Origin of the sequence: Bacteroides sp. AM16-24, assembly GCF_003471885.1 — a bacterium.
Lineage (GTDB): Bacteria > Bacteroidota > Bacteroidia > Bacteroidales > Bacteroidaceae > Bacteroides.
Genome location: NZ_QRKI01000008.1, coordinates 1 through 230,686 on the forward strand (window position 1 = coordinate 1; position 230,686 = coordinate 230,686).

General features: G+C 43.2%; 143 protein-coding genes, 1 tRNA gene, 2 pseudogenes and 1 riboswitch (1 of these 147 cut by a window edge). Of the genes and pseudogenes, 90 read left to right on the forward strand and 56 right to left on the reverse strand.

The window, feature by feature from the left end:
- Positions 1-495: 495 nt before the first annotated feature.
- From DW182_RS10925 to DW182_RS10975, 11 genes are all read left to right on the forward strand, one after another.
- The gene (locus DW182_RS10925) at positions 496-945 is read left to right on the forward strand and encodes a hypothetical protein (RefSeq protein ID WP_118295537.1); all 450 of its coding nucleotides are present in this window, start codon (positions 496-498) and stop codon (positions 943-945) included.
- 202 nt (positions 946-1,147) lie between these two features.
- The gene (locus DW182_RS10930) at positions 1,148-1,960 is read left to right on the forward strand and encodes a MotA/TolQ/ExbB proton channel family protein (RefSeq protein WP_118295538.1); all 813 of its coding nucleotides are present in this window, start codon (positions 1,148-1,150) and stop codon (positions 1,958-1,960) included.
- A 33-nt stretch (positions 1,961-1,993) separates the two neighbouring features.
- The gene (locus tag DW182_RS10935; RefSeq protein ID WP_118295539.1) at positions 1,994-2,599 is read left to right on the forward strand and encodes a biopolymer transporter ExbD; all 606 of its coding nucleotides are present in this window, start codon (positions 1,994-1,996) and stop codon (positions 2,597-2,599) included.
- 15 nt (positions 2,600-2,614) lie between these two features.
- Positions 2,615-3,268 carry a biopolymer transporter ExbD gene (locus tag DW182_RS10940; protein WP_199678578.1) on the forward strand — a complete coding sequence of 218 codons (654 nt, stop codon included), beginning with the start codon at positions 2,615-2,617 and terminating at the stop codon, positions 3,266-3,268.
- A 26-nt stretch (positions 3,269-3,294) separates the two neighbouring features.
- Complete coding sequence (locus DW182_RS10945) at positions 3,295-4,110, forward strand: energy transducer TonB (RefSeq protein ID WP_118295541.1); 816 nt, start codon at positions 3,295-3,297, stop codon at positions 4,108-4,110.
- A gap of 13 nt (positions 4,111-4,123) precedes the next feature.
- Positions 4,124-5,074 (forward strand): PstS family phosphate ABC transporter substrate-binding protein, encoded by a 951-nt coding sequence (locus DW182_RS10950; RefSeq protein WP_118295542.1) that lies wholly within the window; start codon positions 4,124-4,126, stop codon positions 5,072-5,074.
- A gap of 5 nt (positions 5,075-5,079) precedes the next feature.
- Positions 5,080-6,525, forward strand: coding sequence for a tetratricopeptide repeat protein (locus DW182_RS10955; protein ID WP_118295543.1), 1,446 nt, complete (start codon positions 5,080-5,082; stop codon positions 6,523-6,525).
- Between the two features lie 229 nt (positions 6,526-6,754).
- Positions 6,755-7,609, forward strand: coding sequence for an ATP-binding cassette domain-containing protein (locus tag DW182_RS10960; protein WP_007667660.1), 855 nt, complete (start codon positions 6,755-6,757; stop codon positions 7,607-7,609).
- Positions 7,606-8,445 (forward strand): hypothetical protein, encoded by an 840-nt coding sequence (locus DW182_RS10965; RefSeq protein ID WP_044532960.1) that lies wholly within the window; start codon positions 7,606-7,608, stop codon positions 8,443-8,445. The genes DW182_RS10960 and DW182_RS10965 overlap by 4 nt, the downstream gene beginning before the upstream one ends.
- Positions 8,446-8,447: 2 nt before the next feature.
- Positions 8,448-8,816, forward strand: a complete 369-nt coding sequence (locus DW182_RS10970; protein ID WP_007209418.1) for a GntR family transcriptional regulator — start codon at positions 8,448-8,450, stop codon at positions 8,814-8,816.
- An 11-nt stretch (positions 8,817-8,827) separates the two neighbouring features.
- A complete protein-coding gene (locus DW182_RS10975; RefSeq protein WP_118295544.1) occupies positions 8,828-9,652 on the forward strand; it encodes a hypothetical protein in 825 nt (274 codons plus the stop codon).
- A 61-nt stretch (positions 9,653-9,713) separates the two neighbouring features.
- Here the strand turns inward: DW182_RS10975 and DW182_RS10980 are convergent.
- A tRNA-Met gene (locus tag DW182_RS10980) sits at positions 9,714-9,786 on the reverse strand.
- A gap of 235 nt (positions 9,787-10,021) precedes the next feature.
- Here DW182_RS10980 and DW182_RS10985 point away from each other — a divergent pair.
- The 15 genes from DW182_RS10985 (at position 10,022) to DW182_RS11055 (ending at position 40,166) form a co-directional block, all read left to right on the forward strand.
- Positions 10,022-10,609: a TetR/AcrR family transcriptional regulator gene (locus DW182_RS10985; RefSeq protein ID WP_115502060.1), complete on the forward strand. Its 588-nt coding sequence runs from the start codon at positions 10,022-10,024 to the stop codon at positions 10,607-10,609.
- 23 nt (positions 10,610-10,632) lie between these two features.
- A complete protein-coding gene (fabG, locus tag DW182_RS10990; RefSeq protein ID WP_021967648.1) occupies positions 10,633-11,379 on the forward strand; it encodes a 3-oxoacyl-[acyl-carrier-protein] reductase in 747 nt (248 codons plus the stop codon).
- 8 nt (positions 11,380-11,387) lie between these two features.
- The gene (locus DW182_RS10995) at positions 11,388-12,059 is read left to right on the forward strand and encodes an RluA family pseudouridine synthase (RefSeq protein ID WP_118295545.1); all 672 of its coding nucleotides are present in this window, start codon (positions 11,388-11,390) and stop codon (positions 12,057-12,059) included.
- A gap of 433 nt (positions 12,060-12,492) precedes the next feature.
- Positions 12,493-14,550 (forward strand): beta-L-arabinofuranosidase domain-containing protein, encoded by a 2,058-nt coding sequence (locus DW182_RS11000; protein ID WP_118295643.1) that lies wholly within the window; start codon positions 12,493-12,495, stop codon positions 14,548-14,550.
- A gap of 243 nt (positions 14,551-14,793) precedes the next feature.
- On the forward strand, positions 14,794-16,704 hold the full coding sequence (locus DW182_RS11005; RefSeq protein WP_118295546.1) for an FISUMP domain-containing protein: 1,911 nt from the start codon (positions 14,794-14,796) through the stop codon (positions 16,702-16,704).
- Between the two features lie 42 nt (positions 16,705-16,746).
- On the forward strand, positions 16,747-19,860 hold the full coding sequence (locus DW182_RS11010) for a SusC/RagA family TonB-linked outer membrane protein (protein WP_118295547.1): 3,114 nt from the start codon (positions 16,747-16,749) through the stop codon (positions 19,858-19,860).
- 28 nt (positions 19,861-19,888) lie between these two features.
- Complete coding sequence (locus tag DW182_RS11015) at positions 19,889-21,388, forward strand: SusD/RagB family nutrient-binding outer membrane lipoprotein (protein WP_118295548.1); 1,500 nt, start codon at positions 19,889-19,891, stop codon at positions 21,386-21,388.
- A 77-nt stretch (positions 21,389-21,465) separates the two neighbouring features.
- Positions 21,466-24,189 carry a glycosyl hydrolase gene (locus DW182_RS11020; RefSeq protein ID WP_118295644.1) on the forward strand — a complete coding sequence of 908 codons (2,724 nt, stop codon included), beginning with the start codon at positions 21,466-21,468 and terminating at the stop codon, positions 24,187-24,189.
- 22 nt (positions 24,190-24,211) lie between these two features.
- Positions 24,212-26,941, forward strand: a complete 2,730-nt coding sequence (locus DW182_RS11025) for a glycosyl hydrolase (protein WP_118295549.1) — start codon at positions 24,212-24,214, stop codon at positions 26,939-26,941.
- 20 nt (positions 26,942-26,961) lie between these two features.
- Complete coding sequence (locus DW182_RS11030; protein ID WP_233564130.1) at positions 26,962-28,455, forward strand: glycoside hydrolase family 28 protein; 1,494 nt, start codon at positions 26,962-26,964, stop codon at positions 28,453-28,455.
- A gap of 11 nt (positions 28,456-28,466) precedes the next feature.
- Positions 28,467-30,008 (forward strand): glycoside hydrolase family 28 protein, encoded by a 1,542-nt coding sequence (locus DW182_RS11035; RefSeq protein ID WP_118295550.1) that lies wholly within the window; start codon positions 28,467-28,469, stop codon positions 30,006-30,008.
- A 72-nt stretch (positions 30,009-30,080) separates the two neighbouring features.
- On the forward strand, positions 30,081-32,672 hold the full coding sequence (locus DW182_RS11040) for a glycoside hydrolase family 3 C-terminal domain-containing protein (protein ID WP_199678579.1): 2,592 nt from the start codon (positions 30,081-30,083) through the stop codon (positions 32,670-32,672).
- A 12-nt stretch (positions 32,673-32,684) separates the two neighbouring features.
- Positions 32,685-34,514, forward strand: coding sequence for a glycoside hydrolase family 127 protein (locus DW182_RS11045; protein WP_118295552.1), 1,830 nt, complete (start codon positions 32,685-32,687; stop codon positions 34,512-34,514).
- Positions 34,515-34,550: 36 nt separating this feature from the next.
- Positions 34,551-38,525, forward strand: coding sequence for a two-component regulator propeller domain-containing protein (locus tag DW182_RS11050; protein ID WP_118295553.1), 3,975 nt, complete (start codon positions 34,551-34,553; stop codon positions 38,523-38,525).
- Positions 38,526-38,537: 12 nt separating this feature from the next.
- Entirely contained in the window at positions 38,538-40,166 is a 1,629-nt protein-coding gene (locus tag DW182_RS11055) for a glycoside hydrolase family 43 protein (RefSeq protein ID WP_199678580.1), read from the forward strand.
- Positions 40,167-40,267: 101 nt separating this feature from the next.
- On the opposite strand, the gene DW182_RS11060 is transcribed toward DW182_RS11055, so the two are convergent.
- The 10 genes from DW182_RS11060 to DW182_RS11105 form a co-directional block, all read right to left on the reverse strand.
- Positions 40,268-41,299 carry a DUF4857 domain-containing protein gene (locus DW182_RS11060; protein ID WP_118295554.1) on the reverse strand — a complete coding sequence of 344 codons (1,032 nt, stop codon included), beginning with the start codon at positions 41,297-41,299 and terminating at the stop codon, positions 40,268-40,270.
- A gap of 36 nt (positions 41,300-41,335) precedes the next feature.
- Positions 41,336-42,004 (reverse strand): hypothetical protein, encoded by a 669-nt coding sequence (locus DW182_RS11065; RefSeq protein WP_118295555.1) that lies wholly within the window; start codon positions 42,002-42,004, stop codon positions 41,336-41,338.
- A gap of 15 nt (positions 42,005-42,019) precedes the next feature.
- Entirely contained in the window at positions 42,020-42,907 is an 888-nt protein-coding gene (locus tag DW182_RS11070) for an ABC transporter ATP-binding protein (RefSeq protein WP_118295556.1), read from the reverse strand.
- Between the two features lie 294 nt (positions 42,908-43,201).
- Positions 43,202-43,774, reverse strand: coding sequence for a PepSY-associated TM helix domain-containing protein (locus tag DW182_RS11075; protein ID WP_118295557.1), 573 nt, complete (start codon positions 43,772-43,774; stop codon positions 43,202-43,204).
- A complete protein-coding gene (locus DW182_RS11080; RefSeq protein WP_118295558.1) occupies positions 43,761-44,345 on the reverse strand; it encodes a hypothetical protein in 585 nt (194 codons plus the stop codon). The genes DW182_RS11075 and DW182_RS11080 overlap by 14 nt, the downstream gene beginning before the upstream one ends.
- A gap of 36 nt (positions 44,346-44,381) precedes the next feature.
- Positions 44,382-45,923 carry a DUF6850 family outer membrane beta-barrel protein gene (locus DW182_RS11085; protein ID WP_147400123.1) on the reverse strand — a complete coding sequence of 514 codons (1,542 nt, stop codon included), beginning with the start codon at positions 45,921-45,923 and terminating at the stop codon, positions 44,382-44,384.
- Between the two features lie 14 nt (positions 45,924-45,937).
- Positions 45,938-47,251, reverse strand: a complete 1,314-nt coding sequence (locus tag DW182_RS11090; RefSeq protein ID WP_118295560.1) for a DUF4876 domain-containing protein — start codon at positions 47,249-47,251, stop codon at positions 45,938-45,940.
- Between the two features lie 21 nt (positions 47,252-47,272).
- The gene (locus DW182_RS11095; RefSeq protein WP_118295561.1) at positions 47,273-50,005 is read right to left on the reverse strand and encodes a TonB-dependent receptor; all 2,733 of its coding nucleotides are present in this window, start codon (positions 50,003-50,005) and stop codon (positions 47,273-47,275) included.
- A 181-nt stretch (positions 50,006-50,186) separates the two neighbouring features.
- Positions 50,187-50,450: a hypothetical protein gene (locus DW182_RS11100; RefSeq protein WP_021967645.1), complete on the reverse strand. Its 264-nt coding sequence runs from the start codon at positions 50,448-50,450 to the stop codon at positions 50,187-50,189.
- A gap of 370 nt (positions 50,451-50,820) precedes the next feature.
- The gene (locus DW182_RS11105; RefSeq protein WP_118295562.1) at positions 50,821-52,179 is read right to left on the reverse strand and encodes a sigma-54 dependent transcriptional regulator; all 1,359 of its coding nucleotides are present in this window, start codon (positions 52,177-52,179) and stop codon (positions 50,821-50,823) included.
- A 91-nt stretch (positions 52,180-52,270) separates the two neighbouring features.
- Between DW182_RS11105 and DW182_RS11110 the strand changes: the two genes are divergently transcribed.
- From DW182_RS11110 to DW182_RS11145, 8 genes are all read left to right on the forward strand, one after another.
- Positions 52,271-53,110, forward strand: a complete 840-nt coding sequence (locus DW182_RS11110) for a peptidylprolyl isomerase (RefSeq protein WP_115502050.1) — start codon at positions 52,271-52,273, stop codon at positions 53,108-53,110.
- 31 nt (positions 53,111-53,141) lie between these two features.
- A complete protein-coding gene (locus tag DW182_RS11115) occupies positions 53,142-53,504 on the forward strand; it encodes a four helix bundle protein (RefSeq protein ID WP_118295563.1) in 363 nt (120 codons plus the stop codon).
- A 46-nt stretch (positions 53,505-53,550) separates the two neighbouring features.
- Positions 53,551-54,786 carry a pitrilysin family protein gene (locus DW182_RS11120; RefSeq protein WP_115502048.1) on the forward strand — a complete coding sequence of 412 codons (1,236 nt, stop codon included), beginning with the start codon at positions 53,551-53,553 and terminating at the stop codon, positions 54,784-54,786.
- Positions 54,783-56,117: an MATE family efflux transporter gene (locus DW182_RS11125; RefSeq protein ID WP_118295564.1), complete on the forward strand. Its 1,335-nt coding sequence runs from the start codon at positions 54,783-54,785 to the stop codon at positions 56,115-56,117. Before DW182_RS11120 ends, DW182_RS11125 begins: the two co-directional genes overlap by 4 nt.
- 43 nt (positions 56,118-56,160) lie before the next feature.
- A complete protein-coding gene (locus tag DW182_RS11130) occupies positions 56,161-58,500 on the forward strand; it encodes a hybrid sensor histidine kinase/response regulator (RefSeq protein WP_118295565.1) in 2,340 nt (779 codons plus the stop codon).
- 90 nt (positions 58,501-58,590) lie between these two features.
- The gene (locus DW182_RS11135; protein WP_118295566.1) at positions 58,591-63,225 is read left to right on the forward strand and encodes a translocation/assembly module TamB domain-containing protein; all 4,635 of its coding nucleotides are present in this window, start codon (positions 58,591-58,593) and stop codon (positions 63,223-63,225) included.
- Between the two features lie 30 nt (positions 63,226-63,255).
- On the forward strand, positions 63,256-65,604 hold the full coding sequence (locus DW182_RS11140; protein ID WP_118295567.1) for a BamA/TamA family outer membrane protein: 2,349 nt from the start codon (positions 63,256-63,258) through the stop codon (positions 65,602-65,604).
- A gap of 126 nt (positions 65,605-65,730) precedes the next feature.
- The gene (locus DW182_RS11145) at positions 65,731-66,642 is read left to right on the forward strand and encodes a nucleotidyltransferase (RefSeq protein WP_118295568.1); all 912 of its coding nucleotides are present in this window, start codon (positions 65,731-65,733) and stop codon (positions 66,640-66,642) included.
- 242 nt (positions 66,643-66,884) lie between these two features.
- Here DW182_RS11145 and DW182_RS11150 read toward each other — a convergent pair whose 3' ends face one another.
- Complete coding sequence (locus DW182_RS11150; protein WP_118295569.1) at positions 66,885-67,358, reverse strand: S24/S26 family peptidase; 474 nt, start codon at positions 67,356-67,358, stop codon at positions 66,885-66,887.
- Positions 67,359-67,805: 447 nt separating this feature from the next.
- Here DW182_RS11150 and DW182_RS11160 point away from each other — a divergent pair, with 447 nt between their 5' ends.
- Entirely contained in the window at positions 67,806-70,163 is a 2,358-nt protein-coding gene (locus DW182_RS11160; RefSeq protein ID WP_199678581.1) for a family 43 glycosylhydrolase, read from the forward strand.
- Between the two features lie 163 nt (positions 70,164-70,326).
- Here DW182_RS11160 and DW182_RS11165 read toward each other — a convergent pair whose 3' ends face one another.
- Entirely contained in the window at positions 70,327-71,172 is an 846-nt protein-coding gene (locus DW182_RS11165) for an AraC family transcriptional regulator (RefSeq protein WP_118295570.1), read from the reverse strand.
- A 222-nt stretch (positions 71,173-71,394) separates the two neighbouring features.
- Here DW182_RS11165 and DW182_RS11170 point away from each other — a divergent pair, with 222 nt between their 5' ends.
- The 9 genes from DW182_RS11170 to rodA all read left to right on the forward strand — a co-directional run bounded on the left by DW182_RS11170 (position 71,395) and on the right by rodA (position 84,714).
- The gene (locus DW182_RS11170; protein WP_118295571.1) at positions 71,395-72,894 is read left to right on the forward strand and encodes an ATP-binding protein; all 1,500 of its coding nucleotides are present in this window, start codon (positions 71,395-71,397) and stop codon (positions 72,892-72,894) included.
- 105 nt (positions 72,895-72,999) lie between these two features.
- Complete coding sequence (locus DW182_RS11175; RefSeq protein WP_118295572.1) at positions 73,000-74,961, forward strand: ABC-F family ATP-binding cassette domain-containing protein; 1,962 nt, start codon at positions 73,000-73,002, stop codon at positions 74,959-74,961.
- A gap of 70 nt (positions 74,962-75,031) precedes the next feature.
- Positions 75,032-77,068 carry a M13 family metallopeptidase gene (locus DW182_RS11180; protein WP_118295647.1) on the forward strand — a complete coding sequence of 679 codons (2,037 nt, stop codon included), beginning with the start codon at positions 75,032-75,034 and terminating at the stop codon, positions 77,066-77,068.
- A gap of 264 nt (positions 77,069-77,332) precedes the next feature.
- The gene (gene purH / locus DW182_RS11185) at positions 77,333-78,856 is read left to right on the forward strand and encodes a bifunctional phosphoribosylaminoimidazolecarboxamide formyltransferase/IMP cyclohydrolase (protein ID WP_117707949.1); all 1,524 of its coding nucleotides are present in this window, start codon (positions 77,333-77,335) and stop codon (positions 78,854-78,856) included.
- A 92-nt stretch (positions 78,857-78,948) separates the two neighbouring features.
- Positions 78,949-79,971 (forward strand): rod shape-determining protein, encoded by a 1,023-nt coding sequence (locus DW182_RS11190; RefSeq protein WP_007667579.1) that lies wholly within the window; start codon positions 78,949-78,951, stop codon positions 79,969-79,971.
- Positions 79,972-79,980: 9 nt separating this feature from the next.
- A complete protein-coding gene (mreC, locus tag DW182_RS11195) occupies positions 79,981-80,823 on the forward strand; it encodes a rod shape-determining protein MreC (RefSeq protein WP_007667578.1) in 843 nt (280 codons plus the stop codon).
- A gap of 76 nt (positions 80,824-80,899) precedes the next feature.
- Positions 80,900-81,400 (forward strand): rod shape-determining protein MreD, encoded by a 501-nt coding sequence (gene mreD, locus DW182_RS11200; RefSeq protein ID WP_007667576.1) that lies wholly within the window; start codon positions 80,900-80,902, stop codon positions 81,398-81,400.
- A gap of 1 nt (position 81,401) precedes the next feature.
- Positions 81,402-83,267 (forward strand): penicillin-binding protein 2, encoded by a 1,866-nt coding sequence (gene mrdA / locus DW182_RS11205; protein ID WP_007667574.1) that lies wholly within the window; start codon positions 81,402-81,404, stop codon positions 83,265-83,267.
- Positions 83,248-84,714 (forward strand): rod shape-determining protein RodA, encoded by a 1,467-nt coding sequence (gene rodA, locus DW182_RS11210; protein ID WP_117707946.1) that lies wholly within the window; start codon positions 83,248-83,250, stop codon positions 84,712-84,714. Before mrdA ends, rodA begins: the two co-directional genes overlap by 20 nt.
- On the opposite strand, the gene DW182_RS11215 is transcribed toward rodA, so the two are convergent.
- The 5 genes from DW182_RS11215 to DW182_RS11235 form a co-directional block, all read right to left on the reverse strand.
- A complete protein-coding gene (locus DW182_RS11215) occupies positions 84,703-85,188 on the reverse strand; it encodes a gliding motility lipoprotein GldH (RefSeq protein WP_115502037.1) in 486 nt (161 codons plus the stop codon). The genes rodA and DW182_RS11215 overlap by 12 nt on opposite strands.
- The gene (locus DW182_RS11220) at positions 85,166-86,503 is read right to left on the reverse strand and encodes a regulatory iron-sulfur-containing complex subunit RicT (RefSeq protein WP_115502036.1); all 1,338 of its coding nucleotides are present in this window, start codon (positions 86,501-86,503) and stop codon (positions 85,166-85,168) included. Before DW182_RS11220 ends, DW182_RS11215 begins: the two co-directional genes overlap by 23 nt.
- Before the next feature lie 41 nt (positions 86,504-86,544).
- Positions 86,545-87,663 carry a DNA polymerase III subunit delta' gene (locus DW182_RS11225; protein WP_117707944.1) on the reverse strand — a complete coding sequence of 373 codons (1,119 nt, stop codon included), beginning with the start codon at positions 87,661-87,663 and terminating at the stop codon, positions 86,545-86,547.
- A 51-nt stretch (positions 87,664-87,714) separates the two neighbouring features.
- A complete protein-coding gene (metF, locus tag DW182_RS11230) occupies positions 87,715-88,668 on the reverse strand; it encodes a methylenetetrahydrofolate reductase [NAD(P)H] (RefSeq protein WP_118295573.1) in 954 nt (317 codons plus the stop codon).
- 95 nt (positions 88,669-88,763) lie between these two features.
- The gene (locus DW182_RS11235; RefSeq protein ID WP_118295574.1) at positions 88,764-90,668 is read right to left on the reverse strand and encodes a fimbrillin family protein; all 1,905 of its coding nucleotides are present in this window, start codon (positions 90,666-90,668) and stop codon (positions 88,764-88,766) included.
- A 388-nt stretch (positions 90,669-91,056) separates the two neighbouring features.
- On the opposite strand from DW182_RS11235, the gene metA reads away from it, so the two are divergent.
- The 3 genes from metA to DW182_RS11250 all read left to right on the forward strand — a co-directional run bounded on the left by metA (position 91,057) and on the right by DW182_RS11250 (position 95,009).
- Positions 91,057-91,974 (forward strand): homoserine O-succinyltransferase, encoded by a 918-nt coding sequence (gene metA, locus DW182_RS11240; protein ID WP_118295575.1) that lies wholly within the window; start codon positions 91,057-91,059, stop codon positions 91,972-91,974.
- Positions 91,975-92,068: 94 nt separating this feature from the next.
- Entirely contained in the window at positions 92,069-93,973 is a 1,905-nt protein-coding gene (locus tag DW182_RS11245; protein WP_118295576.1) for a U32 family peptidase, read from the forward strand.
- On the forward strand, positions 93,963-95,009 hold the full coding sequence (locus DW182_RS11250; RefSeq protein WP_118295577.1) for a hypothetical protein: 1,047 nt from the start codon (positions 93,963-93,965) through the stop codon (positions 95,007-95,009). Before DW182_RS11245 ends, DW182_RS11250 begins: the two co-directional genes overlap by 11 nt.
- Here the strand turns inward: DW182_RS11250 and DW182_RS11255 are convergent.
- On the reverse strand, positions 94,999-96,771 hold the full coding sequence (locus DW182_RS11255) for an AAA family ATPase (protein WP_118295578.1): 1,773 nt from the start codon (positions 96,769-96,771) through the stop codon (positions 94,999-95,001). The genes DW182_RS11250 and DW182_RS11255 overlap by 11 nt on opposite strands.
- A gap of 790 nt (positions 96,772-97,561) precedes the next feature.
- On the opposite strand from DW182_RS11255, the gene DW182_RS22145 reads away from it, so the two are divergent.
- Together DW182_RS22145 and DW182_RS11260 are read left to right on the forward strand one after the other, a co-directional pair.
- Positions 97,562-97,702, forward strand: a complete 141-nt coding sequence (locus tag DW182_RS22145; RefSeq protein WP_158580800.1) for a hypothetical protein — start codon at positions 97,562-97,564, stop codon at positions 97,700-97,702.
- Between the two features lie 69 nt (positions 97,703-97,771).
- A complete protein-coding gene (locus tag DW182_RS11260; RefSeq protein WP_118295579.1) occupies positions 97,772-99,943 on the forward strand; it encodes a fimbrillin family protein in 2,172 nt (723 codons plus the stop codon).
- A 282-nt stretch (positions 99,944-100,225) separates the two neighbouring features.
- Here DW182_RS11260 and DW182_RS11265 read toward each other — a convergent pair whose 3' ends face one another.
- Positions 100,226-102,610 carry a TonB-dependent receptor gene (locus DW182_RS11265; protein WP_118295580.1) on the reverse strand — a complete coding sequence of 795 codons (2,385 nt, stop codon included), beginning with the start codon at positions 102,608-102,610 and terminating at the stop codon, positions 100,226-100,228.
- Positions 102,611-103,007: 397 nt separating this feature from the next.
- The gene (locus tag DW182_RS11275) at positions 103,008-103,619 is read right to left on the reverse strand and encodes a response regulator transcription factor (RefSeq protein WP_118295582.1); all 612 of its coding nucleotides are present in this window, start codon (positions 103,617-103,619) and stop codon (positions 103,008-103,010) included.
- Positions 103,620-103,770: 151 nt separating this feature from the next.
- On the opposite strand from DW182_RS11275, the gene lpdA reads away from it, so the two are divergent.
- From lpdA to DW182_RS11300, 5 genes are all read left to right on the forward strand, one after another.
- Positions 103,771-105,120, forward strand: a complete 1,350-nt coding sequence (gene lpdA, locus DW182_RS11280; protein WP_118295583.1) for a dihydrolipoyl dehydrogenase — start codon at positions 103,771-103,773, stop codon at positions 105,118-105,120.
- On the forward strand, positions 105,120-105,869 hold the full coding sequence (locus DW182_RS11285; protein WP_118295584.1) for a lipoate--protein ligase family protein: 750 nt from the start codon (positions 105,120-105,122) through the stop codon (positions 105,867-105,869). The genes lpdA and DW182_RS11285 overlap by 1 nt, the downstream gene beginning before the upstream one ends.
- 62 nt (positions 105,870-105,931) lie before the next feature.
- On the forward strand, positions 105,932-107,182 hold the full coding sequence (locus DW182_RS11290; RefSeq protein WP_118295585.1) for a dihydrolipoamide acetyltransferase family protein: 1,251 nt from the start codon (positions 105,932-105,934) through the stop codon (positions 107,180-107,182).
- Positions 107,183-107,200: 18 nt separating this feature from the next.
- The gene (locus DW182_RS11295; protein WP_118295586.1) at positions 107,201-109,237 is read left to right on the forward strand and encodes a thiamine pyrophosphate-dependent enzyme; all 2,037 of its coding nucleotides are present in this window, start codon (positions 107,201-107,203) and stop codon (positions 109,235-109,237) included.
- A gap of 17 nt (positions 109,238-109,254) precedes the next feature.
- Positions 109,255-109,758 (forward strand): flavodoxin, encoded by a 504-nt coding sequence (locus tag DW182_RS11300; RefSeq protein WP_007667533.1) that lies wholly within the window; start codon positions 109,255-109,257, stop codon positions 109,756-109,758.
- A gap of 35 nt (positions 109,759-109,793) precedes the next feature.
- Here DW182_RS11300 and DW182_RS11305 read toward each other — a convergent pair whose 3' ends face one another.
- From DW182_RS11305 to DW182_RS11380, 17 genes and pseudogenes are all read right to left on the reverse strand, one after another.
- The gene (locus DW182_RS11305) at positions 109,794-111,557 is read right to left on the reverse strand and encodes a family 78 glycoside hydrolase catalytic domain (protein ID WP_118295587.1); all 1,764 of its coding nucleotides are present in this window, start codon (positions 111,555-111,557) and stop codon (positions 109,794-109,796) included.
- 12 nt (positions 111,558-111,569) lie between these two features.
- Positions 111,570-113,183 carry an alpha-galactosidase gene (locus tag DW182_RS11310; protein ID WP_118295588.1) on the reverse strand — a complete coding sequence of 538 codons (1,614 nt, stop codon included), beginning with the start codon at positions 113,181-113,183 and terminating at the stop codon, positions 111,570-111,572.
- Between the two features lie 27 nt (positions 113,184-113,210).
- On the reverse strand, positions 113,211-113,630 hold the full coding sequence (locus DW182_RS22480; protein WP_233564131.1) for a cupredoxin domain-containing protein: 420 nt from the start codon (positions 113,628-113,630) through the stop codon (positions 113,211-113,213).
- A 6-nt stretch (positions 113,631-113,636) separates the two neighbouring features.
- Positions 113,637-115,430: a glycoside hydrolase gene (locus tag DW182_RS11315; RefSeq protein ID WP_233564132.1), complete on the reverse strand. Its 1,794-nt coding sequence runs from the start codon at positions 115,428-115,430 to the stop codon at positions 113,637-113,639.
- Between the two features lie 55 nt (positions 115,431-115,485).
- On the reverse strand, positions 115,486-117,966 hold the full coding sequence (locus DW182_RS11320) for a sugar-binding domain-containing protein (protein ID WP_118295648.1): 2,481 nt from the start codon (positions 117,964-117,966) through the stop codon (positions 115,486-115,488).
- Between the two features lie 328 nt (positions 117,967-118,294).
- Positions 118,295-119,948: pseudogene (locus tag DW182_RS11325) on the reverse strand (IS1182 family transposase).
- 182 nt (positions 119,949-120,130) lie between these two features.
- A complete protein-coding gene (locus DW182_RS11330) occupies positions 120,131-122,077 on the reverse strand; it encodes a family 43 glycosylhydrolase (RefSeq protein ID WP_233564133.1) in 1,947 nt (648 codons plus the stop codon).
- A 111-nt stretch (positions 122,078-122,188) separates the two neighbouring features.
- Positions 122,189-125,089 (reverse strand): glycosyl hydrolase 115 family protein, encoded by a 2,901-nt coding sequence (locus tag DW182_RS11335; RefSeq protein ID WP_118295589.1) that lies wholly within the window; start codon positions 125,087-125,089, stop codon positions 122,189-122,191.
- A gap of 61 nt (positions 125,090-125,150) precedes the next feature.
- Positions 125,151-126,917: a RagB/SusD family nutrient uptake outer membrane protein gene (locus tag DW182_RS11340; protein WP_118295650.1), complete on the reverse strand. Its 1,767-nt coding sequence runs from the start codon at positions 126,915-126,917 to the stop codon at positions 125,151-125,153.
- 16 nt (positions 126,918-126,933) lie between these two features.
- The gene (locus tag DW182_RS11345) at positions 126,934-130,239 is read right to left on the reverse strand and encodes a TonB-dependent receptor (protein ID WP_118295590.1); all 3,306 of its coding nucleotides are present in this window, start codon (positions 130,237-130,239) and stop codon (positions 126,934-126,936) included.
- A gap of 151 nt (positions 130,240-130,390) precedes the next feature.
- The gene (locus DW182_RS11350) at positions 130,391-131,335 is read right to left on the reverse strand and encodes a FecR family protein (RefSeq protein ID WP_118295591.1); all 945 of its coding nucleotides are present in this window, start codon (positions 131,333-131,335) and stop codon (positions 130,391-130,393) included.
- Between the two features lie 114 nt (positions 131,336-131,449).
- Positions 131,450-132,031: an RNA polymerase sigma-70 factor gene (locus DW182_RS11355; protein WP_118295592.1), complete on the reverse strand. Its 582-nt coding sequence runs from the start codon at positions 132,029-132,031 to the stop codon at positions 131,450-131,452.
- A gap of 47 nt (positions 132,032-132,078) precedes the next feature.
- The gene (locus DW182_RS11360) at positions 132,079-133,683 is read right to left on the reverse strand and encodes an FAD-dependent protein (RefSeq protein ID WP_118295593.1); all 1,605 of its coding nucleotides are present in this window, start codon (positions 133,681-133,683) and stop codon (positions 132,079-132,081) included.
- Between the two features lie 3 nt (positions 133,684-133,686).
- Positions 133,687-135,528, reverse strand: a complete 1,842-nt coding sequence (locus DW182_RS11365) for a hypothetical protein (RefSeq protein ID WP_118295594.1) — start codon at positions 135,526-135,528, stop codon at positions 133,687-133,689.
- Positions 135,529-135,530: 2 nt separating this feature from the next.
- Positions 135,531-136,214: a hypothetical protein gene (locus tag DW182_RS11370; RefSeq protein ID WP_147400124.1), complete on the reverse strand. Its 684-nt coding sequence runs from the start codon at positions 136,212-136,214 to the stop codon at positions 135,531-135,533.
- A 34-nt stretch (positions 136,215-136,248) separates the two neighbouring features.
- The gene (radA, locus tag DW182_RS11375) at positions 136,249-137,616 is read right to left on the reverse strand and encodes a DNA repair protein RadA (RefSeq protein WP_118295596.1); all 1,368 of its coding nucleotides are present in this window, start codon (positions 137,614-137,616) and stop codon (positions 136,249-136,251) included.
- 292 nt (positions 137,617-137,908) lie between these two features.
- Positions 137,909-138,949, reverse strand: coding sequence for an asparaginase (locus tag DW182_RS11380; protein WP_044155428.1), 1,041 nt, complete (start codon positions 138,947-138,949; stop codon positions 137,909-137,911).
- 450 nt (positions 138,950-139,399) lie between these two features.
- Here DW182_RS11380 and thrA point away from each other — a divergent pair, with 450 nt between their 5' ends.
- Genes thrA through thrC form a run of 3 tightly spaced genes read left to right on the forward strand, consistent with a single transcriptional unit; the run spans position 139,400 to position 144,487 of the window.
- Positions 139,400-141,832, forward strand: a complete 2,433-nt coding sequence (gene thrA, locus DW182_RS11390) for a bifunctional aspartate kinase/homoserine dehydrogenase I (protein ID WP_118295597.1) — start codon at positions 139,400-139,402, stop codon at positions 141,830-141,832.
- A gap of 4 nt (positions 141,833-141,836) precedes the next feature.
- The gene (locus DW182_RS11395; RefSeq protein ID WP_118295651.1) at positions 141,837-143,111 is read left to right on the forward strand and encodes a cofactor-independent phosphoglycerate mutase; all 1,275 of its coding nucleotides are present in this window, start codon (positions 141,837-141,839) and stop codon (positions 143,109-143,111) included.
- Between the two features lie 2 nt (positions 143,112-143,113).
- Complete coding sequence (thrC, locus tag DW182_RS11400; RefSeq protein ID WP_118295598.1) at positions 143,114-144,487, forward strand: threonine synthase; 1,374 nt, start codon at positions 143,114-143,116, stop codon at positions 144,485-144,487.
- A gap of 53 nt (positions 144,488-144,540) precedes the next feature.
- On the opposite strand, the gene DW182_RS11405 is transcribed toward thrC, so the two are convergent.
- Positions 144,541-144,855, reverse strand: coding sequence for a type II toxin-antitoxin system RelE/ParE family toxin (locus tag DW182_RS11405; protein ID WP_118295599.1), 315 nt, complete (start codon positions 144,853-144,855; stop codon positions 144,541-144,543).
- Positions 144,840-145,025, reverse strand: coding sequence for a hypothetical protein (locus tag DW182_RS11410; RefSeq protein WP_118295600.1), 186 nt, complete (start codon positions 145,023-145,025; stop codon positions 144,840-144,842). The genes DW182_RS11405 and DW182_RS11410 overlap by 16 nt, the downstream gene beginning before the upstream one ends.
- 127 nt (positions 145,026-145,152) lie before the next feature.
- On the opposite strand from DW182_RS11410, the gene DW182_RS11415 reads away from it, so the two are divergent.
- Positions 145,153-146,067: a DMT family transporter gene (locus tag DW182_RS11415; protein WP_117707897.1), complete on the forward strand. Its 915-nt coding sequence runs from the start codon at positions 145,153-145,155 to the stop codon at positions 146,065-146,067.
- Here DW182_RS11415 and DW182_RS11420 read toward each other — a convergent pair.
- The 3 genes from DW182_RS11420 to DW182_RS11430 are packed head-to-tail and all read right to left on the reverse strand — an operon-like array spanning position 146,057 to position 149,644.
- Positions 146,057-146,713 carry a thiamine diphosphokinase gene (locus DW182_RS11420; protein WP_117707926.1) on the reverse strand — a complete coding sequence of 219 codons (657 nt, stop codon included), beginning with the start codon at positions 146,711-146,713 and terminating at the stop codon, positions 146,057-146,059. The genes DW182_RS11415 and DW182_RS11420 overlap by 11 nt on opposite strands.
- 30 nt (positions 146,714-146,743) lie before the next feature.
- The gene (pnuC, locus tag DW182_RS11425; RefSeq protein WP_117707898.1) at positions 146,744-147,346 is read right to left on the reverse strand and encodes a nicotinamide riboside transporter PnuC; all 603 of its coding nucleotides are present in this window, start codon (positions 147,344-147,346) and stop codon (positions 146,744-146,746) included.
- A 3-nt stretch (positions 147,347-147,349) separates the two neighbouring features.
- On the reverse strand, positions 147,350-149,644 hold the full coding sequence (locus DW182_RS11430; protein WP_117707927.1) for a TonB-dependent receptor: 2,295 nt from the start codon (positions 149,642-149,644) through the stop codon (positions 147,350-147,352).
- A gap of 34 nt (positions 149,645-149,678) precedes the next feature.
- Positions 149,679-149,775, reverse strand: a riboswitch (TPP riboswitch).
- A 133-nt stretch (positions 149,776-149,908) separates the two neighbouring features.
- Here DW182_RS11430 and DW182_RS11435 point away from each other — a divergent pair.
- Positions 149,909-150,781, forward strand: a complete 873-nt coding sequence (locus DW182_RS11435) for a mechanosensitive ion channel family protein (protein ID WP_117707899.1) — start codon at positions 149,909-149,911, stop codon at positions 150,779-150,781.
- A gap of 104 nt (positions 150,782-150,885) precedes the next feature.
- Here the strand turns inward: DW182_RS11435 and DW182_RS11440 are convergent, their stop codons facing one another.
- Entirely contained in the window at positions 150,886-151,134 is a 249-nt protein-coding gene (locus DW182_RS11440; protein WP_044533396.1) for a hypothetical protein, read from the reverse strand.
- A gap of 171 nt (positions 151,135-151,305) precedes the next feature.
- Here DW182_RS11440 and DW182_RS11445 point away from each other — a divergent pair, with 171 nt between their 5' ends.
- Positions 151,306-152,958, forward strand: a complete 1,653-nt coding sequence (locus DW182_RS11445; RefSeq protein WP_118295601.1) for a DUF5597 domain-containing protein — start codon at positions 151,306-151,308, stop codon at positions 152,956-152,958.
- A gap of 676 nt (positions 152,959-153,634) precedes the next feature.
- Here DW182_RS11445 and DW182_RS11450 read toward each other — a convergent pair.
- Both DW182_RS11450 and DW182_RS11455 read right to left on the reverse strand, forming a co-directional pair.
- Positions 153,635-155,476 carry an LruC domain-containing protein gene (locus DW182_RS11450; protein WP_233564134.1) on the reverse strand — a complete coding sequence of 614 codons (1,842 nt, stop codon included), beginning with the start codon at positions 155,474-155,476 and terminating at the stop codon, positions 153,635-153,637.
- Between the two features lie 235 nt (positions 155,477-155,711).
- Entirely contained in the window at positions 155,712-157,349 is a 1,638-nt protein-coding gene (locus DW182_RS11455; RefSeq protein ID WP_370449803.1) for a rhamnogalacturonan acetylesterase, read from the reverse strand.
- Between the two features lie 375 nt (positions 157,350-157,724).
- Between DW182_RS11455 and DW182_RS11465 the strand changes: the two genes are divergently transcribed.
- Positions 157,725-158,075 (forward strand): DUF1622 domain-containing protein, encoded by a 351-nt coding sequence (locus tag DW182_RS11465; RefSeq protein WP_007667463.1) that lies wholly within the window; start codon positions 157,725-157,727, stop codon positions 158,073-158,075.
- 222 nt (positions 158,076-158,297) lie between these two features.
- On the opposite strand, the gene DW182_RS11470 is transcribed toward DW182_RS11465, so the two are convergent.
- The gene (locus DW182_RS11470) at positions 158,298-159,146 is read right to left on the reverse strand and encodes a hypothetical protein (RefSeq protein WP_118295604.1); all 849 of its coding nucleotides are present in this window, start codon (positions 159,144-159,146) and stop codon (positions 158,298-158,300) included.
- Between the two features lie 66 nt (positions 159,147-159,212).
- On the reverse strand, positions 159,213-159,791 hold the full coding sequence (locus tag DW182_RS11475) for a Crp/Fnr family transcriptional regulator (protein WP_007667461.1): 579 nt from the start codon (positions 159,789-159,791) through the stop codon (positions 159,213-159,215).
- Positions 159,792-160,556: 765 nt separating this feature from the next.
- On the opposite strand from DW182_RS11475, the gene DW182_RS11480 reads away from it, so the two are divergent.
- Positions 160,557-163,784 (forward strand): glycoside hydrolase family 2 protein, encoded by a 3,228-nt coding sequence (locus DW182_RS11480; RefSeq protein ID WP_118295605.1) that lies wholly within the window; start codon positions 160,557-160,559, stop codon positions 163,782-163,784.
- Between the two features lie 121 nt (positions 163,785-163,905).
- Here DW182_RS11480 and DW182_RS11485 read toward each other — a convergent pair whose 3' ends face one another.
- Genes DW182_RS11485 through DW182_RS11495 form a run of 3 tightly spaced genes read right to left on the reverse strand, consistent with a single transcriptional unit; the run spans position 163,906 to position 168,764 of the window.
- Positions 163,906-165,969: an alginate lyase family protein gene (locus DW182_RS11485; protein ID WP_118295606.1), complete on the reverse strand. Its 2,064-nt coding sequence runs from the start codon at positions 165,967-165,969 to the stop codon at positions 163,906-163,908.
- Between the two features lies 1 nt (position 165,970).
- Entirely contained in the window at positions 165,971-167,266 is a 1,296-nt protein-coding gene (locus DW182_RS11490; RefSeq protein WP_118295607.1) for a BNR repeat-containing protein, read from the reverse strand.
- 22 nt (positions 167,267-167,288) lie between these two features.
- Positions 167,289-168,764, reverse strand: coding sequence for a sialate O-acetylesterase (locus tag DW182_RS11495; RefSeq protein ID WP_118295608.1), 1,476 nt, complete (start codon positions 168,762-168,764; stop codon positions 167,289-167,291).
- 416 nt (positions 168,765-169,180) lie between these two features.
- Here DW182_RS11495 and DW182_RS11500 point away from each other — a divergent pair, with 416 nt between their 5' ends.
- From DW182_RS11500 to DW182_RS11590, 21 genes are all read left to right on the forward strand, one after another.
- Positions 169,181-171,700: a hypothetical protein gene (locus DW182_RS11500; protein WP_118295609.1), complete on the forward strand. Its 2,520-nt coding sequence runs from the start codon at positions 169,181-169,183 to the stop codon at positions 171,698-171,700.
- Between the two features lie 177 nt (positions 171,701-171,877).
- Positions 171,878-173,788, forward strand: a complete 1,911-nt coding sequence (locus DW182_RS11505; protein WP_118295610.1) for a trehalase family glycosidase — start codon at positions 171,878-171,880, stop codon at positions 173,786-173,788.
- 12 nt (positions 173,789-173,800) lie between these two features.
- A complete protein-coding gene (locus tag DW182_RS11510; RefSeq protein WP_118295611.1) occupies positions 173,801-176,608 on the forward strand; it encodes a glycoside hydrolase family 31 protein in 2,808 nt (935 codons plus the stop codon).
- 101 nt (positions 176,609-176,709) lie between these two features.
- Positions 176,710-180,654: a hypothetical protein gene (locus DW182_RS22300; protein ID WP_199678582.1), complete on the forward strand. Its 3,945-nt coding sequence runs from the start codon at positions 176,710-176,712 to the stop codon at positions 180,652-180,654.
- 384 nt (positions 180,655-181,038) lie between these two features.
- Positions 181,039-184,209 carry a TonB-dependent receptor gene (locus tag DW182_RS11520; protein WP_233564135.1) on the forward strand — a complete coding sequence of 1,057 codons (3,171 nt, stop codon included), beginning with the start codon at positions 181,039-181,041 and terminating at the stop codon, positions 184,207-184,209.
- Positions 184,210-184,227: 18 nt separating this feature from the next.
- A complete protein-coding gene (locus DW182_RS11525; RefSeq protein ID WP_118295613.1) occupies positions 184,228-186,273 on the forward strand; it encodes a RagB/SusD family nutrient uptake outer membrane protein in 2,046 nt (681 codons plus the stop codon).
- A gap of 19 nt (positions 186,274-186,292) precedes the next feature.
- A complete protein-coding gene (locus tag DW182_RS11530) occupies positions 186,293-187,030 on the forward strand; it encodes a DUF3823 domain-containing protein (protein ID WP_115502007.1) in 738 nt (245 codons plus the stop codon).
- Positions 187,031-187,451: 421 nt separating this feature from the next.
- Positions 187,452-191,141 (forward strand): glycoside hydrolase family 2 protein, encoded by a 3,690-nt coding sequence (locus tag DW182_RS11535; RefSeq protein WP_117707910.1) that lies wholly within the window; start codon positions 187,452-187,454, stop codon positions 191,139-191,141.
- 54 nt (positions 191,142-191,195) lie between these two features.
- Entirely contained in the window at positions 191,196-193,793 is a 2,598-nt protein-coding gene (gene xyl3A / locus DW182_RS11540; protein WP_118295614.1) for a xylan 1,4-beta-xylosidase, read from the forward strand.
- 185 nt (positions 193,794-193,978) lie between these two features.
- Complete coding sequence (locus tag DW182_RS11545; protein ID WP_115502004.1) at positions 193,979-197,383, forward strand: PA14 domain-containing protein; 3,405 nt, start codon at positions 193,979-193,981, stop codon at positions 197,381-197,383.
- Positions 197,367-199,430 (forward strand): glycoside hydrolase family 55 protein, encoded by a 2,064-nt coding sequence (locus tag DW182_RS11550; RefSeq protein WP_233564136.1) that lies wholly within the window; start codon positions 197,367-197,369, stop codon positions 199,428-199,430. The genes DW182_RS11545 and DW182_RS11550 overlap by 17 nt, the downstream gene beginning before the upstream one ends.
- Positions 199,421-200,191: a hypothetical protein gene (locus tag DW182_RS22485; protein WP_233564137.1), complete on the forward strand. Its 771-nt coding sequence runs from the start codon at positions 199,421-199,423 to the stop codon at positions 200,189-200,191. The genes DW182_RS11550 and DW182_RS22485 overlap by 10 nt, the downstream gene beginning before the upstream one ends.
- Before the next feature lie 359 nt (positions 200,192-200,550).
- Positions 200,551-201,423, forward strand: coding sequence for a sugar-binding domain-containing protein (locus tag DW182_RS22490; RefSeq protein WP_233564138.1), 873 nt, complete (start codon positions 200,551-200,553; stop codon positions 201,421-201,423).
- 100 nt (positions 201,424-201,523) lie between these two features.
- Positions 201,524-202,339: a hypothetical protein gene (locus DW182_RS22495; RefSeq protein WP_233564139.1), complete on the forward strand. Its 816-nt coding sequence runs from the start codon at positions 201,524-201,526 to the stop codon at positions 202,337-202,339.
- Positions 202,340-202,495: 156 nt separating this feature from the next.
- Positions 202,496-203,788, forward strand: coding sequence for a glycoside hydrolase family 71/99-like protein (locus tag DW182_RS11560; protein ID WP_118295615.1), 1,293 nt, complete (start codon positions 202,496-202,498; stop codon positions 203,786-203,788).
- Between the two features lie 3 nt (positions 203,789-203,791).
- On the forward strand, positions 203,792-205,189 hold the full coding sequence (locus DW182_RS11565) for a sialate O-acetylesterase (RefSeq protein WP_118295616.1): 1,398 nt from the start codon (positions 203,792-203,794) through the stop codon (positions 205,187-205,189).
- Positions 205,190-205,201: 12 nt separating this feature from the next.
- Positions 205,202-208,858, forward strand: coding sequence for a heparinase II/III family protein (locus DW182_RS11570; RefSeq protein WP_118295617.1), 3,657 nt, complete (start codon positions 205,202-205,204; stop codon positions 208,856-208,858).
- Positions 208,859-208,890: 32 nt separating this feature from the next.
- Positions 208,891-211,152 (forward strand): GH92 family glycosyl hydrolase, encoded by a 2,262-nt coding sequence (locus DW182_RS11575; RefSeq protein ID WP_118295618.1) that lies wholly within the window; start codon positions 208,891-208,893, stop codon positions 211,150-211,152.
- A gap of 9 nt (positions 211,153-211,161) precedes the next feature.
- Positions 211,162-213,522: a glycoside hydrolase family 3 N-terminal domain-containing protein gene (locus tag DW182_RS11580; RefSeq protein WP_118295619.1), complete on the forward strand. Its 2,361-nt coding sequence runs from the start codon at positions 211,162-211,164 to the stop codon at positions 213,520-213,522.
- A 21-nt stretch (positions 213,523-213,543) separates the two neighbouring features.
- Positions 213,544-214,614, forward strand: a complete 1,071-nt coding sequence (locus DW182_RS11585) for an acyltransferase (RefSeq protein WP_117707920.1) — start codon at positions 213,544-213,546, stop codon at positions 214,612-214,614.
- A gap of 239 nt (positions 214,615-214,853) precedes the next feature.
- Positions 214,854-215,474, forward strand: coding sequence for a CatB-related O-acetyltransferase (locus DW182_RS11590; RefSeq protein ID WP_118295620.1), 621 nt, complete (start codon positions 214,854-214,856; stop codon positions 215,472-215,474).
- Here the strand turns inward: DW182_RS11590 and DW182_RS11595 are convergent.
- Both DW182_RS11595 and DW182_RS11600 read right to left on the reverse strand, forming a co-directional pair.
- Positions 215,433-216,056 (reverse strand): DUF1062 domain-containing protein, encoded by a 624-nt coding sequence (locus tag DW182_RS11595; protein WP_007667422.1) that lies wholly within the window; start codon positions 216,054-216,056, stop codon positions 215,433-215,435. The two genes, DW182_RS11590 and DW182_RS11595, sit on opposite strands and share 42 nt — an antisense overlap.
- 110 nt (positions 216,057-216,166) lie before the next feature.
- Positions 216,167-217,006 carry an RteC domain-containing protein gene (locus DW182_RS11600; protein ID WP_118295621.1) on the reverse strand — a complete coding sequence of 280 codons (840 nt, stop codon included), beginning with the start codon at positions 217,004-217,006 and terminating at the stop codon, positions 216,167-216,169.
- A gap of 412 nt (positions 217,007-217,418) precedes the next feature.
- On the opposite strand from DW182_RS11600, the gene DW182_RS11605 reads away from it, so the two are divergent.
- Both DW182_RS11605 and DW182_RS11610 read left to right on the forward strand, forming a co-directional pair.
- Positions 217,419-218,258 (forward strand): helix-turn-helix domain-containing protein, encoded by an 840-nt coding sequence (locus DW182_RS11605; protein ID WP_118295622.1) that lies wholly within the window; start codon positions 217,419-217,421, stop codon positions 218,256-218,258.
- 16 nt (positions 218,259-218,274) lie between these two features.
- Positions 218,275-220,998 (forward strand): response regulator, encoded by a 2,724-nt coding sequence (locus tag DW182_RS11610; protein ID WP_118295623.1) that lies wholly within the window; start codon positions 218,275-218,277, stop codon positions 220,996-220,998.
- 40 nt (positions 220,999-221,038) lie between these two features.
- On the opposite strand, the gene DW182_RS11615 is transcribed toward DW182_RS11610, so the two are convergent.
- Positions 221,039-221,974, reverse strand: coding sequence for a DMT family transporter (locus tag DW182_RS11615; protein ID WP_118295624.1), 936 nt, complete (start codon positions 221,972-221,974; stop codon positions 221,039-221,041).
- Between the two features lie 1,142 nt (positions 221,975-223,116).
- Between DW182_RS11615 and DW182_RS11630 the strand changes: the two genes are divergently transcribed.
- From DW182_RS11630 to rsgA, 3 genes and pseudogenes are all read left to right on the forward strand, one after another.
- Positions 223,117-223,743: an HU family DNA-binding protein gene (locus DW182_RS11630; RefSeq protein WP_007667409.1), complete on the forward strand. Its 627-nt coding sequence runs from the start codon at positions 223,117-223,119 to the stop codon at positions 223,741-223,743.
- Positions 223,744-223,949: 206 nt separating this feature from the next.
- Positions 223,950-224,762, forward strand: a complete 813-nt coding sequence (locus DW182_RS11635; protein WP_118216777.1) for a class I SAM-dependent methyltransferase — start codon at positions 223,950-223,952, stop codon at positions 224,760-224,762.
- A 1-nt stretch (position 224,763) separates the two neighbouring features.
- Positions 224,764-225,729, forward strand: a pseudogene (gene rsgA, locus DW182_RS11640) (ribosome small subunit-dependent GTPase A); the annotation flags it as partial.
- An 86-nt stretch (positions 225,730-225,815) separates the two neighbouring features.
- On the opposite strand, the gene DW182_RS11645 reads toward rsgA, so the two are convergent.
- Complete coding sequence (locus tag DW182_RS11645) at positions 225,816-226,592, reverse strand: glucose 1-dehydrogenase (protein WP_118295626.1); 777 nt, start codon at positions 226,590-226,592, stop codon at positions 225,816-225,818.
- 186 nt (positions 226,593-226,778) lie between these two features.
- On the opposite strand from DW182_RS11645, the gene DW182_RS11650 reads away from it, so the two are divergent.
- Both DW182_RS11650 and DW182_RS11660 read left to right on the forward strand, forming a co-directional pair.
- Complete coding sequence (locus DW182_RS11650) at positions 226,779-228,131, forward strand: MATE family efflux transporter (protein WP_118295627.1); 1,353 nt, start codon at positions 226,779-226,781, stop codon at positions 228,129-228,131.
- 350 nt (positions 228,132-228,481) lie between these two features.
- Complete coding sequence (locus DW182_RS11660; protein WP_233564140.1) at positions 228,482-229,825, forward strand: hypothetical protein; 1,344 nt, start codon at positions 228,482-228,484, stop codon at positions 229,823-229,825.
- 847 nt (positions 229,826-230,672) lie between these two features.
- Here the strand turns inward: DW182_RS11660 and DW182_RS11665 are convergent.
- Positions 230,673-230,686 carry the final stretch of a nucleoid-associated protein gene (locus DW182_RS11665; protein ID WP_118295629.1) on the reverse strand. 1,027 nt of this gene lie beyond the right edge of the window, so only the last 14 of its 1,041 coding nucleotides appear in the window; its start codon lies beyond the right edge, outside the window; its stop codon occupies positions 230,673-230,675.

A 230,686-nucleotide genomic window follows, 5' to 3' on the forward strand; every position in this document is an offset into this window, starting at 1 on the left:
GAAAGCCTCCATATCGAGTGATATGGGGGCTTTTTGTATTTATACCCCCTGTCTATCTATCCAATTCTCCTTCTCTTGGGGCAAGAGTACCTGCAGGGGGGAGGTGGTAGGTAAACACATGATACCTATTAATAATAAGAATAAAGAACTTTTTTCTCACTTACTCCCCTGGCTTTTATTCACTGATAGAAAAAATATTTAAATGCTGTTTCTGCATTTAAATTGTATACTTATAATAGAATATGCATTGTTGTATTACCTATGTAATACCACCGGATTATAGTTCGGAATCAATGATTAAAACTACTTAAAATCAAGAAATTATATCTTATCTTCGCTTTCGTATTTGGTGTTTTATTTGTACCTTTACTTCGTATTAAAAGGTACTATAAATCCTTTATTTACTGAACATTATTTTTTTTATTAAAAGAAAATCCGATTTTAGTAAAACAAAAAACAGCCATTCGCTGTTGTTACTATAGAATTGAAAGCGACATGAGAACAACTGTAAAGACATTTTTGGTATTTGTGCTACTTATGGTGACTTATAGTCTCAGTAGCAGAGCCGTCGACTTTACGGGGATGGTTGAGAAAGCTGCATCTACTTGTGAGGTGAGTGCTTCTTCATCATCATTAAAGAATGCTTCTTCGGATAATGTCGCTAATAATACAAGAAGCAACCTGTTTACAAATTCTAAGTTTATGTGGACTACGGATGCAGAACTTGGAAACAAACCTATCTCTGAAAGATATTCTTTTAATCCCTATCGTTTTCGTAGAGCTGTTGAAACAGCATCTTTTATGAAGGGGATTCTGCTAATTTCATCTCACCACAATTTGCTGGTACACGATCAGTCTAAATTATACTATTCAGATAAAGATCCGCATTACACTTCTTTTAGTAGTGAATACTACATCTATACTTTGCGGCGGATTGTGATTTAAACTTCCTTTTATTAGTTTTTCCCTTTTTCCCTTTACTCCTTTCCCTAAATATGGCTGAAAGTAGGTGACCTTTTACAACCCTATGCTTGGGGTAGGTTATACGGGCGTTAGCGGCATGTTCATGCTGTGAAGGGGAGGATTATATCCATACGTCTAATTTTAAAAAATCAATTTTAATACAAACCCATTTAAATTTTTCATCATGGAAACTATTCAAAAGAAATCTGCCTCTTTTAAAGGCATCAAGTCCGCCGGTTGGGTAATCGTAATTTGCTTTATCGTTGCCGTACTTATTTTTCACTTTGTGTTGGGAAATCCCTCTAACTTTATGAACAATGACCCGAACAACCATCCGCTGCCAGGGAACTTCCTCGGTACTATCTATAAAGGTGGATTTATTGTTCCTGTTATTCAGACTCTCTTGCTGACTGTTATTGCACTGAGTATTGAACGTTACATTGCAATTGGTGCTGCTTTCGGTAAAGGTTCATTGGCTAAATTCGTTGCTAACATTAAAGCTGCTCTGGCCGCCGGTGATATGAAGAAGGCTCAGGAACTTTGTGACAGTCAACGTGGCTCTGTAGCTAATGTGGTAAATGCTACTCTGAAGAAGTATGCTGAAATGGAGAATGATACGACTCTTGCAAAAGACCAGAAGTTGCTTGCCATTCAGAAAGAGTTGGAAGAAGCTACCGCGTTGGAACTGCCGATGATGGAACAGAACCTGCCTATTATCGGTACTATCACTACTCTGGGTACATTGATGGGATTGCTCGGTACAGTTATCGGTATGATCCGTTCGTTTGCCGCTCTGGCTGCCGGAGGTTCTGCTGACTCTATGGCATTGTCACAAGGTATTTCCGAGGCTTTGATTAATACTGCTTTCGGTATCTTGACTGGTGCATTGGCCGTTATCTCCTATAACTATTATACCAATAAGATTGATAAGTTAACTTACAGCCTTGACGAGGTTGGTTTCTCTATCGTGCAGACATTTGCAGCTACGCATAAATAAATCGGTCGAACCCTTTTAAAAAATACTATAATTATGGGTAGAGCGAAAATAAAAAAGAAAAGTACGTTCATCGACATGACGGCGATGAGTGACGTGACTGTATTGCTGCTGACATTCTTCATGCTGACGTCTACGTTCGTGAAGAAAGAGCCGGTACAAGTTACCACTCCGGCCTCCGTATCCGAGATTAAGATCCCGGAAACGAATATCTTGCAGATATTGGTCGATCCGGACGGAAAAGTGTTTATGAGTCTGGACAAACAGTCTGACTTGCGCGAGGTGCTGGAAGCAATGGGGCAAGAATATGGGGTGACTTTCACTCCGGAGGAAACTAAGAAATTCTCATTGGCATCTACTTTCGGAGTGCCGATGAAGAGTATGAAGAAGTACCTCGATTTGCCGCAGGATCAGCAAGACGCTGTGTTAAAGAATGAGGGGATACCTACTGACAGTATCGATAATCAGTTCAAAGCCTGGGTGCGCAATGCCCGTGCAGCGAACAAAGATTTACGTATCGCCATTAAGGCGGATGCCAATACTCCTTATTCCGTGATCAAGAATGTGATGAACTCACTTCAGGACCTCAGAGAGAACAGATATAATCTGATCACTTCTCTGAAGACTACTTCTGAAGACTAACAGAAAGGAAATATTATGGCTGAAATACAAGAAAGCGGCAATAAGAAAAAAGGCGGAAAAAATAAGCAAAAGAAAATGACCGTCAGGGTGGACTTTACACCGATGGTGGACATGAATATGTTGCTGATTACCTTCTTTATGCTTTGTACTTCACTGAGTAAGCCTCAGACAATGGAGATAAGCATGCCGAGCAATGATAAGAACGTCACAGAAGAACAGCAGTCGAAAGTGAAGGCTTCACAAGCTATCACATTACTGTTGGGAGGTGACAATAAATTGTATTATTACGATGGAGAGCCCAACTATAAGGATTACAGTTCGCTGAAGGGAACAACCTACCAAGCGGACGGTCTGAGAGCAATGCTTTTGCAACGTAATAGAGCTGCTGTAAATGAAGTGAATGAACTGAAACAGCAGAAACTGGATCTTAAGATATCAGAGGAAGAATTTACGAAGAAACTGGGTGAAATTAAGAGCGGAAAGGATACCCCGACTGTAATTATCAAAGCCACTGATGATGCTTCGTACATGAATCTGATTGATGCACTCGATGAAATGCAGATATGTAATATAGGTAAGTATGTGATTACGGATATCGCCGAAGCCGATGAGTTCCTGATAAAGAACTATGATAGCAAGGGAGAATTGTCGCAGAACATTGCCGAATAATGTGTAACACCTAAAAAAGTAAGAATATGGCTAAAGTAGATTTAAGTTCTTCGGAATGGTGTGACCTGATATTCAGTGGCAAGAATAAGGCTTACGGTGCTTATCAGTTAAGAGAGAAATCTCCGAAGCGTCATAATATTGCTGTGATACTGGTGATTGTCATCGCATTGATAGGGTTCAGTATCCCTACCTTGATCAAGATGGCTACACCGAAACAGAAAGAAGTGATGACCGAGGTGACTACCTTATCTCAATTGGAAGAACCGGAAATTAAGCAGGAAGAAATGAAAAGAGTGGAGCCGGTTGCTCCCCCGCCTCCTGCACTGAAGAGTTCTATCAAATTCACGGCTCCCGTCATCAAGAAAGACGAGGAAGTGAGAGATGAGGATGAAATAAAGAGCCAGCATGAATTGGCGGAAACGAAGGTGACTATTTCTATCGCTGACGTGAAAGGTAATGACGAAGAGCATGGTAAGGATATTGCCGACCTGAAACAAGTGGTTACCCAGGCTGAACCGGAACCTGAAAAAGTTTTCGATATGGTAGAGCAAATGCCTCAGTTCCCCGGTGGTCAGACAGAGATGATGCAGTTCATCAGCAAGAACATGAAGTATCCGACTATCGCTCAGGAAAACGGAACACAAGGCCGTGTAACTTGTCAGTTTGTGGTGGGTGCCGACGGACGTGTACGTGATGTGAATGTACTGAGAGGTGTAGATCCTTACCTGGACAAAGAAGCTGTCCGTGTGATCATGTCTATGCCTAGGTGGATTCCCGGTAAGCAAAATGGTAAAGCAGTGTCGGTGAAGTATACGATACCAGTTGTGTTTAAGTTGCAATAATAATGTGTGTGTCATGAAAACGGTGAAACGACTTCAACTTTTAGGTTTGGCGGTGATACTGGTTTTGGTGTCTGCCTGCCAAAGTAAGCCTAAGGACGGACTGACGGATACGTACACTTCTGGCGTGATAGCGATTGCTGCGGACGAAAGTTTCCAGCCTATAGTGCAGGAAGAGGTGGACGTATTTGAAGGTATATTTCCTTTGGCGGGAATTGTGCCCCGTTATGTGACGGAAGTAGAAGCCGTCAATCTATTGCTCAAGGACAGTCTACGGTTGGCAATCACCAGCCGCAGACTAACACCGGAGGAGATGAACTCTTTCAACAGCCGGAAGTTCTTCCCGCAGGAGATAAAGATTGCTACGGATGGGTTAGCGTTGATTACCAATAAAGATAATCCTGATACGCTAATTACCGTGAATGATATTCGCGATATCCTGACGGGAAAGACTACACAATGGAGAGAAATTTATCCGGCATCTCAGCTGAAAGATATTCGTCTGGTATTTGATAACAAGAATTCCAGTACCGTTCGTTTTGCTGTAGATTCTATTTGTAAGGGTGCTCCACTGTCAGACCAGATAAAGGCGTTGAAGACCAATAGAGAGGTCATTGACTTTGTGTCAAAGACTCCTGATGCTATCGGTATTATCGGCGTGAATTGGCTGAGCGACCGCAATGACAGTACTGGACTCTCCTTCAGCAAAGAAGTACGGGTGATGTCCGTCAGCGCTGCCGACAAGGCAACGCCGGAAAACAGTTTCAAACCCTATCAGGCATATTTGTTTTACGGTGATTATCCGTTGACACGCAGCATCTATGTCCTGTTGAACGATCCGCGGAGCGCTCTTCCGTGGGGATTTGCCTCTTTCCTCTCTTCCGACCGGGGACAGCGGATTATTTTAAAGTCGGGATTAGTGCCTGCTACCCAACCGGTGCGGGTGGTGAATATAAAAGATAAATAACTAAAATGAATGCTATTATGAAAACGATGTTAGTTCTTAGTATGGGAGCGTTGCTGTTGGCCGGCACACTTTCCGCGCAAACGCCTATACCTGAATGGCAGGCTGGGGTAGATAAAATGAAAAGCCTGATTCAGACAAATCCTGCACAAGCTTCTGAAGAAGTAGGGGGATTGCTGAAAGGGAAAAACAAAAAGAATGTGGATCTTGTAACTTCTGTAGCCCATGTTTATCTGGATGCCGGAAAGCTTACCGAAGCTCAGGAGTACCTGGCAATGGCAAAGAAAGCCGATAATAAAGATCCCAAGGTATCTGTGTTGGAGGGTGATATTGCTCTTGCACAAAAAGATATAGGGCAAGCTTGCCAGCTTTATGAGCAAGCCATCTATTTTGATCCGAATTGTAAGGAGGCTTATCTGAAGTATGCACAGGCTTATAAGTCTGCCAGTCCTGCACTAGCCATTGAGAAGTTGGAACAACTCAAAGCTGTGGATCCGAATTGCCTGGAAGCCGATAGGGAACTGGCCGAGGTATACTATTCCAGCAATCGTTTCGGCAAGGCTGCTGAAATGTATGCTAAGTTCATCGATACGCCTCTTGCTACGGAAGATGATATGCTAAAATATGCTTTTGCACTGTTCCTGAACCATGATTTTGAGAAGTCATTGCAGGTTGCTCAGAAAGGCCTGCAGAAGAATGCCCGTCACGCTGCTTTCAACCGCCTTGTCATGTATAACAATACGGACCTGAAACGCTATGAAGATGCCGAGAAGGCTGCTGATGCTTTCTTTAATGCTTCGGACCATGCAGACTATTCTTATTTGGATTACCGTTATTATGGCGCTTTACTAAGTGCATTGAAGAAATATGATGAAGCTATTATAGAATATGGAAAAGCATTAGAGAAAGATGATACGCAAGTAGATTTGTGGCGTGAAATCTCCGATGCCCATGAAATGAATAATAATTATGCAGAGGCTATTGCTGCGTACCGTAAATATTACGATGCATTAGCCAAAGACAAGAAGACTCCTGAAACATTATTCCAGTTAGGACGTCTTTATTACGGACAGGGCACGTCTTCGGACTCGCTCGCCGTGCAGCCTGCCGACCGTAAACTGGCATTGCAGTCTGCTGACTCTGTGTTCGCACTTGTTTCCGAACAAGCTCCTGACAGTTATCTGGGAGAAATGTGGCGTGCCCGGACCAATTCTGCCATGGACCCCGAAACTACTGACGGGTTGGCGAAACCTTATTATGAAAAGGTGATGGACATGCTGCTGAGTAAAAATGAACCGAAGTATAACTCTGCGTTGATAGAGTGCTACAGTTATCTGGGCTACTACTATCTGTTAAAGAGCGACTATCCTACTTCGAAAGAGTTCTGGAATAAAATTCTGGCTATAGACCCCGCCAATGCTACTGCCAAAAAGGCGTTGGAAGGCATCAAATAGCAACAATTTTAGTTGTTTGTCGTGTCGGGAGGAGTGGAGAGTGATTCTTAGCTCCTCCTTTTTTTATGTTTTTTTCTGTAAACGCTTGGATTATTAAAAAAAACACCTACCTTTGCGGTGTACTAATAAACTAATACACTAATATTGGAATTAACAAGGTGTCAGATACCAGTTGACAAGGCCTTCTTCTTGTATCTTATTTCCTTGCCACCTATAAAAACATATAAGTATGCTACAGGTAGAAAACATTTCGTTCAGTTATCGTCGGGGGAAAAAAGAAGTCCTGCACGATTTTTCGCTCTCATTAGAGAGAGGTAGGGTATACGGGTTACTGGGAAAGAACGGTGCCGGCAAATCTACACTGCTTTATTTGATGAGCGGTTTGCTTACTCCTAAGAGTGGGAAAATAATGTACCATGATACCGATGTACGTCGTCGGTTGCCTATCACACTACAGGATATGTTCCTGGTTCCCGAAGAATTTGAATTACCTCCTATATCTTTAGTTAGCTACGTGGAGCTGAATAGTCAGTTCTATCCCCGTTTCAGTAAGGAGGATATGGTGAAATATTTGCATTACTTTGAAATGGAGCAGGATATTGATCTGGGAGCCTTGTCTATGGGGCAGAAGAAGAAAGTCTTTATGAGCTTTGCATTGGCTACCCACACCTCACTGTTGATTATGGATGAACCGACCAATGGTCTTGATATTCCGGGTAAGAGCCAGTTCCGTAAGTTTATTGCTTCGGGCATGTCGGACGATAGAACTATTATTATCTCTACCCATCAGGTGCGGGATATTGATAAGATACTGGATCATGTGGTGATCATGGATAATAGTCATGTGTTGCTTGACGCATCCACTGCCAACATCTGTAGTAAGTTTCTTTTCGTTGAAAGTGATGACCGCGAATTGACAGAAGCAGCAATTTACACGCTTCCTTCCATACAGGGTAATTTCCTGATGTTGCCGAATACGGATGATGAAGAGTCGGAGATCAATCTTGAATTGTTGTTCGGTGCTGCGCTTACGGACCCTGAGAAAATAAAAGGAATGTTTCACCCTAAACAGAATGAACAATGATACGCGATACCTTTTTTAGTGCACCCCGCTTTGTGAACTTATGTCGCAAAGAAATGGTGGAGAGTTGGAAGGCAAATTTGCTCCGCTTCGTAATGATGTATGGCATAATGGCGATTGCTTTCGTATGGAACGGATATTTTCGATATAAATATCCTCAGGGAATGATTAACGGAGGGGTGGAGCAAGACCCTATCTGGTACTTTGAATTGACTATCTTTCTTTGGGCTATAGTTATTATGGGTTTGCTGAGTGCTTCGTTTGTCATGGAACGAATGAAGACTAAAACAAACCGGATAGCAGTGCTGATGACGCCTGCAACGATGTTTGAGAAGTTTCTCTCTCGCTGGTTGGTATTTACTTTCGGTTTTCTCATAGTCTTTCTGATTGCTTTTAAATTGGCTGACTGGACACGTGTGATAATCTACATGGTGAGTTATCCGGAATTGAAAGGGATTATTGCTTCTGCTCCGCTTTCCTATTTAGGGAGTTCCGGATATTATTGGACAGGTCTCCAAACTTGGGATGGTCTTCTGATGGCATTAAGCGGATACTTTTTTGCTCAGTCTATATTTATATTGGGTAGTAGCATCTGGCCAAGAAACTCGTTTGTTAAGACATTCTCAGCTGTCATTGTTATCATCATAGTTTATGTAGCAATAGGATCGGTATTGGCGAAAATCTTGTTTGAAGGACGTGGTGGGCATGGAGTACATCAAACAATGTCGGATGAAGCTATGATGCATCTGTCAACGGTTGTCTTTTTCGTAATGGCTATCTTCAACTGGGTAGTTGCTTATTTCCGTTTCAAAGAGTCTGAAATCATTAACCGCTGGTAAGTATGAATTTTAAAGAAAGTAAAGCCATCTATCTTCAAATAGCAGATCGCATTTGTGACGAGGTACTTCTCGGGCAATATCGGGAAGAGGAACGCATACCATCCGTCAGAGAATATGCAGCTGTGGTAGAGGTGAACGCCAATACGGTGATGCGTTCATACGATTATCTGCAATCGCAGGAAGTTATCTATAACAAACGTGGTATCGGTTATTTTGTCGCTTCCGGTGCTCGCGCGTTAATCCTTTCATTGCGTAAAGAGTATTTTCTCAAAGAAGAAGTAGATTATTTCTTCAAGCAGATGTATACCCTCGGTATTTCGGCAGAAGACATGTCTGCTATGTACAGGGAATTTAGTAAGAAACAAAAATAAAGAAGAAGATTATGAAACGAACAACTTATATAATATTTGGAATGTTGCTTGCCGGATTGGTTGTGGTGTGCGCTGGCATATTCTACGCCTCTATGCAAGTTACAGGTTGGGATAATATTTTCCTGGATATTAAAGGAGAAAAGAAGACGGTTCAACTGCCGGAGTGCAAGGTTATACAGATGGTGGCGATTAGAAATATCATCACTACGAGTGAGGGTGAAGAAAAGGGAATAAGAATGCCGGCATTTGGAGATCTCCCTTTGAAAATTACTCCTGCCGAAGTTGGACAGGGAACTTTCACTTATGCTTCCGATATGGATGAATTCATGACGATGAATTCAGTAGGAGATACATTACGTATCGTATTTGATTTTCCTAATGATAAGCTTGAAAAGGAATATCAGGACCTATATTGGCTTAATTTGCGCTCTGCGGAGATGAATATAGCTTTGCCAGATCATGTTCAGTGCTTGCAGACCAGTCTTGCAGACCAAAAAATGACTGTTGAAGGGTTAACCCGCGATTCATTGTCTTTGATGGTGCAAGATTATGCTACCATAAACGATTGCAATTTTAGAGCTTTAACAGTCCGGAATGGTGCTTGGTTGTTTAATACTGGCAAAGCGGATAATTTGTATCTTCATCTGAACGGGATACGGAGTTGGAATGTGAATGCAAGTTCTTTTCATGTTGATACGGAATATCTATATGCTCATGGTAATCAAAAATGTACTTTGGAGAAAGGCGAATGTCGGCAGGTAGTTTGGATGCCTCAATCGGAAGGCGCTTCATTGGATATAAAGTTGAAAGAAGCAGCGACAGTAGTTGTGAACTAACAATAGGTATTACCAGAATACAAATAAAAAAGACCGTTTTTCAACGGTCTTTTTTATTTAGTTGCGGAGATCCGACTCGAACGAATGACCTTTGGGTTATGAGCCCAACGAGCTACCAACTGCTCCACTCCGCGATGTTTAACGGGTGCAAAGGTACGGCTTTTTGTGGAATAAACAAATAAAATCCATCTTATTTTTCCTAAAAAGTGTAACATATAGCCTAACATGTTGATAAGTAGCTTTATAGTAAATATGCTTTTTTATCCTCTTCCTGTGACCGAATGTTAATAAAATCTGCGTTTTCTTGTGTGGTATACAGAAATGTTTTACTTTTGCTCAAATTATTAAGCAATGTGCAATTATTAATATATGGCCGTATCGAAGACAAAAGCTAAATTAGTGGATGTAGCCCGTCAGCTATTTGCAAAGATGGGTGTTGAGAATACCACGATGAACGATATCGCCCTTGCTTCTAAGAAAGGTAGAAGAACGCTCTATACCTATTTTAAAAGTAAGGAAGAGATCTATATGGCTGTTGTCGAATCGGAGCTGGACATCCTTTCGGATATAATGAAGAGGGTAGTAGAGAAAGACATCTCTCCCGATCAGAAGATAATTGAAATGATTTATACCCGCCTGGATGCCGTGAAAGAGGTGGTGTACCGGAATGGAACACTCCGTGCTACCTTTTTCCGTGATATATGGAGGGTAGAGAAGGTGCGAAAACGTTTTGATGCCAAAGAAATACAGCTTTTCAAGGATGTTCTCCGTGAGGGCGTGGAGAAAGGGGTGTTTCAGGTTGACGATATCGACATGACTGCCGAATTGGTGCATTACAGTGTGAAAGGTATTGAAGTGCCTTACATACGTGGGCATATAGGTGCTAAACTGACCGATGAAACACGTGGACAATACGTTGAGAACATCGTGTTCGGGGCACTGCGTAGAAAAGAATAACTTTAATCAATAATTTAAAAAGTATGGGATTATTAGAAGGAAAAACAGCCATTGTAACCGGTGCTGCACGCGGTATCGGTAAGGCTATCGCATTAAAGTTCGCTTCTGAAGGAGCAAATATCGCATTCACTGACCTGGTGATTGATGAAAATGCAGAGAATACGGCAAAAGAAATTGAAGCAATGGGCGTGAAAGCTAAAGGTTATGCTTCAAATGCTGCCAATTTTGAAGATACTGCCAAGGTGGTAGAAGCTATTCATGCAGACTTTGGGCGCATCGATATTTTGGTAAACAATGCAGGTATCACCCGTGACGGTCTGATGATGCGTATGAGCGAGCAACAATGGGATATGGTTATCAACGTTAACTTGAAATCCGCTTTCAACTTCATTCATGCTTGTACTCCGATTATGATGCGCCAGAAAGCTGGTAGCATTATCAATATGGCTTCTGTAGTAGGGGTTCACGGTAATGCCGGACAAGCCAACTATGCAGCTTCTAAAGCAGGTATGATTGCTTTGGCTAAATCTATCGCACAGGAATTAGGTTCTCGCGGTATCCGTGCCAACGCTATCGCTCCGGGCTTCATCCTGACCGATATGACTGCTGCGCTGTCTGACGAAGTAAGGGCTGAATGGGCAAAGAAAATTCCTTTGCGTCGTGGCGGTACTCCCGAAGACGTGGCAAACATTGCTACCTTCCTGGCTTCTGATATGTCTTCTTATGTATCAGGACAGGTGATTCAGGTAGATGGTGGTATGAATATGTAAGAAAGAGTATGACTGTCGTATACGAGGACAATCATATTATTATAGTCAACAAGACCGCTTCCGAGATCGTTCAGGGAGACAAAACGGGAGATACGCCGCTTTCGGAAATCGTAAAGCAGTATCTGAAGGAGAAATACCAGAAACCCGGAAATGTCTTCATCGGTGTTACCCACCGGCTGGACCGCCCCGTGAGCGGTCTTGTTGTGTTTGCCAAAACCAGCAAGGCGTTGTCCCGCCTCAATGAAATGTTCAAGAACAGTGAGGTGAAGAAGACTTACTGGGCTATAGTGAAGGATGCTCCGAAGGAACCGGAAGGGGAATTGGTGAACTATCTGGTGCGCAATGAGAAGCAGAATAAGAGTTATGCTTATGATAAGGAGGTGCCGAAAAGTAAAAAAGCCATCCTGAATTATCGCATGATAGGTAAGTCAGAGAATTATTTCCTGCTGGAAGTAGATTTGAAAACCGGACGGCACCATCAGATACGTTGTCAGTTGGCAAAGATGGGGTGTCCTATCAAGGGGGACTTGAAATATGGTTCCGCGCGCTCCAATCCGGATGGAAGTATCTGCCTGCATGCACGGTCTATCAGTTTCGTGCATCCGGTGTCAAAAGAGACAATAAAGGTGGAAGCACCTGTGCCGGAGACGAATCTCTGGCAAGGATTCCGGATGATATAGGTAAAACGTGCGTCACACTATATCCTTTTATCTTTTCTCATCTACATCTGCTTATTGAGATGCCCATGTGGTTATAATCCATATGGGCATCTTTATTTATTAATATGCTGATAATTAAAGTGCTGCGTTTACCGACGATTTACCACATGATGTAAAAGCATTTACCGCCGTATGTAACGACCTTTACCCCTTATTGTAACGCTCTTTACCTCGGTATGTAACGGCCTTTACCTCGGCGTGTAAATGGAGTTACTATTTGGGGTAAAAAGCATTCCCCCGTAGGGTAACGGAAGTTATACTGCAAGGTGACTCATGCTTAAGTACGGATGAAATTGTAGTATCTTGCCAAAAAATGGTAGGTTTCTGTAATTCTTTGGCTCGTCTGAAAACATTCAATAGTTTCGCTGGCAGAAACAAGAATATTGAATGTACTATGAACCGAAACAGAATTTTGCTACTCTTGCTATTTGTATTGGCACTTTTTTCCAATACGAAGCAAATAGTTGCTCAGACAGCTATAGCAATGAACTATCGTAACAATTTGTATCCATTGCAACGTAAGCCCTATGTCGAATTGCCTATTGGCAGTATTAAACCTTCCGGTTGGCTGAAGGAAATGCTTATCCGGCAGCGTAACGGCATGTCTTCTTCATTAGATATACTCTATCCGAAAGTGATGGGTGAACGTAATGGTTGGCTTGGAGGAGATGGGGACCAGTGGGAACGTGGTCCGTATTGGATTGATGGTCTGTTGCCATTAGCTTATATTCTGGATGATGATTCGTTGAAACAAAAGGTTCAACCTTGGATTGAATGGGCGCTTGCCAGTCAGCGTGAAGACGGATTTTTCGGACCTTCCCGTAATTATGAACCGGAAGAGGGATTGCAGCGTAATAATTCTGAGGATTGGTGGCCCCGGATGGTGGTGTTGAAGATTATGAAACAGTATTATTCTGCCACCCAAGATGGAAGAGTACTTACGTTTCTTTCCAATTATTTCCGTTATCAGCTCCATACCTTGCCTCATACCCCTTTAGGCAACTGGACTTTCTGGGCTGAATATCGTGCATGCGACAATCTGCAAGTGGTATATTGGCTTTATAATATTACCGGCGAATCTTTTTTGCTTGATCTTGGCAAGCTGTTACATCAGCAAAGCTATAATTATGTAGATATGTTTTGGCATCGCGACGACTTGACTCGCATTAATACCATTCACGGCGTGAATTTAGCACAAGGCATTAAGGAACCGGTAATTTACTATCAACAAGATCCTGATTCACTTTATATTTGCGCAGTAAAGAAGGCTTTTGCTGATATTCGCAAGTATCACGGGCAACCGCAGGGTATGTATGGTGCCGATGAGGCGCTTCATGGAAACAAACCCACTCAAGGAGCTGAGCTATGTTCTATTGTGGAGTTAATGTACTCTCTTGAAAGCATGCTTGAGATAACTGGAGATATCCAGTTTGCTGATCATTTAGAAAAGTTGGCGTTTAATGCTCTTCCCACCCAAATATCTGATGATTTTATGACTCGCCAATATTTCCAACAGCCCAATCAGGTTATGCTGACCCGGCACATGCATAATTTTGATATCAACCATGGTGAAACGGATATTGTTTTCGGATTTCTTTCCGGTTATCCGTGTTGTACTTCCAACCTTCACCAGGGCTGGCCCAAGTTTACGCAAAACTTGTGGTATGCTACTGCTGATAATGGACTGGCGGCATTGGTTTATGCTCCTTCCGAAGCTACAGTGAGTGTAGCCGACGGTATTCCTGTGAAAGTAACGGAAAGAACTCACTACCCTATGAACCATACAGTTTCTTTTGATTTGGAGTTTCCGGATGTACAAGTACAATCGGCTTCTTTTCCTTTTCATCTTCGCATACCTTCCTGGTGCACACAAGCTGAAATCAGAATAAATGGTGTGCTTTATAGAAAAGTGGCTGGAAATACTATTGAAATCATAAAACGGGAATGGAAGGATGGAGATTCTTTGGAGTTGACTCTGCCTATGCGGGTGCAAACTTCCGAATGGTATGAAAATTCAGTTGCCATAGAAAGGGGACCTCTTGTATATGCACTGAAAATTGGAGAGAAATGGGTGAAGAAAACAGTAAAAGATAATCCGGCTAAATACGGTGATTGTTATTATGAAGTATTGCCAACCACCCAATGGAATTATGGGCTTGTAGATTTTACCGGAAAACCAATGGAGGAAGTCTTTACCGTAATTGAACATACTGATAAGATGGAAACCGACTTCCCTTGGAGTCAGGAGAATGCTCCAGTTGAGATAAAGGTAAAAGCTAAGAGAATTCCATCTTGGCAGTTGTATAATGAAATGGCAGGCCCCCAACCCTATAGCCGTATGATTTATGGAATGGATAACGACGGATTGCCGGAAGAAGATATAACATTGATTCCTTACGGATGTACCACTCTGCGTATTACGGAGTTCCCGGTACTTTGCAGAATGCAATAGGCTGAAAACAGAATATTACTATCTTGCCAATTGATGGTAATATTCTGTCGGAATCATTTCAGTCCTGAAATAAGTGTCTATATTTGCTTTTGCCTAAATGGGCAGTTATATGGCATTTGCTAATAGAATCCAAGAAAATAATATCGATATAGTTTAATTGGGATTACAATCAGTTTAACTTTAAATTTAGTGAGTAATGAATGAAAAGCATTTGATTAACAACCTATTAATTATTATCTAAACATGAAAAAGCATCAATTAACTTTCTTAATAGGCTTTTGCCTCCTGCTCTTTGCATCGTGTCGCAAAGATGAGCTATTGCCTGACTTTATTTATGAAATGACGGTTTCTAAGGAGACATTGAACGTGATTCCCGAAGGTGCGGATGAAGAGATTGAAGTGCAATCCAACTATGATTGGACTGCAAAAAGTAATGCTGACTGGTGTAAACTATCAGTTCAAAGCGGTTCTGAAGGAAAGTCTTCTTTCGTGATTAAAGTGGAGAAAAACGAAAGAATAGAAGAGCGTGTGGCAGAGGTTACCGTTACGGCAGGTTCTGTGGTACGTACAATTAAAGTGGTTCAGCTCAATCCGGATGGCTTCGAGATTATAGATTTGCCGGATGCTGTAACTGTGGACGGACTTGAGAGTGTGCTGGAGCTTCAAGTGAAGACAAACTTGCAGTTGGAGGCAATCTCTCCCGATGGCTGGGCAATTTTGCTGAATAATAATATTGTTTCAGGAAATCCTCCTAAGGTTACTGTTATCCGTATTATGCTTAAAGATAATACGACCGGTGTTCCTCGCTCTACAATCGTAAAAATAAATGGTAAGGATTTGCCGGACAGCTATGCCAAAACTTTTGAGGTAACACAGAATGTAGCTCCGGAAGCAAATAAGAACGATCAACGGGTAGTTGGCACTTGGCTTGTAACCAAAGCGATGAACGGAGCGGCAAGTGAACTCTCTCTGCTTGGTACTACTATGAAATTTGAGGCCGAAGGCATTTATTCCGAAGCTTTGGCTTCCGGGCAGAAAAATACTGGTACATGGGAAGTGAGAGGAGAGCGTTTAGCTATTTATTATCCTGAAGGCAGGCGCTATATCTATCTGGAAGATACTTCTGATGGCCTTAGCGGCACAATGACTACTACCGATATTCATTCGGAGATACTCTATCAAACTCATTTATCAGCGTATAGTGGGGACGGCTTTGGCGTTAGTATAGTTGATCTGACGAATACTAAGTTGACTTATATGATGGTTATCAATGGCGATCTGAGTAACATCACCGAATCGGGGTTATGTCTCAGTCAAAACGAAAATCCCACTGTGGCAGATAAAAAGTATGTATCTAAGGGGGGAGCCGTTAGTGTAGGCGAGATTTCCAGATTACTTTCGGGAAATGTTTACCATATCCGTGGATATCGTGTGGAAGGTTCTCAAACAATTTACACTTCGGACATGCGGATTGAAATGCCGGTAGAGGATATTGATGGGAATAGCTACAGAATAGTAAAGATTGGCCAGCAATATTGGTTGGCGGAGAATCTGAAAGTTACCAGATACAATGATGGTACTCCGGTGCTGTATTGTGATAAAGACCATGCCGATGACTGGGTAGCAGCAGGAGACTCTAAGCAAGGAGCGTATAGCTGGATTTTTGGTGAGGCGCCGGATTGGGTTTGGAGTGAGGATAACTTCAATAACGGAGTCACAGACCGGCAGGCTAAAGCCTATGGAGCTATTTATAATTGGCATGCGGTGGTTGACAAACGCAAATTGGCGCCTGAAGGTTGGCATATACCTTCAAAAGATGAGTTCATCACTTTGTTAGGTTCAATAGGAGCCAGTACGGAAGATTTCCCCAGTGGGGATATGAATTATATGAATGGTTTGCTGGCTCATGACCATTATCAGAACATAACCGGTTGGACAGGTTGGGCTGTTTCCGGTCGTGCTACGGATGGCAGCTGGAAATCTTGGAACTCACTCTCGGCACGTGAAACAACTTGGTGGTCGTCCGACATATCAGAAGGCGGATATCCTTGGTTGATTTACCATCGCAGAGGAGATTCCGGTGATAGCGGAATATCGTGGACTTACCAGGGTGAGGGCTGGACAGTACGTTGTGTTCGTGATGCAGCGGAGTGACAGGTTGAATTTTCATAGAAATATAAATAAAGAAGAAAAGATATGACTAAGACTGTTAGTTTATTCAGTATATTTTTTGTTGTGCTCATGGTGTGTGCAACAACATTGTTCGGGCAGTCCGGCAATGAAGTCACCGTAACGGGAAAAGTGATAGACGATAAGGGAGAAACGATAATAGGTGCAACCATTCTTGTCAAAGGAACTACGACGGGAGTAATTACGGATATAGATGGGAATTATTCTATAAAAGTTCCGGGAGCAAGTAGTGTACTGTTATTTTCCTATGTGGGGCTTACTCCTGTAACGGAAGTGGTTGGTGATCGGAGAGTGATAAACGTGAAGATGTCTTCTGCCTCCGAAGTGCTGGAAGAAATAGTGGTGACTGCATTAGGTATTAAGAAGGAGAAGAAGAAATTAGGTTATGCCGTACAGGATTTGGTAGCACCGGGGCTGACTAAAATGCCGGCGGCTAACACAGCTTCTAATCTGACGGGTAAAATTGCAGGATTGAAAGTTTCTAATTCGCCTAATCTTTTTGATACTCCTGCTTTGTTGCTGCGCGGTGTTGCTCCGGTAGTTGTAATTGATGGTGTGCCCGTAGAGAGTGCCACCTTCTGGGAAGTTGCCCCTGAGGATATCGAAAGTATGTCTGTACTGAAGGGGCCTGCTGCTGCCGTACTCTATGGCCAGATGGGGCAAAACGGTGTCATTCAGATTACTACCAAGAAAGCGAAAGAAGGTGTTCGGATTTCTGTAAACTCTTCTACCGGATTTGATACCGGTATGATTGCCAATCCTTCTTATCAGAAGAAGTATGGTACAGGTTATAAAGGTCAATACCGTGTAGGCAATTCTACCGACGAATTTTGGGGAGCCTGGGGACCCGAACTGGATGGGCGATTATTGGCTCAGTGGAATAGCCCGTATGATGAAAATGGAAAACGAATAGCTATTCCATGGATACCACGTGGTAAAGATAACTTGGATAATATGTTGCGTACAGGAGTTGTAACCAACAATAATGTGAGCGTAGAGACTAAATCGCAGAAAGGGGATTTCCGTATTTCTTTGAGTCAGATGCACCAGAAAGGAGTATTTGAGAATACCAGTCTGGATAGTTATACTGTAAATATGAGTGGTGGTATACAGTTCTCGGATAAGCTGCGTTTTGATGCGAACATCAATTACAATAAAATGGATTCTCCGAATTTTCCTTCTGTGGGTTATGGCCGTAATAGCCCTATTTATTCTATGATTCTTTGGGCAGGTGCCAATGTCGATGTCAGGGACTTGAAAGATTATTGGGCACCCGGACTTGAGGGATTACAGCAACGTAACTTCGATGTTGCAGATGGCTATGAAAATGGTTCGTATGACTATAATAATCCTTATTTTATTCTTTATGAGAATTTACATGGTTATCACAAAAACACCTCTTATGGCAGTGCTTCTTTAAAGTATGATGTGACTAAAGAACTGAACATAACTTTGCGTACCGGAGTCAATATGAATGAACTTATGGAAGATTACAGGACAGCACAGTCGACGGCTTATGCAAGAAACGGTAATTATTCTCAAACCTATTATACTGATTTTCAAATATTGACTGACTTGATGGCAAAATATGACAAGAAAATAGGAGCATTCGATATAGGTGCTATGTTAGGTTTTAATGCTCGTCAATACAACGACCGTGGTCATAAAGCAGCTACGGATGGACTGGCAGTTCCAGGTATTTACACTCTTGAAAATACATTGAAACCGACAAAACCAAGCAGTTATAAGCGTGAATTGGCGGAATATGCTGTATATGGTTATCTTGATTTAGGTTGGAAGAACTATATTCTTTTAAACTTGACGGCGCGTAATCAGTGGTCGTCAACTATTCCCACCTTTGGTAAGAACAGTTATCTGTATCCTTCTGCACAGTTGTCGACTATTGTGTCCGAATATGTGAAGTTGCCTGAATTTATCAGCTATCTGAAGTTAAGAGGCTCTTATGCACGGGTAGGCAGTGCTTTCTCTCCTTACTATTTCGCTTCGGTCTATACACAGACGCAATCCTGGAATAATAATATCGGATTGACTTCTCCGTCAAGTCTTTATTCAAAAGATATTAAACCGTCATACAGCACTGGATATGAAGTTGGTGGTGAACTTCGTCTGTTCAATAATCGTCTGGCGTTCGATGCCACGTATTTCTATTTTATCGATGGACCGCAAACTTACTCCCAACCTATTTCGGAGGCTTCCGGATGGAAATCTTATATATTGAATGGCTTGAAGACTCTGCGTAAGGGATGGGAGCTTTCGATAACGGCTTCACCCTTTAAAAATCCGAAAGGGTTTAGTTGGGATGCCATCCTGAACTTGTCTTCTTACCGGCAGTATTTGAAGGAACTTCCTGAAGGCCAAACAAAATTTGGTGAGCTGAAAGTAGGTGATCGTATGGATGCCATCTATGGTACAGCCATGATGTATGCTCCGGAAGGTAATGAATATGCCGGACAAGTGATTATTGGTGCGAACGGACAAATTCAGAAAGATGACATCAAACAAAAGTTAGGTTATTCGAATAATGATCTGATGGTTGGTTTTACGAATACTATGTCTTATGATAAGCTTACATTGAATTTCTCTTTTGATGCTTGTATTGGTGGTAAAATCTTGAGCCAATATAACAGATATATGTGGGCTGGAGGTCGCTCTTTGGATATTGATGATCAGGCTCGTAAAGACTGGTATGCAGGTAAAGACTACCAAGCTCAAGGTGTCAATGTAATTTCCGGAACATTGGAACGTGATGGAGATGGAAACATAATCAGTGATACCCGTCAGTTTGCTCCGAATACAAAGACTACCAATTATTTTGACTATATACAAAATTCTAAGGGATATTATGGTATTGATGAATGTGTGCTTGTTGACCGCTCATTCTTGAAGTTCCGCGAAGTCTCGCTGACCTATGATCTCAGTTCGCTTCTGAGAAATACTTTTATAAAGGGAGCCAACGTGTCTTTGGTAGCGAAGAACCTCTTTCTGATTACCAAGTCCGGTTTGGTTGACCCCGATCAATATAATGAAGGCACTACGTGGGATAACTTGCAAACTCCTTCATTCCGCAATGTCGGATTTAATGTGAACCTAACATTCTAAAAGTTGAATTTAAGTAAAGTGAGATATTATGAAAATAGTAAATAATAGATTAACGGCACTGGTGGCAGGTATCTTTCTGTTTTCCGCTTGCCAGTCTTTATCAGAATATGAAATGAATCCGAATTCACCGTCCGAAGGGCAAGTACCTCCGACACTGATTCTGACGAGTGTGATATCCAATACGCTGGGATCATACCGACCGATGGTAGGAACCTACAATGGATGGGCTCAATACATTGCTTCAATATCTTCCCAGCAAGGAGACATCGCATTCCAGGGATATTTGGGAGGCGAAGCGGGATTTGATTGGTACTCAGTATTACGTGATGTACTTGCTATGGAGTTTGAAGGAGACCGGATTAATGCACCTGCCTATAGGGGGATAGCCAATTTCTTTAAAGCATATTGCTTGATGGATATGACTATGCAAATGGGCGACATACCAATGAGTGATGCGCTGAAAGGTAAATCAGAAAATAATTTTACTCCTAAGTATGATGCGCAAAAAGATGTTTTCATGAACTGTCTGTCTCTTTTGGATGAAGCAAATACGATTTTGGGAGATGCGGTCATCAGGAAAGTGTCTGTTGGAAATGGCGATCTTATTTATGGGGGCAATGTAGCCGGATGGCAAAAAGCTGTTAATGCATTGCGGATTCGTATACTGATTAATCTTAGTAAGAAGATGGATGATGCGGATTTGAGAATAAAGGAGCAGTTTACCGAGATACTCGATAATCCTACGAAGTATCCGTTGTTCGCATCAAATGATGATAATATGACATTCAAATGGTATGACATTGAGGGGAATCGTTACTTGTTGTTCTATCAGTTGGCTAATTCTGATTATTATCGGATAGGTAATACATATTATAATTTGATTAAGAAATATAATGATCCGCGCATTACTGTCATTGCCGAACGTACAAAAGCAGCGGTAGCGGCCAATCCTGATAATACAGATTTTGATGTTACGGAATATGGAGGCGTAGATTGTAATGATAGTTATGAGAATATTTATGCCAGCAGGGATGAGGCTTCTATTTATAGTAGGGAGCGTTATTGTACTCCTACCGGTGAGCCGATGATTTTGTTGGGGTATCCGGAGCTTTGCTTTAACATTGCAGAAGCCATTAATCGGGGGTGGATACAAGGAAATGCAGAAGATTATTATGAGAAAGGCATTCGTGCTTCTATGCAGTTTTACGACATCAGTGAGTCTGTGATTTCAGAATATCTTAATAGCTCGGTTGTTGCTTATGGAGGACAGTTGGAACAGATTCTCAATCAGAAGTATATTGCGTTCTTCAATAATTCCGGTTGGGAAGCATTTTATAATATCCGTCGCACAGGAATTCCGGCGTTGAACATTGGTGATAATATGAATAATCCGAGTGGAAAGATTCCTGTTAGATGGAGATATCCGCAGGCCGAGTACCAGACGAATGAAGCGAATGTTCAAGAAGCCATTAAAAGGCAGTTTAATGGAACGGACGGGGTAGATGACTTGATGTGGATTCTTAAGTAAGGATGGATAGTATATCTTCCTCTCCTTGTCTTGACAGGGGGAGGAGGATATTTTAATAATGATTAATGATGCATGTAATGAGAAAGTGTATTCTGAGTTTGCTTTTGCTCTTTTCTTTTGGCTTGATGCTGGAAGCTCAACAGGTAGTTTCCAGAAATGACGCCCGGAAATATACGGCAGAAGAGCGACCGTGGATTTGGTGGTTCTGGTTGGGAAATGTCGTGTCGGAAGATTTGATAGACCAACACTTGGCTACTTATTCGAAAGCCGGATATGGAGGGGTAGTTATCATTTCTACTTATGGAGTGAAGGGATATGAGGATAAGCAGATAACTTATCGTAGTCCGGAATGGTACAAAATGATCCGTCATACTCTGAAAAAAGCCTCGCAATTAAATCTGAAAGTAGATATGGCTTTGTCGTCAGCATGGCCTTTCGGAGGAGCACAGGTCATGAAAACAGATGGAGCCAAGTTTTTGAAAAGAGTAGATAGTTTTGAGGCGACTGGTAGTATAAACAGGAAATTGATAGAAGATACAGCCAACGAATACACTGTTTCTGTGTCAGCATTCTCTGATAAGGGAGCTTATCTTGATTTAACTTCCAGTGTAGATGCCGGTGGAAATCTTGGTGCTTTGTTGCCCGAAGGAAAGTGGCGGGTTGAAGCTGTGATAGGAGGTTTTACCAACCAGATGGTGAAACGTTCCTCACCCGGTGGTGAAGGGCTTGTCATTGACAATTTCGACAAACAGGCTTTACTGAACTATCTCAAGGATTTTGAAAAGGATTTGGAAAGCATGAAGGGAGTTCGTGCATTATTCAATGATTCGTATGAAGTATATGGTGCTGATTATACATCAACTTTCATAACGGAATTTGAGAAGAGACGTGGTTATTCGCCCAAACCTTACTTCTCGCTTTTGCTGAAGAATGAAAAAAGTGAACTTGCAGAAAGGTTCCTTTGTGATTATCGTGCCACAATAGCCGACCTGATATTGGACAACTTTGTGAAAAATTGGACTGATTGGAGTAATAGCCATTCTTTTAAAACGATGGAACAAGCTCATGGTAGCCCTTCTAATCTATTGGATATGTATGCAGCGGTAGATATTCCCCAATGCGAATCTTTCGGACCCAGTTGTTTTGACATAGACAAAGTACGTGTTGATGAAGCTACGCGCAGAGAACCGTATAAGCGTCCTGACGTCCTACACATGAAGTTTGCCTCTTCTGCCGGTAACCTGATGGGACGCCCTTTGGTATCAAGTGAAACGGCTACCTGGCTGACCAATCATTTTCGTACGGCACTATCGCAAGTGAAACCTGAAGTAGATAAGCTGTTCCTTGCCGGTATCAATCATATCCATCTGATAAGTGCCACGAATACTCCTCTCAACTCTGTTTATCCGGGTTGGGTCTTTTATCCGGCACCTGATTTCGGACCACGTTCGTCACTGATGGATTATATGCCCGATTTTAGTCTGTATATTTCCAGGGTACAGAATGTTTTGCAGCATTCCAAACCAGACAATGATGTGTTACTTTATTATCCGGTCTTTGACTATTTCAGTGAGATTAAAAAAGATCTTGGAGTACTTGCCATGATGGACCATATTCCTACTAAATGGGGAAGCGACTGGCCGTTTGCTGTCACGGCCCGTCAATTAAAGGCTTCCGGTTATCAATTCGATTATGTGTCTGATAAGTTATTGCAGAAGATGACCGTTCAGGATGGAAAAGCTAAAAGTGCGGGAGGCAGTCTTTATAAAGCGATTGTTATACCTGCATGTAAAAGGATGCCTATAGAAACCATGCGGAAACTTATGGAATTGGCTAAAAGTGGTGTTCCAGTGATTTTTGATAAAGAGATGCCGGGAGATGTTCCCGGACTCAACGAGGTGAGCCAGCGTTTGCAAACCTTGTTAGTGCAACGGGAAGCGATGACAACAATGCCTCAAGTATCGGTGGTGAACAATGTAGATTCTGTATTGCAAATCTTGTCTGTCCCCAAAACTGTTCTTCCTGCATGTGGTTTGGAGTATATTCGTAAAGAACTGGATGGAGGAAAGGTTTTTTTCATAGCTAATCAGAAGAGTGATTTCCAGCAAGGTGAAATTATATTGGATCGATTCTATCGCAATATAACAGCTTATAATCCTATATCCGGGCATTTTTCATCTTTGGCTTTGGCTGAACGAGAAGGTAAAAGTCTGGTAACTCTTCAATTGCAACCTGGACAATCTGTCATTCTGTTTGCTGATTGTGGTAGGAAGAGTCGTGTTCCCTATGATTATTTTAAGGGAACCGCCATTCCTTTACAAGCTCACTGGACAATTGATTTTGAAAAAGGCCTGGATAGTCCGGCAAGCGTTTCAACTTCTGAATTGATTAGTTGGACTGAGTTGGGAGATAGTACCCATTGCTATTATAGTGGCGTGGGAATTTATAGAACGGCTTTTGATCTTCCGGCCGGACTGGAAAAGGCCACCCGGATACGTCTAAAGTTCACGGATGTACGTGATATGGCAGAGGTGTTTGTTAATGGAAGATCCGTTGGAAAGACTTGGTCAGTCCCTTATCAAGTAGATTTTGGTGCGAACCTACTCGGAAAAACGGGAAATAAATTAGAGATCAGGGTTCAGAACATTGCAACCAATCGCCTCATTGGGATGGATAGATATCAGGTGCAATGGCAAGAATGTTATGTCGCTGATCCGAAACGCCGTTCATTTAATACAGCCGATTGGGAATTGGCACCTTCCGGATTGATTGGAACAATCGTTTTAATAGGTAATAGATAAAAATACTAACACGTGGCAATTCATGAAAAGCAAAGATTTGAAGAAACTGATACTGAAATGCGTATTGTCGGTTATGATGCTGAATTCTGTGCCCGGCTGGGCTCAGCAGCAGAAACTTTCTGATTATAGTGCAACGGAGCGCCCCTGGTTGTGGTGGTACTGGTTGGGAAGTGCAGTCGATAAAGAGGGGATAGACTGGCATTTGCAACAGTTTAAGGAATTGGGATATGGTGGAGCAAGCATTGCCGCTACCTATGGAGTAGAAGGATATGAATCAAAATATATTCCTTTTATGAGTCCCCGTTGGATAGAAATGATGAATTATACAGCGGAGCAATCCCGAAAATCGGGTATGCGGATAGATGCTTCGCTTACCTCGGCATGGCCTTTTGGCGGACCGAATGTGACATCTGATATGGCTGCACAATATTCTGTTGTGAACCGTTTGTTTACAGCTATGCCTGGTGAGAATGTTGTAATGGATCTTTCTGCCCGACAAAAGGGGAAGTTGCATGTTTTGAGTGCTTACTCTACTGATGGAGATTATTTGGATCTTACGTCAAAAGTTGGAACGGATGGAATTTTGCGCTTTACATTTCCTGCGAAAAAATGGGATGTTTATGGCTTGTATTCAGTACCTACAGGGCAGATGACCAAACGTTCAGGACTGGGTGGTGAAGGACTTGTTATAGATCATTTCAATAAGATAGCTGTCGAAAAGTATCTGGAGCGTTTTGATTCATTGTTTTTGTCTTCTTCCGCTTTAAGGGCTACATTCAATGACTCTTATGAAGTATATGGGGCCGATTATTCTTCTGTGTTGCTTGATGAATTCAAAGCTCGTAGAGGATATGATTTGAGGAAATATCTTTATTTGCTCGATCCGGCAAATAAGAGTGATGCAGCTCGGAGGGTACTTTGTGATTATCGGGAGACTATTTCCGATTTATTATTGGATAACTTTGTTGACGTATGGCATCATTGGGCTGAAAGACATGGAGTGAAGACAGTGGAGCAGGCACATGGCTCTCCTGCTAACTGGCTCGATTTGTATGGGGCTTCTGATATTCCACAGACAGAGTCTTTCGGAGCAAGTCCTCTGCATATTAAGAATGTGCGTATCGACCCGCTTTATAATGAGAAGTCATTTGGGCGTCCTGATAAGATGTTGTTGAAGTTTGCCTCTTCCGCTTCGCATGTAATGGGCAAGCAACTCACTTCATCGGAAACCGCTACTTGGCTGGGTGATCATTTTAAGGTAGCTCTTTCACAGGCAAAACCTCAGATAGACGAATTGTTTGTAAGTGGAATAAATCATATAATGTTAACTTGTGGAGCTTATTCTCCTAAAGAAATTCCATTTCCCGGATGGCATTTTTATCCGGCTGCGGATTTCGGGCACACAACGGCTTTCAAAGAGATGATGCCGGATTTTTCTCTATTTGTGGCACGTAGTCAACAATTGCTGCAAAATAGTCAACCGGATAATGATGTATTGCTTTATATGCCGATGCATGATTTATGGACCGAGTGTGACGATGAGGATGGGCGAAGTAAACTAATGATGTTTACCATCCATAACCCGGACAATTGGTTTTACAGGCAAGATGTAGGTGATATTGCCCGTACTCTGAAGCGAGAAGGTTTTGATTTCGATTACATCTCCGACAGACAGTTAGCCTTGTGTAAAAGCAGCGGTAAACAGGTGATAACTCCGGGACAGGCATCCTATAAAGCTATTGTCGTGCCTTGTTGCAAACGAATCCCGTTAGGGACTTTACAACAATTAGAGAAATTGGCTGCTTCCGGAGTCAATATCATCTTTGCCTATCGCATGCCTCGTGATATTCCGGGATACTACAATGTAGAGGTACAACGTTCCGAATTACTTTCTTTGTCTGCTAAATTGAAAACATATTCTAATGTGATAGTAGATGCTAATTATACTGAATCATTGAAACGAATAGGAATACCCAAAGAGGAGTTCGGAAAACACCAGCTTGAGTATATCCGTAAAAGGAATGAGAAGGGAACTTTTTATTTTGTGGCAAACCAAAGCAATGAATTTCAGGAAGGATGGATACAGCTGGGAAAGTCAGCTGATAGAGTAACTTTATTCAATCCTTTGACAGGCGAAAGCGGAGTGCCTCGGACAGATGGGCAGAGGCTCTTCTTGCAATTAAAACCGGGTCAATCCTGCTTTATAAAATTATATAGTGATGGGGAGTCGGTATCATGGGATTATAATGAAGTGATTGCTTCTTATCGTATAGGTGATACTTGGTCTGTTTCTTTCAAAGAAGGTGAACCTCAGTTGCCGGCATCTTATCATACTGAGGTGGTTAAAAGCTGGACGGAAGCTCCTGATACGTTGGCGCGTTATTTTAGCGGCACGGGTATTTATGAAACTAGTTTCAACTTGCCTTCTGTGCGTGCCGAGCATTACCAGCTCTCATTAGGAGATGTCCGGGAAGTTGCAAAAGTTTGGGTGAATGACGTATATGTGGGTTGTTCGTGGTCGGTTCCTTTCGAACTGAATATAGGAACAGGGATCCTGAAGAAGAAAAATAATAAACTTCGCATTGAAGTACGCAATTTGGACGCTAACCGAATGATTTGGTTAGATCAAAATAAAACTCCCTGGCAAACGTTCTTTATGGTAGATGTAGCTTATCGTAATTTTAGTGCTGCACATTGGGAGAGTGTACCTTCTGGTCTATTAGGGCCTATAGAATTGAAATGTTGTAAATGAGAAAACAAAAGATAATGAACATGAAGAAACTGAAGATAGTATATTTACTGGCCTTTTTTTGTCTGATGCCGTTGAGTGTATTTGCGCAATATTTTAATGTGAAAGACTATGGAGCGCAGGGAAATAAAAAATTGTGTACCATTGCTATTCAGAAAGCGATTGACGCAGCTGCCAAAGCCGGTGGAGGACGAGTAATAGTTCCAGCGGGCGAGTATCTGAGCGGTCCTCTTTTTTTGCGAAGTAATATTGTTTTTGAGGTTTGTTCCGGTGCCACAATTTATTTTCATGATGATATTGCTGATACTCCGGTTATTATGGGGTCGTGGGAAGGGATTGAACGGAAAGTATATGCCTCTCTTCTTACTGGACACGATTTGGAAAATGTAACCATTACCGGGCGTGGACGGATAGACGGACAGGGAAAAGCCTGGTGGGATGCTTATTGGGAAACAGACAAGATACGTACGGAAAAGGGTATTCGGGAACGCGAGCCGGAAAATCCGGAGGGCTCTCCGTTGGAGTTTCCTCGTCCCCGTATGATTAATTTATACCGATGTACTAATGTACAGATATCTGATATCTCCATTACGAATTCTCCGGCCTGGACTATCCATCCGGTTTATTGCCGGAATGTGAATATTCAGGGTGTGTCTATAATACAGCCTTATGAATCGCCGAATACGGATGGAATAAATCCGGAATCCTGCAATGGAGTGCGCATTTCCAACTGCTATGTTGATTGTGGAGATGATTGTGTTACAATCAAATCCGGTTATAACGAACATGGGCGTAAAGTCGGTATACCTTGCGAAAATATAACAATCATGAATTGTACTTTTGCACATGGTAGGAGTGCGGTAGGTATTGGGAGTGAGATGTCAGGTGGGGTTCGGAACGTGACCGTGATGAATTGTGTCTTTAAGGGAACGCTTCGCGGGTTACGGGTAAAGACCGGGCGAGGACGTGGTGGCATTGTAGAAAACTTGCTGGCAAATGGCATTGTCATGGAGAATCTTCGCGAAGGGATTTCCATAGATATGGGCTATGAAGGAACTACAGATAAAGTATTTCCAGTGACAGAGGAAACCCCCTTCTTTAAAAATATCCGTTATTCAAATATAACCGGTTGCAATATTGAACAGGCAATCAATATTGTAGGATTACAGGAAGCACCTCCTCAGGACATTCTTTTGGAGAATATCCGGCTGGAATGCAAGCAAGGTTTGGTCGCGAATCATGTGGAGCGGTTAACATTGCGAAATGTAGAATTGTTGTCTTCGGATGGAAAATCTCCTTTCTCTATAACCAATGGTGCAAGATTGGTATTGGATAATCTGTCTTCCGGTCAGTTGTCGAAAGAATATCCTATGCTTGATTTGAAGATGACAAGTGGAACGGTTCTGAAAGATTGTATTGTAACATTCCCCAATAAAGGGTGGTTTATGCAATTGACTGACTGTGAGGGAACCGAATACCTGAATAATTTATTGCATGATGCTTTGATAACTAAATAAGATAGAAAACTATGAGAAAGAATACATGGATATATCTGTTGGTGGCTTTGTTTTGTGTGTCTTGTTCTGTGGACAGAAGTAAAGATGAAAGTCTTTCTTTCCGGTTGATGCCGGCATTGGGTGACGCACCTTTGAGTAAACAGTTTCGTGTAAGTGTAAATGGTAAGGACGCAGTAGTTGAAAAGATGGAAAAGATTGATATTCCGATTCATTACGTGCAGATAGTTTATGACGGAACATCTCCGCTTCAAGTTAGTGTAAGGGTGGATAATCCGATTCAGAACTATACAGTCAGTCCTATGCGGAAAAACATCAAGGCCAATGTCAGCGGTAACCAACTATCGTTCGCAGTCGACTCGGCCGCTTACCTTTTGGTGAAGATTAATGATCTGGAAGACCTGTATTTACTTATTAATCCCAAAGTCGATTATCAGGCACAGGTAAGCGATAAGGAAATTGTCAATATTCTGAGCTTTGGAGTCGATTCTACGGGAACGAACAAAGAAACGGAAAAAATCCAGGCAGCCATTGATGAAGTCTCACGTAGAAAGGCAGTGCTGTATTTCCCCAAAGGGAAATACTATACGGGCGAGTTGTACATGCGTAGTGATATGACAGTTTTATTGGCAGATGATGCATTGATTATGGGGAGTACTGATCCGGCGGATTATCAGGATAAATCGTTGATACGTATGGATGGTGTATCTAATTTCCGTATGTTAGGTTATGGAACCATTGATGGTGCAGGTTGGGCAGGTCTTCGTAAGAATGGTGCACGCGAATTTCATTTGCTTTATGCATCCAATTGTAAAAATGTACTTTATGACGGAGTTGTTCTTCGTGATCCTACATTTTGGAATACACGTGTCTATCGTTCAAAGGAGTTTCATATGAAGAATCTGAAAGTACTGAATAATCGTCCCTATAAGAATTGGACCAATACGGACGGAGTGGATTTTGACTCTTCAACGGACTGTTCCTTGGTAAACGCAGTGATTCATGCCGGTGATGATAATGTTGTGGTGAAAGGACTGGATAGTGAACGGGAATACACTACGGAACGTATATTATTTGATCATATTTTAACTGTCAGTAATTCCGCAGCAGCTAAAATAGGTACGGAAACTTGCGTAGAACATTTCAAGGATATTGTATTCAGAAACATAGATGTTGTGAAGTGTAAACGTGGAATGGTGATTAATGGCTTTGACTCGACTCGTATTGAAAATGTGCGGTTTGAAAATATAACCATTGAGCGCTTTGATTTTAATGGAGCAGAAGCTCCTCGGTTAATTGATTTTGAGATAACGGATAAAAGTTGGAGAGAGTGTACGGGGAATTGTGTGATAGACGGAATTGAAGTTTCGAATGTCAGTGTATTGACCAGTCTGAATGGAGTTGATGCACAGATTTTGGGAAAGGACAATAGATATGGTATTAAAAATGTGACTATAAACAGATGTTCGGTTTTGGGTAAACCTATTACTTCGGCAGATGATATTCATTTATCGGTGAATCCGTTTGTACAAGAGATTGTTTTTACTACTGATTGATGATTAATACGATGAACTATGATAACTTGTAATAGTAAAATACTGTTTTGTCTCTTTTTTATAGAGAGCCTTATGACCGGTATATCGGCTCAGCAATTCAAATATCCGTTTCAGAATCCGAAATTGAGTACGGAGGAGCGGGTGAAAGATTTGGTCAGTCGGATGACACTTGATGAAAAGATTTCTCAGATGATGTATCAATCACCAGCCATAGAGCGTTTGGGGATACCATCTTATAATTGGTGGAACGAATGTTTGCATGGAGTGGCGCGTGCGGGGCAGGCAACTGTTTTTCCACAAGGGATTGGTATGGCAGCTGCTTTTGATGATGAATTGATGTTTAGGATTGCCGATGCGATTTCTGATGAGGCGAGAGCCAAACATCATGATTTTGTGCGGCAGGGTAAGCGGGGTATTTATCAAGGACTTACTTTTTGGACTCCCAATATTAATATATTTCGTGACCCACGCTGGGGAAGAGGGCAGGAGACTTATGGAGAAGATCCTTTTCTTTGTGGTAAACTGGCTTTGCAATTTGTGAAGGGATTACAGGGAAATGATGCCCGCTACTTGAAAACGGTAGCGACAATTAAGCACTTTGCCGTTCATAGCGGACCAGAACCCTTGAGACATGAGTTTGACGCTGAAACTTCGGAAAAGGATTTAATAGAAACATATTTACCGGCCTTTAAAGAAGTGGTGGAGAATACGAATGTAGAATCTGTAATGTGTGCTTACAATCGCTTTAGAGGAGAAGCCTGTTGCGGTAGTAGTGAACTGCTGCAGGAATATCTGCGTGAGAGGTGGGGCTTTAAGGGATATGTAGTATCCGATTGTGGGGCTATTCGTGATTTTTATACAGATCATAAAGTGTCGGCTGATGCTGCCGAGGCTTCTGCATTAGCAGTGAAAAGAGGGACTGATCTGAATTGCGGTGTAGCTTACCGGGGATTGCGGGAGGCTGTGGAGCGGAAGTTGATAACGGAATCGGAAATAGATCAATCTGTGATGAAGTTGTTTAGTGCACGGTTTAGGTTAGGAATGTTTGATCCGGTAGACATTGTTCCCTATGCCCAGATTCCGATGAATGTGGTAGATAGCGAAAAGAACCGGCAAATAGCTTTGGAAGCGGCTCATAAATCTATAGTTCTTCTGAAGAATGATGGAATACTGCCCTTAAAGAAGTCAGTAAAGAAGATTGCGGTTATCGGACCTACGGCGAATGATGATGAGACATTGTGGGGAAATTACTGTGGATATAATAAAAATGGTTTGACGGTGTTGCAAGGTCTTCAAAATAAGATGCCGGATGCTGAAATCAGATATGAGGCAGGCTGTGAATTATCTGAAGATTTTCCACAGATTGAGCCTGTTGCCGCTGATTATCTTTTTACTGATGTTACGGGGCAAAATAAGGGTGTAAAAGCCGCTTATTATAATAATCCTAATTTGTGGGGTGAGCCCAAACATGTTTTGATTGAAAGAGAAATCAATAATATCTGGTGGGATAAAGCACCTTTTACAGATTTGCCAGATGATAATTTTGGGGCAAGCTATGAAACGTTTATCCGTATTCCCGAAACAGGAAGGTACGCGTTAGGTATAGAGGGTTTCTACGGTTATAAATTTTATGTGAATGATTCTCTGACTTTTCAATATGGGAATGTACATCATCCTCGTAAAAACTTCTATTTACGTTCTTGTGAAGCGGGAGAAATGATAAAAGTAAGGATTGAGTATAGGCATGAAATTGTAAATCATGCGTTAATCAAACTTTTATGGGGGCGTGCGGACAATCATGTCCTGATGAAAAAAGCTGTTGCAGTTGCACGGAAATCGGATGTGGTTATATTATGTATGGGAATCAATCAGAATCTGGAAGGAGAAGAAATGACTGTGAAAAGCAAGGGCTTTGCAGGGGGAGACCGTACAGAAATAGACTTGCCTGATACTCAGAAACAACTTGTTGAGGCTATTTGTAAATTGGGAAAGCCTACGATACTTGTTTTGCAAAATGGCAGTCCTTTAAGTATTCCCGCAGAGCATAGGAAAGTGAATGCAGTTATAGAAGGATGGTATGGAGGGCAGTCAGCCGGCACAGCTTTGGCTGATGTCTTATTGGGCGATTATAATCCTTCGGGACGTTTACCTGTCACGGTTTATCAATCTTTGGAACAGCTACCGGATTTTGAGGATTATAGCATGAAAGGAAGGACATACCGTTACTTTTCGGGGAGGCCACTCTATGAATTTGGTTATGGTTTGAGTTATACCTCCTTTAGATATGATAATTTGAAATTGCCTGTTCGGATTGCGACGAATGAAGCTGTAGAAGTATCTGTAGATGTCACTAATGCAGGGCGCATGGACGGAGATGAAGTGGTGCAAGTGTATATTTCGCATGAGGGACTTTCCTTTGACACTCCCATACGCTCACTGAAAGGCTTTAGAAGAGTATCTCTGAAGAAAGGGGAAACAAAGACGGTTCGTTTTCTTCTTGAGTCGGATGATCTGGCTGTTACGACTGAGGAAGGACATATTGTTGTGATGCCTTGCACGGTGAAGATAGCCGTTGGGGGGAAACAACCGGATGCGGTGTCATTGAAACGAAATGCTGTCGTTGAAAAGAATATAGAATTAGTAGGTAATCCCGTTAATTTATAAAAGAAGAATGCCATGAGAAAAAGAATTGTTTATTTATTATTGAGTATAGGGTTATTTAGTTCGTGCGCTCAACAAGATATATCTTTTACACGCAAGATGGAGCCTGTAAATTTTTCACAGGTTACTATTACAGACCGATTCTGGAAACCCAGATTAGAGACACATGCTGCCACAACATTGGGAGTTTGTATTGAACAATGTGAGCTTGCCACAAACCGTGTGCGTAATTTTGCTATTGCTGCAAAAGTTATTCCGGGAGAGTTCGAAGGATTGGTATATGATGACTCGGATCTTTATAAAATGATTGAAGGTGTATCTTACTCATTAACAAATCATAGTAATCCTGCTTTAGAGGCCAAAATAGATACGATTGTCGATTATATCTCAAAAGCACAAATGGAAGATGGTTATCTGATGACCTACTATATATTGGGAGACATGAATCAGCGTTGGACAGATATGGATAAACACGAAATGTACTGTTGCGGACATTTAATTGAAGCTGCCATTGCCTATGACGATGCAACCGGTAAAAGAAAATTGCTGGATGTTGCCATTCGTTTTGCCAACCATCTGATAGATACTTTCGGACCAAACAAAAGGGTTTGGGTACCTGGCCATCAGGAGATTGAACTTGCTCTGGTGAAACTCTATTATAAAACGCATGATAGTAGGTATCTTGACTTTTCTAAGTGGCTGTTGGCTCAACGGGGACATGGAGCAGGAACCTGGGATAGTCCGGATTACCATCAAGATCTGTTGCCTGTAAAAGAACAGCGCACAATTTCCGGTCACGCGGTTCGTGCCATGTACATGTTTACGGCTATGGCGGATGTGGCGGCCGCTACGAATGATCGGGAATATATGGTTGCATTAGATTCGTTGTGGCATGATGTTGTTGACAGGAATATGTATCTGACCGGAGGAATTGGTTCATCCAGAGAGAATGAAGGATTTACTGAGGATTATGATCTGCCAAATGACAAGGCTTATTGTGAAACTTGTGCATCTGTCGGTATGGTTCTGTGGAACAATCGGATGAACCTTCTAAGCGGAGATGCCAAATATGCAGATGTACTGGAACGTTCAATGTATAATGGCGCTTTAGCCGGTATTTCTTTGTCGGGTGATAAGTTCTTTTATGTGAATCCACTTGAAACAGATGGTACGCATCATCGTAAAGTGTGGTATAGGACGGCCTGTTGTCCGAGTCAGATTTCTCGTTTTTTACCTTCTATTGGTAATTATCTGTATGCAAAATCGGATAAGAATATTTGGGTGAACCTGTATATTGGTAGCACTGCCCGTATTAACTATCAACAAGATACTATTGAAATACGACAGGTTACAGACTATCCGTGGGATGGTAACGTGCGTTTTGAGATAAAAACGGAAAAGCCGTTTCAGTCGGGCATTAAATTCAGAATACCTGAATGGTGTAAACAGTATAGCTTGTCATGCAACGGACAGCCACAATTAGTAAAAAAAGAGCTGGGATACGTTACTTTGGAACGTGACTGGAAAGACGGAGATGTGGTGGAAATGAATTTGGACATGGAAGTGGAAGTTGTTGAAGCTGATCCGAGGGTTAAGGAGAATGTGGGTAAACGTGCCATTCAACGGGGACCACTGGTCTATTGTCTGGAACAAGTGGATAATCCTATTATAGAAAAAGCTTTCATAACTTCGGAAATGTCATTCACTACTGCTCGTAATACAGATTTGGGAGTAGTGGAAATAGTGGGTACGACAGCTGATGAAACTCTTAACTTCATACCTTATTATGCATGGGACAACAGGGAACCCGGTAAAATGAAAGTGTGGGTTAATTATAAAAAGTAGAGTATATTTGTAGTAAGAACCTGAAACAGTGAAACAATGAAATCATTCCGGGGATACATATTTTGCATTGCTGTATTGATCTGTCAGACCGTGTGGGCTGCGGGAAAACAATTTCATTTTACTCATCTTTCAATGGACGACGGACTTTCGCACAATGACATCACTTCCATCGTTCAGGATAAGGATGGCTTCATGTGGTTTGCCACTCGTGATGGTTTGAATCGCTATGATGGAAATAAAGTGAAAGTATATCGCCACAAGGTTAATGGTAGAATACCATTTGATGTAAATTACATATTATCACTCTGCCAGGATCAAAACGGAACACTTTGGATTGGTACTAAGGGTATCTCCCGTTATAATGCAAAAGGTGACTCTCTAGAATATTTTTGTCAAAAGACAAAGGAAGGGAATACCCCTTCCGATATGATTGTTTCTATCAAGGTTAACTCGGATGGCTGGGTTTACTTCCTGGAGAAAGGGACAGGAGTATATTGTTATAAACCCAAGTCAAACGATTTCCATTTTTACCCGTTTAAGGAGAGTGGACAGGAACACACCACTTTTTCGGCTACTGCTATGTGGATTGACGGCAGTAATCGTGTCTGGCTTGGCGGAGATAAAGGAAGATTATTTTTGTTGGACCAGTCTTCCGGCAGGTATCATTCGATGAAGATAGATTGTTTCAAATCACTGAATGACCAGTTGCAAGTAATAACCGGTAATGAACATTTCATTTATTTAGGTTTCCAATACTCAGGCATTATACGATATGATTTGGACAAGAAGAGCTTTTCTTTTCTTACTCTCGGGCAAGATGATGGAGAAATGGTATTTGTGCATGATATCCTTATTGATGAGAATATACTTTGGGTAGCAACCGAGAAAGGGTTGCTTATTTATGATGAGACAACGAAGCACACCACTCGTTTGATGAGAGATTACTTTGATCCTTTATCATTATCTGATAACGCTATCTATGCCGTTTATAAAGATCGTGATAACGGTTTATGGGTTGGTACGTATTTTGGTGGAATCAATTACGTCTCGTTGGTTCAGAATCGTTTCATCGAATCATATTATCCTTTGGTAGATAAATATTCGTTGAAAGGCAAGGCAGTCAGGGAAATTTGCCAGGATAGTGTGGGGAATATCTGGATTGGTACTGAAGATGCCGGTCTGAATTGTTTTGATCCGGTTACAAAAACAATGAGTCCTATGGATATCGGATTGGATCACTACAATGTGCATGGAATGAAGATTATCGGTGACGAATTATATATTGGAGTGTTTTCGGGGGGACTTAATATTTATAATCTGAAGACAAAGAAAATATCTCATTATTATATTTCAGACGATAGATATAATGTGGATAATTCCATCTATTCTATTTGTTATGACCGCCGGAAACGTATCTGGATCTGCACTCAGGGAGGTGTGTATTGGTTTGACCGTTCGACCGGAAAATTTACTCCTGTGAAAGGACTTGAAGAGGTGTATGTACATAATATCTGTGAAGATTCGGCAGGGAATATCTGGTTGGCATCAATGGGGAAAAGTCTGATTTGCTATACTACTGGCGGAGAGGTCGTGAACTATCAGGAAACGTTGTATCAGAAGACAGGCTGCATCATTAATCGTATTTTGAGTGTTTACGAAGATCAGGAAAAGCGCCTTTGGATTGGAACTTCGAGTTATGGATTAATTTATTATAATCCTGCCGAAGGGCAGTTTATCCGTTACTCCATGTCCACTGGGCTACCGGATGATATGGCTTATAAAGCCATTCAAGATAATTTGGGGAATATCTGGGTAGGAACAAACAGAGGATTGGTTCATATTAATCCTTCGACCAACAACGTTCGCGTATTCACAAAAAGTGATGGCTTGCTAACGAATCAGTTTAATTATAATTCTGCATTTAGAGATATGCAGAATCGTTTGTATTTTGGTACGATTGAAGGTTTGTCGGTTGTTGATCCCTCCGAAATAAAAGAAGACTTAAGTTTTCCGCCGGTTTTTCTTACTGGTTTTCAACTTTACAATAGAGAAATGTATCCCGGTAAAGGTTCACCTTTAGAACAGTCGATTACCTGTACCAAAAAACTGGAACTGAATTATAATCAGAATTTTATTAGTTTTGATTATGCTGTCCTACGTTATGGAGCCTCTCAAAAGAATGCCTGTTATGTAAGATTAGAAGGTTTGGATAAAGATTGGATGCTTGTGGATAACGCTCCCCGGGTATCTTATTCAAATTTGCGTCCCGGGAATTATAAATTGGTAATAAAGTCCTCTAATAGTGTAGGAGAATGGAAGGAAGCATGTACGCTGGATATTCATATCTTGCCACCCTGGTGGGGAAGTACCTGGGCTTATGTTTCTTATGGAATACTTTTGCTGATTGCGTTTGTCTTGCTGTACTTCTATGTAAGAGAACGGATACAGAAGAAACAGAAGCTGTTGATTCAGAAGGTTGAACAAGAGAAAGAGCATGAGTCGTATCATGCCAAAATCGAGTTCTTCACGAATATAGCACATGAAATAAAGACACCTTTGACTCTGATAAAAGGCCCTTTGGAATATATTATCCATAATAAGCTATTTGATGAAGAGACGAAGGAATCATTGGATACGGTAATGAAGAATACGGAAAGACTGCTATCGTTGACTTATCAGTTGCTTGACTTCCGACGTGTGGAGGCCAAACAAATGCGGATGAATTTTGAGCAGGTCGATATTGTTCTGCTGTTGCAAGCCATTTATGACCGTTTTAGATTGCCGGCCGAACAACAAGGGATTCGGTTTGATATCTCTTTACCGGAATCTGCCTTATCGGCAGAAGTGGATGTGGAAGCTTTTACTAAAATTGTTAGTAATCTTTTCACGAATGCTCTGAAGTATTCCTCTACTTATATTAGTGTAGTATTGGCCAGGGCGGACAATGAGCATTTTGTGATCAGTGTAGAGAATGATGGTGAGATTATAGCCCGGCAGATGCAGGAAAAGATTTTTGAACCTTTTGTGCAAGTATCTTCGCAGGGACAGGTTAATTCGGGCAGGGGGCTGGGACTTCCATTAGCCCGCTCGTTGGCACAGTTGCATGGGGGGGATTTACAGTTGGATATAGCTTGTACGGATAATAATCGTTTTGTACTGCGGCTTCCATATTCCCATTATGAGATAAAAAGCGAAAAGCTGTTGGATGAGGAGGCGGAATTAGCCTCTATGAATTGCAAAGAAGGTAGGGGACAACAAACTCTATTGATTGTAGAGGATAATCTGGAGATGCTTGAATTTATCTCAAAAAAAATGATGGGTAGCTATGAGGTACATCGGGCAATGGATGGATTGGAGGCTATTAAAGTATTGAATGAGTTGGAGGTTGATTTAGTGATTAGTGATATTATGATGCCGAATATGGATGGTATGGAATTGTTGAAAACTATAAAGTCTCAAGTAGAATATAGCCATATCCCGGTAATCCTACTGACTGCAAAATCAAATCTTCAATCGAAAATTGAAGGATTGGAGCTTGGGGCGGATGCCTATATTGAGAAACCTTTCTCATTAGAATATTTACAGGCGCAAGTACAAAGCCTGCTGAAGAACAGGAAGCTTGTGAAGGAGCTGTTCAATAAACGTCCGTTGACAGAAGCTAATGTAGTAGCATTAACAAAAGCTGATGAATTGTTCGTTCAGAAGGTAAATGCAGTGATTGAGGCTAACCTGGCCAATTTGCAGTTTAGTGTCGATTTGCTGGCCGAGAAATTGAACATGAGCCGTTCCAGCCTGCATCGGAAAATAAAAGGATTGTCGGACTTAACTCCGAATGATTACATCAGGTTACACCGGTTGAAAAGGGCAGCTTTACTCCTTCAGGAGGGTAGTCATCGGATAAATGAAATTGCGTCTATTACCGGGTTTACCAGTTCCTCCTATTTCACGAAGTGCTTTCAGCAACACTTCGGAATGTTACCTAAGAATTTTTCAAAGACTATTAATACTTAAATGACATACGATATGATTAGAATGAAAACATCCCGTGTACATCTGCTGGCACTATTCCTGATGCTTGCAGTGAACGTTTCCGCGCAGAAAACATTTAAGAATCCCATATTACCGGGATTCCATCCGGATCCTTCCCTGTGTAGGGTAGGGGACGATTATTATATGGTTACTTCCTCTTTTGAATGGTTTCCGGGCTTACCGGTTTTCCATAGTAAAGATTTAGTGAATTGGGAACAGATAGGTCATGTGCTGAACCGTCCTTCCCAGCTGCAAATGAAAGATGGGTTAAAGGCTTCATGGGGACTTTGGGCACCGACTATCCGTTATCATAATGGATTGTACTATGTGATTTGCACCGCTACTGGTTGCGGTGGAAACTTCTTTGTCACTGCCAAGAAGCCGGAGGGACCTTATAGTGAACCTATCTTCATAAAAGATGCTCCGGGCATCGATCCTTCTCTCTTCTTTGATGACGATGGAAAGGCCTGGTACTGCGGAAGTATTAACGGTAATGACAAGACACCACCTCGCCGTTATCCGGCAGAAGACCGTATTTATATACAGCAGTTGGACCTTGCTACCGGTGAGTTTATTGGCGAACGCCATATCGTTTCAAGCGGTTATGCCATTAACAGTCCGTATGCGGAAGCTCCCCACATTTATAAGATTAACAGGAAATATTATTTGATGATAGCTGAGGGAGGAACCTGGGAAGATCATGCCGTTTCTATTTTTACGGCAGACCAGGTGACCGGTCCCTATACCCCGTTTATCTGTAATCCGGTGTTGACGCACAGGCATCTGGGAAATGACATTGACATTACTACCATCGGACATGCCGATTGGGTACAGACACAGAATGGTGACTGGTATGCCGTCATGCTGGGGGTACGTCCGGTGAATGGATATAATATGTTGGGGCGTGAAACGTTTCTTACACCGATTTCTTTTCAGGGCGAACAGCCAATCTTTAACCCGGGAATTGGCAGGGTTTTGATGGAAGATAAATTTCCTAACCTGCCGGAATCCCCGGTAGCATTACTTCCGGTCCGTGATGATTTCGACACTGATTCGCTAAGATTCTGCTGGAACTTCTTGAGGACTCCTTTTGAGCGTTGGTACGAATTGAAAAATTCCCGCTTGTATATCAATCTGAGACCGCAAAAGGCAACGGAACTGGTGAATCCTTCACTGATTGCCCGCCGTGTGGAAGACCATCGTTTCAAAGCGATTACTTCCATGAATTTTAAACCCTCTTCCGTAAACGAAGAGGCGGGAATGATTATCATGCAAAATGATAGATTTCAATACCGGCTGGTGTTGGTTGGTAAAGGAAAGACCCCTCAAGAACTACGTCTGATACTTGTGAAAGATGGGAATGAAGAAATCCTGGCCAGGGTGCCTTATAAAATAAATGAGGTGGTACTAGCTGTACAGGGGGACGGATTGAAATATTCTTTCTTGTATGGTACTTCTGAGGATCAGTTAGAGTTCTTGGGTAAGGATGTGGATGCAACAGTATGTAGTACGAATGTTGCCAAAGGATTCATTGGCCCTTTTGTTGGAATGTATGCCAGCAGCAATGGGAAGGTAAGCAAGAATAAGGCTGCTTTTGATTGGTTTAGCTATAGCAAATATTAGTAATCCGGTTTAGGTTTGCTGCTTCTGAATCTATGCGGGTTTGTCAAAACTGAAATTTCAGTCTTGACAAACCCACAATATAATATATAGTATTTCTTTTATCAGAACCTCGGTTTCACATACTTATCCCGTGAAGAAGTAAACCGTAATCCCGGTACTTTGCTTCCCTCCGTCGGGAAGCTGACGGACTTGATAAGTGAGTAATCATCCGCATCCAATGCATAATATTCGTCCGCGTCAGCTGTTTTCACGCAAACCGTCCAGTCGAACATATTCCCGAAGATAGACAGGGCATCCTCTTCGGGGTTGAAGGAAGGAACTCCGGTCTTGACCACATCATAAGTCTTATTGTTCAGCACATAGAAGTTGTTATCCATATCCGTCAGGAAACCCAGTGTCTTGCGGTCCTTGAATTCCGTGATGAAGAGATGCTTCGCATTTAAGCCTTCGGGCAGGGAAATGGCACGCACATACGGGCGTCCTTTCGTTTGTTTCAGATGGAAAAGTTTTCCCTCATTATCCAGAATCAGATAACCTTCATCGTACTCCTTGCGAGTGGTGGGATTACCGGCCAACCGGCGGGCTGGGAATTTGAACCCTTTCTTCACCATAGCCTCTGTGAACAGTTGGCTTTTGTCAGCATCTACCGTATTGGTTTTCATACCGATAAATTCAATTCCTTTTGAGGTGATACGGAACACATCATCGGGCATAGTCAGATCCACGCGTCCCGACATACTCTCCAGCAAAGGATAAAGTTCTATCTTGGAGGCATTGATATCCGAAGCTGCCGAGCGGAAGCTGAAATTCGTAAGCTGCACTTCACGCGGAGTGACGGCAACACCATTGATGCTGTCCGGGAACCGCTCATCCGCCATAAGCTGGCGCATGTAGAAGAACGGGAGAATACTGTCCGTCTGCTCCTGTGTATATACATTGCCGGACTGGTCGCGTCGTACCACGCCTTTGCCATCTTCATTGCCCATGGAGAGGAAGTCGCCGAGGACACAACTGTACATGGAGAAAGGAACTTTCGATGGCTTTGCCGCAAAGAAAGAATAACACCAAGGCAACTGCCAGATAATGAGCAATGCAATGGTGATGTATAAGAATATTTGACTAAAACGTTTCATTGTCTTTTTCGTTCTTAATAGTGAATGTATAACCTGTTAATCTTGTTCTCCTGCCTTGAACCGTGCAATGGAAAGCCATGAGAGACTTGCCGTGAGCAGGGTGTAGATTGCCATCCAGGGCAGGAAAGCGTTGTAGGCTTCCGGTGCCGGAGCCAGGAAGAAGATACGCAACAGCAATACAGAGATTACCAGATTGAGGACGCGGCGTTTCCAGGTCGGTTCCAGGCATATCCATGAAATCAGAAGATAAGCGGCAATACCTGCCAGATACCAGGGAAGAGCTGTCAGCAGAATCCGCGAATAAAGTTCCGGAGCCAGGACGCCTTGCATGTAAACCGTCATCAGCACGTAGTTGGCGGCAAAGCAGATAAGTAACACTACCAGTCCGTAGAGCAGCATCAGGTTAATCATCCGCAGTTGCGGGTAGGGCAGGTGTAATGTCAGTTTCAGGCATTTATGGTGCATTTCGGGTACGAATTGCACCAGGGCAAGCAGTATCCCGACCAATAGAGGAATAAATTCCAGTAAATCCACGAACACGGTATCCCGTGCCAGCATAACTTCCCAAACGTGTTCCACGCCTTTCATACTGGCAACACGGTTGATGCGCAACATCGAGTATCCGGCAAAACCGAGCGTTACAAGCAGTGCAAGCAACAGATACCAGCGGGTTTTAATCCATTCTTTATAAAATATAGCGTTCATAATAGTTATTGGTTATTAGTATTTTCCCGTCAGTCCGATAAAAGCATCTTCCAGGTTTACAGTCTCGCATTTCAAATCGCTGTAAGGCACTTGCAGCGATTTGAAATGGTTTTCTACTTCTTGTTGAGGCAGGAACGAGAAGGTTTCCAGTGTATTTCTGATAAGAGACGGATGGTAGAAATCCTTATCTTCCGGCATCTTGTAACCTTCGGGCAACGTGCAGGTATAGCGGCGTATCGTGTCCAGCAGTTCCTTTACGGGCTGCTGGATGAGGATGCGTCCGTAATCCATGATGATGCAGTCGTCTACCAGCCGTTCCATATCCTGAATGATGTGCGAGGTCAGGAAAACAGTTTTGTTTTCCGAGCGGGCATAGTCACGCAGATAGTCCACGAAGAGGCGGCGGTAGCCGGGGTCCAGACCGAGAGAGAAATCGTCCAGTACCAGCAATTCTGGGTTTTGTGCTAGGATAAGTCCCAGTGCCACTTGCGAACGTTGTCCGCACGACATACGCGAGATGCGTTGTCCGGGAGCTACTTTCAGTTTGTCCATCAGGTCGTAGTACGCTTCTTTGCGCCACTGTCCCGGATAGAAAGCAGAATAAAACTTCTCAATCTCCCGGATGGTCATGAACTGATATTGCACGTGTCCCTCGATGAGCAGGCCGATATTACGGCGCGTCGAAGGATGCATGGCCTGAATGTCCTGTCCGAAGATGGAACATTGGCCGGAGCGGGGTTTCAGGTAACCGCTCAATATATTGATCGTTGTGGTTTTTCCTGTACCATTCTTTCCCAGCAGTCCCAGGATGCGCCCTTTAGGCACGCTGAAGCTGAGGTTTTCGTAAATTAACCGTTTGCCATAATAGTGCGTCAGGTTATTGCATTCAATGATATTCTCCATTGATATCTTTTGTTTTTAGTATTGAACCTATTTTAATTACTCGTTAGCTGCATGGATTGATCTCGGAACTCCTGTAGGTAATTCTGTTTACCCCAAATGGTAACTCCATTTACATGCCGGGGTAAAGACCGTTACATACCGAGGTAAAGAGCGTTACAATACGGGGTAAAGGTCGTTACATCCTGCGGTAAATGCTTTTACCTCTTGTGGTAAATGCTCGGTAAATGCAATGCTTTGATAATTAGATTGCTAACCAATGCTTATACCTCAGGCTATATGTGAAGCTTGAGTCGTTTATAGAAAAAGAAAAAGTAGCGGAATCAGTATACCTGCTGCAAGTTCTATACCTCCGCGTCCCCACAAGCCTTTTGGTCCTTTCAGCATCACCATTCCCGTGACGGTAATAATGATGAGTCCTACGGCAAACACATCTGCGAAGTGAGTCCACCATCTTCCGGGATTGTAATGCAGCTTGGTCAGGGCGCTTATCAACGGACGACGTGTCAGCTTCTCGTAAACGGCTTGCTTGGTCTGCAGATTGACCATCAGGTTGGAACCGCCTTTGAGGAATACCTTCATCTGGTTTTCCTTCGGGAAGTAATGTTTGGTATAGTTCTTTTCTTCACCGAGTGGTGCCAGCAGTTCCAGGACATCATCCTTTTTCATTCCGGCCTGCGGGGGCATCACTTTGGTAATGGTATATTCCTGTCGCTCTACCGAGTAATTGGGATTGATCGTATTCCGGTGGTTCATCACAATTCCGGAGATGGCATATATCAATACCATCCCCGAGAAGAAGAATGAGAGGTCCCGGTGGATTATCCGGCTCCATTTCCGAAATGCGGTTCCCGCCTTACTGAATTTCATAGTTGGCGGCTTCCATATAATAGAATGACAGATAGGGCTTTCCTGATTCGGCCTGACGCTTGGCTATTTTAGCGCGGAAGTCAGCGATACGTGCTTCGGGCGTATTGGCTGTTTCGCCGCGTGCTTTCTTCTCGGTGCTGCATCCGGCTTCGCCTTCACCGTGCTTTTCGGTAGCGGCAGCTTTCAAGCGTGATTCCCATTGTTGCAGATAAGCTTCGTCCACACGTTGTTCCTTCAGGGTTCCGGTGACGCGAACGATACTGTTGACGCACTTCGTATCGAAAGAACCCAGTTTGGCTGCTTCTACACGGATGGTCTGTGTGTCGTCGCTACCCATCAGGAAGATTTTGGTAGCGCCGTGCTTGCAGGCATGTGTACATACACCTTCGATGGTGACTTCCTGGTCGGTCAGTGACTCGGCGTTAGCCAGAAGATCGTCTATTTCCATTGCACCGGTGGTCTGTTCGGTGGTTGCGGTTTCTTCGGTGTTCTTCTGCTTGTTGTTGCAAGAAGTTCCGATAAAGAATAACGCCATGATGGCGGCTGCGATTGATAATGTTTTAGTACTCATTGTTGTTTTTTGTTTTATTGTTAGTTATTATTATTGTTAGAAAGTAACTCCCAGAGATACCTCTATCCGGTCTGTCCCACCACATTTATCATATTCCTGATGCAGCCAGTTGGCTGAGAGGAATACGGCATACCGATCATTGAGTATATAATCCCCGCGCAGTTTGAGGGCAACGGAGGCGTGGTCGTCACTCAGGTAATCGATGTTGGAGAGTAAAGTGCTGCCTACCGGCCCTTTGCCGTCCAGTCCCGTCAGAGAATAATTGGCCTTCACATTGGTAGTATATCCTCCGGCAAGGCTTGCCGATAATAGCATTCTCGATGCTTTCCAGAGAGATTGCGCTTCCAGTCCGCCGCTTGCAGAGGCCATTTTAACGTAGCGTCCGTTTCCTTTATATTCGGGTTTCGTCTGCCAGTAGCCGGCGGTGGGGAGCAGAGTCCATCCCCAGCGGCGGTTCCCGTTGAGGCGTTGTCCTATCCTGCCTTTCAGTCCGGCTTTCAGTGTCGTATTTTTGAACTGGTCCACACTGCTGATTTGGGGATAAATGGTACCGGACGGTTCGCCGAAGATGTTTTCAACACCTGTTCGTTGTTGCAATGCGGCAAGCAAGTGCACTCCATATCCCCATTCACGGTTGCAACGGGTCCATGCGGTTTCCAGCGAAACGTCCACGTTCTTTATCTCATTGATGGGAGTATAATTGGTGCTGGACAACTCTTTGGTCAAGTGGAAGTAGTCCGCCCGCAATGAAGCGGAAAAGCCGTTGTTCTCGCCGTCGTTGCTCACCGAAAGCAAATCGATGCTGCCTCCTATGCCCTCGCCTGTGTAGCGGGTACTGGTCTGCGTTCCTGCAAAGCGAACGTAATCCATACCCAGTCCGAGCATCTGATAGACGGATGTCGAACCTTTGTCGGCAAGGAATGTGATTTCGCTTTTCTGATTGTATTTGCGGGCTTGCACTGCAAGACCTAAATTGTATTTCCCGCTCAGGTTGCGTGAAAGTGCAAGGCTTGCCTGTAAATCGGAAATTATGTTACGCGGACGCGGGTCTTTGTCGCGGTAAGCAATCACTGCGCGATAACCCAGTTCGGCACCGGCAGTCCATTCGCCGAAGCGGTAGGCATATCCTCCGGAGAATTTATACTCTTCTTCTTTCATGAAGCCGCCGATGGAGTCGCCCACTACATAAGGGTAGAGGAGAGAGTAGTCGGAATTCTCATTCCAAACCACATCTTCCCTGCGTCCATTGCGGTAGGAGGCTTGCCCGAAGAGCCGGTTGCGCGGATTCAGTACGACGAAAGAGTTTACTTCTGCGCTGAAATCTTTTCTCCTGTTTCCTTCCTGTGCCAATGCGGCGTCGCCACGTTGCTCGTACAGTCCCTTCACGCTGACGCTTGTCAGGCTGAAAGGACGCTGTTCGAAACGGATGGCGGCATTCTGCCACACCTGGTTGCGGAATACAGCCGTCCGACTGTATTCCGACAATAGTTTTTTTTCGACAGTAAGCGTATCTGCTGCAACCACTCGTAGGGGCAACAGGATTATTGCGGTCAATATGATAAGGAAACGTTGTCTCATGCTTAATCTCTTAATTATTGGGCCGGTAAGAGGGTTGCGCGTACCGAAGGCTCAAAGTCTACGCTTGAGTTATTGGTATCCTGCAATACTTTGCGTCCGTCTTCGGTGGTGTAGGCTGTTCTGCGGACAACTGCCTTGCCGTAGTTCTCGGCAATCGTGCTGTTCACACCTATATAAGTATATCCCATATCCAGTGCCATGCTCGTCAGGTTCCATACATATTTATTCTTCGGACTCATGTTGACAGCGTCTATAATCCAGCTATTGGGGAATTTGTATTCTTTGAATACTTTGGATTGATTTCCGGTTGGTAGCGTATAAGTATATTCGTATTTATAATCTGCCAGATATGTTTCAGAAGTCATTCCCGTCGGCAGGCGTCCGATGGCGTATGCCTTGTTGCCTTGTTTAGCCAATACCCAAACGGTTTTGGTGTAATTGTACATCATGTCCAGGTTGGGTACATCCGGATTGTCTATATCCGGGTTGGAGGTGCTGGTAGACTGGGTGTACCATTCAAAATCAGCCTTGCTCAGGTCGGCCGAACCGGGGTTGGCTTCTTTATGGTTTATAGCATTATCACAAATGGTGATGCTTTCTCCCGGTAATACCGGATAGTCTGTACCGTTTCCGGGAACCATGGCTATCACCTGCACGGTCATGGCTTCCTCCATGATGTCCGGAGTGTAATCATTTTTGGTAACAGTCAAGAATTTAGATTCAAGCAATACCAGTCCGTCGGCATACAGCGTTTCGGAAGAGTTGTTGTGGATGCGGATATATTGGTCACCGTTATACTGCTTGTTTGTTTCCGCATTCAAGGTTCCGGCAGCAAAGATCTCTGCAATGACAAAATCACCTCTTTCATCCTTGTTCAGCACATAGATGGGCAGGTTCAATGATACGGTTCCACCTTTTACTTCAATGTTCTGCTTGGCGCCTTGAACGTCAACATCAGCGGTCTTGGTTACTTCTACCGTTTCTTCTTCTCCGTCCTCATTGGTTATAATCTGGGTTTCCTTGTAACTATAGGATGCGGTACCTATAAAAGTTACGTTATACAGACCGTCGGTCAGCGTGGCCAGTGCGCTTTGGGTTGCCGCACGGGTCAGGGTAGAGGTGTGGTCGATTTTCGTTTCAAGCCCGGTACTGATATTGGTAAACGTGTATGTTCCCGTCTTGACGGTCAGGTCGTCTCCGATACTGTTGATGACATTCAATTCCATGTCTACCTGCGTAGTGGCAACGTCGTCGTCGCTACAAGCGGTCATTGCAAAGCCCCCTGCCAGCAGGAGTGCCCATGCGAAATACTTTACTTTCTTCATCATAATCTGTTGTTTTTATATTTATTAGAATCTTAAATTGGCTTCCATTCCGAAGTATGGATTATAAATGCGCTTTACCTCCCTCGTGCCACTGTGATATATGGGCGCTACATTCAGCAAGCGGTTCACGAATAATGAAAGTTGCATATACTTCCCGATTTCTTTGGTCGCTTTCAGGTTGATGCCCATTTCAAAGGGAACCACTTTGCGGTTGAAGTAATCGTCGGCATATTTGTTTACTAAGTGTTGCAACTGTACGTCCGTGGCGTCAGCTGCTGTGAAGAGATGTACTTTTCCGCCTTTATCTACGTAGCTCACCGGTGTTCCGTTGTTCCAGAGGCTTTGGTTGGCGGTGTACCAGGTGCACTGTGCCGTCACGGAGAAAGCCATTCCTATATTGTTCAGATAGGTGTCGGCAGTGACATTCGTATTGAATACCTCGTTGGTGGAGCCGCTTTCCCAGTCATACAAACCTACGTATTGCAGTTGCTCTCCGTTCAGTATGATGGATGACTCTTTATATTCGGGCATACTATTGCTATAAGTTGTTTTCAGCCAAGCGCCGGTGACGGTAAATCTGGTTTTCAGTTGCTTGATGCGCTGGGACGAGAAAGTGAACTCCACACCCTGCTTGCGTACACGTGTACCGTTTCCGGCCATTTTGTAGGCGTTGATTAAAGTATCTTCAGCATAGGCTAGCCCTTCCAGTGCGGGCGGTCCGGTCAGTTCGGAAGAGTTGATGGAAGAGGTATCATACTTTTTATAAGCCAGTGTGCGGTAATAGGAAATATCGCGGAAAGCATTGTTCATGCGTTCCTGAAAATAGGTGACGGAGAACAGGTTCCCTTTATGTGCCACATTCAGGCGCACTTCCCACTTCTGGTTGCGTGCAGGCTCCAGGTCATAGTTCGTATTATCCCATTTGTAGGTCATCATATTGATGCGTCGGTAATCGGCATTGTTATGATAGTAGTTCAGTTGCACTACATCTACATATCTGGCATCCGGATATAGCTGTGCAGTGGTTGGAAGTTTAGACAACCAGCCGATGCCGGCGGATATGTCAATCAGCCAATCCTCATTGGCACCCAGGGCAGGGAGTTGCCACTTCAGGTTAAAGCGGGGGTCGAGGTATATTTTTCCTTGAATAGCGTAGTCGCCGGATAACCCCAGCAAAGAATTGGCTCGTACACCTGCTGAGAGAAACAGTTCGTGCTTGCCGAGAGATAGCTTCATTTGTTCTTCTGCATAAACAGATACATCCTGCCGGGCAGGGATATCATTATAACTTCTTGGACGAGTGGTCGATGATGTATTCAGCGGGCGGGTGGTGTCGTACACCTGTCCGTCTCCGAAATTCTTGCTGAAGTTCCATTCCGCACCAACTTTCAGCGTATGCGAGCTTTTCATCCAGTTAAAGGCAAAATCTCCAATGATTTTAGCATTTGCATAGAAGGGCTTGCCGTCTACTAATACATTGGCTACATAGCTGTAAGGAAGGTAAAGTCCGTCCGCCTCTCCTTGTTCCGTGCTATTGGGAATACCTGTGGGGCGGTCCAGTGATACGGACTTCCGTTCTTTAATCTGGCTGAGCTCTTGCGAAATGGATGCATTGGCACGCAGTTGGCGCAGGAATGAGCGTTCGGGGCGTTTCAATACCCACTCGCCACCCAGCGTCATTTTATCATAAGTGGACTTGTAAGAATCTTCCTTTACAGTAATATCTTTGTCCCGCTTCACATTGTCGAACGAGCCGGTGTAATCGGCGTTGATTCGCCAGTCTATGTGACCAATCTTTGCTTTGTAGTTGGTATTCAGGCGGGCGGATGCGGTAATGCGTTTGTAGTTCTCACGGCTGTCGCGCGGGTCTACTTTCGAGTCCAGATAACTAAGATCCAGGTTCAGGACATTGGTGCCGCTGATTGCCCAGCCTTTTCCGGCAGAGAATAGCTTGCTTACCTGGTCTGCTTTGAAACGTGCAGTCAGGGGAGAGGCGCTTGATTTTCGTTTGATGTTCACTAATCCTCCGGTCAGGTTGCCGTATTCTACAGAAGGTATGCCTCGGATGATTTCCACACTTTCTATGTTGTCTGTTGAAAGCGTGCGCATGTCTACGCCTTTGGATACGGACTCTTTGTCACCCTGGTTTGTTCCTTGTAGGTATTGCAGGTTGGCATCAGTGTTTACTGTCATACCGTCCACAACGAATCCTACTCCCAAAGAAGCAATAGTCTCGCTGGTGTTTCCAGCTTCACGGATTTTTATCAGATTAACATTGCCCATATTCGGGTCAACAGACTTTCCGCCGGGAAGTAGTTCCAGCAAGTCAGTGAAACTTGTCGGTTGCAGATGCTCCATTGCCCTGCGGTCTATCTTTGACGCACTGGTCAGTCCCTTCGACTCCGAAGCGGTAATCACTACCTCATTCAGTGCTAGGGTCGATGATGTGAGTTGGAAAGACTGGCTTGTATTTTTGGAGATAGAGAAAGTCTTTGTCAGCTTGTCATATCCCAGATAAGAAACGGTTGCCGTATAGGTTCCGGCTGCTAATTTGGTGAAAGAATACCGGCCGTTTTGGTCACTGAGGGCACCATACCAAGTCTTATCTGAGGTCTGCAATTGAATGGTGGCAAAACTTAAAGGCTCTTTGGTCTGCGCATCTTGTATAGTTCCGGTGAGGGTGTAACCCTGTTGGGAAAAGGCAGATAAGTGATTGATAAACAGAATTGTTATGATATAAAAAACTTTGCAAAACATCTCTATCGATTTGTTTGCAAAGGTATGTAGAATGGAAAAGGTGGGAAATCGCTATTTATTGGTAATTTTTGTGCGGAGTGGTGCGGTTTGGTACTTACATGTAGGTATTGGACTAAAACGACAAAAGCCGTTCCCCAGAATAGACAAGGAGGGAACGGCTTTTGTGTCAGTGTGCTTACTATTATTCAGCAGGCTGTGCAGGTGTTTCCGTTGCAGGAGTACCATTGGCGGGAGCGTTGGCTGCAGGTTGTTCAGCTTTCGGTTCCTCTGCCTTTGGTTCTTCTGTTTTGGGTTCTTCCTTGGCAGGCTCAGCGGTTTTGGGCTCTTCAGTATTTCCCGTTGCCGGTTGTTGCTGTTGAGTTTTCACCGGGTCCTGAGCATTTGCCACGAAAGAACCACCACAAACAAACATAAACAGGGCTGCTACTAATACTAACTTTTTCATAATCATTTGCTTTTAATTGTTATATTAAATATATATTTTATAGTTAAGAGTTTAGGTTTCCTTTTTTTGATTTAGGAAGCTTGACGCTTACATAAAATATACTCGCAAAGCCCGTGCCAGTGAGAATGCTAATTAGACAAGTTATTGATTACTAGTGTTGTTTGTGGCTTTGGAATATGTGGTACAGTGTGGAATTGTGTGGAAAGTGTGGAATCAGGTGTGGAGAAATTCCACACTAAGGTACTCTGTTGCATACCAAGTCCGTGTCAAGCCCGTACCAAGTCCGTGTCAAGTCCGTACCTATTCTAACTGTATGGATACGGAGTAGGTACGGACTTGATGCGGTTGGGATACGGTGCAAAGAACCTTTTTAGCTCTCTATTTCGTAAAGTTTTAGCTTATTATACAGGGTTTTGCGGTCTATGCCCAACAGTTGAGCTGCCCGGCTCTTGTTATTTCCCGTTTGCCGCAATGCTTCGATTATCTGATGCTTTTCTGCTTCTTCATTACGCAAGGGCAGACCTACATGGGGATGAGTGACTTGCTGCAACTCGGTCAATTCTTTCAACGTGATAAGTTGGTCTTGTGCTAATAGGGTGGCACGGCGTACCACATTCTTCATCTGTCGCAGATTTCCCGGCCAGTGGTATTCCAGCAATGCCCGGGATGCTGCATCATCAAACCCGATCAACTGTTTATCTAGTTCCCGATTGGCTTGGTCGAGGAAGAAGTTGGCAAAGAGAAGGATGTCTTCTCTCCGGTCCTTGAGTTCGGGCATGCGTAGAGTGAACTCATTGATGCGGTGGAACAGGTCCTGGCGGAAAGTCCCTTTTTCGATGGCCTGTTCCAAATCTTCATTCGTAGCAGAAACCAGGCGTACATCTACAGTGATTTCTTTATTGGAACCTACCGGACGTATTTTCCGTTCCTGTAAGGCACGTAACAGTTGTATCTGGACTTCGTAACTGAGATTGCCTATTTCATCGAGGAAGATGGTTCCTCCGTTGGCTGCAACAAAGGCTCCAGTTTTGTCTGTCAATGCTCCGGTGAATGAACCTTTTACGTGTCCGAAGAACTCAGATGCGGCAAGTTCTTTCGGGATGGAGCCACAGTCGATGGCAACGAAAGGCTGACCGGTACGCTTGCTGAGTTGATGGATACGGTGGGCTACATATTCCTTACCCGTTCCACTGGCACCATTGATCAGTACCGACATAGTGGTGGGGGCAACCAGTCTTACATAATTATAAAGTTGCTTGGCCGCATCACTCTCTCCTTCCAGGTAGTCAGAAGACGGGGTGCCGCCTGCATCTTTTTGATGGGTACTTTCTCCTTTTCCGGAACTGATGGTTTGTCTGGGAGGAGCAGCGGGTTGTTTCATTGCCTCACTGATTTTCTTTAGAAGTTCGTCTGGATTTACAGGCTTGGCAACGTAGTCGCTGGCACCTAATTTCATAGCTTGCACCGCCGATTGTATATCGGCATAGCTCGTCATCATGATGAGCGGAATGGACAGACCTTGCTCTCCCAACCACTTCAACAGGTCGATGCCGTCCTTGTCGGGCAGACGCAGGTCGGACAAAATCAAGTCGGCACCCTCTGTCTCCAAATGTTTCTGGGCGCGGGCGATACTGCTGACGGAAGCTACCTGAAAGCCTTTTTTGCCTAACCAGGTCTTCAGCATCATACCGTAAGTAATGTCGTCTTCAACGATGAGTATAGATTTCATTGCCTTATCTTTTGTCTCTTTTAAGACACAAAGGTAAACCGATTTGTCTGAAAATCGTATATTTGCAAACTTAATTTAAATAAAAAGCGTTATGAAGAGGAATTTCATCGTATTATTAACCATACTGATTTGCAGCGTTACAGCCTGCCAATCGGGACAAAAGAAAGATAGAAACATGGATCAGGAAACTAAATTGAAGATCGAGACAACTGCGGGTGACATTATCGTGAAACTGTATAATGAGACGCCGCAACATCGTGATAACTTCATCAAACTGGCGGAAGAGGGTACATACGAAGGTACATTGTTCCACCGTGTCATCAAGGATTTTATGATACAGGCAGGCGACCCTGAGTCAAAGAATGCTCCGAAAGGAAAGATGCTGGGTGCAGGTGATGTAGGTTATACGATTCCGGCTGAGTTCGTTTATCCGAAGTATTTTCATAAGAAAGGTGCATTGTCGGCTGCGCGTCAGGGTGACAATGTGAATCCTAAGAAGGAATCGTCGGGTTGCCAGTTCTACATTGTGACGGGTAAAGTGTATAATGACACTACGTTGCTGGGTATGGAGAACCAGATGAACCAGAACCGTCTGACAACAGTGTTCAATGCTTTGGCACAGAAACACATGAAGGAAATCTATAAGATGCGTAAGGAAAATGACCAGGATGGTCTGATGAACTTGCAGGATACACTGTTTGCACAGGCTGAGGCGGAAGTTGCCAAGCAACCGGAGTTCCACTTTACACCGGAGCAGGTGAAGGCTTACACTACGGTAGGTGGTACCCCACACTTGGATGGGGAATATACTGTATTCGGCGAAGTGATCGAAGGCATGGATATAGTAGATAAGATACAGCAGGTAAAAACGGACCGTAGCGACCGCCCGGAAGAGGATGTGAAAATTGTTAAGGTCAAGGTGATAAAATGATAGGATGATAAGATGGTAAGATGATAGGAGGATGGAGAAAGAGGATATTATAAAAGATAAGAGTATGGATTTTGCTATACGTGTCGTGAATTTATGTAAATATCTTAAAAAGGAAAAGCAGGAATATGAGATATCCAAACAATTAGTTCGTTCAGGTACAGCAATAGGTGCTTTACAACGCGAAGCTATGCATGCTGAAAGTCAGGCGGATTTTATTCATAAGTTTGCTATTGCGCAAAAAGAATGTAATGAAACCTTGTTTTGGTTAGAACTTCTGTATAAAACTGATTATCTTACTTCGGACGAATATTTCAGTATAATTGCAGATGCCAAATTGTTAATGGGCTTAATTACTCGTAGTATTAAAACTGCGAAAAGTCATATACCTAGCTAATAATCCTATCATCTTACCATCTTATCATCCTATCATTCAAAATAATATGAAGATAAATAAATATAGTCTTAATAACGGTCTGCGACTGGTGCATTACCAGGATCTCAGTACTCAGATGGTAGCACTGAACATCGTTTATGATGTAGGTGCCCGGGACGAACATCCCGAACATACCGGCTTTGCCCATTTGTTCGAACATCTGATGTTTGGCGGTTCTGTGAATATACCCGACTATGATGCTCCTTTGCAGTCGGCAGGTGGCGAAAACAATGCCTGGACGAACAATGACATTACAAACTATTACCTCACTGTTCCCAAATCGAATGTAGAGATTGGCTTCTGGCTGGAGTCCGACCGTATGATGGAACTGGCATTCAGTGAACAAAGCCTTGAAGTGCAGCGCGGTGTGGTCATGGAGGAGTTCAAACAGCGTTGTCTGAACCAGCCTTACGGAGATGTGGGACATCTTATCCGTCCGTTGGCTTATGAGGTGCATCCGTACCGCTGGCCTACCATCGGAAAGGATTTATCGCATATCGAACAAGCTACACTGGAGGAAGTGAAGTCATTCTTTTACCGCTTTTATGCACCTAATAATGCTGTACTTGCCGTTACCGGAAATATATCGTGGGAAGAAACTGTCCGATTGACAGAAAAGTGGTTTGGCCCGATTCCCCGCAGGGATGTGCCTGTGCGACAATTGCCGCAGGAACCCGTACAGACAACGGAACGTAGACAGGTGGTGAAACGGCCTGTCCCCCTGGATGCACTGTTCATGGCTTATCATATGTGTAGTCGAGAGCATCCTGATTACTATGCTTTTGATATTCTTTCAGATATCCTTAGTAACGGACGTTCCAGTCGCTTGAATCGTCGGTTGGTGCAGGAACAGAAATTGTTCTCCGGCATAGACGCTTATATTTCGGGTACACGTGATGCGGGATTGCTGCATATCAGTGGGAAGCCATCAGCCGGAGTATCACTGGAACGGGCTGAGGCCGCTGTACGCAAAGAGTTGCAGGAGTTACAGCAAGTGACGATAGAAGGAGAGGAACTGGAGAAAGTAAAGAATAAGTTTGAATCTACCCAGATATTCGGGAATATCAATTACCTGAATGTAGCCACAAATCTGGCATGGTTCGAATTGACCGGACAGGCAGAGGATATAGACCGTGAGGTAGAACGGTATCGCGCAGTGACGGCAGAGCAGCTGAAGGCAGTTGCCCAAGAGACTTTCCGTGAGGAAAACTCGGTGGTATTATATTATGAGAAAGATAAATGAATAGATTAATTGCTACATACAAGGGGCATTATAAAGCCCTCTTTTACTTAGGACTTCCCATCGTTATCGGCCAGATGGGTGTCATTGTTCTCGGATTTGCCGATACTCTGATGGTGGGACACCACAGTACGGCCGAGTTGGCTGCTGCTTCTTTCACCAACAATCTTTTCACACTTTGCATTATTTTCAGTACCGGTTTCTCTTATGGACTGACGCCTGTAGTGGGTGAGTTCTACGGTAACCGTCGTTTCATGGAGGCCGGACAAGCTTTGCACTCAAGTCTGCTTGCCAATGTGTTGGTAGCGCTGTTGCTGACACTTATTATGACTGTCGTCTATTTCTGTGTGGAATATATGGGGCAACCCGAGGAACTGATTCCGCTGATAAAGCCTTATTTTCTGGTTCTACTTGCATCCTTGGTGTTCGTCATGCTGTTCAATGGCTTTAAGCAGTTTACAGATGGCATTACTCAAACACAGACTGCCATGTGGGTGCTTCTTGGTGGAAATACATTGAATATCATTGGTAACTATATACTGATTTACGGAAAGTTTGGTTTTCCGGAATTGGGGTTGTTGGGCGCGGGTATCAGTACCCTGTTCTCGCGTATTGTTATGGTCATTGTTTTTGCACTGGTTATTTTCCGTAGTCGCAGATTCTTAAGATATAAGGCGGGGTTCTTCCGCCTGGGATGGTCAAAACAAATGTTCAGGAAATTGAATGGACTTGGGTGGCCTGTCGGTTTGCAGATGGGCATGGAGACGGCGTCATTCAGCCTCAGTACGATTATGGTCGGTTGGCTGGGAACTATTGCTTTGGCGTCGCATCAGATTATGCTTACTATTTCTCAGTTCACCTTTATGATGTTTTATGGGATGGGGGCGGCGATTGCCGTTCGCGTCAGTAACTTCAAGGGGCAGAGTGATATGGTGAATGTCCGCCGTTCGACATATGCCGGCTTTCACCTGATTATGGCAATGGCAGTGGTGCTTCTGAGTATTGTGTTTCTGTTGCGCAATCAGGTCGGGGGCTGGTTTACGGATAGCGTGGAGGTTTCTGCCATGGTATCTTCTTTGTTCTTTCCATTCCTGGTTTACCAGTTTGGTGACGGATTGCAAATCAGTTTTGCCAATGCCCTGCGTGGTATCGCAGACGTAAAACCGATGATGTTCATTGCATTTATTTCCTATTTTGTTATATCTTTGCCTGTAGGATACTTATGTGGTTTCGTGCTGGGTTGGGGTACGGTCGGCGTATGGATGGCTTTCCCATTCGGACTGACGAGCGCAGGTATTATGCTTTGGCTGCGTTTCCGTTATAAAGCAAGATGAAGGAAAGTGATACTATCACCCTATCACTATTATAATATAAATTATGAATAATGTCTCCAAGAAGAAGATAGCTGCCGGTTATGTGGTTCTGTTGGCAGTCTTGCTTTATTCCCTGTTCTTCGTGCACCGGGAAATGGAGAACCTTATGAGCTCGGATAATAGCGATATCCTGCGTACGGATAGTCTGATAGGGCTTTTGCGGGAAAAAGATGCTAATACGGTCCGCTTGCTGCGTACGCTGAGCGAAGCCAATGACAGCATGATTTCCGCTCGGGAGGTGGAGCAGATTATAGCTGAGCAGGATACCATTATCACCCAACAGCGTGTGCAACGTCGTGTTACTGCCCGTCGTGATACCGTTGTGACACAACCTAAGAAGAAGGGTTTCTTCCGCCGTCTGGGGGAAGTTTTCGTTCCACCACGCAAAGATTCTGCTATTCAGGTACAAACTACCCTTGAAGTTGCTACGGATACTGTGCTTGATGCTTATAATCCTGTTGATTCACTGCACGCGAAATTGCGTACCGTTGCCCAGCAAAAGAAAGCAACTAATAGTGTGATACAGCGCCGTAAGCGAACTCTGCAACGCCTTGATCATGCGCTGAGTGCCCGTATTGATAGTCTTTTGAAGGGATATGAACAGGAAACTCTGCTGCGTGCCCGTGAAGAGGCCGAGTATCAGAAAGCAGTGCGTCATCGTTCTGCTACGATTATTTCTGGTATTGCTGCGGGGGCTGTTGTGTTGTCCGTTATCTTTCTTGTTATGATCTGGCGGGATGTTACTCGTAGTAACCGTTATCGGCGTCAGTTGGAAGAAGCTAACCGCTTCGCCGAAGAGTTGCTTGCCTCTCGCGAAAAGCTGATGCTTGCCATTACCCACGATTTCAAAGCTCCCTTAGGTTCTATCATGGGGTATGCAGATTTGCTCTCCCGGCTCACTGTTGACGGACGGCAACGTTTCTATCTTGACAATATGAAAACCTCCTCAGAGCATCTGCTGAAACTGGTTACCGATTTGCTCGATTTTCATCGCCTCGACTTGCACAAAGCTGAGATAAACCGTGTTACTTTCCATCCTGCACGCCTGCTGGAAGAAATATACGTCAGCTTTGAACCGTTGACTTCTGCCAAAGGATTGTCTTTGAAATGTGAGATAGACCCCGAACTGAAAGGAACCTTCATCAGTGACCCTTTACGCTTGCGCCAGATTGTCAATAACTTGCTTTCCAATGCAGTGAAGTTCACTTCGGAAGGTGGCATTACACTGACTGCCAGTTTTGTGCCGAAGGGTGATTCGGTTTTCTCCGGAAATCACTTGAAACTTTCTGTTATCGATACGGGAAAGGGAATGGAACCCGGTGACCGTGAACGCATCTTCCAGGAGTTTACCCGTTTGCCGGGAGCACAGGGAGAGGAAGGATTCGGCTTGGGATTATCTATTGTCCGTATGCTGGTGCAACTACTTGAAGGACGTATCGAAGTGGATAGTGTACTTGGAAAGGGGAGTACGTTTACGTTGCGGGTACCTTTGTATCCGGTGGCTTTGAATGATACTTCCGAGGTGAATGAACAGAATAATGCGAATTCATCCTCTTTACCTGCTCAAACTCCTGCTTTGCATACCCTCTTGATTGATGACGACCGTATCCAACTCACTCTCACTTCTGCTATGCTTGCACAGAGTGGCATCACTTCTGTTTCTTGTCTGCAATTGGATGAATTACTGGAAGCTCTCCGTACCGATACTTTCGATGTATTGCTTACCGATGTGCAAATGCCCGCCATGAATGGTTTCGACTTACTGAACCTGTTACGTGCTTCGAATATTCCGCAAGCTAAGACTATACCCGTGATTGCTGTGACTGCCCGTAGTGATATGCAACGTGAAGAGTTTCTGAAACATGGTTTTGCCGGAAGCTTGCACAAACCATTTATGGTGAATGAACTGTTTGCAGAATTGGATATTGAAAAGAGAGAAACAGGTCTTGTTACTCCACAGAATCATGTAGAAATGGATGCTGTACAGACGGATAGGATCGCAACTGAAGCAGTTCCTGTTTCTGCATTAAATTTCTCTGCTCTCACTGCTTTCTCAGGTGATGATCCTGATGCGGCAAAATCTATTCTGGAAAGTTTTGTCACAGAAACACGTCTGAATGCTGATCGCTTGCGACAGGCATTAGATGCTGAAGATACAGATGGCATAGCTGCCATGGGGCATAAGATGCTTCCTCTGTTTACTTTACTGGGAGCCGATGAACTTGTTGCTTTATTGAAAGAGCTTGAAGACTCACGCGGGCAAGTATTCAGTGAAAAGATAAAAGAGAAATCCTTCTCAGTACTCGCTCTGATTGAAGATGTCGTGGCACAGGTAGAGGAATAAATAGCCTTTTTCTCTTCTGCATCAACCAAATGTCGTTAGAATTTGTTTACTTTGTAACGATTTAAACACTGACTATCGATTGACGTCCTAATGAAAAGAAAATGGTTGAAATGGGTAATGTGGATACTACTTACCCCTATCATATTATTTGTAGTACTGATGGTATTGCTTTATATCCCTCCTGTACAGAGCCTGATACGGAAGCAAGCCACTGCCATTGCATCCGAAGCAACGGGTATGGATATATCTGTTGACCGCATCGACCTCCGCTTTCCGCTGAACTTGCTGGTACGCGGTGTGCAGGTCATTCAGCCTATACAGGCAGATAAACAAATGCCTTCTGCTCTCGGTGACTCCCTTGCCGTGAAACAGGTTTCCGATACCCTACTGACACTGGAAAGCCTGAACGTGCGCGTGCAGGCATGGCCGCTGATACGCGGACAAGTAGAAGTGGACGAGGTTACTGTGAACGGAGTTTTCCTGAACTCTGCCGATTTGATAGAGGGTATCCGCATACGTGGTGTGCTGGGGCGTTTCTTTCTTGAAAGCCATGGTGTAGACCTGAAGAAAGAAGATGCTGTCATCAACCGTGTGGAGCTGAGTGATACTCATATGCTTGTTGTGATGAACGACACTACCACTACCGAACCGGATACCACGACTACCGCCCTTAACTGGAAAGTGGCTTTACACAAGTTAGCATTGAAGAACGTTTCTGTTGATTTGCAAATACCGCTGGATTCCATGCGTCTTGCTGCCCGTCTGGGTGATGCAGAGGTGGATGATGCGGTTGCTGACCTGGGCGGACAGATGTACGGTCTGAAGAAATTTGAATTGAGCAGTACTACAGTAAACTATGATACGGGTAGCCAATTGCTCAGTGCTATTAATAACTTGATAGATACCGATAGTCTTGCGGCTACCGATAGCACCGGTGTGAAACCTGCCTCGGGCTTCGATGCTTCGCACATCGCTTTGCGGGATATTCGCATTGGGGTGGACTCCGTGCTTTATCATGGACGGAATATCAATGCTGTTATCCGGGAATTCTCCATGAACGAACGTTCCGGGCTGAGCATCACTTCACTGACGGGACGGGTATTTGCTGATTCCACTGTTATTCAGGTGCCTTCTTTAAAATTGCTTACCCCACACAGTGAAATGGATTTCATCGCCCAGACTTATTGGGAATTGGTAGAAATTCCCACTTCCGGACGACTCTCTGCCCGTTTCAATGCCCGCATCGGCAAGCAGGATGTAATGCTCTTTGCAGGTGATTTGCCTGACACATTTAAGGAGGCGTATCCTTTCCGTCCCCTTACTATCCGTGCCGGTACGGAAGGTAACTTCAAGCAGATGCAGATTTCCCGCTTCAATATCGACCTGCCGGGTGCTTTCACCTTGAATGGTGGTGGTGAGATTTGGAACCTCACCGACAGTTTGACGCGCAATGGAAGCATTGACTTTGATATCCGGACACAGAACCTGAATTTCCTTACCGGATTGACTGGTGTCACCCCCGATGGTTCTATAGTTGTGCCGGACAGTATGCACCTTGCTGCGCGACTTGGTTTGGATGGCCCCAATTATGATGCCAGCCTGAAATTGAAAGAGCGCGAAGGGCTGTTGAATCTGCTGGCTCGTTACAATACTTCTACCGAAGCCTATCAGGCAGACCTTCATGTAGATGCCCTGCAAGTGCACCATTTCCTGCCTAAAGATTCTATCTATACCCTTTCGGCCAAGGTTGCCGCCAAAGGAAAAGGATTTGATCCAGCCAACCATCGCACTGTGGCTGCTGTGCAAGCTTCTCTCGGTGAATTACAATACGGACACTGGAATATTTCCGGCATTGACCTGACAGCCGGATTGAAATCCGCTCTTGCCACTGTACACATGACGAGCGACAATGCCCTGCTGAAGATGCAGGCGGATGCAGATATGCGTCTTGACCGTAAATACCTGGATGGTAAGATGGCTATGAATGTGGAGAATGTCGGTCTACATGAGTTAGGTATTTCTCCTAAACCATTGAAGCATCCTTTCGCTTTCACTCTCGGTGCCGAGGCACGCCATGACTCTATCAAGATGAACATGGATGCAGGCGACCTCGACTTTCAGTTCCGTGCCCGCAGTACCTTGCAGAAACTGATGGATCAGGGCACTGCCTTTGCCACACTTCTTACCCGGCAGATAGAATTGAAGCAACTCGATCATGCAGAATTACGGAAAGCACTGCCCTCAGCCGGTATGCAACTGAAAGCCGGTAAGCAGAACCCTGTCAGTTATTTCCTGGCAACCAAGGATATTTCTTTTGATGACTTTATATTGCGTTTCGGCACTACGCCCCGACGTGGTATCAACGGACGCACTGCTATACATGGTCTGCGCATGGACTCCTTGCAACTGGATACCATTTTCTTTGCCATCAGCCAGGACACTGCACGCATGAAGTTGCAGGGTGGTGTCATAAATGGTCCGAAGAACCCGCAGTTTGTCTTCCGCAGTACACTGACGGGTGAAATCCGTAATGAAGATGCCGAACTGACCCTGAATTATGTGGATGCGAAGGGAGATACCGGACTTGATCTGGGTATCAATGCCCGTCCTTTGATAGAGGGGCGGGGTAGGGGGAATGGTATTGCCTTCCGCCTGACACCTGCTGAGCCTATCATTGCTTACCAGAAGTTTCACTTTGTAGATAACAGCGATTGGATTTATCTGCACAAGAATATGCGCGTCTACGCTAATGTCGATATGGACAGTGAGGACGGTCTCTGCTTCCGTATGCAGTCCGACCGGTCTGACACCGTTTCCTTACAGAATATCAATCTGGAATTAATTCGTTTCCGCTTGGATAAACTAAGCGGCATTCTGCCTTATATGCCCCGTATCACGGGACTTTTCTCTGCGGAAGCAAACTATATACAGACGGCAACTTCACTGCAAGTCTCCGCTGAGGCCGATGTGGAAAAGCTGACTTACGAACGCCAGCTGGTAGGTAATATCGGACTAGGTGCTACATGGCTTCCGGGTGATAAAGGCACGCACTATCTGAACGCCTATTTCCGGTCGGGAGACCAGGAGGTACTGACTGCCGATGCCGTGCTGACACAGAAGAATGGACGCGATTCCTTGGATGTAAACACCACCTTCGAGCATTTCCCGCTCTCCCTTGCCAATGCTTTCGTCCCCGACCGTATGATTACTTTAACCGGTGACATCGACGGTGGGCTCAACATCAATGGTGCCATGGAGAAACCGCAATTGAGTGGTGACCTCTCGTTGGATAGCGTATCTATCTATGCACGTCAGGCCGGCGCACGATATTGGTTTGATAACCGCCCGCTGAAGATAGAAAACAATAAACTCATCTTCAATAAGTTCGCTATCTACACCACCAGCCGAAATCCCTTCACGATAGATGGTAACGTGGACTTCCGTAATATGGACAGGCCAACGGCGAACCTGAACCTACGTGCACAGAACTATACATTACTCGACGCGCCCCGTACCAAGGAAAGCATGCTCTACGGTAAAATCTTTGTAGACCTGAATGCTACCGTGCGCGGTCCGCTGGATGGGCTGACTATGCGTGGAAACATGAATTTGCTTGGAAATACGGATGTAACCTACGTGCTGACCGATTCGCCGCTGACGGTGGAAGACCGTTTGGGTGAGCTTGTGAAATTCACTTCCTTCACGGACACCACTTCGGTACAGCAGACGGAAGTGCCCACTATGTCCCTTGGTGGTATGGATATGCTGATGTCCGTGCACATAGATGATGCTGTGCGCTTGAGGGCTGACCTCAGTCCCGACCGTAGCAGCCGTGTGGAACTGGAAGGCGGAGGCGACCTGAATCTCCAATATACTCCGCAAGGCGACCTTACCTTGTCCGGTCGTTATACCTTGATTGGTGGTATGATGAAATATGCCCTGCCCGTCATTCCTCTGAAGGAATTTCAGTTCACCAACGGCAGTTATGTGGACTGGACGGGCAATCCGATGAATCCCAAACTGAACCTGACCGCTACGGAGCGTGTCCGTGCTTCGGTGGCGGATGGTGACGGTGGAAGCGGTTCACGCATGGTGAACTTCGACGTTTCCATCAGCATCAAGAATAGTCTGGAGAACCCCGACCTGAGTTTCAACCTGAGTGCGCCTGACGATGCCACCGTGCAAGGCGAACTGGCAGGTATGAGTGCGGATGAACGCAGTAAACAGGCCATTACCATGCTTGCTACAGGTATGTATCTCTACAATACTGGAAAAGGCGGTGGCCTGACAATGGGTTCTGCCTTGAACAGTGTGCTTCAAAGCCAGATCAATGCGCTGACCGGAAACCTGAAAAATGCCTCCCTCAGCGTCGGTATAGAAGACCGCACCGCTGCTGAAACGGGTGATAAGCAGACGGACTATAGTTTTCGCTACTCGCAGCGTTTTTTCAACGACCGTGTACAGATTATTATTGGCGGAAAGGTATCCAGTGGTGCCAATGCCACGAATGATGTGGAGTCGTTCATTGATAATATTTCTCTGGAATATCGTCTGGACAATAGTGGAACACGCTATGTACGTGTATTCCACAACAAGAACTATGAAAGCGTGCTCGATGGTGAAATTACCGAGACGGGCGTAGGCCTTGTGCTCCGCCGGAAAATGGATAAGTTGAGCGAACTGTTCATATTCAGGAAGAAGAAAGTTGAACCGGTGAGTGAATAATTACTCATTCGCATACATAAACTCTAAAAAATGAAGAAACTTTTATATACTCTCATAGCTTTTCTGCTTCTGGCAGCCTGCTCCACTACCAAGCACTTGCCCGAAGGCGAAGTGCTTTACACCGGTCAGAAGCCGATGATAGTGGAAAATCGCTCCGTAACCCCGGTCGGTGAAACGGCGATGGAGGAAGTAGAGGCGGCTCTTGCTAAAGCCCCTAATAACTCTTTGTTAGGTAGCTCCCAGTATCGTATTCCTTTTCCGATTGGATTGTGGATATACAATGGTTTCGCAAAGTATAATCATGGCTTTGGAAAGTGGATATTCAATCGCTTTGCGGCTACTCCTGTATTTATATCTTCTGTCAATCCGGACGTTCGTCAGAAAGTGGCAACGAATATCCTGCACGATTACGGTTACTTTAACGGTACGGTAAGTTATCAAACTTTTGTGAATCCTAAAGACAGCCTGAAAGCCAAGCTGCAATATACCGTTGATATGCGTAATCCATATTTCATCGATACCGTCTATTATCGCGGCTTCAATGATACCACTATGCGCATCATTAATCTGGGGCGTCGCCGTTCCCTCATCAGCCCGGGCGAACAGTTTAATGTTACCGACCTCGATGGTGAACGTACCCGTATCAGTGGCTTGCTGCGTAATATGGGGTATTATTATTTCCGTCCCGACTATCTTACTTATCAGGCAGACACAACGCTTGTTCCCGGTGGGCATGTCAGTTTGCGTATGATCCCGGTTCCTGGTATGCCTAAAGATGCTGAACGTCCTTTCTTTGTGGGAAATACAAACTTTTACCTTCATGGTCCGCAAGGGCAGGTGCCGAATGACAGTCTTTATTACAAGAACTTCTGGATACACTATTACAATAAACTGAAAATACGTCCCAATATGCTTTACCGCTGGTTGCATTATCAGGGATATCAGAGGAAGCGGCAGGAGTTGGATAAGGGAGGTATGCGTCGCCGTCCGGATAAACTGTACAGCCAGTATCGTCAGACCCGTATTCAGGAACGTCTGGCAAGTGTGGGCATCTTCCGGTATTTGGAAATGCAGTATACTCCCCGTGATACAGCACTTGTCTCAGATACTCTTGATGTGAATATACGTGCCATGCTGGATAAACCTTATGATGCTGAGTTTGACTTCAACGTTACCATGAAGAGTAACAACCAGACAGGTCCTGGTGCTGCTTTTACCGTAACGAAGAATAACGTCTTCGGCGGTGGCGAAACCTGGAATGTGAAGGTAAACGGCTCCTATGAGTGGCAGACGGGTAAGAATAGCAGTTCGCTGATGAACAGTTATGAGTTGGGGCTATCTTCCGCACTCACCTTTCCACGCATTGTTTTCCCTCGTATGGGAGATAAGGAGTATGACTTTCCCGCTTCTACTACCTTTCGCGTCTATATAGATCAGATGAACCGTGCCAAGTATTACAAGATGCTTGCCTTCGGCGGCAATGTTACCTATGACTTTCAGCCTGTACCTACGCGGAAGCATAGCATTACGCCTTTCCAATTGACGTTCAATGTACTTCGTAACCCTACGGCAGCTTTCGAGGAGATACAAGCTCAGAATCCTGCCCTCTACGTCAGTCTTCGTAATCAGTTTATTCCCAAGATGGAATATACTTATACTTTCGATAATGCCTCTGTACGCGGCAAGCGCAATCCTATCTGGTGGCAGACGACAGTTGGTTCTGCCGGTAACCTGACTTCCTTGATTTACAAGGCATTCGGACAGTCGTTCGGCAAGCAAGACAAGAAATTGTTGGGTGTACCTTTTGCACAGTTTTTGAAGCTAAATTCAGAGTTTCGCTATCATTACCAGATAGACAAGAACCAGATGATTGCTTCCCGTATTGCAGGAGGAGTTATTTGGTCTTATGGAAATGCGACGACTGCACCTTATACCGAACAGTTCTATATAGGTGGTGCTAACAGTATCCGTGCTTATTCCGCACGTAGCATTGGTCCCGGTGGCTACCCGCCCGATAAAGAGAAAAAGTATTCTTATATCAACCATGTGGGGGATATCCGTATGGAAGCAAATGTGGAATACCGTTTTCGAATTCTCGGTGATCTGCACGGAGCTATTTTCCTTGATGCAGGTAATGTCTGGCTGATGCGTAAAGATGTGGACCGTCCCAATGGACAGTTGACGTTGAAGAATTTCCCGAAACAGATTGCTTTGGGCACAGGTGCCGGTTTGCGCTACGATCTGGACTTCCTTGTATTCCGGCTGGATTGGGGTGTGGCGCTGCATGATCCGTATGAAACAGGAAAGAAGGGATATTATAATATACCGAAATTCAAGGACGGTATGGCATGGCATTTTGCTATCGGTTATCCATTCTAACAATAAGAATTGTACAATAGGACTAAAATATGAACCAATTGTCTACCTTTCTTGACTTTATTTTTTGTAATTTTGCCCTCGTTATCAAAACAAGGATACACTAACCTTTTTAAATAATAACTAAGTATGAAACCAACTTTATTCTTATTGGCAGCCGGAATGGGCAGCCGTTACGGTGGCTTGAAGCAATTGGACGGACTGGGTCCGAATGGCGAAACTATTATGGACTATTCAATTTATGACGCCATCAATGCCGGATTTGGTAAGCTCGTTTTCGTAATCCGTAAGGATTTTGAGAAAGACTTCCGTGATAAAATTATTTCAAAATATGAAGGTCATATCCCGTGCGAACTGGTGTTCCAGTCTATCGACGATCTGCCCGAAGGCTTCGCTTGCCCCGAAGGTCGTACGAAACCTTGGGGAACCAACCATGCCGTAATGATGGGGGCGGATGTCATTCAGGAACCGTTTGCTGTTATCAATTGCGACGACTTCTATGGTCGCGACTCTTTCCAGGTAATGGGTAAATTCCTTTCTGCACTGCCCGAAGGTTCAAAGAATGTATATTCAATGGTAGGTTTCCGCATTGGTAATACACTGAGCGATAGCGGTACTGTATCTCGCGGTCTTTGCGGTACGGATGCCAACAACCTGCTGACTTCTGTTGTGGAACGCACTAAGATCCAGCGTATGGATGGCGAAGTGAAATACATTGACGATAATGGTGAATGGGCAGCTACTCCCGAAACTACTCCGGTAAGTATGAACTTCTGGGGCTTTACTCCCGATTACTTCGCATATAGTTTCGATTTCTTCAAGAGCTTCCTGAGCGATCCGAAGAATATGGAGAACCTGAAAAGTGAATTCTTCATTCCGTTGATGGTAGATAAATTGATTCAGGACGGTGTCGCTACATGCGAAGTCCTTGATACTACAAGCAAATGGTTTGGCGTGACTTATCCTGAAGATCGCCAAAGCGTTGTAGATAAAATCCAGGCTTTAGTGGATGCAGGTGAATACCCTGCCAAGCTGTTCTAAGTCCGGGAACTTTGCGAAAGCAAATTTGGAATTAGAAATAGAAGGGAGTTATCGTAAGATGGTTCCCTTTTTTAATTTCACGGCAATGCATCTTTTAAAGTTGTATCGTTGCTTCGCAAGCCTCGGCTACTGCCGGATGATGTGTGATGAAGATGAATGTCTTGCTTGTGCAGTCTCTGCGCAGTTTTTTTATTAATTGTCGTTCCGTTTCTTTCTCCGTTCTAGATTTTCATTGTTCGTACTTATTGGGTTGCTACTCTTCTGATTCTTCTGAATATCGCCAGTAGCCATCGCCTTACAGGGGTTAGTTTCAGCCACCAGAAAGAATATCGCTGCCAGGCACGGCCATTGCACGGATATTCTTTTTCTTTACGGATGGCGGCAATCATTATTCCCATGACATCGTCTACGTTCGTTTGTTCGGTTATCCGTATATTACCATCGCCCTGTAGTGTTAGCTCTTTGCCGTTGCGGTGGATGATGCGGTGGAAAATGATACGTCCGTTCATATCTCTGGCGAGTACGACTGTATTCAGTTGCAGATCGTTATCGGTAAAAGGACCTAAAACAATACGGTCGCGACGGTCCACAAGAAACGGATTCATACTGTTGCCTCTGACTGTCAAGGCTACGGTATGTCCTTCGCTGATGAGGCGTGCTACTTCGGGTAACAGTACCTCGTTGGGGATGATTCTTTTTCGTTCGTTATCTATCATAATAATGAATTAGTTACAAGTTACAAGCTACAAGTTACGAGTGCCTTTCGGTTCATAGCACAGCCACTTGTAGCTTGTAGCTTTAAAACAAACTTCCGCTGCCTCCCTGTCCGGCAAGCATTTCAGAAAGTATACCGGAATATGGGCAGCAAGATATTTCACTGTCTCGATGACACTATTATTCAATTCCCTCACTTCCTTCAGACTAGAGCACGACGGCAATGGCGATGCGAATGCCCGTGTCGGACTCTTTCCCGTTACGCTTTCCTTTCATAATCTATAATATTTGATGTACCGGTGTAAAGGTAGAGGAATTCTTCTGATTGGACAACTGAATTTTACACAATATTACAGGTTTCGGTTCATTTCTCCAGTCTTTTCCGTTTCGGTATGTTCCGGGGATGCTATATCTTTGTAGGCAATGAAATCATTAATCTTGAATAAACCATGAAAACTGTACTTATCTGGTTGGCTTTGTGTTTCGGCACCCTGATGACCACCTGTGCCAATGAAACGGCTTACCTTTTTTCCTATTTCATCAATGACAGCAGAGACGGATTGCATCTGGCTTATAGTTACGATGGCCTGAATTGGACCGCCCTAAACGGTGGCAAGTCATACCTGACCCCTGCCGTAGGTAAAGATAAGCTGATGCGTGATCCGAGTATCTGTCAGGCACCTGACGGTACTTTCCACATGGTCTGGACTTCCAGTTGGACCGACCGGATTATTGGCTATGCTTCTTCCCGCGACCTGATTCATTGGAGCGAGCAGCGAGCCATCCCCGTCATGATGCACGAACCGACTGCCCACAATTGCTGGGCGCCCGAACTTTTCTACGATGAACCATCGCAGACGTATTATATATTCTGGGCAACTACCATCCCCGGTCGTCATAAGGAAGTGGCAACTAGTGAGAGTGAGAAAGGGTTGAACCATCGTATGTACTACGTAACCACGAAAGATTTCCAGACCTTCTCGAAGACCAAAATGTTTTTCAATCCCGATTTTAGCGTCATTGATGCTGCCATCGTGAAAGACCCGAAGAACGAGGACCTGATTATGGTGGTGAAGAATGAGAACTCCAATCCTCCGGAGAAGAATCTCCGCATTACCCGTACCAGAAATCTGGCGAAAGGATTCCCCACTAAAGTTTCCCCTTCTATTACCGGAAACTACTGGGCGGAAGGACCTGCCCCCTTGTTTGTGGGTGATACACTCTATGTTTATTTCGATAAATACCGCGATCACCGTTACGGTGCAGTCCGTTCACTGGATCATGGCGAGACTTGGGAAGATGTGTCCGATCTGGTTTCATTCCCCCGTGGCATCCGTCATGGGACGGCTTTGGCTGTGGATGCCTCCGTTGTGGAAACTTTGATAGCAAACCGTAATTATAATCCTTTGATTCCTGATAATCTGGCTGACCCTTCACTTTCTAAGTTTGGCGATACCTACTACCTCTATGCCACCACTGACCTGGACTATGGTCTCGGGCGTGCCGGAACGCCAGTAGTGTGGAAGTCGAAAGATTTTGTGAACTGGAGCTTTGAAGGCTCGCATATCCAGGGCTTCGACTGGGCGAAAGGCTATGATTGGGTGAATGATAAAGGGGAGAAGAAAACTGGTTATTTCCGTTATTGGGCTCCCGGAAAGGTGATTGAGCAGAATGGTACTTACTACCTCTATGTCACCTTTGTGAAACCGGATGAGCAGATGGGTACGTATGTCATGATAGCTGATCGTCCGGACGGTCCTTTCCGTTTTGCTGAAGGTAACGGGCTTTTTGCTCCGGGAATGGAAGGTATGGATAGCCCGTTTATCGTAAATGATATTGACGGAGAACCTTTTATTGATGACGATGGCAATGGTTACCTCTTCTGGCGTCGTCGGCTGGCTGCCCGCCTTTCTGCAGACAGGCTTCATATAGAAGGTGAGCCGCTGGCTATGCAGACTGCCCGTCAGGGATATTCCGAGGGTCCGTTGATGTTTAAGCGGAAAGGTATCTATTATTATGTATATACGTTGAGTGGAAATCAGAACTACGTCAATGCTTATATGATGAGCCGTGAATCTCCGCTTAGCGGTTTCGTCAAGCCGGAAGGTAATGATATCTTCCTCTTCTCCGCTACCGAAAATCAGGTTTGGGGACCCGGTCACGGGAATATCTTTTATGACGAAAAGACGGATGAGTACATTTTTCTCTATTTGGAATATGGCGACGGTGGAACTACCCGTCAGGTATATGCTAATCGGATGGAATTTAATGAAGATGGAACCATCAAGACCTTAGTGCCCGATATGCGTGGCGTAGGCTATCTGTCCGCCCCTCAGGAGACACGCCGGAACCTGGCGTTACAGGCTGACTTCCGGGCTTCCAGTGAGAAAGCTCCCCGTACGGCGGTGGTAGACATTGAGACACAACCGAATGATCCTTTGCCTGAGAAAGCCTCGGTGAAGAAATATACCCGTACACATACCTATCAGGCTGCCCATGTAGGCGATGAATCGAACGGAACCCGTTGGATGGCTGCCGTCACGGATAGCAGTCCGTACATTACGGTGGATTTGAAAGAGATGCGTAACGTTGGCGAATGCCAGTTCTATTTCACCAAGCCCACAGAAGGGCATACGTGGCGACTGGAGAAATCCGTTGATGGCAAGCATTGGCAGGCGTGTGCCGAAGAAAATAAACTTCAGGCACGGTCTCCCCATGTGACTAAAGGTATTGGTGAGGCGCGTTATCTCCGCCTGCATATCCTGCGGGGAGATGCGGGGTTGTGGGAATGGAATATATATGAGTAAGAGTCTATATCGAGCGATTCGGCATGTCGGGGAGTGGCTAATCGGTGGCGGATAGCGAGTTGCGGATAAACCACATCAATGGCTATCAGGAAAGTGAGCAGAGTCAGCAGTAACTTTTTTATGACGCAAACATAGGGATTTTTATCAAATTTCTGTATCCCCGCTATCTCATCGAGTTCCGAAACATCTGTGGCGTCACCCCCGTATGTTTCTTAAAGAATTTATTGAAGAAAGCCGCATTATTGAATCCCAGACTCAGCGCAATATCCTTCACCGACGTATTTTCTGTGCGCAGTTGTGTCTTGGCATCCATGATGAGCGTCTTATTGATAATCTCCATCACCGTATGTCCCGATTCTTTCTTGACAAGTCGGCAGAGGGCGGACGTTTGTATATTCATTTTCTTGGCATAATACGCCACCTGATGCTCCCGGACATACTCCTCATGTACCATCCGGATAAAAATCCGGTACTGCTGGAAATGCCTGCTACCCGGTGTTTCTATCAGCTTCGCTTGTTCCGGACAAAGCTCGGACACTCCCTGTAACATCAAGCTTAGGAACGACTGAGACACAGCTTCACTCAATTTCTCACCAACCTCTTTATAAAGGTGCGACAGAAACGTAAACATTTCCGTGTACAGTGTGGAAGCCACTTTTGATAACGGGAAAACATAGTGCTTACCGATGACATAGAACTTATCCATCATATTCTTACCCATCCCCGCGTTCTGGATCAGTTGCTGTGAAAACATGACAGTATGTATCTCCAGATCATCCGACGCAGCCAGCAGCTGGATGAAAGATTCCGGCGGAAGCGCTATTAACTCATTCGCCCGAATCCGGTATTCGGTATGGTTGATGATTGCTTTTAGGGAACCCCTGCTGCAGAGGGCAAAAATACCTCCTTCTGTCTTATAGGATTTCTCCAATAAAGGTTCCAGCTCATTAACTGTGACACACTTGTAAGCTGTGAAGCCTGCATGTATATTGAATTTACTTATGCTCATCTTTTTCCATTTAGGTATGCAAAATTGAAAGATATCGGTATATAATCAACAGAAATAACCGTTAAATTCGCTTCTTTATCTCTTTCCGTCCCGTTAAAAGATGTAAAGGTGTAAACGATGGAATATATCTGTGTCGAAATAGAATGTTGATTTCTTCCGTTTTGTTTGTCATCTCCCTGTTTATGCCCGAACTTTGTCCCCTTACACGATAAAAATAACCTTATGAACCCCGATATACCTCAGGAAGTACGGATTGTGAACGCCATTGCTGAACAATTGTTCGATGTATGGCCCGTCAGCATTGTTATGATTGATCTTGAAGACCGCATCTGGCGTGTGAACAAGCAGATGGGCGATGAACTTCAACTGGATGCGGATGTTATTGGAAAGCCCGTTGTCAATATGTTGGAGGTAGTGCAGGATAAAGAAAGCGTTCTGCCCCGTTACCTGCAGGATTTGCACGAAGGCCGTCGGCGCGTCATCCACCTGTCTTCCAATTGCTTTATATTAGAACCGAAAAGACGCATCAGTTTCCTGATACAAGGCGCTTTGGTAGGCATATATGAAGAAGAACGACTGGCAAGAATCGTACTCTATTACCGAAACGTGCTGGAAGAAAGCACCCAAAAACACCTGTTGAACATTGCTTTGAGTCGCACGCAGATATTCCAATGGTCATACGATATGGAGCGTAATCTTATGATTATCGACCCCCGTTACTTCGAATACCTGGGCATTCCCACGCGAGATTACACCCTTACTCCCGAAGAGTTCGCTTACCTGATGCATCCTGATGACCGCCAGTCGGTGTTTGACGCCTTGTCACTGCAACTGGATGGCAATCTGTATGAAGCCCCCGTCGAATACCGCCTTCGCCGTGATGACGGCAGTTGGGAGTGGTTCGAAGCCCAGTCCACCTATGTCGGGCAGTTGAAAGAAACCCCTTTCCGCATCGTCGGCATTTGCATGAGCACCCAGAAATATAAAGATACCGAAGAACGGCTGAACGAAGCCCTGCGTACAGCTCGGCGCAGTGACGAACTGAAGAGTGTCTTCCTTGCCAATATGAGCCACGAAATACGCACGCCACTCAATGCCATCGTAGGTTTTTCCTCTCTGCTGGCCTCTGGTGAATCGGACTTGACCAAAGAAGATATCATAGAATTTACCTCTCTGATCGAAAAGAACAGCCGGCTGCTGATGGTCTTGATTTCCGACATCCTGGATCTTTCCAAGATAGAATCGAACACCATGGAGTTCAACTTTTACAATGTCTCCCTCCACCGGGTACTGAACGAGATAGGCAGTGCGCAAAGGATGAATATGCACGAAGGAGTGGAGTTGTTGTTGGATCTCCCCGGACAGGAGGTTACCATTTATACTGATCCCGCTCGGTTGAACCAGGTTATAAACAATCTGGTGAACAATGCGATTAAGTTCACCTCCGAAGGAAATATCCGTATCGGATACCGACCTGGGCCTATTGCCTCCGAATGTGTGAGGATATTTGTGGAAGATACCGGAACAGGCATGTCAAAAGAAGTGCTCGGACATATTTTCGATCGTTTTTACAAAGGAGATGCCTTCAAACAAGGTACAGGGCTGGGGCTGTCCATCTGCCGGACAATCGTCAAACGTTTCGAAGGCAAGATCGAAGTGGTGTCCACACCCGGGAAGGGTACGTGCTTTACAATCACCTTGCCCCTGAAAATAGAAGGATAAAGTGCTCTTTTTATGCAGAATTGATACAATAATATACGCTTCCGATGTCATATCCCACTGGAAATCGCTACCTTTGCAGCCTTGAACGATAAATTCATTGACACTATGATATCAGTAGAAGGACTGAAGGTGGAATTTAATGCAACCCCTCTGTTCGAAGACGTCTCTTACGTAATCAACAAAAAAGACCGCATCGCCCTGGTGGGCAAGAATGGTGCGGGTAAGTCTACCATGCTCAAGATATTGGCCGGACTACAGCAACCTACTTCCGGTGTCGTCGCCATTCCCCGCGAATGTACTATCGGTTACCTGCCACAGGTGATGATTCTCAGTGATAAGCGTACTGTGATGCAAGAGGCGGAACTTGCCTTCGAACACATCTTCGAAATGCAGGCGGACATCGAACGCATGAACCGGCAACTTGCCGAACGCACTGATTATGACAGCGAAGATTATCACAAACTTATCGACCGTTTCACCCACGAGAATGAACGTTTCCTGATGATGGGGGGCACTAACTTCCGTGCTGAAATAGAACGGACCTTGCAAGGTTTAGGTTTCAGTCGTGAAGACTTCGACCGCTCCACTAGTGAGTTCTCCGGTGGTTGGCGTATGCGTATTGAGCTTGCCAAACTCCTGCTTCGCCGTCCCGATGTGCTGTTGCTTGACGAGCCTACCAATCATCTGGATATAGAGAGTATCCAATGGCTTGAAAACTTCCTTTCCACACGTGCCAATGCCGTGGTATTGGTGAGTCACGACCGTGCATTCCTCAATAATGTCACCACGCGCACCATTGAAATCACTTGCGGACAGATCTACGACTACAAAGTGAAGTATGATGAATTCGTCGTACTGCGGAAGGAACGTCGCGAACAGCAACTTCGTGCTTATGAGAATCAGCAAAAACAGATAGAAGATACCGAAGCCTTCATCGAACGCTTCCGCTATAAAGCCACGAAAGCCGTGCAAGTGCAGAGCCGCATCAAGCAACTGGAAAAGATAGAACGCATTGAAGTAGACGAAGAAGACAACTCGGCATTGCGCTTGAAGTTTGCTTGCAGCAGCCGTAGCGGAAGTTACCCCGTCATCTGTGAGGATATTCGGAAAGCCTATGGCGACCATGTCATCTTCCACGATGTAAACCTGACCATAAACCGTGGTGAGAAAGTGGCGTTCGTAGGTAAGAACGGTGAAGGTAAATCCACTCTGGTAAAATGTATCATGGGAGAAATCACCGACTATACCGGTAAACTCACCCTTGGTCATAATGTACAGATCGGTTACTTCGCCCAGAACCAGGCACAACTCCTGGATGAAAGCCTGACGGTATTCGATACCATCGACCGCGTAGCCGTAGGCGATATCCGCTTGAAGATACGTGACATCCTCGGCGCTTTCATGTTCGGCGGCGAAGCTTCTGATAAGAAGGTGAAAGTGTTGTCCGGTGGAGAGCGTACCCGCCTCGCAATGATCAAGCTCCTGCTGGAACCCGTGAATTTCCTGATATTGGACGAACCGACCAACCACCTCGATATGCGTTCGAAGGATGTACTGAAAGATGCCATCCGCGAATTTGACGGTACAGTCATTTTAGTAAGCCACGACCGTGATTTCCTGGACGGACTTGCGACTAAAGTATATGAGTTCGGTGGCGGAGTTGTGAAAGAACACCTCGGTGGCATCTACGACTTCCTGCAAAAGAAGCAGATAGAAAGTCTGAACGAATTGCAGAAAGCACCCGCACTTTCTACTTCACCCTCCGGTGGTAAAGAGAATACGGATACCACCACTCGGCCGTCCGGCGCCAAGCTTTCCTACGAGGAACAGAAGGAACTGAACAAGAAGCTCAAAAAAATGGAACGTCGCGTTGCCGATTGTGAATCGGAGATAGAGCAGACCGAATCCGCCATCGCCATCCTTGAAGCCCGCATGGCAACTCCCGAGGGGGCTTCGGATATGACCCTCTACGAGCAGCATCAGAAACTGAAGCTACAACTCGACTCTGTGATGGAAGAGTGGGATGCCGTCTCTACCGAGCTGGAAGAAGCCAAGCGAGAACAATAAAACGATACGGTGAATGCCTTCTCCTTATCACTTTATCACGCTATCACTTTATAACATTATTTTATATCTTATGAAAGTAACTCATTATTTACCTTTAGCTGCAGCTTGCCTTATGATGGTGGGATGTGGTGCGGGCAAGCAGAAAGCTGAAATGACAGCCGGTATTCAGCTTGCCAATCTTGACACAACTGCCCTTCCGGGGAGTAGTTTCTATCAGTACGCCTGTGGCGGTTGGATTGAAAACCATCCACTTTCACCTGAGTATTCACAGTACGGTTCTTTTACAGAACTTGCCGAGAATAATCGTAAGCAGATACAAGGTTTGATCGAAGAACTGGCTGCCACTCAGCACGAAGCAGGCAGTGTAGCACAAAAGGTAGGCGACCTCTACAAGATTGTTATGGACAGCGTGAAGCTGAACAAGGAAGGTGTTGCTCCTATCAAAGCCGACCTGGAACAAATTGCTTCCCTGAAAGATAAAGAAGCTGTTTATGCTTTGCTCGCCGATCTGCGCAAACAGGGCATCGGTGCTTACCTCGGCCTTTATGTGGCTGCTGACGAAATGAACAGTAACGAGAACGCCGTGCAGCTTTACCAAAGCGGCTTGAGTATGGGCGAACGCGATTACTATCTGGCTACTGATTCTTCTACTACCGCTATCCGTGATGCCTTCCGTACTCATGTACAGAAAATGTATCAGTTGGCCGGCTTTGATGAGGCTATTGCCAAGAAGGGTGTGGAAGTGGTTATGGACGTGGAAACACGCCTTGCCAAAGCTTTCCGTTCCCGTACCGAACTGCGTGACCCGCATGCCAACTACAATAAGATGAGCATGGAAGAGGTGAAGAAGAATTATCCTACTTTCAACTGGGACGCTTACCTTTCAGGTCTTGGCCTGACAGATGTGAAGGAGATCATTGTCGGCCAACCCGCTTCGGTTGCTGAAGCTGCCAACATCCTGAATACCTTACCCGTCGATCAGCAAGCTCTTTATCTGCAATGGAAACTGATTGATTCAGCTGCCGGTTATTTGAATGATGAGATGGCTCAACAGAATTTCGACTTCTACGAACGTACCATGTCCGGAACGCAGGAAATGCAACCCCGTTGGAAGACTGCCGTTTCTGTGGTAAGTTCCGCACTGGGTGAAGCCGTAGGACAGATGTATGTAGAGAAATACTTCCCTGCTGCTGCCAAGGAACGTATGATATCTTTGGTGAAGAACCTTCAGACCAGCTTGGGCGAACGCATCAACAACCTTGCCTGGATGAGCGACGAAACCAAGAAGAAAGCACAGGAGAAACTGGCCACTTTCCACGTGAAGATCGGTTATCCTGATAAATGGAAAGACTACTCTACCTTGGAGATCAAAGACGATTCATATTGGAACAACATCAAACGTGCCAATCTTTGGGGATATGCCGAAATGGTTGCCAAAGCCGGTAAACCGGTGGACAAAGACGAGTGGTTGATGACTCCGCAAACCGTAAACGCTTATTACAACCCGACAACGAACGAAATCTGTTTCCCTGCCGGTATCCTGCAATATCCATTCTTCGATATGAATGCTGACGACGCCTTCAATTACGGTGCAATCGGTGTTGTAATCGGTCATGAGATGACACACGGCTTCGACGACCAGGGGCGTCAGTACGACAAAGACGGTAATCTGAAAGATTGGTGGACGGAAGAAGATGCCAAGAACTTCGAGAAACGTGCCGATGTAATGGTTGCTTTCTTTGACAGCATCGAAGTTGCACCGGGGGTACATGCCAACGGTCGTATGACACTGGGTGAGAACATTGCCGACCACGGAGGTTTGCAAGTATCTTACCAGGCATTCAAGAAGGCTACCGCTGCCGCTCCGCTGGAAGTAAAGGACGGTTTCACTCCCGAACAGCGTTTCTTCCTGGCTTATGCCAATGTTTGGGCTAACAATACTCGTCCCGAAGCCATCCTGCAATTGACGAAGATTGACGTGCACTCTTTGGGCAAATGGCGTGTAGACGCTGCATTGCCGCACATTGCAGCATGGTATGAGGCATTCGGCATTACAGAGAAAGATCCGATGTACGTACCGGTGGCAGAACGTGTCTCTATTTGGTAAGTCTTGCCATCGCTTTGGCACAGTTGTGCCATAAGTATGGCATAGTCTTGCCAAGGTGATGGCAAAACTGTGCCAAGACCGTGGCACAACTCTGGCACAGTGGAGTGGTTACTTCTCCGTTTAGCAAAAAAGAAAGAGAAAGGCAGTAAATCCTAAATAGGATTGCTGCCTTTTTTAATTATACCTAATTTATTGTGTTTGAGTATGTGTGCAAATAAACATTTTTAGTACCTTTGCACATCAAATACTTATATACGCAATTCCATGTCTGAAACAAAAAGAATTAAAACCGCTTTAGTATCGGTTTATCATAAGGAAGGTTTGGATGAAATCATCACCAAACTGCATGAAGAAGGAGTTGAGTTTCTGTCAACAGGCGGAACTCGTCAGTTTATAGAATCACTGGGTTATCCCTGTAAAGCAGTGGAAGACTTGACCACGTATCCCTCTATTCTGGGTGGACGTGTGAAGACCCTGCATCCGAAAGTGTTCGGTGGTATTCTCTGCCGTCGCGGACTGGAACAGGATATGCAACAGATAGAAAAATATGAAATTCCCGAAATAGACCTCGTTATCGTCGATTTGTATCCGTTTGAAGCTACCGTAGCTTCTGGTGCCGACGAGCCGACTATCATCGAGAAAATAGATATAGGCGGTATCTCACTGATCCGCGCTGCTGCCAAGAATTACAATGATGTGGTTATCATTGCTTCTCAGGCACAATACCAGCCGTTCCGCGATATGCTGATGGAACATGGAGCTACCACTTCGCTGGAAGAACGTCGTTGGTTTGCCAAAGAGGCGTTTTCCGTTTCTTCCCATTACGATTCAGCCATCTTCAACTACTTCGATGGCGAAGAAGGTTCTGCATTTCGTTGCTCTGCCAATAATCAGAAAACTTTGCGTTATGGCGAGAACCCGCACCAGAAGGGTTACTTCTACGGAAATCTGGAAGCTATGTTCGACCAGATTCACGGAAAGGAAATCTCTTACAACAACTTGCTCGATATCAACGCGGCAGTTGACCTGATCGATGAATTTGAAGAGACAACATTTGCTGTATTGAAGCATAACAATGCTTGCGGTCTGGCTTCACGCCCCACGGTGCTCGAAGCATGGAACGATGCATTGGCTGGTGACCCGGTTTCCGCTTTCGGTGGTGTGCTCATCACAAACGGAGTGGTTGATAAGGAGGCTGCTGAGGAAATCAATAAAATCTTCTTTGAAGTAATTATTGCCCCTGATTACGATGTAGACGCATTGGAAATCCTGGGACAGAAGAAGAATCGCATTATTCTGGTTCGCAAGCCTGCCTCACTGCCTAAGAAGCAGTTCCGTTCTCTTCTGAATGGTGTGTTGGTACAGGACCGCGACCTAAACATCGAGAAGCCTGAAAATTTGAAAACTGCAACCACGAAAGTACCTACTGCACAGGAAATAGAGGACATGCTCTTTGCTAACAAGATTGTGAAGAACAGTAAGTCTAACGCTATCGTACTGGCTAAAGGCAAGCAACTGCTGGCAAGCGGTGTGGGACAGACTTCACGTGTGGATGCTTTGAAGCAGGCCATCGAAAAAGCCAAGAACTTCGGCTTCGACCTGAAAGGTGCCGTGATGGCATCTGACGCTTTCTTCCCCTTCCCTGACTGTGTGGAGATTGCCGGAAATGAAGGTGTGACCGCAGTTATTCAACCGGGTGGCTCCATTAAGGATCAGCTTTCGTTCGACTATTGCAACGAACATGGCATCGCGATGGTGATTACGGGAATCCGCCATTTCAAACACTAATATTAATGATGAATGAAGAACTAAGAATGAAGAATCGCTGTCAAGTGGAATTCTTATTCTCAATTCTTCATTCTTAATTCTACATTTAGAATATGGGATTATTCTCTTTTACGCAAGAAATAGCGATGGACCTTGGTACTGCCAATACCATTATTACAACCAATGGTAAGATTGTGGTGGATGAGCCCTCGGTGGTAGCTCTCGACCGTCGCACCGATAAGATGATTGCCGTGGGTGATAAGGCAAAGATGATGCACGAAAAGACCCACGAAAACATACGTACCATCCGTCCGCTTCGCGACGGTGTAATTGCCGACTTCTATGCTTGCGAGCAGATGATACGCGGTTTGATAAAGATGGTGAATAATCGCAACCGTCTGTTTTCTCCTTCACTCCGTATGGTTATCGGTGTCCCCTCAGGTAGTACTGAAGTGGAACTGCGTGCCGTGCGCGACTCTGCCGAACATGCCGGTGGACGTGATGTCTACCTGATTTTTGAACCCATGGCTGCCGCTATCGGTATCGGTATCGATGTAGAAGCTCCGGAAGGAAACATGATTGTGGATATAGGTGGTGGTTCTACGGAAATTGCCGTTATCTCCTTGGGTGGTATCGTAGCCAACAACTCCATCCGCATTGCGGGTGATGACTTGACTGCTGATATTCAGGAGTATATGAGCCGTCAACACAATGTGAAGGTCAGCGAGCGTATGGCCGAGCGTATTAAAATCAATGTAGGTGCTGCCTTGACCGAACTGGGTGAGGATGCTCCGGAAGATTATATCGTTCATGGTCCGAACCGTATCACGGCTCTGCCTATGGAAGTGCCTGTATGCTATCAGGAAGTAGCGCACTGTCTGGAGAAATCAATTTCAAAGATTGAAACAGCTATCTTGAATGCATTGGAAAATACACCTCCCGAATTGTATGCCGATATCGTGCACAACGGTATTTATCTGGCAGGTGGTGGTGCATTGCTCCGTGGACTCGATAAGCGTTTGACTGATAAGATAAACATTCCGTTCCACATTGCCGAAGATCCCCTGCACGCTGTTGCCAAAGGTACGGGTGTGGCGCTGAAGAATGTGGATCGTTTCTCATTCTTGATGCGGTAATAAAGGCATATGCGAAATTTACTGAACTTTCTTATTAAATACAACTACTGGTTCCTCTTTCTACTGTTAGAGGCAGCCAGTTTTGTTTTATTGTTCCGCTTCAATTACTATCAGCAGAGTGTGTTTTTCACATCGGCCAATAGTGTGGCGGGGAAAGTTTACGATGTTTCGGGAACTATAACTTCTTATTTCCATCTGAAATCTGTCAATGAGGACTTGCTCGACCGTAATATGTGGCTGGAGCAACGAGTGGCATTCCTGGAGAAAACATTGAATAATAAAGGAATGGACTCTGTGCGGCTCTATAGTCTGGAACGGCTTGAACCGGAAGAATACCAAATATTCAAGGCGAATGTCATCAAAAACAGTTTGAACCGGGTGGATAACTATATTACACTTGATGAAGGCTCGTCTGCAGGCATCCGTCCGGAAATGGGTGTGGTGGATGCTAATGGAGTAGTGGGCATTGTCTATAAAACTTCTCCGCATTACTCTACCGTTATTCCGTTGCTGAACAGTAAATCGAGTATCAGTTGCAAGATTGTAGGCAGCGAGTATTTTGGTTATTTGAAGTGGGAATATGGAGATTCTCGCTTTGCATATCTGAAGGACTTACCTCGCCATGCAGAGTTCAACTTGGGTGATACGGTGGTGACAAGTGGCTATTCCACAGTATTTCCGGCAGGAGTCATGGTGGGAACGGTGGATGATATGTCCGATTCTCACGACGGTCTCTCTTATCTGTTGAAGATAAAACTGGCTACGGATTTCGGTAAGGTGAGCAATGTGCGGGTAATTGCCCGTACCGGACAAGAGGAGCAGAAAGCGCTGGAGAAGGAAGAGGAGAAGTGATGGAGTGATAAGGTGATAGGAGTGATAAATGATAGGGGAGTAACCTCAATCGTAAATTGTAAAATTGTAAATCAAATTGGTTCTCAATTATCTGCATAAAATAGGTTGGTTTATCGGTTTGGTACTATTGCAGGTACTGATATTGAATAATGTGCATATTGCCGGATATGCCACTCCTTTTCTATATATCTATCTCATACTGAAATTCGAGTCGGAAACGCCGCGGAATGCTTTGATGCTGTGGGCGTTTTTCCTAGGATTGACGGTGGATATCTTCTCGGATACACCGGGTATGAATGCTGCGGCTACGGTGGCTCTGGCTTTCTTACGCCCTACTTTCCTACGTCTGTTTGTACCGCGGGATACGCTTGAAAATATAGTTCCTTCGGTTAAGTCGATGGGGATTGTTCCTTTCCTGAAGTATTTGATTGTTAGCGTTTTTATTCATCATGCAATATTACTTACCATAGAGTTCTTTTCGTTCGCCCATATCGGAACGTTGCTGCTGAGAATTGTGGCAAGTGCGTTGCTGACTGTAACCTGTATCATGGCTATAGAAGGAGTGAAGAAGAAGTAAGATGGCAAAAGATTATACACTCGAAAAGCGGAAATTAGTGATAGGTGGGGTAGCAATTGTGATTGTTATCATTTATATCATGCGTCTTTTTGTGTTGCAGATCATGACTGATACTTACAAGAAGAACGCAGATAGTAACGCTTTCCTCAATAAAATCCAGTATCCTTCACGCGGTGCGATTTATGACCGTAATGGAAAGTTGCTGGTGTTCAATCAACCTGCTTATGACATCACATTCGTGCCGCGAGAGGTGACGGAACTGGATACTCTCGATTTTTGCCGCACACTGAATATTACGAAAGAGCAGTTGCTGAAGCGAATGAAAGATGTGAAGAACCGTTGGATGAATCCCGGTTATTCCAGATATACGCATCAAGTGTTTATGACGCAACTCTCAGCGGAAGAGTGCGGTGTATTCCAGGAAAAGCTTTTCAAATTTCCGGGTTTTTATATTCAGAGGCGTACTATCCGGCAATATACCTATAATGCTGCCGGGCATGCTTTGGGGGATATCGGTGAAGTTTCAATGAGAGATATTGAGGCTGATGATTATTATATCCGTGGTGATTATGTAGGTAAGCAAGGTATAGAAAAGTCATACGAGAAATACCTGCGTGGTGAAAAGGGGGTAGAGGTTTTGCTTCGTGATGCGCACGGGCGTATTCAGGGGCATTATATGGATGGTAAACTGGATCGGCCATCGATACCGGGAAAGAACCTGAAATTGGGATTGGATATTGATTTGCAGATGTTGGGTGAGCGTCTGATGAAGAATAAAATCGGTGCTATTGTGGCTATTGAGCCGGAAACGGGGGAGATTTTATGTCTGGTATCGGCACCTAATTTTGATCCGCATCTGATGATCGGACGTCAGCGTGGGAAAAACCATAATATGTTGCAGAAAGATAAACAGAAGCCGTTGTTGAACCGTGCGATTATGGGTGTTTATCCTCCGGGATCTACTTTCAAAACAGCCCAGGCGTTGACATTCTTACAAGAAGGTATCATACAGCCGTCCACATCGTTTCCCTGTTCTCATGGATTTATTTATGGAGGCCTGCGTGTGGGATGTCACGGACATGGATCTCCACTTCCGTTGATACCGGCAATTGCCACTTCGTGTAATGCTTATTTCTGTTGGGGGCTTTATCGCATGTTTGGTGATAAGAAATACGGTTCGCCGCAGAATGCACTTACTGTATGGAAAGATCACATGGTTTCTCAAGGATTTGGTTATAAGCTGGGAACGGATTTGCCGGGTGAGAAACGCGGATTTATTCCAAATGCAGGTGTTTATGATAAGGCCTATCGTGGATCATGGAATGGATTGACGGTAATCAGTATTTCTATCGGTCAGGGTGAAGTTTTAAGTACACCTTTGCAAATGGCAAATTTAGCAGCTACCATTGCCAATCGTGGTTATTTTGTGACTCCGCATATCGTGAAGGATATTCAGGATGCAGAATTGGATAGTACCTACCGGGAACGTCGTTACACTTCTATTGACCGCTCTTATTATGAAGAAATTGTAGAAGGTATGCGGGCTGCCGTTACGGGAGTTACCGGAAGTGCTACTTGCCGTATAGCCGGGGCGATCCTGCCGGGTGTAGAAGTCTGTGGAAAGACAGGTACGGCACAGAACCGCGGACATGACCACTCTGCATTTATAGGTTTTGCCCCGATGGACAAGCCGAAGATCGCTATTGCTGTTTATGTGGAGAATGGTGGTTGGGGGGCAACCTACGGAGTACCTTATGGTGCTTTAATGATGGAACAGTATTTGAATGGAAAACTTTCGCCTGCCAGTGAGGAAAGAGCGGAAGAAATGAGTAATCGTGTGATAATGTATGGTGACGAGGAGAGATAGTATATGGAAATCACTGGATTGGGTAACAATCTGTGTTTACTTGATTCTGATTGCATTCGGTTGGTTCAGCGTTTGCGGGGCAAGCTATGATTATGGTGACCGCGACTTCTGGGATTTCTCCACTCGTGCAGGCAAACAATTGGTTTGGATCATCTGCTCTTTCGGATTAGGGTTTGTGCTGTTGATGCTTGAAGATGATATTTATGATATGTTTGCCTATCTGATTTATATAGCACTTGCCATATTACTTGTGGTTACTATCTTTATAGCTCCTGATACGAAGGGATCGAGGTCGTGGCTGGTTATGGGGCCAGTAAGTTTGCAGCCGGCGGAGTTTGCCAAGTTTGCTACGGCACTGGCGTTGGCCAAGTATATGAATTCCTATTCGTTCACCATGAAGAACTGGAAGAATATCTGGATGATGGTTTTTCTTATTCTGTTCCCGATGATGCTTATTATCTTGCAGCGAGAGACTGGATCCGCATTGGTATATACTGCTTTCTTTTTGGTTCTGTATCGGGAGGGGATGCCGGGTGTGGTTCTGTTTTCCGGGTTGTGTGCAGTAGTTTACTTTGTGGTAGGCATTCGTTTTGATCAGGTGTTTATTGCCGATACGCCGACGCCGATAGGAGAGTTTGCCGTACTCTCGATGGTCTTGCTGTCTGCAGCAGGAATGGTATGGGTTTATAAAAAGAAATGGGAACCGGTACGTAATATATTGTTAGTTACCATTGGAGTGTTGTTAATCGCTTATTTTATATCGGAATATGTGACTCCGTTTAATTTGGTTTGGGTGCAATGGGGACTGTGTATGCTGGTAGTTGGGTATCTTATTTTCCTTTCGTTAAGTGAACGTCATCTTAGTTATTTTTTGATAGGTATGTTTGCTATCGGTTCTATCGGTTTCTTATATTCCAGTGATTACTTCTTTAATAAAGTATTGGAGCCTCACCAGCAGATACGTATCAAGGTGGTATTAGGCATGGAAGAAGATTTGGCTGGTGCCGGATACAATGTCAACCAGTCGAAGATAGCTATCGGTTCCGGTGGTTTGACAGGGAAAGGATTCCTGAACGGTACTCAGACTAAGCTGAAATATGTACCCGAACAAGATACAGATTTCATTTTCTGTACGGTAGGTGAAGAAGAAGGATTTATAGGTTCTACTGCCGTGCTACTCTTATTCCTTATATTAATACTCCGTCTGATTGCTGTGGCGGAGCGGCAACCGTCTACTTTTGGTCGAGTCTATGGGTACTCGGTCGTTAGTATATTCCTGTTCCACTTATTTATTAATGTAGGTATGGTGTTGGGATTGACACCTGTGATTGGTATTCCGTTGCCATTCTTTAGTTATGGCGGTTCTTCGCTTTGGGGATTCACTATCTTGCTGTTCATCTTTCTGCGGATTGATGCAGGACGCAAAAAGAGACTGTCAGCGTTTTAATTTGATTCCTACATCGTTGATGCCGGGAAGAACTTCGTCCGGTAGAAGGTGTATAATTTTGAAGCGGTATTCCCCGGCTTTTCCAATACGAACGAAGCCTGCTGGGAGAGTTGATTGATATAACCCGCCCCAGCCATCTCCTAACCAAATACCTGCATTGTCAGCAAGTCGCAGTTCCAATGTATCCCGCTTGATATTTAGGGCTTCCGGACTGTCGTAGTAGATGAGTAAGGGCAGATTCTGATAAGGATAATTGTTCCGGTTTCTCACTTCTACGGATACATTGTAGAGTGTAGCGGAGTCTGTAACCGAAACATTGAAGAATAGTGTGTCATTCCGCTGCCAACCTTCTGTTGGCAGGGATTGAAAAGAATGATATACAGTCTGTTCATCGCAGGCTGTGTGGAAGCCTGCGATGAACAGTAGTATTAAACTCTTCAGGAGAGATGTTTTATTCTTGAGCAGGTTTTTCATTTCCGGCTGGTTTCTCTCCTTGTGGTCTGGGTGGATTGTTGGGGCGCTTGGGTTTGTTACGCCTGGGTTGCTCTCCCCGTCGCTGATCGCCTTGTGGTTTGGGCTGATCACCTTGCGGTCTGGGCTCACCTTGTGGGCGTGGTCTGGATTGTTGATCTCCGGATTGATTCGGATTTCCTTTTTTCTTTTTCTTGCGGTTGTTATTACCGCCGTTTCCATTTCCGCCACCGTTATTTTCTCCACCGTTTTTACCTTTACGGCTGCGGTCAAAGCGGGTTAAGCTTTCCTGTTCCAACAAATCTATCGGCTTCTTGGGTTCCACTTGGCGTGCTTCTTCTATAAGACTTTCTGGCTTAGTACCCCGTTTGTTCATACCGATGATTTCAAAAGCACGCTTACCACTGATTGTTACCAGATTGGCAGGAATGTTCTTGTCGGTAGAGTAGGTTATCTGATTGCTCAGAATATCTGCCTTAAAGAAATAGAAAGTACCGTCTTTGGTTTCCAACTCGATCTCCCTGGAAGGAAGACGCTTCTGAGCTTCCACATAGCAGTCCACTTCATAGTTGAGACAGCATTTCAGTTTGGCACATTGTCCTGCCAGTTTTTGCGGATTGAGAGAAATATCCTGATAACGGGCGGCGCTTGTGGATACTGACACGAAGGAAGTCATCCAGGTGGCACAGCAGAGCTCGCGTCCACAAGGACCGATGCCACCGATTCGTCCGGCCTCCTGGCGTGCACCAATCTGCTTCATTTCAATACGGACATGGAAAGCATCTGCTAATACCTTGATCAGCTGGCGGAAGTCTACACGTTCGTCGGCAATATAATAGAAAATAGCTTTGTTGCCGTCTCCCTGATATTCCACATCACCGATTTTCATGTTGAGATTCAGGTTGAGGGCAATCTGCCGGGCACGTATCATGGTGTCATGCTCGCGTCCCTTGGCTTCATTATATTTGTCCATATCTACCTGCTTGGCTTTGCGATAGATGCGCTTGATATCAGCCTCAGACTTGATGTTAGCTTTTCGCATTTGCAGCGGAACAAGGCGTCCGGTTAGGGTCACTACACCGATGTCATGTCCAGGCGTTGCTTCTACGGCCACGATGTCGCCCTTTTCAAGAGGTATATGGTTGCTATTGCGGAAATATCCTTTGCGGGTATTCTTGAACTGAACTTCTACCAGGTCGCTTTCTTCTCCGTTTCCGGGAATGTCGGCCAGCCAGTCGTAAGTATTCAGCTGCTTGTCTTGCCTGCCGCAACTTTTGCAGCAGAGACTTCCGCTTCCGTTATGTAGTTTAAAATCCATTTTTTTATTTATGATTGAGATTACTACTATATATCTGATTTCTACTGTTTCAATAGAACTATCATTTTCAATGAAAAATCAAAAAAGACCATCCTTGCATTTACATTTTGTTCAATATGTATCTGCGCCTCGCTCAATTCATCCATCATTCCCATTACATTCCGTTCGTTGATAAAAGGGGCGAAGCGGGTGGCAAAGTTTTGTTCGGGCAAAGTCATGTAACTCATCTCTTTGCAATGCAGGTTATAGATGAAATTCTCGCGTATCATACGCTGGGCGTATGTCAGGAAGTTCTTCTGTCGTTCGCGTCCCATGCCTGCCAGTTGCTCACTCCATTGCTTCATTTCACGTATCTTCCGTTGATAGGAAAGACGCATGAGGCTGACAAAGAGTTCAAAGAACAGTTCGTTTTCTTCGTTCAGGTGAATGGTTTCCAATGCTTTGATAAAGTCACCGTTGGCAAGATGCGCCAAGGTGAAACTATCATTAGGACGTACACCGTATTTCTGTTGCAAGGCGTTGGCAATATCCGTTTCTTCTATTTTACGGATGTTGAAACGTTGCGTACGGCTCAGGATTGTCGGCAGTATCATGTCCGGAGTTTCGGATATCAATAAGAATACTGTCTTTTCGGGAGGTTCTTCCAAAAGCTTCAATAACTTATTGGCACAAACTACGTGCATTTTCTCCGGTAGCCAGACGATAGTAACTTTGTAGCCACCTTCGCTCGATTTCAGACTGAGTTTACGTACTATCTCGTCACTCTCCTTTGCATAGATGATGGCTTGTCCGTTTTCAGCATCCATCTCATTTAGCCAGTGGTTGAGACTGAAATAAGGGCTGTTCAGCACCAGGTGGCGCCAGTCAGCTATGTAATCGTCGCACACTTCTTTCTTTCCTTTTTTTACGATGGGAAAGACGAAGTGTACATCCGGATGTACCAGCTTATTCCACTTTATGCAGGAGGGACAAGTGCCACAGGCGTCTGTATCTGTACGGTTCGGGCAACAGATGTAACGGGCATAAGCCATTGCCAACGGAAGTTTTCCCACTCCCGATGGACCGCAGAAGAGCTGAGCATGAGGAATACGTCCCTCTTGCACTTCCTGCCGGAGTCGCTGTTTGGCTGCTTCTTGTCCTATTACCTCTTTGAAAAACACGATATTATATATGGTTTTATAAATTACAACTCATGTTACTTGGCTGCAGTCTTAGTATACCAGCTTTGCAACTTCTTTTATACTGTCCACTGCACCGATGGAATAGAAGTGAATACTGGGTACTCCATGTTCCATTAATTCCTTACATTGCTTAACACACCATTCGATGCCTACTTGTTTGGCTTCTTCATCCGTTTTGCATTTCATCGCTTCGCATGCCAGTTCTTCGGGCAAGTCCACTTTGAACGTCTTGGGTATCATGCTGATTTGAGATATCTTCTTGAATGGTTTGATACCGGGAATGATGGGAATGGTGACTCCGGCTTTCCGGGCACGTTCTACGAAGTCGAAGTATTTCCGGTTATCGTAGAAAAGCTGTGTGACGGCATATTCTGCACCGGCTTCCATTTTCTTTTTCAGCCAGTAGATATCAGTGTCAATATTGGGAGCTTCTTCGTGTTTCTCGGGATAACAAGCTACACCATAGGAAAATGGTGTGTTGGTCACTTTCATTTCCGAGCCATCTACGAAGATGCCTTTATTGAAGTTGTTGATTTGTTCTTGCAATTCTGTGGCATGATGGTAACCATCGCCTTCGGGGGTGAAAACAGACTCATGTTTTGCTTTATCTCCACGCAATACCAGTAAGTCGGTGATGCCCAGAAATTGCAAGTCGAGCAGTACATATTCCGTCTCTTCACGGGTGAAACCACTGCAAAGAAGATGCGGAACTACAGTGATATTATATTTATTTTGGATGGCGGCAGCTACGGCAACAGTTCCAGGACGGCGGCGTAAGCGATTACGCTGAAACAAACCGTTTCCCAGATCTTTGTACACATATTCGCTGCGATGTGTGGTGATATTGATGTATTTCGGGTCAAACTCCCGTAAAGTATCTATGGTTTCGTACAGCTTTTCGATGCCTGTGCCTTTCAGCGGTGGCAGTATTTCAAAAGAGAAAGCTGTCTTCTCGTTGCTATGTATCAGGTCGATAATTCTCATTTCTTTTTCGTTGTCTTTGTTCAGTGAACAAAACTTATTTGTACATTGGGAACAAAAATACGAAAAAGAAATGAGATATGCTTTTTTTTATCCGGCTATTCTTTTATACAACGTATGGAAAAGGCCTTATAGTAAGTTCCATCATTGATATGAGTTGCCGCAGAAGTAAATTTTGCATCGCTTCCTGTAAAACTGACAGTTCGCTCAGGTATGCTGTTATCTGTATCATTAAGTGTCCAATAGCACACTATTTGTTTGGGACATATATTTTTCCCTACTCCCCAAATTCCTACAGGATATGCAGAGAAACCAGTTAGATTAGAGCCTTCGTCAAGAGTGCCGTCTTCACCAAAAACTTCCCATTCTCCGGCTTTTAGTATCGAAGCGTTGTCTTCGGTGTATCCTTTTAAGGCTTGCCAATCATCACTATTTGGAATTCTCCATCCTACGGGTGCCAAGTTTCCGTCAAGAATAACTTCTCCATTATAAAGATATGTTTCTGTATTCTGAGGTCTGAAATATCCTGCACCTTCTCCTAACTGAGTTTGTTTGTTCAGTGTGGTTCCATCCCTGTACGCCGTTGCACATAAATCTTCTCTCATCCAATATTGAGTGCCTATTTTTACGATTGGATACTCATAAGAGTCTCCTTTTCTTATATCTCTAATGGTATGGCTGACTATATCTATGCTGATAGGATTATTCGTTTCTTCCAGCAAGATTTCCCCTTTTTCATTGAGGTAGAATTTATTAACAGATTGAAGATTGCCTTCTGTATAAATAAAGGAGCTATCGTCTGTATTCCACTGTATGGTCCCTCCACATATCGCTCTCTTATCATCTTGAAAGTTTAAAACAGTGCCTTTGCTCAGATCGCTTGTTTCGTCTTCTTTGACCGGGTATGCAACAATTGCTCTTGAAGTAATTTTATCAGATTTTAGATATTCTTTACAAACTTCCGCTATCGGTTTGCCTTCGTGGTAGATTCTATATATGTTCGATTGAGAAAAAGTAAGTGCAGCCAAATGAACGGTTGTGATGCTGCCGCTGTTGTTCGTATCTTTGCTATCTCCAGCCAGCCAGTCTTCAACTGTACTGGTTATTCCGGTAAGAAAATGACTGGTTGTTTGCATAGCTTCGATATCAATTTGACATTGTTTGCTTCCTGCCATATTTAGTTCTGGCATTGGACAGGTGTATAATTTTCCATTCCATTCCATTATAAAGGATTGAGCTTCGGAATCAGCGTCTTGTGGTATGATGATGAATTCTTTTCCTGTTAAAGTCCCTTTTACTATGTTCCATTCACCATATGGGATGATGTCTGCTTCCTCTGTCAGATTTATAAACTTATCCGTATCAGTATTATATTCTGCTTTGGTCTTGAAACCTACTGCGATAATCTGAGGATTCGCTTTATATATCTTTGTTATATCTTCCCCAGTACCGGCTGTGATTGTGATTTTTATCTTGGTCAACTTATGCTTGTAATGAAGTACGACTGCATCTTCGCTGCTTTCTACATTTTTCTCGGAGGCTATCATGAAATCGGATATGGAGAGAGCTTTTGTGCTGCTTTGGTCGGTTTGTACAGATACAGGAATGGTAGATTGGCCTGTTTTTATTCCGGTTGACTGATAGGGGTAATAACTGATAAAATTGAGTGTTGCATCTCCTGCCGGATAGAAAACGGTCTTTTCAGGGATGAATACATTCTTTTCCCCACATTCCAGTTGTAAATTGTCAATGTAGCGCTTTTCTGTAATTGGAGTAGATGGAAGCATTGCATATAAACCTACTTTATCTCCTTTTTCAAAGGCAGTATTAGTCACACGTGTATCGGCTTTACTGACTTTTGTAGTGAAATTGATGGGAATAGTGCCGGGAACAGCATCGGGAGAAGTTTCTGAGTCTAATTTATTAACACAAGAACTAAATAAGAAAATGATACAGAATGAGAAAAAGGTCAGTCTGTTGTTTTTGATAGTTGTTTTGTTCATAATAATATGTTTTTTTGTGAAACACGACTGTCGCATTTCAAATTAATGTGTTAATTAAAGCATCGGAATATCTGGGGTGGGTAAGAACCATAATTGGTATAGGAAAGTCAGTGGCTTTGGGATGCTAATTAAGTGAATTCACGCTTGAATTCCGGCTCTATTCCATCTTAATGTTTTTCAATGTTCATTAACTTTACGGGCGGCAAAGGTATAGTAATATTTTAAATACATGAAAGGAAAGATGCTTTTTTGTTGATAATTTTATCTATAATGCTTTGTATGAAGAAGATAAATAACTTGAAATTGCTCTACATTTTCATTCTTTCGCGGGAGATTTCAAAATTATCACGTACCTTTGTATTCTAAATTAAAGATAATCTGATAACTTATGCCATTAAATTTACCTGATAAGCTGCCGGCGATAGAGTTGCTGAAAGAAGAGAACATATTTGTTATTGACAACTCCCGCGCCACGCAACAGGACATCCGTCCGTTGCGCATCGTTATCCTGAACTTGATGCCTTTGAAGATTACCACAGAGACAGATCTTGTGCGTTTGCTCTCCAATACACCGCTTCAGGTGGAAATCTCGTTCATGAAAATCAAGAGTCATACATCGAAGAATACGCCTGTAGAACACATGCGGGCATTCTATACTGACTTTGAAAAAATGCGTGGTGAGAAGTACGACGGTATGATTATCACCGGTGCCCCTGTAGAACAACTGGATTTCGAAGAAGTGACCTATTGGGATGAAATAATGGAAATATTCGATTGGGCGCGTACGCATGTCACGTCCACCCTTTATATATGCTGGGCTGCACAGGCCGGACTTTATCATCACTACGGAGTACCCAAGTATGCGTTGGATAAGAAAATGTTCGGCATATTCGAGCATCGTCCTTTAGATCCGTTGCATGCTATTTTCCGTGGTTTTGATGATATGTTCTATGTACCTCATAGCCGCCATACCGAAGTACGGAAAGAAGATATCTTGAAAGTGCCTGAACTTACTTTACTTTCGGAATCGGAAGATGCAGGCGTACACCTGGTGGTAGCACGTGGTGGACGTGAGTTCTTTGTCACCGGACATTCGGAATACTCTCCATTAACGCTGGATACGGAATACCGCAGGGATGTGGATAAAGGTCTGCCCATTGAAGTACCTCGTAATTACTATGTGGATAATGATCCGGACAAAGGTGTGATGGTACGCTGGCGTGCTCATGCCAATCTGCTGTTCTCTAATTGGTTGAACTATTTCGTTTATCAGGAAACTCCGTACAATATTAACGATATAAAATAAGTGACAAGCTACAAGCTACGAGTTACAAGTACCGTTCGGTATGATAGCGCGTAGCTAGTTGTAGCTTGTAGCCTGTAACTTGTAACTGAATAGAATGATAAAGCAACGGAAAATAGAATTGTTGGCACCTGCCAAGAATCTGGAATGTGGTATCGAGGCTATCAATCACGGTGCGGATGCAGTGTACATCGGTGCGCCCCGCTTTGGTGCGCGTGCGGCTGCCGGTAACTCACTGGAAGATATCGCTGCTTTGGTGGCGCATGCCCATTTATATAATGCCCGGATTTATGTAACTGTCAATACGATTCTGAAGGAAGAAGAACTGGCGGAAACGGAAGCTATGATTTGGGATTTGTATCGTGCGGGTGTCGATGCACTCATTGTGCAGGATATGGGAATTACCCGTCTGAATCTGCCGCCTATCCCTCTACACGCCAGTACGCAAATGGATAACCGTACACCGGAGAAAGTGCGTTTCCTTGCAGAAGCTGGTTTCCGACAAGTAGTATTGGCACGTGAACTTTCTTTGCAGGAAATCAGCCATATTCATAAAGCCTGTCCGGAAGTGCCGTTGGAAGTATTTGTACATGGGGCACTATGCGTTAGCTATAGCGGGCAATGTTATGTCAGCCAGGCTTGTTTCGGACGTAGTGCCAATCGGGGAGAATGTGCGCAATTCTGTCGTTTGCCTTTCAGTCTGGTGGATGCCGACGGAAAAGTAATTGTACGTGATAAGCATTTGCTATCCCTTAAAGATTTGAATCAGAGTGATATCTTGGAAGAGTTACTTGATGCAGGTGCCACTTCGCTCAAGATAGAAGGTCGTCTGAAAGATGTTTCTTACGTAAAGAATGTTACGGCTGCCTACCGCCAAAAGCTGGATGCTATCTTTACACGTCGTAAAGAATACGCCCGGGCTTCTTCCGGTACTTGTAATTATACCTTCCGTCCCCAGTTAGATAAAAGTTTTAGTCGTGGATTTACGCATTACTTCCTGCACGGACGCAGTGAGGAAATTTTCTCTTTCGATACTCCGAAATCCCTCGGTGAAGAGATGGGAACCATGAAGGAACAACGCGGAAACTACCTTACAGTAGCCGGATTGAAATCATTCAATAACGGTGACGGTGTTTGTTATATCGATGAGCAGGGACGTCTGCAAGGTTTCCGTATCAACCGTGTGGACGGGAATAAACTCTATCCGGCAGGTGAGATGCCCCGTATCCGTCAGCGTACTGTGCTTTATCGTAACTACGATCAGGAATTTGAGAAGCTGCTGGCACGTAAGTCTTCCGAACGAAAGATTTCCGTATCCTTGCTTTTGGCAGATACCGCCTTCGGCTTTACCCTGACTGCTACAGATGAGGATGATAATAGTGTAACCCTTTCTTTCCCTTATCAGAAAGAACTTGCCCGTACACTGCAGGCGGATAATCTGCGTACACAACTCGGCAAATTAGGAAACACTCCTTTTGAAGCTTGTTCCCCTGTAGGGGTGAATCATCACTCGCCCGGAACTGGTTCCGCCATTGAAATTCATTTTTCCGGCAACTGGTTTCTTCCTGCTTCCGTCGTAGCCGAATGGCGGCGCCAGATTATAGAAAAACTTATTACTGCCCGCTGCATCAACTACCGTCAGGAACTGGCTGTCTGGAAACCGACCGTCCATCCTTTCCCGCTTCCGGATACTTCGCATAAATCAGTCGCTTCCAGAACTTCATTGACGTATCTCGGCAATGTGATGAACACTCGTGCCGCTTCTTTTTATACTGACCACGGCATTGCTTCCGTGGCTCCGGCCTATGAGAAACAAGCTGTTCCGGGTGCTGTCCTGATGTTTTGCAAGCATTGCTTGCGATATAGTATGGGCTGGTGTCCTACTTTCCAAAAAGGGCGTTCGCCTTATCGGGAACCTTATTACCTGTTGGGAACCGATGGTAAGCGTTTCCGTCTGGAGTTTGATTGTAAAAATTGTCAGATGAAGGTTTATGCGGAATAAGGAAGTGAAATATGGTTCAGAAATGCGAATCAGCATAGGACTGCGTAGAGTATATGGTTTCTTTTCTCTGCGCAGGTCTGCACTTATTTGGATTTCTTTATTCTTGTGTTTTAGTTTTCTTTCTTGCCGTTATTCCCGTCCCAACCTGGATGATGAAGGTATGAGCGCTGGGACCCGCGATTCTTTGACTTACCTTTATGACCGCCACTATACGCTGAACACCAATCTGGAAGTGGTGCAAGATTCTGTTGTGCTTGCCTGTCTACCGGTGAAAGATTGCTATAATACCCTTTACAAAGGAGATCGTGTGGTAGTGGCCGAATTTGCCATTCATCCGGCGGATAGTGTGGATAGTGTCTGGGTGAAGCTGGCCCATACTCAGGAGATACAAGGCTGGATTGGTGAGCGGGAGATGATGCAGGCTTTTGTGCCGACGGATAGTATTTCCCAATTCATTTATTTGTTCAGTGATACGCATGCATCGTATTTCGTTGTCATTTTCGCATTGTTTGTGGGTGCCTGGATGCTTCGCTTGTTCCGTCGCAAACAGTTGAAGATGGTTTATTTCAATGATATAGATAGTGTGTATCCGTTGTTGCTTTGCCTGCTGATGGCATTCAGTGCCACTGTGTACGAGTCCATGCAAGTTTTTGTGCCCGAAACGTGGGAACACTTCTACTTTAATCCTACGCTTTCTCCTTTCAAAGTGCCGTTTATCCTTTCGATCTTCTTGCTGAGCATCTGGTTGTTTATCATAGTGTTGTTGGCAGTGCTCGATGATTTGTTCCGCCAGCTTTCGCCTGCTGCCGCTATGTTCTATTTGTTGGGCCTGGCATCTTGCTGCATCTTCTGCTATTTCTTCTTTATATTGACTACACAGATATATATTGGCTACGCCTTCCTTGTCGCTTTCATTTGGATTTTTATGAAAAAGATGCATACCACACTTGTTGTTTATCGCTATCGTTGTGGTAATTGCGGACAGAAACTCAAAAAGAAAGGACGCTGTCCGGGGTGTGGCGCGATTAATGAGTAGGAGGAAGAATTTCTTCGCACACTCTCATTTCCATGCCTTTATACACCACCACAATCTTATGTAGCCGGGTGCTGCCGATAGCACGCTTTACCGTATCCGTATCAGCGTAGCGGTTGGCCTGGGCAATTGCTTCCTGACGTAACTCCTCCACATGAGTTTCGGGATCTTTGTATTTGGCATATTTCAGTTCCACGATGTAACTGTGCGCCATGTCGGAGTAGATGTCCAGCATGGGGCAGAGGAAGATGTCGACGTAGCCCGCCTGGATGTCCTGTTCGGAGATGGGGCGGTAGAAGCGGTTCTGTGCAGTCATGGCGAGGGTGAAGCCGTGAACGAAGAATTCGCCTTTCTGTTTGTCGCGTTGCGAGGCGTAGCGTTTCAGGCAGTCGGCGATGTAGTCGAAGTAGGCTTTCCAATCACCCCGATAAGCGAGACGGCTTGCCAGTTCGCTCTTCTCGTAACTGCTGAAACTCAGTTCGGCATCATTGTAGGTGTTCAAGAGATAAGTATATAGTTGTTCCTGTACTACTAGGTTGGGGATGGTCAGTTTCGTTTTTCCTTCGTGCGTGCCGCTAATGGTGAGCATTCCGAAATAGTAGAGCAGACTCACGAAGTTGTCCGGATTGGTGATGCCGGAGGCAGGGAAGCCGGTCTTCAGTTCACCGGTGATGAAGCCTTGACTCACCAGAGTCTGAATGACGGAGGCGTCATGGGCAAACTCTTTGTCCTTGCGGATGAGCATGCGCAGTTTCTCGTAATCGATGCGGATGTTCTCTTCCACCATGTTTAGCGGTGCTTTGCCATTGTCAATATAATTCTTGACGAAGTAAAGCACCATGTTGGAGTTGTACATCGTGGTTTCACCGTAACATTCCTGCGCAAAGCAATAGTTGTCATACCACGGTTTCATGATTTCTATCAACTCGTCCACGGTGTGCTTGAAGGGGCTGTTCGTCGAGTAATAGGTCAACATTTCGCGCACTTCCTCTTCCGTGAATCCCATCATCCGGTTGAATTTCGGCGTGAGGGAGTAGTTTGTTCCGATGTTGAAGCCACTGGTAAGGTCGTCCATCGTGACAGGGCTGACGCCAGTGATGAAGCAACGCTCGATGCTTGAATAAGTTCCTGCTTTTACTTTATTAAAGAAAGCGCGCAGGTAGCCTTCGCCATGCGTTTCGTTGGTGTAGCGATGCAGGCTTTCGGGATCGGCGAGGATGGCGTTGGTGAAGTGGTCGTACTCATCGATGAAGAGATACATTTTCTGTCCGGCACGTTCGCACTCATGATAGAGGAAATCGAATTGGTTGACGGCCCCATCTTTTTCATCCAATTTTTCTTTGATACCTTCGGGCAAGAGGTCGGCATATACTTCACAGAAGTAGTCGAAACAGATTTGGCAATGTTCGTCCAGACCTTTACGATAATTGTTCAGTTCACCGGTGATACCGGAGAAATTGAGATAGAGCACCAGGTAGCTGTTGCGGCTCGGTGTGGGATGTTGTCCGATATATAGGTCGCCGAAAAGAGCTTCGAACTTGTCACGGGTGCGTATGTCGTAATAGTGTTGCAGCATATTCAGCGTCAGGCTCTTGCCGAAGCGGCGGGGACGGATAAAAAAGAAGAAACGGTCTGCCTGTTCTATCAGGGGGATATAATGAGTTTTGTCTACATAATAATAGTCCTCGCGACGGATGAGTGCAAAGTTCATCATGCCGTAGGGAAGTCTTTTTCTGCCGGGTACTATGTATTTCTGTGGATCCATCTGCTATCCTCCTGCTACTATATTATTTAATCCGTTAACGACACAAAGATAGCAAAAGTTCTTGTAGTTTGGCAACGCTTAAAAAACAACTTGGCACATCAATGATAATTTATCTCTTATTTTATGATCAGCTATTACTAATACGAATCAGTAGTTGAATATAATTCATAACTGAAAAGAAATGAATAAAAGAGTGATAGGGTGGTAAGATGATAGGGTGGTAAGGTAGTAGCGGGATAACACTCTGTGGTATATAGCGCAGCCACTTTATCACATTATCACCCTACCATCTTATCACACTTTATTCATATCCCTGCAAACAAGCCTATTTTAGCGGGCTGAGCGAGGTTTTAGAATCTGCAACACAACCCAATGCCCGCCTGTAGCCATCCTTCCTTTATGAATCCGTTACCCATGCTTTGTCGAATTGGGAATCCTGACACTTATGACAGGCATTTTTAAAATATCTTTCATTTTTCTTGTTTATGTCGGCGGCAAACTTTACATTTGCCGGGTGTGCGGAAGCGTCTGCCGCAAAGTTTTTTTAGAATAATATTTAGAAGCGTCTTGCTTCATTCTTGTCAGTAACGAAACCTGAGAAATTTCAATCCACAAGAATGATACCTGGACGGCTTCACGCTATAAGCGTGGGGCTGCATTGTATCATTTCGTGGATTAAGGGCAATCTCAGGGCCCCGTTACTGGCGAAGTGTAGCAATCAGTTCTACGCTTCGTGTTTATTTACAGGCCTGCCATGGAGCTGAGGAAGACCGTAATACTCAAAAAAAACATGATGGATACCCAACCAAAAGAGAGGTATGAGCCGCCCGAAATAGAAATATTGCAGGTGGCGGTGGAAACTGGCTTTGCAACCAGCGACACCGAATCCGGTCTTCCCACTTGGGACAAGGAAGACGGTTACTGGCAATGATGCCCACCTCCGCACGTAAGCGGATGTTCCCACTACAATTAATTTTCAAAACAAAAAAATTACTCAAACATGAAAAGATTGACTTACCTCACGGCCCTGCTTTGCACAGCCGCATTGGCAGGTTGCTCCAACGAAGAACTTATGGAGAACGGAGCTGCCACGCAACAAGATGAACTGACCCTGACTGCCACCACCGGTGCGGACACACGTACTGCGGTGGATGTAAACTATAACGTAAACTGGAGTGCAGGAGACGCTTTCTATGTCTTCGGTACATTGGTACAAGACAATGTTTACAGTTCCACCGGAACATTTGAATTGAAAAACGGCGAGGGTGGAAGCACCGGTACCTTTAAAGGCACGGTCACGGGCGAAATGTCGGAATTGGAATATGCGGTATATCCGTCGAAGAACTACACTCCATCCACGTGCACATTGACTTTCCCCACTACTTACACTTATCCCGTGAGCAACGCGCCGATGTTCGGTAAGCTGAATGAGGCCAAGAACAAGGTGGAGTTTACGCAGTTGTTGAGCGGATTGATGCGTATCCAAGTGAGCGGCATTGAAAGCGGCGCGCAAGGTACACTGAAACTGAATGCATCCAACATTACCGGAACAGCCGTCCTGACTCCCGGTGCAACCGCCACGCTGGATGCACTGTCGAGCACAGGCAGCGAAGTTACCCTCTCATTTACCACCACGGGCACAGATCCGCTGGTGCTGGATATCCCCGTGCCCGCAGGAACGTACTCCGGAGGTATCACAGCCACCTTGAAGATAGGAATAGCAGAAGCTCAAGTGTTCCATACCACTTCCAGTTTTACAGTAACGGCCGGTACAGCCAAGGAAATGCGTCCCATCCGCATTGTGGAGATTGATGGAGAAACCATCAATTTCTCACAAACCGTAGCCGATGCGGAAGCCGCCAACAAGGCTTTGGAAGAAGGCGTGAAGAATATCACAATTGAAAGTGTAGCTGCCAACGGAGAGATTGCCATCCCTTCTTCCAGTACGGCAGAAGAGCCTGTCACTATTAACATTGCTTCTGTCAGTAGCAATGAATTCACCGTGAAGGGGGCTACGGATGATACAGCCACTCCGGCTGCCGTCATCAATGTTCCCCAAGGTACCACAGGCACGCTGAACGTGAAGAACATTGAGCATGTGGAACTGAACGGCGGATCTTGGACCAAAGTGACTTCCAGTACCGGAGAAAACACATTGGAAATCAAGGACGGTACCGTGATAGATGAACTGGTAATCGAGAAAGGAGGCATCAACATTGCGGCCGGTGCGGAAGTGAAGAAGATTACGTTGCAAGCTGACGCAAGCATCAAGAGCCGCATAGTTGTGGCAGAAGGCAAGAACATGGAGATCAATGTGGGCACACATACACTGACACTGGAAGACAAGGGCTTTCACCTTATTGCTGGAGGAGCAACACTGATCTTTAACGGTGACGGTATCAGCAAGGGTAAAATCACTGACTACAGCCAGGCCATCGCTATCAATCAAAGTATCGGAGGCAACTTCACCATGAAGAATATTGAATATACCGCTCCTTCTGTCGGTTCGGCCGGTATCTTGATAGACCCGCGCGTAAGTTCGGCTAAGATTACAGTAGAAAACAGTACAATGAACTGCAAATATTATTGTCTTTCCTCGAATGCTGCCAAGGAAAACGGTTCCGGCCACGTAGTTACGCTCACAAATTCCACTTTCACGGCTGAGGAAACCGGCTTGATGTTCAATGTTCCCGGCACTGTGACGGCAACAAACTGTACCTTTACCGGTGGTTGGCAGGGTGCTTTCCTGCGTGGAGGCAATTTTACCTTCGATGGGTGCACGTTCAAACTGAACGTTAGCAGCAGTTATGACACGGGAATCGGCAGCAATAAGCCGGCAGGAGCTACTTCTTGGGGAGATGGCAATCAGGCGCCTTCTGCAGCCCTCACCATTGGAAATCGCGGCAGCAACACCGCCTACAACTGCCCGAAGGTAGTTGAATTGAGAAACAGTTGCACATTCAGTGTTCTGAAGGACAACGCTGCTTCCACAGACTATCCTTCCGTTTACATTGATGCCAATCCGAGCCAGAGCAGCCAGACGGTAACATTTACCTATGACGCAACTTCCGGCACTAATTTCGGCAACGCCGGAAAGGGGCTTGATATCCGCAACAAAGCAGGACAGGTCACGGTAAACGGAAAAGTTTACAGCGGCTCTACTGCGGAATAACCTTCAGTTGCAGAAGCGACGTGAGCGCCTTTGCAAATTGCGGTGCTCCTATTGAATAAAGAAAAACGCCATCGGTTTGTGCATCAGGCACAAGTCGATGGCGTTAGGTATCTTGCATATAAGCCTATAGCAATGCGGCATACTTACTCGATTCACTGTGTAAAGGTAATGCTTATTTTTGATACTCCACTGTAAAAGTGGAAACTGTTTCGGAAATATCCGAATACAATATCAAACTTGCTCCTGTTCAGGAAAAATATTCTTATAGGAATGTACTTGCTTTCAGAACCTGCAACGCAATTCAATCCCCGCTTGTATAGGCCGTCCTTTCTGCATGAACCCGTTACCCATGCTTTCAAAGTAAAAAGCAGCATAATCTTTATCCAGTGCATTGCGAACCCAGAAGTCAATCTGTCCGTTGCCTTTCTGTAGACTGAGGCGTCCGTTCAGTATGCCGTAGAAGGACTGGCTGACGTCATTCTGCTCTGTCCAGTAGATGCGTCCGGCACCGGTGTAGTTGGCATTTACCTGGATGCGGTCCAGCCAATGCCCCGGGTTGATGCGGAAGATGTATTGTCCGCCCAGACTCAGTGTATGTTTGGGCACGAAGGGGACGTAATTGCCGTTGTAACTTATCTCCTTTGTCTCTCCGTCCACTTTAACGTTGGTTGCGTACTCTTTGAAAGTAGCATAAGTGTATCCATAAGAAGCGTTTACCGTAAATGCAGTGGTAAGAGCGGCACGCAGGCTTGCTTCGGCACCGTAACTATGGCTTTTTCCTGCGTTCACTGTGATACGGCCCAGACCATTCTCCGCAAACTTTGCAATCTGCTGGTTGCGTGTATCCATGTAGAAAGCGGAGAGGTCGGCAAGCAAGCGCCCTTCCCAAAGCGTGAGATGGCTTCCTATTTCGTAGTTCCAGGTATATTCCGGTTTATACTTGGTGGCATCGCTTACCTCCGGCAATTCTTTTTTCATTTGTTCAATCATGGCAGAGAACCTGCTGAAGTTAGGGTCGGTCATGATGGCATCCATCATGGAGTTGCTGAGCACTCCCGTCACGAGGTCGGAGAACATCTGAATGTTATATCCTCCCGAACGATAGCCACGTGCGGCGGTTGCGTAAATATTATTTCCCTTGTTCCATTCGTATTGCAAAGCGAACTTAGGCAATAGCTGAACGTAGTCGGTAGATTCTTTGCCCAGATAAGCCGCATTTCCTTCAAGGCCTTGACTCTCGATAATCTGGGGATTGGCCGGATTTCCCATCTTCATGGAGAAGTTGAAGTTGGTGGTTGCGGCGGCAGAGTTATATTCCATCTTTACTTTCTCATAGTCCATTCGCAAACCGATGGTTGCCGACAAGCCTTTGACAAATAAATCATTGAAGGTGGACTGGTGGAAAATGGCACCGCTCAGCGTAGGGGTGTCGAAACTTCCGCTGACGGGTAAACTCTCATTATTGATGCCCAGGTGCATGACGGGTATGCCCGGCACCCCCATTGATGCGAGGTCGTCGAAAACACTGTTTGCATTTCCTTCAATTACCGAAGTGATGCCATCCCGGTGGAATAGCACCGGACCGTCCGTATGCAGGGATTGATAGAAACCGAAAGCGCCTGTGGTCCATTGCCAACGACGGTTGGGCTTGGATTTCAGAACGATTTCTTCTGAGAACGTATTTATTCTTTGCTTCTGTTCTATATTGAAGATATTGGCTGCGGAGAAATCCTGGTCCATGAACATGCGGTCGCGCAACCACTGATAGCCGGTGACGGCACTCAGAATGAAGTTTTGCGCCTGATATTCCAGATTCAGTCCGGCATTCAGCAGATTGCGGTAGTAACTGCTTTCTTCATCGTAAGCGGGTTTGGCAACAGTTCCGTTTTCTTTATCATAAAGTCCGTAAGGATAGCCGCCCTGGTCGCTATACTCATAGCTTAGGTTGAAGTCGAGCTTCCAGTTTTCGCTGGGCAGATAGATGGCACGGGCGCGTCCACCTACGGATTGTCCTTTATCTAACTTATCATTATTGCGTGCCGCATTGCGGAAGAATCCTCCCTCATAGTCATAAAACCCTCCGGCGGAGAAAGCAAACCGCTCGTTTATCCGGTGATAGTGCGTGACGGAAGTATTGTATTGGTTATGTGTGCCGGCTCCAATGCGGAAGTCGGTGCCTTGATAGGAGAAAGGAGATTTGGTATGCACTTTAATAATTCCTCCCATCGCATTTCGTCCGTACAGTGTGCCTTGCGGGCCGCGCAGCACGTCGATACGTTCAATATCGGAATAATCAAAGTCGAATGCCGACTTATCTATATAAGGTATATTGTCGACGTACAATCCTACGGACGGGGTGTTGATACGCGAGCCGATGCCGCGGATATAAACAGCGGAAGTCAGGCGCGAACCATAATCGGGGATAAATATATTGGGTACAAGTGCGGTCAGGTTTTTGATTGAGTTTACTTGTGCAGCTTGCATGTCCTGTTGTGAAAGCAGGGTGACGGCGTTGGGCAGTTCGCGCAACTTACGGTTTTCTTTGGGGGCTGCAATGATAAGGACTTCTTCAACATCCACGATTTTCAGGGTATCCACTTCCTCTGCACATACATTTCCTATTGACAGGAGTGTCAGGGCAAAGGCGAACAATTTACTCTTCTCCATTTTTTTTGCTTCTATTATTTCGTTTGCAAAGTAAGGGCATTTCTCTTTTTCCCGCAATCCTCATTAATGAGGATTTAGAGAATGGCTTAACTCTTTTCCCAGGCACTTTTATTGTTTTTTCTGCCGGATGATAAGTTTTTTGTATGTGGATGCTTATTCTTTCCACCATGGGGTTCTTTTCTTTCCACCACGGAGAAAGTTTCTTTCCACCATGGTGGAAAGAAAAGAACCCCATGGTGGAAAGAATAGCCGTTCACTATGATTTTCCTTAGCCGTTGCAGGGAAAAAGGATAAAAGTAGCGGTGCGGCTACTTAGTTCCGGCGCTTCGCATTTTCTGTGCAAAGTGCTTATAAAATAAGTATCAGGATGAAGATGGAGTTTGTCTTATAACTCTATTTAGATGCGGTCTGCCTCTACATATCCGTGCATCACGGCATAGATAGTCAGTCCCGCCACCGATTTGATGCCCAGTTTCTCTGTGATATTCTTCCGGTGGGAGATGACGGTAGTCAGACTGATGTTTAGTTTGTCGGCTATTTCCTTATTGATGAGTCCTTTGGTAATCAGCACCAGCACTTCTATTTCGCGAGGAGAGAGGTCGTGTTCGGCATACGAATTGCCGCAAGGGTGCCCTGTTGCCGGATGTGGATGTCCATGCGGATGCCCCTCTTTATGTCCGAACTGGTGTAGCTGCAAAATACTTTTTATCAATACCTTTTCATCCTGATAAATATTCAGGGTCGGTATTCCCGCCAGTTGCGGTTGGTTATCGCCGTTTGCCAATACAATTGTTTTGGGTTTGCGGGGCAGGAAGAAAGCCGTATGCTCAAAGTATATCTGTGCCGAGACGAAATAATGCGCATACATGTCGGGCGTATCATCCACCAGCTCCTCGAACGAACTGAACACGCGGATGACGGCCATCGGGATGATTTCTTCCATCAGATTCTGCAATCCCAGACACGACAGGGTGTTGGAGTCAACAATTGCTATTTCGGGGGCTACCATATAATTCCTTAAATTTCTGCAAAAATACAGATTATTTTTATGAAACAGGCCATTGGGGCTGAAAAACAGCAACTTCCCTTGTCGATACTTATAGAACTTTGCTCTCTTCTTGTTTGTTGTTACTGCATAAATAACTTAATACTACTGATTTATGAAATATGATATAGCTATCATCGGCGGCGGTCCTGCCGGTTATACGGCAGCCGAAAGAGCGGCTGCAAACGGGCTGCAAACAGTCTTGTTTGAGAAGAAAGCCATTGGTGGCGTCTGCCTTAACGAGGGGTGCATTCCTACCAAGACTTTGCTCTATTCCGCCAAGTTGTGGGACAATATGAAAAGCGCGTCGAAGTATGGCATTTCCGTGCCCGACGGTTCGGCGTTCGATATGCAGAAGATGATTGAGCGCAAGGATAAGATTGTGAAAAAGCTGACCGGCGGTGTGCAGATGACTGTTAATTCCTACGGTGCTGTCATTGTACCTCACGAAGCTGTGATTACGGGCGAAGCGGACGGACGCTTCCGGGTTTCGGCATCGGGGGAGACGTACGAAGTAACCTACCTGTTGGTGTGTACCGGTTCCGACACGGTTATCCCGCCTATTAAAGGTTTGTCCGGAGTTGATTACTGGACGTCAAAAGAGGCCCTGGAGAGCACTGTGCTGCCATCTTCACTGGTCATCATCGGTGGCGGTGTCATCGGGATGGAGTTCGCTTCTTTTTTCAATAGTATGGGCGTGCAGGTGCATGTGGTCGAGATGATGCCCGAAGTACTGGGTGCTATGGATAAAGAAACCAGTGGCATGCTGCGTGCGGAATATCAGAAACGCGGAGTCAAATTCCATCTGAATACCAAAGTGGTTGAAGTTAGTCCCGAAGGAGTCACCATTGAGAAGGATGGCAAAACGTCGCTCATCGAGACTGAAAAGATATTAGTCAGCGTCGGTCGGAAAGCCAACCTGCTGCAGGTGGGCTTGGATAAACTGAACATAGAACTGCTGCGCAACGGCGTGAAAGTGGATGAACACATGCAAACTTCCCATCCATGCGTGTATGCTTGTGGTGACATCACCGGGCATTCTATGCTGGCGCATACCGCCATCCGCGAGAGTGAGGTTGCCATCAATCATATTCTGGAGGTGGAAGACCGGATGAATTACGATTGCGTGCCGGGCGTAGTGTATACTAATCCCGAAGTGGCCGGCGTGGGTAAAACTGAGGAAGAACTGAAAGCATCCGGTATCAGCTATCATGTGCAGAAATTGCCGATGGCCTATTCCGGCCGTTTCGTAGCCGAGAACGAGCAGGGAAACGGGCTTTGCAAGCTGATACTGGATGATGATGACCGGATAATAGGTTGCCACATGCTGGGCAATCCGGCTTCCGAGTTGATTGTACTTGCCGGAATTGCCGTGCAGCACGGATATACGGTGGAAGAATTTCAGAAGACTGTCTTCCCACACCCGACGGTCGGTGAAATCTTCCATGAAACACTCTTTGCATAATGTTCTGCATTGATAATCGCTGTACGGATATCTATTTTAATCTGGCAGCAGAAGAGTATTTGTTGAAGCAGAAGCGAGGCAACTTCTTTATGCTTTGGCAGTCGGAACCTTCCGTTGTGATAGGGAAACATCAGAGTGTGGCGGCGGAAGCGGACGAGAGGTTTCTGGATGAAAAGGGAATAACCCTGGCACGCCGTTTCTCCGGTGGAGGGGCTGTATATCATGACCGGGGAAACATTAACCTGAGTTTTATTGAAACCAGGAAGCAACCGGATTTTGAATATTACCTGCAATTGGTGGTCGACTTCCTCGAGAAGGTGGGCATCACGGCTTATGCCGACCAGCGTCTGGGCATTTATGTGGACGAGCAGAAAATTTCGGGTAGTGCGCAGTGCATACATAAAGACCGGGTGATGTATCATTGTACTTTGTTGTTTTCCACTGATCTGGATATGTTGAATGCGGCGTTGAATGGCGATCCGGATGCGGAAAGTCGTTTACCAGGCTCTCGTACTATGCGTGCAGTACCTTCCGTACGGAGTGAAGTTGCGAATATAAAAGAGTTTTTGTCTGGGCCTATGGACGTCAAACGTTTCATGCATTTGCTCTTTCACTCCTTTGTGGAGGATGACGATAACCGGATTTACCGCTTCTCTGCCGGAGATATGGAAGCCATCGAACGGTTGAAAGCGGAAAAGTATGCCTGCAAAGAGTGGATATATCATAAATCTGCATTAACTTTTACTTAAGTTAAAAACTTACTACTCAGTTGTTTGTTGTATAATAAACCGAGAACCTAAAACTTAACTATATGTCAAGATTTGAAATAAAGATGCCCAAATTGGGTGAAAGTATAACCGAAGGTACCATCATCTCGTGGTCGGTACAAGTAGGAGACGTCATCAAGGAAGATGATGTGTTATTTGAAGTAAATACCGCTAAAGTCAGTGCCGAAATACCGTCTCCGGTAGAAGGCAAAGTCGTGGAGATTTTATTTAAAGAAGGAGATACCGTAGCTGTGGGTACGGTGGTGGCTATTGTCGATATCGGAGGTGAGAACTCCGGGGATGAGGGTGTTGTGGTTGTTTCTAAGACTGTCTCTGAGGAAACTCCTCAAGTCAAGACTGTAAAAACGGAAGAAGAGCGTTGGTACTCGCCTATAGTTCTTCAGTTGGCTCGTGAGGCTGGCATTCAGCCTAAAGAACTGGATACTATTCCGGGTACCGGATATCAGGGACGGGTGAGCAAGAAGGACATCAAGAGTTACATTGTCCGGAAACAAAGTGGTGGTATAATGACTGCTAAACCTGCTGCAACTCCTGAAATACAACGTACTGCACCTGCTTCCGGCACATTCTCAGCAGAAGGTGTTGAAGTAAAAGAGATGGATCGTGTACGCAAGGTGATAGCCGACCACATGGTAATGTCGAAACATACTTCCCCGCACGTAACCAATGTTGTGGAAGTGGATGTAACGAAACTTGTGAAGTGGCGTGATAAAAATAAAGATGCTTTCTTCCGTCGTGAGGGAGTGAAACTAACTTATATGCCTGCCATCACAGAAGCTGTGGCGAAGGCGCTGGCTGCTTACCCACAAGTGAATGTATCGGTAGAGGGATATAATATACTGTTCAAGAAGCATATCAATATCGGCATTGCCGTTTCTCTGAATGATGGCAATCTGATTGTTCCGGTGGTTCGTGATGCCGATCGTCTGAACCTGAACGGACTTGCCGTAGCCATTGATTCACTGGCACTCAAGGCTCGTGATAATAAGCTGATGCCCGATGATATTTCCGGTGGCACTTTTACGATTACGAACTTCGGTACATTCAAGTCTTTGTTCGGTACACCTATCATCAATCAGCCTCAGGTAGCTATCCTGGGAGTAGGATACATCGAGAAGAAGCCTGCTGTAATAGAGACCCCAGAAGGGGATGTGATAGCCATCCGTCATAAGATGTATCTGTCCCTCTCTTATGACCATAGAGTCGTGGATGGTTCATTAGGTGGCAACTTCCTCTATTTTATTAAAGAGTATCTGGAAAACTGGAAAGAATAACTTAATACCTTGATAAGTATGAAAAAGTACAATATAAAAACCACAGATGTGGAATTACTGAAGAAATGGTATTACCTGATGACGCTGGGGCGTGCGCTCGATGAAAAGGCGCCCGCTTACCTGTTGCAGTCCCTTGGCTGGTCCTTTCATGCTCCGTATGCCGGACATGACGGGATACAGTTGGCCATCGGACAGGTATTTACCAAGGGAGAAGACTTCCTTTTCCCTTACTACCGTGATATGCTGACTGCCCTTTCCGCCGGAATGACGGCAGAAGAACTTATACTGAACGGCATCTCCAAAGCTACTGATCCGGGAAGTGGCGGACGCCACATGTCCAATCACTTTGCCAAACCCGAATGGCATATCGAGAACATATCCTCGGCTACAGGTACGCATGATCTTCATGCAGCCGGTGTGGCACGTGCAATGGTATATTATGACCATAAAGGAGTTGTTATTACTTCACACGGCGAATCTGCTTCCTCTGAAGGTTTTGTCTACGAAGCTGTCAATGGTGCCAGCCTTGAACGCCTGCCCGTTATTTTTGTATGGCAAGATAATGGATATGGTATATCTGTTCCGAAGAAAGACCAGACGGCAGCCCGTAAAGTGGCGGATAACTTCTCCGGATTCAAGAATCTGAAGATTATCCATTGTAATGGAAAAGATGTGTTCGACTCCATGAATGCCATGACTGAGGCCCGTGAGTATGCATTGTTGAACCGGAATCCGGTAATCGTACATGCCAATTGTGTCCGTATCGGTTCCCATTCCAACTCTGACAAAGATACTCTATACAGGGATGAAAATGAACTGGCTTATGTGAAAGAAGCTGATCCGTTGCTGAAGTTCCGCCGGATGCTGTTGCGTTACAAGCGTCTCACGGAGGAAGAGCTGAAAGAAATAGAGGAGAAAGCAAAGAAAGACCTGGCTGCTGCTAATCGTAAGGCGCTGACAGCTCCCGATCCTGACCCTAAAACCATTTTCAACTATGTATTGCCGGAACCTTACGAACCGGAAAAATATAAAGATGGAACACATCGTGAGACAGAAGGAGAGAAGAAATTCTTTGTAACTGCCATCAATGAAACGCTGAAAGCAGAGTTCCGCTATAATCCTAATACCTTCATCTGGGGGCAGGATGTTGCCAATCGGGATAAAGGGGGCGTGTTCAATGTAACCAAAGGAATGCAACAGGAATTCGGCGAAGCTCGTGTATTCAGTGCACCTATCGCCGAAGATTATATTGTCGGCACAGCAAATGGCATGAGCCGTTTTGATCCTAAAATCCGGGTAGTGATAGAGGGTGCTGAGTTTGCCGATTACTTCTGGCCAGCCGTGGAACAATATGTGGAATGTACCCATGAGTATTGGCGCAGCAACGGAAAGTTTGTGCCTAATGTGACTTTGCGCCTGGCTTCCGGTGGTTATATCGGTGGCGGACTCTATCACTCGCAAAATCTGGAAGGTGCTTTGGCTACTTTGCCCGGAGCGCGGATTGTTTGTCCATCCTTTGCTGATGATGCTGCCGGACTGCTCCGTACAAGTATACGTTCCCGTGGTTTTACGCTGTTTATTGAACCGAAAGCATTGTATAATTCTGTAGAAGCAGCCACCATCGTTCCTGATGATTTTGAAGTTCCTTTTGGGAAAGCGCGTATTCGCCGTGAGGGCAGTGACCTGAGTATTATCACCTATGGTAATACAACGCATTTCTGCTTGAATGTTGCCGAACGTTTGGAAAAAGAAGGTGGTTGGAGTGTGGAAGTGATTGATATCCGTTCTTTGATACCGTTGGATAAAGAAACCATTTATGAGTCTGTGAAGAAGACCAGCAAAGCCCTGATTGTTCATGAAGATAAAGTCTTTGGTGGCTTCGGTGGTGAGATTGCAGCCAGTATTGGTACAGACTTGTTCCGTTACCTGGATGCACCGGTACAGCGTGTAGGCTCTACCTTTACTCCTGTAGGTTTTAATCCGATACTGGAAAGTGCTATTCTGCCGGGTGCAGATAGAATTTTTGAAGCAGCCAAGAAGCTGTTGGAATATTAATTTAATAATAAGTTATTATGAAAGAGATAGGATTATTTTATGCAATGAATGCTGCCAAGACTTCTCATATCGCAGAGAAGATACGTGAGAAGCTCGGACACAAAGAAGTAGAAATGATCATGATAGAAAAAGCTTGGCAGAATGATTTCCAGGCTTATGATAAACTGATAGTAGGTGCTTCTACTTGGTTTGACGGTGAATTGCCCACCTATTGGGATGAGATGATACCGGAAATAGAAAGCCTCGATCTGAAAGACAAGAAAGTAGCCCTCTTCGGGCTTGGTGATCAAATCGGTTATCCCGATAATTTTGTGGATGGTCTGGGAATACTGGCTGATGCTTTTGAAAAGGCAGGGGCTATCCTTGTCGGATTTACGTCTGCCGAAGGTTATTCATTTAACCGGTCAAGAGCTTTGAGGGATGGTAAATGGTGTGGACTGGTGATTGATATAGAGAACCAGTCGAAGCTGACGGATAAACGTATAACGGACTGGTGTGAACAGTTGAAAGAGGAATTTTGATATAATATGAGGGGCTCGTTAGAGAGCCCCTTATTTTATATTACTTTGATTCCATCAGGAGCTTTGATCGTAGAAACTATTTTCCCATCAGCTCCTTTGACATGCTTGATGTAGACTATCCCCAATGGAGTAGGGAAGGTGCCTTCCGCCCATTCCAGATCACCAAGATGGGGAGTTATGCGAAGGGTCTTACAGCCTGCATCCACTATCTCGACGCCTAAAATATGTTGTGTCATCCAAGGGGTAGGCCCGGAAGCCCAACCGTGGCAGAAGCTATGCCGGAAACTGGGATAGCAATAATCGCCGAAATCTCCATGAATATCATCTTTGCCCTCGGGAACGAAATCATCCAGTCTGGCGGCATTATGTGTCCAGTCCAGATTGAAATCTTCCCAGAAAGTGGTTGCTCCCAAATCTAACATTCCTCCCCAGTACTGACGGATAATGTCAAGAGCTTGCTGGTATTTGCCTGCTTGTGCAAGGGCCTGCAACATGTAGTAGCCATAAAAAGTGGAAAAGTCCTTGGCACCATCTACTGAGATAACTTCGCTGCATGCTTGCTCGGGCTTCATTAATCCTGCGATGGACATTAGTGCGGCTGCTTGTTTCAAACCGTTAGGTTGTTTTATTTGTTTTTTCAGTCGCTTGGATATGGCACGGCATTTTTTTGCATGTTCTTGTTCTTCCAGTAGATTGCATAATACCTCTGCATCTTTCAAAGCCCAGCTAAGCAATGCTCTGCATCCTGCTTCAACCCCCGGCTGATTAGGACTTGACGGCCAATCCAGAAAACGTTGTTTTGCCAGATTTTCATTGCCTTCCTCGTCTACACATTCATCTATGCGGTCGATAACTCCGGTGATGTAGGCGCGATGGTGACGTAAAAAATCAATGTTTCCATTATGCATATACCATTCGTGCTGGATAATCAGGTACCACATTGAATAAGTACTGATGCCATTCAGCCATTGGGGCAGGGGGAACTGTTCGCAAGCCAGGTCTATGCTCTTGTTTACTACTTCGTTATGCCCGAATACGCTCATAATGGTTGCTACTTCGGGGTGCATGTCGCCCAGCCATATCAGGCGGTCGCGCTTTATGCCATCCCATAAATATTCCTGCATATTCAGGTGGACGGTGTATGCTCCGGTCATCCATATATCATTCAGACGCTGATCGTTGCAACGGAATGAACCCAGATAAGGGATATTCCGGTAGCGGAAAATGGCGGGAGCTTCTTTCAGATAGATAGTCATATCGGGAGATAGACAGTCGATACGGATGAAGCGGAATCCGGTGCTTCCTATTTCAATTTGTCCGTCACTTGGAACCTGCATAACCATATCACGCATGGCATGGTCGTTTGTGGAATATCCCTTTCTCCGTTTGCCGCCATCATTCTGGCTACAGGCCTCACTTACGGATTCTCCGAAACGAATGCGTACAGAAGCTGTTCTCCAAGGTTTTGCCGAACCTAATACAAGTTTTAAGCCTCCGTGCAACTCCCGTCCATAATCCAGTAGGATGGAAGCTGTATCACTTTTTGTAGTATGCATGGAGCACATGCTCTTTCTGCCAAGTTCCGCTTGTCCCGTACCGGGAAGAAGCAGTACTTCCGCATTGCTGACTAAAGAGTCATTGCTAATCCACATGACCTTTTGAGGAGGTACATATAGGCGTGTCATTTCATCCGTATGGATGTTCAGACTGTCTGCGCCAAAAACGGGAGGAACGTAAGTCTGGGCTTTTGTTACTCCTGCTATGCATAAAGCTATTGCTGTTATTGCTACTCTTATCATACAAATTCTTTGTTACTGTCGTTTACTTAACTTAAAGCAATCAATATCCGGTGCCCATCCGAAGTTGTTTCCCATACGGATTACGTTGTTACCGGCTACTAAAGTTACAGGAATGGTTACGGATGTTACTTTTTCTTTGTTGCCGCTATTCAGGTCTTTTATTTCTGTCTTGGTTTCATTTACAGATACTTCCAGTTTCCTGTTTTTGTCGCAGCTATAATAAATAGTCATATCATATTCGCCTCCTTTCTCACTGTACACTTCTTTCCATTCCGCAATATTTTCTTCACTGCCTCCGATATTTGATACTTTCATCTTACCGGAACAAGCCGGAGATGCAGCATAGAATATTTGTTTAGGGTTCTTGCCCAAGTCATCATAACAAGGTAAATAGGCCCATTCTGCCTCATAGAAAGTCGGTTCCAGACGCTTCTCTGCTTCCAATCTCCATATTGCAACGCTATGTGGGGAAACTGATAACCGGATGGTGTCTGTCATATCTCCCAAATCCTTGCATTGTATCACATCGCGAACTTTTACCGTTCCACCCATTTCCAATTTTTCGAAAGGTACATTGAAGTTGCATACCGTATCCGATGGATTATATAAAGCAACAGCACGCACAAGTCCCCGTTTTTGTTCAAGGTCTTTCACCAGTACATACTCTTCAGCCTCATGCTGTACCACGTATGCTTGCAGTCCTAACGGATCCTGATTCAGTGCTATCAACTCCTTATTCTTCAGCAAAGCTAATGAAGCTTCGGGAATGGTTGTCATATCGCAACCGATAAGCAGGGGCGAGCTCATGATACACCACATTCCAAAATGTACTTCTTCCTCTTCCTGCTTCAATCCGCGACCGATTTCCAGCATATCCATGTCATTATAATGCCCTTCACCGGCATAAGCTGATAAATAGAGATTCTTTCGGATAATATTCTTTACGGATTCCCAGCGGGGACGTATATCCGGACTGATGCGCCAGGAACGCGCCATGCTTTTTGCCCAAGTACCAGGGAAAGCCCATCGGCAAATATTAATGGAAACATCGGTGCGTCCGGTATTCTTGATTGCTTCGCAAATGGTTGCGTAACGCTTTTCTTCATCAAGCCCTAATTCTCTGCCACCGCAATAATCTATCTTGATGAAGTCATAGTTCCATTCTTTCAGATAAAGGTCCATATCCTGTTGCTCGTGCCCGTAGAGACCGGATCCTATTCCGTTGGCATCATCATCATAGATGGAACCGCAGGTATTGTCGCCTGCATCCGAATAGATACCTGCTTTCAGACCTAATGAATGGATATAGTCGGATATAGGTCTCATGCTGTTAGGAAAACGTTCGGGATGTGCATGCATTTTTCCTGTTTCATCACGCCAGCCGAAAAATCCGTCATCCACGTTTATATATAGATAACCGGCGTCTTTCAACCCATGAGTAACTAACGCATCCGCTTGTTTCTTTATCAATTCCTCGTTGATATTCACATGATAGGTGTTCCAGGAACTCCAACCCATCAGGGGTGGTGAGAAGGATTCCTGCGTGATCTTTTCATTTGTTGATGTGCAGGAGCTTGCAGCAAGTATAAGAGCAAGAAGCGCTCCTGTCATAAAATGTCTTTTCATAAGTATTTTTACTTTTATGTCCGAAAGTTAATCAATTAATTTGAATTTGTATGTACCTGGCTTCCTTAATGTTAATGGCTTACCTTCTCCTTTGGTGATAACCTTAACTATACAACCATTGGGAATTTCGATTGTACTTTCGCCGGTTGCATTCAGTTTTACACTGATAAAGCCTTCTTTGACGGGAATCCTTGAGGTTATCCATTTGAGGTGTAAAAGTTCAGGCTTAATGGTGTATTCATTGGGCTTTTCTGTCGATTGGCTGAAACCAATAAGCCCGTTTAAGGCTCCTACTACCGCAGGCACTCCGTTGGCACCGTGGCAAAGGCTTAAACCGTAAGGGCGTCTATAAAACTCCAGTTGTTTGGCTCTTGAAGCCTCTGTCTGGAAGTTTTCGGGAAAGCGGGTATGTCCTTGATCCATCCAATCGCCGAATACACGGTACATGAAATCTCATAACTCCTTTACCCGTCCTGCCTTGGCATATGCCAGGAATTCATATCCTTTTTCGTAGCTGACAGTGGTATAATAATGGGTCAGATTGGGAAGGATATTCTCGAATAAGTTGTCATAATGTTCTTTCGGAAATATGTCTGCCAGGATAGCCCAATATTGTGCATGATGTGAAATTCGCTTGTCAATAGTGGTGCCGTCATTCATCGTGCCATTGATGAATGCTTTTCTTTCATCATCCCAGAAGTGTTTGAATATCTTTCTCTTTAAATCTTGTGCCAGCTTATTGTATTTGCTTGCAAGTGCTTTCTCTTTCCATAAGTTGGCAAAGTAAGCACCTGCCATGTAATTGTAATACAACATGATCTGTGCATAAGCAGCCACACCTTTTCGCGCAGGACCATTGTAGGTAGACCATCCCGGAGTATAACCGAACTGTCTATCACCATAGTTACCATGCACAAATCCGTTCTCATCAACGATGGAAGCATAAAAGTCAAGCAGTTGGGTAATCCGGTCTTTGTATTGGAGGGAGGTCGTTAAATCTCCGAAACGCAGGTAATTCTGCTTTAACCCAAATAGTGCGTGGAGCGGATAGTCGGGTATACCTATATCGGATAGTTTGGGATTAAGCGGCATCAGTGCTATGGATATTCCGTTTTTTGAAACCTGTTGGTCACCGAACAGGTAGTCGCCTCCCAGCGTGCTGACCAGTGCATCCATCGACCAGGGAAGGAAATCACGTTTCACTCCATCCAGATAGAAGCGGTGCATACTGGTGTGAAGTGTAGCGCTACTCATTTTGAACAGATTGTTGATGTACTCATCGTCCGTTTCAAACTGCATCTGATATTCTACCGGCCACATGGAGGCATCAAATTTTAGGGAAGTAATTTCAGCACCTTCATCACATTCAAGAGAAGCATATCTGAGTGCACGTTCAGGTATGCTGATGACACTGCCTGTTTCTGACAATTTGATGGGAGGCAACGGGTATTGTTCCAGCTTCTTGTCATCTCTTTCCAGAGCTTCTTCCGGAGTTTCACCTACTCGTACGGTTACAGTGCCTTTTCCCTTTGCCTGAAAAGTGAGAGTACCGATTTCCAGATGAAAAAAGTCTATCAAAGCATAGCCGTTCTTGCCGATTTGTACTCCATCTGTTCCAATGGTTTTGGCATTACGCATTGGAAGAATTTCTTGTGGCTTGATTTGAGCGATTATGTTTTGAGGAGCATCTGGTCGAGTGGCGGGCTTATTATACATGGAGGCACTCTCAGGAATGCTCCAGTAGTTTTTATCCATACTGACTTGCCATTCATTTGGATTTTCCATACCGTCACCTTTTAGTATAATGCAAGGCAAAGAATCGTTCGTTATCACTTCAAATAAAAGGGAAGATTTACCTGCGGGCAGTGTTATCTGCTTATTAGTTGTGGATTGTTTTATTCCATTGACGTAAAGGATAATATCGGATGGGCCTTCCCAACGAAGATTATTTTCCTTGTGCAATTTTATTTCTCTTTTGAAATAAGCGCGGTTGTTTTTAGCAAAGAACTTTCCCGGGTATCCTACGTTCACACAGCGTTCTTTGGAAATTTTGGCTGATTGTTGTTGATAGAAAGCGGCTAATTGTCCCGGATACCACATGTAATTACTGTTCCATTCTTCCTGGGAAGGTGCTGGGATTACTGTAACTTTAGAGTCTAATAAGGGGTCGAATTCTTTGATTTGAGCATAACAGTTAATGGTGGTTACCCAAAAAATGCCTGCTATTAATTTTAGTCTTTTATTCATGTCTTTAATGGATATAGTTTATTAATTTTTCAATGTGTTTCTATTGTTATTTCTTCTAATTGATGATTGTTTTCAGGCGAAGAGTTCCTTTTAAGCCCACTGAAGTAACTTTTAGTTTCACTTCACCTGCTTCCCGATTACTGCGGAGGATAATTTGCATACGTCCTTGATGCATCCGTTTGGTAGTGATGCCATTGAAAAGATCGGATGTATAATGGTCGCTGTTGTCCAATGCTACTAACCGGGCAGAACCTTCTATTTGCAAGGTAAGCGGTTCGTTGTATGTCCACACGGGGCGTCCTTTTTTATCAACTGCTGTGACATTGATGTATTGCAAGTCCATACCATCGGCTTTCCAGTCGGTTGGTGTTTCCGCTTCTATCTTGAGTGCTACAGCTTTTTCTGCACTTTCAATGCGATGACGAGCAACTTCATTTCCATTTTTATCGCGGGCAATAGCCTCCAGTGAGCCACCATTGCCATATGGGACATCTTTCCAATAGATCATATTACGCAGATTGATCTTTGTCGTATCGTTTAGCTGGGTGCCTATACTTTTACCATTTACCAATAGTTCTACTGAGTGGGCATTGGTGTAGGTGAAGAGTGATTGCTTGCTGCCCGGTTCGTAATTCCAACGTTCATTAAGTGCCATGCGCCCCACTATCACGTCATTCCAACTGACACTCTCGGCACCGGCTGCATCTACTACACCAATATGTACTTCCGGAACATCTGGCATGAAGGCGGATTTGATAAGATAAGCTTGGGGATAAGGATGCATGGTATGGTCAAAGAATGAATAATTCCATCCTTTTTTGGGCCATTGGTTAGATTCTCCCCAGTATTCGGCAGAGCCCCAATAGGCTATACCTACTGTGCGCTTTTTATCCATGTTATAGAAGGGCTCCAGTAATTTGTTGGTCTTGGCTTCACTTTGAAACAGTATGAGGTCTGGTTTATGCTGAAGATAAGCAGCGTACTTATCCGATTGATAATTGAATGAAGCAATTTCTGTGGCGCAAGCCAGTTCGGGCGGAACAAGATAACTGTCGAAGTCTTTGTCGTGGCGAGTGATGGCACCAGCACGTGCGGGGAACATAGCAACTGTTGTCAGGCGACTGTCATCAAAACGCTTCACTAATTGATTGAAGATGCGATAGGTGGTGATGCCCCAATCATTAATCCCTTTAAAACCTGCCCATCCTTCACGAATTTGCAACTCGTTGCCTAAACTCCAAAGAATGATTGATGGACGGTTACGGTCACGTTTTATCCACTCTATAATCAGGTCAGACCAAATCTGAGTGAATGGTCGGCGTCCACCCCAATAATCATTATCACTCCATTTGTCTGTCAATTCATCTACAATGAGCATACCTACGCGGTCTGCAATACGGGCGAAACTGTCACTGTAGGGATTGTGCGAACAACGAATTGTATTATAACCGAAAGCTTTCAACTGTAACATCATGCGTTCAATAGCTCTATCGTAAGAAGCAGCCCCTAATGCGCCGAGATCATGATGGTTGGCATTGCCTTGTAGAAATATCTTTTCTCCATTGAGTTTGAAACCAAATTCTGGTGAAAACTCTAACTTGCGGATACCGAATTGTTCTGTAATACTGTCTACTACCATACCATCTGCTACCACAACCACATCTGCACTATACAGTTGCGGTGTATTGCACGACCAGAGTTGTGGGTTCTTCAAAGTTATTGCAGGTAACTTTAACTCAGTACAAGTTTGGTGAGTATGTTTGGGCATGGTGTTATGGGCAGAACCCACAACTTTTCCTTCTGGGTTGCGAACTGTGGTGCGAACCAATACATCATGTTTTTGCCAACCATCTACTTCCACCTGTACGGCAACTGTTGCTTTATCCGATGCAACTTCGGGGGTAGTAATGTAAATCCCGTGTCGTGCTATATGGGTAGGATTTTGAACTTGCAGATAAACATCGCGGAACAATCCGCCACCTGTATACCAACGAGAACCTTTTTTAGGACCGGTAGATGCATATACGGCTACTATATTTTCCTTGTCAAAATGCAGATAAGGAGTAAGGTCTGCTTCAATGCCTACGTATCCGTAGTCTGTTGAGGCTATTTTGTGTCCATTTAGGTAGACATCACCTAAGTAGATGATTCCCCCGAAATCCATCACTACCCGTTTCCCTTTCCATAATGAATCTGCTTGGAATGTTTTGCGGTACCATCCCTCACACATAGGCTTAAAGCCACGGGCACCACCACCAGCTTTCGTCCAGGGTTGTTCAAACTGGAAATCATGTGGTAGGTCAAGAACACGCCAGGAGGAGTCATCTAATGAAGGGGAGGCGAAATCAGCATCCTTATTTTCTTCTGTAACTAACTGAAATTTCCATTTGAAATTGAAAAGCGTTTTTTGCTGCGACACAAACTCTTCTAAGGGTGTGTTTTTCATGGGAGCTTTTTCCTGCACATTTTGGTATTGTGCTATGGTTACACTACTTGGAATAATTACTAAAACTGCAGCAATGAGAATATTTCTTATCAGACGCATAACATATTAGGGAATAAAGTTGGTTGAATTTGATTAATTATTTTTCGATTGATATTTGTATCGTGCAAATATCAGGACTTCGAGGCTATTAAGGAATGGAATTTAGTTCAAAGAGCTGCATTTTCGTACAAGGGTAAAAGTATGTGAAGTTTGATTTCGTACCAATTATTAATCTTTCATCTTTACTTTAACAGTACATTCAGAGTGTTAATTGTCTTTTTTGCTCTTGGCATTAAGTTTTATGCAAATAAGGAGGTGTGTCGTAATGCACGATGCACCTTCTTTTTTATTCATTACTATACAACTCGGTTCATTTTCTTTAAGCTGTGATATTTCGAAGATTTCTTTGATTTATGTGTTCCCAGCATCTAATAACAGCAGTTGTAAGCTCGTAAAATCGTCTAATCAGCCAGTTCATACCTTCTTTTGTCATTTTTGCACACATTTTTTTTATATTGAAGGCAACGGCAAAGAAGGCAAAGTCCATGAAGACCTTATCCTTTCCAAAATGGCGGAAACGTTTGTAGTTCATATTGTATTTTATTTGTCCGAACACAGCTTCCGGCTCTATACATCTCTGTCCTCTGTACTTCAGTCCTTCCCCGCAGCAGAGCAACTCTTTGGCTTTCTGTTTGTATCTTCTGAGTCTGTGATTCAGTTCTATTGTCCTGTTCCCCTTTGCCTTAAAACATCGGCATCTTAGCGGACAGCCTTCACATCTGATGGCTCTGTATCTGGCATTTTCGCTGACATATCCGGATGCAGTTTTCACATGTCCGGTCCCTATCCTTTGCATCTTCTGTCCCATGGGGCAGATACAAAAGTCATGTTCTTCATTATAGTAGAAGTTTTCCGCCTTGAACGGGTCCGGTTTGAACCTCGGCCGCTGTTCCATGTGGAAGTAGTTGTACTTGACGTAGGCTTCCATACCGTTTTCTGACATGAAGCGGTAATTCTCTTCAGAACCGTAGCCGGAATCGGCAACCACCGTATGGGCCAACCTGTCATATCTGCTTGAGAAGGATTGCAGGAAAGGTATCAGGGTCAGTGTATCCGTAGGGTTCGGGAAGAGTGCAAAATCGGTAATGAACTGGTTCTCGGTGCCGATCTGGAGGTTGTAACCGGGCTTTGTCTGGCCGTTACGCATGGCATCCTCCTTCATTCTCATAAAAGTAGCGTCATTGTCCGTTTTGGAATAGGAGTTCCTGTCCTGCAGCGTGTCCAGATGGTTGTCGTATTCCTGCAGCTTGTCCCTGTGCTCTTCCAACTCCTTCAGCTGTTTGCGTTTCTTTTTCAACGCAGTCTTTTCCTCTTTCGTGGAGGGTTCAGGAACCTGTTCAAGTGTTTGACGCAATTCTCCCGCCATTTCAGTCAGCATGGCCGGAGTGAATTCTATTTCCTCATTGCTTTCCGATGAGTTCTCCTGAGCGATGACATCGTCTATCTGTTCCAACAGGACATGTATCTTCTTCATCAGACGTTCACGGTTCCGATCAACCGTTGTTCGCCAGACGAAAGTATACTTGTTGGCTTTGGATTCAATCTTTGTCCCGTCAATGTATTCCACATTCAAACTGATGAAGCCTTTGGAAGAGAGAAGGAGTACGGTTTGGGTAAATACCTCGTTGATTTCCTTCTTCACCCGGTTGCGGAAACGGTTGATGGTAATGAAATCCGGTTTCTCATATCCGGCCAGCCAGATATAATGGATGTCACGGTGAAGGAGCTTTTCGATTTTCCGGCAGGAGTAGATGTTGTTCATATAGGCATACAGAATGACTTTCAGCATCATCCTGGGATGGTAAGGGCTGCGCCAGCATTCCTTACAACTTTCTGAAACTTTCAAGATTCAGACTCTCAACCAGAGTGTCAACCATGCGCACCGGATTGTTCTCTGCAATATCCTCGTCAATTCTTTGAGGAAAAAGCACTGTTTGGTTGGGATTGTAAGGACGAAAATGTATCTTTGTCATAGTATAAATTGTATGCTTAAAGATACAAAATCTTTAGGTAATAACAAAGCCCAAGCTTGTGAAAGTCGGGGCTTTGTGCATAAAAAAGGAGATGTGCATTTTGACACACCTCCTTAGATAGAACCACGAATTTAAGGTTTATGTTGAATTTCGGACAGACTCCTAACGAAACATTGTGATTTTCATTTTGAAGGTGAAATCAAATGAACGCACATTTCCACTTGTTGTAGATTAGGATTCACCTCTTCGTAAGGTGCCATGTCGATGACAGGTGAACCATCGAAACGGAAATGAACAGGACATACACTGGTATGGCGTGGTCGATGGCCACTATGATAGACATTGTATAAATCTCCATACTCATCCCTAACAAATGAATTATGCCCAGGACCAACTTGGGAAATCGGTGAACCGTTGTTCATCCAAGGACGTGGTGAGTTGTCCCAAGATGCTGGATTCAGTAGGTTGCTACCTTTGCGGGCTGTGAGCATGCCTACCTCGTAATTGCCTCCGGTAACACCTCCACCGGAATATACCATATAGATATTGTCGTCTTTACTTTCCAGTACAAAAGGACCCTCAGCTAATTGTAAGGGCCTGATGCAGAACGACCAACTATAGGCTTCCGAACCGATGACAAACGGATCGCTTGTCAACTTCCAGGGTTCTTTCGGATCAACTGTAGCAATGCGTAGCACAGGTCCTGGGTCTACATCCTTTCCGTTCACGAAGCACTTCTTCCGGTCCGACCAGCAAACATAAGACTTTCCTCCATCCTTAATGTAGGTCATATCCAGTGATAATCCTTCTGTCTTTCCATCAGTATAGATAGGCTGTCCGTCGGATTTTACTACACGGATAGGAGTACTCCAATCCTCTGGCTTCATCGGGTCACCATTTTCTTTTAATTGCATCATATAGGCTTGAACACCTTTGTCTCCTTTTATGATGGCGAACAACATGTAGAGACGTGAGCCTATAACGTGTAGTTCCGGTGCCCAGTGGGCTCCTTCCCCTTGAATCAGCACAGATTCTTGCCAACGATGGTTAGCATCGGTCAAGCCATCTAGGGTATCTGAACAGCGGATAGGAATACGGTTCCATTCTACATCGTATGTAGATACCATGTAGTACTTACCTTGATAGTACAAGATATTGGGGTCGGCACGATTTGACATTGATATTGGATAGTTAAATGAATATTGGAATATCTTTCCACGGACAGTATAGACTCCGGGAGTTACCGAGTCAAGACGTTTCAGGTCCTCTTCACTCCATGTTACCCGTTTCTCTGCCTGGCTCCCGTCATTATAGAGTAAGGTGACCCGCTTCTTCCGAATATCAGAAATAACGGATGATGAGATCGGAACGGTCATTTCAAGTGGTAAGACACCTACATTGACAATTCTTCCCAATTTATTTCTCAGATACTTGCCTTCTTCCGCAGTCAGTGCAAGTGAATTGCCGAAACGGGCGTTGAGGAAATTATATTGGTCTCCAGCAATCTTTTCTTGTACTCCGTCCAGTTTTGAGACTGCTTTTATTGGAGAGAAATGGACAAAGTCTGCTGTATGACTCTGGAAGAATTTTCCTTTTATCATCCACCGTACGCGATATTTTTCCACTGCCTCGTCATATTCGCAGGAGACTGCATCCAGCATTTCATTAATAGGTAAGCGGCATAACCGCTCCGGTTCGTAATGTACCAAGTCACAACTCTTGATGAAAAGAAAAGAACCGGTAGCTGATACGTCTGATATACCGTTTTTATCGGTACGGAGTGCCACCACACCGAACCCTCCTTCTTTCATCCGGAACAAGTAGGGAGCCGTAAGAGTCTTCATCACTCCCGGTATCTTTTGTTCCTCCGTAAGCTCTGGTTCATTATCAACTTTGCGGAGAGCCATTACACAGGCGTCATTGTTCAACGCCACATAATGTTGCCCATCTTCGCTATAACCCAAATGGAGTGCATTGCCCAACTTTGCAGCTATTTCTGTGCGTGTATAGCAAACTACCTTGGGTGTTCCACCAGCGTTTGCCTGTGCACCGTTTTCTTGGGCGACCATTTCCTCCGGAAGAATTAGGGAGAGGAATAGGAAAAATGAAATGTAATATTTTTTTTTCATATATAAATAATTTACGTTCTTTATCTATAAGATAGCTTGTTTAAACATTAATAATTGGATTTTAGGAGAAGTTTATTACATAGGTACTTCATCTTATACATAAGTCTGAGGTTATTTTACTAACGTCGGTCGAGGACCTAAATAACTACGTTTCATACCCCCAAAATCAATTATCACCTTTTGAATAACCATACCCGGATCAGCGCACAATAATTTCAATGTATGCTTGCCAGGTTTTTCTATGTTTAAGTTCACGATACCAATGGCATTATTGCGCACTACGTTCTGTTTCCACTGACCGGAATATTCTTTGGCAGCTGTTGATACCCAATGCGCTACGCCATCATCAATCATTACACCGTAACGCGTATCTCTTTGAGTATTGATGGGAAACAATGGTAACGCGTAAGTGTAAATCGTTACCGTTCCAGCGCTGAATGTATAGAAGTCATATTCCACTTTGGGTGTTTCTGTGAGCTTCCAAGTGTTCTGAGAAGGTTTGACTGCTTCACCTAACTGGATACATTCGTTTTCGTAGCCTAATCCTTTAATAGTATGGATTGTAATATTTTTATTTTCTTGTTTACGATGATATAATCCGGGATTGATAGATACACAACCGTTGTCTTCTACATACATACCTTTTAGTTCATTCACACTTGGCGAGACCGGATTGAATATCGGTAAATAAACAGTTTCAGTTTTTTGTCCATAAGTAATGGCAATCTCTCCCGTTATGTTTGCACCATGTGGAACTTTTGTCCAGTCTACAGAGAGAATGATGCGATCTTGCAGCAGTGTTTTACCTGATATTTTATCTAGATTTATCCATTCTTGTTTGGCTGAAGCTTTCCATTGAAAAGCTTTATTCCCGCGATTGTATAGTTCAATAAATGATTTTTGCTTAGTATAAGGATTTAGACAAGGTAATACGTTCAGAGAGGTCACACCATAATCGCTGTCTTTGCCTGGAATGAAAATCTGCATATTGGCTCCTGAAGAAATGGCAGTAGTGTTTACTGGGGGCATATTCTGATAAGTAGCAACCCATCCTGGAGCCAATGACATCATGTGACTCCATTTGCCATTCAACATTTGATTGTAATGAACTGTATAGCTATCGATGCTATCGTGATAACTTTGGGTTTTATTAGCATATAGTTCTGTTGAAGCACGTCCTTGGAGGGCATACCAGCGATTCTGTTGCGCGGTGAGCATTTTCTTATTCATCAATGTTGCACCTTTCACTGGATAGAACACTAGTTCGTAAAAGGCTGCTTTGTATTTGTCTGGTAACTCTTCAAGGATTTTTTCACTCTTATTGGCAATACGGTCATATTCTGCCATCCGGTTTTCCGCTTCATTATAATTGATAAATGAGAAATCGGTATTTACAATCCGTTCGCGGCTGTCAGAACTGTTCCATTCTACACCCCATCCCATTGCTTCGGGTTTACGTTGGAAGCCCAGTTGATAGTACGTACTCATAATGTCTTGTAAATCGTCTTTATATTTGTTACCGAAGATGGAGGACAGGTAGTCTGCATCGAATTTATAGGCATTATCGTAGTTGAATAAATCAATATCCCATGCCAAATCCAAGAAGAACTTCATGCCCAGTTCACCCGGTTTAATATCACCTACATTCAGCAACCAATATCGATTAGCACCTGTATCATATGCTTTTTTCATTTCCTCATATATCAGAGCCGGTGGTGTAGTATTGAGCCAAAGATAATCATGCGGTTCACCTAAATAAGATATATGATAGTACACACCTGATGCACCACTGCGCTTCTGCTCTTTTGTATCACTTAGCTTTTTGATGTAACCGAAATTATCGTCAGGCCATACTATTGTAACATCATCAGGCAATTTCATTCCTTTTTCATAGATATCGAGTACTTCTTTGTAAGGTACAAACACTTGTTGGATTTCCTCGGCGGGTTTGCCTATATGTTTACTGAGTATGTTGCGTTGATCCTGTAAAGCAGCTTCGGTTATTTCGGCTTTGCGGTCTTCCGGTACACCGATCAATCCGGCATCGTGAATGCCACGCATGGCAATGACGTAAGCGTTTTCGAAGGGGGCTGTTTGAGAGGTCCTTTTATCCAATACCTTCAAGATGCCTTTTTTATTTGTCAGGTAATTCCATTCACCGTTAATTTTATTATCCCATTCTGTTGTGTTATTGTATAACAAAGGTTCGCAATGTGCAGAGGTCATAACGATGCCGTATTTGTCGGCCACTTCTCTGTTACCGGGTATCAGGTGAAAAGCTGTTGTTCGGGGATGCATAGCCGGGGCCATCATATTTCCTTTCATGCGGAGAATGAGCTCACAAACTTTGGCGTATGTCTTGGGTCCCATGTTTCCTACCTCTTTGTCGAATGTATTAGTTGCCCAAGGTTGTATCCCCCATCCTTCGTCATTGATGAAAATTCCCCGATACTTTACGCTGGGAGCTTTAGATACATGTCGGGTAATACGTACATATAAGGCATTCTTTTGTTTTACAGGAACATCTGCCCACCAGTAAAGTGGGTCAACGCCCATTACTTCAGATAAAGCAAATACACCATAGGCTGTTCCGCGTCGGTCACATCCGGCAATAACGAGAGCTTTGCTGATATCTTTATCCGGATTGTCCAATGTTTGGATAATGTATTGTTCCCAGCCATTGCGAATGGGAGATACATTTAACTTACCTTCGCTGATAAATCGGTCTATGGTCCTGTTTTGACCTACTGTTCCTATAATAACCATATATGCAGAGGTTTTCTGTTTGCCGGATACAGTAAGTTTTTTCCCAGTTACACTGCGGATGTCCTCAGCAAATAAGCGGGCAGTTTCCTTTACAACCTCAAAATCGTTTTCATCGTAACTTATCAAAGTCTTACTACTGGAGGAAACGAGCGGAAAGGCCTGCTCTCCATCGGTCTCTTTCACAATGATTTGTCCCTGTGCGATTAATTCGAAACACAGGAAGAATAAGAAAATAAGATATCTCATACCAGTCTTGTTTTTCAGTAAAGACCGGTCAGGTAAATTATCCCGACCGGTCTTGCTTTTATTAGTTATATCCGGGATTCTGATCTAATTTGGCACCAATGTTCGCCTCGATGGCAGATTGGGGAATGGGCCATAAATTGTATTTTTCTAACATCCCGATGCCGTCTCCACAGGTTTCCAGATTGGCGTAGAAAGGATTGTGCTTCGTTACGCGCTCATATAGTTTACCGGTACGCATTAAAGTGATTCTTCGTTTCTCCTCTACCCCCAGTTCACGCATACGTTCATCCAAGATGTAATCGAGATCCACGCGCGATGCTTCCACAGGCTTAGCATGTGCGCGACCTCGCACTTCGTTGATGTCTGCTGCAGCCAATTCCTTGTTATTCAGATTAAGATAGGCTTCGGCACGTAACAGATAAGTTTCAGCTAAACGGAACATATACTGGTCGGTATAAGTAGTACCGGCAATGGCTTTTAATTCAAAAGTCGCTTTGTTGGCATACAATTCCTCTGGGTGATTATAGGGAGTGGTCACTTTGCTCTGATAGGCATAGAGGTAGCGTCCTGGGATGGTCATACTTCCACCTTGTCCTACTATCAAGTTTGCTGGCGGATTGTCTACATCAATCGTATCAATTCCAAATTTCTGTTTGAAGTCTTCTTTAGTTACAGCGAATTTCCGCACAAAGTTATGATTAGCATTACGGATGTCGCCCGTAAAATCATCCTCCCAAATGGTGTTTGTAAAGTACGTTGTGGAAATTCCCCAACCAATACCTCTTCCACCTGTATAGTCACTCACGGGCCAGCGGAAAGGGGTATAATCCTTAGTCACTTCTTTTCCATCAACAACTTCCTTGACGCGCAATTTTACATCTCTTACCATAGGAGCACAATGTCTTTCAAGCATGTAATTTCCGCCATTCTTCAAATCGGCAGTAGAACTTCCCCCACCCGGTAAGTTTGTTTCATACTGAATGACCCACAAACCTTCTGTGTTTCCCGTTGTTCGGTTTTGATTATTAACCTGATAGAGATCCCAATAAACGTCTCCGGGAGTCTCTTTGAAACGTGAACCGAATCGTTGCCTCATTAAACCAAGTGCCGGGTTATTGATAACTTTACTAGCTGCATCAACTGCTTCCTGATTTTTTCCGGCAGCAATATATATTTCACTTAGTAGATGATAAGCAGCTGGAGAAGATATTTCACCATCCTTCACTGTTGCAATGTCCGGTAAGTTTTCTGCTGCTCTTTTAACATCATCAATAGCCTGCTGAAGTGTCTCTTCGCGTGTTTTTCTCACAAAGTCAGTTTTGGGTGTTTCCAGTTCTTCTAGCACAATGGGGACACCTCCATATAAATAGGCTAATGTACGATAAGACATACCTCTGAAGAACAGCGCCTTTGCCTCGATAGTCCGTTTGGTATCGTCGGTTATATCAGCAGTAGCCAAACGTGACAAAACGGTATTTGCTTCCGATATGATCTTATATAAATTATTCCAGTGCACTTTGGGGATATTAGCTGTAGGATTAAAGGCAGCATTCATGTTGGCACTACGATTGGTGGTGCCAGGTTCTCCGTCATAAATCAGGTCTGTACCATAAATATAATCAAAAGGTGTATTCTCGTCCACACCATAATATTCTAGACGAGTCAGATTATACAGATTATTGAGTGACATGTTGAAATCCGTTTCTGTTGTGAAAGAGTTGCCTGTACTGTTGAAATCTTTTGGATTCTCCTTCAAAAAACTGCTTTCATTGCACGATACCAAGAGTAATCCTGCCAACATGTATCCTATGATATATTTCTTTTTCATAATCATTTCATTTTAATTAAAGTGTTATGTTTAAACCAAATGTGAAACTACGCATTACAGGTGTACTGAAATATCCGCCATTCGTCTCCGGATCCCACCCTTTCCAATCAGTGAAAGTGAGCAGGTTCTTACCGTTGACATATAGGTTAAGGTTCTGCAACCCGATGGTACGTACCCACTTCTGGGGTAGATTGTACCCCAACGTGACGTCTTGTAGCCGAACGAAACTACGGTCCTGATAGGCGGTGGGAGAAATGGCGCCGGCGTTGATGGAACGCGAATAAGTGCCATTAGGATTGTTGGGTGACCAATAGTCTTTGGCTAGCTCGCTAATACGGTTCCAGCGGCGGCTGTTGGCATCACCACGTACGAGTGTTTCCGTATTCTTGCCTAAATAGCCATACTTCCCACCTTGTACAGAGTTGATAAAGAAACTGAAAGTCAAATCCTTCCAACGGAAAGTATTTAATAAACTGAAGCGATAGGCAGGGTCTTCCTTACCCAAAATGACGCGATCGTCTACTGTAATCTTTCCTTCGCCTGTTACATCTCGAATTTTGTAGTTTCCCGGATTGTAGCCTGCTGGAATGTCATCGTGCAGTTGATAGATACCATCGATGATATATCCGTAAATTGCTGATGTAGACTCTCCGATAAACAAATTGCTCGCTATCAAGTCGTCTTCTCGACCGTCTTCGTCCTGGTCTCTGCCAAGCAGAGAAAGAATTTTATTGGAGTTGGAAGATATATTGAAAGTTGTACTCCATTCAAAATCTTTCTGTACAAAGTTACGAGAGGTCAAGGTCAGTTCCACACCCCGGTTTCGTATCTTTCCGATATTGGTACTGATAGACGAAAAGCCTGTCATAGAGGGAATGGTCATATCATACAGCAGATCACGGGTAATAGTGCGATATGCCTCTAAAGAACCGGTCAAACGATTGTTGAAGAGATTGAAATCCAAACCAAAGTTGAATCCTTCTGTCTTTTCCCATTTCAGGTCTGGATTTCCCATAGAGTTCACTTTCTGTAAAATTTCTGTAGTACCTCCATCCCCAAACACATAGCCGGAATTACTCTCCATACGTGCCAGCGATTTATAACGTGAAGTCTGGTTACCGCTGATACCCCATCCGGCACGCAGTTTCAGTTGGTCTACCCAGGGTAGTTTGAAGAATTTTTCTTCTGAAACAATCCATCCCACTGCTACAGAGGGAAAAATTGCAAATTTATTGTTTTCTGCAAAGCCAGAAAAGCCGTCACGGCGGGCAGTAGCCGTCAATAAGTAGCGATCGAGATACTTATAGTTGATACGTAGCATCTGATAAAGTAATGCTTCATCCCATGCCTCAGACTTTGTAAACTGTTCCTTTCCTAACTGCAGATTGTTATAACCCAATGTCATACGGGAGAAATTCTGTGCCTTTGCTTCCGTATAATTCTGCTTTCGCTCACTGGCACCGTAGAGGAAAGTGGCGGCTATGTCGTGCTTGCCGAACGTGCCGGCATAGTTTACGATATTGTCCACCGTATAGTCGTAATAGGAGGTATGCTGCTTGTAGGCTTTGCCTGTCAAGCTGGCGCCGTAGGGGTTGGCTTGGAAGTGCTCGTCTGTGCGGTAGTTGTTACCGTAATTTAGACGGTAGGTTAATCCCTTGACAGGCAGTTTAATTTCCGCATAGAAGTTAGCGAAGAAGTAGTTATGGCGTTCTTTGTCGTCCGTGAACAGGGTGGCAAGGGGCGTCAAGCCGATTCCTTGGAACGGATAGGGAATTAACTTACCTTCCTCGTCAAAGGCAGGTGTCAACGGATTGGAAGTGATGATATCCCATACTCCTGGCTGTGCTCCATCTTGATTGACGAAAGAGGCGAAGGTCTGCATACCCAGATTCAGCCACTTGTAGGGCTTGGTATCCAGATTGATGCGGACACTGTTTCGCTTAAAGTCGTCATTCACCATAAAGCCCTTTTGGTTGGTGTTGGCATAGGAAATCAGGTAAGAAACCAGCTCCGTACCTCCGGTGATACTCAGCTTGTTCTCAAAGATAGAAGCCGTCTGTGTGCCTTCATCCCACCAGTCCCAGTCGTAGACGGAAAGTCCATCGGGCTGAGTGTTGTCCAGCATCGGAGCATCTACCATGTAGTCTGCCACGCGAAAATCGGGATTGGGCGTGGTATAGTCGGGACCTGTGTAAGCTTTGTCATACCAATAATCTTTAGTGAATTCAATAAACTCCTCACGGTTCATCGGACGGAGATTTTTGGTAGGATTAGATATCGTATAAGCCGTGGAGAAGTTGATTCTGGTCTGCCCTGCTTTGCCTTTCTTAGTAGTAATCAGCAATACGCCGTTGGCAGCTTGCGCACCATAGACTGCGGTTGCACTGGCATCTTTCAAAACGTCGATTGAAGCAATGTCATTCGGATTTATGGAAGAAAGGGAGCTGGTATAGATAATGCCGTCCAAAATAATCAGCACATCCTTGTTGCCAGAAAGCGTGTTGGTACCACGAATTGAAATGGAGGGTGTAGCGCCGGCTGAAGTAACTTGTCCCACGTTTAAGCCTGGTACTGTACCTTGCAACGATTGAACCACATTGGTATTGGGAGATTTCTCAAAATCTTTCAGATTAGCACTGACTACAGCACCGGTCAAATCTGATTTTTTCATACTACCATAACCTACCACCACTACTTCATCCAGCATTTTGGAGTCTTCTCTCAGAGTGATATATAATTCTTTTTTGTTTCCTACATTCGTTTCTTGAGGGATATATCCGATATAAGTAGTTTGTAAAACGACATTTGCCGGGGCATTTAAAACAAAACGCCCATCTATATCTGTAATTGTACCTATTGACTGATCTTTTACTGTTACATTGGCTCCGATAATCGGTTCACCATTTGCATCTTTTACGATACCTGTTATTTTGTTTTCTTGTTGTGTTATTTCTTCTTTTTCCCCTTTACTCATCAGCATGATATTTTTGCCTTCCATAGCATAATAAATATCAGTACCTGCGAATACTTTATTCAGAACTTCCGCTACCGGCTTTTTCTTTGCATTTACTTTTACAGTGCGTTTCAGATTCACCTCATTTACATTGTATACAAACAGGTAATCTGTCTGCTTTTCAATTTCATTGATAACTTTGCCTGCTGAAATGTTATCTGCCATAATTGTCACTTTCATCACCTGGGAATAAGACTCCGTGGCAAAAGCCGTACCGGCAAATATAAACAGGGCTAAGGCTGTGATTTTCATAATGTGGAATAAATGTTTAATTTCTACAATAGATTCCTGATACAAAATATTTTTCATATATTTGCATTACTAATTTTAGGTTTTTACTTAAGATTATTAGAGAAAACTGTCAATGCGTAATTGACTATCCATGGGATGGTGTTGCAGCACTGTCCCATTTCTTTTTTATTCGAGTGTGTTACTTCATAGGCAAAACGATTTTAAAAGATTAATTAATGGTGATTACATTCTTTTCGTCATCCTTTTTGTAGGTAAATTTGTTATTCAGTCTGAGAACTCTTAGTACATGTTCTATCCCATCTCTCGTCCTGAACTTACCTGTATAACGATTGTTTAATATTTTAGTATTGTTTACAATAATGTCTACTCCGTAGAATAACTTTAGCTTTTCCAACATGTCTTTGACGGATACATTGTTAAAGCAAATCAAGCCTTCACGCCACAAAAAGTGTTCAGGGTCTTTAATTCGTCCTTTTATCAGCTTATTTCCTTTCAGACTTGCCATTGTATTGGGTTCCAGTTTCATTCCATTCATAGTACTGCCGGGGCTCAAGATTTCTACTGCTCCTTCCAGTAGTGCTGTTTCCCAGATACTGTCCGCTGCATAAGCCATGACATTGAATTCTGTACCCAATACTTTGACATTACATTTATTTGTTTCTACAATAAAAGGTTGTTTTGCATTTTTAGTTACTGCGAAGTAGCCTTCACCGTCCAGCTTTACATTCCGGATATCACCATTGAAATGCCCCGGAAAGGTTAACGTACTAAGCGAATTCAACCATACTTTAGTGCCGTCTGACAACATTAACTCAGCTCGCTGGCCGGCAGGTACATGTATGGATTGGAGTGATTCACTTTGTTCTGCCTGGTGTTTTTCGAACCAATAGTGTGTACCTAGCAGAATAACTGCGAATATTGCTGCTATTTTTGCAGTCTCTATCCAAAGTGTACGCAATGTAAAGTTCTTTTTTAATTGCTTATTTTCTGCTTTTGCAGGTTCTGTGCGCCATAGGGCAATATCATGTAGCTTGCGCTGTGCCATATATTCGTGCATGTTTTCCGGACTTTCTTGCATCCACTCAGTAACACGTTGTTTTTCAGTTTCAGTGGCATTGCCGGATATATATTTTTGAAGTAATTCGGAATTCATTCTTTATTATGTTTTATATAGTAACGACTAAAGTGAAAACAACCCTAAAAGAAAATTGGAAAAAATGAAAAAAAAGATTTCTGCTCTCAAAAAGGCAGAGACACATGGCTGAAGTTAATAATAGAAGAAGAAATAAAATAGAGGAAGATAATCTTTTAAGGTTATCCGTAATGCCTTTAATGCTTTTGATATATGATATTCTACTCCTTTTATGGAAATTCCCATCTGTTCGGCAATTTCTTTATTGGACTTATTTTCAAACCGGCTTAGTAGAAATATCCGTCGGGTTTGTTCAGGGAGTAATTTCAATGTTTCCCGGATGATACTTTCTACTTCATCCGAGAATATTTCATTGGGATCGCATGACTCTAAAGTTGAAATACGAATAGAAAGTTCCTGTTGGTGCCAATCGACCATAGATTCAAAAGCCGTGCGTTTGACTTCTTCGTGCTTCAGATAGTCCAAAGCTTTATTCTTTAATATGGTAAGTAGGAGAGGCTCTATATAATCTATTTTCTCTGTTTTTAATTTTTCCCATAATTTAATCAACGATTCGGAAGCAATATCTTCTGCTGCCAAATCATCATGAACATATGATTTGGCAAAGAAGAATGACTTCTTATAATAAGAAGTATATATTTCATTAAAAGAATTTACGATAACATTGCTCATTTGTATGTCGGTTGTGCTTTTCATCTATACATATTAAAAAGGTATAGCAAAGTTAGCAATAAAAACAATTGTTATAGCTTGAAGTAGTTAGCTACTGCTTCTGCACATCGCTCTCCATCAATGCCGGCAGAAACAATACCACCTGCATATCCTGCTCCTTCTCCGCATGGAAACAATCCTTTAATTCTTACATGCTGCAAAGTTTCCCTATCTCTTATGATTCGTACTGGTGCAGAGGTCCGTGTCTCCACACCAATCATTACCGCTTCATTAGTCAGGAAACCGTGGCTGTATCGTCCGAACTGTTGGAAACCTTTGCTGAGTCGTTCAGTGATGAACGGTGGCATCCAGAAGTGTAGGGGTGAAGAAATTAATCCCGGAGCATAGGAACTCTCTGGTAAATCATAGCTTAGTTTCTTACGTGTAAAATCCTGCATACGTTGTGCAGGAGCCGTCTGGCGCATATTACCTTGTTGCCAGCAATTATATTCTAATGCCTCTTGGAAATACATCATACTGAGTTGGGGATAGGCAACACTATCATCCTGTGTGGCTGTTCTTCCATTTTCTATCTTCAATCCTCCGTTCTCCAAATCTTCCGGCCTCAATTCAACTACCATCCCTGAGTTGCTCCAACGCGATCCACGGTTACTGGGGCTCATTCCGTTTACTACAATCTGTTGTGGACCACTGGCGGCAGGAACAACGAATCCACCCGGGCACATACAGAAACTATATACCCCTCGTCCGTCTACCTGTGTCACAAAGCTATATTCGGCGGCAGGTAGATATTTCCCCCGTCCATTCTTACTATGATATTGTATCTGGTCGATCAATTCTGAAGGATGTTCCAAACGTACACCGACTGCAATACCTTTAGCTTCAATATCTACTTGATTGGCGGCCAGCCAACGGTACACATCCCGTGCCGAATGCCCTGTTGCCAAGATTACCGGACCCAGAATCGTTTGTCCTGTATGGGTTTCGATACCTTTTATCTCATCGCCTTCTATAATCAAGGCATCCATACGGTTTTCAAAGTGTACTTCTCCGCCACATTCGAGAATGGTGTTCCGCATATTCTCTATCACACGCGGCAATTTATCCGTACCGATATGCGGATGTGCATCTACCAATATGGCTGTAGAAGCGCCGTGCTGACAGAATACATTCAATATCTTATCCACATTTCCACGTTTTTTGCTGCGGGTATAGAGTTTCCCGTCCGAATAAGCACCTGCGCCTCCCTCGCCGAAACTATAATTAGATTCCGGATTCACTGTGTGCTCCCGGCTGATTTGAGCCAGATCTTTCTTCCGTTCGCGCACATCCTTTCCACGTTCTACAATGATTGGGCGAAGTCCCAGTTCTATCAGTCTCAGTGCAGCAAATAGTCCACCGGGACCGGCACCTACGACAATAACCTGCGGTTTTCCTTCTACGTTTTGATATATAGTAGGCTGGTATTCATCGTCTTTGGGCATTTCGTTCAGATATACCCGTACAGTCAGGTTGACGAAGATGGTTCGTTGCCGTGCATCAATGCTGCGCTTCAGGACACGTGTCGCATTAATATTCCGCGCATTCAGGCCTTTTTCCTGGACGAGGTATTCTTTCAATCGTTGTTCATTGGCGGCTATCTCGGGTAGCACGCGTAGTTGGTATTCTTGTATCATAATTTATTTTTTCTTTAAGTAGGGGTTGATGTTCAGGACATGGCCATAGCTTGAAATTAAAATGCCCCCCAGCAGATATGCCTGTTGGTATTGTTTTATCGGCAGGGTGAAAAGAGTCTCACCGCTATTTATATCAATAATCTCTACCTGATCTTCTTGGCTCAGGCAAAGATAACCGGTTTTGGGGTCGATGTTTGCATACTGTGCTTCGTAGCTATGTACGGCGGTCATGTCTTCAGTATTGTAGATTGTGATCACTCCATCCGTATTTGTTGTTGCCCTTCTCACCAGCAATAATGAAGAGTTGTGTGGCATAAACCGTGCATTACTGAATGGACTTTCGTTAGTAGGATAAACTTTCTTTTCAAGTATCTCGAACTCCGGAGACATGGTATAGATGGCTATCTCTACCGAATTGTCCAGATAGATATATTTCCCGTCTGCTGATACCACTCCATTGCCATAGAATGATGATTCCGGCAATGTCACCCTCTTTTCCGATTCCATATCAGCACTTAGGATGCAAGCCATTAAGTCTTTTGGATAAGTCTGCTCAATGTAGAATATCCGGTCGTCATTCAGTATCCGTGCCCCCATACCATTTACCCGATTGGATACCGGATGTATTAAGGGAGCAGTGAGCATTTTCCCTTCATACAATGCCAGTGCATCATTATAAGATACCAGCACCCTGCTGTTCATCTCAGAAGTATTTATTGCATTGGTGTTGTTTGCCGGAGAAACACTGCTATGCCTGGCTATCGGTTTTAAATCGGGTACCGACATGCTGTATATTTCATCGAATATGCTGTAATAGAGGGTGTTATCTCTCTCGTTGTAATCGAAATTAGTAAAGCCGTTGCCAAGATATTTGCCCATCATGCCTACTGTACTACTTTGAGAATATGTATAGGAACCTCTGTCCGCTGTGTCGTAGGCAACTGCTTCTACCTGGATATAATGAAGATCGTACTGCTGTGTGCCGAAGGCGCATAGCGGGATACTGATGCTTGTTTCCTCCGTTTCCTTCATTTTGAGTTCTTGGTTTACGTAGATGTTCCATTTGCATTTGTAGCCTTTTCCGTTACTCCATTTCACAGTGCAAAAATCAATGGCCGAGAGATCTTCCACTTGTTCTATTGTTATATTGTCGTTAGGAAGAATCTTATATCCCACATACCAGCTGACATTATCTTCAAAATTGGCTTTTACGTTATACCAGTCGCCATTATCCAGCACATGACCTTTGTCGGTAAAACTGGTGATGCCGGCATCTTCAATAGTTGCCAGCAGTTCTCCTCTTTTATAGACAGTGTAGTTTAAGAAGTTCATGTATTTATAGTAGGGTTTCTCCCAAGTCAGTTCCAGATATCCCTCTTCATTGATTCGCGTGGCCATTTCCGGTGTTTCGGTAGGCTCTTTTTCGTAGGCAACGGTTACTTTCCAGCTCATTGTTCCACCATAGGCTTCCATGCCCGCTTGGTCGGCAATACTTCCCGTGTTGGTAGCTACGTACAGATTACAGGTAAGCGTATAGTTTCCGTTGGGCAATTGATTCGGCGAGAACCATAGTTCACCGCTTTTGCCGTTAGATTCAAAGAGCAAGTCGCCAAGAGTGAATTCAGCTTTCAATACTTCTCTGCCGGATGTCTCGAAGGAATAATAGATGGGAATGTTTTCTTGATAGATAATGATGTTCTCTCCTTCGGCAAAAGCATTCAGGTTGATGCCCAGAGGTGTTTTATCAGGTTTTTCGATATCTACAAAGTTTTCGTGCAGTGAGGCTTCGCAGCCTGCCAATATCAGTAGCAGCAGGGCGAGGCAAGATAGGGTAGTTGTTCTCATTGTCATTTGATTTTGAAATAGGTGATGATTCCTGCATTAATTCGTAGTCCGGTCCAGTCTGCATCGATTGTAGCTTTATTACCTTCCATGCTCATACTGGTAATAGGATCCCATTCGTACCCCAGCGAAGCCGAGATGCTGGCAAAGGAGCAAAAACGGTAGAAAACTCCCAGTGCGGGTTGCACAAACAGGTTAGTGCCCTTTAGTTTGATTTCGTCTTTCTCTGTCCCTGCATCATTTATCATAAGGCTTGCATGGATTTTTGCTGTGCTGAAGACGCCTCCGGCTGATAGCTCAATAAAAGGGGTGAATCTGCCCGGTTCGGCGAGAGCAAACCGATAGAAGGCACCCAGTTTGTTGCCATAGACGCGCATGCGATATTTGTACTCTCCCGAATAATCGGCAAGGTGGTTCTGTCCGGCTGTATTCATGTGCGAAAACAGCACTCCGAAGTGATGCTTGTTGATGAGGCAACCCATCCGCAGGTCATGAGTGAGGTGTCCCGAAAAGTTGTCTGTGGTCTTAACTCCTCTTAGCGGATTGCTTTGAAGCACCTGCTTCAGGTGATCTTTCATGGCAGACATATTATACGTTCCGTAGCCCGGTTGATACTCTATGGTTATCTCCTGGCTGTATGCTGAAATACCCATTAGTAGTGCGCAAGTAAGTAATAGTAACTTTTTCATAAATGGTTATGTTGTGTGGTTGAAAATGTGCAAACTATCCGAAGAGTGTTCTGAATGCTTCCTCTACCTTTCTCACTGGTATTAGTTCTATCTTGAGTTTCTTCGTATCAATTCCTTGTAAATTGTATTTTGGCAGTACAAACCGTCTGAATCCCAGCTTCTCCGCTTCACCGATTCTTTGCTCAATTCGGTTTACCGGACGTATCTCCCCGGACAAACCGATTTCCCCCGCCATACAGACTTCCGGTTCGATAGCCGTATCCATATTGCTGGACAATATGGCACTGATGACAGCCAAGTCTATCGCCGGATCATTAACTTTTAATCCTCCGGCAATATTAAGAAACACATCCTTCTGAGCCAGTTTGAAGCCTACCCGTTTTTCCAGTACTGCCAATAACATGTTCATTCTTCGGATATCAAATCCCGTAGCCGAACGTTGCGGATTACCATATACTGCACTGCTTACCAATGCCTGTGTCTCAATTAGGAACGGGCGTATTCCTTCTATAGCCGAAGCTATCGCTATGCCGCTCATCCCTTCATGATCCTGGCTTAACAATAATTCCGATGGATTGCTGACTTGGCGTAAACCATCCTGTCGCATTTCATAAATACCCAGTTCGGCCGTGCTGCCAAAACGATTCTTGATACTACGCAGAATGCGATACATATAATGCTGATCACCCTCAAACTGCAATACTGTGTCTACAATATGTTCCAGGACTTTTGGCCCGGCAATGCTGCCTTCCTTATTAATATGTCCGATGAGCAATACCGGCGTATGTGTTTCTTTGGCAAAGCGCAGGATGCTTGCCGAGCATTCGCGTACTTGTGCAATGCTTCCCGGGGAAGATTCTATGCTTTCTGTAGAGATGGTCTGTATAGAATCAATGATTACTAGTTCCGGACGGGTGTTCTTGATATGTACGAATATCTGCTCTAATGATGTTTCGCAAACAATAAGGCAATCACTGGAATTGTGCGATAACCGGTCGGCACGCAATTTTAATTGGCGGGCACTTTCTTCACCCGATACATAGAGAACGCGCTTTTCAGGGATATGAAGTACAGTTTGTAGTACCAAAGTCGATTTACCGATTCCCGGTTCCCCACCAATCAACACCAAAGAACCCGGAACCAATCCACCTCCTAATACCCGGTTCAGTTCTTCGTCGTGGAGGTCGATGCGTGGCTCATCATCCGTCTCTATTTCACTAAGAACAATAGGTTTTGGCTTTTCTGTTTCTATTCCGGAGACCGGACGTTTGTTGACGACTTCCTTTCGTATCACTTCTTCCACATATGTGTTCCATTCTCCGCACGATGGACATTTGCCTATCCATTTCGGAGAATCTTGCCCGCAGTTGCTGCACACATAAACCGTTTTATCTTTTGCCATAAGAGACTCTTGTTGCTGAATGAATGGTCAAAGATACGAATTTAGCCGTTCGCTTGTCCGATTTAGAAGGGATTTATTCAGGTAGTGTATATGGATTGGTAAGAGTTCTTGTCCCATTTAGGCCATACTAAGGGCTTATCAAACCCTTAGTTGCTCCGTACCTTTCCCGCATAGGGGTACCTCTATAGGGAGATGGTACGGAGTTGCTACGGTCCAGCTATGTTTCAACTACAGTCTTGACCTCTTTCGGGCACAAGGATAAAACCTTGTTTGCCGCTAATGGGTTGCTTTTTTAAATGGTAGTAATTTCTCCCGCCATTGGAGTACGCATTCTCTTTCGTACCTCCTCAGGCGTATAACCGTGGCCCAGTAGAAACATCAGTTTTGTAACGGCAGACTCCGTTGTGCTGTCATATCCGCAAACTACTCCCGCCTGCATCAGCTGATACCCCGTTTCATAACGTTCCATCTCTACGGTTCCGGCACTGCACTGGGTGACGTTGACGATGACTATCCCTTGCTCGCAAGCATTCCGCAAGCGGCGTATGAACCACTCTTTGCGGGGAGCATTTCCCGAACCGTAAGTTTCGAGCACGACAGCCTTCAATCCCTCAATGCCCAATATACTCGATACTACATTCTCCTGAATACCCGGAAAGAGCTTTAGGACAGCAACATTGGTATCTAATAGATAATGTGGCTTCAGTTCCCGTTCAACTTCCTTAAAGCGGATTTGTACATTATTATATTTAATATGAATACCTGCTTCTGCCAATACGGGATAGTTGAATGAACGGAATGCATTGAAGTTCTCTGCGTTCATCTTGATGGTACGATTGCCGCGCATCAGGTGGTTCTCAAAAAAGATGCAGACCTCGGGTACAAGCGGATTGCCTTTTGCATCACGTGCACTGGCTATTTCAAGACTGGTAAGAAGGTTTTCTTTTCCGTCCGTGCGGAGTACTCCGATAGGGAGTTGTGAGCCGGTGAGGATGACAGGCTTACTCAATCCTTCTAACATAAAGCTAAGGGCGGATGCTGTATATGCCATCGTATCCGTGCCGTGCAGAATTACAAAACCTGTGTATCTATCGTAATGGTCACTGATGATGTGCACCAGTTTGCGCCAGGCTTCCGGGTCCATATCCGAAGAGTCCATCGGAGGATCGAACTGATAAGTATCGATATGGAATGTGAAATTTTGCAGCTCCGGTACGTGCTTTTTCAGTTGCTCGAGATTGAAATTCTCTAAAGCGCCTGTTTCGGGGTTTTCTATCATTCCGATGGTTCCACCGGTATAGATTAGCAAAATGGAAGTTATATTTGGACTCATACGCATTCTCTTACGATAATTTAGTGCAAATATAATGATATATCTTGGATTTAATATCAAAATGTTATAAAACTGTGCCGTTGGTACTGGATTTTTGTGTGTTAATGTGTAAAAATGACACTTCGTACTTTTGCATATTTCTGCCTCTTTTGAGGCCTTTCTATATTTTTATTACAAAAAAACCGCAAAATGTGATAGATTGAATGTTTTTATTATTACTTTTGCGACACTTATCAATAATGAAAGAAACAGAGAGTATGAACAAGTACTATCAACATACAGTCACATCCATGTGCATGACCATGACCCTTAGGGGTTAATGGATAGTATTTGTGTTTCTACGTGTTACACTATTTTTCAGCAGTTTTTCTTATTTAATTCAAGTCAATACAGGTATATACGTCCTGTTCCCGACACATTGTATCAACCTTATCAATAGTAATAAAGGATATGAAAGTAATAAAATTCGGCGGAACGTCCGTAGGTTCCGCGAACAGTATTTTGAGCGTAAAGAGAATTGTAGAAGCAGTAGAAGAACCGGTAATTGTGGTGGTTTCCGCACTGGGGGGCATCACAGACAAGCTGATAAACACGTCGAAAATGGCGGCTGCCGGTGATGCTGCTTACGAAAATGAGTTCCGCGAAATTGTTTACCGCCATGTGGAAATGATTAAAGAAGTGATTCCTGCAGGTGAGGGGCAAGTGGAATTGCAACGCCAGATTGGCGAATTGCTCAATGAACTGAAAGATATTTTCCAGGGTATTTATCTGATAAAGGACCTCTCGCAAAAGACTTCTGATACGATTGTCAGCTATGGCGAGCGTTTATCGTCCATTATCGTTGCAGAGTTGACTGGAGCCCAATGGTTTGATTCGCGCAAGTTCATCAAAACTGAAAAGAAGCACTCCAAGTATGTATTGGATACAGAGTTGACGAATGAACTGATTCGTGAAACATTCAGCACTTTGCCGAAGCGTGCACTGGTACCGGGGTTCATCTCTACTGATAAGGTGACAGGAGATGTTACGAACCTGGGGCGTGGTGGTTCCGATTATACAGCTTCAGTTATTGCTGCGGCATTGGATGCCGACCAATTGGAAATCTGGACGGACGTGGATGGTTTCATGACTGCCGATCCGCGTGTGATTTCTACCGCTTATACCATTAACGAACTGAGTTATGTAGAGGCAACGGAGCTTTGTAACTTCGGTGCCAAGGTAGTATATCCGCCGACTATTTATCCGGTTTGCCACAAGAATATTCCTATTTTAATAAAGAATACATTCAATCCCGAAGGAACAGGAACGATTATCAAGCAGGAAGTATCTGATCCGCGCACAAAAGCGATTAAAGGTATTTCTTCTATCAATGATACCAGTCTGATTACTGTGCAGGGGCTGGGTATGGTAGGTGTGATTGGTGTGAACTACCGTATCTTTAAGGCACTGGCAAAGAATGGCATCAGTGTGTTCCTTGTATCTCAGGCATCTTCGGAAAACTCTACGTCTATCGGTGTGCGTAATGCGGATGCCGACCTGGCATGTGAAGTGCTGAATGAAGAGTTTGCCAAAGAGATTGAAATGGGAGAGATTTCTCCGATACAGGCAGAGAAGAACTTGGCTACGGTAGCTATCGTAGGTGAAAATATGAAGCATACGCCGGGTATTGCCGGAAAGCTGTTCGGGACGTTGGGACGTAACGGTATCAATGTGATAGCTTGTGCCCAGGGTGCTTCGGAAACAAACATCTCATTTGTAGTGGATTCCAAATCATTGCGTAAATCATTGAATGTTATCCACGATTCATTCTTCCTGTCGGAATACCAGGTACTGAACCTTTTTATTTGCGGTATCGGTACGGTGGGCGGCAGTTTGGTAGAGCAAATCCGTTGCCAGCAACAGAAGTTGATGGTGGAGAATGGATTGAAACTGCATATTGTAGGTATCGCTGATGCTGACCGGGCTATGTTTAGCCGTGAAGGCTTTGATCTGACAGATTTTCGTGCAGAATTGGCAGAGAAGGGTAAGCCGAGTACGCTGGAAACTTTGCGTGACGAGATTATCGGTATGAATATCTTCAACTCAGTATTTGTAGACTGTACGGCAAGTGCGGCAGTTGCTTCCTTGTACAAAGACTTGTTGTTACACAACGTTTCTGTAGTAGCTGCCAATAAAATTGCCGCTTCCTCGGAATATGAGAACTACCGTGAATTGAAACAGATTGCCCGTCAGCGTGGTGTGAAGTACCTCTTTGAAACGAACGTGGGTGCGGGACTTCCGATTATCAATACGATCAATGACCTTATCCATAGTGGTGACAAGATATTGAAGATTGAAGCAGTGCTGAGTGGCACGCTGAACTATATATTTAATAAGATCAGTGCGGATATTCCTTTCAGCAAGACCATCAAGATGGCGCAGGAAGAGCGTTACTCCGAACCGGATCCGCGTATCGACCTGAGTGGTAAGGATGTTATCCGTAAATTGGTGATCTTGGCACGTGAAGCCGGTTACAGGCTGGAACAGTCGGATGTAGAAAAGAACCTGTTTGTGCCCGATGATTTCTTTGAAGGTTCGCTGGATGATTTCTGGAAGAAAGTGCCGAGTCTGGATGCGGACTTCGAAGCCCGTCGCAAGGTACTGGAAGCTGAGAATAAGCACTGGCGTTTTGTTGCTAAACTGGAGAATGGCAAAGCATCGGTCGGCCTGCAGGAAGTGGGTGTAAATCATCCGTTCTATGGTCTGGAAGGTAGTAACAATATCATTCTGTTGACTACGGAACGTTATAAAGAATATCCGATGATGATACAGGGATACGGTGCCGGTGCCGGAGTGACGGCGGCAGGTGTATTTGCGGATATCATGAGTATTGCAAATGTTTAATAAAATGAAACATATAATCATATTAGGCGATGGAATGGCGGATTGGCCTGTGGAGTCATTGGGCGGTAAGACGCTGATGCAATATGCCAAGACGCCTTATATGGATAAACTGGCGAGCATGGGACGTACGGGACGGCTGAAGACTGTTGCCGACGGTTTTCATCCCGGTAGTGAGGTAGCGAATATGTCCGTTCTGGGCTATGACCTGCCGAAAGTTTATGAAGGACGAGGACCTCTGGAAGCTGCCAGCATCGGCGTAGATTTGAAGCCGGGCGAGATGGCAATGCGTTGTAACATCATTTGCATTGAAGGCGATCATATTAAAAACCATTCTGCCGGGCATATCACAACGGAAGAAGCCGATGTACTGGTGAAATACTTGCAGGAACATCTGGGTAATGAACGGGTGCGTTTCCATACAGGTGTTCAGTACCGTCATTTATTGGTGATCAAAGGTGGAGATAAGCGTATCGATTGTACGCCACCACATGATGTGCCGTTGAAACCTTTCCGCCCGTTATTGGTAAAAGCTACAAGTGACGAGCTACAAGCTACGAGTGCTATGCAGGATGATAGCGCAGCCCACTCGTCACTTTCTCCCCTGACTCCTCAACAGACTGCGGACCTGATTAATGACCTTATCCTGCGTTCGCAGGAGCTTTTGAAAAATCATCCGTTGAATCAGAAGCGAATGGCGGAAGGGAAAGACCCGGCTAACAGTATTTGGCCCTGGAGTCCCGGATATCGTCCTAAAATGGAACGTTTGTCTGATAAGTTCCCACAAGTGAAACGGGGGGCAGTGATTTCTGCTGTAGATTTGATCAATGGTATCGGATATTATGCGGACTTGCGTCGCCTGACAGTGGAAGGTGCTACCGGATTGTACGATACCAATTATGAGAACAAAGTGGCTGCCGCATTGGAAGCCCTGAAGACGGATGATTTCGTCTATCTGCATATCGAAGCCAGCGATGAGGCCGGACATGAAGGAAATATAGATTTAAAACTTCTGACGATCGAAAATCTGGATAGCCGTGCTGTAGGTCCTATCTATGAAGCCGTGAAAGATTGGGAGGAACCGGTAGCTATTGCCGTATTGCCCGATCATCCTACTCCATGTGAGCTTCGCACACATACCAATGAACCGATCCCTTTCTTCATCTGGTATCCGGGTATCGAACCGGATAGTGTACAGACCTTTGATGAAGTATCTGTTTGCGAAGGAAGTTACGGATTATTGAAGGAAGATGAGTTTATTAATGAATTTATGAAAAGCTGATTATGAAATATTACAGTACCAATAAACAAGCTCCCGACGCCAGTCTGGAAGAAGCCGTAGTGAAGGGACTTGCTACCGACAAAGGACTTTTCATGCCATATAGCATTAAACCTTTGCCACAAGATTTCTATGATAGTATCGATACTCTTTCTTTTCAGGAGATTGCCTATCGCGTAGCCGATGCTTTCTTTGGGGAAGATGTGCCTGCCGAAACATTGAAACAAATCGTTTACGATACATTGAGTTTCGATGTTCCTCTGGTGAAAGTGACGGAAAATATTTACTCCCTCGAACTTTTCCATGGCCCGACGCTTGCTTTCAAAGATGTGGGCGGACGTTTTATGGCCCGTCTTTTAGGATACTTCATCAGAAAAGAAGGTAAGAGACAAGTCAATGTGTTGGTTGCTACCTCCGGTGATACGGGAAGTGCGGTAGCTAATGGTTTTCTCGGCGTGGAGGGCATTCATGTATATGTGCTTTATCCTAAAGGGAAAGTTAGTGAAATACAGGAAAAACAATTTACGACTCTCGGACAGAATATCACCGCCCTTGAGATAGACGGTACATTCGATGATTGCCAGGCGTTGGTGAAGTCTGCTTTTATGGATAAGGAACTGAATGAGCATCTGCAACTTACCAGTGCCAATTCCATTAATGTAGCACGATTCTTACCGCAGGCTTTCTATTACTTCTATGCTTATGCGCAACTGAAGAAAGCTACGAGTGACAAGCTACGAGCTACGAGTACTATGCAGCATGATAGCGCAGCACTTGTAGCTCGTAGCTCGTCACTTGTAGCTGATTTACCGGTTATCTGTGTTCCGAGCGGTAACTTTGGAAATATTACTGCCGGATTGTTTGGCAAACGTATGGGATTGCCTGTGAAGCGTTTCATTGCTGCCAATAACCGTAACGATATCTTCTATCAATATTTGAAAACCGGAGTTTATACTCCACGTCCTTCTATCGCTACCATTGCCAATGCTATGGATGTAGGCGATCCGAGTAACTTTGCGCGTGTGCTCGATCTTTATGGAGGCAGCCATGCGGCCATCTCTGCTGAAATCAGTGGTACTACTTATACTAATGAACAGATTGCCGAAACGATGCGTGAAACGTGGAAGGAATGTCATTACCTGCTCGATCCGCATGGTGCCTGTGGTTTCCGTGCTCTGAAAGAAGGATTGAAACCAGGTGAAACTGGCGTTTTTCTGGAGACGGCACATCCGGCGAAATTCCTCGAAACCGTAGAAGGTATTATCGATGAAAGCATAGAGATTCCTGCAAAACTGAAAGCTTTTATGCAAGGTGAAAAGCAAAGCCTATCGATGACAAAGGAATTTGCTGATTTTAAAAGTTATCTATTGTCGCTATAAGTACTGATTTTTTAATATCTGCCATGCTGAGTGTAGTCGAAGCATGGCAGATATTAAAAATCCTTCTTGGGAACTTCCTTCAGTTCTCCCATTTTTAACCGGTTATCCCATAGTACAACAACTTCTATCTTCTTGAGGCTATGTCGATAGAAAAGTGTATATCCCGGGTGAGGAATGATGTAGCGTATATTTTCTACTTCTGTTGTTTGTCCGATGAACGGATTCATGCTGATGCGGTGCAATATGTTCTGTAATTGTACATAGAGCACTTCACCAACCTCATTATTCCCATTCTTTAGCTTTAGTATCTGGAATGCTTCCTTCAACTGTTTCTTGGCGACGAGCGACCATATTACTTGCTTAGCCATTCTGCTACCTCCTTGTTTATTGTTAAGTTATTCTGTCCTTCGCGGTTATCCAGTTGGCAGCAGGCTGTTTCAATTTCCCGACGCAGTTGATGAGAGAATGTGAGCACTTGTTCTTTGCTCTTAGGTTCATCTTGCGTTTCGGTACGCAGTGTGTCTTTTTTACTTTTCATAGGGCTATCCTTTTTTGTTTTCCATAGAACATCCTAAAGATACGAATAGTTTTGGAATATCCATGTACGTTGAACAATTTTCTTCTCTCTGTGTTCTCTGCCTTGAAACCAAAATTGCGATATCCGAATGAAAGATAAGAAACTGGAGGCCAATTTAAGTTTGGTAGTCTCGCGAATATTTGCGGGATTGAATATGAATGCCCTGAAATTCCTGTTGCCTGTGTGGATGGGTGCATTGACGGGCGTCACGGTGCGTTGTACTTTTGCTGCTGTGGCGTTCTGGGTGACAGGCTGGTTTGTGAAAGAAGCGCCTATCACACGGCGGCAGCGTATCGGGTTACTTTGTCTGGGGGCATTCGGCATGTATGGTTTTATGTTCTGCTATTTGCTGGGTATCAGTAAGACGACGCCTGTTAGCAGTGCCATATTCAATTCCCTGCAACCTATCTGGGTATTTCTTATCTCCGTTCTCTTTCTGCACGAGCGGGCTACACTGATGAAAATTATCGGAATTTCCCTCGGTTTCGGTGGTGCGCTACTCTGTATATTGACTCAAGGCAGCGATGACTTGGCACATGATGCCTTTACAGGTAATATGTTGTGCCTGCTCAGTTCGGTGTTCTTTGCCATTTATCTGATTCTGAGTAAGAAATTGCTGGAAGAGATTGGCTTGGTGACTGTAATGAAATATGTGTTTGGGGGCGCGGCGCTGTCCGGTCTGGTGATATCTACTATCCTGGGCTGGAACGCGCCGTTGTTCGCCGACGCAGTACATGGAACCTGGCACTGGATGCCGTGGGTGGTTCTGGCATTCATCCTTATTTTCCCTACTTATCTTAGTTATTGGTTGATGCCCATCGGATTGAAGTATCTGAAGACAACCGTAGTGGCCATGTATGGTTATCTGATACTGACTGTGACCAGTGTCGTTTCTTATATCGTGGGGCAAGACCGCTTTACTTGGGAACAGGGGGTGGCTATCGGGATGATATGTCTGAGTGTGTACTTTGTGGAGGTAGCGGAGAGGAAAGCTAATAGTTAATAACTACCAGGTATTCTCCTTCCGCGTGAATACTGAATTCTGTTTCCGTGCTTTCGTTCAGTGTACCTTGCCACCAGTTAGTGAAGTCACTGAGAGGGTATACTAAGCCTTCACCTCGCAGGTTATGGGCACCAAAGTTTATGATTGAAATCTGTTGACCCGGTTGGCTGGGGAAAGAACAGGTATCATGGCAGGGAATAAAAATACCATAATCGGTCAGCATGCGGACATGAACTCCGGTACGCATATAATCAATGAGCAGGCTGATATTTCCTAAAGTATGGTCTTCCCGTTTGCCTGTGGCTCCTACGATAGCGATATTTTTTTTACCTTGTGATAAAAGGAAGTTTACGGCTTTAGTCTGGTCGTTGGTTTCCTGGTCGGAGATGTAATGAAGAATATGACTATATTTCCGGCGGTTTTCTTCACTCAGTGAATCTCCGTCACCGATAATAACATCAGGTACGTTGCCACGATTTATATAAGCATCTGCACCGCCATCGCAGCAAACGATATAAGGAGCGCTTGCCAGTATCTGCAAAGGTATAGGATGAGTCGGATAATCACCATTGGCTAAGATTACTGCTTCCGGTTCACCACAGAGAACACAGAGTTCCACTGAATTTTTATTATCATTTTCTTTCATCATTGTTTCTTTTATCACCTTACCATCTTATCACTCTACCACTCTTTCCATCATCCTCTTCCATTTGAAGTAGCCAAAGATAGCGATTATTGTATAAAGAGCATACAGTCCTGCTGTGAAATCGAGGCCTTTGTAAACATAGAGTCCTGCACTGACAATGTCCACCACAATCCATGCCCACCACTGTTCTACATATTTACGTGCCAGCATCCACATGCCTACGATACTGAGGGCAGTGGTGAAAGAATCAAGCCAGGGTACATTACTGTTGGTGAAACGAATGAGTATCCAGGCAATGCCGACAAAAGTAACGACGAATATAATGCCGAGGGGCAGGTAATATTTCATCGGCATACGGGTAATGGGAAGTTCCTGCTGCCCTTCTTTGATACGTAGATGAAGTTTTCGTCTTACAAAACTGCCGTATTTCCACATCATCCAACCGTAGACGGCTGCCCCCAGATAATAGATATTTATTCCGAAGTCAGCATACAGTCCGGCATCGTAATAGACGAAAATGTAGATAGCAGGCATGATGATGCCCGCTATCCAAAGATAGATACTCGCCCGGTATTCTAACCAGAGGTAGACAAGACCGACGATGGTTCCGATAATTTCGAGAGTTTGTTCCATGTACTAAAAACTCAGCGTAATATGTGCCAGCGCGTTAATACCTGCATTGGGATAGTAGGCTGCATAATTGGATGTATAAAGCAATTTGCTGTCTTTATCCTTTATTTGATTCTTACCGTGACCTTCGTACACAGCACTTCCCGATGCATAGCCGTTGCTTTCGTAGGTTTCGTCAAACAGGTTATAGACTGTTACACCTACATTAACAGATTTCAGCCCTTTCAGTTTGAAAGTATATCCGAGACTCAGGTTGCTAACACAGTAGGCATCCAGCGTACAATCTTCCTGATGAGCATTGTTTAAATATTGCTTGCTGACGTATTGCGTCTGCAAAGATGCATTAAAACCTTTATAATCCAAAGAGATGAGGCTGTTTGCCATGAAGTCCGGTGAGAAAGAGATGGGAGTGGTTCCGATATAGCGGGTGGTCTGCGAGATGCCCCAGCTTTCACTATACATATCTTTCCAGTCCTCATTCACATCATTCAGATATTCGGTGTAATTCTTGATGCGGTTGCGGCTCCAGGTTGCATTGACATCCCAGCGCAGCCAGTTGGTGATGCGGGCGCCTGCCATCAACTCGATGCCCATGCGATAACTGTCCTTCACGTTTTCTGCTACGGGTTCTCCGATTTCGTTCAATTGTCCATTTAGCACCAATTGATTCTTATAATCCATATAGTACAGGTTGACGCCTGCATTAAACCAACCTTTGCGGAAGTTGTAGCCCAGTTCATAGTCGAACATCCGTTCTGATTTTGGTTGCGCAGCAAACAGGTTGTCGGTATAGTTGTTACGTGTCGGTTCTTTATTTGCCACACTGAAGGAGGCATAAAGACTGTTATAGGGATTAATTTGCCAGAAGATACCGGCTTTAGGATTGAAGAAACTGAAATCTTCATCAATATTCAGCGGTTGCAGGTGTGCCGGATCGGCTGTCCAATCCCACTTGTCGTTATTGCCGTTTATCTTGTAGCGCAGATAGCGATATTGCATATCGGCATATAAACTAACCCCATCCAGTATTTCATAATTTACCTTTGCGTAGATGTTGCCATCTGTTTTCCGTCCGATGTTGCGGTAATATTCATGATCGGGGGCAAGCTCACCCAGATAATTCTTCACCCATACCACCTTGCCGTTATGGGTATTCTTATAATAATTCAGTCCGCCACCGATGGAGGCATCTAACTTATCTCCTTTATAATCGAAAGAGAATATACCGCCACCGAAACCACTGTCTACCAGTTTACGGCGTATAAGGTCCGATTTCTCTATAGTGGTACCGTTTGTTTCAAATGGAGTCAAGCCATACTCCACCAGTGTACGCCGATTTTTGTATTCCTCATAGTAACCGTAACCGTCAGTGTAGTGCAGTGCTATGTTCAGCTTCCATGAAGAAGACAATATCTGGTTTAGTAATAATTGGTAATGTGTCTGGCGGTAGTAATCTATCTGATTGTCATAGAATCCGATTACATTTCCTTGGGCATCTTCTATGGCTCCGTTGGGATTGTACTTACGGTCGTTTTCCAATGTTTTTTTATCCAGACCATCCCAAGCATGATATGTTTCTTCTTTTCCGCCGAAGGTGATGAATTTGACGGTAGTCTTGTCGCCATAATATCCGCCCTGCACAAAATAAGATTTCAGGTCGGCACTGGCACGGTCACGGTAGCCGTCACTGTGGATATTAGACAGACGTGCATCAACTCCCCATCGTCCATTGATGAGGCCGGTGCCTACCTTTACCGTTTCTTTATGGGTATTGAATGACCCGTAAGAGCCTGAGAATTCTGCATACGGTGTGGGTAGAATGCCTTGTGTCTTCATATTGATACTGGCTCCGAATGCTCCTGCACCATTTGTGGAAGTTCCTGCACCGCGTTGAATCTGCAAGTCCTGAAGTGAAGAGGCAAGATCGGGAGTATTTACCCAAAAGATAGAATGGCTTTCCGCATCGTTCATGGGTATACCGTTAGTGGTTACATTGATGCGTGTAGCATCTGTTCCGCGCACCCGAATACTGGTGTAACCGATACCTGCACCTGCATCACTCGTTGTCAGTACAGACGGTGTGAACGACAACAGATAGGGAATGTCTTGTCCGAAGTTCTGCTTTTTAAGCTGTTCTTTACTAACATTGGTAAACGCCACCGGAGTAGTTCCCGTGGCACGGGTAGAAATAATTTCTACTTCCTGCAGGCTTATCACCCGCAAGCTGTCCTTTTCATGCGTCTGCGCACAGACGCCCAGCGTTGCCGTCAACAGGCAGGCCGCCATTGCATGTTTTCTCATTGCAATTTTAACTATTAAAGATGAATACAGAAAAGGGGAACTTTTCTTCTTTTCCCTCCGCCGGCACTACCCGGATCAGGTCAATGGGTATGATCTCAGCCCGTCATATTAGGGCACCCCTTAGTTGAAATCGGGAGCAAAATTAAGTGTTTTCGCTGAAACACGCAAATCAAGTGAACGATAACCGGAAATATTTGTTAATTTTGTAATCTCCCGTAATTATTAGGAGATAATGATTTTATTAACTTCAAACGAACAAATATTATGTTAGTATTATTACAAACGGCAATTCCTGCCGATGGAACTGTAGTAGAAGAAGGCTTCAGCAAATTGCAAGTCTTTCTTCAACAATTAATAGACTGGGGTGTAGCTGCCGGTGGAAATATTATTGGGGCTATTCTAATTTTTGTCATTGGACGTTTCCTTATTTCTCTCATTAAGAAGATGGTTTCCAAACTGTTGGCAAAGCGTCATGTGGATGCTGGTATTCAAAGCTTTGTAAAGAGCTTGGTAAATATCCTTCTGACCATCTTGCTGATTATTGCCGTTATCGGTAAGCTGGGTGTAGAAACAACCTCCTTTGCTGCCTTGCTGGCATCTGCTGGTGTGGCTATTGGTATGGCTTTGTCCGGTAATCTACAGAATTTTGCGGGTGGCTTGATTATTCTCTTGTTCCGTCCTTACAAGGTGGGGGACTGGATAGAAAGTCAGGGGGTATCAGGTACGGTACGTGAGATACAAATCTTCCATACGATTTTGACTACGGCTGATAATAAAGTGATTTATATACCGAACGGAGCCTTGAGCAGTGGTACAGTGACCAATTATAGCCGTGAAGATACCCGCCGTGTGGATTGGGTAATTGGCGTAGAATATGGTGAGAACTATGATAAGGTGGAAGAAACTGTTAGACGGATTATTGCTGAAGATAAGCGTATCCTTGCTGACCCGGCACCTTTTGTAGCCCTTCATGCTTTGGATGCAAGCAGTGTAAATGTTGTTATCCGTGTTTGGGTAAAGAGTGGAGATTATTGGGGAGTTTACTTCGATATGAACAAGACCATTTATTCTGTATTCAATAAGGAAGGTATCGGTTTCCCTTTCCCACAACTGACAGTACATCAATCAAAGGATTGATAGTAGTCTGGAACTGATTGCTGTAAAAGAATAGGGGGCATAGCAAGTTGTTGTTATGCCCCTTATTCTTTATAGTTAATACTCGTGATAGTTTTTACTGTAAATCACATTTCATATACTCCGAGTTCTTCCTCTATGGCTTCGCATTCATCTTTCTCTATATGTAGTAAGCGATTGATTTCCCTTCGCTTTTCAAGATCAGTGAAATAACTTTCTACTACGGTATACAGATCGAACCCTTCGGTGGAACCTGCTGCCATGTCTAATGACTCTACCATTTTCTCTACTTCCCTGTGAATGCGTTCCTTGTTGATGAAATGCAACTCATTACTATGAATCAGATACTTTTCCATGATCGTTGGTATTTAAAGTTCTATTGGTATAACGTCTGTCGTGAATGGTTAGTTCATACAAAAAATAATAATTCCTCTCTGGGTTAATAAAGAATTAATGGCTTTATTAATGTTCCGCGCGTATTATTGCCAAATAGTAACTGAAGAGTTAATTTAAGAAGTAATAATATTATGAAAAAGGTAATTAGTATTTTCCTGTCTTGTTTACTTTCAGCAAGCTTTAGTCTTATGGCACATGATTTGCCGAAGTTGGTGACAAACGAATATGGGGTGAAGCAACTGTTATTGGATAACCAACCCTATGTTATGCTTGCTGGAGAGCTTATGAATTCAAGTGCATCTACCCTTGAAAGTATGGCACTGAAATGGCAGCATTTGAAAGATCTAAATCTAAATACGATTTTGCTTGCAGTAACCTGGGAACAATTGGAACCGGAAGAAGGTCAATATGATTTTGCCATTGTAGATGGTCTGATTAAAGAGGCTAGGAAATATGATCTAAAGTTGGTCTTTCTTTGGTTTGGAAGTTGGAAAAATGGAACTTCGGGATATGCGCCCTATTGGGTGATGAAAGATACCAAACGCTTTCCGCGCATGAGAGACGAGAAGGGACAAAATCTTCCATATCTGGCTAACTTTACCTCAGCTCTGACTAATATAGAATCAAAAGCATTTTATAAATTGATGGACCACATCAGGCAGATAGATAGTGAGGAGCAAACTGTGTTAATGGTTCAGGTAGAAAATGAAGTTGGTATATTGGGGGATAGTAGGGATCGTTCACTTCTGGCGGAGACTCTGTTTAAAAAAGATGTACCGGAACAGCTCATGAAATACATTGTTAAAAACGAGAAGAAAATCTTGCCGGAGATTATAGAACAGTGGAAAGCCCATGGAAAGAAGCTGAAGGGGAGTTGGGAAGATGTGTTTGGAAATGAGAGCAATAGCCTGGCGGATGAGATGTTTATGGGGTGGAATTATGCTTGCCATATCCAGGAGGTAGCATCTGCTGGAAAGAGTGCTTACCCGATACCTCTGTTTGTTAATGCATGGACTATTTATCCTAAAGACCCCATACCGGGAAAATATCCAAGTGGAGGACCAAATGCCAGAATGCTTGATATTTACCAATTGGCTGCACCTGCAATAGATGTCCTTGCAGTGGATAATTATAATGAAGATTATATATCTAAATTGAAGGAATATGATAGAAACGATAATCCGATATTCGTTCCTGAGGCTGTGGCTTTATTCCGAGGGGAAAAATGGAGCGGCCCTGCCAAGGCATTCTATACCTTGGCTGAATATGATGCTATATGCTTTTCTCCTTTTGCTATAGATAATTATAGCGTTTATAATGAAAAACATCCATTGAGAGAAGCATATAAAGTATTGAAGAATCTAATGCCATTGATCGTAAAAAAACATGGAACGGGACAAATGAGAGGTTTTATGCAACAGGAGAACAGAAGTGATAAAATTGATTTTGGTGACTACGAAATGAATATACATTATCATGCGACTGAGCCTTATGAAGGATATGGTCTTGTAATCCGGTTATCGGAAGATGAATTTTTAGTTTCCGGTTATGGCATAAATGTGTCTTTCAATTCGAAGGATAGGAAACGTCCGGGGATTAGCTATGGGACTCTGAGAGAGGGATACTTTGTAGATGGTGAATGGAAAACGTTAAAATATCTGGGAGGTGATGAAGCTATGCAAGGCGTGGGAGGAGTGAAAATGCCTTCTGTTTACACAGATGCGGAAAGGTCTCCAGATCTTATAACGACAGTAATCATCAAAGTTATTCCGGTAGAGAAATGAGGATTTTTGCGCAAATCCCTGTAAATGCCTCTGTCTTAAAAGAAAACAGAGGGTAACTCCGCATTATTCTTCCAAAGACTCTTGGTTCTTTGCTTGAGAGCAACAAGAAGGATGAAAAGAAGGTCGTATGAAAATCGGTCTTTGCTTTATTGTTTTTGTTCTTTTGCCTGCAGCAAAACTTTGTTCCGCAGTTGCGGGCTCTATGTTTTCCATACAGGGGCTATGCAGTCCGCAATTGCGGGACGGACAGCCCCCAGCCGGAAAATGAAGTTTTGTTTATAGCATAATGACATTAACATTGAAGCTTTAGGGGAAAAAGTAAGGAACATATCAGGCTTTTCCTTTATGATTCAGTTTTCTATTAATGGGATTATGGATTCCTACTCCTTAACATCTAACGAAATGATCACTCCTTTACTCCTGAAATGAATAATTCTGGTTAAAAAAGGGATATTTGAATGAATTCGGTCAAAGTTTGCATGGCTTGTGTTAAAAGGTTGTAAATTAGTGTGCTGTGGGCTTGAAAAAACTCTTTTTTTATCTGCTTTTCGGTGTAGGATGAAATTTTCCGACACCTTCCTACACCACAACCTGCACTAACTATCTTTTTGATAATCAGATGAAAACAATAGCAGGTGTAGGGTGTAGGCAATATTGATGCAAACTTGATAGTACTCTATTGTGCGGGATGCATATACCAATCTTTATTAGTTTTGCCTTCAGACTGTACCCAATCGTTGAATTGGGGATAAGCTAAGTCGATTCTTACACTTTCATCTGGTGTAGGGAAATCCTTAATACTTGCTAAATTCAGAGCAAAGGGAAATTTAAGCCTGTTCATTACGTAGTAGAGTCCTTCATTAGGGCGTGAAGCATCGCTTCCTGTACCGAATAGACTGAAATCAGCCTTGTCTGTCGGAGGATATTTTACCAGATGTACTTCTTTTCCTCTACCTTTGTCCGATTCTACAAAGATGAATGGATTATATGGAGGCACGACATTTGCTTCTACAAGATCGTTCAATTCAAAACTTATTGTGATTGTCTTTTCAAGTACATCGTTGAGGTCATCGAATAATAAGAAAGTAGGATGACTTTGTCCGGGTTCTTGATTGGCTCCCTGCATATATTGTGATTGTCCGGTTCCATCTATTGTTATATTACTTACATCGCCAGATGAGACATGACTCAACTGGAAGCCAAATCCTGATTGGAGTGTACCACCATTATGACGTGGAATGAATTGATTCTCTATTTTATATACTCTATTATTACTCGTGTTTTTATACACTTTGCATGAATAGTCTATCATCACATCATTCATATCATAGTCACCCATTGATGGCCACAAGTCTTCAAAGGTCAGTGTACCATAGTATGTAGTGAAGTTCTCCGTGTTACTCGGTGGATTTCCTACATCCGGTATTGTAGGTGTATTGCTTTCGTCTATTGCTCCCTTCTCTTCTATTTGCAGATAGAAAGTGGCGTCATTGTAACGAAGGTCGATATTATCTTCGAATCCGATAGCTACAAGCTGATCAGAGTTGGGATCCCTTAATGAAATGCTTCGTTGTTTTCCATCCGAATTTAGGTGAGAAAGGGAGAATCTGGTATATTTTTCATCGACTTTGGGTTTGATATTTCCTGCCTCGAATCCCATTCCTTGCAACCACCATCCGATGGTTACTCCTGCCGGAAATTCATCATGAAATTTTTCTCCATCCCAATATTTCAATAAGACTCTGTCTCCACTAACCAGTGCTCCTGTTGCGCCTTTGTGAGCAATAGAGGTGGCACTGGGGAATGCAATGATTCTTTGCACTTCTGATATACTTTGGGGCTCTTGTCCGGTAGGGTAACTAAAGTAGCCAACACTATTGTTCCAGGCAGCGGAACTGTTGATGAAACATAAGTAAACTTTTGTGGATTTGATAATTTTTATCTCAGAGCTAACGCCAGGAGCGAAAAATGCTTTTCCATAATCCCTTTGCTCCATAGCAGTTCCATTGTATTTGACGAATATCTCATTTATATTATACAACGTTTTTGCATCAGGCAGCACTCTGCCGGGTGTTAGATAAGTAGGAGTTCCGAGGGCACTCCAATCACCCAAGGTTAGCCAGCCGTCAGGATATTGATGATTGTTGGGTGTTAAGGCTCGGGTTGTTGCTTTTGCAATGTACTTCTCCTGATTGTACATGATAGAGTTGTCGGTAATTTCTAACTGAATGGGAGAGAGTGTTCCGGCATACTCTGAATATAACCAAACCTCCGAAAGAGCAGACTGAATTTGTATCTCGCCGGAAAATTTGCCATCTTTATCTGTGGCGGCACGATAAATGGGAGAGAGGCCTTTTTTGATAAGTTCCCCGTTTTCATTTTCTATTATCGGATTTTCGTCGTAGAGGTCGAATAAGACAACATAGTCTTTTCCTTTGAAACCATAGTCCACAGACAGGCTTATCTTCTGGTTTAAGTCAAAATCGAAGAACTGGTCTGCCGGAATTTTAACATACACATCATTTTTTTCTAAACAACTTGTTGCTAGTAATAGTGCCGAAGTTATGCAAGTAGCAATAAATAAAAATCTTTTCCCCATAAGATTATGAATATAATAATCTGCAATTATACGAAGAAAAATGATTCTTTGTTATTTTAGGTGAATATATTTTTTCTTTTACTCATTTTTTACAGGTTTGGAGTGAAAAAAGAGTGTATTATAGCAGTGATAGGAACATGTTTTCATATAATTCCTATTTTAAAAACTTTTTCAGTGGACAATCTGTAGTTTTTAATCCTTTTGCAATGCTTCGGGCATTCATTTGTGCTCCTTTCAAAGAAGTGTGTGTATGATCCGTATTATAATAAACTGCAGTTTTCTCAGGTCCTGCTTTTTGGAGTTTATCAGCAGATAGTTTATTCAGGTCTATAAAGTAAGCACCGGTTGCTTCTGCCGCTTCGCGTGTCCACTTGCCATAACTCTCAGTATTGCGCTCTATTTGTCCGTCTTTCCATTTATTACGGGGTGTATGACTTAAAACAATGGGAATCGCCCCCTTTTCCTGGGCATCCATAATAAATTTGCGGAGGTACCAGCCAAAGGTATAGACTACTTGGTATTTTCCAGTCTTCTCCATTAGGAAGACTTTACTTTCGTTTCCTGAGCCATGTAACTCACCGCGGGCTTTTCCTGTGTTGATATCTCCTCCGTCATTGTGTCCGAACTGGATTAATACGAAATCTCCTGGTTTAAGTGCATTATAAACCTTGTCCCAACGTCCTTCGTCCAAGAAAGTACGGGCGCTACGTCCTGCCATAGCACAATTCTCTACCGATATTTTTTTCGGATTAAAGATATCGGCTATTACGCTTCCCCAGCCCCACATACCATTTTTATCATCGTCTTTGTTTTTGACTGTACTGTCGCCAATGGTGAATACTACCGGACATCCTTCTTTTCGGCTGGAACCAGTGATCGTATCTTGTTCAATTGGTTTCAGATAGTTAGCCAGTTCCAGACCTGCGTATTCCCGAATACCTTCGGCAGCAGATTCAGCATTTACTTTTGCTCCGAAAGCACTGGTGTGAATGCGGTCTAAATAGAACATATATTTAACTTTCTCCTTGCCGAATTTCTCGAACTTACGGGCAGTGATATCACTCAGATCAATGAATGGAATCTTTTGTTCTTCGGCTATTTGCTTGGCCCATAGACCAAAAGTGTGATTGACACGTGTGATAACCGTACTATCCTTGTCTTCCCAAGCATTGCGGGGAGTCAGGGAGAATAGGATAGGATGGGCGCCTTTTGCTTTTACATCCTGTACGAAACGGCGCATATATTCTCCGTAAGAGTATACAGTTTCCTGTACTCCGGTTTCCTGAATAGTGACATTCAGGCTGTCTTTACCGATACCTGGTATGGAGGCACGTGCACGACCGCTATCATAAGGGCCGTTGTCGTTATGTCCCAGTTCAATAATAACCCAATCTTCTGCCCGGACGCCTTTAATAACATCCTGCCAGAGACGGTTATAAAAGGTACGACTGCTTGTTCCCCCCAGTGCATGATTTTCTACAGTGATTTTATTTGAATCGAAATGATCGCCGGCATAATATCCCCATCCCCATTGTCCATTGTTACCATTCCCTAAGGTTCCGGTACGCATAGTAGAGTTACCCACTAAAAATAAAACGGGATTATCTCCTTTTCTACTTGATCCTGCTACAGGTCTTGCTGTGTGGGCTTTATTTAAACTATCCAGTGTGTTGTCAATAACTTGGTTGACGTCTTTCATGGGTGCAGTAACCTTGTTCTGAGCTTGTGCAGACAATCCAAAGGCAAATGTCATACCTACTATCAAATAGCTGTAAAATGTGTGTTTATCCATTTTTCTATAACCTTAAATTCTTTGTTTGTGCAAAAGTAGGCGAAATATAGGTTTCTGTAAATGGAATATTATTCAGAATTACTGTCTTTTTGTACACTCAAGTGGGATTCTTTTAAAATAAAATCTCCAGTCTTATTGAAATTGAGTTGTGACGGAGCTTTTCTTGGAATCGATTGTCAGGTTGAAGAAATATCCACCATTTACATCTTTTTCAGGAGCAAATGAATATCCCATACTACATTGCAGGTAAGGCACCCATCGTTTCGCTGCCGCGAGCTGGTACCCGATATCTGCAAAGACCGGTATCAATGCTTTTTCATAAAAAATCAAACATTAAAGTGTTTTGCAATGTTATATTAATAAACTTCAATCGGCATGCTTACTACTTTCTTAAATACATTAGCTACAATAATCAGTGTGACAAGTCTTCTAATTGTCACCTATGGAGCATTAATCGGAATAATATCTTTTCTGATCAATGAGTTCAAAAGGTTCACGGGCAAGTATTCGACTACTAATATCCGAAAACTACGGGCAACTTTCGGAACTTATTTGTTGCTCGGACTTGAATTTTTAATTGCATCAGATATTTTAAAAACAGTATTGGAGCCAACTTTGAATGAACTGGCTATTTTAGGTGGTATAGTTGTTCTGAGAACTATTTTATCCGTCTTCCTGAACAGAGAAATCAAGGATCTGGAGGCTGAAAGCGAAAAAGATCAATGATGCTGTAGAAAGTGAAATTCTTTGTGTTAATTATTAACATAAAGAATTTAAATAGTTAACAACTTCCTTCATTCTATTAAACCATGTTATAAATGTCTCCGTTTAGTCTTAGAAATTTGGAGATATCCTGAAAGTCCGTATCTTTGCAATGTGTTTTTCATAGTATTAGATTTAAGGTTAACAAAAGATTGGCTGTCTGGGATAGATAGCCTTTTTTTATGTTTACTTTATACTATCTCTATATAGTCTCCCATCATAACTTTTATATTTAGTGTCACTGTACATGCAAACTAACATATTGCTATAATCCCAAATTGCTTTATTGGCTTCCTTAGATAAATTGGTAGCTAAAATGCCGCTCCCCAATATACCCGGGTTACAAGGAATCGTATCTTTTCTGATTGAATTCATGATTAACTCAATACAGGTATATTCTTTGATGTTTTCTTCCTCCAGTCTATTCACTATATATTGGTTAATGTGTATTTTGTTATTTCCAGTCATAAAACCGTACCACAATAGGCATTTCATACCTGCTTGGGTTGCTTGTATTAATACATCCAGATAGGTTGTTCCCGATATTCCCTTTTTATCAATTTCATAAGGATCGATATGGAGGAAGGAAGCTTGGGAAAGTGAGGGTAGTAGTTTTATAATCCCTTCGAGTGAATCCGTATGACAGGTCTGGATATGTGATTCTAATTTCACTTGTTTGGCATAGGATTCTATATTTTCTAAAGCATCTTTTTCTATATCAAAGAATAGATATTGGGATGTTCGTTCTGCCAATGTATTCATAGCTAAAGCGGGAGAACCTAAATAATTTCCTTTTGCCATTTCTGTGCTTTCCAGCTTGTAATAAAGAGATTCCCTCAAAGGTTTTTCTTCACGGGCTTTCTTCAGGAAATAGTAAATGCCGTATTGCTGTTCCGGGGTATGCGCCATTTGATAAATGGCGGATGCTGAATTCGTTTCTATGTATATCTGCGGTTTTTCGATTTGAAGAACTTCACAAAGCACCAGATGCTTGAATACATCAGCTTGTTTCCCATAATGAGTGTAAGTTGCCATACTTTTATGATTTATGTTTATGGCGGCAATATTAAGCTATATAGAGTGAAAAAGCCTTGACCAAAGTCAAGACCTTTCGTTATACAGTTGTTTTTTTCTTATTCTGCTGAGGGTTTCGGGAGTTATGCCAAGAAACTGGGCTATTTCTTTGAATGAAAGCTTTTCTTGTAAACCGGGGCATCTTTTCATTAATGCATGATAACGTTGTTCCGGAGTATCGCAATAAAATCCCAATAGTCGTTGATATATTTCTGCAAACATAGTTTCGGCTATTTGCCTTCCTAATCGTTGGGTGTCCATGTCTGTTTCCCAGAATTGATTGAGTTTGCTCAAAGGGAGGAGATAAACCTCACATTCGGTCGAAGCTTGTATCGTGACTGTGGAAACTGTCTGTTTCATGAAAGAAGGATAGTCACAAACAAAGTCATTTGCAAAGCTATAGCCTACTATCCATGTATTGCCATTTGCATCTGTATGAGACAAACGGAATATACCGGATACGACAAAGCCTATCTGATTGTTTTTCTCATTCTGCTGTACCAGATATTCGTTCTTTTTAATTTTCATCAGGAGCCCTTCTTCCAAGAATAATTTTTCAAGCCTTGAGGTATCCGGGGGACTATCTTTTACATTAAATTTGTCCATGATTATTATATTAGTACATACGACAAAGGTACGAAGATTGCAGAATGAATGATATAGTTCTAAACTAAAATAAGTACTGAATAATATTATATATGCGAATCAGTAGTTGAAATTCATTCATGATCGTACAGAAATGAATAAAAGAGTGGTAAGATGATAGGGTGGTAGGGTGATAAAGTGGCTGCGCTATATATCACGGAGTGTTATCCCGCTATCACTTTATCACCCTACCATCTTATTACATTTTGTTCAAATCCCTGAGAAAGATTATGTACCAAGTTGTTTTTTAATGATTACATGACTAAAAGTGCCGTCAGAAGCCTTTCTGAACGGGGTGACTGTTTTTTACTAAAACCTTATCGGATTTTTACTAATTTTCCGGTAGATTTTTACTAATTTTCAGTCGTGAATTTAGTAAAAATCCGAAGCCCTTTTAGCAAAGGGTGGGACGGATGTATTATGTGTAACTATTTTTTTTCTTATTTGTTTTCCCAACCGAAGAAAAATAACTTAGTAATAGCTGATTGCAGTGCAGACCTTTATTTATGTAATTCGCGTAATTTGTGTTTTGTTCATAATTCGTCCAAAATGAACATAATTCAACTACTGATTTGCATTATTAATAGAAAAGTTCTGGATTCCGGAGGATTAATGTGTTTTTAATCCAATATTAATTCTGTTTCGGCTTACTTTTTAATGTCACCCTGTTTACTTTGCAGACAGGAAAAACAAATATGTCTAATACCTAATTAATAGTATTCTTAAATGAAACGAAATGCAATTTTATTAAGCTTGTTGACGACTTTGTTTTTGCTGCCGGGAAAGGCAGTGGGACAAACCACATCAAGCGATGGTAAATTGGTGTACAACTTCCCGTTTGCACCAAGTGAGGGTCTTGTGAATAGAACAGAAAAGGAGTATAGGAAAGAAATCTGTCTGAATGGCTATTGGGATTTCCAACCTGTGGCTTTGCCGGGTAGTTACGTGCAAGGTAAAGGAGTGGCACCGGAATTATCATTGCCCAAAGAAGGTGCATGGAGTAAAACCCGTATAAAGATTCCTTCTCCATGGAATATAAACTCTTTTGCTAACAGAAATGTAGAGGGACCTGATCATCGCAACTACCCGTCTTATCCGAAAGAATGGGAACAAGTGAAAATGGCGTGGATGAAAAAAACTGTAACTATTCCTAATGACTGGAATGGTCAGCAGATAAAATTATATTTTGAAGCTGTAGCCGGCTATACTGAGGTCTATATCAATAAGGAAAAAGTAGGAGAGAATTTTGATCTTTTTCTTCCATTCAGCATAGATATTACGAATAAGGTAGCTGCAGGTGAAACCGCTGAAGTATGGGTGGGAGTTCGCAGTCAATCTTTGTTTGAAAACAACTCTACAATTGGGCGTCGTATTGTTCCTGCCGGTTCTATGTGGGGATATCACATTGCCGGTATCTGGCAGGATGTATACTTGTTGGCATTGCCTAAAGTACATGTGGAAGATGTATATGTGAAGCCGTTGGTTTCAAAGAATATGCTTGAACTGGAAGTGACTGTACAGAATAATACGGAAAAAAAGACAGATCTGCAACTTCAAGGTAAGATTAATGAATGGGTAAACCTGGCTGGGACAGATGTTAATTCTGCTCCTGTACCTGCATGGGAACTTGGACAGGAAGCTTTGAAAGTGGCCCCTGTTAAAGTTAGCATCCCTGCCAATGCTTCAACAAAAGTTGTGTTGCAGGTTCCGGTATCCGGTGAGTTGAGTTATTGGACTCCTGAACAACCGAATCTTTATGCCGTATTGCTTTCATTGCAGGCTAAGAAAGAAATTCTTGATATGAAATATGAACGTTTCGGATGGCGTGAATGGACATTGCAAGGTACCACACAGTACCTGAATGGTAAACCTTATCAGTTGAGAGGTGATTCTTGGCACTTTATGGGTATTCCGCAAATGACACGCAGATATGCGTGGGCATGGTTTACTGCCATTAAAGGTATGAATGCTAATGCAGTTCGCCCTCATGCACAGATTTATCCTCGTTTCTACATGGATGTAGCTGATGAAATGGGTATCTGCGTATTGAATGAAACTGCTAACTGGGCGAGTGATGGTGGTCCGAAACTGGATTCTGAGCTCTTTTGGGAAGCATCAAAAGAACATTTGAAACGTTTTGTACTCAGAGACCGTAATCATGCCTCTGTCTTTGGTTGGAGTATCAGTAATGAAAATAAACCTGTGATTTTGCATGTTTACAACAGACCGGAATTGATGCCTCAGCAGAAGAAAGCTTGGGAAGATTGGAGAGACATTGTTCGTGCAAACGACCCGACCCGCCCATGGATTTCTGCCGATGGAGAAGATGATGGAGATGGCATCTTGCCGGTTACAGTCGGTCATTATGGGGACATGAACTCAATGAAACATTGGGTTGGAATAGGTAAACCTTGGGGAATCGGTGAACATAGTATGGCGTACTATGGTACGCCCGAGCAGGTTGCTAAGTATAATGGTGAAAGAGCCTATGAATCGCAGTTGGGACGTATGGAAGGATTAGCTAATGAGTGCTATCACCTCCTTGCTAACCAGCGTAATATGGGAGCTTCTTACAGTACCGTTTTCAATATGGCATGGTACTCTTTGAAACCGCTGCCACTGGGAAAGAAAGATATGACTACAGAACCGGATATCAATAAAGATGGTATTTTCTTTACTGATTATAAAGAAGGTGTGCCGGGTGTACAACCGGAGCGTGTAGGTCCTTATTGTACAACATTCAATCCGGGATATGATCCGAATCTACCTTTGTATGATCCATGGCCTATGTATGATGCTATGCGTGCAGCCAATGCACCGGGACACTCTGCTTGGTCTGCTTATGCTGATATTGACAAAAAACAATATGAAGCACCGACAGCTACTCCGGCTGAGAAATATAAAGAAGTGATTTTCATAGGCGGAGATGACAGTAAATTGAAAGGTATTCTGGATGCACAAGGCGTGAAATTTGCTGCAAAGATTACTGCACCTGCACGTATGCTCTATATTGTAGATGGTACTTACACTTTGTCTGCTGCTGAAAAGAAGAGTATGTTAGCTAATATTGCTAAGGGTGCTGATGTATGGATTTGGGGATTAACACCTCAGACATTGAATGTATACAATGAGATATTACCTCTTCCGGTAGCATTAGATAACCTTAAACGTTCTTCTTTCTTGCCGGTTCAGAAGTCATGGATACGTGGCTTGAATAATTCTGATTTCTATTTCTGCGAACTTCAGAGAGCTGATGCTTCAGAATATTCATTAACAGGTGCGCTGGTAGAAGAAGGAGATGTCTTGCTGAATGCTTGTAAAACAGATTGGAGAGCTTGGAATAAACGTCCGGAGGAAATCAAAACTGCCGGTACGGTGCGGAGTGAGTACGAATGTACGGCTGCTACTCCTGTGTTTGTGAAGTATCAGAAAGATGCCTCTTGTTTCTATATCAGTACCTTGAAAGAATTCACTAACTCTGAAAAGGGATACAATACACTGGGAGTGATTTTAAAGAATGCCGGTATTGATTGTAATGAGATTGAAGTAAAATCAAATGAAGTCTTCTTCTTGCGTGATAATCAATTGGTATTTCCTGTTGCAGCGAAGGAGAAGTTAGTGAAAAAAGCGGATGGATGGGCCTTGGATATCTATGTATTTAGTCCGCGCCCTTTGGATGACTTGCTGATTGAACCGAATATGCCGAAGCTGACTTTGGTTGTGAAAGCAAAGGAATGCCAGCTTGCTATTAATGATAAAGCATATGTAGCCGCTTCGCAAAATAGGCATGAGGCTACTTATAAAGAACTACCCTTGCTGCAAGGTTGGAATAAGGTAAGCATAAAAATAGGAGAAAGAGATAAAAATGAATTCAGTGGTAACTTTAGATGTGATAATAGAAATGAATTCCTTTCTTCGTTGAAAGTGATGTTTGTCAATCCTGAAGTGAAATAGAGAGATAGGTAAAGGGATTGAGGAGAAGCGTAGTTTTCAAATAGGTTCTTTTTCGATAAGTTCAGTGTTAATCCAGTGTTGTGCGAGGTAATTCGCATAACACTGGATTGTTTTTTATTTACTATTCTTTACCGTTATGAGGGCTTCTGTTATCTTTAGCATTTAGTTGGATGGCTGTTTGGGCATCAATGCCGCAATATCTGTTATTTTGTACGGTGTTCTGATGGATTGTAATGTCTTTACAAGGGTTCATTTGCTTCTCGATGAATATTCCGTGCTCGTTGTTACCTTCAGCAAGACTGTTGTTGATGGTTATCTGGCTACTTTCTGCACATCGTATGCCTGAGAGTCCGTTACGGGCCATCTCTGAGTTGATAACTTTCACATTTTGACAGAAAGTAGCATTTATGCCGTTTCCGTAGGGGGAGGTATCGAAACGACTACTTGTTATATCACAATTTGTGATGTATGACAAATGAAGATTGTGATGGAAACCGGCACCTGGCACTACGCTGGCACCATTATCACTGAAATCGCATTGGTTAATGCGAATATTTTTTCCACCAACTATGGCTACGCCGTTTTTGGTGAAATTCTGTATGGTAATATTTTCAAATGTAATGTTCTGTATGCCGTCTTTCTCTTTTGATTTGAAAATGATGCCTTCCCGGCTGGGAGCGTTCATATATGAGCGACTACGACGGTCGTGATTAGGATCAGCATTTTCGATTACTTTAGTGGCACCTTCTATCAGAAGATCGCGAATAGTGACGTCAGAGAGAATATCTTCTCCATTAATGATTGCAGTTTCTGTTTGTGGAGCCGGAAAGATAATAGTTTCGCGTCCCTGACCGGCAAGGAGGGTGCCACTATATATCTTTAGAGGAGCCTTCAATGTATGTACTCCTGCTTCCAAAATAATCCATTTGCCACTCTTTTGATTGGAGTCTATGGCTTCTTGTATGGACTCTCCCGGTTTTACAAAAATACTGTTGGCAGGAAGTTTTTTTGATTTGCCTTTTAAAGCTCCGATTACTGTTGGTTTCAGGAATTTATCGAAACCTGTATAAAGAGATGTTTTTGCCGGAGCATTGGGAAGCGGAGCTTTGGCAGTCGTCAGAAAACCTACTGATGACTTCGGGCGTGTGTGTTGTTTTATTGCTTTCTCGGTATATGGCAGCAATAGGCCTTTGGTATTTTTGTAATGCTGATATATGGATTCATAGATATCCCTGAATTTGTCGTTATCTCTGTCTGTAAAGACTCCGAATAAGTCAATATGTTCTCCTAACATGAAACGTGCTGTATATTCGAAACCTTGCGCCAGCCTGTCATCAGCTACACTATAAAAATCTAGTCCCTGCGTGTCGGCAGTTTGTGCAGCTTTGGCAAATTCACCTATACCTAATTGTACATGTCCCCAGTCTCGGGTAGTTTCTTGGCATTGTCCACCCGGATAGAGATAGCGGGTGATGCCGGAGTTACCTTCTCCCCGGTAGAATCTTTCTACTGCCCGGTTGAATATTTCATGGTTATCAGTAAAAACACCGATACACATGATGGTACTAATCATGGATGCATCCCAGTTGCCATTAGCTTCGGTGAAGAAGTCTTTAATAGTGGGATAAAGGACTGTAAGGACCATTTGTGTGAATTGTTGCAGGTCTTTGGATGCCCATCCGGAATCGGTATGTTTCAGAATTTCAGCAGCATTTAGGTAGTAATATCCGAATAGGCCTACGTTCAGCTTGGCATTATTTGCATCGAATCCTCGGAGAACATAGCTCCACGCATTCAAGATTTCAATGGCCTTACGCGCATAGGCTTTGTCTTGGGTTATATACCACATTAATGCATGGTTATAGGCTGCTTCTGCACTCTCGGAAAATTCACGTCCGCCTATGCTGTTTGCCCCATAGGGACCTACTGATATTTCAGCAAATGGTTTGGGGATAAAATCTAAAGAGGCGTTTTTCTTTAAATTCTCAAAAGCGGTTTTCCAAGGCTGTATGCCTTTTACTACCATTTCGCGCATATAGTCAAGGTCCTGTTTGCTTTGTGCCATGCCAGGATGTACGAACGCTTTGGTCAGGAACTCCGGTTTGGAGTTCTTCTCAGTTTGGGCTGCTATGCTGTGCCCTAAGGTACACATTATGCATATTAATAAGAATATTTTTTTTCTCATATTATTTTTTGTTATTCACTTCTAATACGTATACCGGTTGAGGGGTAAATTCAACTGTTTTCTCTCCATCCCCCTGTCTTGCATGTTGTACAAAAAGATGGAGAAGCCGCTTCTGCTTCCATAGTTCTGTATCATGCGAGGGCTCCCAGGCATCTACCGGAAAATCTGTCAGGTCGGTATAAGTCCATTTCCCACTTTTTATTGCTGTTGTATGTGCCATGGACACCCGGCTGTCCCGTTCTGCATCACGGAAGATATAAAATATTTCACCATCTTCCACTACAATTCGTGGGCGGGCAATAGGAATCATTTTGGTGCCAGCACCTTTTAAGGAGAAAGGAGTATGACGTTTTGAAACCTGGCAAGTGTGCCATGTCTTCCCGTCATGCCATACAATACGATATTGCGGAACTTTACTATCCGGGGCACGCCAGTAAGTGGCAATGTATGGGTTACCGTTTGCATCGGCGCTCATACTGGTCTGGTTTATTAATTCCGAATTTTGAGGAATAAGGCAAGCGTATTCTGCATTCTTATAACAGATTGGTAAATCATATTTTTGCCCATTCGCTTTTTGCCATGTCACGCCATTATCGTAAGAACGGGCATAACAGAGATCATGATTAGTTTCCACCTGTCCTGTTTCACGCCATACCCAAGATACATGGATAGTACCTTGCTTATCTACATAGAGCTGCCAGTAAGCGTTCCGTTCATTCTCACCGTCTATCAGGATATCTTGCACTCTATCCCACTTTTTGTTTTTTACAGAGTAACGGTTCATTACCAAGTTCCCCCGGCCGGAGGAACCGGAACGGTAAACAAATAACAGATCACCTCCATTCAGTGAATAAAACTCCGGATAAGTCACGTTTCCCTCGTCTACACCAGTCATAGGCTCTTTATCTCCAAGTTCCAGTGTGTATGGAGCTGTGCTGCGGCAATAGTTTAGCTTGTGCCCGTGATGGTCGAATGCCAAATGCAAATAACCATCCCCATCCAGCATCATACTGATACCATTATGGGCGTCCTTTACATTTCCTTTATATTGTGTCCGTCGTAGTGTCCATTGGTCAGCATTTAGCTTTCGCTTACCCAATATCAGATAACCATCCGCATCATAATAACAGATGTATTGCTCATCACCCTGTGTCACAAGTGAATTGTTTCTGAAAACAGTCGTGTTGACCGATGTCTGACTATATCCTTCTCCTACTTTCACAAGTCGGGACTGTTGTGCCTGAAGTGCGGAAGCCGTCAGGAGAGTTAGGAAAAAAAGAAAAATGCGTCTATTCATGATCTTCTTGGAAGTTTTATTGTTACCAATTGTCTGTTCTAAATGGAGCTACGGGGATACCATAGATATTGAATACGCTTGCTTTGGTGTAGTTTTTATAAGCATACCGGACGGCTACCGGATGTTGCACTTTATCGCATGACACAGCCAGACGGGTAGTTTTGGTCTCTATTTCAGCATAGGCCGGATAGAAAACTTTATCTTCACCGGCAATTTCAAATCCTTCGAGCGGGGTCCACATAGGACAAAGGCCACGCTGTGCGTTGTCCACATTGATGTATATTTTGTTACCTGATATTTCCATGGATTTATAAATAGGAGTGGCGTAACCGAATCCTTTTCGTCCATAGGTTTGTGCAAGTGCCCAAAGAGCCAGACGATTACCTACCGTTTCTTTATCTGTCGGGTGGATGAAGACCGGATGACCTACATCCAGAGTGGTAACCATTCCGCTGTTAGGGATATCCTTCATATTTTGCTGCTGGACTTCACGCATGCGGGCGGCTGAGGTGCCATCGGCACCTTCATAATTGAAGGGAGCAATCTCTACAAAGTAAAAAGGAAATTCTCCTATATTCCATTTACTGCGTAAGTCTTTGACAAAAGCAGGCATCAGACTTTGGTATAAATCAGCATTGTCACGATTACTTTCGCCTTGATACCAAAGAAAACCTTTAATGGTGAAATTCGTGAAAGGAGCTATTTTCCCATTGTAGAGTACACATGGGGTGGCTGTGATGTTTTTTACAGGTTCATCATTGTCAAGTATGGCTAAATCAATACTTTTAAATGGAGTTATAGCTTCCCGGCTCATCCATGCTTCTACTTTTGATCCTCCAAGAGAAGACACGATAATACCGACCGGTACTTCTAAAACTTCCTGAATATATCGAGCGAAAAAGTAGGCCGCTGCACTTGTGTGCGATACGTTGACAGGAGTATTTTCTAACCACTCACCTTTACAATCTTCCTGTGGCGTTTTGCTATATTGCCGTACCCATCTTCCATCTTTAGAATCGGTGTTGTAGATACGAATTGGGGTAGATGCTTTCGCTTTGGCTATGATATCATTTGTGCCCTGAGTGGGTTGGCGGTCGAAACCACTCATAGGCATTTCCATGTTCGATTGTCCGGAGCAGAACCAGACCTCGCCTATTAATATATTTTTCAATGTCAAGGCCTCTCCATCGCTGAATGTAATTTCATAGGGGCCTCCGGCTGTTGGTGTGGAGACATTTAGTAACCATTTTCCTTGTTTGTCTGCAGTCGTTTTATAGGTTCTGTTATTCCATGATGTTTTTACGGTAACAGATGAGTTTTCTTTGGCTTTTCCCCATAGTTTTACATCTGTTTGTTGCTGCAATACCATGTTGCTACTAAGTACGGAAGGTAATTGTACTTTGGCTCCTACGAATGTGGAGACAGATAAAAAGTGTGTTAATAGTAAAAAAGTAATCAACGATTTTACTTTCATGTGACTAAAAAAAAGTTTTTTCATAATACTGTTTTAATTTGATGATAGGACAAACTTTTTGTCCTTTGCAACAAAAGTAAGACAGCGATATTACTTCTCTGATTAATTTGTTATTAATTTGCGCATAATATCGGTTTAATTGGATCCATATAACCCGTTGGCGGAATTAATGGCTTCTTCCCTGTGCCCCAAAAGGGACCAAGGCCGGGGTTGAGCAGTATCCGGTCCGTACCAACTCCGTAGCAAATTCGGTTAGAAGTACCTTTATCCGGAGATGATACGGAGCAAATAGGGGGGTGAACCCTTTTTGATACGGTTCTGACAGGATGCTGAATATCCTTTAATTTCGCCAATGAGTTTCATATCTTAATTTCTCGGGTCCTTTATTTGTTATGGAAGATTTTTTTATACCTTTGCAGAGTGTTCTTTAACGAGATACTATGAAAAGTAAATTGCTAATTTGGATATTGTGCTTTTTCTTATTGGGAAATTTGAAGGTGTTGGCTTCTACAGATTACGGCCTTCATTTCAAATCTCATTCTGTGCCGGGCAATGAACGCACTTCTTTGTCTCTTGATGAGAACTTTCCTTTTCAGGTGGAGAATGAGTTTATTATTGATTTTCAAATGTGGGTTCGTAATGAGCCTGACTTCGGAGCCATTCTACATTTATGCACGAATGAAAAACAATTTCTTCATTTTGTTTTTGCTGCAGGTGATAATAACAGGAATTTTCCGGCTCTTGTTTTCAATGAGGGAATGTTTGCTATTAATACGAATATCGAAAAAGGTAAATGGGTGCCTGTGTCTTTACACCTTAATATAAAGGAGAATCAAATTGATTTGAAGTATGACAGTAGGGACACTACGATGGTAGTGCCATTGCGTGGAACCAAAGACATTACAGTTTCGTTTGGAAAATCTCCATATTTCTCAGCAGATGTAGTTCCTATGGATATTAGGGATATAAAGATTACCCGCGATGGAGAACTGATAAGATATTGGAAGCTGTGGAAGCATAATGGTGATGTTTGTCTTGATGAAGTGGGAGGGGCTGTGGCATTAGCAACCTATCCCTCATGGCTGATTGATAATCATATTGAATGGCGGAAAATATATGCGGAGAAAACATCAGACCGTTTGGATGTTGCTTTTAATGCCCGTGATGCCTTGTTCTATCTTGTGCGACAAAATAAAATAGACATATTAAATGGTATTTCCGGTAACCGAAACGAGGTCTCTATTGTGGAGGGGTATCCGGCTATGGAATATACAGATCACATGATTTATGATACACTGACTAATCAGTTATTGTCTTATTCTTTACACGAAAAGTTGGTTTCAGCTTTGTCTGTCGACGAAGGGAAATGGAGCCTGAGTGAAAGACAATTGGATGAGCCTCGTTACTACAACCATGCACGTACGTTTAATCCATCTGATTCTTCATTTTATTTTTTTGGAGGATATGGATTCTATCAATATAAGAATAACCTGTATCGGTTGAAAGTGGGTATGAAACAGGTTGAAGAAGTTGCATATACCCCTGTTATTTCTCCTCGTTATTCATCTGCAGCAGCTATAGTAGGTGATGAACTGTATATTTTTGGTGGTCGTGGAAATAAACAGGGAAAGCAAGAATTTAATGCTCATTTTTCTTATGAGTTGTGTGCCATTAATCTGAAAACGGGAAAGTCTCGTAGTGTATGGAAGAAAAAACAATCTACGGATATGTTGTTGATGGCATCTTCCATGTACTTTGAACCTTCGGACAGTTCTTTTTATGCTGTTAGTCTGAAAGATGGAGGCAGCCTTTGGAAGGTTTTCATGAATGATTCTGTTTGGGTAGAGATATCGAAACCTATTCGTAATGATTTGGTTCATCAGGATTGCGATTTTAGTTTTTATTCGTCGCCTGCCTATCATAAACTGTATCTGGTGATGGATAAGATTTTGAGTGACCGTACACATGATGTGGCTATTTATTCTATCAATACTCCTTTACTGAATGATAATGAAATTGTGCAGACGGTGAATAAGGACTCTGCTTCGGTGTGGTTATGGTGGTCATGTGGTATCCTGTTGTTGGGAGGAGCAGTATTCCTTTTATACCGGATAAAATGCAGCAGAAAGAAAGTCGAATTTGAAGATACCAAAGAAGATAATACTCAGGTGGAGGTTCTTCCTGTTAATGAAACGGTAGAGGAGGTTGCTGTGGTAGAAAAGTATTTTGATCGCAGTCGTTCGGCAATCTCTTTGTTGGGCACATTTAATGTTCGTGATAAAGATGGTAATGACATAACAGGAGCTTTTACACCACGATTGAAAAGCTTGCTTATATTGTTGGTGCTTTATACGGAAAAAAGTAAGCAAGGCATCTTGACTAAAAAAGCTACCGATATTCTGTGGTCAGACAAAGAGGAAGAGTCTGCTCGCAATAACCGTAATGTGACTTTGCGTAAGTTGCGTATATTGTTAGAAAAAGTAGGTGATGTGGAAGTTGTCAGTGATGCGGGATTTCTGTGTATCAGATGGCATGAGGGAGTATTTTGTGATTATCGGATGGCGTTGGATTGTATTCGTCAATTTAAGGAAAATGGTGATCATGGAGATGACAAGCTCCTGAATCAGATATTGGAAATCTTATTGTATGGTCCGTTGCTGTCAAATACCATTGTTGATTGGTTGGATGAATTTAAAGATTCTTATTCCAGTCTTTCTATTGATTTGCTGAGGAATTTGTTGGATGTACAGCGCAATAATTATGATACAGTACTGCGTATTGCTGATATCCTGTTCTTGCATGATCCTCTGAATGAAGAAGCCTTGGCGGCTAAATGCTCTATTCTTTTTATACAAGGTAAAAAAGGTATTGCAAAGAGTGTATATGACCGCTTCTGCAAAGAGTATAAAGATTCATTAGGAGAGGAATATAAGATCCCCTTATGCAATTTATATAAATGATAATTTATAAAAATAAGAAAAAGCGCTTAATCATAACAATTAAGCGCTTTTTTAATGTCCAATTAATAAAGGATGGCTCTGTTTTTTAAGACTAAGGCTTTTATTTTGCATTCGTGGAAGTATTCTTAAAATCTTCCAATGAAAAGTTAAACTGATGTCTAATTTAGTCTTTAAACTATGAAAAAGTACTTGTTGATCGGATTGTTTTTATTAGGTCTGTTTATCTATCCTATTAAGGCCATTTCAGGTAACACTCCTGAAGAATTATATGAGAGTTTGCAAAAACGGTTGGCTTCCGGTTGGAATACCTGGGATACCCGTAGTGTGCTGACTCATGTATTTCTTCCTTATGGTTTTGCTGTCGACCTGAATATGATGGATACAGATGGAAGTCGCGTAAGGAAATTCAGAATCGGAGATAGGGCTAAAGGGGCGCCATTATTGCAGCCGGGACCTCATTCATTTGATGGAGCTTATACAAAAATGACTATAGATTGGAAAGGATATAAGTTACAGGTAGAAAGTGCTGCTATAGGACTTAAAAACGTAATTCTAATCAGACCACTGGCTGAGACGAAGAAAGGAGGACGATTGGTGGTTATCCCTGAAAGTCTTTGGAAACGGGGCAATACACTTAGCGTGGATAGTTTAGGATTTACATTGGCATCACGTGATAAAGTTGTTGAAATCAAAACTTATATAGAGGGTGAACTTCTGGAAAAAAAAGGAAGGGAGTTTATTCTGTCTTTAGATACTCCGGTTGCTATCTGTTGCGGAGAAAATATGGAATTGGATGAGGCAATTGCTTTCATTAATGACCGTGCCCGGGATTTTATTAATTCTAATCAGAAAAAATTTGGTGAAAATTATGATTGCTATAATGCCATGCAGAGTGTTTTGGCTTGGGATAATATATATGATCCTGGCATTAGGAGGGTGATTACTCCCGTAAGTCGGATTTGGAGTTCCGAATGGTTTGCCAGTGAAGATTTTGGTGGTTTTACACTGTTCTGTTGGGATACCTATTTTGCGTCGATGATGCTTGCTGTTGGCAATAAAGAATTGGCTTATGCAAATGCTGTAGAGATAACTAAGGCGATAACAGAAAGTGGATTTGTGCCTAACTGCTTTTATAGCAATAATTTTAAATCAAGAGATCGTTCTCAGCCACCTGTTGGTTCTTTGGCTGTCTGGACATTATATAAGCAATATCAAGAAAAGTGGTTCTTGGAGTTATTATATAAAGAATTGCTAACCTGGAATCGCTGGTGGAGCCGGAATAGAGAGGATGGAGGATTATTATGCTTAGGTAGTAATCCTTATGAAAAGGTCACTTATTTCAGGTCTGAGTTTGATACGGATTGTCACTATGGCGCTGTTTTGGAATCAGGATTGGATAATTCTCCAATGTATGATGGAGTACCTTTTAATAAGCAAAAACATTTGCTGGAGCAGCATGATGTAGGCATGTCTTCTTTATACATCATGGATTGTGATTATCTGGCTTTAATAGCGGAAGAACTTGGCTATAAAAAAGATGTAATCGAACTTAGAAAACGCGCGGAATATTATCGCAATAATTTAGCAGGGTTGTGGGATGATAAGACTGGATTTTACTATAATCGTTCTACCAGAGATCTGAAATTTAATTACCGTACTTCACCCACTTGCTTTTATCCATTGCTGGCAAAAGTACCTACAAAGAATCAGGCTGAGAGGATGATAAAAGAGCATTTGCTGAACACTGATGAATTCTGGGGGGAGTACGTAATTCCTTCTGTACCTAAAAATGATCCTGCATTTAAAGATAATGAATATTGGCGGGGACGCATTTGGGCACCATTGAATTTTCTGGTATACTTAGGATTGAATAACTATGAATTTCCGGAAGTGAGACATGCCTTTGCCGAAAAATCCCAAAAATTATTATTGAAATCCTGGTTATCACATGGATATGTCTTTGAGAATTACAATGCCCTCACTGGTGAAGGCGATGATGTTGTGCGAAGCGATAAGTTCTATCATTGGGGGGCATTGCTGGGATATATCGCTCTTATAGAGAATGGAGTTGTAAGTAAGTGTAATTAATAATAATCGATCATGAAAAATATAATTTTAATTATCAGTTTTTTGTTTTGTACAGTTTCTATTGTATATGCCCAGAAACAGCCTTTTTTAAAGGATTCCTGGAAAGGGGATATGACCTCTGTAAAACAAGAGAAAGGAAGGTTGAAGATAGCATCTGTTGCTGTACCCGAAATATGTTGGCATTTAGATGCTTTTTCCAAAAAGGTGAGTATGTATAGAAATGTGCAATTGAACGATGTGAATAGAACTGTTTGGTGTAGTTTTCTGGCGTTGAAAGAAAAAGGGAATTCGCGTTTAGGCCTTTCATTTGAGAAAGGCAATAGTGAAAAACTATTTGTTGCAGTCAAACAGACGCAGGAGCCGCAGTTGGTTGTGGTGCGTATCGATTTTTCTGAAAAGGCTGATAAGGCATATGTTTTTTATAGCCCTACCGCAGCTTCTGTTCCTGATTTGGAAAATGCCGAGTATACTTTATCGGGTAAATTTGATTTTGACCGCATTAGAATCATAGCAGAAAAAGGGAGCAAAGGGATTTTTAGCGATGTCTCTTTGGGTGAGAATTATCAGGATGTAGTACATCCTAATGTCTTACAAGTTGTAGCCAAGGAAGGACAACCACAAACAGTTCTTTCCTGGGAAAAGAAACAGCAGGCTTTATGGATTCAGACTTCGGGCGGAACTTTGTATTTGCAACCCTATAATATAGGAAGTGTACATGTGATGTTCGGCTCTGAGAATGAAATAAAAGAATATAAGAGTTTTGCCGTAACGCAACAGGCAAAGGTGGCAGAGTTTAAAGTGGAGGATACTCAGGAAGATATTGTATTACGTTCTTCCCGTTTAGTTGTTACTGTGAATAAGAATAAAGGGTATATCAGTCTACTTGATGAGTCTGGAAAAATTTTACTGAAAGAGTTTCCGGAAAAAGCGAGAATGAATATGTGTGGAGATTCTGTCAATGCATATTGTAAGTTCCAGTTACGAGATGAAGAGGCTTTATATGGTTTGGGGCAGTTCAGAGATAACTTAATGAACTTGAGGAATGCCAAGCGGGAACTGGTTCAGTTTAATACGCAAGCTGCGGTACCGGTTATTTATTCTACTGGTGGTTGGGGATTGTTTTGGGATAATCCTTCCCGGACTATTTATACAGACAATAGTACCGGTATGAGTTTGGCTTCTGATTACGGTAAGATCGTTAACTATTATCTTTTTGTAGGTGATAAAATGGATAATTTGGTAGCTGCATATCGTTCTTTGACGGGAGGGGCTCCGATGTTGCCCGATTGGGCTTTAGGTTATCACCAAAGCCGTAACCGTTATGCTACGCAAAAAGAGGTGATGGAGATAGCTAAAAAGATGAAGGAAGAGGATATTCCTGCAAGTACTATCTTTATAGATTATCATTATTGGGGTAAGTACGGAACAGGTTCACATAGGTTTGATGAAACTTTATTCCCTGATGTTCCTTCAATGTTGGACAGTCTCCATAACGTTTATGATATGAAGGTAGTTTTGACAATGTGGCCCTGCTTCAAACCGGGTATCCCTAATTATAATGAAATGTCACAAAAAGGGTATATATTGGAAGGAGCCAAAGCTATTGACGGCTATATATATGATACTTTTAATCCGAATGCGGCCAAAATGTATTGGGATAAGGTTTCTTCTTTAGTGGACTTGAATATCGATGGCTGGTTTTTAGATGGACCGGAACCTGACCATGTAGCCTCATACTTGCCACTTAATACTTATGCCGGACCAGCTCAGAAAGTACGAAATGTATACCCTTTGGTTCATGCATCACATTTTTATGAAGGAATAACCAAAGCTCGTCCCGGTATCCGTCCTTATATGTTGACCCGTTGCGCGTGGGCTTCCCAACAAAAGTGGGGAACGGCTGTGTGGTCTGGTGATATTCCAACAACATTTGCCGAATTACAAACGCAAGTAGCAGCAGGATTAAACTTTACAGCAACGGGAATTCCCTACTGGACTACAGACATTGGTGGTTATTCAGGAGGAGACCCGTCTAAAAAAGATTATCAGGAATTGTTTGTACGTTGGTTTCAGTATGGAACATTTTGTCCCGTTTTTCGTTGCCATGGACGTCGTTATCCGGGAGATACGAAAGCACCGAATGAGTTATGGGCATACGGACCAGAAGTACAACGTATCTGTACTGACCTTATAAAGTTGCGATACCGGCTTTTGCCTTATATTTATACCCTATCAGGTAAAGTTACTCACGAGCATTATACACCAATGCGCTTACTGGCTTTTGATTTTGCTTATGATCAAAATGTATTCGACTGTAAAGATCAGTTTATGTATGGACCTGCTCTCCTGGTTTGCCCCGTTTTGGAGGCAGGAGCAACTTCCCGCTCTGTATATCTGCCACAAGGATGTACTTGGGTAGATTTCTGGACCGGTGCAATCTACCAAGGAGGAACTACAATTACTGCAGAAGCACCTCTGGATAAAATGCCTTTGTTTGTGAAGTCTGGTTCTATCATCCCTTATTATACTTCTGTTGAGAAAAATATTAATGTTGATGTTCCGCTTGAGATTCATGTCTTTGGTGGGGAAAACGCAAGTTTCAATTTATACGAAGATGATGGTGAGACGTTGAAATATAAAAATGGTAATTACAGTACTATTCCGTTTAAGTGGAATGATCGTACAAAGGAATTTATAGTTGGAGAACGCATCGGCGACTATGCAGTAAAGGACAGGGACCTTATCATTAAACTCAAAGGTAAAGATGTGATAAAGAGGATAAAATATAGTGGTAAAGAAATAAAAGTTATATTGAAATGAGCCTCAGGAGATTGATAATAGTTAGCTTCTTTTTCTTATCTTTCTTTGCAAATCTTTTTGCGGGTGGAAGTGTTAGGGGATGGATTATTCTGTCTGACAATATGGAACATGCTATCCGGACAATAAAAACAGCAAAAGAGTATAATATCAATCAGCTTCAGTTGTCCCATGAGATCATCCATGATTTAAAGGCCATTAAAGAAGAAAAGGTATGTGAACAGGTTAATAAACTCATTCGCTTTGCACATTTAGAAGGTATTGATGAAGTGTTGCTTTGGGATCATAGCTTATACTCTCTGGATTATTATCCATCATGTTTTAGAACGGGACCTGATGGTACAATAAACCTGGATAATCCTACATTTTGGGAATGGTTTAAAGATGACTATCGCCGGATGCTCAACAGGGCTCCTGAAGCAGATGGACTTGTGCTAACGTTTATTGAAACTGGCGCTTATGCGGAAAAACAGTATTCGGTGAATATGAAAACCCCTGAGGAAAAACTGGCAGCTGTTGTAAACGCTATTTCCGATGTAGTTATTGGTGAAAGAGGAAAGAAACTCTATATTCGTACTTTTGCTTATTCGGAAGAAGAGTATAAGAGTACTATTGGATGTATAAAGCATATAAAGAGTGATAAGGTCATTTTAATGATGAAAGAAACCCCTCATGATTTCTTTCTGACACATCCGGATAACTCTTACATCAGAAAGATGAATAGACCTACGATTGTAGAGTTTGATTCTGGTAATGAATACAGTGGGCAAGGCATTGTTGCTAATACATGGCCTGAATATACTATGAAAAGATGGGGGAGCTATATTAACTGTCCTAATGTTACCGGATATGTTGCAAGGACGGATCGTTATGGGGATACCAGCATAGTAGGAACAGCTAATGAAATTCAGTTGTATGCACTGAAGCGGATGACGGAAGAACAAACTGTATCTCCAATGCAAATCTATAATGAATTTATTACGTCGAGGTATGGTGAGGATGCTTTGTTGCCCATTAGAAAAGCGTTTCAAAATGCATATGATATAATCACATCTGTTTTTTATACCTTAGGAACAAACCTAACAGATCATTCTTCTCTAAATTATGAAAACAATAAATGGGGATATAGCAGGCATGTGTCTGGAAGATGGATTGATCCGCCTATGGTTCTTGTTAAGCATGATATAAATAAAACATTTCATTATTGGAAAGATATTATAAATCATATTGCTCCTGTACACTTTAAGTCATTATCATCTCCGTTAGCTGTTGAAGTGAAGACCGTTTTTGATAATCAATGGATAGAACCTGATGAAAAAATGGATAGTGTATATTATAATTATATTCTAACGGAAAAACAGTATGGAGTTAAACTTGCTTCCGAAGCAGTCGCTGAAATAGAAAAGGTAAAGCCTTTATTAGAATCTGCGACATATAATGATTTATACCAACTGTTTTATCGTACTTATTTGACTGCATGTTTGCATGAAGCTGTATGTACGGCGTATTATGGTTCCAGAATCTATGTCAGAGCTAAGCAATTTCATCCTGCAGGTTTGAAGGAACGTATTTTTTTATCTCTGAAAAAGATAGAACAAGTTTCGGAGGATATGAATTTGTTGGTGAATGCATATCCTGTCGGTCAATATAACTGGTTGAATGATGCAAAAACCGCATTAAAATACAGAGATAAGGTCTTGAAAATATTGAAGGAACATGCTTCTGAATCTGGTATTACTGAAAGAAGCTTATCGAAGGCAGAATATTTCTCTTGGATAAACAACACTAATGAAGGGACTACAGAATCACAGACATTGGTCAATTTGAATTTTTTTGAATGGCTTCGTCAGGAATATGGGATGCAGTTGGATATATATGCTTTTGATGCAGGGCTGATTGATGGTAAGAATATTTATGGGAGTATAAATTCCCAACGATTTAAGAATAAATTCCCTAAAGGGTTGGAATCTATTTATCTAAAGGCTAAACAGAATGGAGTACGTTTAGGGCTTTGGGGAGGACCAGATGGTTTTGGGAATACTCCGGAGAGTGCAGAGGAAAGAAAAGAGATGTTAGTATCACTCTGCCGTAATTATGATTGGGCTCTTTTTAAATTTGATGCAGTTTGCGGTCCGTTGAGAGAAGAGAAAGAAGATCTTTTTGTGGATATGATTGGAGAGTGCAGGAAATATTCTCCAGACTTAATTCTTTTGAATCATCGTTTAGGGTTGAAAAAAGCGGAACAATGTGCAACAACTTTTTTGTGGGAGGGCAAAGAGAGCTATATTGATGTAAATTCATTCAATACATGTGCAGCTCCTCACAATAGAGTAGGAGCATTGGGAAGAGGTCTTGTACCCGATTTGAAAAGATTAACGGAGGACCATGGGGTTTGCCTTTCTTCCTGTTTGGATTATTGGGAAGATGAACTTGTTTTACAGGCATTTAATAGGTCTTTGTTACTTTCTCCTCAAATATATGGCAATCCTTGGCTATTATCAGATAGAGAGTTTCCTAAATTGGCGAGAATTTTTAATCTGCATCGGAAGTTTTCAGGTTTATTGGTAGATGGTATAGAACTACCTTCAGCCTATGGAAAGTATGCTGTTTCGAGAGGAGATGATAAAACGAGGTTGATAACATTGAGGAATTTGACTTGGGAACCTCAGAAAGTCAATATTGTGTTAGATCATGAGATCGGTCTGGAAGAATGTAAACGTGTTAAGTGTCGGTTATATCATCCTGTTGAAAGAATATTAGGTATTTATAACTATGGAGAATCTGTTGAAGTTACTGTATTACCGTTCAGATCAATGTTGTTTTATGCTTCTGCGGATGAAAGTCTGGATGGCATTGGAGTAGAAGGAACTGATTTTGAAATAATAAAAGATGTAGTGGGGAAACCGATTGAAATAAATTTATTGGGATTTGCAGGAACGCAAGCGCACATCAAATTAAATAATTTACCCGGTGTTGAAAAGATAGAAATGGATGGGCAGGATGTTACAAAAAAACTGAGCAACTCTAAAACGATGAATATAAATTTTGAAGGTGGTAAATACTCAAAATCTTATCATCGGAAAATTGCCGATTTATCTCCTGTATCTATACCTTATGATGTAAATACCTTATATGAAGCTACGGTGTTTGCTGCCGATAATAATGCAATGGAAGTTCGTTCTCTATATCGTTCGGGAACAACGAAGATTGAACAGGTAGAGGAGGCTCGTAACGCTTTTTTTAATCAGTCTGCCTTTGTTAATCGTGGTGTTTGGGATAAATATTTATTTGATGGCGATATGGGGACAGGATTTTGGCCATCAAAAAGAAAAGGTGATATTCGAATAAAGGGTGGTTGTTTTCGTTTGGATCTTGGAGAAAGTTTATTGGTAGATAGTATTCTTATAAAAGTAAAGAACGAGTATGAATTACAACCTTTATTGGTGGATGAAGGCAATGTTGCTTATATTTCATCCGATTTGAAGGATTGGAAACCTGTATCCTTTTGGGCTGGTACAACAATGAGTCTAAAAGTAGGGGAGCGTATGAGATATCTTAAAATGAAACCTTTTCCTGATGCAATAGCCGAAGTAGAAGTATATGCTGCCGGAAAAAAGGTAGAGCCTGATAACTTTAGAGCCAATAATCTTTTTGCTGATACCTCTGTTATGGGATGTGCCGGTGCTTGGAAAGCTATGTTTCGGTTGGACGAGGTAACTCCTAATAGCTATCTTTGTGTAGCTGTAAATGGAAAGCATGGTGTAGAGGGAGCATATGTTACTTTAAAAGTAGATGGTCAATATGTGGGAGCATCCTCTAGGGCAACTTCATATCCGGCTAATCCATGGGAAAATACGACTGTGCAATCTAATTCTAACTATACTTATTTTTTTGAGTTGGATGAAAATCTGAAGAACAAAGATATAGAGGTATTTCTGCTAGCTTATGATGAAAAGAACCTCTCTCTATTTCCTGAAGTTTGGATTACTGCTTATCCGATGCCTTATGAGAAAAAGACATTAGTGATTCACCGTTCTCTTACAGAATAATCGCTTTGATAGCCATATTACCAACATAAAACGAAAAAAACATTCTTATTTGTTTCAGATCATTCTATATGTTGGTAAAGAAGCAGTTAATCTTTTAATTTAATTTAAAATTAAGCGTTAGATAAGCGCGATATCACTCAATTTTTAATCTCAGGCATATAATTTTGCCATATCAAAATGATAATAATAGGTTCTTTTGAAGGTGGAAAAATACAAGATTGAATTTGGGATAACAATTTAAAAAAAGATAAGTAAACTAAAAGAATACATAACTTTAAAAGAAATGCATATGAAAGATACAAGTTAACCGGAAACATATCCTTCCTAACTTATTTAATCTAAGGGATACGTTATTTGATGAAAAACAATTTTAAAAGTGAGATTATGAAACACATGAAAAACAAATCTAATTTTGTGAAAGTTAGCAAATACACTTGTTGGTGTATGCTAATGATGTTCTTGATGGTGCTTACTCCGATGCGTGCACAAACTTCTCGAAGTATATCCGGGCAGGTTGTTGATGAATTAGGTGAAGCTATTATTGGTGCTAATGTGACTGTAGTTGGAAATAAGTCATTAGGTACAATAACTGATATTGATGGAAATTTTACTCTAACAGTTCCCCAAGGAACAACGTTGGAAGTTTCTTACATTGGTTATGTGAATAAAAAAGTGGTAGTGGATAACAAAATCAGCTATAAAATTACTTTGAAGGAAGATGCAGAACAGCTGGATGAGGTCGTGGTAGTAGGATACGGTACGCAGAAAAGAGTGAATCTAACAGGAGCAGTGTCTGCTATTACTAATGAAGAACTGGTTGCTACTAAGAGCCAGAATGCTCAGAACATGTTGACTGGCAAAGTTCCTGGTGTTCGTGTAATTCAAAAAACATCTGAGCCGGGTGAGTTTACCAACCAGTTTGATATCCGTGGTTTTGGTTCTCCATTGATAGTAGTAGATGGTGTTCCTCGTGGCAATTTGCAACGTATGGACCCGAATGAAATTGAGTCGATTTCTGTTTTGAAAGATGCTTCGGCTGCTATATATGGTGTACGTGCGGCTAATGGTGTTGTCTTGATTACTACAAAGAAAGGTGAAAAGAATAAGCCGAAGATTGAATACAACATGTATTATGGTATTCAAACTCCGGCAGAAATGTTGGAACCAGTAGGTGCTGTAGATCGTATGAGACTATTTAATGAAAAGTCAATGCGTAATCTGACAAACCCTCAGCTTACTTATTCAGACGAGCAGATTGAAGAGTATTTGAATGGAACATTAAAATCTACTGATTGGTATGATGCAGTAATTCGTAATTCAGCTCCCCAGCAGCAGCATAATGTTTCATTAAGTGGTGGAAGTGAAAAAACTGATTATTATGTAAACTTCGGTTATACGGATCAGGAAGGTTTTTTCAAGTCAAAAGCAATGGATTATAACCGTTATAATCTTCGTGCAAATTTAAATACCGAAGTCGCTAAAAATTTAAAGGCTTCGATTAAGATAAATGGTATAATTGATAGTAAACAACGTCAATACTTATCAACATGGGAGGTTTATAAAGCTTTGTGGCGTGCAAGTCCTAATGAGAAATTGTATGCTAATGATAATCCGGAATACTTTCAAAAGATGTCATCTGACCAGCTGAATCTTTTGGCAGCAACAGACCCTGATGTTTCCGGTTATAATAAGACAACAAATAAAATCTTCCAGTCTACGATGGAACTTGAATATGCTGTTCCATTTGTAAAAGGTCTGAAGGTGAAAGGCATGTTCAGTTATGATACTTCTATTGCTGATAATACCATATATAAGAAAGAGTATAATGAGTATACTTATAGTGAAGCAACTGATACTTATACTGCTTATGCTATGCAGTCGCCAACTAATCTGGAACGTTATTATGGTAACTCATGGACTACTTTATGGCAAGCTTCTGTAAGTTATGAAAATACTTTTGCATCAAGTCATAACGTATCTGGATTGCTGTTATTTGAAGAAGCACATAGTGTAGGTGATAATATCCGTGCAGCTCGTGATTTTTCTATACCTTTACCTTATTTATTTGCGGGTAATTCTGCCAATCAGCTTGGTACAGCTAATGCAAATGGATTGACAGAAAGTGCTTCTCAGGCACTGGTTGGTAGATTTAACTATGATTATAAAGGACGCTATCTGTTAGAGTTTGCCTTTCGTTATGATGGTTCTTCCAAATTCCCATCACATAGTCGTTGGGGCTTTTTCCCAAGTGCTTCTGTAGGATGGCGCATGAGTGAAGAGAGTTTTATAAAAGACAAATTACCTTTTATAAACAACCTGAAGCTTCGCGGTTCTTATGGTAAAATGGGTGATGATTCTGTTGCTGATTACCAATTTATTTCTGGATATGATTATCCGAATACTAATGGTGATAGATATAATAAAACTCCGAAAGGATATTTTTTCAATGGTTCATTCATGAATTCATTAGGCTTTCGTGCGGTAGCCAATCCTAATATTACGTGGTACACCGTTAAGACTCTGAATGTGGGTATTGATGCTGATTTGTGGAATGGCTTATTAGGAGTTTCTTTTGATTTGTTTCAGCGTGACCGTGATAACTTGATGGCTAATCGTATTGCCACTATTCCAGGAACATTTGGTGCTGCAATGCCTAAAGAGAATTTGGAGAGTGACCGTACAAAAGGTTTTGAAGTTGAATTGAGACATCGTAATCGTGTGGGGCAGGTAAATTATAGTGTTTCTGGAAACATTGCTATTACTCGTTCCATGTGGCGTTACAAAGAACGCACCCCGTCAGGTAACTCCTATGATAACTGGAGAAATAACTTAACTGACCGTTATAATGACATTTGGTTTGGTTATGGTGCAGACGGTCGTTATACTTCGTGGGAACAAATTGCCAACTCTCATATATTTGCAGGTAATGCAACTCTTCCTGGAGATTATGTTTATGAAGACTGGAATGGTGATGGTACAATTGACGATATGGATAGATATCCTATCGCTACAACTACTAATTCTACTGCTGCTAATTTTCAGGATAAGAAAAATTATCCGTTGATGAACTTTGGTTTAACTCTTTCTGCTCAATGGAAAGGTTTTGATGTTAATATGACTTTCCAAGGTGCTGCAATGTCTTATGTATCTTATGGCGAACAGTTGTCGGCTCCGCTACAATTTAATGGTAACGCTTTGGATATGTTCTTGGATAGATGGCGTCCGGTTGATCCCAAACAAGATCCTTATGATCCTTCTTGTCAATGGATTTCAGGATATTATTCTTATGGTGGTACAACTCCGGATCTTAATTCTGAATTTTCTATTCAGAAAGGTACTTATCTGCGTTTGAAGACTGCTGAAATAGGTTACACTTTGCCGAAGAATTGTTTGTCATTCATAGGTATAAAGAATCTGAGAATTTATATGAATGGATATAACTTGTTCACTATAACAGGTGTGAAAGGGGTCGATCCAGAAAGACCAGCTGAACTCTATGGATATATGTATCCGTTGAATAGAACATATAACTTTGGTGCAAGTGTTACATTTTAAGTAAAAGGAGATTATAGTATGAAAAAGCTAAGAAATATATTGATGTGTGTTGCTATAGGAGGTATGTTTGTAGGATGTCAAGATTTGGATATTCCTCCTAAGAATATTCTATCGGGAGAAGACATATATAATGAAGGTGGTATTACTGCCTATATGGCAGGTTTGTATAGCCAGTTGCCAATGGAAGATTTTAATATGTCAAATGATGGTAGTTACAATGGTTTTTATAATTGGAATTGTATTATTTGGGATATGCTCAGCACTGGTGAAACTGTAAATCGTAATAACACAGGTATTTATATTCCTCAAAAAGGATATTGGAGTATGGGTTATAAAACGATTCGTCAAGCTAACGATTTAATAGCTAATCTGCCTGCGTATGTCGGAAAACTGAAAGGTGCTGAATCATGGATTGCTGAAGCAAAGTTTATTCGGGCTTATGTATATTTTGCGATGGTAAAACGCTATGGCGGTGTACCTATTTTGGAAACTCCACAGGAAATGACTGATGACGAGAAGGCATTGTGGGTAGCGCGTAGCAGTCATGAAGAGTGCATTGACTTTATTCTTTCAGATTTAGATTATGCCATTGAAAATTTAGGTAAAACAAAAGTTGCAGGCCGTGCTAATAATACTTATGTGGCAGCAGCTTTCAAGTCACGTGTTGCTTTGTATGCTGGCTCTGTTGCCCGTTATGGACAGACATTTAATTATTCCGGAAGTGAAAGTGGCAAAATGCTTACCGGTATTCCTGAAGGAAGAGCAAACGATTACTTTATGCAAGCTTATAAAGCATCCAAAATAGTAGAAGAAGGTGGTTATAAGTTATATGAGGGAAACTCTGATAAAGAAGCCAACTTCCGTGAGATATTTGCCAATGCTGATAAGAGTGATGAATCAATTCTTATTCGGCAGTATAGTAAAAATGACTTTGTTCATAGTTTTGATGCTGTATATTGTCCGCCTCGTATGACCGCAACTTATGGTGACCGTTATAATGTAACATTGGATTGGGTAGAACTGTTTGACGGCCTGCCTATTGATCCTGCAACGGGATACCTCAAAACAACGGATGACGATGGTAATTATATTGTTTACAATGATATTAAAGACCTATTGGACAATGCAGAACCTCGTTTAAGGGGATCTATCTTATTACCTGGACATACTTACAAAGGGGTTGAACTGGATATTCGTTTTGGTATAATAAAGGAGGAAATAGACCCATCTACACCTATTGCTAAGTTTATAAAGGATGATGGACAGACTACAGTCAATTATACAAGTAATGCTTGGTTCAAGAATAACGTTTTGACAACAACCGAGAATGTAAAAGAACAAAAACCTTATGAGACTTCTACAGGTATGAAACTTAATAAAAGTGGAATGGATGGTCCGGCTAATGGTGGAACGAGTAATACACTGACAGGCTTTCATGGAGCTAAATGGTTGAATTTGAACTGGACAATTGCCGAAACACAGTTACATAGTTCTACACAGTCTTGGATTGATATTCGTTATGCTGAAATATTATTGAATCGTGCCGAAGCTGCATTGGAACTTTACCAGAATGGCGTTGCTACTATCGATGGAAAAGATATGCAACAGGATGCTTACGAATGTATCAATAAGATACGTTCAAGAGCTGGTGCTGAGTTGCTGATCAGTCCTGCAGAACTATCCAATGTATCACGTGATGGCATTGAACGTGGTCAAGGTATCCGTTCGTTTGTATTTGCTCCTAATGAAGGTATGCATATTATCCGTGTAGAACGTTATAAGGAATTGGCTTTTGAGCATAAGATTTATTGGGATTTGCGTCGTTGGTTTACTTTCGATTCGCAAATTTATCAATATCGTCGTAGAATGCTGTCTCCATTCTTGTTTGCCAAAGGAGCAACAGTAAATGAAGCAGGTAATCCGGTGGGTAAGTATATTTTTGATACCCGTGTTTGTGAAAGAGCTAATAACTCATTGACATTTGCTACTAAAAATTACTATGATAAGATTCCTGATGGTGAACGTAAGGTAAATCCGTTACTTGAGCAAAATAATCAGTATTAATTAGAAAAAGGAAAATAGTATGAAAAAGATATTTAATTTGCTGTTAGTTACTGCATTAGTTTTAGGCTTTTCATCGTGTGAAAAGGATAATTATGATGCACCGGAAGCTGGTGTCTTCGGGCAGGTTGTAGACCATAACGGTAAACCTCTGCAAACAGCTATGGGACAAGGAAGTATGAAGATACAGATTACGGAATTGAGTTATGCGGGTGGCGATGAATCGATCGTTGTGACGAATCAGAACCTCAATATGAGGCAGGATGGTTCATATTCCAATTCTAAACTGTTTGCAGGTACTTACCGTATGATTCCGTTGGAAGGCGCATTTTATCCTTATGATGTAGAAGGAGAAACGGTGGAATTGAAGAATGGGAAAATGACAGAACGTAACTTTACTGTTACCCCCTATCTGGAAGTAGAATGGGTTACGGAACCTTACTTGACTTCTGATAATTTTTTGAAATGTGCAGTGAAATTTAAGAGAATAGCAAAAGAAGGAATTGCTATGCCTGATGTAAACAACATACAATTGTATATTTCGCATACGCAATATTGTGGAACAGAATCTGACGGAAATTATACTCCCGGTTCTGTGAAAATAACTAATGATCAGGAGGGCACAACTATTGAGTTAACTTCTAAAGCTGCTATTAAATATTCCAATACCTATTGGGTAAGGGTAGGTGCGTGCTGTAACGACACTTACAAGAAGTATAACTTTACTGATATCAAGAAAATCGATCTGAAATTGAATTGATTAAATAAGTAGGTAGGTAAGTAAGGAGGGTATTTGTTTCCGTAATAAGTGCCCTCCTTCTTTTTTGAACAAAATTTTAGTACTGCTTTGGGGTCATAAACTCTTTTAGGACGTATCAGGGGCGTACTTTCTTCGTTCTTATACACAACTAAAAATAGTGAAGCTGGTACAAGGAGGGGGATACATGATACAAAGCGACTCATTTTGTTCTATTTGTCGATTGTAAATCTGGTTAGGGGATTGCACCTTATACCGAAGCAGATTATCATGGCAACATAACATAATTTAAAAGTTTATTGGATGGTTTGTAATGGTACCAGCTACGATTAATTACTTTTTAATGTCTAATTAATTATTTATTTCACTTTCTGTTAATGAGTCGAAGCTACATTTGCAGAAAATAATATTATATTTTAATATCATGAAGAATTTCTATATAGCCTTTTGGACTGCCGCATGCCTTTTGATTTCATCATCCGGATATGCGCAATCTGAATGGAAAAATAATTTCTCTGATCAAGGAGAAATACTGAAAACAGTGGGACGGGGTGAATGTAGCATTGCAGACGGGGTATTCCGTTCAAAAGGTTCTTATGCTTGTTTCGGTAATCCTGAGTGGAAGAACTATACCATGTCCTTTAAAGCGCGCGCTCCCCAAGAAGCGGAACAAGTTCAAATCTGGGCAGGATTTCGTGCTAATAATCGTTTTGATCGTTATGTAGTCGGTATAAAAGGTGGATTGCAAGATGATTTATACCTGATGCGTATGGGTTATATGGGTACGGATGAGTTTATGGGCGTTCGTCCGTTAGGATTTCATCCGGTACCGGGTCAATGGTATCAGTTAAAGGTAGAAGTCTGTGGTAGCCGTATTCGCGTTTTCTTGAATGACGAGAAGGAACCGCGGATGGATATCACAGATAAAAACAGCAACTTGGCGCCTTCCGGTCCTGTGACTTTGGGAGGAGGTTGGATTGAAACAGAGTTTGACGACCTTGTTGTTACTCCGTTGGAAGAAGATGCATTGAAAAATGTGAAAGTTGCAGAATATCGTAAGGTGGCAACACCACAAGAGAAAGAAAGTAAGCGCCAGCTTGAAAGAGCAAGTTATGCGTCTGTGAAAGTGAATAGACTGGAGGAAGGACGCACGGATATTTCATTGGATGGTAACTGGCTCTTTATGCCCGGATATCAGTTGGACGATAAAGAGAAAGCAGTATCCACGGCTACGGACGATAAGAATTGGCATGTAATGTCTGTGCCTAATTTCTGGAACCCAATCCGTATCTGGTTACATGGAGAAACCATGCCTTCACCTACAGGGCCTCAGCCAAAAGGTGTTTCGGATACCTATTACCAGCAGGAAACCGATCGTTGCGAGGGTTATACATTTGATTATAGAAAAACGAACGCTGCTTGGTATCGTCAGTGGATAGAGCTACCGGCTGGTGTTGAAGGCAAAAATATGACTCTGACTTTTGATGCTGTTTCAAAGGTAGCAGAGATTTATATTAATGGAGAGCTGGCAGGTTCGCATATCGGCATGTATGGTGAAATACAGGTTGATGGAAGCAAATTGCTGAAACCCGGCAAAAATCTGGTAGTAGTGAAAGTGACCCGTAGGGCGGATGGAAGTGCTTCTGAAAGCGGTAGTGCTGCTATTGATTTCTTCTATTCTTCTGTTCGCGAAAGTGAAAAAGAAGACGGAAAGGTTGCTGTGAAGAACAACATCCTGAAAGATATAGCACATGGATTTTATGGTGATGAGCCTGCAGGTATCTGGCAGCCGGTAAAACTTACTATCACCAACCCGGTGAAGGTGGAAGATGTCTTTATTAAACCTACTCTGGAGGGAGCTACTTTTGACCTGACGGTAAAGAATCATAGCGGTAAGAAGAATCAGTTTGATCTCTATACTGACATTGTGGACAAAGAGACCGGTTCTGTGCTTTACAGCAGTCTTTCTTTGCAAAAACTGGTGCTGAATGCTGATGAAGAAAAGATGTTTACTTACAGTGTGAATGGACTTAAACCTCGTCTCTGGACACCTCATCATCCTAATCTATACGATTTCCGCTTTAGGCTGGTTACTGCCAAAGGTGCTGAATTAGACTGTCTGTCAGAGACTTCCGGCTTCCGTACTTTTGAAGTGAAGGAAGGCTTGTTCTTTCTGAACGGTAATCGATATTGGCTGCGGGGTGGCAATCACATTCCGTTTGCTCTTGCTCCGAACGACTTGAATCTGGCTAATACTTTCATGCAACTGATGAAGGCCGGCAACATAGATGTCACTCGTACCCACACCACTCCGTGGAATAAACTTTGGATGGGAGCTGCTGACAAAAATGGTATCGGTGTTAGCTTTGAAGGTACTTGGCCTTGGCTGATGATTCATTCCACCCCGTTGCCTGATGCAAAACTGATTGAAATGTGGAAGGAAGAATTCCTCACCTTGCTGAAAAAGTATCGTAACCATCCTTCACTGCTTTTCTGGACGGTGAATAATGAAATGAAGTTCTACGATAATGATAATGACCTGGAACGTGCTAAAGAGAAATACCGTGTGATTTCGGATGTGGTAAAAGAAATGCGTCGCATTGATCCTACACGTCCCATTTGTTTCGACTCCAACTATCAGGCAAAGGGCAAAAAAGAAAAGTATGGTGCTGACTTTATGAATAGCATAGATGATGGCGACATCGATGATATGCATGCGTATTATAATTGGTATGATTTCTCACTCTTCCGGTTCTTCAACGGAGAATTTCAGCAGAGGTTTAAGATGCCCGAACGTCCGCTTATCAGCCAGGAGATGTCAACCGGATACCCGAATAATGAAACCGGACATCCGACCCGTTCTTATCAGTTGATTCATCAGAACCCTCAATCCCTGATAGGCTATGAATGTTATGACTTCTCAGATCCTAAATCATTCCTTAACGTGCAGGCGTTCATTACCGGAGAATTGGCTGAAGCGCTTCGCCGTTCCAACGATCAGGCATCGGGTATCATGCATTTTGCCTTACTCACTTGGTTCCGTCAGGTTTATGATTATCAGAAGATTGAGCCATATCCTACGTATTACGCTTTGAAGCGTGCTTTGCAACCTGTATTGATAAGTGCCGAGTTGTGGGGACGTAATCTTTATGGTGGAGATAAGCTGCCGACACGTATTTATGTAGTGAATGACCGCGAGGATGGTACAGCCCTGAAACCTACTTTATTGCGTTGGGAAGTACAGGATGAAACCGGAAAGAAACTGGTTTGGGGTAGTGAGGAACTCCCGGCTGTGAAGCATTATGGACGCTACTATATTGAGCCGAATATCCAATTACCGGTTAACTTGCCGGCTGACAAGGTGAAAGCTAAATTGGTATTGAAGTTGACTGAGAATGGCTTACCGGTATCGGAAAATGAATATAATCTGCTGTTGGCCCGTAAGGACTGGAACATCAATCAAGTAGCAGAAGGTAAAAAAGTGCTTCTTCTGGATAAAGAGGGTATGAAAGATAAATTTGATTTCCTTCATATAAACTATCAGGCGGTTTCTACTATAAAAGAAATGATGAACCCGAAACTGAAAGCTGACCTTTGCATTATTTCCGGATTGACCGCGTGTACGGACGAAGAAAGAGAAATGCTTCGCTCTTATCAGTCAAAGGGAGGGAAGTTGCTTTTACTGAATAGTAAAGAAGTTGCGAAGGCCATTTATCCTGAACATATCACGAGTTGGATTATCCCGACAGAGGGTGACATCGTGAATATGGAACGCAATGATGCACCGGTGTTTGATGGTATTGATGTATTGGAACTGCGTTATTTCAATAATAATAAGAGAGAAATTCCTTTGGCTTGCAATGCTACCCTGAAAGTAAACCGGAATGAAAACCTGATAGAATTGGCAGGGCAGATGAAGATTCATGCTTATATCGACGGTGGAAAGCCGGAAGATCGTATTCGTAAAATCGATTCGATGCGAGGTTTAACCTTATTGCAGATAAAGGATGGAAAGGGATTGGCTACAGTTTCTACCATGTGTACGGAGAAGGCTGATACCGACCCGATAGCTGGAAAGCTGTTAGTGAACATGATAAATGAATTATTGAAATAGCAAGCAACGAATAGTTTGATACGATTCTGATTTTACTGATACAATCAAAATACTATGGTCAAGAAAATTCTGATATCCTTTTGTTTGAGTGCTGTAGCCCTGGTGGCTACAGCACAAAATGAACCCTACAAAAACCCGGATTTGACACCTTCCGAACGGGCATGGGACTTGTTGAAACGTATGACTCTGGAAGAGAAAATCAGCCAGATGAAAAATGGCTCGCCAGCCATTGAGCGCCTTGGAATACCGGCATATGACTGGTGGAATGAAGCACTGCACGGAGTGGCGCGCGCCGGAAAAGCAACTGTTTTTCCTCAGGCGATAGGACTTGCCGCCACTTTTGATAATCAGGCGGTTCATGAAACCTTCAGCATCGTATCGGATGAAGCCCGTGCCAAATACCATGATTTTCAACGTAAGGGTGAACGGGATGGTTACAAAGGATTAACGTTTTGGACTCCGAATATCAATATATACCGTGATCCGCGTTGGGGACGAGGTATGGAAACTTATGGAGAAGACCCGTATCTGACCTCTCTGATGGGATTGGCCGTAGTGAAAGGCTTGCAGGGTGATGGCACCGGAAAATATGACAAGACACATGCTTGCGCCAAGCACTATGCCGTGCACAGTGGTCCGGAATGGAACAGGCATAGCTTTGATGCCAAGAATATTTCCCAGCGCGATTTATGGGAAACCTACCTGCCCGCTTTTAAAACCTTGGTGACGGAAGGAAAAGTAAAAGAGGTGATGTGTGCCTATAACCGCTATGAAGGAGAACCGTGTTGCTCTAACAAGCAATTGTTGATTCGTATCCTGCGTGAGGACTGGGGATATGATGATATTGTGGTTTCAGATTGTGGGGCTATCGGCGATTTCTACTATCCTAATCATCATGAAACCCACCCTACGGCTGCGGCTGCCTCGGCTGACGCTGTTGTCTCAGGGACAGACCTGGAATGTGGCGGCAGTTATTCTTCTTTAAATGAAGCGGTACGGAAAGGACTGATATCAGAAGAAAAAATCAATGAATCGGTTTTCCGTTTATTGCGCGCTCGTTTCCAGTTGGGCATGTTTGATGATAATACACTTGTTTCGTGGTCTGAAATACCATATTCGATTGTAGAGTCAAAAGAACATGTAGCCAAGGCTTTGGAGATGGCACGTAAGAGTATGGTATTGCTGACTAACAAGAATAATATCTTGCCGTTGAGTAAATCTGTTCGTAAAGTTGCCGTGCTGGGGCCTAATGCCAATGACTCCGTGATGCTTTGGGCAAACTATAACGGTTTCCCTACTAAATCTGTCACCATCCTTGAGGGCATTAAAAGTAAACTTCCCGAAGGAGCTGTATATTATGAAAAAGGTTGTGATTTTGTAAATACACAGACTGTTTTTAGCTACTTCGATTGTTGCTCGTATGATGGGAAGAAAGGCTTTAAGGCAACCTTCTGGAATAATAAGGAATTGGAAGGTGAAGCGGTGGCTGTCGGTCATTTTAGTGAGCCGCTGAACTTTGGTAATGGGGGCAACACCGTATTTATGCCGGGAGTAAATCTGCACGATTTCTCGGCGCGCTTTGAGTCGGTATATACCCCGAAGGAATCCGGCGAAGTCTCTTTCATTATTTCTGCGGATGATGGTTCCCGACTGTTCATTGATGGGGAAGAGGTTTACTCTGAGTGGCATAATGGAGCTACAAGAGAGAAAATGTATAATCTGAATGCAGTGAAGGGCAAAGCCTATAAGGTTGTATTAGAGTATTTCCAGGCTGGCGGAGAAGCTTCATTGAAATTTGATATAGGCATTAAGAAAGAAATAAATTATAAGGAAGTGGCCGATAAAGCGGCTGAAGCTGACGTGATTATCTTTGTTGGCGGACTTTCTTCTTCACTGGAAGGTGAGGAAATGCCGGTAGACCTTCCCGGATTTAGAAAAGGTGACCGCACCAATATCGATCTGCCTCAGGTGCAGGAAGAGATGCTGAAAGCTTTGAAAAAAACAGGTAAACCGGTTGTTTTTGTCTTATGTTCCGGCAGTACGCTGGCATTACCTTGGGAAGCAGAAAACCTGGATGCGATTATTGAAGCATGGTATCCCGGCCAGCAGGGAGGGACAGCCGTTGCAGATGTCCTGTTTGGTGATTATAATCCTGCCGGACGCTTGCCACTTACTTTCTATGCATCGAGCAGTGATCTGCCCGATTTTGAGGACTACGATATGAGCAACCGTACATACCGCTATTTCAAGGGAAAACCTCTGTTTCCTTTTGGACATGGATTGAGCTATACCACTTTTGACTATGGTAAGGCTAAGGCGGATAAGAAAATACTTCGGGCAGGTGAGGGGGTGACTTTAACCATACCATTGAAGAACATCGGTAAACTGTCGGGAGATGAAGTTGTGCAAGTCTATCTGCGTAATCCTGGTGATAAAGATGGGCCGATTAAAACATTGAGAGCTTTCCGCAGGATTTCTTTGGAAGCTGGTCAGGCGGAAGATGTTCTGTTTGAATTACCCGCCTCAACATTTGAATGGTTTAATCCGGCTACAAACCGCATGGAGGTTCTTCCCGGTAAGTATGAACTGCTCTATGGTGGAACTTCGGATGAGAAAGCGCTACGGAGACTAACAGTTACGTTGAAGAAATGAAACTCTGCATTTTGCAATGATATTTAAACGCTATTTGAACAATCCTTAATTACCTGTAGGTAATCTACTGACTATTACGTAGTAGTTGGCAAACTACCTATAGGTAATCGGGTAACTACTTATAGGTAGTTTTATCACTTATCCTGCACGATTCGTAATAGATTGAACCTTTAATACTGATATTTATGAAGAAGTATTTTCTTTTTATATTTTTTCCCCTTTTTGTCCTTTCTGCTAATGCCGGAGAAGGAAGATATACCTTCCCGTTGACAGGAAGAGGCTGGTCGCTATGGCTCGATAAGGAAGCGGGCTGGCAGAATGATCGCCTTTACCTTCCGCACGAGATAACTGACTTGTCTTTGTTGCCTGTGAATCGTCCTACTGGTGGCTGGCAGGTTTTGAGTAATAATCCTGATGCAGTTTCTGTCGAAGTACCGGGTACGGTGGAAGAATATCTCACCGTTTCTGATAATCCCCGTCCGGAAGATTTCCGGGGAGTCAGTTGGTGGTATCGTAAGATTAAGATTCCTGCTGACCAGAAGAATAAACGCTTTATAATTTATTTTGAATCAGTCAGAATGCGTGCAGAAGTTTATCTTGACGGCAAACTCGTGGCTTACGACCTGATTGGTGAAACTCCTTTTCAGGTAGACATTACGGATGAGGCCAAGCCGGGGACAGAACAATTACTGGCAGTACGTGTCACCAATCCCGGAGGTAATTTCCACTGGCAGGATTTTGATATACTGAAATGGGGAGAGTATAATATTCCTCCTGCAAGAAGTTTCAGTGGAATTATCGGTAGGGTTAGGTTAGAGAGTGTGAACCCTGTGTTCATTTCTGATATTTATATGCAGAATACTCCTGAGTTGACAAAAGTGAATGCTATTGTTTCTTTCACTAACGAAACGCCTGCTGATGTGAAGCAGGATATTGAACTTACAGTGAGCGAAAAAGCTAATCCTGATAAAGTTGTATTCCGGCAAACATTGAAAAAAGTATCTTTGCCTTCAGGAAATCATGAAGTGACAATACCTGTAAATGTTCCTGATGCCAAACTATGGGACCTTGCCACTCCAGAGTTGTATACTTGCAATATTCAGATAAAGAAGGGTAAAAAGATACTCGATCAGGACCAGAAGAATTTTGGTTTCCGTTGGTTTACTGTAGATGGCGTGGGGAAGGATGCGGTACTGCGTCTCAATGGTCGCCGCGTGATGCTGAAAAGCGCCATCAGTTGGGGATATTTCCCGGTTACGGGATTGATAGCAACGACCGAGATGGCCGAAAAGCAGATTCTTACGGCTAAGAAGTTGGGCTTGAATATGTTGAACTTCCATCGCTGCATAGGTAGTCCGGTGGTTCTTGAAAAAGCGGACGAGTTGGGATTGCTCTATTATGAAGAACCGGGTTCATTCCATTCGGCCAACCATGATCCGTTTATCCGTACAATTGTGAATGAGAAACTGAAACGTATGGTTCGCCGTGACCGCAGTCATCCGAGCCTCGTAATCTTTAATCTGATTAATGAATTTGGCGGTCGGTTGTCACGGGATAAGGAGCTTGTAGCCAAGCGTATGAATGATATGTGTGAGGCACATGCTGTCGATCCCAGCAGAATTATGACGTTTACGTCCGGTTGGGCAGGTAGTGAAGATAAAGAAGAGGATTCCAAAGCACATATGTTGCCATTTGACACAACGTTATACCGGAAGGGATGGCACGATAATCATCGTGCCGGAGGACCGGAGACTTGGGTGGAAAACTACTATAAAGGACCGAAGGATAATATCATGTATACCGGCAACCGCACGGAAGTCTTTTTGCGAGGTGAAGAAGGAGCAATATCTACTCCTCCCCGTATTCAGTTGATAAATGATGAAGTAGAACGTACCGGTAAAACCGGCTGGGATGGCCTTTTCTGGAAAAGCCAGTATAAGGCTTTCACTGATTATTTCCAGAAGAAAGGACTTGCCTCTCACTTCGGCACTCTTGATGATCTGACACGTTCTATGGCTAATGTGTCATTCGAACATCAGGGCAGACGCATTGAGGGGATGCGAATGCAGAATCTGGGTGATGCCTACATGGTGAATGGCTGGGAAGCGATGCCTTATGACAATCATTCCGGCATTGTAGACATCTACCGCAATCCCAAAGGGGATGCTTCTATATTGGCGTACTATAACCAACCGCTGTATGTAGCCGTTGCTTCGCGCAATCAGGTAGTAAAACTTCCGGGCAGTGCAATCGTAGATTTCTATATCGTGAATGAGAAGAATCTGAAAGGCAATCATATCTTGGAGATAAAAGTGATTGCTCCCGATGGAAAAGTGGTTTATACCCGGAATGAAAAAGTCAGCATCGAAGGCGGTGAAACGTTTGGGCAGCTTTTGCTGGAGAATGTGGAGGTTCCCATAAATGCTAAAGAGGGAACTTATCGCATACTGGCTGATATCAAAGCTGATAATCAGCAGATATGCGCCCAAGGGCACGATGAAGTGGTGGCTGTAGGCTGGCAGGCAAATGACTTGGCTGGTAATGGAGCTTACTATGGAAGTGAGAATGACAAAGTGGCCGCTTTCTATAAGAAAACTACCGGAAAAGAGCTTCCGGCCTTTACTTCCGAAACCGGCAAATTGGACTGGCTTGTTGTGAACCGTTCATCGTTGGATGAACCTGTTGTCATACCTTCAGACTTTTTCAAGGATAAGAATGGAAATTCCACATTGAAGGCCACCTGGTATAGTGAGCCTGATATGAATATTGTAGCTTCCATTAAGCCGGATACGGAGCTTAACCGGACTTTTGTAGACGGTGCGCAGCCTGATGAGTCTGTTCCTGCCAATCAGCCTTTCTCAGTAATATGGGAAGGTGATATATATCCGCCTGAGTCCGGGCAGTATTTGCTGGGTGTTGAAACCAATCGTGGCGTGCGTATGTACGTTGACGACAGGCAGTTGATTGATGAGTATTATAATGCTTCTCCTATGAAGCAGGACAGACCTGTAGTTATGGAGGCCGGAAAGCCCGTAAGAGTGAGGGTGGTATATCGCCAGACTCATCAGTCCGGGCAGATACAATTGAAATGGTCCCGGCCGAGTGCAGCCGCCATTGCTCCGCAGAAGTTATTTGAGCGGGTGAAGAATGAGGGCACCACTTTGATTTTGCTTGGCTCCACCGAAACCTGGATGAAGGCTGTGGCAGAATATACGAATACTGTATATAACGGTTATTATAACGTTGGAAAGAACTGGATTGGCGGGATTCATTTTGTGAAAGAGCATCCTTTGTTTGCAGGGCTCCCTGTGAACGGTGCCTTGAATTGGCCTTACCAGTCGGTAGTGAAGAATGGCGACCAGAGGTTTGGCTTCCGTATGCAAGGAGAAGAATTGGTAGTTGGTTCCTATCGGAGCACTCCGTTTGAGTTAGGCACAGCCGTAGGAATCATTCCTTGTGGAAAAGGAAAGATTATTTTCTCTTCACTGGATATTGCAGACAATCTGGATGACTCGTCGGGACCTGCAGAAGTGGCTAAGAAAATATTGTGTAACTATATCAAATACTCTTTTCATGAAAACATCTTCTAAGTTAGGGGCGGCGGCTATATTGATTCTGCTGGCGTTGCTTCCTATGAACATTGCTTGTGCGCAAGCGCAAAAACAGCAAGTACTCCAGCAGAGTATCAAAACCATTTATCCGACAAAGGACTGGGCGATATCCGACTTTGTTGTGACCGACCCTGCCTTCGGTGCTAAAGCCGAACCGGGATTTGACAACAGGGCGGCTTTTCAGGCGGCTATTGACGCTGCTTATAAAAGCGGCGGCGGGGTAGTGTATATACCTGCCGGAAATTATGAATTCCGTAGTACACAGCTTGGTACAAAGAATGTCAGAGTTCGTCAGGGACGTTCGGAAAGCAAGAAAGATTTCCATTTTGAATACGTTTTGCGCCTCCATCCCGGAGTGCAACTTCGCGGTGACTGGGCTGATCCGGAGGTCAATAACGGAAAAGTTCTCGGAACCATTCTTGAAGTGCGTGTCGGTAAAGATGCACCGAACTATGACGGAAGTGTTGAAAGCTGGTGGAACGATGGACAGGCGGGCAATGCACTTCGCACGACCTATACAAGCATAGCTGACAGATTCATCGAGATGAATGCAGGCACCGGAGTTACTAATCTCTCTATCTGGTATCCTGAGCAGGACATCAATGATGTGAAACCCTATCCGTGGACATTGTTCCAAACTCAGGGAGACTGTGCTACGATAGAGCATGTCACTCTCGTCAACTCTTACAACGGTTTTAATTCTGCACCGAGTGAGTTGCACTATGTGCTGGATAGTTATATCACAGCACTAAACAAGGGTATCGAAGTCCATGTATGTACCGATATCGGGCGTATTGAGAATGTCAGGATTAGTCCTGAGTATTGGGCTAAATCCGGTCTTCCGGGAGCACCTTCTCTGGCTGACGTAACAGCCTATACAAAAGCGAACGGCACGGGATACCAGATGCACCGTTCAGACTGGGAATATGTTTCTTACCTGCGTGTGTCAGGTTACAAGACAGGCGTATGGATCGGGCGTGAACCCGGCTTTGCCGATGCCCCGAATGCTCAGTTGTATGAGGTACATGTAGATAATTGCGGGAATGGATTGTATGTGGAAGATGTCAATCCGTATGGCATACTTATATCCAATTCTTCATTCGGAGCGCCCGAAGATGGCAATGCCGTATATTTTTACAAAGATTTCAGCACTTCGGTACAATTCAATGGGGTGGATTTCAACGGACCTGTTGTAAGTGATGGCAGCGATGGAGTCGTATCATTTGAAAGTTGTACATTTAGTGAATACGGGGATTATGCCCTTAAGATAAATAGTGGTAATGTATTGCTGTCCCAATGTGATTTCAAGAAGAATGCTGGACATGTATATCTCGGTGCGGATATGCATACGCTGAAGTCTGTTAATTCGGGTTATAAATGCAATCTGAAAGTTGATAATCACAGCACTTCGGCCAAAGTAGAAGTGATTACGGGGAAGAAGTACTTTTTTGAGCCCATACCTAAAAACGTAAAAACAAATATAGATGTGCACCCAAGACCGGCATCGGATAAAGTATTGAAAGCGGATCTGGCAAGGGCAACAGGCTTTAATAATAACCGTCCTGTGAAAGATGTATCGGCTGAACTGCAATCTGCACTTGATGCGTTGAAAGCTGCTGGTGGCGGTACGCTCTACTTGCCTGCCGGAAGATATCTGGTGGACAATCCTATCAAAGTTCCTTCGGGAGTTGAATTGAGAGGCTCTTGGGATGTGCAACATCACACGCAAAGTGGTGGTACTGCTATATTTACCAACTATGACGGTGGGACTATCGGAGAAAAAGGTGCTTCACTTATACAACTTGAAGCCAATGCCGGCATCAGGGGCATTACGTTGGCACAGCTCAATATTGCTTCTGATGGCTACAGTGCATCAAACCCACGAAAGACTCCGTTTTTGATACAGGGACAAGGTCCCAAGGTGTATATTATCAATGTAACCATAGCAGTAGGCGATAAAGGTATAGATCTGGCTTCATATGACACCAGTGGCACTATGTCGATTATCTGGGTGGTGTGCCTTTAAGGGCAGGCATCTGGGTTGGCGGTGGAGCCGAAGGTGGATTCATCCGCAATATGCAGTTTAATCCTCACTATGGGTCGAGACTTCCGGAAGGAGGACAGGGGTATCCGGAGGTATTTATGATGCGGTTTGTGCAATCTAATTGCAGTGCGCTTAAGTTTGCGGATGTCAAGAACCAGACTATTTTCAACAATTTCGTTTATGGTTCGGTATACGGAATACATTTCCTGAAAGATGCGATAACCGGTAAGTATCCGGGAAAGATGACCGTTATAGGACATGGTTCCGACGGATGCACCTATTCTTTGTTTGTGGAAGATGCGGATAAGAATACGAAGATCGTTGCAGTTAATTCAGAGTTGGTTAATACTAAGATTCCCAATGAGCCGGTGCGGTCGTATGTTCTCATGGGAAATGAAGTTAATACCGGTAAGGTTCATCCTAATGCCAAACTTATCTTGTACAATAGTGCATTCTGGGGAAGTCCTGTTTTCGGGGCGATTATAAACAATGGTATTGTGTCATTCCAACAGGCCAATTTCACACGTTCCGGTACACAGGGTATAGATGTCAGAGGTGGCAAAGCGCATGTGTATACTTCTTATTTCGCTCAGAAAATAGCAGCTCCGACTGCCGGAGATGGTGGATATGCAAGACTGGGGGAACAAGGAAAATCGATAGAACTCACTAATAACTATTATCTCTCCGGATTTCGGTTTAATAAATCGGGAGAGGGGCTGATTTATGGTTCTGACAAGAAGTAGGTATTGTAGCGTTTGGCCTTATGAATACATGGTCGTTTCCTTTCGTGGAAAGTCTGTTTACTCCAAATGGTAACTTCATTTACATGCAGAGGTAAAGCCCGTTACATACCGAGGTAAAGAGCGTTACAATAGGCAGTAAAGGTCGTTACATTCTGCGGTAAATGCTTTTACATCGTGAAGTAAATGAAATGTAAATGCTATCTGTTGATAATCAGTAAACTATCGAATTTCATCCTGAGCGTAGTCGAAGGATCTACTCCCTTGGCACAAAGGTGCACTAATAATGGAAGAGCAGATTCTTCGACTAGGCTTCCTTAGAAGACAGATACTCAGTAGACCATTATTTAATTTAAACAGTTATGAATAATAGTATTTTCTTTAAGTACTGTTTGTTGGGAGCTGTTCTTTCTTTTTTGGGGATGGCTGGTCTTAAATCTCAGACAGTAGTGTTTCCACGTGATTTCTCATCGGCTGAGGGACTGGTCACTGCACAAGAGAAACCTTTTCGCGATGAAGTCTGCCTGAATGGACTATGGGAACTGCAATGTATTCCTGTTCCTTCTTCCTGGAAAAGCGGCTCAGGAATTGCTCCGGAACTGTCAGCGCCACAACCGGATAAATGGGAAAAAGTAAAGATAAAAATACCTTCTGCCATCAACGTGAACGATTGGGGGAGAGGCAGCAATGTAGGTGATGGCACACAAAATCCGTATGCTCCGGGTTCTGTTTATTTTCCAAGTTATCCGGACTATTGGAAACATACCCGCATGGGATGGTTACGGAAGAACTTCCGTATCCCGGAAGAATGGACACAGAAACGTGTTTTACTTCATTTTGAAGCCGTTGCCGGAGATTGCATTGTTTTAGTTAATGGTAGGGAAGCGGGCCATAACTTTGACTCTCATCTTCCTTTCGACATGGATATTTCCGACTATATTAACCGTGATGCAGAAAATGAATTGTTGGTAGGTGTTCGCCACACCAAGTTGTTTGATAAGTCGCATCCTGTATACAAGAAGATGGGAGCCACTTATCCTACGGGGTCCAATACGGATGATCTGATTGGCATCTGGCAAGATGTGTACCTGCTTGGAGTGCCGGAGGTGAGAATCACAGATGTGTTTGTGCAGCCTTGGGTCGACAAGAATGAGTTGGTGCTGGAAGTAGCAATGACTAACTTTCAATCGCTTACCGAACCTTACCGATGGCATTTTTGCCGGGAAACCTTATAAAGAGGGAAAACCGGGCTATCAGTATGAACGCATACCACCTTACGTCACGACTTTCAATCCGGGTTTAGACCCTCAGCTTCCTTTATACAAGGCGTTGCCTATGTTCAATGCTTTGAAAGCGGCATTGAAAGGAGAAGCATGGGCACCTTATAAAGAAGTGAAGCATCCGGTGAAACCTGAACCGCCTCAACCGGTGTATAGAGTTGCTTATCTGGTGGGTACACCTCAACCTGAATTAGCCGACTTTATAACAAAAGTAGGAATCAGCTTGACTGACAAGCCTCAAAAGGCCAATTTATGGATTATGGATGCCGAAACAGTCACTGCGGAAGACCTGCAAAAAGTTCAGGCTATTTTGAAGAAGTGGCAGAAGAAAGGGGGAATGTTACTTGCCCTTAGCTCCGGCAATGGACTGAGTGGGGCTTTTTGCGACTGGTTGCCGGAAGATGTGAAACTGACCGACCGCCGGGCTTCTGCTTTCGAAGTAAATAAGAACACATCCTGGGGAAGTCATTTTGAGCTCCCGGACTTGTATTTCAGTGAGATGGATGGTGACCGCTATATCCTGAAACATGGTTTAACGGGAAATCTGATAGAAAAAGGAGAAGTTATATTCAGTGCTTCACGTACCGACTGGAACTTGTTCAATAATGTGGCCGAGCATTGGAAATGTGCACAGGTTGTTTTATACGAAACCTTGAATAAACCGGAAGGAGTAGCTTTGGTTACTTATCCTTTGGGAAATGTGAATCTGGCTCTTTCAGTGATCGACTATCATTTATGGACAAAAGAGACAAGTACTTTCTGGAAGAACTTGTTTAGGGTAATGGCTATTGATGTGGATAGAACCAATCTTCAAAATCAAAATGTGAAGAGAAAGGAGCATGATTTGCTGATGGATGGTCCTACGGATTGATAAAAAGGCGATTAATGTTTCATTTTAATTGAAAATTAATTCTCAGGTAAGCGCAATATAGCTGAATGCTTAATCTGTGGATTTTACTTTTGCAGCAAAGATTATTAAGTGGAATAGGTAGCAAGTTTTTAATAACAGATATAAAGATAATACATTATGAGGAATAAGTTATTCGTTACATTGGGTATACTTGGTATAAGTCTGTTGGCTTATGCCGGTCCCAAACACTCTCAGGAAACTTCTTATCCAAGTTACAAAGGATTGATTATGGCAGGATACCAAGGTTGGTTTCGCGGCCCGCAGGATGGAACCAATCAAGGCTATGGTCATTATGGGACCGGAAAGCAATTTGACGAGAAACATTGCACTATTGATGCATGGCCTGATGTCAGTGAATATGAAAAGACCTATGAGACGTCTTTCAAGCATGCCGATGGAAGAAAGGCACGTGTATTCAGTTCAGCGGACAAGTCTACTGTCGACCTGCACTTCAAGTGGATGAAGGAGTATGGAGTGGATGGAGTATTCGTGCAACGTTTTTTTAGCTATACCCGCGGAGACCAGCAAAACTCGGTACCTAACCGTATTTTAGCGAATGCCTTGGAAGCTGCTTCAAAGTATGACCGTGCAATAGCTGTCATGTATGATTTGTCCGGGTTGAAAAAGTCAGGTGAAGATTGCTCCCTGATTATAGAAGACTGGAAAAGACTGGTAGACAATCAGAAGGTAACTAATCAGGCTGGAAAAAAGACTTATCTGCATCATAATGGAAAGCCAGTGGTGGCTATATGGGGAGTCGGTTTTCCCGACCGCCCTTATAATATCAGGAACATCGGTTTAGACCGTTTGATTGACTTCTTGCAGAATGATCCTGTTTATGGTGGTTGCACGGTGATGTTGGGTGTTCCTACTTTCTGGCGTAATCTGGAGGCTGATTGTATCAATGACCCCTATCTGCATACAGTGATTAAGAAAGCGGATATAGTTCTGCCATGGACTGTCCAGCGTTTTTCTCCTTTGTTGCATAACGACATGGACCGCTTCCGTGACTTGGTGATTGAAGATATCCGTTGGTGTAAGGAGAATGGCGTAGATTATGTTCCTGCCGTAACTCCCGGATTCAGTTGGCACAATCTTAGTAAACTGGAATTCCCGGATGACGTGAAGCCTGTTGGCAGTATTCCCCGTCAGGGAGGACGTTTTTATTGGCAGCAGCTTTCTACTGCAATGTTGGCGGGCGCCGAGATGATTTATGTGGCCATGTTTGATGAAGTGGATGAGGGAACCGCCATCTTTAAATGTACGGGAGACCATCCGGTTAGTGATGTGGCCAAGTTTATTGATATGGACGGACAGCCTTCCGACCATTATCTGTGGCTGACAGGCGAGGCTGCCCGCATGCTCAGGAAAGAGATTCCACTGACGTTTAAGATGCCTGTAAGAGAATAACTTATGAAACGATCCTGCTTTATAATAGTCCTGTTTGTATCTTTCCTGCTCTGGGCAGGTGGGGTACAGGCACGAATAACATTACCGTCCTTTTTCTCGGATGGGATGGTATTGCAGCAACAAAGTTCAGTTGCCATTTGGGGAAACAGTGACCGGAAACAGCAAAAGGTTACTATAAAGACTTCGTGGAATAACAAAAAATATACAGTAACGACTAATGAATCGGGTAGCTGGAAAGTAAAAGTGGAAACACCGGTATATGGTGGTCCCTACCATATTGAGATGAGTGACGGCGAGACGGTACGAATTAATGATGTATTGATTGGTGAGGTCTGGCTCTGTTCCGGTCAGTCTAATATGGATATGCGTGTAGGCGGTCGTTACAGTGATCCGGTGATGGGTTCGTTGGATGCGATTGTGACTTCAGGAAATCCCGGAATACGTATGTTTACAGTAGGAAGCAAAATGACCTCCGAACCGTTGACTGATTGTAAAGGTGAGTGGCAGGAAGCCTCATCGGAGACAGTTCCCGAGTTTTCGGCTGCGGGATACTTTTTTGCACGTAAACTAAATCAGGTGTTGGGTATTCCCGTGGGCATTATCCATGCCAGTTATGGAGGCTCACGGGTGGAAGCCTGGATGAGTAAAGAAGGTGTAGCGCCTTACAAAGACTTGCCGGATGTGCATAATGCTTCTATTCTCTATAATGGGATGTTGAGTCCTGTGGTTGGATATGGCATTCGGGGATGTTTATGGTATCAGGGGGAAGCAAATGTGGATGCACCTGATTTATATATGCAGTTGTTTCCCTCATTGGTGAGCGACTGGCGCAAACAATGGGGAATAGGGGAATTCCCCTTCTACTATGCCCAGATTGCTCCGTTCAATTATAATAAAGGAGAGGGGAAAGGCAAGAATTCGGCTTACCTGCGTGAAGCGCAAGTGAAATGCCTTCATCTTATTCCTTCTTCGGGTATGATTGTGCTGACGGATGTTGGCGATGACCGCACTATACACCCTATGGAGAAAGAAACGGTGGGCAATCGGTTTGCTTATCTGGCCTTGGGGCGTACTTATGGTAAGAAGGGCTTTCCGGTAACGGGGCCGTTGTATAAATCTATGCAGACGGAGGGTAACAAAATTATCTTGTCGTTTGATGAAATGGGTAAAGGATTGACTACTTATCGGCAACCCTTGAATGGCTTTGAAGTAGCCGGTGAGGATAGAGTATTTCATCCGGCCCATGCACGTTTTGGTAAAGATGCGCAAACGGTTATTGTCTCAAGCCCGGAGGTGGAACATCCTGTCGCGGTGCGTTATGCCTTTAAGGATTATGTAAAGGGTTGCCTTTATAATATGTCTGGTCTTCCGGCATCTTCATTCAGAACAGATAACTGGTAATAAGGAAATATCATGAAAAACAAAAACGATTTATTTAAAATAGCTTGTGCCGTTCTGTTCCTTTGGATAGGAGTAGCCGGGAAAAGCTGGGCACAAGAGACAAAGAAGAGTTATTGGAATCTGCGTACCCAACTGATGCCTTTACGCTTGCCGCCTCCGCCACCCGGCTATAAACCGGAGTATCTGGACCTGAATGGAGACGGGAAACCGGATGCTATTAAGTCTGTCACCCACAACGATATACCCATCTTGTGGCTGGATGATGACGGCAATATGAAAGAAGGGGACCTGGAAGGTGATATGGTGAATGATTGCCTGTTGATTGACCGCAACAAGGATGGCATTTATGGAGGTCAGGGCGACTTGATTATCGACTGGGTAGATACGGATGGAGACGGGAAAGCGGATATGCAGATTGTTGTAGAGTATCCGAAAGAACGTACGGGAGAGGTATGGCCCAACGGGCATTACATGATTATGCTCGATCTGGATCATGACAATGTCTTCAATTATATCAATTGGAATAATTTTACCCTTCAGTGCTGGGATCGCAGTGGCTTGTCCGATTTCTATGAGGATTACAGCGGCCGTACGGCTTTCATGAAGATACATACTTCCACGTATGATATGAAGGATTTGCGTTTGAACTGGGAGAACCCTTTCCTGTTCTATGATCCGGATGGAGACCATCTGACGGAAATGGCTATCCGTATGGTGGACTCGCCCAAGATTCATGATCCGAATGCACCTTCCAATAGTTATGTAAACCGCCAGTTGGAAGGACGGGTGGACTGGGTTTCATTGGCAGTTGATCTGGATAATGATAACACTACCGGAAATGAATTCGACTTTGATTTCACGATTGGTTTCCAGGGAGAAGGATTCGATTATATGGATCAGGTTCATCCTGTTAAAAATCTGCGTGGAATGCTGGAGGCCGATAAATTCTTTATGGACCCCCGTTATCGCCAGTTGACGGAGCTGATTTATCCCGACCATGACAGTGCACAGGAACTCATCTTCCAGCGTGGCAAATGGAATCGTATAAACTTTGTATATGATGAAGATGACGATTGCAGCCGTTGGGAACGTGTAGAGTTCTATGATCCTAAAGATCCGTTTAAAGTAGGATGGAATAAGGGTGGTATCGACAACAACAAACAGAGTGATGCCGCCGGTGACCGGGGTGAGTGGGATATGGATAACTCTGGAAATGCCCAGCTCTATATCAGCCGTTTCGACGGACGTCTACATCTTTATGGAGCGGAAACCGGTGTTTGGCGTATCGACCAGAATGCAGAATATTTTCAGGGATGGGATCGTATGTGGATGGACTTCCGCGACCCGAAGCGCTTTGCTACTGTACTTTATAGTGACCGTGACAACAATGGTTTTTTCGACCGTATAGAGTATGATCTGGATGGTGACATGCAGATGGAGACTGTGATAGATTTCAAGGAACTGGGTATTGACGACACCTGTGAGGTGATTGATATTTCAAAATTTACCTATAATGATTATGTAGCGTTAGGTAAACGGATGTCGGAGGGCATCTGGAAAAAGGCGGATCAGGCGGTGCAAGTGGCGCGTCAGTATGGAATAGAGCCCCTTTGGTATGCCAAATGGATGCAAGCCTCCACTACTCGCGAAAAGTATAACCGTGGCTATTGGTTGCAATTCTATTTATATAAGGATTTGGAGAACCTGTTTATCCGGCAGGGAGATGAGGCGAAACTTCGTTTGTTGAATCAGGCTTATTATTCCGGTGACTGGTCAATCTTGGCAAAGAAAAACGCAGAAGGTTTCTACTTCTTCTCGGAGGAAGATGTGGCGGCTATCCGTGCATCGGCCAAAACCCGTTGGGGAAAGAAGATTATAGCAGACCTGGAACAGAAGATAAAAGAAAGACGAAAACATCCTATGGAAGTGCCGAAAGAGGAAAGCGGACATTTCCACGACTACTTCTGTCCGGTACATAACTTACTGTTTACTTTCCGTTGGGATAAGCCTTTGGCACATTATTGTTCGGCTTGTGACAAAGAGTGGATAGGGAACAACCGTTACGACTGGGCATGGATTCATGAAGTGCACACACGGAACAAGGAGTATCTTTATCAGTGTATGTATCTTTATTTGGCGACGGACAAACAAGTCTATGCCGATTATATCCGCACTATGCTGCTGGATTATGCCAGCAAGTATGACGGTTGGTTTGAACATAATTCTGCCAGGGAGGCTACGGATAAGCACAGTGGAAAGGCTTTTGCACAGAGCTTGGATGAGTCGAGTTGGGCGACAAAAGTGGCTATGACTTATACAGCAATAAAACCTACTTTGTCCGCAGCAGACATCAAGGCGATAGAGAACGGTTATCTGAAACCTGCGGCAAAGCTGTTGCTTCATCGTCCGGCAGGTGCCAATTGGCAAATGTGGCACAATAGCGGTTTGGTCGCTTTGGGTGTTGCGTTGGAGAACGATTCCATAATTGATGTGGCAATCAATAAAAATATATATGGCTACCATTTCTTGATGAAGAAGCATAAAAACAGTGACGGCTGGATTAATGAAGGTTCTCCGCACTATCATTATTATCCGTTGGAAGCCCTGCTGTTCACGGCTAATGCGGTGAAGTGCCGCGGAATCAGGCTTTTCGACAGGGACTTGCACGACATGTTTGTGGAACCGGTGAAGGGTACTTATCCCGATTTGTCTTTTCCGGCACATAGCGACGGATGGTATGGCGCTAATTTGCTTTCTCAATCGGCATTGTACGAGATTGCTGATGCCCGTTATAATGACCCGTTGCTGAAACGGGTGTTGGAGCTGACCTATGCACAGAAGAAACGTCTTGATCCGGAGGCTCTGTTGAACAATCAGACTATAAATGCATCAGATGAAAAAATGATTCAGCAAAGTTACTCATTTGACGCATCAGGATTCTGTCTGTTGCGCAGTGATGCACGCACGGTAGTTCTGAAATTCGGTGGCGAAGGCATCGGGCATGGACATCCTGACAAGCTTTCCATCACAATTCATGATGGCAAGAATGAACTGGTTTCCGACTTTGGAACTTCCGGTTATGGAGTTCCTGATTATCTGAAATGGTATAAACGCAGTCTGTCGCATAATACGGTGACGGTGGATGCAAAAGATCAGAAGAGAAGTGTGGGCAAGCTGTTGAAATTCACATCCCGTCCTGACGGCGGATATGCCGAAGCTGAAACGGTTACTGCTTATCCGGGAGTTGATATGAAGCGTAGTCTGGATTTGAAAGGAACTCAGTTGCAAGATGTATATACTTGTACTTCCGATTCTTCTCATCTGTATGAGTATGTGATTCTTTTCAATGAAAAACCTGTTTTAGAGGGGCAGCCGATGGCGACAACACTCACGGGCAGTGAAGTGCATGAACGGATTCATAATACTTATTCTTATCCTTATCAACCGGGATTCACTTGTCGGACTCCGTCGGCTACTGTCCGCTTGAATGTCTCTGAAGGAGACGTGATGGAAGTGGTGCTGGGGGAAGCCTCGGGAATACCCGCAAACCCGACCGTAAAAGACGGACCGGGAGCGGGAGATGTAGCGGTAAAGCCTTGCTATCCGTTGATTATCCGTACAAAAGGTAAAACGATGAAAGTAGAGGCTGACTGGAATCTTATACACTAATAGAATCGTATAAAATATAAACTTATAATTTTATGAAGAACAAACTCTGCATGCTGTTACTGGCTACGGGGATCGGATTGTTTTCTTGTGCAGAAAAGGAACTTCCGAAAGAATATACCGATAGCGTAAATGTATTTATAGGAACCGGAGGACATGGACATACTTTTCCCGGTGCTACTTTGCCTCATGGAATGGTACAGTTAAGTCCGGATACCCGTCTCTTTGGCTGGGATGCCTGTTCCGGCTATTATTATGACGATACTTCCATCATGGGCTTCTCTCATACCCATCTTAGTGGAACGGGTATTGGAGATTATGGCGACATACTCTTTATGCCTGTAGTCGGAGAGAAACCTCTGATTGCTGGGACGGCAGAAAATCCGGACGAAGGCTATCGTTCTCGTTTCTCGCATGAACAAGAAAGTGCCCGTCCGGGATATTATCAAGTACTGTTGCAGGATGATTCTATCAATGTGGAACTGACCGCTACTTTGCGTGCAGGCCTGCATCGGTATACTTACCCTAAGGCAAGTGATGCCCGTCTGATTGTGGATATGGAACCTACCATTCATGGTCATCAACACCCTGTCACCCAGATTCGTGTGGTGAATGATTCTACCATAGCAGGAATGAAATATACTGTCGGTTGGGCTAAACGTCACTATGTATATTTCTATGCAGTGTTTTCCAGTCCGTTTGATTATAAATTGTATTCGGGAACTGAGTATCAATCGGATAGTACATCTGTAACAGTCAATACCGCTAAGGCAGTGATTCGTTTTAAAAATCTCCCTGTTGACGGACGCGTATTGGCAAAGGTAGGTATTTCAAGTGTGGATGAAGAGGGTGCCCGATTGAATGTAGAGGCTGAAATCCCCAATTGGAACTTTGAAGGTGTCATGAAAGAGGCAAATACTGTCTGGAATGAAGCCCTTGGAAAGATTGATATCGAAACTTCGGATAATGATAGCCGTACTGTATTTTACACTTCGCTGTATCATGCATTTATCCAGCCAAGTCTGGCATCCGATGTAGACGGACGTTACCGTACAATGGGACATGAGATTAAGCAGGATGCTTCTTATACAAATTATACGGTGTTCTCTCTTTGGGATACTTTCCGTGCAGCCCATCCTCTCTATACTATTGTTACACCGGAGCAGAATCAAGCTTTCATTCGTTCACTGCTTCGTAAGTATGATGAAGGTGGCATCTTGCCTAAATGGGAACTGGCTTCCAATGAAACCGGTACTATGATCGGTTACCATGCCGTTTCTGTCATAGCCGATGCTATGATGAAGAAACAATGCGATTTTGATGTAAAGAAGGCACTGGAAGCGTGCATACGTTCATCAGTATATGATACTACAGGTGTTACACCGATGATGGATCGCCAGATTCTGAATGGAAAGCTGATGCCTGTATCCATTAAATATAAGAATGAACTGGGATATATTCCTTGCGATAAGGTAGGTGGTTCTGTTTCACAAGGACTGGAATTTGCTTATAATGACTGGCTGATAGCCCAGATGATGAAAGAGCATAATCGTAAAGACCTTTATGATAAATATATGGAGCTTTCCAGGAACTATCGGAACTATTTTGATCCGGAAACTAAACTGATGCGGGGACGTCTGACTGATGGCAGTTGGATTACTCCTTTTGATCCGGCATCCGTGCAACGTCCCAGTAATTACGTAGAGGGAAATGCATGGCAATGGGCATGGTTTGTTCCGCAGGACGTAGAAGGACTGATGGAACTGGTTGGGGGACAGAAATCTTTTGAAGCACATTTGGATACGTTGTTTACTACGAGTTCCGAACTGACAGGGGATCCGAATGCTGCTGCTGATGTTACCGGGATGATTGGCCAGTATGCACATGGCAATGAACCAAGCCATCATATTCCATACCTTTATAATTATGCCGGTGCACCTCGCAAGACACAGGCTTTAGTAGATCATATTCTTCGTACACTCTACCATAATGATCCTAACGGGCTTTCCGGAAACGAGGATGTTGGACAAATGTCTGCTTGGTATGCATTGAGTGTTATGGGATTCTATTCGTTCTGTCCGGGCCGCCCGGTTTATGAGATTGGCCGTCCGATGTTTGATAAAGTGACTATTCATTTGAGTAATGGAAAAGATTTTATAATCCAAGCGAAGAATAATAGTGTGGAAAATAAGTATATTCGCTCCATGAAGTTGAATGGTGAGAAGTTGGCAGAACCGAGATTCTCCCATTTCGACTTGATGAAGGGAGGAGAACTAATATTTGAAATGGAAAATTAAAAAGATGCTATGAAAAGAAGAATCGCTTTATGTATTGCTGTATCGCTTTGTGCGGGTGTGTATGCGGGCAATAATCCCGGTATATATAAGAAAGGCTGGATTGATTTTAACAAGAACGGTGTGAAGGATATCTACGAAGATCCTTCGGCATCGATAGAGGCAAGAGTACAAGACTTGCTGTCGCAGATGACCTTGGAGGAGAAAACTTGCCAGATGGCTACCTTGTACGGATCCGGTCGTGTACTGAAAGATTCTCTTCCTACTGAGAAGTGGAAAGATGAAATCTGGAAGGACGGTATAGCCAATATAGATGAACAGGCCAATGGCTTGGGACGTTTCGGCTCTTCTTTATCATACCCTTATGTGAATAGTGTAGAAAATCGGCAGACCATTCAGCGATGGTTTGTGGAGCAGACCCGTCTGGGAATACCTGTCGATTTCACCAATGAAGGAATTCGCGGGCTTTGCCATGACCGGGCAACCATGTTCCCTGCCCAATGCGGACAGGGAGCTACTTGGAATAAGGAACTGATCAGTGAAATAGCTCGGGTCACCGCTGAAGAGGCAAAGGCATTAGGTTATACTAATATTTATTCTCCTATTTTGGATATTGCACAAGATCCGCGTTGGGGACGTGTAGTAGAATGTTATGGAGAAGATCCTTTTCTGGTGGGAGAGCTTGGAAAACGGATGATTAAAGGACTTCAGCAAGAAGGCCTGGTTGCCACTCCCAAACACTTTGCAGTATATAGTATCCCTGTCGGTGGGCGTGATGCCGGTACCCGTACCGATCCACACGTAGCACCGCGTGAGATGCGAACTCTTTATATCGAACCTTTCCGCAAGGCTTTCTGCGAAGCCGGAGCATTGGGAGTTATGAGTTCGTATAATGACTATGATGGTGAACCGATTACTGGTAGCTATCATTTCCTTACTGAAATACTTCGCCACGAATGGGGCTTCAAAGGTTATGTAGTGTCTGACAGTGAAGCGGTAGAATTTCTTTATTCCAAGCATCAGGTGGCTGCCGATGCTGTAGATGGAGCTGCTCAGGTAGTAAATGCGGGATTGAATGTGCGTACTAACTTTACTCTGCCCGAGAACTTCATTCGTCCGCTTCGGCAGGCTATCAGCGAGGGAAAGGTTTCCATGCAGACGATTGATAGCCGTGTAGCAGATGTGTTGCGGGTAAAGTTTGGGATGGGGTTGTTTGATAATCCTTATAAAGGAGATGCAAAATATCCTGAAAAGGTGGTGCATAGCAAGGAACATCAGGCAGTATCCATGAGAGCGGCTTTAGAATCTATCGTTTTATTGAAGAATGAGAATAATATCCTGCCACTCTCCAAAGATTTGAAAAAAGTAGCAGTGATTGGTCCCAATGCGAATGAAGTGCAGAATCTGATTTGCCGTTATGGTCCGGCTAATGCTCCGATAAAGACGGTATATCAGGGAATAAAAGAGTATTTGCCTGATGCTGAGGTTCGCTATGCAAAAGGAACAGACATTATTGATAAATATTTTCCGGAGAGTGAGCTTTACGAAGTACCATTGGATCAGGAAGAACAGGCTATGATGGATGAGGCTGTAGCCTTGGCAAAAGAATCAGACGTAGCCATCATGGTACTGGGAGGAAATGAGAAGACGGTGCGTGAGGAATATTCCCGTACCAATCTGGATTTGTGCGGACGACAGGAAAAACTGTTGCAAGCTGTATACGCAACGGGCAAACCTGTGATCTTGCTACTGGTAGACGGACGTGCCGCCACCATCAACTGGGCTGAACGTTATATTCCGGGTATTGTACATGCTTGGTTTCCGGGAGAATTTATGGGAGATGCTGTGGCACAAGTACTTTTCGGTGATTACAATCCGGGTGGAAAACTGGCGGTAACTTTTCCTCGTTCGGTAGGACAGATACCTTTTGCTTTTCCTTTTAAACCAGGTTCTGATTCAAAAGGTTTTGTACGTGTTACCGGTACACTTTATCCCTTCGGATATGGTTTGAGTTATACTACTTTTGCTTATAGTGATTTAAAGATAGAGAATCCGGTCATTGGTGTACAAGGTAGTGTGAAGCTGAGTTGTAAAGTGAAGAATACAGGAAAAGTTGCCGGAGATGAAGTCGTTCAACTTTATCTGCATGACGAAATGAGTTCTGTTACTACGTATGTAAAAGTACTGCGTGGCTTCGAACGTATCCATCTGGAACCGGGCGAAGAAAAAGTGATTGATTTCATACTCACCCCGCAAGAGATGGGATTGTGGAATAAGGATAATCACTTCGTAGTAGAGCCGGGTACGTTTGCTGTAATGGTGGGAAGCTCTTCACAAGATATTAGGTTGCAAGGGAAGTTTGAAGTGAAATAACTTTAGATTGAGATAGGTATTATGCAAGGTTACAAAAATGATCGTATCGTTTTTCTGGATTGGTTACGTGTTATCGCCTGCTTTATGGTGATGGTGGTGCATAGTTCGGAGTGCGTATATTCAAATGATTACTCTTTTTTCTTTCCATCTGAGCTGGGACGTTGGAGTGTATGTTTGATAAATGGTTTTGTACGTCCGGCTGTTCCTTTATTTCTTATAGCTTCGGCTTATCTTTTGATACCTTTGCGGACGGATACGAAAACATTTTTCCGTAAACGTTTCATGCGTGTGGTAATTCCTTTTGTGATATGGCTCTTAATATATGCCGTATTGCCGGGATTATGGGGTGAATTCAGCAATGAAGAGGTGAAGAATAATTTGTCCCACATCTTTATTAACTTTATTCCTCGTGCTTCTCATTTATGGTTTATATATATGCTGCTGGGCATTTATCTGATAATGCCTGTACTGTCTCCGTGGTTGGAACGTGTGAGCCGTCGTGAAGAAGAAGTCTTTTTGGGAATCTGGTTGTTTACTACATTATCTTGGCATGCTCATGAGATTTTCGGAGATGTTTTTGGGGAATGCTGGTGGAATCCATATCCTTTGTTTTATTACGTATCTGGTTATGTGGGATATGTAGTGATGGCTCATTACATCCGTAAATATTTGGACTGGTCTACTAAAAAGACGTTATATATAGCTATGCCTTGCTTCTTAGTCGGATATTTATTCTGTATAGGGTCATTCTATACACGTTCGTTTACAGTGGAAGAGGTAAAGCAGTTAGAGTTAAGTTGGCAGACCACATCCATTGCACCGGTCTTGATGAGTTTTGGTGCATTTATGCTAATACGGAAAATAACTTGTGCGAGAACCCGGATATACAAGGCAATCTGCGATGTTTCAGCTATGAGTTATGGTATGTACCTTATGCATATGCTGATTTTACCGTATGTATTTGGAATATGTAATCCTGTAATGTCTCCTCCATTGGCTATATTTGCTACGGCTATAATCACTTATGTCGTATGCTATATTATAGCTAAACTTATATCCTTGTTTAAGTTTGGTAAGTATATTGTTGGTTAGAGATGGTAAGATACGGCATTTAATGCTATAAAACATGAGATATAGGTGGCATGAATTGAAAAGATTGTATCTTTGTTGTGCGATATAAACCATAGTCTTTAATCATCATGAAATGGCAACTTTGTAAATAGCTTCGTTTAGTATGATAGGGCAATAGCTAAGTCTGTTGCCCAACTTAATTGTGACCGTTTCCGTCATAAGATATTAAAATACTAAACATACAAAAAGAAGTAATTACAATGAATACGAAAACATTTCCACGTACCAATGATTATCAGACTATTTATCTGAATACCATTATCAACAATCCGAATATTATAGTTGGTGATTATACCATATACAATGATTTTGTAAATGACCCGACCCAATTTGAGAAGAATAATGTTCTCTATCATTATCCTATCAATCAAGACCGCTTGATTATCGGAAAGTTCTGTTCCATTGCCTGTGGGGTAAAGTTTCTTTTTAACAGTGCCAATCATACATTGAAATCCTTGTCCAACTACACATTCCCCTTGTTTTTTGAAGAATGGGGATTGAATAAGAAAAATGTAGCCTCAGCATGGGATAATAAAGGGGATATCATTATAGGTAATGACGTCTGGATAGGTTATGAAGCTGTTATTATGGCAGGAGTGCATATAGGAGATGGAGCCGTCATCGCAGCCCGGGCAGTGGTAACTAAAGATGTTCCTCCCTACACCATAGTAGGAGGAACACCTGCCAGGAAAATACGGATGCGATTTGAGGAAGAGACAATCGCTAAGCTGCAACAGATACAATGGTGGAACTGGCCTGTTGAGAAAATACGTCGGTCCTTACCCTATATCATGGAGGGAACGGTTGACAGACTTATCTAATTCTTCTTTTTGTATCAGAATCATATCTCCATCTTTCACCTTATGTTTTTGGGGTGGTTTGTTGCCTGAAATGATAATTATACCATCTTCGAACATACGTTTCACCTGATTGGCAGAGAGTGAGAAGCATCTTCTGATTAATGATGATAATTTGAGATCAAACTCAAACTCGCACTTGATGTGGATTTTGATAACCTCATTGGATAGATTCAGCAAATCTTCAAATGAGGTATCAGGAACGACTACATATTCTACGCTACCATAATCCAGTCTCAGGCTATTCTTTTTCTCCATTTCTGTAGAAAAAGCATACTTCCAGGCCGTATCTTTATCATTCATTGAAAAGCTATGGAATAATGTTTTGTCAATCAAATCCGGTTTACTACGTGATAACAAAGTGAGGTTACAGGTGTTGTCGCACTTCACGCATCTGTAAATCAACCATACATCTATATTTTTCTTTTGAGCATTCATCCTGAACTTGTCGCTACAATAAAATCGGTTACTATCGCAGTGACTGCACTTCTTAATTAATAAAGGGGGATTCTTCGCCTTTACTTCCCATGTAATTGTTGTCTCCATAAATAAGCTATTATCTTTCTTTGCGGGTTAAGCTATTTTTTGGCAAAGTTGGATATTAGCTATTTGCATAATTCACAAGATGTCACAAGACGCTGTGAAATATTCTTTGTTTACTTGTCAAGTTCGTCCATCATTTGGGTTATTTTCTCTTTCAGTTTATCCAGAAATTGTGTCCTACTCTTCTTCCTGTTCCTGATTTCAAGAAATATCCGGTAGAAATCACCAATCTCAATATCAAAAAGAGCTTCACAGCAGAAAGCAATGTCTTTCAGGTTCGTGTTACCATTATTAAAGCACTTTCCGGCATATAGTGCATAAATGAATTCTACTAATGAAACTTTACTTTCAGTCCATTGTAATAGTTTACTTTCTATGATGGAGGTGAACTTAAGATGCAGTTTTTCCGATAATGCATCAATCTCTGTGGAGAGATAATGGGTGAGTTGCTTATTTGCTAAGATCTCTGCTACGCTGGAATCATGCAAAGTGGAAAAAGAAGTATCTCTGTCCAACGAGTGACAGTGAACATCCGCAAGGATATCATAATGCTTTCTCATGAAATACAGATGATCTGAGTCGGTTTTACCGGATTGATAATAGTTATAGAAATTCTTGTCTGAAGAGACGTTCTTCAGACTTTCGTATTCTTCCTTCAAATATTTATATTGAGCTGACGGTGATTTCCCAATCCGGTTCTTTTCAATCTGATACAGACGGATATAAAATATCAGTAGACCGGATATTTGTGGTTTCCGGACTTTAAAGAAAAGAATTTCCTCCTCGGAATTGATAAACTGATAATCCGCAACGGTTGCTTTTAGTCGGGCGAGTGAAGTCTGTATGAAGCCGACTATTTGCTTTATCTTATCAAGGATATCAATATCTTGTTGCTCAATTCTTTTGATTTCTACTTCTATATCTTGCTTAATGTTCTTTACGAAATTCTCCATTCGCATTCAGCGCATCCATAACTTTCAGGCGGTTGCTGCGAAACCTGCTAAAAGTCTGAATTGCAAATTACAATTGCCTTGCAGAGGCAATGTAGTTAATACTAAAAATGATAAAATGAAAAACCTGTCTGAATAAGAATTATTCAAACGAAAGAAATTAGCCTGTGGTTTGTGAGGCTAATATTAAGCAATAACAAATTTAAGAATTGTGCCCAAAATATTTGCTTTTAGAATTCAGAACAAATATAGTTCTTTTTTCGTAAATCCTCTAACTCTATGGTCAAAATGTAGATTCGGAAGATATTTTTTGCTGGCACCGAAATTTGCTATTCGCGTTCTATATTTTGCATCCTGAAATTTGGTTGAGGATAAATTAGTATCTTTGTTATTCATTTTAACCACGACATTTTAGATGGATGGCAATTCTTATATATATACCGATCTCTCTGCTCTTCCTGCAGATGAACATGAAGCGTATTTGGCAGAAGGATTTGGTGGGGTTTGCACAGGTGGAACGGCTGTAATAGAGGTTTTTTCAACCAGCCGCCGAATATCCAAAAACGACCTGGTGACAGTTTTGCCGCTACAGTCAGTATCAATCCGTGAGGTAAGTCCCGATTTCTCCATGACTTTTTTCAAAATAGATAAGACGATGTTCTTGGACACCATGAGTAGCTTGGGGAAGATCACTCCTGATTTTTTCTTTTATATGCGGAAGAATTTCCAGTTTCGGTTGACTCGGGGTGAAGTTCAGAGATTTCTTAGTTTCTGCCGTGTAATTGATTTTCGGAACAGTTCTGGCGATCCCGCTTTCCGGCGGGAAACCATATTACACTTGTTGCGTATCTTTTATTGGGATTTCTATGTTCATTTTCGCAAGACCGTAAGCCGGGAGGGAGTACCTGTTCCCTTGAATTCTAATAAGGAGAACATTGCTTTCCGGTTTGCAATGCTGGTCTATGAACACTATAAGCAACATAAAGAAATGGCATTTTATGCGGATAAGCTGTGCATAACTCCTCAATATCTGACCCGAGTTATTCAGGAGGTAAATGGCCAGTCAGCCCGCGAGTTACTTGCAAGTCATGTTGTACTTGAGGTGAAGGCATTGCTTCGGGACGCTAATCTTGAGATAAAAGATATTGTGCGGCAGACGGGCTTTTCAAACCAATCGTCGCTAAGTCGCTTTTTTCGCCGGCATACGGGTATGTCTCCGACAGAATACCGGCGTACAATTCATATTATTCGCTAACTACAAAACTTGATAAATGGAACGACTGGAAGCACAAACTTGCAATGGAGATAGTACATCTTTTGAAAAAGAGATGTTGGCATTGTTACATGAACAGATTTTCTTGACAGATAGCGTGTTTGCCCGTCTGCCGATGGGTGTGGAAATTTACGATGCGTCAGGCATACTCCGTTGTTTAAACGAGCGGGCACGACTTATGTATGGTGTTGAACTTGATGCGGTAATAAACAAAGTCAATTTGTTTAAAAGTCCTTATGTGAACGAGGTGCTTTTAGCGAAGATTCAATCCGGGGAAGACATTGTGCTTGAATTTGAGTATGATTTCGACCGGGTGAATAAAGAGTATTTCCGTACTTCCAATAAAAATACCATTATCTATGAGGTCAAGATTGTTCCGATAACCAATAAGAAGGGAACTATCGTAGGCCATATATTGCTCACCAATGATGTGACTTCTACCAAAGAGGCGGAGTATCGGACTGAAGAAAGCAAGAAAAATCTGGAGATGGCGATGGAGGCTGCGAATATGTCTTCATGGGTATACGACGTGTACAAAATGGAGTTCGGGGTATTGCATGGAAATTCTGTTTTCAAAAGTGGTATGTCCTTGGAGCAATTGTTACTGACGCTTCATCCGCAGGACTGCGCTCCCTTGAGGGAACTCTTTTCCCGGCTGATAAACAAAGAAGTCCGGCAGGGACAGCTCACAGTACGTGTTTTTAATGAGCAGGAAGGAGAATTCCGGCATTATGAAAGTCGTATGCGGCTTTCGACCGAGCATTTTGGCAAATTGCAGATCGTAGGCACCTTGCTGGATGTAACTGAAAAGATCCGGATGGCAAAAAAGACACAAGATCTTTTGACTAAACGTGAATTGGCCATGAAGGTTAATGATATAGTTCATTGGGATTTCAATGTACAGACGCAAAAATTCGAATCTTACAATGACCCGGTGAACGATTATGCTTCTGATAAGTTGGTATCCTTGGAAGAGTACTTGAATGTGATTCATCCCGAAGATAGGTCTTTGGTCAATGATGCATTGCAATCTATGCTGTTGGGGCGGAATATGAATATAAATCTTACCTGCCGCATTCAGACCAGGTATGATGATACATGGCAATATTGCAATATTACGGGTGTCCCTTTCGAATCCGGAGAGGCAGGAGAGGTTATCCGTTATACCGGATTTAGACAGAATATTTCCAAACTCCACCAGTTGAACGAAGAGCTTAAAGAACGGAACTACAAGATGGAACTGACTTTCAAAACTGTTGGTATGTCCTATTGGGATTACGATGTGAAGACCCGGCAATATCGGTCATTCAATGATCCGGTGAATGATTTTAATCCCGAAAGAGCAATTATGCCCGAGGATTATTTGAATGCTGCTCATCCTGAGGATACGGAACGTGTTCGTGAAAATATGATCGGCATGTCTGTCGGGCAGTATAAGGAATTCTCACTTCAGTATCGCTCCCGTACCAAATGGGATCAGGATTGGCAGACACTGATTGTTACCGGGCTTCCGTCTGAACGCGATAAGAAGGGAAATGTCATTCGCTATACCGGTATCGCTTTCAACAATACGAAGTGGGAAAAAATGGCTCAGGAACTGAAGGAGCTGAAGGATAAGGCCGAACTCTCCGACCGGCTGAAATCGGCATTCCTGGCCAATATGAGTCATGAAATACGTACACCATTGAATGCTATTGTAGGATTCTCCGAATTGTTGGTCGATAGTGACGACCCGGATGAAAAGAAGGAGTATTGGCATATCATCGAGTCCAACAATGACTTGTTACTGCGACTTATCAATGACATTCTGGATCTTTCGAAGATTGAGTCGGGAATTATTGATCGGAAACGGGAACGGTTTAACCTGACGCAACTGTGCAATGAACTCTATGTGATGATGCGGTCGAAGATTCTGAATGTTGATGTGGAGTTGGTTCAAGATAATCCTTGTCCTGAATGTTGGATCTTTCTCGACAGTAACCGGCTTAAGCAAGTATGGATGAATTTCCTGACCAATGCGATAAAATATACCAGATCAGGATATATCAGAATGGGATACTCTGTTGAAAATGAAGGAATCCGGTTTTATGTAGAGGATACAGGGGCAGGTATCCCTAAAGATTTACAGAATAGGGTTTTCGGTCGCTTTCAGAAGCTAAATGAATTTGTTCAAGGTACAGGACTTGGATTGGCTATTTCCCGGGCAATTGTGGAAGCTGCGGATGGAGAGATCGGATTCATTTCTGAGCAGGGGATTGGATCAACCTTTTGGGCATGGATTCCATGTGAAATCTTTCAGCATGGAGATGTCGGTTGTTCGGAAACATCTCTTTCAAACCGTTGTCTGGTGTTTAGTGAAAGCAATGACAGGAAACTCAAAATATTGGTGGCCGAAGATAACGACAGCAATTTTTTGTTAGTGCGGAATATTCTTAAGGATTACGACTTGTTACGGGTGACCAATGGTGTAGAGGCTGTTGAGGAGATTCGTAATGGGAGGTTTGATTTCGTGCTTATGGATTTGAAAATGCCTGTCATGGACGGTTTGGTAGCGACTCGGAAAATTCGGGAGTTCAATAGTGACATCCCGATTGTAGCACTTACAGCCAATGCTTTTGATGCTGACCGTGCCAGTGCTATGGATGCCGGATGTAATGCTTTCTTGCCCAAACCGGTAAAACGGAAGCAATTGCTTGAACTTCTTTCAGGAGCCTGTCGGTAAAGATAAATAGCAACTCACTTTAACAGATAGCTTATCTTGTCTATTTGGGAGTGTGCTTCAAAGGTAATCGTGGGAACAATTTCCTGAACCGTACCAAATGTGTCGTAATATTGCTTCCGGCTATAATAAACGTCACAGCCAGGATAATCAATACAATTCCGCAACACAATCTCGGTGTCAGGCTTTCCCCGAAGATCGTTACTCCGAAGAATACAGCCGTGACAGGTTCCAAAGCTCCAAGGATAGCCGTAGGAGTAGAACCTATGTATTGCACGGCTTGCGTCGTACAGAGAAAGGATATAGCTGTAGGGAAGATAGCCAATGCAATCAGATTCCCCCATAAATACCATTTATCGACAACGTGCAGGCTTTGCCCGAAGTCTACACGAACTAAAAAAAGCGACAGGCCGAAAAGCAATACATAAAAAGTAACTTTAAGTGTTGCCACGTCTTTTAATATCGGCCGGTTTACCCCCACAATATAGATAGCGTAGGAGAGGGCTGATGCCATGACTAACCCAACGCCAACCAGACTGAGGGTTGTACCGTCACCTCCTTTATAAAGTAACCCTATACCGCTTAAAGCCAGAAAGATACATAGGACTGTTTGTAATGTGACTTTCTCTTTGAAGGCGACAGCCATAATCAGTGCTACCAAAATCGGATAGACAAACAGTATCGTTGAGGCAATACCGGCTTCCATATAGTTATAGCTTTGAAATAGGGTAAGAGAAGATATGGCGACCAACCATCCCAGTATGACTAATGGCAATATTTCTTTCCGTTTCAGACTAAAACTTCTGCCTCTCGCTTTGAGCATAATCCCCAAGATGGGAATGGCGAACAGATATCTGAAGAAAAGAACGGAATCCGGATTCATACCTTCCCTATATAGCGGAAGGGTAAAGAGGGGATTCATACCATAAGTGGCGGCAGCAACGGCTCCCAATATATATCCTTTGACTTTTGTATTCATAAACACTAAATTATTTCTTAGTTTTGGCTTTCTTTTTTAGGGGGAGCAAAGGTAAATCTTTTCTTTATATATTATTATTACAGATCTCTTAATTTTTGCTTTTTCTTTCCTTGCCTAGCTGTATGTCTGAATTTTAACTGGTTATATTTCAAATGTTTCAAAGAACGAACATAGATTTTAATGGAGCGGAAATGAAGTGCCGTGATCTATCAGAACTATGTATTGAACCCCGAACTGGCATCTTACATATAATTGTTGTAATCTGGTAGAACTCTCCTTTTTCCATAATGAATGATTAGGGAATATTTTGTGATTATATCCGACACCTATGATACCATTCTTATCAATTTCACTCTAACTCTGTTGCGTGAATATTGATGGTCTGTAGCATATCCGAAACATCAGCCGGAGTGATTCCCTGGCATTCTATCCTTAATACCTTTTCCCAATCTTCAAAGTCTACATTCCGTTTATGAATCTGAGGATATTGTGTAAACAGTATCCCAATTCTTGTTATGTCTTACTCCTTGGTGATGGAGGTTCGGAAAATAAAAATACTATCACTTAGTTTAATTTAGTCTACTTAATTTGTCTGAAAGTACCTGGTTACGGAGGTAAAGGTAAATCGAAATATCCTTCAATAAAGAGTTATTAGACAAACTTCATGTTGCTTATGACGAAATGAGTCTTGACTACGACGAACTTAAAACAATAGGGCCCCCTATACTGTGAAAAGCTATAGGGGAGAAATGTATAAGCATATTCATGCCCTATGATTTTTTTTATAAAAAGTTGTCCGAAATTGCTATCTTTTCAATCATTCTTTCAACTTCATCGGCCGAATTCATTATATATCCGTCAAACGCTGCTTGCATGGCAGGTTCGCTAAAAACTTCCTTTATCCCTGTCAAAAACTTGCTTTACATTAAAGTAAAAGTTACCTTTGCCGTAGAGAAAACTATAACCGAAACTTCTGATTGTAAAACCATACCTTCTGATTGTATAACCGAAAGTTCTGATTATAAAACCGTAACTTCTGACTAAAGTTTGCAGTATAAGTAAAGCAACTTTTCTCCCAATGTAAAGCAGCTTTTCTTTTAATGGCGAACAACTTTTTTATTAATGTCTGATAAACAAAAGATATGGCATACTATGTAATGGAAGAAATGCCCGACATTCACAAGACGGGCGAGCGCGTTCTCTATCCACGCTTTGCAATGATAGACCAGGTTTCAACAGAACAACTGGCACGCAACCTGTCGGAAAGCAGCGGCTTCAATGTGGGTGATATAATAGGAATTGTGAAGCAACTTGCCATCGAAATGTCGCATCAGATGGCAGAGGGACGCTCCGTTAAACTGGATGACATCGGAACTTTCACTCCGGCTTTGATGCTGCGCACAGGCAAGGAGCGGGAAGAAGCGGGAGAAAAAGCGAAGCATCGCAATGCACAGAGCATCGTGGTAGGCAAAGTCAATTTCCGTGTAGATATGAGTTTGGTGTATCGCATCAACGGTCGCTGCCTGTTGGAGCGGGCGCCTTGGAAAACCCGTCGTTCTTCGCAAAAGTATGCTCCGGAGCAGCGTTTGGCACTGGCGGTAAAGTATCTGGAGTCACATTCTTTTCTTACTGTCAGCGAATATCAGCAATTGACCGGGTTGTTGCGCACCACTGCTACGAATGAACTGAAAGAATGGGCGGCCCTCCCGGATTCCGGCATTGATACTGCCGGACGTGGAGCACACAGGGTTTATGTGAAGAAGGGGTGAAAAGAATACACGAAATTTGTTGTAAATCAAAATATTATTTATCTTTGCACCATGACAAAGACATTCAAATCGGATTTGGTTTAATAAACAATCTGTGTTTTTGATACAGATTGTCCTTTCGTTTACTCTCGGATAACTCCTTTCGAGAGTAGTTTTCTATTATTATAATTCAAGTTTAATCTGCGTACAATGATGAAGGCATTGTTATGCTTTCCGTGTATGCAAAATACATTAAGAAAATGAGTAACGAAAATAAAACAATTCACGATTTCGAACTTCAATTAATCTGTGACTTCTTCTCCAATATGGAACGCCAAGGGCCCGGAAGTCCTGACGTAACACTGAAAGCGCTGAGCTTTATAGATAGCCTTACCGACAAGTCCCTTATCGCCGACATCGGTTGCGGAACAGGAGGACAGACAATGGTATTGGCCGGGCATATTACCGGACAGATTACCGGACTTGACCTTTTTCCCGACTTTATTGATATCTTCAATCACAATGCAAAGCAATCAGGTTTGCAGGACAGAGTGAAAGGCATTGTCGGTTCTATGGATAACCTTCCTTTTCAGAATGAGGAATTAGACCTGATTTGGTCGGAAGGAGCCATTTATAATATTGGTTTTGAACGGGGATTGAATGAGTGGCGTAAGTATTTGAAGCCGGGAGGATATATTGCCGTTTCTGAAAGTTCGTGGTTTACTGACGAACGTCCTGCGGAAATCAATGACTTCTGGGTGAATGCGTATCCTGAAATAGATACGATTCCCAATCAGATAGCCAAGATACACAAAGCTGGTTATCTTCCCGTCGCTACATTTATTTTGCCGGAAAATTGCTGGACAGAGCATTACTTTGCTGCAAAGATTGAAGCTCAGAAAATCTTCCTTCATAAATATGCGGGAAATAAGATTGCTGAAGAATTCAGTTCGCTTCAGTTTGATGAAGAAGAACTGTACAGCAAGTATAAAGCATTCTACGGTTATACATTTTTCATCGCAAAAAAGATAGAGCTATGATTCATTCGTACACCGTACATGCTACGAGGTTGTTTCAGAAAACGGTCTGTTTCAGTGTGAACTGACGGGGAATATGATGTATGGAAAATCAGACTTTGAACTCCCTTGTACCGGTGATTGGGTACTTTTTCAACCATTCGACGAACATAAAGGGATTATAGTGGATATACTGCCTCGCGAACGGACGCTATATCGCAAGAAAAACGGAACGGTTGCCGATAAACAGGCCATTGCCTCGTATGTCGACAAGGCATTTATCGTGCAAAGTCTTGATGATAATTTCAATGTTCGCAGAGCCGAGCGTTTCATGGTTCAGGTGCAGGAAGAGAATATCAGTCCTGTATTGGTGTTTAACAAGGCTGATTTAGGGTTTGATAGGCAGAAAGTCGAAGAACAGATCAGGCACATTGCCCGTCAGATACCGGTGTTTTTTACAAGTATTCATCAACCTCAGACGATTTTCCAATTGCGGGAGTCTATATCGGCAGGCGAAACGGTTGTGTTTGTCGGCTCTTCTGGCGTAGGGAAAAGTTCTCTGGTGAATGCGCTTTGCGGGAAATCGGTGTTGTTAACGTCTGATATCAGTCTGTCCACGGGAAAAGGAAGACATACTTCCACTCGTCGGGAGATGGTATTGATGGACGGTTCAGGGGTATTAATCGATACTCCGGGTGTCCGGGAATTTGGTTTGGCCATTGATGATACCGATTCTCTTGCAGAGGTGTTGGAGATTTCCGATTATGCTGTATCGTGTCGTTTCAAGGATTGCAAGCACATCAGCGAACCCGGATGTGCCGTTTTAGAAGCGGTAAGTAGTGGTATATTGGACCGTAAGGTTTATGAGAGTTATCAGAAACTTCGACGGGAAGTGTGGCATTTCTCCACTTCCGAACATGAAAAGCGTAAAAGGGATAGATCCTTTTCAAAACTCGTGGAGGAGGTGAAGAAACTTAAATCGGATCGCTAATTTCTATTTAGGCAGTGCAGTATTCTTTTAGTAGAATAGCTGCATTGTTTTATATGTCCAATTATGATTTGAATTATCTGTAAATATCAATCGAGTGTCTGAATACCCCCTCCGTTTACAAACAGCGTTTGTCCGCTAACCCATTGCGAGACGGGTGCAGCAAAATAGAGTACTACTCCGGTAATGTCACTCACCTCGCCCAGACGTTTTATGGGAGTATGTTCCAGCATCTTTGCTTCTATTTCGGGAGTCAGCACTGTAGATAAGGCGTGGGTCCTGGTAGCTCCGGGACCTACGTTGTTGATACGTATTCCCATCGGACCGAAGTCGAATGCAAGATTACCTGCCATGTGGTTCAGGGCTGCTTTGGAAGAGGCATAAGCACTCATATTCGGACTTTTATTAATACTGCCCATCGATGTGATATTGATGATGCTTCCATAACCCGATTCAGCCATGTGAGGTACAACAAGCTGGCATAAACGCCATGCACTGAATAGATTGAGGTTGAATACCCTCTTGAAGTAAGCAATGTCTATCTGGAAGGGATTCTCCCGTCCGCCACCTCCTCCACCGGCATTGTTGACCAGGATATTGACCGTTTCATACTCTGCGACAGCTTTATCAACCAGGTTTACTAAGTCTGCGTCATTAAGCACATTGCAGGCTACAGCAATCGCTTTACCTCCATTCTTAACGATTTCATTTGCAACAGCCTGGGCTTTTTCAAGTACCAGATCACTTACCACTATGGAAGCTCCGAAGTGCGCGAGTGTTTCGCAACTTCCTTTTCCAATGCCATCTCCACCACCGGTCACTATGGCTACTTTTCCGCTTAGATTAAAAAGAGAATCTATATTCATTGTTATGCTTTTATATTATACAAGAACATGAGAGCATGAAAACAGTTCGACTGGGAATATTTGATTTATGAATAATAAACACGGAAATGATTTATTTCCGTTTCTTGGAAAAGCCGCACGCATTACCTTTGGGGCGAGTGGAAATTCTCATACCTTTGCACTTGTTTTTAGAAAAGAAGAATCACGATGATCAATAAATATGAAGAACGTCTGGGAACCGAGCGTATGTTACCACTGGTTTTCAAAATGGCGCTTCCGGCAGTAGCAGCACAATTCGTCAATTTGCTTTATAGCATTGTCGACCGTATCTATATCGGACATATACCGGGTATTGGGACGGATGCATTGGCAGGCGTAGGGGTAACAATTTCTCTCGTGGTATTGATTTCTTCTTTTTCAGCAATTGTAGGTGGAGGTGGTGCGCCACTGGCTGCCATAGCCCTCGGGCAAGGTGACCGCCAGCGTGCCGGAAAGATATTGGGGAATGGTTTTACCTTGCTGATTCTATTTACTTTAATTACTTCCTTCATTGCCTATACCTTCATGGAGCCTATCCTGCTCTTTACAGGCGCTTCGGAACATACATTGGGCTATGCGGTCGATTACCTTTCCATTTATTTGCTGGGAACTGTTTTTGTGGAGATTTCCACCGGGCTGAATTCCTTTATCAATGCGCAGGGGCGTCCTGCCATTGCCATGTGCTCTGTCTTAATCGGAGCTTTATTAAATATCATTCTTGATCCTATATTTATCTTTTGGTTTGATATGGGGGTGAAAGGTGCTGCTTTGGCTACGGTGATTTCTCAGGCTTGCAGTGCCGCATGGGTACTGTCTTTCCTGTTCTCCCGGAAGGCTTCTCTGCCTTTGGAGAGGCGCTATATGAAGTTAAACCGGGGGATTGTTATTGCGATGCTGGGGCTGGGAGTATCTCCGTTCATTATGGCCAGTACAGAGAGTTTGGTGGGCTTTGTGCTGAATAGTAGCTTGAAAGATTTTGGAGATATTTACGTCAGTGCGTTGACGATATTACAGACTTCGATGCAGTTTGCCAGTGTGCCGCTGACGGGGTTTGCGCAAGGCTTTATTCCGATTGTAAGTTACAATTATGGCCATGGTGATAAGCAGCGTGTGAAGGACTGTTTCCGTATTGCACTGATCACGATGTTCTCTTTTAATCTGATTCTGATGCTGCTTATGATCCTGTTCCCTTCAACGGTTGCATCTGCTTTTACAAGTGATGAAAGGTTGATAGAAACGGTTCGTTGGACTATGCCTGTCTTTCTGGGTGGTATGACCATATTCGGTTTGCAACGTGCCTGTCAGAATATGTTTGTTGCATTGGGGCAGGCTAAGATATCCATCTTTATCGCTTTGCTCCGCAAGGCCATTCTGTTGATTCCGTTAGCACTGGTACTGCCGCATTATATGGGAGTGACCGGAGTATATGCGGCTGAGGCTATATCTGATGTTACGGCTGCAATTTGCTGTACGCTGTTGTTCTTTTGGCAGTTTCCTAAGATTTTGGGAAAAATGAAGTAAATGATGATATATTATCACTTCAATGTATTGATTTCAAATAGGGATGATTATGCCAAAACTTATTTTTCCAATGGGGTAAGGATCATGGAAACTTTCGCTGGCTTATGACCTTTTGCTAAGTAACGGTTTTAATGGTTACCATACCACGACTATTAATGGAAAAGGAGAACTTGCACTTACTGACGTCATTACGTTGGCAGCTGAAATAGGGCTATCAGAACAATATGCAACTCAGACTATAGAAGAATTGACTGAGAAATGTGCTGCAAGAAAGATGGTAAAATTCAGGTTGAGATAATTACCGGCTTGATGAATATCATTTAGTTTATAACTTGATCGGTTTTAGTCGTATGGCAAAGAAAAAAACTCATATAGACTTCTGTCATGAATTGAAAGCACAGAATTTAAAAGTTACTGTCTTGGGAATATACAAGGATTACAACTCTAAAATTGCTGTAAGATGCGACAAATGTGGTTGTGAATGGTCACCAAGGGCAGGAAGTCTATTGCACGGTCATGGCTGTCCCAAGTGTGCCGGAGTCAAACTGAAATCTCATGCAGAGTTTGTGAAAGACTTAAAATCCCAGAGAGATGACGTTATCATAATTGGTCGATATGCGAAGGCACTTGAAAAAACTAAATTCAGATTCTTGAAATGTGGACATGAGTGTGATATCACTCCTGCACATATTCTTAGTGGCAGGGGATGTCCGGAATGTGGACGATCCCAGAAAGGAGCGTCTCAGCGCTTGACGATGGAGATATTTTTGGAACGTCTCCATAAAATCGACCCGAATCTTGTTGTCAGCGAAGGCGCAACGTATATAAATAGTCATACACTTATGTCGCTTCATTGTAATGCCTGCGGATATGAGTATCAAATAAGACCTCATGATGTTCTGAACCAACGTGGCTGTCCTAACTGTCACAGGTCCTGCACTTCCTTTTTAGAACAATTCATATATCACTCATTTGCTCATATTCTGGGCGAATCTAAAGTCATGTCAAGAGAGAAAACGGTGATAGGAGTTGAATTAGACATATATGTGCCTGATTTAAAGGTAGCCGTAGAGCCCGGTTCGTGGCACTGGCATAAAAATATGGTAGCGAAAGACTGGGAAAAGCATCTATTGTGCAAAGATAAAGGCATCAAACTCATAACTATATACGACCACTATGATGATGCAACAGTTCCTTTTGATAATTGTCTAGTGACACCTTGCGATCTTGTCTCTCGCCGGAATATAGATAAACTGATTGAAATAACAAAAAAGGTCCTCTCCGAATTCGGCTTATATTCGGAGCTTGGTACAAGTGAGTGGGAAAAAATTAAGAAGAATGCTCAAATTGATTCAAGGCGAATGAGCACTGAGGAATTTAGAGAAGAACTGTCTAAAATAAATGATAAAATTAAAATTATTGGTGATTTTGTAGGAGCTAATAATAGAATTAAAGCGCAATGTAAAGTCTGTAATCATGAATGGCATGTGAGACCGTCTTCTTTACGTTTAGGTTCGGGATGTCCTAAATGTGCTGGTACTTTAAAAATGACACATAATGACTTTGTTGAAAGATTAAGTTCATTACAGCCCGATATTATCCCTCTGGCAGAATATATCAATATTGACACTTCTATAAGAATAAAATGTAAAGATGTGGCTATATATGGTCTACCCAACCCTATCATCTTGTAGCGAAACATAATAGAACCGGCTGTCCGAAATGTGTCAATAAAGCACGGAGGACCCATGATGATTTTGTTAAGGAAATCGCAAAGCTGTTACCTACAATTAAAATTATAGGAACCTATGTAAGTAGGCATAAACCTATAATGGTACAATGTAGTGCATGTGGTAAGACTTGGCAGGCATATCCGGGAAATTTATTGCGGGGAAGTGGCTGTAAAAGTTGCAAATTGAAGAATACGATACGACAAAGAAGCAGGAAAATAAGATGTATCACTACAGGAGAGATTTTTAATACATTTAGAGAAGCTGCTGAAAAATATAATATAAGTAACTCGGCAATTTGTTTGTGTTGTAAAAATGATCCTAAACATAAGCATGCTGGAGGGCTAGAATGGGAGTATATTATACTTTCTGATACTCTTTGAAGCTGAAGTAATCGTTCCCATCTGGTGAGGCTTAATTTTATTATTGGATATAATGGTTACTCTTTTGTGTTGGTTTTAGGTCACGAATTGGTCACGAAAGTGTGTCTTTTTGTGGCCTTTTTAGATCTTAGGTCACGGACACTATACAAAAGGCAACTCCTACAATATATTGATATTGTAGGAGTTGTCTTTTCGTTGTCTGGTTTTGTCCAGCTTTTCAGTGATCCGCCTGGGATTCTCCTTAAAGAGTTACCACGCTGATATTTAAAACTTTATATTTTTAGCTTCAAGCATATCCCATGATTTATCCCACTAATTTGCTACGTGCTTTTGCAGTAGTTTGCTCATGGAGAATACCGAGGACAAAGGTAGTTATTTTTTAGGATCTTACAAAAGGTAGAAGTTTATTATATATTTTTAGCCATATTCTAATTTTCTTCCT

Excerpts from the sequence above, each read along its gene's own strand:
- DW182_RS10930 (WP_118295538.1), top strand. The coding sequence starts at position 1,148 with ATGGAAACTATTCAAAAGAAATCTGCCTCTTTTAAAGGCATCAAGTCC.
- DW182_RS11530 (WP_115502007.1), top strand. The coding sequence starts at position 186,293 with ATGAAAAAGATATTTAATTTGCTGTTAGTTACTGCATTAGTTTTAGGC.
- mreC (WP_007667578.1), top strand. The coding sequence starts at position 79,981 with ATGCGAAATTTACTGAACTTTCTTATTAAATACAACTACTGGTTCCTC.
- DW182_RS11300 (WP_007667533.1), top strand. The coding sequence starts at position 109,255 with ATGAAAGAGATAGGATTATTTTATGCAATGAATGCTGCCAAGACTTCT.
- DW182_RS22145 (WP_158580800.1), top strand. The coding sequence starts at position 97,562 with ATGATGGATACCCAACCAAAAGAGAGGTATGAGCCGCCCGAAATAGAA.
- DW182_RS11180 (WP_118295647.1), top strand. The coding sequence starts at position 75,032 with ATGAAAGTAACTCATTATTTACCTTTAGCTGCAGCTTGCCTTATGATG.
- DW182_RS11465 (WP_007667463.1), top strand. The coding sequence starts at position 157,725 with ATGCTTACTACTTTCTTAAATACATTAGCTACAATAATCAGTGTGACA.
- DW182_RS11345 (WP_118295590.1), bottom strand. The coding sequence starts at position 130,239 with ATGAAAAATATTTTGTATCAGGAATCTATTGTAGAAATTAAACATTTA.
- DW182_RS11275 (WP_118295582.1), bottom strand. The coding sequence starts at position 103,619 with ATGGTAGCCCCCGAAATAGCAATTGTTGACTCCAACACCCTGTCGTGT.
- DW182_RS11020 (WP_118295644.1), top strand. The coding sequence starts at position 21,466 with ATGAGAAAGTGTATTCTGAGTTTGCTTTTGCTCTTTTCTTTTGGCTTG.
- DW182_RS11420 (WP_117707926.1), bottom strand. The coding sequence starts at position 146,713 with ATGAAAGAAAATGATAATAAAAATTCAGTGGAACTCTGTGTTCTCTGT.
- DW182_RS11115 (WP_118295563.1), top strand. The coding sequence starts at position 53,142 with ATGGAGAAAGAGGATATTATAAAAGATAAGAGTATGGATTTTGCTATA.
- DW182_RS11330 (WP_233564133.1), bottom strand. The coding sequence starts at position 122,077 with ATGAAAAAAAAATATTACATTTCATTTTTCCTATTCCTCTCCCTAATT.
- DW182_RS22300 (WP_199678582.1), top strand. The coding sequence starts at position 176,710 with ATGGAACATGCTATCCGGACAATAAAAACAGCAAAAGAGTATAATATC.
- DW182_RS11040 (WP_199678579.1), top strand. The coding sequence starts at position 30,081 with ATGACCGGTATATCGGCTCAGCAATTCAAATATCCGTTTCAGAATCCG.
- DW182_RS11660 (WP_233564140.1), top strand. The coding sequence starts at position 228,482 with ATGGCAAAGAAAAAAACTCATATAGACTTCTGTCATGAATTGAAAGCA.
- DW182_RS11550 (WP_233564136.1), top strand. The coding sequence starts at position 197,367 with ATGAAAACATCTTCTAAGTTAGGGGCGGCGGCTATATTGATTCTGCTG.
- DW182_RS11245 (WP_118295576.1), top strand. The coding sequence starts at position 92,069 with ATGATAAAGCAACGGAAAATAGAATTGTTGGCACCTGCCAAGAATCTG.
- mrdA (WP_007667574.1), top strand. The coding sequence starts at position 81,402 with ATGGCAAAAGATTATACACTCGAAAAGCGGAAATTAGTGATAGGTGGG.
- xyl3A (WP_118295614.1), top strand. The coding sequence starts at position 191,196 with ATGGTCAAGAAAATTCTGATATCCTTTTGTTTGAGTGCTGTAGCCCTG.
- DW182_RS11290 (WP_118295585.1), top strand. The coding sequence starts at position 105,932 with ATGTCAAGATTTGAAATAAAGATGCCCAAATTGGGTGAAAGTATAACC.
- DW182_RS11070 (WP_118295556.1), bottom strand. The coding sequence starts at position 42,907 with ATGGAGAATATCATTGAATGCAATAACCTGACGCACTATTATGGCAAA.
- DW182_RS11095 (WP_118295561.1), bottom strand. The coding sequence starts at position 50,005 with ATGTTTTGCAAAGTTTTTTATATCATAACAATTCTGTTTATCAATCAC.
- DW182_RS22490 (WP_233564138.1), top strand. The coding sequence starts at position 200,551 with ATGAATAATAGTATTTTCTTTAAGTACTGTTTGTTGGGAGCTGTTCTT.
- DW182_RS11005 (WP_118295546.1), top strand. The coding sequence starts at position 14,794 with ATGAAAAAGCATCAATTAACTTTCTTAATAGGCTTTTGCCTCCTGCTC.
- DW182_RS11365 (WP_118295594.1), bottom strand. The coding sequence starts at position 135,528 with ATGAGAACAACTACCCTATCTTGCCTCGCCCTGCTGCTACTGATATTG.
- metF (WP_118295573.1), bottom strand. The coding sequence starts at position 88,668 with ATGAGAATTATCGACCTGATACATAGCAACGAGAAGACAGCTTTCTCT.
- DW182_RS11170 (WP_118295571.1), top strand. The coding sequence starts at position 71,395 with ATGAACCCCGATATACCTCAGGAAGTACGGATTGTGAACGCCATTGCT.
- thrA (WP_118295597.1), top strand. The coding sequence starts at position 139,400 with ATGAAAGTAATAAAATTCGGCGGAACGTCCGTAGGTTCCGCGAACAGT.
- DW182_RS11435 (WP_117707899.1), top strand. The coding sequence starts at position 149,909 with ATGTTAGTATTATTACAAACGGCAATTCCTGCCGATGGAACTGTAGTA.
- DW182_RS11355 (WP_118295592.1), bottom strand. The coding sequence starts at position 132,031 with ATGAAAAGCACAACCGACATACAAATGAGCAATGTTATCGTAAATTCT.
- DW182_RS11315 (WP_233564132.1), bottom strand. The coding sequence starts at position 115,430 with ATGAATAAAAGACTAAAATTAATAGCAGGCATTTTTTGGGTAACCACC.
- DW182_RS10995 (WP_118295545.1), top strand. The coding sequence starts at position 11,388 with ATGACTGTCGTATACGAGGACAATCATATTATTATAGTCAACAAGACC.
- DW182_RS11145 (WP_118295568.1), top strand. The coding sequence starts at position 65,731 with ATGAAACCAACTTTATTCTTATTGGCAGCCGGAATGGGCAGCCGTTAC.
- DW182_RS10975 (WP_118295544.1), top strand. The coding sequence starts at position 8,828 with ATGAAACGAACAACTTATATAATATTTGGAATGTTGCTTGCCGGATTG.
- DW182_RS11520 (WP_233564135.1), top strand. The coding sequence starts at position 181,039 with ATGAAACACATGAAAAACAAATCTAATTTTGTGAAAGTTAGCAAATAC.
- DW182_RS11100 (WP_021967645.1), bottom strand. The coding sequence starts at position 50,450 with ATGAAAAAGTTAGTATTAGTAGCAGCCCTGTTTATGTTTGTTTGTGGT.
- DW182_RS11075 (WP_118295557.1), bottom strand. The coding sequence starts at position 43,774 with ATGAAATTCAGTAAGGCGGGAACCGCATTTCGGAAATGGAGCCGGATA.
- DW182_RS10955 (WP_118295543.1), top strand. The coding sequence starts at position 5,080 with ATGAATGCTATTATGAAAACGATGTTAGTTCTTAGTATGGGAGCGTTG.
- DW182_RS11255 (WP_118295578.1), bottom strand. The coding sequence starts at position 96,771 with ATGGATCCACAGAAATACATAGTACCCGGCAGAAAAAGACTTCCCTAC.
- DW182_RS11570 (WP_118295617.1), top strand. The coding sequence starts at position 205,202 with ATGAAAAACAAAAACGATTTATTTAAAATAGCTTGTGCCGTTCTGTTC.
- DW182_RS11350 (WP_118295591.1), bottom strand. The coding sequence starts at position 131,335 with ATGAATTCCGAATTACTTCAAAAATATATATCCGGCAATGCCACTGAA.
- DW182_RS11050 (WP_118295553.1), top strand. The coding sequence starts at position 34,551 with ATGAAATCATTCCGGGGATACATATTTTGCATTGCTGTATTGATCTGT.
- DW182_RS11595 (WP_007667422.1), bottom strand. The coding sequence starts at position 216,056 with ATGGAGACAACAATTACATGGGAAGTAAAGGCGAAGAATCCCCCTTTA.
- DW182_RS11585 (WP_117707920.1), top strand. The coding sequence starts at position 213,544 with ATGCAAGGTTACAAAAATGATCGTATCGTTTTTCTGGATTGGTTACGT.
- metA (WP_118295575.1), top strand. The coding sequence starts at position 91,057 with ATGCCATTAAATTTACCTGATAAGCTGCCGGCGATAGAGTTGCTGAAA.
- lpdA (WP_118295583.1), top strand. The coding sequence starts at position 103,771 with ATGAAATATGATATAGCTATCATCGGCGGCGGTCCTGCCGGTTATACG.
- DW182_RS22495 (WP_233564139.1), top strand. The coding sequence starts at position 201,524 with ATGTTCAATGCTTTGAAAGCGGCATTGAAAGGAGAAGCATGGGCACCT.
- DW182_RS11490 (WP_118295607.1), bottom strand. The coding sequence starts at position 167,266 with ATGAATAGACGCATTTTTCTTTTTTTCCTAACTCTCCTGACGGCTTCC.
- DW182_RS11130 (WP_118295565.1), top strand. The coding sequence starts at position 56,161 with ATGAATAATGTCTCCAAGAAGAAGATAGCTGCCGGTTATGTGGTTCTG.
- DW182_RS11635 (WP_118216777.1), top strand. The coding sequence starts at position 223,950 with ATGCTTTCCGTGTATGCAAAATACATTAAGAAAATGAGTAACGAAAAT.
- DW182_RS11560 (WP_118295615.1), top strand. The coding sequence starts at position 202,496 with ATGAGGAATAAGTTATTCGTTACATTGGGTATACTTGGTATAAGTCTG.
- DW182_RS11445 (WP_118295601.1), top strand. The coding sequence starts at position 151,306 with ATGAAAAAGGTAATTAGTATTTTCCTGTCTTGTTTACTTTCAGCAAGC.
- DW182_RS11615 (WP_118295624.1), bottom strand. The coding sequence starts at position 221,974 with ATGAATACAAAAGTCAAAGGATATATATTGGGAGCCGTTGCTGCCGCC.
- DW182_RS10945 (WP_118295541.1), top strand. The coding sequence starts at position 3,295 with ATGGCTAAAGTAGATTTAAGTTCTTCGGAATGGTGTGACCTGATATTC.
- DW182_RS11135 (WP_118295566.1), top strand. The coding sequence starts at position 58,591 with ATGAAAAGAAAATGGTTGAAATGGGTAATGTGGATACTACTTACCCCT.
- DW182_RS10960 (WP_007667660.1), top strand. The coding sequence starts at position 6,755 with ATGCTACAGGTAGAAAACATTTCGTTCAGTTATCGTCGGGGGAAAAAA.
- DW182_RS11250 (WP_118295577.1), top strand. The coding sequence starts at position 93,963 with ATGCGGAATAAGGAAGTGAAATATGGTTCAGAAATGCGAATCAGCATA.
- DW182_RS11000 (WP_118295643.1), top strand. The coding sequence starts at position 12,493 with ATGAACCGAAACAGAATTTTGCTACTCTTGCTATTTGTATTGGCACTT.
- DW182_RS11035 (WP_118295550.1), top strand. The coding sequence starts at position 28,467 with ATGAGAAAGAATACATGGATATATCTGTTGGTGGCTTTGTTTTGTGTG.
- DW182_RS11440 (WP_044533396.1), bottom strand. The coding sequence starts at position 151,134 with ATGGAAAAGTATCTGATTCATAGTAATGAGTTGCATTTCATCAACAAG.
- DW182_RS11600 (WP_118295621.1), bottom strand. The coding sequence starts at position 217,006 with ATGGAGAATTTCGTAAAGAACATTAAGCAAGATATAGAAGTAGAAATC.
- DW182_RS11015 (WP_118295548.1), top strand. The coding sequence starts at position 19,889 with ATGAAAATAGTAAATAATAGATTAACGGCACTGGTGGCAGGTATCTTT.
- DW182_RS11030 (WP_233564130.1), top strand. The coding sequence starts at position 26,962 with ATGAAGAAACTGAAGATAGTATATTTACTGGCCTTTTTTTGTCTGATG.
- DW182_RS11590 (WP_118295620.1), top strand. The coding sequence starts at position 214,854 with ATGAATACGAAAACATTTCCACGTACCAATGATTATCAGACTATTTAT.
- DW182_RS11285 (WP_118295584.1), top strand. The coding sequence starts at position 105,120 with ATGTTCTGCATTGATAATCGCTGTACGGATATCTATTTTAATCTGGCA.
- DW182_RS11580 (WP_118295619.1), top strand. The coding sequence starts at position 211,162 with ATGAAAAGAAGAATCGCTTTATGTATTGCTGTATCGCTTTGTGCGGGT.
- DW182_RS11150 (WP_118295569.1), bottom strand. The coding sequence starts at position 67,358 with ATGATAGATAACGAACGAAAAAGAATCATCCCCAACGAGGTACTGTTA.
- DW182_RS11110 (WP_115502050.1), top strand. The coding sequence starts at position 52,271 with ATGAAGAGGAATTTCATCGTATTATTAACCATACTGATTTGCAGCGTT.
- DW182_RS11405 (WP_118295599.1), bottom strand. The coding sequence starts at position 144,855 with ATGGCTAAGCAAGTAATATGGTCGCTCGTCGCCAAGAAACAGTTGAAG.
- DW182_RS11295 (WP_118295586.1), top strand. The coding sequence starts at position 107,201 with ATGAAAAAGTACAATATAAAAACCACAGATGTGGAATTACTGAAGAAA.
- fabG (WP_021967648.1), top strand. The coding sequence starts at position 10,633 with ATGGGATTATTAGAAGGAAAAACAGCCATTGTAACCGGTGCTGCACGC.
- DW182_RS11535 (WP_117707910.1), top strand. The coding sequence starts at position 187,452 with ATGAAGAATTTCTATATAGCCTTTTGGACTGCCGCATGCCTTTTGATT.
- DW182_RS11630 (WP_007667409.1), top strand. The coding sequence starts at position 223,117 with ATGGCATACTATGTAATGGAAGAAATGCCCGACATTCACAAGACGGGC.
- DW182_RS11455 (WP_370449803.1), bottom strand. The coding sequence starts at position 157,349 with ATGGATAAACACACATTTTACAGCTATTTGATAGTAGGTATGACATTT.
- DW182_RS11575 (WP_118295618.1), top strand. The coding sequence starts at position 208,891 with ATGAAGAACAAACTCTGCATGCTGTTACTGGCTACGGGGATCGGATTG.
- DW182_RS10940 (WP_199678578.1), top strand. The coding sequence starts at position 2,615 with ATGGCTGAAATACAAGAAAGCGGCAATAAGAAAAAAGGCGGAAAAAAT.
- DW182_RS11235 (WP_118295574.1), bottom strand. The coding sequence starts at position 90,668 with ATGAACAAAACAACTATCAAAAACAACAGACTGACCTTTTTCTCATTC.
- DW182_RS11605 (WP_118295622.1), top strand. The coding sequence starts at position 217,419 with ATGGATGGCAATTCTTATATATATACCGATCTCTCTGCTCTTCCTGCA.
- DW182_RS11650 (WP_118295627.1), top strand. The coding sequence starts at position 226,779 with ATGATCAATAAATATGAAGAACGTCTGGGAACCGAGCGTATGTTACCA.
- DW182_RS11060 (WP_118295554.1), bottom strand. The coding sequence starts at position 41,299 with ATGAAACGTTTTAGTCAAATATTCTTATACATCACCATTGCATTGCTC.
- DW182_RS11485 (WP_118295606.1), bottom strand. The coding sequence starts at position 165,969 with ATGAGAAAAAAAATATTCTTATTAATATGCATAATGTGTACCTTAGGG.
- DW182_RS11025 (WP_118295549.1), top strand. The coding sequence starts at position 24,212 with ATGAAAAGCAAAGATTTGAAGAAACTGATACTGAAATGCGTATTGTCG.
- DW182_RS11360 (WP_118295593.1), bottom strand. The coding sequence starts at position 133,683 with ATGATACAAGAATACCAACTACGCGTGCTACCCGAGATAGCCGCCAAT.
- radA (WP_118295596.1), bottom strand. The coding sequence starts at position 137,616 with ATGGCAAAAGATAAAACGGTTTATGTGTGCAGCAACTGCGGGCAAGAT.
- DW182_RS10970 (WP_007209418.1), top strand. The coding sequence starts at position 8,448 with ATGAATTTTAAAGAAAGTAAAGCCATCTATCTTCAAATAGCAGATCGC.
- DW182_RS10985 (WP_115502060.1), top strand. The coding sequence starts at position 10,022 with ATGGCCGTATCGAAGACAAAAGCTAAATTAGTGGATGTAGCCCGTCAG.
- DW182_RS11160 (WP_199678581.1), top strand. The coding sequence starts at position 67,806 with ATGAAAACTGTACTTATCTGGTTGGCTTTGTGTTTCGGCACCCTGATG.
- DW182_RS11610 (WP_118295623.1), top strand. The coding sequence starts at position 218,275 with ATGGAACGACTGGAAGCACAAACTTGCAATGGAGATAGTACATCTTTT.
- DW182_RS11475 (WP_007667461.1), bottom strand. The coding sequence starts at position 159,791 with ATGGACAAATTTAATGTAAAAGATAGTCCCCCGGATACCTCAAGGCTT.
- DW182_RS11310 (WP_118295588.1), bottom strand. The coding sequence starts at position 113,183 with ATGAAAAGACATTTTATGACAGGAGCGCTTCTTGCTCTTATACTTGCT.
- DW182_RS11370 (WP_147400124.1), bottom strand. The coding sequence starts at position 136,214 with ATGAAAAAGTTACTATTACTTACTTGCGCACTACTAATGGGTATTTCA.
- DW182_RS10935 (WP_118295539.1), top strand. The coding sequence starts at position 1,994 with ATGGGTAGAGCGAAAATAAAAAAGAAAAGTACGTTCATCGACATGACG.
- DW182_RS11010 (WP_118295547.1), top strand. The coding sequence starts at position 16,747 with ATGACTAAGACTGTTAGTTTATTCAGTATATTTTTTGTTGTGCTCATG.
- DW182_RS11395 (WP_118295651.1), top strand. The coding sequence starts at position 141,837 with ATGAAACATATAATCATATTAGGCGATGGAATGGCGGATTGGCCTGTG.
- DW182_RS11645 (WP_118295626.1), bottom strand. The coding sequence starts at position 226,592 with ATGAATATAGATTCTCTTTTTAATCTAAGCGGAAAAGTAGCCATAGTG.
- DW182_RS11505 (WP_118295610.1), top strand. The coding sequence starts at position 171,878 with ATGAAAAAGTACTTGTTGATCGGATTGTTTTTATTAGGTCTGTTTATC.
- DW182_RS11080 (WP_118295558.1), bottom strand. The coding sequence starts at position 44,345 with ATGAGTACTAAAACATTATCAATCGCAGCCGCCATCATGGCGTTATTC.
- DW182_RS11340 (WP_118295650.1), bottom strand. The coding sequence starts at position 126,917 with ATGAAAAAGAAATATATCATAGGATACATGTTGGCAGGATTACTCTTG.
- DW182_RS11055 (WP_199678580.1), top strand. The coding sequence starts at position 38,538 with ATGATTAGAATGAAAACATCCCGTGTACATCTGCTGGCACTATTCCTG.
- DW182_RS11335 (WP_118295589.1), bottom strand. The coding sequence starts at position 125,089 with ATGAGATATCTTATTTTCTTATTCTTCCTGTGTTTCGAATTAATCGCA.
- DW182_RS11525 (WP_118295613.1), top strand. The coding sequence starts at position 184,228 with ATGAAAAAGCTAAGAAATATATTGATGTGTGTTGCTATAGGAGGTATG.
- DW182_RS11090 (WP_118295560.1), bottom strand. The coding sequence starts at position 47,251 with ATGATGAAGAAAGTAAAGTATTTCGCATGGGCACTCCTGCTGGCAGGG.
- DW182_RS11190 (WP_007667579.1), top strand. The coding sequence starts at position 78,949 with ATGGGATTATTCTCTTTTACGCAAGAAATAGCGATGGACCTTGGTACT.
- DW182_RS11380 (WP_044155428.1), bottom strand. The coding sequence starts at position 138,949 with ATGAGTCCAAATATAACTTCCATTTTGCTAATCTATACCGGTGGAACC.
- DW182_RS11510 (WP_118295611.1), top strand. The coding sequence starts at position 173,801 with ATGAAAAATATAATTTTAATTATCAGTTTTTTGTTTTGTACAGTTTCT.
- DW182_RS11470 (WP_118295604.1), bottom strand. The coding sequence starts at position 159,146 with ATGGCAACTTACACTCATTATGGGAAACAAGCTGATGTATTCAAGCAT.
- pnuC (WP_117707898.1), bottom strand. The coding sequence starts at position 147,346 with ATGGAACAAACTCTCGAAATTATCGGAACCATCGTCGGTCTTGTCTAC.
- DW182_RS11140 (WP_118295567.1), top strand. The coding sequence starts at position 63,256 with ATGAAGAAACTTTTATATACTCTCATAGCTTTTCTGCTTCTGGCAGCC.
- DW182_RS11545 (WP_115502004.1), top strand. The coding sequence starts at position 193,979 with ATGAAGAAGTATTTTCTTTTTATATTTTTTCCCCTTTTTGTCCTTTCT.
- DW182_RS11215 (WP_115502037.1), bottom strand. The coding sequence starts at position 85,188 with ATGAAAAACCTGCTCAAGAATAAAACATCTCTCCTGAAGAGTTTAATA.
- DW182_RS11480 (WP_118295605.1), top strand. The coding sequence starts at position 160,557 with ATGAAACGAAATGCAATTTTATTAAGCTTGTTGACGACTTTGTTTTTG.
- DW182_RS11415 (WP_117707897.1), top strand. The coding sequence starts at position 145,153 with ATGAAAGATAAGAAACTGGAGGCCAATTTAAGTTTGGTAGTCTCGCGA.
- DW182_RS11065 (WP_118295555.1), bottom strand. The coding sequence starts at position 42,004 with ATGAACGCTATATTTTATAAAGAATGGATTAAAACCCGCTGGTATCTG.
- DW182_RS22480 (WP_233564131.1), bottom strand. The coding sequence starts at position 113,630 with ATGTACCGTGTATTCGGCGATTGGATGGATCAAGGACATACCCGCTTT.
- purH (WP_117707949.1), top strand. The coding sequence starts at position 77,333 with ATGTCTGAAACAAAAAGAATTAAAACCGCTTTAGTATCGGTTTATCAT.
- DW182_RS11045 (WP_118295552.1), top strand. The coding sequence starts at position 32,685 with ATGAGAAAAAGAATTGTTTATTTATTATTGAGTATAGGGTTATTTAGT.
- DW182_RS11495 (WP_118295608.1), bottom strand. The coding sequence starts at position 168,764 with ATGAAAAAACTTTTTTTTAGTCACATGAAAGTAAAATCGTTGATTACT.
- DW182_RS11500 (WP_118295609.1), top strand. The coding sequence starts at position 169,181 with ATGAAAAGTAAATTGCTAATTTGGATATTGTGCTTTTTCTTATTGGGA.
- DW182_RS11565 (WP_118295616.1), top strand. The coding sequence starts at position 203,792 with ATGAAACGATCCTGCTTTATAATAGTCCTGTTTGTATCTTTCCTGCTC.
- rodA (WP_117707946.1), top strand. The coding sequence starts at position 83,248 with ATGGTGACGAGGAGAGATAGTATATGGAAATCACTGGATTGGGTAACA.
- thrC (WP_118295598.1), top strand. The coding sequence starts at position 143,114 with ATGAAATATTACAGTACCAATAAACAAGCTCCCGACGCCAGTCTGGAA.
- DW182_RS10965 (WP_044532960.1), top strand. The coding sequence starts at position 7,606 with ATGATACGCGATACCTTTTTTAGTGCACCCCGCTTTGTGAACTTATGT.
- DW182_RS11220 (WP_115502036.1), bottom strand. The coding sequence starts at position 86,503 with ATGGATTTTAAACTACATAACGGAAGCGGAAGTCTCTGCTGCAAAAGT.
- DW182_RS11260 (WP_118295579.1), top strand. The coding sequence starts at position 97,772 with ATGAAAAGATTGACTTACCTCACGGCCCTGCTTTGCACAGCCGCATTG.
- DW182_RS10950 (WP_118295542.1), top strand. The coding sequence starts at position 4,124 with ATGAAAACGGTGAAACGACTTCAACTTTTAGGTTTGGCGGTGATACTG.
- DW182_RS10925 (WP_118295537.1), top strand. The coding sequence starts at position 496 with ATGAGAACAACTGTAAAGACATTTTTGGTATTTGTGCTACTTATGGTG.
- DW182_RS11265 (WP_118295580.1), bottom strand. The coding sequence starts at position 102,610 with ATGGAGAAGAGTAAATTGTTCGCCTTTGCCCTGACACTCCTGTCAATA.
- DW182_RS11125 (WP_118295564.1), top strand. The coding sequence starts at position 54,783 with ATGAATAGATTAATTGCTACATACAAGGGGCATTATAAAGCCCTCTTT.
- DW182_RS11085 (WP_147400123.1), bottom strand. The coding sequence starts at position 45,923 with ATGAGACAACGTTTCCTTATCATATTGACCGCAATAATCCTGTTGCCC.
- DW182_RS11430 (WP_117707927.1), bottom strand. The coding sequence starts at position 149,644 with ATGAGAAAACATGCAATGGCGGCCTGCCTGTTGACGGCAACGCTGGGC.
- DW182_RS11305 (WP_118295587.1), bottom strand. The coding sequence starts at position 111,557 with ATGATAAGAGTAGCAATAACAGCAATAGCTTTATGCATAGCAGGAGTA.
- DW182_RS11105 (WP_118295562.1), bottom strand. The coding sequence starts at position 52,179 with ATGAAATCTATACTCATCGTTGAAGACGACATTACTTACGGTATGATG.
- DW182_RS11120 (WP_115502048.1), top strand. The coding sequence starts at position 53,551 with ATGAAGATAAATAAATATAGTCTTAATAACGGTCTGCGACTGGTGCAT.
- DW182_RS11410 (WP_118295600.1), bottom strand. The coding sequence starts at position 145,025 with ATGAAAAGTAAAAAAGACACACTGCGTACCGAAACGCAAGATGAACCT.
- DW182_RS11175 (WP_118295572.1), top strand. The coding sequence starts at position 73,000 with ATGATATCAGTAGAAGGACTGAAGGTGGAATTTAATGCAACCCCTCTG.
- DW182_RS11165 (WP_118295570.1), bottom strand. The coding sequence starts at position 71,172 with ATGAGCATAAGTAAATTCAATATACATGCAGGCTTCACAGCTTACAAG.